The organism is Pyxidicoccus xibeiensis, assembly GCF_024198175.1.
GTDB classification, from domain to species: Bacteria; Myxococcota; Myxococcia; order Myxococcales; family Myxococcaceae; genus Myxococcus; species Myxococcus xibeiensis.
Genome location: NZ_JAJVKV010000015.1, coordinates 1 through 229,803 on the forward strand (window position 1 = coordinate 1; position 229,803 = coordinate 229,803).

The 229,803-nt window shown below is 70.4% G+C and carries 178 protein-coding genes, 2 tRNA genes and 4 pseudogenes (1 of these 184 only partly in view); 85 read left to right on the plus strand and 99 right to left on the minus strand.

Annotated features, from left to right (window positions below; all coding sequences use genetic code 11):
* Positions 1-232: 232 nt before the first annotated feature.
* Together LXT23_RS40440 and LXT23_RS40445 are read left to right on the plus strand one after the other, a co-directional pair.
* Positions 233-790 carry a TlpA disulfide reductase family protein gene (locus LXT23_RS40440; protein WP_253985811.1) on the plus strand — a complete coding sequence of 186 codons (558 nt, stop codon included), beginning with the start codon at positions 233-235 and terminating at the stop codon, positions 788-790.
* Between the two features lie 30 nt (positions 791-820).
* On the plus strand, positions 821-1,144 hold the full coding sequence (locus LXT23_RS40445; protein WP_253985812.1) for a hypothetical protein: 324 nt from the start codon (positions 821-823) through the stop codon (positions 1,142-1,144).
* A 21-nt stretch (positions 1,145-1,165) separates the two neighbouring features.
* Here LXT23_RS40445 and LXT23_RS40450 read toward each other — a convergent pair whose 3' ends face one another.
* From LXT23_RS40450 to LXT23_RS40475, 6 genes are all read right to left on the minus strand, one after another.
* Positions 1,166-2,506: a glycoside hydrolase family 16 protein gene (locus LXT23_RS40450; protein ID WP_253985984.1), complete on the minus strand. Its 1,341-nt coding sequence runs from the start codon at positions 2,504-2,506 to the stop codon at positions 1,166-1,168.
* A 131-nt stretch (positions 2,507-2,637) separates the two neighbouring features.
* Positions 2,638-3,708, minus strand: a complete 1,071-nt coding sequence (locus LXT23_RS40455) for a sulfate/molybdate ABC transporter ATP-binding protein (RefSeq protein ID WP_253985813.1) — start codon at positions 3,706-3,708, stop codon at positions 2,638-2,640.
* Entirely contained in the window at positions 3,705-4,553 is an 849-nt protein-coding gene (cysW, locus tag LXT23_RS40460) for a sulfate ABC transporter permease subunit CysW (protein WP_253985814.1), read from the minus strand. Before cysW ends, LXT23_RS40455 begins: the two co-directional genes overlap by 4 nt.
* Positions 4,554-4,556: 3 nt before the next feature.
* Positions 4,557-5,399 (minus strand): sulfate ABC transporter permease subunit CysT, encoded by an 843-nt coding sequence (gene cysT, locus LXT23_RS40465; protein WP_253985815.1) that lies wholly within the window; start codon positions 5,397-5,399, stop codon positions 4,557-4,559.
* A 14-nt stretch (positions 5,400-5,413) separates the two neighbouring features.
* The gene (locus tag LXT23_RS40470) at positions 5,414-6,460 is read right to left on the minus strand and encodes a sulfate ABC transporter substrate-binding protein (protein ID WP_253985816.1); all 1,047 of its coding nucleotides are present in this window, start codon (positions 6,458-6,460) and stop codon (positions 5,414-5,416) included.
* A 14-nt stretch (positions 6,461-6,474) separates the two neighbouring features.
* Entirely contained in the window at positions 6,475-7,839 is a 1,365-nt protein-coding gene (locus tag LXT23_RS40475) for an OprO/OprP family phosphate-selective porin (RefSeq protein WP_253985817.1), read from the minus strand.
* A 313-nt stretch (positions 7,840-8,152) separates the two neighbouring features.
* Here LXT23_RS40475 and LXT23_RS40480 point away from each other — a divergent pair, with 313 nt between their 5' ends.
* The 4 genes from LXT23_RS40480 to LXT23_RS40495 all read left to right on the plus strand — a co-directional run bounded on the left by LXT23_RS40480 (position 8,153) and on the right by LXT23_RS40495 (position 19,932).
* Entirely contained in the window at positions 8,153-10,741 is a 2,589-nt protein-coding gene (locus tag LXT23_RS40480; RefSeq protein ID WP_253985818.1) for a LamG domain-containing protein, read from the plus strand.
* A gap of 93 nt (positions 10,742-10,834) precedes the next feature.
* Positions 10,835-14,236, plus strand: a complete 3,402-nt coding sequence (locus tag LXT23_RS40485; RefSeq protein WP_253985819.1) for an AAA family ATPase — start codon at positions 10,835-10,837, stop codon at positions 14,234-14,236.
* Between the two features lie 4 nt (positions 14,237-14,240).
* On the plus strand, positions 14,241-17,621 hold the full coding sequence (locus tag LXT23_RS40490) for an AAA family ATPase (RefSeq protein ID WP_253985820.1): 3,381 nt from the start codon (positions 14,241-14,243) through the stop codon (positions 17,619-17,621).
* A gap of 1 nt (position 17,622) precedes the next feature.
* Positions 17,623-19,932: an AAA family ATPase gene (locus LXT23_RS40495; RefSeq protein WP_253985821.1), complete on the plus strand. Its 2,310-nt coding sequence runs from the start codon at positions 17,623-17,625 to the stop codon at positions 19,930-19,932.
* 4 nt (positions 19,933-19,936) lie between these two features.
* Here the strand turns inward: LXT23_RS40495 and LXT23_RS40500 are convergent, their stop codons facing one another.
* A complete protein-coding gene (locus tag LXT23_RS40500) occupies positions 19,937-21,034 on the minus strand; it encodes a serine hydrolase domain-containing protein (RefSeq protein WP_253985822.1) in 1,098 nt (365 codons plus the stop codon).
* A 273-nt stretch (positions 21,035-21,307) separates the two neighbouring features.
* On the opposite strand from LXT23_RS40500, the gene LXT23_RS40505 reads away from it, so the two are divergent.
* A complete protein-coding gene (locus LXT23_RS40505) occupies positions 21,308-24,307 on the plus strand; it encodes a tetratricopeptide repeat protein (RefSeq protein WP_253985823.1) in 3,000 nt (999 codons plus the stop codon).
* Between the two features lie 31 nt (positions 24,308-24,338).
* Here the strand turns inward: LXT23_RS40505 and LXT23_RS40510 are convergent, their stop codons facing one another.
* A complete protein-coding gene (locus LXT23_RS40510; RefSeq protein WP_253985824.1) occupies positions 24,339-25,868 on the minus strand; it encodes a M28 family metallopeptidase in 1,530 nt (509 codons plus the stop codon).
* A gap of 214 nt (positions 25,869-26,082) precedes the next feature.
* Here LXT23_RS40510 and LXT23_RS40515 point away from each other — a divergent pair, with 214 nt between their 5' ends.
* Positions 26,083-28,425 carry a PAS domain-containing sensor histidine kinase gene (locus LXT23_RS40515; RefSeq protein ID WP_253985825.1) on the plus strand — a complete coding sequence of 781 codons (2,343 nt, stop codon included), beginning with the start codon at positions 26,083-26,085 and terminating at the stop codon, positions 28,423-28,425.
* A gap of 33 nt (positions 28,426-28,458) precedes the next feature.
* On the opposite strand, the gene LXT23_RS40520 is transcribed toward LXT23_RS40515, so the two are convergent.
* From LXT23_RS40520 to LXT23_RS40530, 3 genes are read right to left on the minus strand one after another with little or no spacing between them, the layout of a single operon-like run.
* On the minus strand, positions 28,459-30,753 hold the full coding sequence (locus LXT23_RS40520; protein ID WP_253985826.1) for a xanthine dehydrogenase family protein molybdopterin-binding subunit: 2,295 nt from the start codon (positions 30,751-30,753) through the stop codon (positions 28,459-28,461).
* 10 nt (positions 30,754-30,763) lie between these two features.
* The gene (locus LXT23_RS40525) at positions 30,764-31,225 is read right to left on the minus strand and encodes a (2Fe-2S)-binding protein (RefSeq protein ID WP_253985827.1); all 462 of its coding nucleotides are present in this window, start codon (positions 31,223-31,225) and stop codon (positions 30,764-30,766) included.
* Positions 31,222-31,875, minus strand: a complete 654-nt coding sequence (locus LXT23_RS40530; RefSeq protein WP_253985828.1) for an Isoquinoline 1-oxidoreductase subunit — start codon at positions 31,873-31,875, stop codon at positions 31,222-31,224. The genes LXT23_RS40525 and LXT23_RS40530 overlap by 4 nt, the downstream gene beginning before the upstream one ends.
* A gap of 220 nt (positions 31,876-32,095) precedes the next feature.
* Here LXT23_RS40530 and LXT23_RS40535 point away from each other — a divergent pair, with 220 nt between their 5' ends.
* The gene (locus LXT23_RS40535) at positions 32,096-32,746 is read left to right on the plus strand and encodes a cobalamin B12-binding domain-containing protein (RefSeq protein ID WP_253985829.1); all 651 of its coding nucleotides are present in this window, start codon (positions 32,096-32,098) and stop codon (positions 32,744-32,746) included.
* 11 nt (positions 32,747-32,757) lie between these two features.
* Here LXT23_RS40535 and LXT23_RS40540 read toward each other — a convergent pair whose 3' ends face one another.
* From LXT23_RS40540 to LXT23_RS40550, 3 genes are all read right to left on the minus strand, one after another.
* Entirely contained in the window at positions 32,758-34,017 is a 1,260-nt protein-coding gene (locus tag LXT23_RS40540) for a GAF domain-containing sensor histidine kinase (protein WP_253985985.1), read from the minus strand.
* A 141-nt stretch (positions 34,018-34,158) separates the two neighbouring features.
* The gene (locus LXT23_RS40545) at positions 34,159-35,832 is read right to left on the minus strand and encodes an amidase (protein WP_253985830.1); all 1,674 of its coding nucleotides are present in this window, start codon (positions 35,830-35,832) and stop codon (positions 34,159-34,161) included.
* A gap of 35 nt (positions 35,833-35,867) precedes the next feature.
* Entirely contained in the window at positions 35,868-36,944 is a 1,077-nt protein-coding gene (locus LXT23_RS40550; protein WP_253985831.1) for a fatty acid desaturase, read from the minus strand.
* A 238-nt stretch (positions 36,945-37,182) separates the two neighbouring features.
* Here LXT23_RS40550 and LXT23_RS40555 point away from each other — a divergent pair, with 238 nt between their 5' ends.
* The 10 genes from LXT23_RS40555 (at position 37,183) to LXT23_RS40600 (ending at position 51,817) form a co-directional block, all read left to right on the plus strand.
* On the plus strand, positions 37,183-37,911 hold the full coding sequence (locus LXT23_RS40555; RefSeq protein WP_253985832.1) for a laminin G domain-containing protein: 729 nt from the start codon (positions 37,183-37,185) through the stop codon (positions 37,909-37,911).
* Positions 37,912-38,021: 110 nt separating this feature from the next.
* Positions 38,022-39,134: an aldo/keto reductase gene (locus LXT23_RS40560; RefSeq protein ID WP_253985833.1), complete on the plus strand. Its 1,113-nt coding sequence runs from the start codon at positions 38,022-38,024 to the stop codon at positions 39,132-39,134.
* Positions 39,135-39,558: 424 nt separating this feature from the next.
* Positions 39,559-41,559, plus strand: a complete 2,001-nt coding sequence (locus tag LXT23_RS40565) for a S8 family serine peptidase (RefSeq protein ID WP_253985834.1) — start codon at positions 39,559-39,561, stop codon at positions 41,557-41,559.
* 318 nt (positions 41,560-41,877) lie between these two features.
* A complete protein-coding gene (locus LXT23_RS40570; RefSeq protein ID WP_253985986.1) occupies positions 41,878-43,125 on the plus strand; it encodes a FadR/GntR family transcriptional regulator in 1,248 nt (415 codons plus the stop codon).
* 313 nt (positions 43,126-43,438) lie between these two features.
* The gene (locus tag LXT23_RS40575; protein ID WP_253985835.1) at positions 43,439-45,274 is read left to right on the plus strand and encodes a fibronectin type III domain-containing protein; all 1,836 of its coding nucleotides are present in this window, start codon (positions 43,439-43,441) and stop codon (positions 45,272-45,274) included.
* Positions 45,275-45,336: 62 nt separating this feature from the next.
* Positions 45,337-48,378 (plus strand): DEAD/DEAH box helicase, encoded by a 3,042-nt coding sequence (locus LXT23_RS40580; protein ID WP_253985836.1) that lies wholly within the window; start codon positions 45,337-45,339, stop codon positions 48,376-48,378.
* A gap of 33 nt (positions 48,379-48,411) precedes the next feature.
* Positions 48,412-48,993, plus strand: coding sequence for a GNAT family N-acetyltransferase (locus LXT23_RS40585; RefSeq protein WP_253985837.1), 582 nt, complete (start codon positions 48,412-48,414; stop codon positions 48,991-48,993).
* Between the two features lie 47 nt (positions 48,994-49,040).
* The gene (locus tag LXT23_RS40590; protein WP_253985838.1) at positions 49,041-50,855 is read left to right on the plus strand and encodes an eCIS core domain-containing protein; all 1,815 of its coding nucleotides are present in this window, start codon (positions 49,041-49,043) and stop codon (positions 50,853-50,855) included.
* A gap of 17 nt (positions 50,856-50,872) precedes the next feature.
* Positions 50,873-51,208: a hypothetical protein gene (locus tag LXT23_RS40595; RefSeq protein ID WP_253985839.1), complete on the plus strand. Its 336-nt coding sequence runs from the start codon at positions 50,873-50,875 to the stop codon at positions 51,206-51,208.
* 72 nt (positions 51,209-51,280) lie between these two features.
* Positions 51,281-51,817, plus strand: a complete 537-nt coding sequence (locus tag LXT23_RS40600) for an SgcJ/EcaC family oxidoreductase (protein WP_407692947.1) — start codon at positions 51,281-51,283, stop codon at positions 51,815-51,817.
* Between the two features lie 17 nt (positions 51,818-51,834).
* Here the strand turns inward: LXT23_RS40600 and LXT23_RS40605 are convergent, their stop codons facing one another.
* The 24 genes from LXT23_RS40605 to sbnA form a co-directional block, all read right to left on the minus strand.
* Complete coding sequence (locus LXT23_RS40605; RefSeq protein ID WP_253985840.1) at positions 51,835-52,131, minus strand: hypothetical protein; 297 nt, start codon at positions 52,129-52,131, stop codon at positions 51,835-51,837.
* 32 nt (positions 52,132-52,163) lie between these two features.
* On the minus strand, positions 52,164-54,743 hold the full coding sequence (locus LXT23_RS40610) for an ATP-binding protein (protein ID WP_253985841.1): 2,580 nt from the start codon (positions 54,741-54,743) through the stop codon (positions 52,164-52,166).
* A gap of 723 nt (positions 54,744-55,466) precedes the next feature.
* A complete protein-coding gene (locus LXT23_RS40615) occupies positions 55,467-56,702 on the minus strand; it encodes a TIGR02270 family protein (RefSeq protein WP_253985842.1) in 1,236 nt (411 codons plus the stop codon).
* A gap of 1 nt (position 56,703) precedes the next feature.
* Positions 56,704-57,492, minus strand: a complete 789-nt coding sequence (locus tag LXT23_RS40620; RefSeq protein WP_253985843.1) for a hypothetical protein — start codon at positions 57,490-57,492, stop codon at positions 56,704-56,706.
* 292 nt (positions 57,493-57,784) lie between these two features.
* Positions 57,785-58,396, minus strand: coding sequence for a PAAR-like domain-containing protein (locus LXT23_RS40625; protein ID WP_253985844.1), 612 nt, complete (start codon positions 58,394-58,396; stop codon positions 57,785-57,787).
* Positions 58,397-58,418: 22 nt separating this feature from the next.
* On the minus strand, positions 58,419-59,291 hold the full coding sequence (locus LXT23_RS40630) for a beta-ketoacyl synthase N-terminal-like domain-containing protein (protein WP_253985845.1): 873 nt from the start codon (positions 59,289-59,291) through the stop codon (positions 58,419-58,421).
* A 191-nt stretch (positions 59,292-59,482) separates the two neighbouring features.
* Positions 59,483-60,532 (minus strand): DUF2169 family type VI secretion system accessory protein, encoded by a 1,050-nt coding sequence (locus LXT23_RS40635; protein WP_253985846.1) that lies wholly within the window; start codon positions 60,530-60,532, stop codon positions 59,483-59,485.
* A 132-nt stretch (positions 60,533-60,664) separates the two neighbouring features.
* Complete coding sequence (locus tag LXT23_RS40640; RefSeq protein WP_253985847.1) at positions 60,665-61,543, minus strand: IS630 family transposase; 879 nt, start codon at positions 61,541-61,543, stop codon at positions 60,665-60,667.
* Positions 61,485-61,781: a helix-turn-helix domain-containing protein gene (locus tag LXT23_RS50525; protein WP_323379138.1), complete on the minus strand. Its 297-nt coding sequence runs from the start codon at positions 61,779-61,781 to the stop codon at positions 61,485-61,487. The genes LXT23_RS40640 and LXT23_RS50525 overlap by 59 nt, the downstream gene beginning before the upstream one ends.
* A 93-nt stretch (positions 61,782-61,874) precedes the next feature.
* Positions 61,875-61,960: transfer RNA gene (locus LXT23_RS40650), tRNA-Leu, on the minus strand.
* 431 nt (positions 61,961-62,391) lie between these two features.
* Positions 62,392-64,599, minus strand: coding sequence for a TonB-dependent receptor (locus LXT23_RS40655; protein ID WP_253985848.1), 2,208 nt, complete (start codon positions 64,597-64,599; stop codon positions 62,392-62,394).
* Between the two features lie 212 nt (positions 64,600-64,811).
* Positions 64,812-65,933: a PepSY-associated TM helix domain-containing protein gene (locus LXT23_RS40660; RefSeq protein ID WP_253985849.1), complete on the minus strand. Its 1,122-nt coding sequence runs from the start codon at positions 65,931-65,933 to the stop codon at positions 64,812-64,814.
* A gap of 106 nt (positions 65,934-66,039) precedes the next feature.
* Entirely contained in the window at positions 66,040-66,870 is an 831-nt protein-coding gene (gene fhuF / locus LXT23_RS40665; RefSeq protein WP_253985989.1) for a siderophore-iron reductase FhuF, read from the minus strand.
* 10 nt (positions 66,871-66,880) lie between these two features.
* Positions 66,881-68,071 carry a type III PLP-dependent enzyme gene (locus tag LXT23_RS40670; protein WP_253985850.1) on the minus strand — a complete coding sequence of 397 codons (1,191 nt, stop codon included), beginning with the start codon at positions 68,069-68,071 and terminating at the stop codon, positions 66,881-66,883.
* Positions 68,071-69,849, minus strand: a complete 1,779-nt coding sequence (locus LXT23_RS40675) for an IucA/IucC family protein (RefSeq protein ID WP_253985851.1) — start codon at positions 69,847-69,849, stop codon at positions 68,071-68,073. Before LXT23_RS40675 ends, LXT23_RS40670 begins: the two co-directional genes overlap by 1 nt.
* A 17-nt stretch (positions 69,850-69,866) precedes the next feature.
* On the minus strand, positions 69,867-71,084 hold the full coding sequence (locus LXT23_RS40680; RefSeq protein WP_253985852.1) for an MFS transporter: 1,218 nt from the start codon (positions 71,082-71,084) through the stop codon (positions 69,867-69,869).
* Positions 71,084-72,916: an IucA/IucC family protein gene (locus LXT23_RS40685; RefSeq protein ID WP_253985853.1), complete on the minus strand. Its 1,833-nt coding sequence runs from the start codon at positions 72,914-72,916 to the stop codon at positions 71,084-71,086. Before LXT23_RS40685 ends, LXT23_RS40680 begins: the two co-directional genes overlap by 1 nt.
* On the minus strand, positions 72,904-73,683 hold the full coding sequence (locus tag LXT23_RS40690; protein WP_253985854.1) for a ParB N-terminal domain-containing protein: 780 nt from the start codon (positions 73,681-73,683) through the stop codon (positions 72,904-72,906). Before LXT23_RS40690 ends, LXT23_RS40685 begins: the two co-directional genes overlap by 13 nt.
* A complete protein-coding gene (locus LXT23_RS40695) occupies positions 73,677-74,876 on the minus strand; it encodes a type III PLP-dependent enzyme (protein ID WP_253985855.1) in 1,200 nt (399 codons plus the stop codon). The genes LXT23_RS40690 and LXT23_RS40695 overlap by 7 nt, the downstream gene beginning before the upstream one ends.
* Positions 74,873-75,682, minus strand: coding sequence for an HpcH/HpaI aldolase family protein (locus LXT23_RS40700; RefSeq protein WP_253985856.1), 810 nt, complete (start codon positions 75,680-75,682; stop codon positions 74,873-74,875). Before LXT23_RS40700 ends, LXT23_RS40695 begins: the two co-directional genes overlap by 4 nt.
* The gene (locus LXT23_RS40705; protein ID WP_253985857.1) at positions 75,679-77,550 is read right to left on the minus strand and encodes an IucA/IucC family protein; all 1,872 of its coding nucleotides are present in this window, start codon (positions 77,548-77,550) and stop codon (positions 75,679-75,681) included. Before LXT23_RS40705 ends, LXT23_RS40700 begins: the two co-directional genes overlap by 4 nt.
* The gene (locus LXT23_RS40710; RefSeq protein WP_253985858.1) at positions 77,541-79,427 is read right to left on the minus strand and encodes an IucA/IucC family protein; all 1,887 of its coding nucleotides are present in this window, start codon (positions 79,425-79,427) and stop codon (positions 77,541-77,543) included. Before LXT23_RS40710 ends, LXT23_RS40705 begins: the two co-directional genes overlap by 10 nt.
* Positions 79,409-80,428, minus strand: coding sequence for a 2,3-diaminopropionate biosynthesis protein SbnB (gene sbnB / locus LXT23_RS40715; protein ID WP_253985859.1), 1,020 nt, complete (start codon positions 80,426-80,428; stop codon positions 79,409-79,411). The genes LXT23_RS40710 and sbnB overlap by 19 nt, the downstream gene beginning before the upstream one ends.
* Before the next feature lie 20 nt (positions 80,429-80,448).
* A complete protein-coding gene (gene sbnA, locus LXT23_RS40720; protein WP_253985860.1) occupies positions 80,449-81,471 on the minus strand; it encodes a 2,3-diaminopropionate biosynthesis protein SbnA in 1,023 nt (340 codons plus the stop codon).
* A 642-nt stretch (positions 81,472-82,113) separates the two neighbouring features.
* Between sbnA and LXT23_RS40725 the strand changes: the two are divergent.
* The 3 genes and pseudogenes from LXT23_RS40725 to LXT23_RS40735 all read left to right on the plus strand — a co-directional run.
* Positions 82,114-82,313, plus strand: a pseudogene (locus LXT23_RS40725) (ISKra4-like element ISMfu2 family transposase); the annotation flags it as partial.
* A gap of 298 nt (positions 82,314-82,611) precedes the next feature.
* Complete coding sequence (ffh, locus tag LXT23_RS40730; protein WP_253985861.1) at positions 82,612-84,258, plus strand: signal recognition particle protein; 1,647 nt, start codon at positions 82,612-82,614, stop codon at positions 84,256-84,258.
* A gap of 228 nt (positions 84,259-84,486) precedes the next feature.
* Positions 84,487-85,863, plus strand: coding sequence for an Ig-like domain-containing protein (locus LXT23_RS40735; protein WP_256561667.1), 1,377 nt, complete (start codon positions 84,487-84,489; stop codon positions 85,861-85,863).
* Positions 85,864-85,922: 59 nt separating this feature from the next.
* Here the strand turns inward: LXT23_RS40735 and LXT23_RS40740 are convergent, their stop codons facing one another.
* The 11 genes from LXT23_RS40740 to LXT23_RS40790 all read right to left on the minus strand — a co-directional run bounded on the left by LXT23_RS40740 (position 85,923) and on the right by LXT23_RS40790 (position 113,703).
* Positions 85,923-87,023, minus strand: coding sequence for a TIGR04552 family protein (locus tag LXT23_RS40740; protein ID WP_253985863.1), 1,101 nt, complete (start codon positions 87,021-87,023; stop codon positions 85,923-85,925).
* Positions 87,024-87,132: 109 nt separating this feature from the next.
* A complete protein-coding gene (locus LXT23_RS40745) occupies positions 87,133-87,615 on the minus strand; it encodes a toxin-antitoxin system YwqK family antitoxin (protein WP_253985864.1) in 483 nt (160 codons plus the stop codon).
* 201 nt (positions 87,616-87,816) lie between these two features.
* A complete protein-coding gene (locus LXT23_RS40750) occupies positions 87,817-88,725 on the minus strand; it encodes a hypothetical protein (protein ID WP_253985865.1) in 909 nt (302 codons plus the stop codon).
* Between the two features lie 250 nt (positions 88,726-88,975).
* Complete coding sequence (gene gltJ, locus LXT23_RS40755; protein WP_253985866.1) at positions 88,976-91,081, minus strand: adventurous gliding motility protein GltJ; 2,106 nt, start codon at positions 91,079-91,081, stop codon at positions 88,976-88,978.
* Positions 91,082-91,215: 134 nt separating this feature from the next.
* Positions 91,216-103,491 carry a tetratricopeptide repeat protein gene (locus LXT23_RS40760; RefSeq protein WP_253985867.1) on the minus strand — a complete coding sequence of 4,092 codons (12,276 nt, stop codon included), beginning with the start codon at positions 103,489-103,491 and terminating at the stop codon, positions 91,216-91,218.
* Between the two features lie 127 nt (positions 103,492-103,618).
* Complete coding sequence (locus LXT23_RS40765) at positions 103,619-105,256, minus strand: DEAD/DEAH box helicase (RefSeq protein ID WP_253985868.1); 1,638 nt, start codon at positions 105,254-105,256, stop codon at positions 103,619-103,621.
* A gap of 288 nt (positions 105,257-105,544) precedes the next feature.
* Positions 105,545-106,177, minus strand: coding sequence for an adventurous gliding motility protein CglE (gene cglE / locus LXT23_RS40770; protein ID WP_253985869.1), 633 nt, complete (start codon positions 106,175-106,177; stop codon positions 105,545-105,547).
* Positions 106,178-106,284: 107 nt separating this feature from the next.
* Positions 106,285-108,213 (minus strand): adventurous gliding motility protein GltG, encoded by a 1,929-nt coding sequence (gene gltG, locus LXT23_RS40775; RefSeq protein ID WP_253985870.1) that lies wholly within the window; start codon positions 108,211-108,213, stop codon positions 106,285-106,287.
* Positions 108,214-108,288: 75 nt separating this feature from the next.
* Positions 108,289-108,567, minus strand: a complete 279-nt coding sequence (cglF, locus tag LXT23_RS40780; RefSeq protein ID WP_253985871.1) for an adventurous gliding motility protein CglF — start codon at positions 108,565-108,567, stop codon at positions 108,289-108,291.
* 127 nt (positions 108,568-108,694) lie between these two features.
* The gene (gene gltE, locus LXT23_RS40785; RefSeq protein ID WP_253985872.1) at positions 108,695-110,146 is read right to left on the minus strand and encodes an adventurous gliding motility TPR repeat lipoprotein GltE; all 1,452 of its coding nucleotides are present in this window, start codon (positions 110,144-110,146) and stop codon (positions 108,695-108,697) included.
* Positions 110,146-113,703, minus strand: a complete 3,558-nt coding sequence (locus LXT23_RS40790; protein WP_253985873.1) for a tetratricopeptide repeat protein — start codon at positions 113,701-113,703, stop codon at positions 110,146-110,148. Before LXT23_RS40790 ends, gltE begins: the two co-directional genes overlap by 1 nt.
* A 283-nt stretch (positions 113,704-113,986) precedes the next feature.
* On the opposite strand from LXT23_RS40790, the gene LXT23_RS40795 reads away from it, so the two are divergent.
* From LXT23_RS40795 to LXT23_RS40825, 7 genes are all read left to right on the plus strand, one after another.
* Positions 113,987-114,640 (plus strand): hypothetical protein, encoded by a 654-nt coding sequence (locus LXT23_RS40795; RefSeq protein ID WP_253985874.1) that lies wholly within the window; start codon positions 113,987-113,989, stop codon positions 114,638-114,640.
* Between the two features lie 58 nt (positions 114,641-114,698).
* Positions 114,699-115,679, plus strand: coding sequence for an ATP-binding protein (locus LXT23_RS40800; RefSeq protein ID WP_253985875.1), 981 nt, complete (start codon positions 114,699-114,701; stop codon positions 115,677-115,679).
* Positions 115,680-115,730: 51 nt separating this feature from the next.
* Positions 115,731-116,060, plus strand: coding sequence for a divalent-cation tolerance protein CutA (gene cutA / locus LXT23_RS40805; protein ID WP_253985876.1), 330 nt, complete (start codon positions 115,731-115,733; stop codon positions 116,058-116,060).
* A gap of 14 nt (positions 116,061-116,074) precedes the next feature.
* Positions 116,075-116,959: a phosphotransferase family protein gene (locus LXT23_RS40810; RefSeq protein ID WP_253985877.1), complete on the plus strand. Its 885-nt coding sequence runs from the start codon at positions 116,075-116,077 to the stop codon at positions 116,957-116,959.
* A 160-nt stretch (positions 116,960-117,119) separates the two neighbouring features.
* Complete coding sequence (locus LXT23_RS40815; protein ID WP_253985878.1) at positions 117,120-117,269, plus strand: hypothetical protein; 150 nt, start codon at positions 117,120-117,122, stop codon at positions 117,267-117,269.
* A gap of 87 nt (positions 117,270-117,356) precedes the next feature.
* The gene (locus LXT23_RS40820) at positions 117,357-117,611 is read left to right on the plus strand and encodes a hypothetical protein (RefSeq protein ID WP_253985879.1); all 255 of its coding nucleotides are present in this window, start codon (positions 117,357-117,359) and stop codon (positions 117,609-117,611) included.
* A gap of 378 nt (positions 117,612-117,989) precedes the next feature.
* Positions 117,990-119,636: a right-handed parallel beta-helix repeat-containing protein gene (locus tag LXT23_RS40825; protein WP_253985880.1), complete on the plus strand. Its 1,647-nt coding sequence runs from the start codon at positions 117,990-117,992 to the stop codon at positions 119,634-119,636.
* Here LXT23_RS40825 and LXT23_RS40830 read toward each other — a convergent pair.
* Positions 119,614-122,208, minus strand: a complete 2,595-nt coding sequence (locus LXT23_RS40830; protein ID WP_253985881.1) for a N,N-dimethylformamidase beta subunit family domain-containing protein — start codon at positions 122,206-122,208, stop codon at positions 119,614-119,616. The two genes, LXT23_RS40825 and LXT23_RS40830, sit on opposite strands and share 23 nt — an antisense overlap.
* Positions 122,209-122,336: 128 nt before the next feature.
* Positions 122,337-123,530, minus strand: coding sequence for an aspartate kinase (locus tag LXT23_RS40835; RefSeq protein WP_253985882.1), 1,194 nt, complete (start codon positions 123,528-123,530; stop codon positions 122,337-122,339).
* Between the two features lie 226 nt (positions 123,531-123,756).
* On the opposite strand from LXT23_RS40835, the gene LXT23_RS40840 reads away from it, so the two are divergent.
* From LXT23_RS40840 to LXT23_RS40855, 4 genes are read left to right on the plus strand one after another with little or no spacing between them, the layout of a single operon-like run.
* Positions 123,757-124,479, plus strand: coding sequence for an ABC transporter ATP-binding protein (locus LXT23_RS40840; RefSeq protein WP_253985990.1), 723 nt, complete (start codon positions 123,757-123,759; stop codon positions 124,477-124,479).
* A 24-nt stretch (positions 124,480-124,503) separates the two neighbouring features.
* The gene (locus LXT23_RS40845; protein ID WP_253985883.1) at positions 124,504-125,307 is read left to right on the plus strand and encodes an ABC transporter permease; all 804 of its coding nucleotides are present in this window, start codon (positions 124,504-124,506) and stop codon (positions 125,305-125,307) included.
* An 8-nt stretch (positions 125,308-125,315) separates the two neighbouring features.
* Positions 125,316-126,887, plus strand: a complete 1,572-nt coding sequence (locus tag LXT23_RS40850) for a GldG family protein (RefSeq protein ID WP_253985884.1) — start codon at positions 125,316-125,318, stop codon at positions 126,885-126,887.
* Positions 126,884-128,428 (plus strand): DUF4340 domain-containing protein, encoded by a 1,545-nt coding sequence (locus tag LXT23_RS40855; RefSeq protein WP_253985885.1) that lies wholly within the window; start codon positions 126,884-126,886, stop codon positions 128,426-128,428. Before LXT23_RS40850 ends, LXT23_RS40855 begins: the two co-directional genes overlap by 4 nt.
* Positions 128,429-128,471: 43 nt before the next feature.
* Here LXT23_RS40855 and LXT23_RS40860 read toward each other — a convergent pair whose 3' ends face one another.
* From LXT23_RS40860 to LXT23_RS40905, 10 genes are all read right to left on the minus strand, one after another.
* On the minus strand, positions 128,472-128,864 hold the full coding sequence (locus LXT23_RS40860) for an SET domain-containing protein (protein WP_253985886.1): 393 nt from the start codon (positions 128,862-128,864) through the stop codon (positions 128,472-128,474).
* A 137-nt stretch (positions 128,865-129,001) separates the two neighbouring features.
* Positions 129,002-130,303, minus strand: a complete 1,302-nt coding sequence (locus LXT23_RS40865; protein ID WP_253985887.1) for a phthiocerol/phthiodiolone dimycocerosyl transferase family protein — start codon at positions 130,301-130,303, stop codon at positions 129,002-129,004.
* An 88-nt stretch (positions 130,304-130,391) separates the two neighbouring features.
* The gene (locus LXT23_RS40870) at positions 130,392-131,867 is read right to left on the minus strand and encodes a DUF2252 domain-containing protein (protein ID WP_253985888.1); all 1,476 of its coding nucleotides are present in this window, start codon (positions 131,865-131,867) and stop codon (positions 130,392-130,394) included.
* 98 nt (positions 131,868-131,965) lie between these two features.
* Positions 131,966-132,286, minus strand: a complete 321-nt coding sequence (locus LXT23_RS40875) for a hypothetical protein (RefSeq protein ID WP_253985889.1) — start codon at positions 132,284-132,286, stop codon at positions 131,966-131,968.
* Positions 132,283-133,308 (minus strand): esterase/lipase family protein, encoded by a 1,026-nt coding sequence (locus LXT23_RS40880; protein WP_253985890.1) that lies wholly within the window; start codon positions 133,306-133,308, stop codon positions 132,283-132,285. The genes LXT23_RS40875 and LXT23_RS40880 overlap by 4 nt, the downstream gene beginning before the upstream one ends.
* A 184-nt stretch (positions 133,309-133,492) precedes the next feature.
* Positions 133,493-134,392, minus strand: a complete 900-nt coding sequence (locus tag LXT23_RS40885) for a hypothetical protein (protein WP_253985891.1) — start codon at positions 134,390-134,392, stop codon at positions 133,493-133,495.
* Between the two features lie 37 nt (positions 134,393-134,429).
* Positions 134,430-138,023: an ABC transporter permease/M1 family aminopeptidase gene (locus LXT23_RS40890; RefSeq protein ID WP_253985892.1), complete on the minus strand. Its 3,594-nt coding sequence runs from the start codon at positions 138,021-138,023 to the stop codon at positions 134,430-134,432.
* Positions 138,024-138,032: 9 nt separating this feature from the next.
* Positions 138,033-138,923, minus strand: a complete 891-nt coding sequence (locus LXT23_RS40895) for an ABC transporter ATP-binding protein (RefSeq protein WP_323379139.1) — start codon at positions 138,921-138,923, stop codon at positions 138,033-138,035.
* A gap of 39 nt (positions 138,924-138,962) precedes the next feature.
* The gene (locus tag LXT23_RS40900) at positions 138,963-139,667 is read right to left on the minus strand and encodes a metallophosphoesterase family protein (RefSeq protein WP_253985893.1); all 705 of its coding nucleotides are present in this window, start codon (positions 139,665-139,667) and stop codon (positions 138,963-138,965) included.
* On the minus strand, positions 139,651-140,508 hold the full coding sequence (locus LXT23_RS40905; RefSeq protein ID WP_253985894.1) for a nucleotidyltransferase: 858 nt from the start codon (positions 140,506-140,508) through the stop codon (positions 139,651-139,653). The genes LXT23_RS40900 and LXT23_RS40905 overlap by 17 nt, the downstream gene beginning before the upstream one ends.
* A 208-nt stretch (positions 140,509-140,716) precedes the next feature.
* Between LXT23_RS40905 and LXT23_RS40910 the strand changes: the two genes are divergently transcribed.
* The 8 genes from LXT23_RS40910 (at position 140,717) to LXT23_RS40945 (ending at position 149,503) form a co-directional block, all read left to right on the plus strand.
* On the plus strand, positions 140,717-141,694 hold the full coding sequence (locus LXT23_RS40910; RefSeq protein WP_253985895.1) for a hypothetical protein: 978 nt from the start codon (positions 140,717-140,719) through the stop codon (positions 141,692-141,694).
* Between the two features lie 25 nt (positions 141,695-141,719).
* Positions 141,720-142,262 carry an RNA polymerase sigma factor gene (locus LXT23_RS40915; protein ID WP_253985896.1) on the plus strand — a complete coding sequence of 181 codons (543 nt, stop codon included), beginning with the start codon at positions 141,720-141,722 and terminating at the stop codon, positions 142,260-142,262.
* Positions 142,259-143,029 carry a DUF4384 domain-containing protein gene (locus LXT23_RS40920; RefSeq protein ID WP_253985897.1) on the plus strand — a complete coding sequence of 257 codons (771 nt, stop codon included), beginning with the start codon at positions 142,259-142,261 and terminating at the stop codon, positions 143,027-143,029. The genes LXT23_RS40915 and LXT23_RS40920 overlap by 4 nt, the downstream gene beginning before the upstream one ends.
* Positions 143,026-144,621 (plus strand): caspase family protein, encoded by a 1,596-nt coding sequence (locus tag LXT23_RS40925; RefSeq protein WP_253985898.1) that lies wholly within the window; start codon positions 143,026-143,028, stop codon positions 144,619-144,621. Before LXT23_RS40920 ends, LXT23_RS40925 begins: the two co-directional genes overlap by 4 nt.
* Before the next feature lie 11 nt (positions 144,622-144,632).
* Positions 144,633-145,589 carry a hypothetical protein gene (locus LXT23_RS40930; RefSeq protein WP_253985899.1) on the plus strand — a complete coding sequence of 319 codons (957 nt, stop codon included), beginning with the start codon at positions 144,633-144,635 and terminating at the stop codon, positions 145,587-145,589.
* A gap of 91 nt (positions 145,590-145,680) precedes the next feature.
* On the plus strand, positions 145,681-147,324 hold the full coding sequence (locus LXT23_RS40935) for an AmpG family muropeptide MFS transporter (RefSeq protein ID WP_253985900.1): 1,644 nt from the start codon (positions 145,681-145,683) through the stop codon (positions 147,322-147,324).
* Between the two features lie 117 nt (positions 147,325-147,441).
* The gene (gene pgm, locus LXT23_RS40940; RefSeq protein WP_253985901.1) at positions 147,442-149,079 is read left to right on the plus strand and encodes a phosphoglucomutase (alpha-D-glucose-1,6-bisphosphate-dependent); all 1,638 of its coding nucleotides are present in this window, start codon (positions 147,442-147,444) and stop codon (positions 149,077-149,079) included.
* Between the two features lie 64 nt (positions 149,080-149,143).
* Positions 149,144-149,503, plus strand: a complete 360-nt coding sequence (locus LXT23_RS40945) for a DoxX family protein (RefSeq protein ID WP_253985902.1) — start codon at positions 149,144-149,146, stop codon at positions 149,501-149,503.
* 2 nt (positions 149,504-149,505) lie between these two features.
* Here the strand turns inward: LXT23_RS40945 and LXT23_RS40950 are convergent, their stop codons facing one another.
* On the minus strand, positions 149,506-150,027 hold the full coding sequence (locus tag LXT23_RS40950; RefSeq protein ID WP_253985903.1) for a hypothetical protein: 522 nt from the start codon (positions 150,025-150,027) through the stop codon (positions 149,506-149,508).
* Positions 150,028-150,274: 247 nt separating this feature from the next.
* Here LXT23_RS40950 and rpoZ point away from each other — a divergent pair, with 247 nt between their 5' ends.
* Positions 150,275-150,517 carry a DNA-directed RNA polymerase subunit omega gene (gene rpoZ, locus LXT23_RS40955; protein ID WP_253985904.1) on the plus strand — a complete coding sequence of 81 codons (243 nt, stop codon included), beginning with the start codon at positions 150,275-150,277 and terminating at the stop codon, positions 150,515-150,517.
* Between the two features lie 56 nt (positions 150,518-150,573).
* Here the strand turns inward: rpoZ and LXT23_RS40960 are convergent, their stop codons facing one another.
* From LXT23_RS40960 to LXT23_RS40970, 3 genes are all read right to left on the minus strand, one after another.
* Positions 150,574-151,059 (minus strand): NUDIX hydrolase, encoded by a 486-nt coding sequence (locus LXT23_RS40960; RefSeq protein ID WP_253985905.1) that lies wholly within the window; start codon positions 151,057-151,059, stop codon positions 150,574-150,576.
* Positions 151,060-151,095: 36 nt separating this feature from the next.
* Positions 151,096-151,737 (minus strand): hypothetical protein, encoded by a 642-nt coding sequence (locus LXT23_RS40965; RefSeq protein ID WP_253985906.1) that lies wholly within the window; start codon positions 151,735-151,737, stop codon positions 151,096-151,098.
* A 62-nt stretch (positions 151,738-151,799) separates the two neighbouring features.
* Positions 151,800-152,390, minus strand: coding sequence for a hypothetical protein (locus LXT23_RS40970; protein WP_253985907.1), 591 nt, complete (start codon positions 152,388-152,390; stop codon positions 151,800-151,802).
* 415 nt (positions 152,391-152,805) lie between these two features.
* Here LXT23_RS40970 and groES point away from each other — a divergent pair, with 415 nt between their 5' ends.
* The 7 genes from groES (at position 152,806) to LXT23_RS41005 (ending at position 159,460) form a co-directional block, all read left to right on the plus strand.
* Positions 152,806-153,096: a co-chaperone GroES gene (gene groES / locus LXT23_RS40975; protein WP_253985908.1), complete on the plus strand. Its 291-nt coding sequence runs from the start codon at positions 152,806-152,808 to the stop codon at positions 153,094-153,096.
* A gap of 37 nt (positions 153,097-153,133) precedes the next feature.
* Positions 153,134-154,774 (plus strand): chaperonin GroEL, encoded by a 1,641-nt coding sequence (gene groL, locus LXT23_RS40980; protein WP_253985909.1) that lies wholly within the window; start codon positions 153,134-153,136, stop codon positions 154,772-154,774.
* Positions 154,775-154,924: 150 nt separating this feature from the next.
* The gene (gene grxC, locus LXT23_RS40985; RefSeq protein ID WP_253985910.1) at positions 154,925-155,179 is read left to right on the plus strand and encodes a glutaredoxin 3; all 255 of its coding nucleotides are present in this window, start codon (positions 154,925-154,927) and stop codon (positions 155,177-155,179) included.
* 90 nt (positions 155,180-155,269) lie between these two features.
* Positions 155,270-155,671, plus strand: a complete 402-nt coding sequence (locus tag LXT23_RS40990; protein ID WP_253985911.1) for a hypothetical protein — start codon at positions 155,270-155,272, stop codon at positions 155,669-155,671.
* A gap of 69 nt (positions 155,672-155,740) precedes the next feature.
* Positions 155,741-156,760, plus strand: coding sequence for a hypothetical protein (locus tag LXT23_RS40995; RefSeq protein ID WP_253985912.1), 1,020 nt, complete (start codon positions 155,741-155,743; stop codon positions 156,758-156,760).
* Between the two features lie 72 nt (positions 156,761-156,832).
* Positions 156,833-158,215 (plus strand): sigma 54-interacting transcriptional regulator, encoded by a 1,383-nt coding sequence (locus tag LXT23_RS41000; RefSeq protein WP_323379143.1) that lies wholly within the window; start codon positions 156,833-156,835, stop codon positions 158,213-158,215.
* 42 nt (positions 158,216-158,257) lie between these two features.
* Positions 158,258-159,460 (plus strand): hypothetical protein, encoded by a 1,203-nt coding sequence (locus LXT23_RS41005; protein WP_253985914.1) that lies wholly within the window; start codon positions 158,258-158,260, stop codon positions 159,458-159,460.
* Between the two features lie 114 nt (positions 159,461-159,574).
* Here the strand turns inward: LXT23_RS41005 and smc are convergent, their stop codons facing one another.
* Positions 159,575-163,177, minus strand: coding sequence for a chromosome segregation protein SMC (smc, locus tag LXT23_RS41010; RefSeq protein WP_253985915.1), 3,603 nt, complete (start codon positions 163,175-163,177; stop codon positions 159,575-159,577).
* A gap of 327 nt (positions 163,178-163,504) precedes the next feature.
* Here smc and LXT23_RS41015 point away from each other — a divergent pair, with 327 nt between their 5' ends.
* On the plus strand, positions 163,505-164,218 hold the full coding sequence (locus tag LXT23_RS41015; RefSeq protein ID WP_253985916.1) for a TapB family protein: 714 nt from the start codon (positions 163,505-163,507) through the stop codon (positions 164,216-164,218).
* A gap of 18 nt (positions 164,219-164,236) precedes the next feature.
* Here LXT23_RS41015 and LXT23_RS41020 read toward each other — a convergent pair whose 3' ends face one another.
* The 3 genes from LXT23_RS41020 to LXT23_RS41030 all read right to left on the minus strand — a co-directional run bounded on the left by LXT23_RS41020 (position 164,237) and on the right by LXT23_RS41030 (position 167,838).
* Positions 164,237-165,478, minus strand: coding sequence for an ATP-binding protein (locus LXT23_RS41020; protein ID WP_253985917.1), 1,242 nt, complete (start codon positions 165,476-165,478; stop codon positions 164,237-164,239).
* A gap of 83 nt (positions 165,479-165,561) precedes the next feature.
* Complete coding sequence (locus LXT23_RS41025; protein ID WP_253985918.1) at positions 165,562-167,010, minus strand: hemolysin family protein; 1,449 nt, start codon at positions 167,008-167,010, stop codon at positions 165,562-165,564.
* Between the two features lie 12 nt (positions 167,011-167,022).
* Positions 167,023-167,838, minus strand: a complete 816-nt coding sequence (locus LXT23_RS41030; RefSeq protein ID WP_253985919.1) for a tetratricopeptide repeat protein — start codon at positions 167,836-167,838, stop codon at positions 167,023-167,025.
* Between the two features lie 63 nt (positions 167,839-167,901).
* Between LXT23_RS41030 and LXT23_RS41035 the strand changes: the two genes are divergently transcribed.
* Positions 167,902-169,158 carry a CapA family protein gene (locus LXT23_RS41035; RefSeq protein ID WP_253985920.1) on the plus strand — a complete coding sequence of 419 codons (1,257 nt, stop codon included), beginning with the start codon at positions 167,902-167,904 and terminating at the stop codon, positions 169,156-169,158.
* Positions 169,159-169,166: 8 nt separating this feature from the next.
* Here the strand turns inward: LXT23_RS41035 and LXT23_RS49915 are convergent, their stop codons facing one another.
* A complete protein-coding gene (locus LXT23_RS49915) occupies positions 169,167-169,289 on the minus strand; it encodes a hypothetical protein (protein WP_013941470.1) in 123 nt (40 codons plus the stop codon).
* Between the two features lie 153 nt (positions 169,290-169,442).
* On the opposite strand from LXT23_RS49915, the gene prfA reads away from it, so the two are divergent.
* The 4 genes from prfA (at position 169,443) to LXT23_RS41055 (ending at position 173,262) form a co-directional block, all read left to right on the plus strand.
* Positions 169,443-170,537, plus strand: coding sequence for a peptide chain release factor 1 (gene prfA, locus LXT23_RS41040; RefSeq protein WP_253985921.1), 1,095 nt, complete (start codon positions 169,443-169,445; stop codon positions 170,535-170,537).
* The gene (prmC, locus tag LXT23_RS41045; RefSeq protein ID WP_253985922.1) at positions 170,534-171,418 is read left to right on the plus strand and encodes a peptide chain release factor N(5)-glutamine methyltransferase; all 885 of its coding nucleotides are present in this window, start codon (positions 170,534-170,536) and stop codon (positions 171,416-171,418) included. Before prfA ends, prmC begins: the two co-directional genes overlap by 4 nt.
* Before the next feature lie 16 nt (positions 171,419-171,434).
* Positions 171,435-172,706 carry a UDP-N-acetylglucosamine 1-carboxyvinyltransferase gene (gene murA / locus LXT23_RS41050; protein ID WP_253985923.1) on the plus strand — a complete coding sequence of 424 codons (1,272 nt, stop codon included), beginning with the start codon at positions 171,435-171,437 and terminating at the stop codon, positions 172,704-172,706.
* A gap of 166 nt (positions 172,707-172,872) precedes the next feature.
* Entirely contained in the window at positions 172,873-173,262 is a 390-nt protein-coding gene (locus LXT23_RS41055; protein ID WP_253985924.1) for a zf-TFIIB domain-containing protein, read from the plus strand.
* Between the two features lie 52 nt (positions 173,263-173,314).
* On the opposite strand, the gene LXT23_RS41060 is transcribed toward LXT23_RS41055, so the two are convergent.
* Positions 173,315-174,154, minus strand: a complete 840-nt coding sequence (locus LXT23_RS41060; protein WP_253985925.1) for a discoidin domain-containing protein — start codon at positions 174,152-174,154, stop codon at positions 173,315-173,317.
* Positions 174,155-174,285: 131 nt separating this feature from the next.
* On the opposite strand from LXT23_RS41060, the gene LXT23_RS41065 reads away from it, so the two are divergent.
* The 5 genes and pseudogenes from LXT23_RS41065 to LXT23_RS41085 form a co-directional block, all read left to right on the plus strand.
* On the plus strand, positions 174,286-176,247 hold the full coding sequence (locus LXT23_RS41065) for an ABC transporter substrate-binding protein (RefSeq protein WP_253985992.1): 1,962 nt from the start codon (positions 174,286-174,288) through the stop codon (positions 176,245-176,247).
* A 59-nt stretch (positions 176,248-176,306) separates the two neighbouring features.
* Positions 176,307-176,379: transfer RNA gene (locus LXT23_RS41070), tRNA-Gly, on the plus strand.
* A gap of 290 nt (positions 176,380-176,669) precedes the next feature.
* On the plus strand, positions 176,670-176,963 hold the full coding sequence (locus tag LXT23_RS41075; RefSeq protein ID WP_253985926.1) for a hypothetical protein: 294 nt from the start codon (positions 176,670-176,672) through the stop codon (positions 176,961-176,963).
* A 3-nt stretch (positions 176,964-176,966) separates the two neighbouring features.
* The gene (locus LXT23_RS41080) at positions 176,967-177,332 is read left to right on the plus strand and encodes a DUSAM domain-containing protein (protein WP_253985927.1); all 366 of its coding nucleotides are present in this window, start codon (positions 176,967-176,969) and stop codon (positions 177,330-177,332) included.
* A 176-nt stretch (positions 177,333-177,508) separates the two neighbouring features.
* Positions 177,509-177,715 (plus strand): annotated as a pseudogene (locus tag LXT23_RS41085) (hypothetical protein); the annotation flags it as partial.
* A gap of 82 nt (positions 177,716-177,797) precedes the next feature.
* Here LXT23_RS41085 and LXT23_RS41090 read toward each other — a convergent pair.
* On the minus strand, positions 177,798-178,235 hold the full coding sequence (locus LXT23_RS41090; protein WP_253985928.1) for a DDE-type integrase/transposase/recombinase: 438 nt from the start codon (positions 178,233-178,235) through the stop codon (positions 177,798-177,800).
* 189 nt (positions 178,236-178,424) lie between these two features.
* Here LXT23_RS41090 and LXT23_RS41095 point away from each other — a divergent pair, with 189 nt between their 5' ends.
* From LXT23_RS41095 to LXT23_RS41115, 5 genes are all read left to right on the plus strand, one after another.
* Positions 178,425-178,661, plus strand: coding sequence for a transposase (locus LXT23_RS41095; RefSeq protein WP_253985929.1), 237 nt, complete (start codon positions 178,425-178,427; stop codon positions 178,659-178,661).
* Positions 178,655-178,999 carry an IS66 family insertion sequence element accessory protein TnpB gene (gene tnpB, locus LXT23_RS41100; protein ID WP_253985930.1) on the plus strand — a complete coding sequence of 115 codons (345 nt, stop codon included), beginning with the start codon at positions 178,655-178,657 and terminating at the stop codon, positions 178,997-178,999. Before LXT23_RS41095 ends, tnpB begins: the two co-directional genes overlap by 7 nt.
* Positions 179,000-179,047: 48 nt before the next feature.
* Entirely contained in the window at positions 179,048-180,730 is a 1,683-nt protein-coding gene (tnpC, locus tag LXT23_RS41105; RefSeq protein WP_253985931.1) for an IS66 family transposase, read from the plus strand.
* Between the two features lie 804 nt (positions 180,731-181,534).
* Entirely contained in the window at positions 181,535-181,897 is a 363-nt protein-coding gene (locus LXT23_RS41110) for a hypothetical protein (protein ID WP_253985932.1), read from the plus strand.
* 204 nt (positions 181,898-182,101) lie between these two features.
* Positions 182,102-182,491, plus strand: a complete 390-nt coding sequence (locus tag LXT23_RS41115; RefSeq protein WP_253985933.1) for a hypothetical protein — start codon at positions 182,102-182,104, stop codon at positions 182,489-182,491.
* Positions 182,492-182,597: 106 nt separating this feature from the next.
* Here the strand turns inward: LXT23_RS41115 and LXT23_RS41120 are convergent, their stop codons facing one another.
* Positions 182,598-182,813: a helix-turn-helix domain-containing protein gene (locus LXT23_RS41120; protein WP_253985934.1), complete on the minus strand. Its 216-nt coding sequence runs from the start codon at positions 182,811-182,813 to the stop codon at positions 182,598-182,600.
* Positions 182,814-183,151: 338 nt separating this feature from the next.
* On the opposite strand from LXT23_RS41120, the gene LXT23_RS41125 reads away from it, so the two are divergent.
* The 4 genes from LXT23_RS41125 (at position 183,152) to LXT23_RS41140 (ending at position 185,961) form a co-directional block, all read left to right on the plus strand.
* Positions 183,152-184,189, plus strand: a complete 1,038-nt coding sequence (locus tag LXT23_RS41125; protein ID WP_253985935.1) for a sensor histidine kinase — start codon at positions 183,152-183,154, stop codon at positions 184,187-184,189.
* Positions 184,186-184,917, plus strand: a complete 732-nt coding sequence (locus tag LXT23_RS41130) for a LytR/AlgR family response regulator transcription factor (protein WP_253985936.1) — start codon at positions 184,186-184,188, stop codon at positions 184,915-184,917. Before LXT23_RS41125 ends, LXT23_RS41130 begins: the two co-directional genes overlap by 4 nt.
* Before the next feature lie 97 nt (positions 184,918-185,014).
* Positions 185,015-185,422, plus strand: coding sequence for a hypothetical protein (locus LXT23_RS41135; RefSeq protein WP_253985937.1), 408 nt, complete (start codon positions 185,015-185,017; stop codon positions 185,420-185,422).
* On the plus strand, positions 185,419-185,961 hold the full coding sequence (locus LXT23_RS41140; protein WP_253985938.1) for an antibiotic biosynthesis monooxygenase: 543 nt from the start codon (positions 185,419-185,421) through the stop codon (positions 185,959-185,961). Before LXT23_RS41135 ends, LXT23_RS41140 begins: the two co-directional genes overlap by 4 nt.
* Before the next feature lie 100 nt (positions 185,962-186,061).
* Here LXT23_RS41140 and LXT23_RS41145 read toward each other — a convergent pair whose 3' ends face one another.
* Together LXT23_RS41145 and LXT23_RS41150 are read right to left on the minus strand one after the other, a co-directional pair.
* Positions 186,062-187,102, minus strand: a complete 1,041-nt coding sequence (locus LXT23_RS41145) for a hypothetical protein (RefSeq protein ID WP_253985939.1) — start codon at positions 187,100-187,102, stop codon at positions 186,062-186,064.
* A gap of 56 nt (positions 187,103-187,158) precedes the next feature.
* Positions 187,159-188,067, minus strand: a complete 909-nt coding sequence (locus LXT23_RS41150; protein WP_253985940.1) for an MBL fold metallo-hydrolase — start codon at positions 188,065-188,067, stop codon at positions 187,159-187,161.
* 111 nt (positions 188,068-188,178) lie between these two features.
* Between LXT23_RS41150 and LXT23_RS41155 the strand changes: the two genes are divergently transcribed.
* Together LXT23_RS41155 and LXT23_RS41160 are read left to right on the plus strand one after the other, a co-directional pair.
* The gene (locus LXT23_RS41155; RefSeq protein WP_253985941.1) at positions 188,179-189,096 is read left to right on the plus strand and encodes a LysR substrate-binding domain-containing protein; all 918 of its coding nucleotides are present in this window, start codon (positions 188,179-188,181) and stop codon (positions 189,094-189,096) included.
* Between the two features lie 107 nt (positions 189,097-189,203).
* Positions 189,204-190,880: a sensor histidine kinase gene (locus LXT23_RS41160; RefSeq protein ID WP_253985942.1), complete on the plus strand. Its 1,677-nt coding sequence runs from the start codon at positions 189,204-189,206 to the stop codon at positions 190,878-190,880.
* Here the strand turns inward: LXT23_RS41160 and LXT23_RS41165 are convergent.
* Both LXT23_RS41165 and LXT23_RS41170 read right to left on the minus strand, forming a co-directional pair.
* A complete protein-coding gene (locus LXT23_RS41165) occupies positions 190,867-191,286 on the minus strand; it encodes a DUF6223 family protein (protein WP_253985943.1) in 420 nt (139 codons plus the stop codon). The genes LXT23_RS41160 and LXT23_RS41165 overlap by 14 nt on opposite strands.
* Before the next feature lie 63 nt (positions 191,287-191,349).
* Complete coding sequence (locus tag LXT23_RS41170) at positions 191,350-192,174, minus strand: helix-turn-helix domain-containing protein (protein ID WP_253985944.1); 825 nt, start codon at positions 192,172-192,174, stop codon at positions 191,350-191,352.
* 110 nt (positions 192,175-192,284) lie between these two features.
* Here LXT23_RS41170 and LXT23_RS41175 point away from each other — a divergent pair, with 110 nt between their 5' ends.
* A complete protein-coding gene (locus tag LXT23_RS41175) occupies positions 192,285-192,926 on the plus strand; it encodes a hypothetical protein (protein ID WP_253985995.1) in 642 nt (213 codons plus the stop codon).
* Positions 192,927-193,123: 197 nt separating this feature from the next.
* Here LXT23_RS41175 and LXT23_RS49920 read toward each other — a convergent pair.
* Positions 193,124-193,285 (minus strand): annotated as a pseudogene (locus LXT23_RS49920) (helix-turn-helix domain-containing protein); the annotation flags it as partial.
* 424 nt (positions 193,286-193,709) lie between these two features.
* Positions 193,710-194,065 (minus strand): annotated as a pseudogene (locus tag LXT23_RS41185) (CHAT domain-containing protein); the annotation flags it as partial.
* A gap of 293 nt (positions 194,066-194,358) precedes the next feature.
* On the opposite strand from LXT23_RS41185, the gene LXT23_RS41190 reads away from it, so the two are divergent.
* Both LXT23_RS41190 and LXT23_RS41195 read left to right on the plus strand, forming a co-directional pair.
* On the plus strand, positions 194,359-195,132 hold the full coding sequence (locus LXT23_RS41190) for an SDR family NAD(P)-dependent oxidoreductase (RefSeq protein ID WP_253985945.1): 774 nt from the start codon (positions 194,359-194,361) through the stop codon (positions 195,130-195,132).
* Between the two features lie 139 nt (positions 195,133-195,271).
* Positions 195,272-196,312: a PA0069 family radical SAM protein gene (locus tag LXT23_RS41195; RefSeq protein WP_253985946.1), complete on the plus strand. Its 1,041-nt coding sequence runs from the start codon at positions 195,272-195,274 to the stop codon at positions 196,310-196,312.
* 1 nt (position 196,313) lies between these two features.
* Here the strand turns inward: LXT23_RS41195 and LXT23_RS41200 are convergent, their stop codons facing one another.
* The 3 genes from LXT23_RS41200 to serC form a co-directional block, all read right to left on the minus strand.
* Entirely contained in the window at positions 196,314-196,562 is a 249-nt protein-coding gene (locus tag LXT23_RS41200) for a GlsB/YeaQ/YmgE family stress response membrane protein (RefSeq protein WP_253985947.1), read from the minus strand.
* Positions 196,563-196,696: 134 nt separating this feature from the next.
* Positions 196,697-197,257: a chalcone isomerase family protein gene (locus tag LXT23_RS41205; RefSeq protein ID WP_253985948.1), complete on the minus strand. Its 561-nt coding sequence runs from the start codon at positions 197,255-197,257 to the stop codon at positions 196,697-196,699.
* Positions 197,258-197,295: 38 nt separating this feature from the next.
* Positions 197,296-198,384: a 3-phosphoserine/phosphohydroxythreonine transaminase gene (gene serC, locus LXT23_RS41210; protein WP_253985949.1), complete on the minus strand. Its 1,089-nt coding sequence runs from the start codon at positions 198,382-198,384 to the stop codon at positions 197,296-197,298.
* A 161-nt stretch (positions 198,385-198,545) separates the two neighbouring features.
* On the opposite strand from serC, the gene LXT23_RS41215 reads away from it, so the two are divergent.
* The 5 genes from LXT23_RS41215 to LXT23_RS41235 are packed head-to-tail and all read left to right on the plus strand — an operon-like array spanning position 198,546 to position 205,525.
* Entirely contained in the window at positions 198,546-199,121 is a 576-nt protein-coding gene (locus LXT23_RS41215) for an RNA polymerase sigma factor (protein ID WP_253985950.1), read from the plus strand.
* A gap of 6 nt (positions 199,122-199,127) precedes the next feature.
* Positions 199,128-199,946, plus strand: coding sequence for a hypothetical protein (locus tag LXT23_RS41220; RefSeq protein WP_253985951.1), 819 nt, complete (start codon positions 199,128-199,130; stop codon positions 199,944-199,946).
* Between the two features lie 10 nt (positions 199,947-199,956).
* Positions 199,957-201,597 carry a caspase family protein gene (locus LXT23_RS41225; RefSeq protein WP_253985952.1) on the plus strand — a complete coding sequence of 547 codons (1,641 nt, stop codon included), beginning with the start codon at positions 199,957-199,959 and terminating at the stop codon, positions 201,595-201,597.
* Positions 201,597-202,703: a carboxypeptidase-like regulatory domain-containing protein gene (locus LXT23_RS41230; RefSeq protein WP_253985953.1), complete on the plus strand. Its 1,107-nt coding sequence runs from the start codon at positions 201,597-201,599 to the stop codon at positions 202,701-202,703. The genes LXT23_RS41225 and LXT23_RS41230 overlap by 1 nt, the downstream gene beginning before the upstream one ends.
* A gap of 5 nt (positions 202,704-202,708) precedes the next feature.
* Positions 202,709-205,525, plus strand: coding sequence for a PKD domain-containing protein (locus LXT23_RS41235; RefSeq protein WP_253985954.1), 2,817 nt, complete (start codon positions 202,709-202,711; stop codon positions 205,523-205,525).
* A gap of 10 nt (positions 205,526-205,535) precedes the next feature.
* On the opposite strand, the gene LXT23_RS41240 is transcribed toward LXT23_RS41235, so the two are convergent.
* The 7 genes from LXT23_RS41240 to LXT23_RS50245 form a co-directional block, all read right to left on the minus strand.
* Positions 205,536-206,261, minus strand: coding sequence for an HvfC/BufC N-terminal domain-containing protein (locus LXT23_RS41240; RefSeq protein WP_253985955.1), 726 nt, complete (start codon positions 206,259-206,261; stop codon positions 205,536-205,538).
* Positions 206,258-207,103, minus strand: coding sequence for an MNIO family bufferin maturase (gene bufB, locus LXT23_RS41245; RefSeq protein ID WP_256561674.1), 846 nt, complete (start codon positions 207,101-207,103; stop codon positions 206,258-206,260). Before bufB ends, LXT23_RS41240 begins: the two co-directional genes overlap by 4 nt.
* Positions 207,104-207,181: 78 nt before the next feature.
* Positions 207,182-207,442, minus strand: a complete 261-nt coding sequence (locus LXT23_RS41250) for a hypothetical protein (RefSeq protein ID WP_253985956.1) — start codon at positions 207,440-207,442, stop codon at positions 207,182-207,184.
* 206 nt (positions 207,443-207,648) lie between these two features.
* The gene (locus tag LXT23_RS41255; protein WP_253985957.1) at positions 207,649-209,082 is read right to left on the minus strand and encodes a M61 metallopeptidase family protein; all 1,434 of its coding nucleotides are present in this window, start codon (positions 209,080-209,082) and stop codon (positions 207,649-207,651) included.
* Positions 209,083-209,112: 30 nt separating this feature from the next.
* Complete coding sequence (locus tag LXT23_RS41260; protein ID WP_256561660.1) at positions 209,113-210,330, minus strand: DUF1015 domain-containing protein; 1,218 nt, start codon at positions 210,328-210,330, stop codon at positions 209,113-209,115.
* Between the two features lie 148 nt (positions 210,331-210,478).
* A complete protein-coding gene (locus LXT23_RS41265; RefSeq protein ID WP_253985959.1) occupies positions 210,479-211,096 on the minus strand; it encodes a TetR/AcrR family transcriptional regulator in 618 nt (205 codons plus the stop codon).
* A gap of 14 nt (positions 211,097-211,110) precedes the next feature.
* Positions 211,111-211,638 carry a PaaI family thioesterase gene (locus tag LXT23_RS50245; protein ID WP_253985960.1) on the minus strand — a complete coding sequence of 176 codons (528 nt, stop codon included), beginning with the start codon at positions 211,636-211,638 and terminating at the stop codon, positions 211,111-211,113.
* 189 nt (positions 211,639-211,827) lie between these two features.
* Here LXT23_RS50245 and fabF point away from each other — a divergent pair, with 189 nt between their 5' ends.
* From fabF to LXT23_RS41285, 3 genes are all read left to right on the plus strand, one after another.
* Positions 211,828-213,072: a beta-ketoacyl-ACP synthase II gene (fabF, locus tag LXT23_RS41275; protein ID WP_253985961.1), complete on the plus strand. Its 1,245-nt coding sequence runs from the start codon at positions 211,828-211,830 to the stop codon at positions 213,070-213,072.
* 350 nt (positions 213,073-213,422) lie between these two features.
* Positions 213,423-215,087 carry a helix-turn-helix domain-containing protein gene (locus LXT23_RS41280; RefSeq protein ID WP_253985962.1) on the plus strand — a complete coding sequence of 555 codons (1,665 nt, stop codon included), beginning with the start codon at positions 213,423-213,425 and terminating at the stop codon, positions 215,085-215,087.
* 7 nt (positions 215,088-215,094) lie between these two features.
* Positions 215,095-215,967 (plus strand): tetratricopeptide repeat protein, encoded by an 873-nt coding sequence (locus LXT23_RS41285; protein ID WP_253985963.1) that lies wholly within the window; start codon positions 215,095-215,097, stop codon positions 215,965-215,967.
* A gap of 64 nt (positions 215,968-216,031) precedes the next feature.
* Here the strand turns inward: LXT23_RS41285 and LXT23_RS41290 are convergent, their stop codons facing one another.
* The 3 genes from LXT23_RS41290 to LXT23_RS41300 all read right to left on the minus strand — a co-directional run bounded on the left by LXT23_RS41290 (position 216,032) and on the right by LXT23_RS41300 (position 218,298).
* Entirely contained in the window at positions 216,032-216,499 is a 468-nt protein-coding gene (locus LXT23_RS41290; RefSeq protein WP_253985964.1) for a hypothetical protein, read from the minus strand.
* Entirely contained in the window at positions 216,496-217,278 is a 783-nt protein-coding gene (locus LXT23_RS41295) for a sulfite exporter TauE/SafE family protein (RefSeq protein WP_253985965.1), read from the minus strand. The genes LXT23_RS41290 and LXT23_RS41295 overlap by 4 nt, the downstream gene beginning before the upstream one ends.
* Positions 217,279-217,404: 126 nt before the next feature.
* On the minus strand, positions 217,405-218,298 hold the full coding sequence (locus LXT23_RS41300; RefSeq protein ID WP_323379144.1) for a hypothetical protein: 894 nt from the start codon (positions 218,296-218,298) through the stop codon (positions 217,405-217,407).
* Positions 218,299-218,439: 141 nt separating this feature from the next.
* Between LXT23_RS41300 and LXT23_RS41305 the strand changes: the two genes are divergently transcribed.
* Positions 218,440-220,059, plus strand: coding sequence for a leucyl aminopeptidase (locus LXT23_RS41305; protein ID WP_253985967.1), 1,620 nt, complete (start codon positions 218,440-218,442; stop codon positions 220,057-220,059).
* A gap of 36 nt (positions 220,060-220,095) precedes the next feature.
* On the opposite strand, the gene LXT23_RS41310 is transcribed toward LXT23_RS41305, so the two are convergent.
* The 6 genes from LXT23_RS41310 to ruvB form a co-directional block, all read right to left on the minus strand.
* Complete coding sequence (locus LXT23_RS41310) at positions 220,096-220,713, minus strand: hypothetical protein (RefSeq protein ID WP_253985968.1); 618 nt, start codon at positions 220,711-220,713, stop codon at positions 220,096-220,098.
* Positions 220,714-220,770: 57 nt separating this feature from the next.
* Positions 220,771-222,003: a DUF4388 domain-containing protein gene (locus tag LXT23_RS41315; protein ID WP_253985969.1), complete on the minus strand. Its 1,233-nt coding sequence runs from the start codon at positions 222,001-222,003 to the stop codon at positions 220,771-220,773.
* A gap of 39 nt (positions 222,004-222,042) precedes the next feature.
* On the minus strand, positions 222,043-223,134 hold the full coding sequence (locus LXT23_RS41320) for a thioredoxin domain-containing protein (protein WP_253985970.1): 1,092 nt from the start codon (positions 223,132-223,134) through the stop codon (positions 222,043-222,045).
* A 47-nt stretch (positions 223,135-223,181) separates the two neighbouring features.
* Positions 223,182-224,126 carry a UDP-3-O-acyl-N-acetylglucosamine deacetylase gene (gene lpxC, locus LXT23_RS41325; RefSeq protein ID WP_253985994.1) on the minus strand — a complete coding sequence of 315 codons (945 nt, stop codon included), beginning with the start codon at positions 224,124-224,126 and terminating at the stop codon, positions 223,182-223,184.
* Positions 224,127-224,584: 458 nt separating this feature from the next.
* Positions 224,585-226,051, minus strand: coding sequence for a hypothetical protein (locus LXT23_RS41330; RefSeq protein ID WP_253985971.1), 1,467 nt, complete (start codon positions 226,049-226,051; stop codon positions 224,585-224,587).
* A gap of 19 nt (positions 226,052-226,070) precedes the next feature.
* On the minus strand, positions 226,071-227,102 hold the full coding sequence (ruvB, locus tag LXT23_RS41335; RefSeq protein ID WP_253985972.1) for a Holliday junction branch migration DNA helicase RuvB: 1,032 nt from the start codon (positions 227,100-227,102) through the stop codon (positions 226,071-226,073).
* Between the two features lie 98 nt (positions 227,103-227,200).
* Here ruvB and LXT23_RS41340 point away from each other — a divergent pair, with 98 nt between their 5' ends.
* Both LXT23_RS41340 and LXT23_RS41345 read left to right on the plus strand, forming a co-directional pair.
* Positions 227,201-228,436 (plus strand): zinc-dependent alcohol dehydrogenase, encoded by a 1,236-nt coding sequence (locus LXT23_RS41340; RefSeq protein WP_253985973.1) that lies wholly within the window; start codon positions 227,201-227,203, stop codon positions 228,434-228,436.
* Positions 228,437-228,441: 5 nt separating this feature from the next.
* The gene (locus tag LXT23_RS41345) at positions 228,442-229,521 is read left to right on the plus strand and encodes an MBL fold metallo-hydrolase (protein WP_253985974.1); all 1,080 of its coding nucleotides are present in this window, start codon (positions 228,442-228,444) and stop codon (positions 229,519-229,521) included.
* A 26-nt stretch (positions 229,522-229,547) separates the two neighbouring features.
* Here the strand turns inward: LXT23_RS41345 and LXT23_RS41350 are convergent, their stop codons facing one another.
* Positions 229,548-229,803, minus strand: partial view of an ELWxxDGT repeat protein gene (locus LXT23_RS41350; protein WP_253985975.1) — the final stretch only. It continues 1,283 nt past the right edge of the window; only the last 256 of its 1,539 coding nucleotides appear in the window; its start codon lies off the right edge, out of view; its stop codon occupies positions 229,548-229,550.

Sequence of the window (229,803 nt, forward strand, 5' to 3'; positions counted from 1 at the left end):
TTCCCTGGCCCGCCGCTTCTTCGCGCCCTTGGCTCTCACCCCTCCTCGACAACCACGCCATACTCAAGAAGTCGAGCGCTTCGGCTCCTACCCTGAGCATCTCCCCCCCCTTTTTCGACGGTCTGACAAGCAGACAGGTTGGGGGAAACCGCGCCCGGGACGGCTCCGCTGGAAGGGTGAGGGGTGCAGCGAAACCTGTCGGACAAGCAGACCTGTTGGGAGGAGGACTGGCATGGAGGGTGGTACCCCGACTGGAGCGCTGGGACGGATGAAGGCCGCCTGGGAGCGGGCCCGCCAGCGCTGGTGGGTGCGGTGGGGCGTGGACCTGGCGGTGCTGGTGCTCATCGTCGCGGCGGTGGGCGCGTGGCAGGCACGGCGGCTGCCCGGAGGCGGCGCCCCGGCGCCGGGCTTCACGCTGCGCACGCTCGGGGGCGAGCCCGTCCAGTTGGAGGCCCTGCGCGGCAAGCCGGTGGTGCTGGCCTTCTGGGCCCCCTGGTGCGGTGTCTGCAAGGTGGAGTCGTCCAACCTCTCCCAGCTCCGGAGGCTCGCGGGGGACTCCGCGCACGTGGTGTCCGTGGCGGTGGCCTACGACGACGAGGAGGACGTGCGGCGCTTCGTCCAGGAGCACGACGTGGACTTCCCCGTGCTGCTCGGGGACGACGCCGTGCAGCGCGCCTTCCGCGTGGATACCTTCCCCACCGTGTTCTTCCTGTCGCCCGAGGGCCGCATCGAGCGCGCGGTGGTCGGCTACACCACGCTCGCCGGACTGGGGTGGCGGCTGATGCTGTAGCTGTGGGCACCACGCCCGCGGAGGTTTCCCATGCTGGCCCGCACCTGGCGTGGCGTGACGAAGGCAGCCGATGCCGAGGCCTACCAGGCCTACCTGGAGCGCACGGGCCTCACGCAGTACCGCGCCACGCCCGGCAACCTCGGCGCCTACTGCCTGCGGCGCGTCACGGGTGAGCGCGCCGAGTTCCTGCTGGTGACGCTGTGGGAGTCCATGGACGCCGTCCGCCGCTTCGCGGGCGAGTCCCCCGAGCGGGCCGTCTTCTACCCGGAGGACGACCGCTACCTCATCGACAGGGACTTGCACGTCACCCACTACGAGGTGCCCTTCGCCTCCGTGGCGGAAGTCGGCTCCTGACTCCCGCCGCGTGGCGGCCGCTCACAGGCGGATGAGCTCCACGTCATCCATGTGGATGTAGTTGGCGGGGTTGCCCGCCGTGACGCGGGTGTGGAAGCCCAGCTCCAGGGAGCCGCCGGTGACGGAGATGGGCGGCGTCTCCACCAGCGTCCACGCGCCATACGAGCCCAGGTCCGTGTAGACGGGCGCGCAGCCGCCGCACGTCTTCGCCTGCAGCCGCGCCAGGTCGAAGCCGCCGCCCTTCCGCACCCACGCGCGGACGCGGTAGTTGCCCGCCGGCAGCCCGGAGGCCACCTGGTACGTCCACACCTCGAACGGTGAGCCGTTGTTCCAGTGCGTCAGGTGGTAGCTGCCCGTGCGGCCACCGTTGTACGTCTCGCTGAAGTCCGCGGCCTCGGTGCCGTTGGGGCTCCAGGTGGCCCAGCCCGTCATGCCGGACTCGAAGGACGGGTTGGTGAGCGTGGCGGGCGGCGTCGCGCCGGCGTCGTACCAGCGCACCCACTCCACCTCCATCGTCTTGCGCTCCCCCGCGCCGAGCGCAATCGCGCTGGCCGGCGGGTTGCCGTACCAGTTCCCGCCGAGCGCCAGGTTCAGCAGGATGTAGTGGTTCTGCTGGAACGCGGGCTCGTTGTGGTTGAAGTCCGCGGTGGCCCGCACCTGGTTGTCCAGGCGGAAGATCATCCGGTTCGCCGTCCACTCGACTTCATAGATGTGGAAGCCGTCCGCCAGGCTGTAGCCCCGGTTGGCGCCGGTGCCCCAGTGCTGGTCCGCGCCGTTGGCGAAGTAGTGCGCCGCGGACTTCATCCACGTGGGCTCGTTGGAGTGCCACTCGAGGATGTCGATTTCGCCGCTGCGCGGCCAGCCCACCGAGGAGATGTTGCCGCCCAGCGTCCAGAAGGCCGGCCACATGCCGTAGCCGGACGGAATCTTGATGCTCGCCACCAGCTTGCCGTAGCGCCGCTCCACCTTGCCCTTGGTGTGGAGGCGGCCCGAGTAGAACGAACGCGGCCCGTAGCCGGCACAGCGCGAGTCATACGGCCCATCGCCCGTCCGCTCCGCGGTGATGATGAGCTTGCCGCCAGAGACGGTGACGTTCTGCGCGCGGGGGAACTCCAGCTCACCCGTGCCGAAGTTGCAGTTGTTGGTGACGGGGTCCCAGTTGCTCGTCAGCACCGTCCAGTGCGCGCCGTTGAGCGCCGTGCCCGGAAAGTCGTCCTGCCACCCGAGGTTCCACCCGGGACCAGGGTCGTAGCCCAGCTCGCGTTGCGCCTGACTCACGAGCGGAAGTGGCTCGGGCGCGGAGGGCGAAGCCTCCTCTCCACATCCACCGAGCACCGCCACGCAACCAGCGGCCCACAGCATCGAACGCCATGCCTGTCGTCTGTGCACGTCATCCTCCAGGGTAGCAAGCCAGGGGAAACGCTCCCTGACTTACCCCTGGAGCCCGCACACTGGAACAGTTTTTTCGGACAATGGAGAAAGTCCGGATTTCTTCAGATGGCGTAGTCCCCGACAAAGACGGTGGCGGTGCGCACGTCGGCGCGCACCGAGTCACCTTCGACCACGCCGAGCGCATCGAACTCCGAGCGGGGCACCTCCACGGAGACCTCGTCCCCCGAGGGAAGCCGGAGCAGCACCTTCACGTAGGCGCCCACGGGCTTGAGCCGCTCCACGCGGCCGGTGGGGGCATGCCCGTTCACCGCATCCCCTCCGGGTGACTTCGCCAGCTTGATGTCGTGAGGCCGAACAAAGGCCTGGACGGACTCGCCCTCGCGGGCCGTTGCCGACACATTTACGGACAGCGAGCTCATGGCCACCCTGCCCGCCTGGACGCGGCCGCGCAGCACGCTGGCGCCGCCGATGAACGACGCGACGAAGGGCGACGCGGGCCGGCTGTAGATGTCCTCGGGGGAGCCCGCCTGGGCCACCCTCCCCTCGCTCATCACCACGACGTGCTGCGAGATTTCCAGCGCCTCCTGCTGGTCGTGCGTCACCAGTAGCGTGGTGAGGCCCGTCTGCACGTGCAGCTGGTGGAGCCACTCACGCAGCTCCTCGCGCACCCGGGTGTCGAGCGCGCCGAAGGGCTCGTCCAGCAGCAGCACTCGGGGCCGGATGGCCAGCGCCCGCGCGAAGGCCACGCGCTGCCGCTGCCCGCCGGAGAGCTGCCCGGGGTAGCGGCCGCCCAGCGCCTCCAGCTGCACCAGGCGCAGCATCTCGTCCACCCGGGCCTCGACTTCCGCGCGGGGGCGGCCCCGGACCTGGAGCCCGAAGCCGATGTTCTGCCGCACCGTCATGTGACGGAACAGCGCGTAGCTCTGGAAGACGACGCCCACGTCCCGCTGCTGCACGGGCATGGACGTACAGTCCACCCCGTCGATGTGGATGCGACCTCCGTCCGGGACTTCCAGGCCGGCGATGAGCCGCAGCAGCGTGGACTTCCCCGCGCCCGACGGCCCCAGCAGCGAGGTGATGGCGCCCGCGGGCGCCTGGAAGGACACGTCCGAGACGGCGGGCTTGCCGCCCTCGACGAAGCGACGGGTGAGCTGCTCGACGATGATGCTCATGACGTGACGCTCCTCCACTCCACGTATTTCTTGACCACCAGCGTCACCAGCGCGAGCAGCGTCAGCAGGGACGCCACGGCGAACGCGCCGACGAAGTCGTACTCGTTGTAGAGAATCTCCGCGTGCAGCGGCAGCGTCGTGGTGACGCCGCGCACGTGCCCGGACACCACGGACACGGCGCCGAACTCGCCCATTGCCCGCGCGTTGCAGAGGATGACGCCGTAGAGCACGCCCCACTTCACCTTCGGCAGGGTGACGCTCCAGAACATGCGCCAGCCGCTCGCGCCCAGCGTCAGCGCCGCCTCCTCCTCGTCGCTGCCCTGGGACTGCATCACCGGCAGCACCTCGCGCGCGACGAAGGGGAACGTCACGAACACGGTGGCCAGGACGATGCCCGGCACCGCGAAGATGACCTTCAGGTCATGCGCCGCCAGCCACGGCCCCAGCCAGCCATTGCGTCCGAAGAGCAGCACGAAGATGAGGCCCGCGATGACGGGCGACACGCTGAAGGGCAGGTCGATGAGGGTGATGAGCAGCGAGCGCCCCCGGAACCGGAACCGCGCGATGAGCCACGCGGCGGCCAGCCCGAAGACGAGGTTGAGGGGCACGGCGATGACCGCCGCCGTCAGCGTCAGGCGCATGGCGGACAGCGCCTCCGGGTCCTGGATGGCCGCGGCGTAGGCCGCCCAGCCCTTCTGGAAGGCGAACGAGAAGACGGCCACCAGCGGGACGAGGAGGAACACGCCCAGGAACAGCAGCGCCGCGCCGATGAGCGCCCAGCGGATGACGGCGGGCCCGCTGAGCGTCCGCGTCCGCCGCCGCAGGATGAGGGTGGAGGGGTGCATGGCTCAGTGTCCGGGCCGGGCTTCCAGCCGGCGGTTCGTCCAGCGGTGGAGCAGGTTGACCGCGAGCAGCAGCGTGAACGACGCCAGCAGCATCACCACGGCGATGGCCGTCGCCCCCGCATAGTCGTACTGCTCCAGCTTGGTGACGATGAGCAGCGGGACGATCTCCGTGCGCAGCGGCATGTTGCCGGAGATGAAGACGATGGAGCCGTACTCGCCCAGCGCCCGGGCGAACGCGAGGGTGAAGCCGCTGAGCAGCGCCGGCAGGATGGCCGGGAAGAGGACCTTCGCGAACGTCTGCCACGGCGTCGCTCCCAGCGTCGCCGCGGCCTCCTCCACGTCCACGTCGATGTCCTCCAGCACCGGCTGCACCGAGCGCACCACGAAGGGCAGCCCGATGAAGGTGAGCGCCACCGCCACGCCGATGGACGTGTAGGCCACCTTGATGCCCACCGCCTCCAGGTAACGGCCGTACCAGCCATTGGCGGAGAACAGCGTCGTCAGCGTCAGCCCCGCCACCGCCGTGGGCAGTGCGAAGGGCAGGTCCACCAGCGCCTCCACCAAATCCCTCCCGGGGAAGCGGTAGCGCACCAGCACCCAGGCGACGAGCAGCCCGAAGACGACGTTGGCCAGGGCCGCGGCGAGCGACGCGCCGAAGGTGAGCTGATACGCCGCCAGGGCCCGGGCGGACGTGACAGTGGTCCAGAACTGCGCCCACGTCAGGGTGAACGTCTTGAGGAAGAGGCTGGACAGCGGGATGAGGACGATGAGCCCCAGGTAGAACCAGCTGAACCCCAGCGACAGCCGGAAGCCGGGCAGGACGCGGCGCTTGGTGGACGCGGGCATGGCGTGGCGCCCCTTCAGCGGGCCTGGGGCGCGTAGATGCGGTCGAAGACGCCGCCGTCGTCGAAGTGCGCCGCCTGGGCCTTCTTCCAGCCGCCGAAGACGTCGGAGATGGTGAAGAGGCTCACACTGGGGAACTGCGACGCGTGCTTCGCGGCGACGGCCTGGGAGCGCGGGCGGTAGTGGTGCTTCGCCGCCAGCTCCTGGCCCTCGTCCGTGTAGAGGTACTGGAGGTAGGCCTCGGCGGCGGCGCGGGTGCCGCGCTTGTCCACGTTCTTGTCCACCACCGTGACGGGCGGCTCGGCGAGGATGCTCACCGAGGGGACGACGATCTCGAACTTGTCCTTGCCCACCTCCTTCGTGAGCAGGAAGGCCTCGTTCTCCCAGGCGATGAGCACGTCACCCAGGCCGCGCTCGGCGAAGGTGGTGGTGGAGCCGCGCGCGCCCGAGTCCAGCACGGGGACGTTGCGGAAGAGCTTCTCCACGAAGGCCTGCGCGGTGGCCTCGCTGCCGCCCTCCTTGCGAAGCGCGTAGCCCCAGGCGGCCAGGTAGTTCCACCGCGCGCCGCCGGACGTCTTCGGGTTCGGGGTGATGACGGCCACGCCCTCCTTCAGGAGGTCGTCCCAGTCGCGAATGCCCTTGGGGTTTCCCTTGCGCACCACGAAGACGATGGTGGACGTGTATGGCGCGCTGTTGTTCGGCAGCCGCGTCTGCCAGTCCTGGGGGATGAGCTGGCCCTTGTCGTGGAGCATGTCCACGTCGTAGGCGAGCGCCAGCGTGACGACGTCCGCCTCCAGCCCGTCGATGACGGCCCGCGCCTGCTTGCCGGAGCCGCCGTGGGACTGCTTGATGGTGACCTTCTTGCCGCTCTTCGCCTCCCAGTGCTTCGCGAACGCGGCGTTGAAGTCCGTGTACAGCTCGCGCGTGGGGTCGTAGGAGACGTTGAGCAGCGTGACGGCGGCCTCTCCCGAGGGAGCGCCAGCAGCGGGGGCGTCACCGGACTTGGAGGAGCAGCCGGCGAGGGACAGCAGCGTGAACAGCGGAACCCAGAGCTTCGAGCGCATGGCGGCGGGGCCTTTCACCAGCTGACCTGGAAACGGGAGAAGAAGACGGACTCGGGAATGCGGTCGCCCCCGGCCGCGCCACCCTCGAAGGTGGTGCGGACGTAGCTGGCGGCCACGCGGACGTTGCTGCTGAGGTACCAGTTGGCGGCGAGTCCCCACTCCTTCGCCTCGCGAGCGGACCGCTCGGGGTCGGCGTAGAGCGAGAATGAATCCGGGTCCACGCTCAGCGCCGAGTAGCGGGCCGCGAGCTCCACGGCACCCCACCCTGCTCCAGCGGTGCTGAAGGGGGCGACGGGACGCACGCCCTTGTAGTCGGCCTCACCTCCGATGAGGACGTAGGACGCGGTGGCCTGCCATGAGGTGTGACGGAGCCGCGCGCGGTCCCCGCCCCGGCTCACCTCCTGCGCGGAGCTGACGTACTCCGCCAGCACGCCGAGCGGTCCGAAGTAGAAGTAGCCCTGGGGCGAGAAACGGACGTGGTCTCCACTGGCGATGACCGCCTCCGCCGCGGTGGCGCCCGTCCGGTAGCTGAAGAAGGTCTGCTGCCCGGCGGTGCGCAGCGGCGCCAGGCCCGTGGCGGTGGGCGAGCCGAACTGCTGGCCGCTCGTCGCCGAGACGCCCACGCCCAGCTTCTTCAGCGCGCCGATGGGGGTGGCCTTGAAGGGATGGGCGAACACGCGCGCGACGAGGTCGAAGCTGTCGTCCAGGTTGGTGTCGACGCTGGCGCCGTCCGGCGTGCCGTTGTAGGCGCCCAGGGAGTAGCTCAGCACGCCTTCCGCGAGCTCGCCTCCGAGCTGGAGCCCCACGTCGCGGTTGGGCACCAGGTTCGTGGGCAGGGCGCGCTCGACGAAGATGATGTTCGTCGCGGACTGGAGCCGCTCGAGCCCCACCTCCGGCTTGGCCTTGCCCGCGCGCAGCCGCAGCTGCTTCAGCGGCTTGAACTCGACGAAGGCGTCCTGGACGGTGGCCGTGCCACCGCCGAAGTCCGGCATGATGCGGAAGTCCACCTTCTTGAAGAACGTCCCCTCCACGATGGGGCGCGCCCGGCGCAGGAGGAACGTCGTCGCCCCGGGCCGGTCCGCGTCGCTCTCGAAGAAGCGCGCGTCCGCATGGGCGTAGCCCTTCAGCCGGAGCTGTATCTCCTTGTCCGCGGACGACACGGTGATGCCTTCCGACGACGCCTTCGTCACCGGCGCGGACGACGCGGTGGCGGCTTCAGGCGCGGGCGGAGCTGGGGCCGCCTCGGAGGTCGGCGCAGGCGAGGCTGTCTCGGGTGGCGGCGCGGGCGGCGCTTCCGGTGGGGTTGTCTGTGCCGACGCCAGCGGGGCGATGAGCAGCCCTACGGCGACGGCGATGGAACGACCAGCGACACCTTGCATGCGGAACCTCGTTTGGGGAAACGGGAGGCCGCGATGGGATGAGCTGGATTCGGGTCCTGAAACTCGAAAGCCCACTCCCTCGCGGGCAGTGGGCTTTTTCGGACCGGTTCGACCAGGGCTCTCAGGCCACTGGTGGACAGGCGCCCACCGCAGGTGCGTGACAGCAGCAACAAGCGGTGGTGGTCGCGAAGAACATGAGCCGGCTGACAATGCCCCGGTGACGGTTGCGTTGTCAACGCGTCCACGGCGTCGGCCACCGAACGTACCTTCAAGGCAATTCTTGTATAATCAGGATTCCACGACAGGAGTCCTCATGTCCCCCCGAGTCCGTCCTCCGCGGTTGCTGCTCGAGACCGCGCTGCTTGCGCTCCTCTTCGCGTCCTCCGGAGCCGCCGCGGCCGAGCGCCCCTCGCTGGTGAACACGCGCATCCGCACCCCGTTCAACGCCAACGGCCACTCGTCCACCATCGACGGGCGGGTCTTCATCGGCAACATCGGAGAGGACCACGCGACGACGACCACCACGTGGATTGCGCGCGTCTTCCGGCCGGAGGCGGTGACGTATGACGCCCAGGGCAAGCCGGGCTTCTCGAGCGTGTTCTCCCCCGGGCGCACCACGCAGGTGAGGAACGGGGAGAATGCGCTGGCCTTCTGCTTCCCGAACCCCGCGCAGCCCTACACGCTGTCCAGTGGGCTCGCCGTGTACCAGCCGTACCTCTTCGACTCGCGGATGTTCAACGGCGAGAACCGGTTCCGCCGCCGCCCCATCGACGTCCGCGTCTCGCTGCCCTTCACGGCGCAGGCGGACATCTCGTCGTTCACCACCGGCAACCTGCAGGAGCTGACCACCGTCACCGGGGCGGCGATTCGCGGCATCGAGCCCACGATGACCTCGGACGGGCGCCTGCTCATCTTCCAGGGCGGCCCGGCCAACAACGGCGTCATCGACCACCTGATGTACTCGTACAACCCCACGCCGTGCGCGGCGTCGGGCTGGAGCAACCCGCGGCCCCTGTCGATGATGGTCAATGACCCGGACGCGGGCGTGAAGCGCTACCCGCTGGCGTGGCAGCCGCTGCGGGCCGCCACCGGCGAAGCCTTCGGTACCACCACGACGGGCGCGCTCATCCGCGGCGCCTACGCGTGGGTGGACCACGAGGGGCGCAACGTCCTCTACACCGGCGTCGTGTACACCGACGGCGCGCGCCGCGAGGCCGTGAGCCTGATTGGCGCGGACACGGGCTGGACGGCGTACCACGTGGACGGGAGCATCAACACCGACCGCAGCGACATCGCGCACCTCTTCTACTCGAGCCCCATGTGGAACCTGGAGCAGGAGCGCGCGCCCGCGCAGAACTTCCCGCCGGGCTCCAGCAACGAGACGCGCTACCTGCCCGTCACCAAGACGCACGACGTGCTCCCCCTCTTCGGCAGCAACACGGGCGACTACAACGAGGTGGACCTGGGCGAGCTGACCGACCCCTTCGCCCTGCTCTTCCTGCCCATGAACGAAATGGTCACCCGGGCGGGAGCGTATGACCTGACGCGCACGCCGGACCTGTCGGGCCGCTTCTTCACCGGCACGCTCACCGGCACGGCCCAGGTCTCCCCCGGTAACGCGGTGACGCAGCCGCCGTCGGGCTCCCTGCTCGAGCCACACGGCAAGGGCAAGGCGCTGGTGCTGCCCGGTGGCGGCGCCCTGACGGTCAACCTCACGGACCCCAGCGGCACCGTGCCCGGCGTGGGCGCCTTCGTGCGCGGCTTCACCGTGCAGCTCGCCATCAAGCCGGATGCGAACATCAACACGGGCTGCACGGGGAACCCGTACCGGTACCTCCTGGCGAAGTCCGGCGGCCTGGACCTCATCTACGAGGCGAACAACACCGTGCAGATGTCCTTCGTGCTCAACGGCCAGCGGGTTCGCCTGGGCGTCAGCCCCGTGCTGCCCGTGGGCGTGTGGACCCACCTCGCCTATACGTGGGACGGCGTCACCGGCATCTTCAAGGAGTACGTCAACGGCGTGTCCACGGGCCGCGCCCTGCCCGTGGTGACGGGCTCCTTCCGGCTCGGCACGGGCGCGCTGTCCATCGGCGCGGGCAACACGCTGAACACGCAGGCCTGCCCCGCCACCGGCGAGGGCTCGTTCCGTGGCGCCATCGACGAGGTCCGCTTCTTCACCCACGCGCGCTCCAACCGCAGCGTCTGCATGGCGACGCACGGCACGTCCTGTAAGGACGAGGCCATCCAGGTGCATCCCACCGCCGGCCAGTTCGGCATGAGCCAGCAGCACCCGTCCTGCAACAGTTACACGGCCCTGGGCTCGCAGGCGTGCGCGTCGTCCATGCACCGTGTCTGCGCGCAGCGCGGGACGACGGACGCGCTGGCCAACAGCACCAACGTGTACGAGACCGTCCAGCAGCTCATCGGCAACCGGCCGCCCATCTCGCTGCTGGGCGTGCCCGCGAGCGCCACCGCCACCGACGTGAGCGTGGCGTGCGCGCCCATCCAACATCAGAGCCTGGCCGTCACCTTCGAGGAGCTGGCGCGCAAGCACGCGGGGTGCTCGGACGACCGCGTCGCGCAGGGCATGGACTGCGGCGCGGCCGTGCACCGCTGGTGCAACAGCCTGGGGTGGACGACGGGGCAGCTCTTCGAGCTGACGTCGCGGCCGTGGGTGGGCTGCTTCAACTCCGGCCTCATCCAGGACGTGCCCAAGGAGCAGCTCGGGCCCGCGTCCAACGCAGGCAGCTTCACCTCCGCCGACTCGAAGCTGGAGGTCAGCCGGTGGTGCCAGACCCGAGGCTATGGCGCCGGCGTCATCCAGGAACTGGCCAACGGCACGCTCGCGAACATCCACTGCTTCCAGCCGGCGGTGACGGTGCCCTGGAAGTTCAACCCGTGAGCAGGGGTTGAGGGGGCGCCCGCATGCGGGCACGTCAGCCTCCGGTGCCCCGCCCCGTCGCTGCGGAGCACCGTGCTAGCGTGAGCCCCCTCCATGAACTTCCGTTTTCAATGCTGGGTGCAGCGTCATGCGAGCAGCCGGGTGACGCTGACACCCCTGTCCCTGCCCGAGTTCGCGGTGCACGCGGACTCCCTGGAGAAGGCCACCGAGGAGCTGACGCTCGCGCTGGATGACCAGCTCACCCGCGTCCACCCCCGCCGCGTGCCGGAGTTCATCACCCCGACGGGCGGCGTCCTGCACACGCTCGAGGTGCCCGGACTTCCCATCTGGGGCGCGGAGGAGAACACCGTCGCGACGCTGCCCTTCTCCGCCGTCGTCGCCCCCGCGCACCAGTCCTTCACCGGCCTGCACGCCCCGCGCCTCTCGACGCACCTGTGGTTCGAGGGGAAGAAGCTCCCCGACGACGTGGCGGACCGGCTCAAGGAGCGACTGGAGCGACGCACCGATGCGCAGCGGCTCGCGCTGCGCCCCGACGGCCCGGAGTCGCTTCTGGATCTGGAGGTGAAGGTCACGCCACCTCCCCTCTCCATCTTCACCCCGCGCCAGCTCCACCTGGACATCCGCCCGCCGCCGCGCCCACCGGACGCCCCCGCGGACAAGGGCGACGCCAGCCCTGACGACGACGACGAGGACGCGCTGGACCTGGACACCTGGGAGCCCCGCCGTCGCTCGCGCCGGAAGGACTCGGGCGCGAAGCCGGACAAGCCGCCTGCCACGCCCACGCTGGACCGCGTCGGAGTGCCCTGGCACAAGCTCGCCCAGGAAGGGCAGCTCGACGCCGCCTACGAGCAGGATGCGCTGGTGACGCTGCTGCGCGCACGCCTGGCCGCGAAGGACGCGGAGTCCATCGTGCTGGTGGGCCCCTCGGGCGTGGGCAAGACGGCGGTGCTGCATGCGCTCGCCCAGGCCCTGCGCGCCCCCACCGCCACCGCGGACGAGCGCGCCCGGCCCTTCTTCTTCCTCGACGGCAGCCGCCTCATCGCGGGCGAGGGCATGTGGGGCGACTGGCAGCAGCAGGTGCTGCGCAGCTTCCGCGAGGCCTCTGACTCCCACGCCCTGCTCTCCCTGGGGCACGCGCTGGAGCTGCTGGACGCGGGCAAGAGCGCCCACAGCGACCAGAACGTCGCCCAGTTGCTGCTGCCCCTGCTCGCCACCCGCGAGGTGTCCGTGGTGGCGGAGGCCACGCCCGAGGACTGGGCGGTGGTGGAGCGCCGCAACGCCAGCTTCGCCCGGCTCTTCTCGGTGGTGCGCGTGGAGGAGCCGACTCCCGAGGCGCTCGCCCGCATCCTCGCGGCGGTGGCCGAGGACGACGTGGGGCCCCGGCCGCTCGACGTGCTTCCCGAGGCGCTGGAGGAGGCGCGCTTCCTCTGCCGGCGCTTCCTGCCCTACGGCGCGCAGGTGGGCAACGCGGTGGCCTTCCTCCGCCGCCTGCTGGCCGCGTGCTCGCATGCCGCGCTCTCGCGTGTCACGCGTGTGGACGCCATCCGCCAGTTCGCCTCCGAGTCCGGCATCCCCGAGCACCTGCTGCGCGACGACATGCCGCTGGAGGCAGGCCAGGTGCGCACCTTCCTCTCCACGCGCGTGCTGGGCCAGGAGGCGGCGGTGGAGCGCGCGGCCTCCGTCGTCTCCATCCTCAAGGCGGGGCTGGCGGACACGCGACGTCCGCTGGGCGTCCTCCTCTTCATAGGCCCCACCGGCGTGGGCAAGACAGAGCTGTCCAAGGCGCTGGCGGAGCTGCTCTTCGGCGCGAAGGAGCGCATGGTGCGCCTGGACATGGGCGAGTACGCCGGCCCGGACGCGCTGCTGCGCCTCCTGGGGGACGGCGTCACTCCCGGGCACCTCTCCTCGGCGGTGCGCCGCCAGCCCTTCTGCGTGGTGCTGCTGGACGAGGTGGAGAAGGCCCACCCCGCGGTGCACGACGCGCTGCTGGGCGTGCTGGGCGAGGGCCGCCTCACCGACGCGTCCGGCCGCTTCACCGACTTCCGCAACGCCGTCCTCGTGCTCACCAGCAACCTGGGCGCGGACACCTGGCGCGCGCGCGTGGGCTTCGACTCCACCGGTGGCGCGCCCGACACGGCGGCCCTGCGCGCCCACTACCTCACCGAGGTGCAGCGCTTCTTCCGTCCGGAGCTCTTCAATCGGCTGGATGACGTGGTCGTCTTCTCGCCGCTCTCAGCGGACCTGCTGCGCCGGCTGGTGGTGCGCGAGGTGGAGGCCGTGTGCCGCCGCCCCGGCCTGTCCCTCCATGACGCCCGGCTGGAAGTCACTCCGGCCGCGCTGGACTGGCTGGCGGAGCGCGGCTTCGACCCGCGCTATGGCGCCCGCCCCCTCAAGCGCGCGCTGGAGCGGGAGCTGGTGGTGCCGGTGGCCGCGTGGCTCGCGGCGCATCCGCAGAGCGGGCCGGTGAGCCTGCAGGTGGACGCCGGTGCCCAGGGCCTGGCCCTGCGAGCGGAGTCGGTGGGTGGCGCGGCCGAGGGCGTGGGCCGGCAGGCCATCGAGAAGGTGCTGGAGGACGCCGCCGTCCTGCGCGCCGAGGTGCGGCGCTGGAGCCGCTCCAACCCCATGGTGGCCCTGCGGCGGGAGCTGGCTCTCTTCGACAAGTCGTCGCGCCTGACGGCGTACTGGGAGGAGCGCGAGCTGGCCGAGGAGGCGTCGCGCAAGTCCTCCGAGGCGCGGGAGCTGGAGAAGGCGCTGCGCGACTGCATCCAGCAGGCCGAGGCCGTGGAGGACCTCCTCTTCGAAGCCCACCTGTCCCGCGCCGTGGGCCAGGCGGAGTCACTGGCCCGCGACGTGGCCCTGCTGCGCAAGACGTTCCTCCCGCTGCGCGAGCGCATCTACTCCAGCCTCTTCGCGCACTCCCGGGGCGCCACCCTCATCCTGGTCCCCGGGCGCAGCGCCTGGGGCCACCTGTGCATGATGGCGAAGGCCTACGAGCAGTGGGCGATGGACCAGTCGGTGGCCTTCGAGCGCGCCGTGCTCCAGCCGCCACCACCCAAGGAGGGCGAGAAGCCCTCGCGAAAGTCCACGATGCTCGTGTGGAGCTGGCTGCCCAAGAAAGACGAGCTGAGGGAGGTGAAGCCCGTGCCCGTCGGCTACGCGCTGCGGCTCACCGGCAGCACGCTGCCCCTCCTGCTCGCGGGTGAGCAGGGCGTCCACCGCTTCGTGGAGGGCAGCCAGGCCGCGCTGGTGCGGGCGCGCTTCGAGCCACGCCCCATGTCCCTGCAGGCGCTGTCCTCCATCGAGGAGCTGGAGAAGACCCTCGTGAAGACGGAGGTGCGCCGGGTGCGTCCCACCACGAGCGACGCCGAGGGCGGCTCGCTGGAGGACCTGCGCACCGGTGCGAAGCAGCGCTTCGGCAAGGAGGGCCCCGACATGAGCGCGTTGCTGGAGGCGTGGCTGCAGTGGCGCGTCTTCGGCTCGGTGGAGGAGGACTGACGCCATGGACCTCAAGCTTCCCATGGTGGTGTCACCGCTCGGCGGACGGCTGGTGGAGGTGTGGATTCCCACCTTCTGGCCGGCCCTGCACAAGGTGGGCTCCAGCCTCTCCGCGCTGCGCGACGAGCTGGCGCTCTCCGTGATGGAGCGCTTCGAGAAGGAGGACGCCGCGAAGGTGGCGGACTATCAGCACCCGCCGCACGTGGCCCTGCGCCACGTCAAGGTGGACACGGAGGTGAAGGACCGCGAGAAGAACAAGCGCGTCGTCCTGAAGGGCCGGATGGCCGTGCTGGTGGAGAAGTGGCCCCGCGACACCTTCTGGGTGGTGACGCCCACGCGGATGCCCGAGGCGCGCTTCGCGCTCGCCCACCCGGACGCGCTGCCCGAGGCGCTCGCGCGGCGGCTGGGCGCGTGGTGTCTGGAGCACGACCTGGAGGACCTGGGTGAGCGCTGGGCCCAGGGCCGTGAGCGCCTGGAGCTGCTGGAGGTGGATGCGTACGCGCCCACCATCCTCCCCCGGACGCCGCCCAAGCCCCCCACCCCGCCCCGCCGTCGCAAGACGCCCGGCCAGAAGAAGGAGGAAGCGCCCCCGGAGACGCCGGCGGAGCGCGAGGCCCGCCGCAACCGGCGCCGCCTGTCGCTGGTGGAGCTGCGCGAGGTGGCGCGCAACCTGAGCCATGGCGCGCGAGACGAAGGCCTGGAGCGCTGCTTCGGCCGCGAGGCCCTGGTGCGCGAGGTGGTGGACGCGCTGGAGGGCCGCGAGGGCGCCGCGCTGGTGCTGGTGGGCCCGTCCGGCGCCGGGAAGACGGCGCTGGTGCACGAGGTCGTCAGCCGCCTCACCGCCCGGCAGGACGCGGCCGGCGTGCGCCGCGACGTGTGGCGCGTGGACGGCAACCAGTTCATCGCGGGCATGATGTACGTGGGCCAGTGGGAGGCCCGCGCACGGGCCGTGGTGCGGGAGCTGGTGGAGGTGGGTGACCTCCTCTACGTGGACGACCTGGCCTCGCTCGTCTACGCGGGGCGCACGCGCAGCGAGCGCACCAACGTGGCGCAGTACCTCGAGCCTCACCTCGCACGCGGCGAGCTCACCGTGCTGGCCGAGTCCACGCCGGAGCGCTTCGAGCGCGTGCGCGAGGAGGCCCCCACCTTCGCCTCGCTCTTCCGCGTGGTGCACGTGCCGGCGCTGGACGCGCGCGCCACGCTGCCCGCCCTGCTGGGCACGCTGAGGGACCTGGAGTCCGACAACCGCGACGGCGCGGTGCGGCTGTCTCCGCTGGCCCTGGAGACGCTGTTGGACTTGCAGCAGCGCTTCGTGGCGCACGAGGCCTTCCCGGGCAAGGCGGTCCGGCTGCTGCGCCGCGTGGTGGCGAGGCCCGGGCAGTTGGAGGGGAACGTGCGCCGCTTCACGGAGGAGGACGTCACCTCCGCCATGCGCGAGCAGACGGGCCTGCCGGACTTCGTGCTGGGCAGCGCGCCGCCGAAGCCGCGCGAGGCGCTGGAGCGCGAGCTGGCCGCGCAGGTGGCGGGCCAGCCAGAAGCCGTCTCCGCCGTGGTGGACGCCATCCTCACGTTGCAGCGCTCGCTCCAGCCGCCGGACAAGCCGCTGGCCACCTACCTCTTCGTGGGCCCCACCGGCGTGGGCAAGACGGAGACGGCCAAGGCGCTGGCCCGGACGCTGTTCGGCAGCGAGGGGCGCCTGGTGCGCTTCGACATGTCCGAGTTCGTCTCCGCCGCCAGCCTCACCCGGCTGCTCGGCCAGCCGGGCGCGCCGGACGGGGAGCTGACCACGGCGCTGCGCACCCAGCCCTTCTGCGTGGTGCTCTTCGACGAGGTGGAGAAGGCCCACCCGCGCATCTTCGATGCCCTGCTCCAGTTCCTCGGCGAGGGGCGGCTGACGGACGGCGCGGGGCGCACGGTGGACGCGCGCCAGGCGGTGGTGGTGCTCACCTCCAACCTGGGCGTGCGCGAGGCCGCCAACCGCACCGGCTTCCACAGGGACCCGGGGGGCGCGGAGGCGCACTACCTCTCCGCGGTGCGCGCCTTCTTCCGCCCGGAGTTCTTCAACCGGCTGGACAGGGTGGTGCCCTTCCGCTCGCTGACGCCCGCCGCGCTGCGCGTGGTGGTGCAGCATGCGCTGGAGTCCATGCTGTCCCGCCGGGGCATCCGCCGCGGCAACGTGCTGGTGGAGGTGGAGTCACCGCTGCTCGATCTGCTCGTGGAGCAGGCCTATGACCCGCGCTACGGCGCGCGTCCCCTGAAGCGCGCCCTGGAGCGGCGGCTCACCGTGCCGCTGGCCCACCACCTGGTGCAGCGCGGCGCCGAGGACCTGGCCCGGGTGGAGCTGTTCCGCCGGGGCGACGACATGGGCCTGTCCGTGGAGCTGATGGTGCGGGAGCCTGCGTGGGCGCCCGAGCCGGACCCGGCCACCTGGACGCTGTCGGAGGTGTCGCGGGTGCTGGAGGAGCAGGAGGCACGGCTGGGGGCGCTGTCGGCCCGGGAGGCGGCGCGGCCGAAGCCTGGCGACGTGCACCCGGAGGCGGTGGAGCTGCTGGAGCGAATGGAGCGCCTGGCCGCGGAGGCCGTGGACATCCGCGAGAACGAGCTGGCGGACCGCGAGTACCTCGAGACCGAGCACGCCGTGCCCAAGGAGCACGAGCACGACCGCGACTGGAGCCGCAACCCCGGGCGCGGCGGCCTCAGGCCCCGGCCGGCCTGGTCCGCCGTGCCCCTGCCGGTGTCTCGCGAGGAGCGCCTGCGCCGCTGCCGGCCCCGGGTGGTGGCCCTGCGGGACGAGGTGGAGTGGCTGGCGCACCAGCTCGCGTGCCGCGCGCGCGGACCGGACGTGCGCACGGTGCTGGTGGAGGGCCTGGGCGACACGCCGGGCTCCGCGCTGGAGGCGATGGCGCGCGCGCTGCCGCAGGCGCTGGGCCGCGCCGTGGTGCACGAGGAGTGGGTGGAGCCGGACGGCCGCGTCGCATGGGCATCGCCCGGTGTGCCCCGCCCCGCGGCCGTGCGGCTGCGGCGCATGGCCGTGAGCCTGGCGGCCTTCGGACTGGCGGAGGTGCTCGCGCCGCTGGAGGGCTACGCGCTGGTGGAGAGCCCGCGCGGTGACGTGGTGCGCCCGGCGCCCGTGCGCGTGGAGCTGCTGGCGGGCGACGTGGGCCTGCTGGACGACGTGTCGCGGGCGGTGGCGGCGCGAGACGCGCTGCGCGCCACGGAGCGGGAGGCCCGGCGCGCGGGAACTGCACCGGCGCAGGGGCCGAGCCGCGTGGTGGTGGAAGGCAATGAGCGCGCGCTGACGCACCTGGCTAGCCGGCGCGCTCCCGCGGAGGCGCTGGCCTGGGCGGGGCGCGTGCTGCGGCGGGCGGCCCGGGAGGAGGGCTGACATGGACAAGAACTTCCACCTCTTCGTGCGGCGCTACCCCGGCCTGGGCGTGGCGGCGCACGTGCTCACGCACCCGTACCTGGCCTCGTTCGCCGAGGACCTGGGCGCCGCGCGGCTCGACCTCGCGGAGGTGCTGGGCCGCCTCATCAAGCGCGGTGAGCTCATCGACGACGAGACGCACTGGGAGGACCTGCGCCAGCGCCGCATGGTCCTCACCGTGCGCGCCCTCCAGCACGGGCGGCTGCTGCCGGTGCCCCTGCGCCTCACCGTGGTGACGCATGGCGGGCGCCGCGCGAAGGCCCGGACGGCGAGCCGGGGCCAGGCCGTGAAGGGCCCGCTCCAGGTCTGGGTGCCCCGGCTGAACGTGCAGGGGCTGCTGCATGACGCGGCGGACCTGGAGGCGTACGTGGAGGAGCTGGTGCGCCACGAGCTGTACATGGCACCGCTGGAGCGGCTGCACGAGCTGGCCTACACGGGCGAGGAGTCGGTGGAGACGCTGTCGGTGCCCGCGCGCGCGCGGACGACGCCTCGCGCCCGTGCGGCGGAGGAGACGACGACGCGCAAGCAGCGGCGCCCGCCCCCGCCCCCGGGACTCGCGGAGGCGAGCCGCTGCCTCAACGAAGAGGCGCGCGCCGGGCTGCTGGAGCGGGCCTGGGAGCGCGAGGCCGAGGTGTCCCGGCTCGCCGAGGCCGTCACTTCGGCCACCCGCGCCAGCGTGCTGCTGGTGGGCCCGCCCTCCGTGGGAAAGACGGCGCTGGTCCATGAGTTGGTCCAGCGTGCCGAAGCCGCGGCCGCCGGCCACCCGCTGCACGGCCTGGAGGTGTACAGCACGTCCGGCGGCCGCATCATGGCCGGCATGCGCTACCTGGGGCAGTGGCAGGAGCGCGTGCAGCGCATGGTGGAGGCGCTCCGCGTGCGCCGCGCGGTGCTGCACCTGGACAGCCTGTCGGAGCTGCTCTCGCTGGGCGGCGGCGACACGGGGCTGGACGTGGCGCGACACCTGCTGCCCTCCCTGGAGGGCGGCGAGGTGGCGCTGGTGGTGGAGGCCACCCCGGAGGACGTGGCCCGCGCGGAGCGGACGCATGGGACGTTCCTCCAGGCCCTGCGGCACCTGGCCGTGGCGCCGCTGGCCCCCGTCGCCGCGCGCTCCGCGCTCCAGCAGGCGTCACAACGCGTCGCCCGCGCGCGCAAGGTGCGCTTCACGCCGGACTCGCTGGAGCGCGCCGCGGAGCTGACCGAGCGCTTCGGCGACGGCCCGCCTCCCGGTGGTGCGGTGTCGCTGCTGCGCGCGGCCAGCGCCGAGCCCACGTCCACGGGAGAGGTGGACGCGGCGGGCGTGACGCGCGCCTTCTGCACCCGCACGGGCTACCCGCGCGAGCTGGTGGACAGCTCCATCCGGTTGGACCCGGAGGCGCTGCTGCGGCGCTTCCGTGAGCGCATCGTCGGCCAGGACGAGGCGACGCTGCTGCTGCGCAACCTCATCGTCACGCTGAAGACGGGGCTGGCGGACCCGGCCCGTCCGCTGGGCGCCTTCCTGCTGCTGGGCCCCACCGGCGTGGGCAAGACGGAGTCGGCGCTCGCGCTGGCGGAGTACCTCTTCGGAGACACCGCCCGGCTGGCCCGCTTCGACATGGCGGAGTACGCGGCCCCCGGCAGCGCGGCGCGGCTGGTGGGCGAGGTGGGCGGCCAGCAGGGCGGCCTGGCGCGGCGCGTGCGCGAGCAGCCCTTCGGCGTGGTGCTGCTGGACGAGGTGGAGAAGGCGGACGCGGGCGTCCACGACTTGCTCCTCCAGGTCCTGGGCGAGGGCCGCCTCACGGACGGCACCGGCCGCACCGTCAGCTTCCGCAACACGGTGGTGCTGCTCACCAGCAACCTGGGCGCGGACAGCGCGGGGCGCTCGCTCGGCTTCGGCGGTGGAAGCGTGAGGGACCTGGAGGCCCACTACCTGGGCGCCGCCACCGCCTTCTTCCGGCCGGAGCTGCTCAACCGGCTGGACCAGGTGGTGCCCTACCGGGCCCTCACGCCGGAGGTCATCCGCGCGCTGGCCCGGCGCACGCTGGAGGCGGCCCTGGCGCGCGAGGGCCTCACCCGCCGGGGCGTGAAGGTGTCCTTCGGCGAGGACGTGGTGGACCACCTGGCGCGCACCGGCTTCGACGCGCGCTACGGCGCCCGTCCCCTCAAGCGCGCGGTGGAGCAGCACGTCGTCTCCCCGCTGGCGCAGTGGCTCGCGGCGCACGCGAGCGCCCCACCCGGCCAGGTCGTGCTCCGGATGGGGGCGGACGGGAAGGTGGAGCTGGGCGGCGTGACGTGAGGCTTCAGGCGTCCATGGCCTCCGGCTGGATGCCGCCGTCCGCGTCCTCGTGGGGGACGATGGACTGAGGGTCGATACCGGCGGCCTTCAGTAGAATGGCCTTGCCCGTGGCGGGAAGCGACTGCGACGAGGGGGGGTGCCCATTGGTGAGCAGGACCACGGCGGCGGCGCGCTCGGGGATGAAGCCGACCCATGCGAGGAAGCCCGCGTTGCCTCCCGCCTTGCTCACCACCCGCGCGCCCTGCCCCACCTCGGTGGTGTACCAGGCGAGGCCGATGGAGTGCCCCGGCGCAATCTGGAAGCGGGGCTGGTGGGCCAGGCTCATGGCCCGGTACGTCAGCAGCGGCATGCTCGGCACACGGAAGAGGTTGCCCTCCAGGAAGCGCAGCATGTCGGACGCGGTGGAGTTGAAGCCCACGCCCCGGTAGTCCACGCGCTTGCCCGTCTTCGAGTAGCCCTGGGCGATGCGCTCCGGAGAGAACCCGTTCAGGCTCACCACGGTGTCCTTCATCGACAGCGGCCCCTGGATGTCCGCCGCAAACAGCTCCGGGTACGTCCGCCCCGCCGCGAACACCGTGGTGAAGCCCTGCGTCACCTCGCTCATGTTCGCGTAGAGGTAGCTGGTGCCGATGTGCCGCTCGGGGTTGAACGTCTTCCAGAAGTCCAGCATCGGTGCCGTGGGAGGCTCGCCCGCGTAGAGCGCGCCAGCGGGATGGCCCTTCACGTTGGCCGAGGGCATCGCCGCCGTCATCGTGCCCAGGTTGGCGGGGGTGACCTGCCGGATGACGCTCCCCTCCTCCCGGACCTCCGCGGGCAGGAAGCGGGTGATCTGGTCATCCAGCGACAGCTTCCCTTCCACGATGCGCGCCGCGGCCAGCGTGTTGGTGAACACCTTCTGGACGGAGCCGATGATGAACATCGTGTCGTCCTTCACCGGCCGCTTCGCCTCCCGGTCCGCCAGCCCCGCCGTATAGGCCGCACGGGCGTTGCCCACGGCGATGGCCGCCGACACGCCAATCACGTCCTCGCCTCCCAGGTACGCGCGGATGCCATCCTCCAGGAGCTGCTTCAGCCGCGTGGGGTCCTTCGCCTCGGTCGTCATGGTGCCTCCGGTGGAGCGTGGGGATGCCCCTCCCTGAGCAAGCGACATGCCCTCGCCCTGGCCCCTCGGAACGCCCCGTGGCGGCACACCTCCCTGCAAGTGGCGACGTGTCGCGCGGGCACGCCGACGTGTCGCGCCGACACACCGGACGGCCCCGCGTCTGGAAACACCCAGGGCTCGTCTCGGCGGGAGGGATGCTATCTTCGGCCCGCTTCCCTCCCCCCCGGCGCCCGTACCGTCCTCGCGTGACTCCTCCCGGAGGGCGTGCTTCCCATGCAGTGCATCGACGAGTCCGTCTTCATGAAGTTGCTGCTGGGCGAGCTCCCGCCTGAGCAGCAGACGGAGGTGGACGCCCACCTCGACACGTGCAGCGCCTGCCGGCAACTGGTGGCCCAGGGCCTGCGGGCCCAGAACCCGGAGGAGCCGGGCAGCGAACGCGAGCCGGAACTGTCGCCCACGCGTGACGGGGCTCCGCTGGAGAAGGGCACCGCGGTGGGCCGCTATCTCGTGCTGGAGCCGCTGGGCGCGGGCGGCATGGGCGTCGTCTACAGCGCGTATGACCCGGAGCTGGACCGGCGCGTGGCCCTCAAGCTGCTGCGCGTGGGAGCGCCCGGCCTGGGGGCGGAGCGGGGCCGCGCCTGGCTCCTGCGCGAGGCCCAGGCCATGGCCCGCGTCTCACACCCGCATGTGGTGCCTGTCTATGACGTGGGCACCTTCGACGGGCAGGTCTTCCTGGCCATGGAGCGGGTGGAGGCGCAGACGCTGCGCGAGTGGCTGAAGGCCGCGCCCCGCCCCTGGCGACAGGTGCTGGCCCTCTTCCTGGACGCGGGCCGGGGCCTCGCGGCGGCCCATGCGGCGGGCGTGGTGCACGGCGACTTCAAGCCGGAGAACCTGCTCGTGGGCCGCGACGGGCGCGTGCGCGTCACCGACTTCGGCCTCGCGCACCTGGGAGCGCCCTCGGGTGAGCGGCCCGTACTGCCCGCGGGCCTCACCCTTCCCGAGCGGGGCGGCCTGGACCGCTCGGCCACGGGCGGCTCGCCGGCCTACATGGCGCCGGAGCAGCTCTGCGACGGCGCCCGTCCAGGCCCGGGCGGAGACCAGTTCGCCTTCTGCGTGACGCTGCACGAGGCCCTCTACGGCGAGCGCCCCTTCGAGGGCACCTCCCTGTCCGCGCTGTCCGCCGAGGTGGGCGCGGGGCGCGTGCGCTCTCCAACCGCGGGCACGCGCGTGCCTCCGTGGCTCCGCCGCGTGCTGCTGCGCGGGCTGGCCGTCCGCCCCGATGAGCGCTTCCCGTCGATGGAGTCCCTGCTCGCCGCGCTCCAGCGAGACCCGGCCGTGCGTTGGCGCCGGGGGCTCTCCATCGCCGGAGGCGTAGCGCTGCTCGCCGCCGCGGTCGGCCTCACCCACACCCTCCACACGCGCCGGGCCCAGGCGTGTGACGGCGCGGCGGCGCAGCTCACCGCCCTCTGGAGCCCGGAGCAGCAGCGGGCCATCGAGTCCTCCTTCCTCGCCACCGGCCGGCCCTACGCTGCCGAGACCTGGCAGCGCGTGCGGCGCGAGCTGGACGCGTACACCGCCGGCTGGGTGACGACGCGCACCACCGCCTGCGAGGCCACCCGCGTGCGCGGCGAGCAGTCCGAGGAGGTGCTCGCCTGGCGCATGCGCTGCCTCGACAGCCGGCTGGCGGACGTGGCGGCGCTGTCGCGGCTCCTGTCCCAGGCCGACGCCGGGACGGTGGACCAGGCGCACCGCGCGGCGAAGGCCCTGCCTCCACTGTCGGGCTGCTCGGAGGCGCTGGTGCCCGGAGGCGCGCCCGCCCCCGAAGACGCGGCCACGCGCGAGCGCAGGAGCGTGCTGCGCGACGCGCTGGCGCGGGGCCGCGCGCTGAAGAACACCGGCCGCTACAAGGAAGGCGTGGCGCTGGTGGAGCCGGTGGCGAAGGCGGCGCGCGAGGCGGCGGACCCCCGCGAGGGCGCCGAGGCCCACCTGCTGCTGGGCGAGCTGCGCGAGGGCGCCGGTGACTGGAAGGGCGCGGAGGCCGCCCTCTTCGAGGCCGTGGACGCGGCGGAGGCCACGCGCCAGGACGCGGTGGCCGCGCGGGCATGGACGCTGCTGGTGCGCGTGTCCACCGTGGGGCTGGACGAGTACGAGCTGGCCACGCGCTGGAGGAGCCGGGCCGCCGCCGCCATCGACCGGCTCGGCGCGGGCAACGACCTGCTGCGGGTGAATCTCCTGACGTACACCGGCACCCTGCTGCGCAAGCAGGGCCGCTTCGAGGAGGCCCACGCCCAGGAGCTGCAGGCGCTGGAGCGGGTGAAGCACACCTTCGGCCCGGACAGCCTGGAAGCGGCGGACGTGTACCAGGAGCTGGGCACCACCCGCCTGGAGCAGGGCCGCCTGGACGAGGCCCGCGCGCACGTGGAGCGGGCGGCCGCGCTGACGCGGCAGGCCCTGAGCCCGGAGCACCCCGAGGTGCTGCGCGTCCGGCTGGCCATGGTGCCCGTGCTTCGCACGCAGGGCGCGCTGGCGGATGCCGAGAGCATCTCCCGCGAGGTGCTGGCGGCGCTGACGCAGTCCCTGGGCCCCGAGCATCCCCGCGTCTACGACGCGCTCAACGACCTGGCGTCGACGCTCCTGATGCAGGGCCGCCACGACGAGGCGCTGCCCCTCTACGAGCGAGCGCTCGTCATCGTCGGGAAGACGGACGGGCCGGAGTCCATGGGCGCGTCCGTCGTCCTCGGCAACATGGGCCTGCTCTACTTCGTGCAGGGGAAGATGGAGGAGGCCCTGGCACGCCTCCAGGCCACGCTGCTCATCAAGGAGAAGCAGCTGGGCCCGCGGCACGCCGGCATCGTGCCGATGCTGCGCATGGTCGCCCGCGCGCTCGTCCGCCTGGAGCGCTACCCGGAGGCGGTGACGTACGCCCAGCGCGCCGCCGACGTGCAGCTCAGCCAGAAGGACGACGCCTATGCCCAGTGGACGGTGGCCCTCACGGACCTGGGCACCGCGCACCTGCGGGCGGGCCAGCCCACCGAGGCGCTCGCCCCGCTGGAGCGCGCCGTGGCCGGCTGGGAGCGCGCCACGCCCGGCCCCGGCCAGCGCACCCAGGCGCACTTCCTGCTGGCCCGCGCGCTCTGGGAGTCGGCCAGGGACCGGGAGCGCGCCGTCGAGCTGGCCCGGAAGGCGAAAGCCCTGGGCCTCGGTGATGACGCGGCCCCGGCCTCGACGCTCGGGGCCATCGACAAGTGGCTCGCCGAGCGGGGCGTGCGCTGAAGCGGCGCGGGCCCCGTTCGTGCGCGGGGCGTCAGCGCGTGGCGGGCGCGGCCTGACGCTCGGGAGGACGGCCGCGGGTGCCGGCGGCCCACTCGTCCCAGACGTTGAAGGACTTCATCTGCTGCGTGAGGTCGGTGCTCTTCATGAGCGCCTCCACCTCCGCGCGGCCCTGGCGGGGCAGCCGCTCCTCCATGGTGGCGAAGCCCCAGGCGAGCGCGCCCACCACGGCCGCGTTGGTGCGCAGCGTCCGCGCGTCGCACTGCTCGAACTCGTCCGAGCGCGCGTGGTAGTTGGGCCCGTAGGTGGCCGCCTCCTGGTTGGCGATGAGGTTGGCCACGCCGTGCAGCATGAAGTCCAGGTTGTCGGTGCCCACCACCGGCACGTCCACCTGCGTGAAGGGCCCCAGCCCCGCCGCAGGCTTCAGCGCCTTGTCCACCAGCGGCACCAGCGGCGGGCGGCCGTTGGTGAAGAAGCCGGTGATGCGGCCGCAGCCGATGTCCACCGACAGCGCCATGGCGTGCCCGTCCAGCTCCGCCGCGTGCGAGTGCACGTAGCCCGCCGAGCCGTGCATGCCCTGCTCCTCGCCGTTCCACAGCGCGAAGCGGATGGTGCGCGCGGGCTTCAGGCCCAGCCGCTGCATCTGCCGCGCGAGGTCGATGAGCATCGCCACGTTGGCGCCGTTGTCGAGCGCGCCGCCGCCCAGGTCCCAGCTGTCCAGGTGCGCGCCCAGGACGACGACCTCGTCCGGCCGCGTGGTGCCGCGAATCTCGCCAATGACGTTGCGGGCCTCGTAGGGGCCTCCCAACTCGAGGTCCAGCACCGCGCCCAGCTTCAGGGCCGTGCCGGCGCGCAGGAGCCGCTGCGCGCGCTTCGCCCCGTCGCGCTCCATCACCATCATGGGCCGCGTGTTCTTCGGCCCCACGGAGACGTTGTGCCGGTAGAGCTGGTTGCCGGGCCGGCTGCCCATGTACACGACGCCGGCCGCGCCCGAGGCGAACGCGCGGGACTCGATGCCCACCGCCTCGTTGTACTCGCGGAACAGCCCGTCCACGTCCCGGAGCTCGTCCGTCTCCACCAGGAGGAAGGCGCCCTTCGCCTTCGCGCCCATGCGGGTGAAGTCCGCCGCCGTGCCCCGGCCCGCGTCCAGCAGCGGCGCGGTGAGGCCGCCCTGCGGCGTGGCGGCGGAGAACGGCATCGCGGCCACGCGCGGCGCGAAGCGCAGGCCCGGGCCCTGCACGGTGGCGCTGGCGGAGCGCTCCAGCCAGAGCGCCGGCATCCGGAAGGGCTCCGCGCGCGCCGTCACCCCGGCCGCGCGGAAGCGCTCCAGCGCCCACTCCACCGAGCGGTGGTTGGACTCCGAGCCCGTGGCCCGGCCGCCCACCTCGTCCACCAGCGAGCGCAGGTCTTCAATCATCGGCGTGCCCCCGAGCACCGCTCCGACGAGCAGCGTGGCCTCGCGCTCGCGCGCGGCTGGAGGGGCCTCCTCGGCCCTCGCGACGTCTGGCGAGACCAGGGCGAGGCAGAGCGCGGCGAGGCTGCACGACAGGCGGAAGCGGGACATGCGGGGGACACCTCGGGTGGGGAGAGCGGGCGCCAGCATCCCCACGCCCGCCCCCTGGCTTCAAGGACCATCAGGAATTCCCACGCCTTGCCCAGGACCTCCAGCCACCGGGCCGGCAGGGCGGCTGCCAGGCCCCTCCGCTCCCGGGAAGAGTCCAAGATGAGCAGCCTCCAGGTTGGACGCGGGGGTATGCGTGTTGGGCCATGGCGCGAGCTTGACGGACAGGGAGGCCATCGAAGGCATCACCGCCGACCAGGCCCGGTTGTTCCTCGAGACCATGGTGGCCAGCGCCCCCATCGGGCTGGCCTTCGTGGACCTGGACTTCCGGTACATCCACATCAATGACGCCCTGGCCGCGATGAACGGCCTTCCCCGCGAGGCCCACCTGGGCCGGAAGATTCGCGACATCCTCCCGGGCATCTGGCCCTACGTCGAGGCGCACTACCAGAAGGTCGTGCAGTCCGGGGAGCCGGTCCTCAACCTGGAGGTGAGCGGGCTCACGCCCCTGGAGCCCAACACCGAGCGCTCCTTCCTGGTCAACTACTACCCCGTGCGCGACGGCGCCGGGTGCATCCAGGGCGTCGGCATCACCGTGATTGAGTCGACGGAGCGCAAGCGGGCCCACCAGGCGCTCCGGGCGAGCGAGCAGCGCTACCGCTCGCTCGTGGAGGCGATGACGCACACGGTGTGGACCACCACGGGCCGCGGGGAGCTGAGGGAAGCCAGCCCGCGCTGGCTGGCCTTCACGGGGCAGACGCATGCGGCCCACCTGGGGCTGGGCTGGCTCGACGCCATCCATCCGGGCGACCGCACCGGGTTCATGACCCGGTGGGCCACCACCCTGGAGACCCGGAATCCATACCAGGGCGAGCTGCGGCTGCGCTTCCATGATGGGACGTACCGGGACGTCGTCATCCGCAGCGTCCCGGTGTTCGACGACACGGGCGCCGTCCGCGAGTGGGTCTCCACCGCCGAGGACATCACCGAGCGAAAGCGGACCGAGGCCGAGGTGGAGGCCCAGCGTGCGCGCCTCTACGACGTCGTGATGAACGTCCCAGCCTCCATCGCCATCATCAGCACCCCCGAGCTGCGCTTCACGCTGATCAACCCCCTCTACCGCCAATACTCGCGGAACACGGACCTCATGGGCCAGTCGCTGCGGGAGCTGGCGAAGCACAACCCGAACGCGGCGGGGGCCGTCGCCACGCTGGAGCAGGTCTACGCGTCCGGCAAGCCCGTCTTCCTCCCGGAGCTGCGGCAGTGGCTGGACATGCGGGGCACGGGCGTGCCGGAGGAGCGCTTCTTCAACGTCGCCTACCAGCCGCTGCGCGACGCGGACGGCCGGGTGGACTCCGTCCTCTCCTTCTCCCTGGACATCACCGAGCAGGTGCTGGCCCGGCGGAAGATGGAGGAGCTGGCGACGCACCTGGGCCACCAGCAGCAGTGGCTGGAGTCGGTGCTCGACCTCAATCCCGTCGCCATCCTCCTCATGGAGCCGGGGACGGGGCGGGTCCTCTTCGCGAACCAGGCCGCCCACCGCATGGCGGGAGGCCACTTCCCGCTGGACGTCCCCGCGGACGGCTACGGCAGCGTGTACCGCCTCACGGATGACGCGGGCGTCCTCCTCCCCCTGGAGGCGATTCCCGGGGTCCGCGCGGCCCGGGGAGAGGCCCTCCACCAGGAGCCCGTCGTGTGGCACACCCTCACCGGACGGCACTCGCTGCTCGTCGACTCGCGACTGCTCCCGGCCATGCACGGCCACCCGGCCACCGTCGCGCTCGCCCTCCAGGACGTGACGCGGCTGAAGCAGACCGAGGCCCAGCTCCAGGAGTCGGTGCGGCTGCGTGACGAGTTCCTCACCGTCGCCTCCCACGAGCTCAAGACGCCGCTCACGCCGCTTCAAATCAAGCTGCAGGGGCTCGCGCGCGAGGCGCGGACGGACGTGTCCATGGCCCACCTTCGAGACCGGGTGCTGAGCACGGCGGAGAGCGCGTCCCTGCAGGTGCGCAAGCTGGCGGCCCTCATCAATGACTTGCTGGACGTGACGCAGCTGGCGGGGGAGACGCTGTCCCTGAGGCGCGAGTCCGTGGACCTGTCGGCCGTCATCCGGGAGGTCGCGGAGCAGTTCCGCTCCCAGGCGGCGCAGGCGGGCAGCGAGCTGCGCCTGGAGACGCCCGGCCCGGTGAAGGGCTGGTGGGACCGGCACCGGCTGGAGCAGGTGGTGCGCGGCCTGCTGTCCAACGCCATCAAGTATGGCCCCGGCAGGCCCGTGGTGCTGAAGGTGGAGCAGCTGCCCGGGGCGGCCCGCCTCGTCGTGCGGGACGAGGGCATTGGCATTGCCCCGGAGAACCTCTCGCGCATCTTCGACAAGTTCGGGCGCGCCGTCTCCACTCGCAACTACGGCGGCCTGGGGCTCGGCCTCTTCATCACCCGCCGCATCGTGGAGGCCCACCAGGGCACCCTCCGCGCGGAGAGCCAGCAGGGCCAGGGGGCGACCTTCACGGTGGAGCTGCCGCTCACCTCGCCCGAGCGGCCGCCCTACGCGACGACCCACTGACAGGAGCCCGGGAGGCCCCCCGGGCTCCCGCCCTCACACCGCCAGCGCCTTCGACAGGGGCAGCTCGCGCACGCGGGTGCCGGTGAGCGCGAAGACGGCGTTGACGATGGCCGGGGCCACCGGCGGCACGCCCGGCTCGCCGATGCCGCCCGGGGCGCCCTCGCTGGGGATGATGTCCACGTGGATTCGCCGCGGCGCCTCGCCGATGCGCACCAGCTTGAAGTCGCGGAAGTTGGACTGCTCCACGGCGCCGTTCTTCATGGAGATCTCCCCATGCAGCGCCAGGCTCATCCCGAAGATGATGGAGCCCTCCATCTGCGCGCGGACGCGGTCCGGGTTGATGACCGTGCCCGCGTCCACGACAATCCACGCCTCGTCCACGCGCAGCTTGCCGTTGGGGTCCTTCACCACCGACGCGACGACGGCCACGTAGCTCAGGAAGCTGCGGTGCGCGGCGAGCCCCAGCGCCCGGCCGTCCTTCTTGCGCTCGCTCCACCGGGACAGCTCGGTGACACGCTCGATGACCCGCCGCATGCGCGCGGTGTCCACCGGGTGCACGTCCAGCGGCTGGCCGTAGTTCTCCAGCTTGGGGACGCCCAGCTCCTGGAGGCTCACCACCCGCGGCGGCCCCACCACCTCCAGGAGCATGTCGCGCGGGTCCACGCCCTTGGCGTGGGCCAGCTCGTCCACGAACGAGTTGACCGCGAAGCCGTGGAAGATGTTGTAGACGGAGCGCAGCCAGCCGATGCGCACGTGGGCATTGGCCTCGCACGCCTCGGCGCGGACGTTGGGGATGTCGAGCGCCAGGTCCGTCACGCCCTGCTGGAGGTCCGGGGCGCCCGGCCGGTTCGCCGGGGAGAAGGTGGAGCCGATGGGAGGGAAGGCCGTGCGGTGCCGCCATGCGACGACCTTGCCGGACGCGTCGAGCCCGGCGCTGAGCCGCTGGGTGCTGACGGAGTGGTAGTAGTCGTTGCGGACGTCGTCCTCGCGCGTCCACTGCACGCGCACGGGCACGCCCGCCTCGCGCGCCAGCCACACCACCTCCGCGATGAAGTCCGCCTTCGACTTGCGGCCGAAGCCACCGCCCAGGAAGGTGACGTGGACTTGAATCTTCTCGGGCGGCATCCCCAGCACGCCCGCCGCCACCATGTGCGCGGCCTGCGGATTCTGGGTGGGCGCCCACACCTCGCAGCTGTCCTTGTCCACGCGGGCCAGCGCGACGGGCGGCTCCATGGGCACGTGCGGCAGGTGGGGGATGTAGTACTCCGCCTCGATGACGCGCGCGGCCTTCTGGAGGGCGGCGTCCACGTCGCCCACGTTGCGCACCGCCGTGCCCGGCGCGCGCACCGACGCGGCCAGCGTCTCGCGGTACTGCTTCGAGTCGTAGGACGCGTTGGGGCCGTCCTCCCAGGTGATGTCCAGCGCCGCGCGGCCCTTCATCGCCGCCCAGGTGTTCTCCGCCAGCACCGCCACCCCACCCCACTGCTGGAAGGTGAAGGGCTTCTTGGGCGCCGGCAGCTCGATGACGCGCTTGACGCCCGGCACGGCCAGGGCGCGCGTGGCGTCGAACTTCACCACCCGGCCGCCCGCGACGGCGGGACGCGCAATCACCGCCACCAGCATCCCCGGCAGGCGGAGGTCGGCGCCGAACACGGCGGAGCCGTTGACGTAGGCCGGCCCGTCCAGCAGGGGCAGCTGCCTGCCCACGCGGCGCAGCTCGGACCGGGGCCGCAGCTTCACGGCCTCGCGCTTCGGCACGGCCCGCTTCGATGCGTCGCCCACCAGCTCGCCGAAGCCCAGCGTCTTCTGGCTGCCCTTGTGGAAGACGGCGTGGTCCCGGGCCTCGCAGTCCTCGGGCTTCACCTTCCAGCGGCTGGCGGCGGCGGCCACCAGCATGGTGCGCGCGGTGGCGCCCACCTGGCGCATGTCCTCGTAGATGCCGCGGACGCTGTTGGAGCCGTCGGTGTTCTGGTCCCCGTACTGCGGGCCGGCGTCGGCCTGGACGATTTTCACCCGCGCCATGTCCGCGCCCAGCTCGTCGGCGATGAGCACCGGCAGCGAGCTGCGGATGCCCTGCCCCATCTCCGAGCGGTGGCAGACGATGGTGACCAGGCCATCCGGGGCCACGTGGACGAAGGCGTTCGGGTTCAGCCCCGGGGCGCTCTTCTCGATGGCCTCGGAGCCCGTCCTGGGCTTGGGGCCCGTGCGTCCGGAGGGCTCGGCCGCGAGCGCGTCGGCGGCGAAGACACCGAGCGCCAGCCCGCCCACCGCCAGGTTCAGCCCCTCCAGGAAGGAGCGCCGGGAAATCAACTTGAGTCGCTCGGTCATGGAGTCCTCGTCATTCCTCGGGAACGCCCGCGACCTTCTTCACGGCCGCGCGGATGCGCAGGTACGTCCCGCACCGGCACAGGTTGCCGGCCAGCGACTGGTCTATCTCCGCGTCCGTCGGCTGGGGCTTCTTCGCCAGCAGCGCGGCCGCGCACATGATCTGCCCCGCCTGGCAGAAGCCACACTGGGGCACGCCCATCTCCACCCAGGCGCGCTGCAGCGGATGGTTCCCCTCCGGCGACAGGCCTTCAATCGTCGTGACGGAGCGCCCGTCCGCGCGGCGCACCGGCGTCACGCACGCGCGCACCGTCTGCCCGTCCAGGTGGATGGTGCAGGCGCCGCACAGCGCCTGGCCGCAGCCATACTTCGTCCCGGTGAGGTTGAGGACGTCCCGCAGCGCCCAGAGCAGCGGCATCTCGGGGTCGACATCGAGCTCCTTCTCTTCACCGTTGACGCGAACGCGGATGGTCATGGCCGTGCCTCCTCACCCGGGCACTCGGCGCCCGTCTCCGCCCAGGCGGCCACGATGGCGCCGAACTGCTCCTGGGTGCCCGGCGCGGGCTCCCGCCCATCACCCGGTTTCCAGCCCCAGCCCACCAGCTCGTCGTGGGCGTTGTGCTCGACAATCTGCGCCAACGTCTTGCCTCCGTTCCGCTTCGGGTCCTTGAGCTGCTCGCAGATGTAGCGCGGCGTCTTGCCCACCCACGCCATCTCGAGGGGCGCCAGGTGCCAGTTCGGCGCCCCGGGCACACGCGCCAGTTCCAGGTTCCGGTCCTGGTGGCAGCTCGTGCACTCCAGCCCCACCACACCCTTGTCCTCGGGCCCGCGCAGGACTGGCGGGTAGTGCGGCTGCCCGTCCATGCCCTGCAGGGGCACGTCGCCGGCCGGGTGGCAGTTGGCGCAGCGCGGGTGGAGGAGCACGCGGCTCGCCTCCAGGAAGAGCGCGCGCGAGCGCTCCCCCTTGTCGGCGATGGCCGCGAAGACCTCCGGGGAGCGGAGCGCGTTGGGGGCGACCTCGGGCAGCGCCGCCAGTCGGGCCGCCGCCGCATCGGGCTCTCGCTTGCAGCCTCCAGCACCCAGGAGGATGAAGAGCGAGGCCATGACCGGAAGAGATGGCTGCATCGCTCCAAGGCTCCGGCAAGTCGTGCCCGACCACAAGGCGAATATGCGCAACGCCGGAATTTCAGCACCTTCCAGACAGGACTCGGCCCGACGGGCGGTGAAGTGAGGCGTCTGCCCTGGCCGCCAGCGTCCCCATGGCTCGCACTCCCGGCGCCTTGCAGCCGCGGAGGGGCGGCATGAACGTTTCACTGTCAGCGCCGTGCTCCGGGAGGAGGAAGCCGTGTCCCAGCCGCAACTGCCGTCTCCCTCTTCTATCGTGGAGGCGCTGCTGGACGGTGACAGTGAGCTCGTCCTGGAGGCCGCGCAGCGCTACCTGGAAGCCGGAGGGGCCTCGTTCCTGGTGGACCGGTTCGCCCGCCCGCTCATGGAGGAGGTGGGGGAGCGCTGGCACAACGGCCGTGTGACGGTGGCGCAGGAGCACGCGGCCACGGAGCTGCTGCGCGAGCTGCTGACACCCCTGCTGCCGGGACTGGGCTGGCACCAGGGCGGCCCCCGGGCCGTGGTGGCGTGCGCGCCCGGCGAGCGGCACCTGCTGGGGGCGCGGCTCGTCTCCCAGGTGCTGGCGCTCGATGGCTGGCACGTGCGCTTCCTCGGCGCGGACACGCCGGCCAGAGACCTGGCGTCGTTCATCGCCCGCGAGCAGCCCGTCCTCGCGGGGCTGTCGGTCACCATGCCGGAGAACGTGCCGGCCGCGCGGCTCACGCTGGAGCTGCTGCACCAGACGGCCCCCGACATCCCGCTCATCGTGGGCGGGCAGGCGGCGGCGCAGCTGGGCGCTGGCGGCAAGGGGGCGTGGTCCGTGCTGCACTCCACCGACTCGCTGCTGACGCTCACGCGCGGCAGCAGCGGAGCGCTCCACCTCCAGCGCTGAGAGTGGACGCGTCAGTGGGCGGACGCGGCGGGCTCCTCCCGCGGCTCCGAGAGCTGCCTCGGCGCGGCGCGCGTGGGCAGGAACACGGTGAACGTCGAGCCCTGGCCCAGCTGGCTGCGCACGACGATGGAGCCGCCATGGGCCTCGACAATCTGGCGTGCCACGTACAGCCCGAGCCCCAGGCCTCCATAGCGCCGCTGGGACACCGCCCGCTCGAAGCGCTCGAAGATGCGGCGGGTGTCCTCACGCGCCAGGCCGATGCCCCGGTCCTTCACGCACAGCCGCGCCACCTCCGCGTCCCCCTCCACGAACACGTCGATGGGACGTCCCGCGCCATACTTGATGGCGTTCGAGATGAGGCTCGACAGCACCTGCTCCAGCCGGAGCTGGTCCCACACGCCGCGAATCGGGCTGTGGGGGTGGACCTTCAGTTGAGAGCCCACCGACTCCGCCTCCTCGCGGAAGCGGTCCGTCACCTCGGTGGCGAGCAAGGCCAGGTCCACCTCCTCCAGCAGCAGGCCGAGCCGTCCCGTCGCGACGCGCGACACGTCCAGCAGGCGCTCCACCAGCTGGGCCAGGCGCTGCACCTGGGCCGCGGACCGCTCCAGGTGGTGCATCACCTTCGAGTCCCCCAGGCCGGCGGCCACCACGCTGCGGCGGAGCGTCTCCAGCTGGAGCTTCAGGGGCGTCAGGGGCGTGCGCAGCTCGTGCGCGGCGATGGAGAGGAACTCGTCCCGCGCCTTGACGTCCAGGTCCAGCTGCCGCGTCGCCCGCAGCTCCAGCTCCGTCATCACCCCGGCCGCGAGGTCCCGGAGGATGCCCACCTCGTCCTGCGTCCAGTGGCGCGGGACGGTGTCCACCACGCAGAAGGTCCCCAGGGCCTGGCCGGAGGCGACCAGCGGGATGCCCGCATAGGCCCTCACCCCCATCTCCTTCACGGCTGGGGAGTCGCGCAGCTCGGGCTCCTCACGGACATCGTCGATGATGAGCGCCGCTCCACCCGCCACGGTGTACTTGCAGATGGAGTGCGTCAGCGGAAGCTCGCGCTGGCTCAGCCAGGGCTCCGGCAGCCCCAGGCTGCTCTTGCAGAAGTGACGTCCTTCTCCCAGCAGGCTCACCAGCGCGATGGGGGTGTGGAGGAAGCGGCACGCCAGACGGGTGAACCGGTCGAATGCCTCCTCGACCTGGGAATCCATGAGGGCCGTGCGGCGCAACGCGGCCAGTCGCTCGGGCGAGCGCAGGACGCTCTGGACGTCACCGACCATGGCCATCAAGGGAACCCGCCTTTGCGTAGAGATGGGCAGGGCCGGGTGCGCCGACGAGGAGCAGCCAGACACGGGTTCCTCCGGCCTGCCCCTCGAAGAGCCCGGCCGGACGGGCTGGAATCCGGCCGGGCGCTTGCGCGCCACCGCCTACTTCAGGACGCGCACGTGGATGGACGGCGTGCGGTGCGGCGTGGCGCGCTCCACCACGCGGCCCAGGCGCAGCAGCAGGTGCTCCTCGTAGGGCCGCGCCGTGAGGTGGACGCCCACGGGCAGTCCCGCCCTGTCGAAGCCGGCGGGGACGGACAGCGCGGGGAAGCCCGTCAGGTTGCCCAGCCGCACGAAGCGCATCAGCGCATCCACCACCGGCAGGTTCGACTCGCCATCCGGCAGCGTCGTCTCGGGAATGGCCGGAGCGGTGGAGGCAGTCGTGGGGGTGACGATGACGTCCACGTCCGCCATGACGGCGAGCAGCTCGCGCGTCAGCCGGTGCCGGTGCCGCAGCGCGTGCACCAGGTCCGTGGCCCGGAAGTGCCGGCCGATGGCGAGGTTGGTGCGCGAGTCGAGCCCGAAGTCCGCGGGGCGCGCCTTCACCTGCGGCAGCATGGACTCCGCCATCTCGCTCAGGATGATGCAGCTGTGCGTCCAGAGGAGGGTGTTCAGGTCCGGCGCCGGAATCTCCACCACCGTGGCGCCCGCGTCGGTGAGGGCGCGCACCGCCTCGCGGCAGCGCGCCACGACGTCCGCGTCGGCGTCCTCGAAGTAGGCGTGGCAGATGCCCAGCCTCACGCCGGCCAGCGCGCCGTTCTCATAGCCGGACAGGTGGTGGGGCGGCTGCGTCTGGGCGACGACGTCGTGGCCGTCCGGCCCGGCCAGCAGCGCGTACATGGCGGCGACGTCGTCGACGGTGAGGCCCATGGGCCCCACGTGGCCCACGTTCCAGCACAGCGGGGGCACGCCCGTCTCGGGGATGCGGCCCCAGGTGGCCTTGAGCCCGACGATGCCGCACAGCGCGGCGGGGATGCGGACGGAGCCACCGCCGTCGGCGCCGATGCTCAGCGGGCACAGGCCCGCCGCCACCGCGGCCCCGGACGCGCTCGAGCTGCCGCCGGTGATGTGCCCCCGGTTCCACGGGTTGCGCGTGGCGCCGTGGTGCGGGTTCAACCCGATGGGGTTGATGCCAATCTCGTTCATGTTGGCCTTGCCGAGGATGAGCGCCCCGGCGGCCTTGAGGCGCGCGGCCACCGTCGAGTCCGCCGTGGCGACCTCGGTGCGGAACTTCGTCCCCAGCGTCGTGGGGAAGCCGGCCAGGTCCACCTCGTCCTTGAGGACGACGGGCACGCCGTCGAGCACGCTCAGCGGACGGCCCGCGCGCAGCCGCTCGGCGGAGGCCTCGGCGGCGCGCAGCACCTCGTCGGGCTTGCGCGCGATGAACAGGCCCAGGCGGTCCTTCCCGCCGTCGAGCCGCACCACCGCCTCATGGATTCGCCGCACCACCGCGACGGGGTCCACCCCGCCCTCGCGGTAGGCACGCACGTAGGCGGAGACGCTCTCCCGCTCCGCCGGCACGGGCGACGCGGCGACGGCGCGCGCGGCCTGCTCGACGGGCGTCTGGGGCTCCGTCGCGGGAGCGCCCGGGGGAAGCGGGAGCTGGAGCGGCGGCGCGGCGCCGGCGGACAGCTCACGCCAGGCGTCGATGCCGCTGTCGCGCACCAGCTTCTCCAGCACCACGGAGCCGAGGCTGCTCTCCAGGGTGTTGACGAAGGCCTTGAGCGCCACGCCCGAGACGCGGGGCGCCTTCACCGGATTGCGTTGGTAGGTCATGGAAACAGAGCCTACCCCCGTCGGGCAGCCTCGCGTCAGGGACCGCCTGGGGCCTCGCTGGCCGCGGGCGAAGGCGGCGCGCCGGTCTTCTGGCGCTCCAGCCAGGGCTGGTAGTAGCGGGTCAGGAAGTCCTGCTTGTAGTCGCGGTACGAGCTGATGGCGCCGAGCCAGGCCCAGCTGCGGATGAAGAGCCACGCCAGGTCGAGCTGGTACGGCAGGAAGCCGCTGCGGGCCCCGCTCGGGTAGAGGTGGTGGTTGTTGTGCCACTCCCCGGCGACGAAGCCCGGCCAGAGCTGGTTGATGGACTGGTCGCGGGTGTTGAAGTCCACGCCGTCACGGCGCCGGTCCTTGCCCCCGCCGTGCCCGTCGTAGTTGAACGTCCGCACGCCGATGGCCCACACGCCGGACATGCCGAAGAGGGCCAGCGCGAGCGGGTGACCGCCGATGAGGAAGAACACGCCGTACCAGAACGCCCAGCTCAGGGCGAAGTGCGCCACCGTGTACCCCGGATGGCAGAGCGAGCCCCACTTCTGGTACTGCTCATAGCTGTTCAGGTGCACGCCCGTGTGCTTCATCAGCTTGCAGGCGTGCTCGTAGTCCTTGCGGTCCAGGTTCTTGTTGATGCCCTGGTGCGTCACGTCCGCGAGGAAGCAGTAGAGCCACCCGGCGCGCGCGTTGTACGGGTCCCCGGGCTGCTCCACGAGGCTGTGGTGCACGTGGTGCGAGATGACGTAGGCCTCGTCCACGACAATCTTCGGCACCAGGTTGCGGCACAGCTCGCGGAAGAACGCGTTCTTGAACTGGTACGCGCCGTGGGTCGAGTACCGGTGCAGCCAGATGGTGCCGTGGGTGCCCAGCACCACCATGCTGTAGACGAACCCCAGCGCCAGCAGCCCCCAGCTGAAGTGGTACATGAAGAAGAGGGCCAGGGGGATGCCGAAGCTCAGGCTCGTCACCCAGCTGAACAGCGCCACCCAGTTCTTCCGGGTCCGGAAGATGTTCAGCTTGGAGAAGAACTCCGCGAAGATCTCCCGGTGGGTGGGGACATAGAGCTGGCCGTTTCTCTCGAAGCCGTAGCTCGGTGGGTCCAGTACGCGATCCAAGAAGGCCATGCGGTTCCTAGGGTTGTGCCTGTCAACCTCGTACCTTCAACACCATGCCGTACGAGAAGTGTTACGGGGCCCGGACTCTTTCACACTCCGAGAGCATCCGCTCGAAAGCCTTCGGGAAATCGCCCGCTGGAGGACGCCTGCTCGGAGGGCGCGGGCGGGTAGCCCTGCGCCGAGGCGCTCGACTACCCTCGCGCTCCCAGTTTCAGGGAAAACCGTAGCACTGAGGAGACGCCAGGCAATGAAGACACGACGGGGACAGGTGGTGACGAGTGCATCCATGGCGGTGCTGCTGCTCGGACCGCTGGCGGCGGGCGCGGTGAGCCAGAAGCTGCGTTACCGGTTCGACACGGTGACGAACCCGGTCACCACCGTGGTGGACGACAGCGGCAAGGGCCACACCGGCACCGTCCAGACGGCCAACGGGGCCACGGTGGTACCCGTCACCGGCTACGAGGGACAGGGCGTGAAGTTCCCCGGCGTCTGTGTGGGCACCACCTGCCCGAAGGCCGACATCACCAGCCCGGACAAGGCGGACCTGAACCCGGGCCTGGCCCTGTTCACCTTCGGCCTGCGGGTGCGCGTCACGCTGGCGGAGCTGAGCAGCGACCATGGCTCCAACCTCCTGCAGAAGGGGCTGGCCAGCACCGCGCAGTGGAAGCTGCAGTTGGATGACGCCGTCACCGGCAGGCCGAGCTGCGTGGTGCGCACCACCGGCGGCGCCACCCCCATCATCGCGAAGTCCGCGGTGGGCGTGGCGGACGGCACCTGGCACAAGGTCTCCTGCCAGCGCACCAGCACCACGCTGACCATCCTCATCGACAACGTCGCCCAGGGCAGCGAGCTCATCCCGCCCGATTACGACATCAGCCCGGTGGGCCAGCCGGTCACCATCGGCGCCAAGAGCGTGGGCAACAACAACGACCAGTTCCACGGCGCCATCGACGACGTCTACTTCAACATCGACTGACGCGGCGGAGGGCGCGCAAACAGGCGCAAGAACCGGGCTGCCCCCGTGCGCTCCCTCCCCTATCTGTCTCCAGGAGCCGGGCCCCCGGGCCCCTTCTGGAGACAGACGACATGACGACCGGCCACATCGATTCCCTGGCGAAGTACCACCTTCTCGGCCACACGGGGCTGCGGGTGAGCCCGCTGGCGCTGGGCACCATGACCTTCGGCACCGACTGGGGCTGGGGCAACCCGGAGGACGTCGCGCACGGCCTCCTCGCGCGCTACCTGGACGCGGGCGGCAACTACCTCGACACCGCGGATGCGTACACGTCCGGCTCGAGCGAGCGCATCATCGGCGACTTCTTCGCGAAGCACGGCGGGAGGGACAGGGCCGTCATCGGCACCAAGTTCTCGGCGAATGCCTCCCCGGGTGACCCCAACGCGGGCGGCAACGGGCGCAAGAACATCCTCCGCGCGCTCGAAGGCTCGCTGCGTCGCCTGAAGACGGACTACGTGGACCTGTACACGCTCCACGTCTGGGACGGCCTGACGCCCGTGGAGGAGGTGATGCAGACGCTCACCACGCTCGTGCGCGAGGGGAAGGTCCGCTACGTCGGCTTCTCCGACGTGCCGGCGTGGTACTTCGCTCGCGCGCAGACGCTCGCGGAGCGGCACGGTTGGGAGAAGGTCTGCGCGCTGCAGCTCGAGTACTCGCTCGCGGAGCGCAGCCTCGAGCGCGAGCACCTCCCCGCCGCGCTCGCCCTGGGCGCCGCCATCACCCCGTGGAGTCCGCTGGCCGGCGGGCTCCTCACGGGCAAGTACACGCGCGACGGCGCGAAGCCGAAGGGAGAGGGCCGGGCCCACGCTCTGCTGGCCAGTGGCAACCCGGTGGCCGACAAGTTCCTGCAGGAGCGCCCCTGGGCGCTCGTCGCGGAGCTGGTCGCCGTCGCGAAGGAGGTGGAGCGCACGCCGGCCCAGGTGGCGCTCAACTGGGTGGCGACGCGCCCGGGAGTGGCCTCCACCATCATCGGCGCGAGCAGCCTGGCGCAGTTGGAGGGCAACCTGCATGCGCTGGACTTCACCCTGCCGCCGGCGCTCTCCGCCCGGTTGGAGGCCGTGAGCCGCCCCGAGCTCATCCACCCGTACGTGTTCTTCCAGAACCCGTTCTTCACCAAGGGCATGCTCGCCGGCAACACCGACGTGCGCGCCGAGCCAGCTTGGTTCCGGGGCGACGCCCGGTAGGCCCCGAAGGACGTGCGCGTGCACGCCACCAATACAGACGTGCGCGCCGAGCCAGCGTGGTCCCCGGACCGCTCCCGGTAGTCCACAAAGGACATTCGCACCGGCAACACCGATGTGCGCGCCAAGCCAGCCTGGTTCTGGGAATGCTCCCGGTAGACCACAAAGGACATGCGCACCGGCAACATCGGTGTGCGCGCCAAGCGAGCCTGGTTCTGGGAATGCTCCCGGTAAACCACAAAGGACATGCGCACCGGCAACACCGATGTGCGCGCCGAGCCGGCCTGGTCCCGGCGGCACACGCGGAACTCTGCTCGCGCGCCCCCGGAGAGTCCGGGACGCGCGGGCAGGTCCCGAGGAACGTCCGTGGAAATCACCTCGGGGGTCATCCCCGCGAGTGCCCCTGAGCGGCATCGCGGGAGAATGAATGACGAAGCACCTTCTGAAGTTCCTGTTCATGGCGCTGTCGGGACTGGCCCTGAGCGGCTGCGCCGAAGCCATGGAGCCCCCCTCCACTCAGGACGTCCGGCGCCCGAGAGCGAAGCGCATCCCCGGCCGCTACATCGTCGTGCTCAAGCCGACCCCGGAGGCTGGGCACGTCCAGTCGGCGAGCGTTCGGCAACAGGCAGCGGACGTCGCGCGTCAGCATGGCGCGAAGGTGAGGCACACCTATGCCCGCGCGCTACGCGGCTTCGTGGCCGACGTGGAGGCCGACCGCGTGGAGGCCCTGCGCCAGGATGCCCGCGTGGCCCTGGTCGAGCAGGACGCCATCGTCCGGAGGACGAGCGTCACTTGGGGCCTGGACCGCATCGACCAGGAGGACCTGCCGCTCGACGGCACCTACAGCTCCGCGCTGACAGGCGCGGGAGTCCATGCCTATGTCATCGACACGGGCATCCGTCACACCCATACGGAGTTCCAGGGACGGCTGGGCGAGGGCTTCGACGCGGTGGAGCCGGGAGGTGCGGCGGAGGACTGTGACGGCCATGGGACGCATGTGGCCGGGACGCTGGGCGGGAGCACCTGGGGTGTCGCGAAGCGGGTGACGCTGCACGCGGTACGCGTCCTGGACTGCGATGGCGAGGGCACGATGTCCACAGTCATCGCGGGCCTGGACTGGGTCGCGGCCCACCATGTCCCGCCCGCGGTGGCAAACCTGAGCCTGGGCTTCGAGCCGTCCGAGGCACTGGACCAGGCCGTCCGCAATCTCGTTGCGGCGGGCGTCACCACCGTCGTGGCCGCTGGCAACGACAACCTCGACGCCTGCAACGAGTCTCCCGCACGCACCGCCGAAGCCATCACCGTGGGTGCCACCGGAGACACGGACTTCCGGGCGGGCTTCTCCAACCACGGTCCCTGCGTCGACCTCTTCGCGCCGGGCAATGACATCCCCTCCGCCTGGAACACCGACGACACGGCCACCGAGGTTCTCTCCGGGACCTCCATGGCCGCGCCCCATGTGGCCGGCGCCGCCGCGCTCTTCCTGGAGACCCGCCCCTCTGCCGCTCCCGAGCAAGTGGCTGCGGCGCTGGTGGGCAACGCCACCCCGGGCCGGGTGTCGCTCGCGGGGCGCGGCTCGCCCGACCTGCTGCTCCACACCGGCTTCAATCCCACGAGTCGCGACGCGAACCCGCCGTGGGTGTGGCTCATCGTCCCCGGAGCCGGCAGGCCGCTGAAGGGCACCGTGCGGCTCCTGCCGCTCGCCTTCGACGACGCTGGCATCCACCGCGTGGACTACTGGGTCAACGGCCGGCTTCGCGCAAGCGCCACGTCCGCTCCTTTCGAGTTCCCCTGGGACACCACGCGGGAACTCCCCGGTCCGGCTACGGTGAAGGCCCGGGTGTTCGACACGTCGTACAACACCCGCTGGAGCGCACCGGTCTCCGTCACTGTGCGCAACCCCGGCTTCGCCGAGCCCGACCCGGTGCGAGGAGCACCGCGATGCGGGACCGTGGCCACCTCCTGCGACACCGGGGTGCTCGTGAACGGCCGGGGCGTCGTAGGCCCCGAGCTCCATGCCCCGAACACGATTGCGTCGAGCTGCCCTGACGGAGACAGCGGCGACGGCACCTACCTGCAGCTCGAGTCGCTGGAGCGGCTCCGTGTTGCCACCGTGGATGGCGGTCCGTTCGCACCTGGAAAGCAGGTGACCGTCACCGCGAGCGTCTGGGCCCTCTTCTCCTTGGACACGCTGGACCTCTTCCACGCGCCGGATGCGAACGCGCCCGTGTGGACGCATCTCGCCCGGCTCAGCCCGGCGGAGGCGGGCAGCCAGGAACTCACCGCCACCTTCACCCTGCCCGACGGTGACGTGCAGGCCTTCCGGGGCGTCTTCGGGTTCACCGCACAGGTGCCCTCCAGCTGTGTCGCGGGTGGCTATACCGACCATGACGACCTGATCTTCGCGGTGGGCCGGCGAGCCAGATAGGTCGCCAGAAGTCCTCCGAAACGACGCCGGCCCAGCTGGGAGCAACCCGTGCCCGGGGCGCTGCCGCATCGTCTCCGGCATCAAGTGGAGGGGCTGTCAATGGGCCACAACGGCGTGCGAGCGGACGCCAACGCGGGGCCGCGAGAAGAGGCCCCTCTGGGCGAACCTCCGGTCAGCCCTGTCTGGCTGTCCGACAGGTTTGCGAGGTCCAAGGCCGGAGCCCCCACCTGCCCCGTCGGCGACGAGGGCGGCTCGCCCGCGTCCATGTCAGCCCCCCGTGCTGTGATGGCGGGAGCCTGGACGAGGAGGGCGACGGTGATGGGGCGCGTGGGGCTCGTTGGTTACGTTGAGGAGCAGCTCGAGCGTGCGATTGCGCTGGGGAGACTGCCAAGGAGCGGGCAGCTTGCCTCGGAGGAGAAGCTGGCGCGCAGCTACGGGGTGAGCCGGAGCACCGTGCGGGAGGCGCTGCGGCGGCTGGCAGCACGGGGCCTGGTGGTACAGCACTCCGGGCGCAAGACGCGCGCGGTGGCACTGGACGAGTCAGTGACGCTGGAGAACATGGGCCTGGCGTTTCATGACGAGCGCTCCGCGGACGGCAGGCGGCTGCTGGAGGGCTACTTCTGCCTCAAACGGCAGCTGGTGGTGGAACTGCTGGCCGACTGCTGCGCGACCGCCTCTGCGACGGCCCTGGGCCAGCTGGGTGACGCCTGCTTCGCATTGTGGACCGCGGCACGCTGGGAGTCCGATGAACGCTGCGCTCAGTTGGAATTCGACTTGCTGAGGTTGGCTGCCCGGGCTGCGGACCGTCCCGGGCATCTGCTGCTCGTCCAATCGATGCAGAGGGGCTTGTCGAGCCTCGTCGCCCGGGGAGTGCCCCTCATGGACAGCGAGTCGCTGCGCCAGTGGGCCTGCTGCGCGATGGGCGCCCTGCGGGAGCGAGACGCGGAGGCGCTCACTCACGAGCTACCGGTGTTGATGAGGGCTTGCGATGAGCGCGTGCTCGGCCGTCTCGCGCCAGCCTCCGAGGGCAGCGCCGTGCCCGAGGCAGCCCCTTGCCACCGTGAGGGAGCCCTTCCCGTAGAGCCGGACGGCGAAACGCCGTGTCGATTTGACCTGGGGCGCCCCAGCGAGTCCGGCAGCGACGTAGAGCCGGACGGCGGAACGCCGTGTCAATCCAACCTGGGGCGCCCCAGCGAGTCCGGCAGCGACGTAGAGCCGGACGACGGAACGCCGTGTCAATCCAACTTGGGGCGCCCCAGCGAGTCCGGCAGCGAGTGCGCCGCGGAGAGACTGCCCGGCGCGCCCTTGCCCACCCTGTCCGACTGTCGGACGGGTTCGTGCGCTTCGCCGCCGGAAGGGGGGCTCTCTCCCGAGACTCCCCGTGTCGACTCCCTCGGCCCCACCCGCTTCGCCCCCCAGGCCTCCCCATTCACCACCACACCGGTGAGCCGCGCGCCTCTCGAACTCCCACTGCCCACGCTCCAGGACAGCCTGCCTCGTGAGTGGCCAGAGCCCGTTGCATCCTCCTCGCGGATGAAGGTCGGCATCCCCTTCCCTGAGGGATAACGCACGACCCCGCGAACCCGACGCGCATCGACGAAGAAGGTAGCGATGAGCGTGGAGCCCCAGGGGAAGAAGCCGAAGACGAAGCAGGTGAGCTTTCCGCACGGGATGAACACCCCTCCGCAAGGGCGCCATCCCGGGCTGCTGCGAGCTCGTGGTCCCGTGACGTAGCGACGCCTCGGGACACGCAGGGACACCGGGGGGACGGCGCACGCGCGTCGCCCTCCCCCGCGGCGTTTCGTGAGGTTTGACCCGAAATGAGGGCTTCGTCGCTCTCTTCGCATGGGCACCTCATCGTTCCTGAAAGGCAACCCTCATGCCGCCTCTCCGTCACCTCCACCGAGCGGGCCTCTCCGTCCTGGTGGTCCTCGCCACCCTGCTGCTGTCCCTGCTCCCCACTCCGGCCGCCGCCGCGGACCGTGGGGAGTGGGCCCCCTACGTCGCGTACACCACGGGCGACATTGCCTCCTATGCGGGCAAGTCCTACGACTGCCGCCAGTCCCACACGTCCCTGCCTGGCTGGGAGCCACCGTATGTCCTGGCGCTGTGGCTGGAGCGCTCCGGCCCGCCGCCCGTGGACACGCAGGCGCCCACCGCGCCCTCGCAGCTCACGTCCCCGGCGAAGACGCATGACAGCGTCTCTCTGACCTGGGGCGCGTCGACGGACAACGTGGGCGTCACCGGCTACGAGGTCTTCGTCAATGGTGGCACGTCCCCGTCCACCACCACGTCGGGAGCCACGAGTGTCACCGTGACGGGCCTGGCGGCGAACACGACGTACACCTTCACCGTGAAGGCCCGGGACGCGGCGGGCAACCGCTCCGCCGCCAGCGCCGTGTACAGCACGACCACGCCCAACCAGCCCGTGCCTGACACCCAGGCGCCTACCGCGCCGGGCAGCCTGCGCTCCACGGGCGTCACCAGCAGCAGCGTGTCCCTGGCGTGGAATGCGTCGACGGACAACGTGGCGGTCACCGGCTACGAAATCTTCGTGAACGGCGGCGCGGCTGCGTCCGCGAGCACCTCGGGCGCCACCAGCGCCACGGTGACGGGCCTGGCGCCGAACACTGCGTACACCTTTACCGCGAAGGCGCGGGATGCGGCGGGCAACCGCTCGGTGGCGAGCAACAGCGTGGCCGCGACGACGACGGGCAGCCAGCCTTCTGGCAGCAAGATCATCGTGGGCTACTGGCACAACTTCGACAACGGCTCGACCAACATCCGGCTGCGCGACGTGTCATCGAAGTTCAACGTCATCCAGGTCGCCTTCGCGGAGCCGGTGGGCGGCGCGGGCTCGGGCAACATGGCGTTCTCGCCGTACAACGCGACGGTCGCCGAGTTCAAGGCGGACATCGCGTACCTGAAGGGCCAGGGCAGGAAGGTGCTCATCTCCATCGGCGGCGCGAATGGCACGGTGCACCTGGATGACGCCACCGCCCGGCAGAACTTCATCACCACCATGCAGGCGCTCATCGACACGTACGGCTTCGACGGCATGGACCTGGACCTGGAGGGCAGCTCACTGTCCCTCAATGGAGGGGACACCGACTTCCGCAACCCCACCACGCCCCGAATCATCAACCTCATCTCCGCCACGCGGCAGCTGCTGGACCGCAACGGCGCGGGCTTCATCCTCACCATGGCGCCGGAGACGGCCTATGTGCAGGGCGGCATGGCGGCCTACGGCGGGCCGTGGGGCGCGTACCTGCCCGTCATCTACGCGCTGCGAGACAGGCTGACGTACCTGCACGTGCAGCACTACAACACCGGGACGGTGACGGCGCTGGACGGGCGGGCCTACGCGCAGGGCACGTCGGACTTCCACGTGGCCATGGCGGAGATGCTGCTGCGCGGCTTCCCCGTCGGCGGCAACACCAGCGCGATGTTCCCGGCGCTCCGGCCCGAGCAGGTGCTGATTGGCCTGCCCTCCTCGCCCCAGGCGGCGGGTGGCGGGTACACGACGCCAGCCAACGTGCAGCGGGCGCTCGACTACCTCATCAGGGGCCAGTCCTTCGGCGGCGCCTACGTGCTGCGCAACCCCGCGGGCTACCCCGGCTTCAAGGGGCTGATGACCTGGTCCATCAACTGGGACAAGTTCACCAACTTCGAGTTCTCCAACAGCCACCGCGCGTACCTGGACACCTACCAATAGCCACTGTGGGCGGGCGCGTTGTTGCGCGAGTCCCGCCACGGCGATAGGGAGGCGGTCACCGCATGTCTGTGACCGCCGAGCTGCTCGAAGCCGTCCGGGAGGAAGCGCGCCCGGACACCTGGACCGCCGGCATGGGCCTTGCCCGCGCCGGCGCCGTGACGGTGCAGTCCTTCGATGAGGAGGAGTCCGTGCTGCGGGTGCGCGCCACCGGCCGCACGGCGCTCCTCACCACCACGCTCTACCCGGAGGACGCCATCTGGGAGTGCGAGTGCCGCGGCAAGGTGGACCCCTGCGAGCACGTGGTGGCGGCGGCCATCTTCCTCCACCACTCGGTGACGCAGCGCGCGCCCGCGCAGCGAGCCCCCGCGAAACCCGTGACGGGCGGGCCCAATGTCGCCCGCCCCGCCCCCGCCCGGCCCGCCCCCGCCCCGGCTGCGCCCCGCCCCGGTGCGGCGCCGAAGTCCGAGCGCATGGTGTACCGCTTCAAGCGCGTGAACGGAGGGCTCCAGCTCGAGCGGCTGCTGGTGCGCCCGGACAACACCGCGCGGCTGCTGGCGCGCAGCCTGGCGTCGCTGCTGACGAACCCCGTGGAGGCGGCCCGCATCCAGGTGGAGCCGTGCGACCTGGTCGCGGACAAGCTGCTGCTCAAGCCCACCAAGGGCGCTCTCCCGCCCGAGCGGCTCACCGCGCTCCTGCGCGCGCTGGAGCCCGCGCGCACCGTCATCTTCGACGGCGCGCTCGTCTCCGTCTCCAGCGAGCCCCTGCTCCCGCGCGTCACCGTGGAGGACCGTGGCGAGCAGACGGTGCTGAAGATCGAGAAGGACCCTCAGGTCACCGAGGTCGTCACCCCGGGCGTGGCCCTGTGGGGCGGGACGCTGTGCCCCATCGGGGAGCAGGCCCTCACCGGCCCTCGGCTGGAGCACCTCCCGCAGGAGAAGACCTTCTCCGCCTCGCAGATGGGAGACCTCACCGGGAAGGTGCTGCCGGACCTCGCGCGGCGCATGCCGGTGGACGTGAAGAGCCAGCGGCTTCCGCCCATCGACCGCACGCTCAAGCCGAGCATCTCCATGGAGCTCAACCAGTTGGACTCAGGCCTCTCGGTGCTGCCCACGCTGGTGTACGGCTCGCCGCCGACGGTGCGCATCGACAACGGGCGCATGGTGTACCTGAAGGGCGCGGTGCCCGTCCGGGACGAGGCCGCCGAGCAGAAGCTCATCCACGGGCTGCGCGACGAGCTGAACATGGTGCCTGGCCGGCGCGTGACAGTGCAGGGCAAGGAGGCGGTGCAGCTCGCCGACAAGCTGCGGCGCTGGCGCGGCGGCCTCACCGGAGACGCGGCGCGCGTGGTGAGCCCCAACGTGAAGCTGCGCCCCACCCTCTCGGTGGACGCGGGCGCTACGCAGGGCGGGGTGCCCCGGGTGGAGTTCGCCTTCGAGTTCCAGGTGGAGGGCGCGGGGACGGACGCGCCGCGCTCGGTGGACGCCGCGGCGGTGATGCGCGCGTGGGAGGAAGGCCTGGGCCTGGTGCCGCTGGAGGGCGGCGGGTGGGCGCCATTGCCTGGCGCGTGGCTGAAGACGCATGGGCAGCGCGTGGCGGACCTGCTGGCCGCGCGTGGCCGGGACGGGCGGCTCGCCAACCACGCCATCCCCCAGCTCACAGGGTTGTGCGAGGCGCTGGACCACCCGCCCCCGCCCGGGCTGGAGCGGCTGGCGCCCCTCGTCCAGGGCTTCGAGAAGCTGCCGGACGTGAAGCTGCCGGCGGACCTCACCGCGACGCCGCGCCCGTACCAGCTCCAGGGCATCAGCTGGCTCACCTTCCTGCGACAGGCAGGGCTGGGCGGCGTGCTGGCGGACGACATGGGCCTGGGCAAGACGCTGCAGACCCTCTGCGTCCTGGGGCCCGGCACGCTGGTGGTGGCGCCCACGAGCGTGCTCCCCAACTGGGAGGCGGAGGTGAAGCGCTTCCGTCCCTCGCTGAAGGTGTCCGTCTACCACGGCCCCGGCCGCACCCTGGACGAGACGGCCGACGTGACGCTCACCACCTACGCGCTGCTGCGCCTGGACGCGGAGGTGCTCGGGGCGAAGACGTGGGAGACGGTGGTGCTGGACGAAGCGCAGGCCATCAAGAACCCGGACAGCCAGGTGGCGCGCGCGGCGTACGGCCTGCAGGCCGCCTTCCGGCTGGCGCTGAGCGGCACGCCCATCGAGAACCGGCTCGAGGAGCTGTGGAGCCTGATGCACTTCACCAACCGGGGCCTGCTCGGAGGGCGGAAGGAGTTCGAGGAGCGCTGGTCCCGGCCCGTGTCGGACAACCAGAAGGGCGCGGCGGAGCAGCTTCGCGCGCGCATCCGCCCCTTCGTGCTGCGCAGGCTCAAGCGGGACGTGGCGCCCGAGCTGCCTCCCCGCACCGAGTCCGTGCGGCACGTCAACCTGACGGAGCGGGAGCGCGCCGTCTACGACGCGGTGTACGCCGCCACACGCGAAGAGGTGGTGTCGCAGCTCGAGGAGGGCGGCAGCGTGCTGAAGGCGCTGGAGGCGCTGCTGCGGCTGCGCCAGGCCGCGTGTCACCCCGCCCTGGTGCCGGGCCAGCAGGCGAAGACGTCCTCCAAGGTGGAGGCGCTGCTGGAGGCGCTCGGCACGGCCGTCGCGGACGGGCACAAGGCGCTGGTCTTCTCCCAGTGGACCTCCATGCTGGACCTCATCGAGCCGGCGCTGAAGGAGGCGGGCATCGGCTACATCCGGCTGGACGGGAGCACGTCCAACCGGGGCCAGGTGGCCGCGTCGTTCCAGGCCCCGGAGGGCCCACCGGTGATGCTGATTTCCCTCAAGGCGGGCGCCACGGGGCTCAACCTCACGGCGGCGGACCATGTCTTCCTGGTGGACCCATGGTGGAACCCGTCCGTGGAGGCGCAGGCCGCGGACCGCGCGCACCGCATCGGCCAGCAGCGGCCGGTCATGGTGTACCGCCTGGTTTCGAGGGGAACTGTCGAGGAGAAGATCCTCACCCTGCAGGACAAGAAGCGCGCGCTCTTCGAGTCCGCGCTCGGAGGCGCCTCCGGTGCCGCGGCGATTACACGTGCGGACCTGATGCAACTGCTCGACTGACGCCTCCCCGGGCTCCGTCATATCCTCCCGGTCATGGAACGAACCTACCGGGTGGACGCAGTGCGGGGCCGGGCGGAGCTCGAGCAGATTCTCGTCCTGCAGAAGCAGAACCTGAAGCAGGAGCTGTCCTCGGAGGAGATGAGCGCGCAGGGCTTCGTCACCGTGCAGCACGACCTGACGGCGCTGGAGCAGATGCATGCCCTGGCGCCCAGCATCGTCGCCCACCACGGCGATGCGCTCGCGGGCTACGCCCTGACGATGCCAAAGGAGTGCCGGGCACTGATGCCCGTGCTGGTGCCCATGTTCGACCTGTTCGACACGCTCGACTACCGGGGCAGGCCCTTCAATGACTACCGCTACTACGTGATGGGGCAGATCTGCATCGACAAGGCCCACCGAGGGCAGGGCCTGTTCGAGCAGCTCTACGAGAAGCACCGCGAGCTCTATCAGGGGCGGTTCGACTTCATCGCCACGGAGGTCTCCGTCCGCAACCTCCGCTCCATGCGCGCGCATGAGCGGGTCGGCTTCCGGACCGTCCACACCTTCCGGGACGCGACTGACGAGTGGGCAGTGGTTGTCTGGGATTGGACGCAGCCGCGCTTGAACGGCGGGTGAAGGGGGTTCACGATGGGACCGGCAGCAGGGTTCCACGTGGGGTACACATGCGCTCCTTCCAGGCCCCGACAGCGCGTCAGCAGCAGAGCGAGCCTCGCTCGGCCCCGATTCCACGGAAGCCCGCGCCGCAGGACCGCGCGGGCACTGCCTCCCGGCTCGACTTCCACCTCGACCGCATTCCCCTGCTGCCGCCTCGTGCCTCTTCGCAGGGGCTGCCAGTCCAGCCCCGCCTCGCCATCGGCCGCACGGATGACCCGCACGAGCGTCAGGCCGATGCCATGGCCGACTGGGTGATGCGGCCCACGGGCGCTCCGCCCCGGAACCTGCAGGGCGTGTCCGGGCCCGTGGTATCGCGCCGGAGTCAGGGAGTGGACGGAGCGTTGCCGGCGAGCCGGACCGGTGGACTGGAGCACGCGCTCGCCAGCTCCCGTGGAGCGGGGCGCCCCATGCCAGTGCCGGTCCGCTCCGAGATGGAGCAGGCTTTCGGGGTGGACTTCAGTCGGGTGCGACTGCACTCCGACGGACAGGCGGCCCACCTCAACCGTCAGCTCCACGCCCATGCCTTCACGCACGGCACGGACGTCTATTTCGCGCGCGGCATGCCCGACCTGGGTTCGGGCGCTGGCAGACACCTGCTCGCGCACGAGCTGGCTCACGTGGTGCAGCAGTCCGGCTCGGCCTCCTCGCCCGTGGTGCAGCGCAAGGGGATTGGCGAGCTCTGGGAAGAGCACGTCTCCAAGCCCTACCAGTCCCTCAAGGAGTCGGCGTACGGGGGCCTCATCGACGCGGTCCGCAAGGCGCAGCGCGCGGTCTTCAGCGAGCTGCGCGCCGCCATCGCCCCACTGCCCGCCGGCAGGCGTGAGACGCTCTCCACCATCATCACCATCTTCGAGGAGACGGTGAACGTCCTGATGGCGGCGGTCTACGCCATCATCGGCATCCTCGTGGGGGCCGGTGAGGCCATCGTCGACCTCATCAAGGGGGTGGTGAGCCTCCTCTATGCGGTGATGGACCTGCTGGTCCGCTTCGTCTACGGCTTCATCGACGGCGGCGCCGCGTTCGACGAGAGCATGGGTCAGGTGCTCGCCGCGCTGAAGGGCATGCCGGCGGGACTGAAGAAGCTCGTGGACGACTGGCTGGACCGCTTCACCAAGGCGCCCACCGAGCGGCAGAGCCTGATGATTGGCGAGCTGACCGGCCAGGTGATTGTCTTCATCGCCACCCTGGGAGGCGCCGCGGCCAAGGCCGGGCAGCTTCCGAAGCTGACCCTCCCCGCCCTGGCGCGTGCTCCTGCCCTGGCAACCGCCGGGGGTGGCGCCATGGCCTCGGGAGGGGCAGGCGTCATCGCCATCGACGTGGCCGGTCCGGGCCTCGCCGCGGGCCTCGCCGGCACCACGACGTTCATGGTGCGCAACGAGGGCTCCAAGGGGTCGCCGGGGGACAAGGAGCCGCAGGTCCCGCCAGCCACACCCTCCAAGCCCGGCTACAAGCCCGCGCCGGGCGTGGAGGGAGACCCCTACCATCCCGTGAAGGTCGCCGAGCGACAGCAGGGCTGGCAGCAGCGATATCCCCAGCCGCCAGCCAAGGCCCCGCCCCGCGTCCCGATTGGAGGCAAGCAGCTCACCCCCGTCTTCGAAGGCGAGGCCGCGAAGTTCCTTGCCGACCAGCCAACGCTGCGCCCCAAGTTCGAGAACGCCATGCAGAAGGGAGTCGTTCCCCCCAAGGGCCAGACGGGCATCGTCCCGTCCGAGCTGGAAGGCTATCAATACAAGATCAAGATCCTGGGCCAGGGCGGCGACTACCGCATCCATGGGAAGGTCTCTGGAGACACGATCATCTTCGACAAGGTCACCACCCACTGAGCCGGAAGGAAGACGCCATGGATTGGACTCACGTGATGGCCGAGCTCGATGCGCACCTCTCGGACGAGAAGATCGGTCGGGACGTGGAGACGTTCTTCGAGGAGGTGGGGCGCCGCCTCGAGCTCGATGACGGGGAGGTCTCCTTCCCACCGGAGACCCTCGTCCACGTCGAGGAGAGGATGCTGGTCCGCAACCCCGAGGTCCGAGGCGGCGGGTACCTGCTGGTCAAGGCCGTTCTCAAGCCCCTCTTCGAGGACGGGAAGTACACCGGCCGCTCCCGCTTGGGGACGCTGAAGATCATGTATGACTTCGAGGGTCGCTGGCTCGACGAGTTCTATTCGCGCCCCAGCTGAGCGGAGGCATACTGCGCGCCGAGCCGTGGGCACGCCTCCGCGTGCGTGAAAACCCTGCTCCCTGGAGGCTGTGTGATTCGAGCCCGAGTTTCCTTCGCGACCCTCGCTGCGGTGTTGCTGACCTTCGCCCTCTCCCCCCTGGCCGGTGCGGCTCCGGCCGGAGCGCGCGCACAGGACGAAGCGGCCCTTCGCAAGCTGGTGGCCGAGCAGACCGAAGCCTGGAACCGTCAAGATGCGGCGGCCTGGAGCAAGGACTTCGCCGAGGACGCCGAGTTCATCAACATCGTCGGCACCATCTTCGTCGGCCGCCCCGAAATCGAGAAGCGGCATGCCTTCGTCTTCAGCACCGCCTTCAAAGGCAGCCGGAGCGAGGTGACGGTGCGGAAGCTCCTGTTCCTCGAGGGTGGCGTGGCGGTGGTCGACACGGAGCACCGGGTCACCGGGTACGCAGGGCTTCCTCCGGGCGTCCAGGCCACCGAGCCCGGAGTGCTGCGCACCCAGATGCGCTACGTGGTGAAGAAGACCCGGGGACAGTGGCGCATCGTCGCGGGCCAGAACACCGACGTGAAGCCCGCTCCCGCGCCTGCCCCCGCTGGCGGGAGCCGCTGACCGAGCAGCGCCGAGCCTCAGTGCGGCCCGGAATTCTCACTGGAGGGCGCGAGCATGCGCACCACCACCGAACGGCACGCGGTACAGACCACGCCGGCGCGCTCCCAGTGCACCTGCTCCTCCAGCTCGCGGACATCCTCGGGGCCTTCCTCCAGCTGGCGCACGAGCGCCGCGAGGTCGTCCCCGCCCCCACCCCCGGGTGTATCGAGCACGTCCTGCTCGCCTTCGAGGACGAGCTTGAAGCGGTAGTACACCTCGCGGGCCGCAATGCCTCGCCCACAGGCGGCACAGGTCCTGGGTCGCTGACCGGTCATGCCCCGAGCGTAGCCAATCGCGCACGCGCCGTTCAGGCGTGTGCGTCGTCGTGTCCAGGAGCGCTCGGATGCGCGTCGGTCCCCTCGTGCGCCACGCGCAGCGGCAGCCGGACGCGGACGGTGGTCCCCTCCCCCTCCCGGCTCTCCAGCGTGAGCTGCCCTCCGTGCTGCTGGACGATTTCCCGCGCGATGTAGAGCCCCACGCCCATTCCGCCCCGGTCATGCGGTGTCCCCGCATGGGGACGGTAGAAGCGGTTGAAGAGCCGGGGCTGCTTGTCGGCGGGGATGCCGATGCCCTGGTCCTGGATGGACACCTCCACTTCCTCCCCGTCGATGGCGAGCACCACGTCCACCGGCGCCGCCGGCGGGGAGTACCGCATGGCATTGTCGAGCAGCGCGATGAACACCTGCTCCAGGCGGGCCGGGTCTCCCCACACCGGAATGGCCTCGTCCACGTGGACATGGAGGAGGTGTCCCTGCCGTGTCTCGGACATCCGGCGTGCCGTCTCCTCCACCAGCGTCCGCAGGTCCAGCGCCTCCTCCACCAGCTGCATGCGCCGCAGGTGCAGCTGGGAGACGTCGAGCAAGGTGCGAACCAGCTGGTCGATGCGGTTGGCCCCCCGGTCGATGCCCGCCAGCAGCCGGCCCAGGGTGGGGTCTCTGCCGCACTCCGTCTTGAGCGCCAGCTGGGCGAAGGACTTCATCACCGTCACCGGGGTCTTCAGCTCATGGGCAGCCATCTGCACGAACGCGTCCTTGAGGCGGTCGAACTCCACGGCCTCGGTGACGTCATGGATGACCACCACGGCGGCCGACACCCGGTCCTCTTCGTCGGGAATGGGGGCCGCGTTCATGCGGAGTATCCGCTCGCCACCGGGCTGGAGCACCCGGATGTCGCAGCCCACGACGACCTCCCCCCGCAGGGCCCGGAACATCGGCAGGGTTTCGCGCTCCAGCGGCGCTCCATCCAGGCTGCGCAGGGCACAGGTGCGAGGAATCACCCCATCCAGCGAGATGGCGTCGAGCGGGTCCCCTCCGCACATCCGCAGGCCCGCGTGATTGACGAAGGAGAGCCGGCCCTCCGCGTCGGCCACGAAGACACCTTCCACCATGTTGTCGATGATGGCCCGGAGCTCGGCGGAACGGCGGCGCAGCTGGGAGAGCAGGTCGTGCTGCCGTTCGAGCAGCCGCTGGCGCTCTTCCTCGGCCCGGTGGCGCTCGGAGACATCGGAGAAGAAGCCATAGACCCGGTGCGTGCCGTCGAGGTGCACGGTGGAGAGGCTGGCCTCCAGCGGGAACACCTCTCCGTTCCGGCGCAGCGCGAGGGAGCCCTGCCGGCAGGTCGTCATGGAGGTGAAGCCCGTCGCGATGATGCGCGCGAGCTGGTGGCTCCGCTGGCGTCGGTCCTCGGGCCTGCAGAGCGTCTCCACCGCCAGGCGGCCGAGGATGTCCTCGCGGGGCCAGCCGAAGATGCGCTCCGCGCTGGAGTTCCACGCCACCAGCCGGCCTCCGGCATCCACCGCCGCCACGCCGTCCATGGAGGTCTCGAGCACCTCGCGCAGCATCCGCTCGTTCTGCTCCAGTGCCGCGCGCTCCCGCGCCTGCTGGGCGAGGGCACGAGACAGGGACCGGACGCGCAAGGTGCGCATGCCCGCCGCCAGCCCCGCGAGCAGGGCGCCCCACACGACGAGACCGATGACCTGCAAGGTGGCGTGCAGGCGACGTGAGTCGGCGAAGAGCGAGTCCTTGTCGGTGGAGACGCGGACCGTCCAGCCGGCATCGGGTACCGCGGAGAGCTGGGAGTGCCGGTCGCCCGCCAGCCCCTGCGCTTCCTCGTACGCGCGAAGGTCCTCGAGCGACAGCTCCGACAGGACTCCCGCTTCGCCCGCCCGGCCCTGCGCTCTCGCCCAGGAGAGGAGGGAGGCTTCCTGCGGGTGGGCGAAGAGGCGTCCGGCGCGAGTCACCACGGAGAACGTCTCTTGCGGGGAGGTATTCGCGCGGGCCACGAGGGCGCGCAGCTGGGGAAGGACGACGTCCACGCTGACCACGCCTCGCGGCGACCCGTCTTCCCCCCGGAAGGGTATGAGGAGGGACGAGTAGACGAGGTCCACATCGAAGTAGGGCTCGCTGAGGAAGGGGTGCCCCTCGACCTGGAGGCCCTGCACGTACCAGGGCTGGCGGTGGTAGTCGTAGGCGGGACTGGACCACTCGTAGGTGAGGACGATGCGCTGGGCATCTTCGAGCTCGCGGTGGGCATACGTTCCCACCCAGCGACTGCGGGGCTCGAGCGCGTACGGAGCGAACCACACTCCGATGCCGTAGACGTATTCCGGCGAGGTGGAGGCCAGCGTGCCCTGGACGAGGTCCTCCACGTCGGAGCGCTCCCGGAGCGGACTGGCCAGCGCCGCCATGGTGCGCGCAACCTGGGCGGTGATCTCCAGGCGGGTGTAGAGCTGGTCCGCGAGGTGGTCGGCGCGAGCGGCCTGCTGAAGCAGGGCCTCGCGCTCCAGGCTGGCGAGGGTCAACCTGTCGAAGACCATGAGCCCGGCGGTGATGGCGAGCCCCAGGGCCAAAGTGGCTGCAATCAGCAACCGGTGAGGTGAGCGCAACATGGCTCCCCTCCACGCGGCGGGCGTGGGGAGCAGGACGCGTCCCAGCGAGCGGCCCGTGTCCGGCCCACTCCTCTCCCCATGGCGTCCGCCAGCAGGCCGGAAGAGGAGCGTCTCGGACCCATGAAGTGAAGGTGGAAGGTGCGTGGGGCGGAGGCAAGCAGCGCGGGCAGTCCGCCGCAATGCTCCGTCCCGTGGGCGCCAGGCACAGCCTCCGGAGGCCCGTAGGCCCCGCCGGCCGGACGGTGGTCGAGGAAGGGCACGTTGGCCCGGGCGTCCAGTGCCAGGCAGAAGTGCACGAGCCGGGGGCTGCCTGCCGTCAGCACTACAGGTGCGTACAATCGGTCGTGGCGGCGTCGTGGAACCACCATCATGGCAGCTGTCGCCGCGCGGAGAGGGTTCCGTTCACTATGGCAGCTTGCGCCGACCTCCCGGCTCACGGAAGACGGGGCTCATGCAGCGGATAACGTGCCCGGGATGCCGGCGGAGAAGGTGGCTCCGGCCTACGTAGAGAGCGTGGAAGGCAGCCGGACCGGCGAGGTCATCGACGCGCGCCGGTTCGGATGAGGAAGGCCTGGGACGAAGACAACACGGGTGGCATCAAGAGCGCACGTAGACGGGGGCGAACACTTGGGTGTTATTACCAGCCCCCAACGTCCCCACGCCCCTGAACCCGCACCGGAGGCGCAAACACGGGACACACGCACGCGTCCCGTCCATCTGCATCTACTCCTGACGCCAGGCCGGGGCGCGCCACTCGTGGAGAATCGCCTTGTGGTCGAGCAGGCACAAGTTGATGGCGGCGGCAATCCGCTGCCGCTGGGTGCCCAGCCGCAACACGCGAAAACACCCATCGATGGAGGGAGTCATGCCCATGAAGCATCTCGCATCCTTCGCGAACCGTCCTTCGTGCTCCCGATACCAGCGATTCAGTTTCACCGGCTCCGGCGATGGGAGGTGTTCGTCAGGATCGGGCTCAAGCACATCCCCCTCTTGGTCCGAGTCGTGACGCTCGCCATTCTGGGAGGGGCGAGCCGCCAGCCCTTCGAGTTCGAGGTCCACTCCCGTAACGAGTGAAAAAGCTTCTGCCGCAAGGCGCCCCCATTGAGGGACGTGTGCCAGTTCCAGCAACCACGGCAGTTCCGCACATCCGCCGCTGATGCCCGCAGCCATCACCGCCATCCGGAGCCTGGTCACGTCCTCGCGCAGTCTGGCAATCAGTTCGCGCGCGCGCTTCAGCCCTGCGGCCCGGAGTGCGAATTGAAGTGCGCGAGGCTGAAAGGGGCCAGGGGTAACAGCAAAGGCCTCGACCACTTCAAGCGCGACTGCCCGATCGCCCAGCAGCACGGCTGACGCAGCGGCCCAGAAGCGGCACCTCTCGTCCGTTTCCTGGAGGAATGCGTTCAGGTTCGGAAGCAGGTCTCGCCTTCCAAGCTCGCCGACCGCACGCAGTGCCCGGGCGCGAACCTCGGGGGCCGCGTCCCCCAGTGCCCCCGCCAGCGGACTTCCAGGATCACTCCGCTGAATGGCGTAAGCCGCGACTCCTATCCGCCGCCGCAATGGCTCCGCCGCTCGTAGCAGTTCCCGTGCGAGTGGCAATACGACAGGGCTCGGTACCCAGCCGAGGGCTGATGTTACCGCTGCCTCAAGCATTGGCTCCTGGTCCACATGCGAGAGCATCTCACCGAACCGCTCCGGGCTGCGGTGCTGGAGCGCCAGCACCGTCGACGCAAAAACTGCCCCCGGATCCGCGCCCATGTTGGCGCCCTCCTCCGCGCAGGCTTCCCAGCCGGAGTCGCCCGCGAGCTGCAAACCATCCAGGTTCGCCTGTATCCGTTCGTCGAAGGCAACCAGGTCTTTCAGGCGGTAATGAGGCGCGGTGAGCACCCGCTGTCGCTGCCCCCACAGGAAGGCCACATCGGCTGCGTGCTGCTCGATGATATAGGTGATGACGGGAGGCATGCTACGACCAGCGGTCGACTTCGAGATTGTCGTCCACGAGGGAACAGAGCTTCGCGAACTCGCGGCCATCCTGGGCGTAAACGTGGATGCTGTCGCGCGCCACCTCCGCGGAGAAGAGCATCAGCGCGGCATCCGCGCGGTCGTAGAAGACCTGCTTGCCATCCACATGGGGGACTTGCTGGAAGCCCAGCTTCTCGGCGACAGACTTGAACCGCGACCTGAACTGCCGAATCGAGGCTTCGTCGACGGCCATTTCCGGCGCCTTTTCCCGGAACTCGGCGTGATGCTCGAGGTTTGCTGTACGGACGCGGAGAACCGCCTCCTGGTAGAGGTACTGCAGCAGGGAGTCGGCAATGACGTGCTCCAGGCGTGACTCTCCCGTGAACTCACCGGTCTCTGGAGCGACGGGCCAGGAATACATGACGAGGGGCCGTGCGCCGTTCCGCTCCGCGTCGCGCAAGAACATCTCGCTGTCGAAGTCCAGGGTCCACATGTAGAGGGCGTCCGGGGGCACGGGCACTGGTGGATTCGCGTAGAACCGAAGTGTGGCTTCCACGCCGAACTCCACGCTCTTGAGGAATTCTCCAAGGCTGTCGGGCGAGGTCCTGCCCATCCGGGAGAGAAACGCCCGATGCTCCGGCGTGAGCGGCCGGCCTACGACCTCCTCAATCCGCAGGATGTCGCCCGCATCGGCGCCGACGATGGTTCGCGAGAACTCCGGGGCGAATCGGGTGCAGTATTCGATCACCCCGTCCATCTCGCGTGCGCACTTCTCCAGCGGCGTGTTCATGGTCATGAGTTCCCGGCCTGACCTTTGGGTTTGTTCTCGCACAGCATTGAGGTCAAAACGCGTTTGCATGTTTCGCAAGACGGGACAGGAAGCATTCCGTTCTGCGTCTCGCGCAGGACGGAGATATTCACCTCGCATCCCTCTCCCAATGGAAACGCTCCCTTCTCGAATGCTTGGAAGAGAGCCTTCTGCTCGGCGCAGTTTCCGGCCGGGTTCCTGTCCCCCGGCCCCTTGGGAGGGATGGGAGTCTTGTATTTGAAGTTCATTGCCTTCTTGGCGAAGGTGTCCTGATTCAGCGAGGCACGCAGATCCCCGGCAACGCCGCTGAATGTCGATGTGCCCTTCTGCATTTCACGACCACAGCCGAGGTCGTCCGTCCGCGAACCTGTTCGGCCGCGCGTATTGACTCCTTCGAACTCTTCAGCTGCGGGTGTCCCGGGCTGTCGAGAGGCTTTCCGCAGTTATCACAGACAATCTTGCCAGTCTTGTCGTCATGCCCGGGATACCCCATGTTCTTGCCGGGAGCATTCCCGGCATTCCCGTTGTGCATGCCGTCGTCGAGGAAACGCACGACGCCCTTGCCCTCGAACTTCACCGAGGTGCTGTAGAGCAGCCAGGTCAACTTGCCTTTAATCTTGTTCGATGCGACGCCGCCTCCCGCCGTTCCACCCTCATCGCCAGTGCTCGTCTTCAGGTACGAGTCCTCAAGCGCGACGGCATTTCCTTCTATCTGGACGCTTTTCGCTCCCTTGGACAGGTCGCTCGACAGGGCGAGGTTGGGATAGGGAACCGGGACAGGCCCACCAGGCGAGGGAGTTTTGCATACGTCGGGGGCCATCGCGACGAACTGAAGGCCGTCGCCAGCGTGCACCACGCTCTTCCCGTTCACGAAGGTCTTCGTCATGCCAGCTCCGCAGCAGTCTTACTCATCGTACTGCCTGCATCAGACAGCCCCCGACGTGGCCGCGCTCCGCCGAGCCATAGCTCAAGAGCACAGGTGGAGGCGTCCCAGCTGGCCGGCGTAGACGTGCGAGGCTGAGGAGACCCATTCCCGCCATGATTCCTCCCGCCGCGGCGCCAAGATCGCCGAAAGAGGACGCGGCGAGCATCCGAACGAAGGGCTCTGGCATCAGGGGGACGTTGCGCAGGTACGCCATCGAGAGTTCGGCCACCCAGAACGGCTCGCCGGTCTCGCATGTGTAGAGGAGGTCGGCCCGCTCGCTCCAACGGTGCCGGAGTTGGCGGAACACAGAGGCCAAGGCCTGCGCCGTATTCGGCGCATCCTGGAGGAAGTGGCAGGACTCGAATGCGGTCGCCGCTCCTCGCATCCAACCTAGCGGTGGGGTCTCCTCCGCCATCCGGCGCGCCCCGGCACGCTCGAGCAACACGAACGCGGCCCCTTCTCCCGGGATGGTCCCATGACCTTCAGCCTGGAGCAGCCGCCCTTCTCCTTCGAGGTGGCGGAGCACCTCCGGCGAGCACAGGGAGTCGACCGCACCGATGACTACGGCTTCGCACTCGCGCCGCTCGAGCAGGGAAATCGCATGCTCCACCGCGAAGAAGAACGCGCTGCGTCCCTGCTGGAGTACGCGCACCGGGCCCGCCGCACCCGGCAAATATGTCTTGACCTTTTGCGCCCAACGCTCGGCGAAAGCCTCCGCATCGAAGAAGAGGTCGGCGTCTGCATCTGGAAGTGCCAGCACCAGCGCCGCCCGAGTGCCGGTCCGAATTGAGGCGGGCAGGCGCATGTCTTCGAAGGCCCAATCGGACATCGCCGCCATCCGCTCGAAGCGCGACATTCCCCTATCAAGCAGCGTAAGCGACGAGGTTCGGATGGGCTCCCCGCGTCCACCCCGAAGCTCTGTCATCCAAAAAGAAGTCAGTCGAGCGCGAAGCGCAGCATGGGACGCTTCCGCCGTCAAGCCGATGGGGGTACACACCCCTATTGCAGTCACGGCCACCGTTGATGGTGCTATGCCATCCAGGGCACTCATGATGGGGCCGCCTCCCACGTTTCGAGCGGGCGCACAACGGTATGCAGATGTGCCTTGGGGCCATGGCCCAGCGGCACGGCTCGGCGCCAGTAGACCGTAACCACTCCCTCATCGGGCTCGAACATCACTCCATCGAGTGCGAGCAGCCCTCGGACTGTCCTGTCGGGATACTCGCTCTTCGCAACCAGCCGGTAGGTCGGCAGAAGGAAGCTGAAGATGCCATCCGGGGAGAAGCCCTCGAGCACGACGGATTCCCCTCCGCGCAGTGGTGCCGACATCGTCAATCCCTGTGCGGCGGCAGAGAAGAAGCGGGGGTCCAAGTCCCGGGGCCACAAAGGAAGTCGTTCGGCCATCCACTTCGAGTCGTATGCCCCGGCGAATCCGAGCCGCGGCTGCCAGCCTGGCGCGATGGGCCCATACCCACAGGGAGTACCGGGGGCATTCCATTCCGTGGTTTGTTCTCCAGGAATCCGCAGGTTCGGCAACGGTTGCTCCGCCGCTGCCTGCTCGTGGATGTAGAAGCCTCGACCAACGGGGTTGCGAGCGTCCTGGGCGACGAGCCTGCCGTCATCGGCGTATACGGAGCCGCCGAACGCCCGCTCGTAACGGAGAGACATCTGTTTGAATGGGGCAGGGCTGCTGGGAACCAATCCCAACAGCCCCCGCTTCCAGACGCGGTCTCCAATGACCTCGACGGACTTCGAGCATGGGCCCACCCGTACGCGGGTTGGAACAGCAGTGGCCTTGCCTCGAACGGCCCAGGCAGAGCCTTGCAGGTAGACCTCGGCACCGTTCCGGCGAACGCTCCCCTGGCCTGCATATCGTGCGCTCGTGCGCGCCGGGTCGCCCCAATGCACGTCTACCAATGGAGGCGGTAGCTGCTCTTCGTGGATCGCGAGCGGCTCGGTCTGCGCCCTCCCCGGTGGTGGCAACAAGAACCTTCCGGCCACGCAGACCACGAGCTTCTGGACGTCATCGACGTCATACTGGAAGCAGGCCCCCAGCGCGAAAGGCGTCAGGTTGTCGGATGATTCACGTGCAAGCATTCGAGCCTCGCTGGCGCATCACTCCCCCATTCATCGCACTTCCCAGCGAAACAACGTGCGCGCTCAGATTTCCTGTTAGCACGACGTCCCAGCCCGCAGCTAGTGGAGTGTCCGCGAAGTAATCCAACATAGTCAGCGGCGGTGCCGCTCGAACCAGTCGTGCATCTTGGCCTGGGTCCATAACCAAGTGAAGGGATGGACGTAGAGGCGGTTGTACTCGGGCCAGCTTGCATCGAGGTGGGCGATGAAGTCAGCGCGGTGCTTCCAATCACCGCGCAACAGATAGCGCGCACTGAAGGCCCGCAGCAGCAACTCGGCCTGGTTGAGCCACGAGGCATGAGGTGGCGTCACGAGGACACGCACGTGGCAGTAGCTGCGCAGCAGCTCGCGCGTCTGCTGGGCGATGTGACAGGAGCCTCCATCCCAGATGAGATAGACCCGTCGAGCCTTGCGGTAGGGGTGCAGCAACTGGGGCAGGATTGCGCGCAAGCACGCCCCGTCGTTCTTCTCCAGGCACCAGCCCCACATGGTGCCCGCGTGCACCACCAGCAAGGACAGGAAGTTCACTGTCCCATGGCGCACGTACTCGAACTCGCGCCGCTCGATGAGCCCCGGCCGCGCGAACCGGGTGGGACTGCGGCGTCCAAGAACCTGGATGTTGGGTTTCTCGTCCACACACAGCACGACCTCTCCGCGCTCGGCGAGGTCGTATGCCCGCTCGTAGCACCAGAGGATGGCCGCCGCCTTCTTGCGGAAGTCGTCGTCCAACGTAGGTGTCTTCCAGTAACGGCTGCGGTGGGGCTGCAGCTCTGCGTGCGTGAGGATGACGGCGACCTTGGAGTGCGACAAGGCAGGCGCGATGCCGCACTCGCGGGCCACCCGCGCTAGCGAGCGCGTACTCCAGTGGGTCATCTGCAGTCCTACGCCTGCCGGCTCACAGCAAACCAGTTGCTCAACTTCGACGAGCTGCAGGGGCGGAGAGCCGCGGTGGGCGGCCAGAGCGAGGGGCATCCCAGACCGCCAGGGGACCCCAGGCTTCGTAGCGTCGGCACAAGCTCCAGATGCTGGTGCGGTCCAGACCGAAGCGCTCGGCCAGGTCCTGCACGAGGGTGTCCGGGTCGGTCATGGCCAGCAGGATGCGTGCTCGGCGTGCCACGCGCTGCTCGGTACGGCCGTCGTGCACCAACTCTTCCAAGAGGGCAGTATCCTCTTGGGTCAGTTGGATGAGTCGCGGAGGTCGTCGCCTCATCCAGGAGAACTATTCATCCTCCGCGACTATGTCGACGGACTTCGCGGACACTCCACTAGCCAAAAATCCCGAGTACCTCTGGCCGGTTAGAAGTGCACGAGCCGGGGATCGAACCCGGACGGCCCCTGCGGGCCAGCGGATTTTAAGTCCGCTGCGTCTGCCAGTTCCGCCACTCGTGCCCAGTAGAATCCGGACCTTAGCGGTCCCACGGTGCCTCTACATGCGCCCGGGCGGCAACCTACACCGGGGCGTCGGCTTTCCTCCAGCACTCGGAGCCAATTCGATGGCCTGTAGGCCTCCAAGGGCTCGCCTGGCGCGTCGAGACCTCCCGAAGAGGGCGCCAGGGCTTTTCCGCGGAGCAGAGGGCCGAAATTTGGAGGCGGTGGAGGGCCGGGCAACCTGGCCGAATGCCAGGAACCGTCCACGGCATGCTCTCAGCGAAAGAGGGCTTCGTTCCTCCAAGACGTCAACGCTCTCGCCTGGCACTCACGTTCGGGGAGCGAGAGGAGATTTCGCGAGGACTCGCCAGTGGCTATCCATGCAGCTCAGGGCTGAGAGTCTCGATACGCTCGGGCGTTGCGGCGCCGGCGGACACCGGCGCCACGGGGGCTCAGTAGCGCAGCGTGTAGCTCATGCTGACGACCGCGCCGCGCGCGGCAGCGTACGAGTCGTTCCTCAGCGAGTAGAGCATCTGGCTCACGCGCGGGTAGTACTGCTGGTTGAAGAGGTTGCTCACGGCGAGCGTGGCAGTGCCCTTGCCCACCTCCAGGCTCGAGGCGAGGTCCACCGTCGCGTAGGTCTCGACCGGCAGCTCGCCGAAGCCGGCGGTGCCCGCAGCCGTCTTCGCCTTGAAGCGGTTGCGGGAGCCCGAGACGGCGAGCACCACGCTGTTGCGCCAGGTGGGCAGCGTCTGGTGCGCCGCGACGAGCGTCAGCTGCGAGGGCGGGATGCGGTAGCCATTGAGGAAGCCCCACTCCCCCTCCCGCTTCAGGATGCCCTCGAGCCAGGTGAAGTTGGCGTCCAGCGTGAGGCCCGCGAGGGGGCGCGCGCCGAGCGTGGCCTCGAGCCCATACACGCGCTCGGGGGCGCGCACCGGCTCGACGCCGAGGCCGCCGGAGGAGGTGCCGAGCTCCGAGCTGTTGATGAACGCGCTGAGCGAGCCGTGGACCACCTCGAAGTCCGTGCGCAGGCCGGCCTCCGCCATGTTCACCTTCTGCGGCGCGGTGTTCAGCGTGGCCACCGCGGCCCCCGGCCGGTTGGCGTTGCGCAGGATGAGGCCCACGTCCGGCAGCGAGTAGCCCTGCGAGAAGTTGGCATAGACGCTCAGGGTCCGCAGGGGCTTCACCACCAGCCCCGCGTTGAACACCGTCGAGCGGAAGCGCAGGCGCGCGCCCTCCACCGGGTTGTCGATGAGCGTCACGTAGTCGTCCACCGAAAGCCAGATGCGCTCGTGGCGCAGCCCGGCGCGCAGCGTGAGCCACTCGCTCGCCGCCCACTCCAGCTGCCCGAAGGCCGCCACGGTGCCGAAGTCCATCGGCGGCACCCAGTCGCGCTCCCCCACGGGGACGAACGCGAGCCCGCCGCTCTCGTCGAAGCGCTGCGCGTCCATCAGCGTCACCGGCTGCGCGGTGCGCTCCCGGGCCGCGTCCAGGCCCCAGAGCGCGTTGAGGTCCTTGAGGATGGGCGTGCCGATCTCCAGGCGCCCACCGCCCTTCTGCGTCTCCAGCCGCGACTGAGTGATGGCCCGGTAGGTGGCGACGGTGCGCCCGTCGGACGGGAAGAAGTTAGTCTTGAAGTTCCGGTAGTAGAGCTGCCCGCGCACCGTGCTGCCGAGCACCGCGTCGTGGTCGTAGGTGAGCGAGAGCGTGGTGTTGCGCGTGGCCTCGGGCTGGGAGATCTCGAGCCCCTCGAGCACGCGCGACTTGGAGCCGAAGATCGGCAGTTCGTTGACGCCCGGGTCCGTGGTGAAGCGCGTGTCCTGCTCGCCCTGGAAGTGCGCGGCCGTCAGCTTCAGCCGCTGTTCTTGCGTGAGCGTCCAGGTGAGGGCGCCGGACAGGTCGTAGCGCAGCGACTCGGCGAGCCCGCCCTGGCCGTACGGGTTGGGAGGGATGCGGTCTCCTTCCGCGTCGTACTGGGCGGAGGTGCGCTCGAGCGCGCCGGTGAGCGAGAAGCCCAGCGGGCCCACCGCCCCGTCCGCCGTCTGGGCGAGGCGCCCGCCCAGGCCGCCGAGCGGCTTCACCGCGGCGGTGGTGGCCTCCAGGGTGGTGGAGAAGCGGGGCTGCCCGGTCCCAGGCCGGCGGGTGATGATGTTGATGATGCCGCCGGAGGCGCCCTCGCCGTAGATGGCCGTGGTGCCGCGGACCACCTCGACGCGCTCGATGGCCTCGGGGGACAGGGTGTTCAGGTCGCGCGACACGTTGCGCACGGCGCTCTGCGGGACGCCGTCGATGAGCACCAGCACGTTGCGGCCGCGCAGCGTCTGCCCGTAGGTGGACGGGGACTGGTTGCCCAGCGCGAGCCCCGGGACGAGCTTGCCAAGCGCGTCCGCGAGGTTCTGGCCGCTCGCCTTGTACTGGGCCTGAAGCTGCTCGCCTTCGACCACGGTGACCGCTCCGGGCACGTTGGAGATGGCCTCGGGACGGCGCGTGGCGGTCACCACGATCTCCTCCGTGAACTCCGCCTCGCTCAGCCGCTCCTCCTCAGGGACCTCCTCCATCATGAGGGCCGGCGCCTCCTGCTGGGCGAAGGCCGTGGGGGCGAGGCCCAGGCCGAGCGTGAGGAGCCAGGCGGGGATGGGATGCGGGCGGCGGGGCTTCATCGGAGGTTCCTTTTCGAGTGCGAGCGGTGCCGGTGCACGGGGAGTGTGAGCACGCCGCGTCTTATTTGATATCGATTCTCAAAGTCAAAGTTGTTTCTCTCATTCCCCGCCCGCGTACCCGGCCGTCCAACCGCCATCCGCACCCCGAGCGTTGGAGCCGCGACACGCTTCACGCGACAGAAGGTGTTCACCGCCTCGGTGTCATCAACTAATTAGTGCCCTCGCGCGAGGGCATGAGCGCGGCCCGCCAGGCTGTTGGCCGCGGCAGCGCGGGTCCTGGCGCGCCAGAGGAAGAAGCCGGTGAAGAAGAGGCCCGCGGGGAAGAGGCCCGTGAGCACCGCGAGCAGCCGCGTGGCCAGGCCTCCCAGCGAGCCGATGTGCAGCGGGAAGCGCAGGGTCATCAACCGCGCGGCCAGTGGCGCCTCCAGTGCGTTCTCCGCGCGCAGCACCGCACCGGTGTGGCAGTCCACGTGCACGACGCTCATCCCATTGGGGTGCGGCTCCTCTGGGAAGCGCTTGCGCACCCGCAGGGGCGCTCCGGGTGAGGCGGGCAGGTCGACGCGGGTGGTGCGCGCGCCGGGGAGGGCCTGGTCGGCCGTGGCCAGCAGCGCGTCCAGGGGCAACGGCTCGCCCGTCGCGGGTCCGGGCTTCGGAGGCGCGCTCCTCGGAGCCGCGCCGGTGACGAACTGGAGCGTGCGCTCGAAGGGTGCGGGGAAGACGAGCGCGGCCCCGGTGAGCCCGGACACCAGGAGGAAGATGAGTGAGAGCAGCCCGCCGAGCTTGTGGAGGTCGTAGTTCGCCCGCCGCCAGCGCAGCGGCCGGCGCAGGGCAAGGCCCTGGGCCAGCTTGCGGCGGCCCGGCCACCAGAGGACGAGCCCGCTGAGGCACAGGGCGATGAGCGCGAAGCCGGCGGTGCCCACCACCGCATGGCCCAGCTCGTCGGCGAAGAGCCTCACGTGCAGCTCTCGCACGGTGCCCACCAGGCTCTGCCCGGGCGTGCGCGCGCCGAGCACGGCGCCGGAGTACGGGTCCACGTACACCTTGAGGGCGCCGTGGGGCTTCATCCAGAGCTCGAGCGCGGCATCCGGCTGCTCGGGAATCCGGAGCTGGCGCGGCGGCGTGCCACCCTGGTGCTCCGTCACCACCTCCACCACCCGTGCGAGCGGCACCCGCTCGCCCGTGGGCTCCACCCGCCGCACCTCGGGCTGCAGGTGCCGATCCAGCTCCTCCCCGAAAACGAGCACGGCCCCGGTGAGTCCCGTCACCGCCAGCAGCGCGCCTACGGTGAGGCCCGCGTACAGGTGCACCTGGAAGAGGAGCCGACGAAACGTCATCAGATGGACGGAGTGATGTTGAGAATCATTATCAAAATTGAAAAATACCCGCCATTCCGGGAGCTGTCAAGCACGCGTGGACGTGCGAGGGCGCGTGAGGGCGCCATCAGGCGTGCTCGGGCAGGCCCAGCTTCCGCAGGAGCGCCACACGCTCGTGGCCCTTCAAGATGGGGCAGGTGTAGCAATGGAGCAGGCCCGGCAGCTTGTAGCGCTGGCAGCACGTCTCCCGGACCCGAACGACAGACGCACGGCCGAATCCGCTCAGGTCCTCATAGCGGACCGACTGGTGAAGCGGGTTCGGCCCGGGCATGAGCGGGCTGTCCGGTTGCTCCAGGAGGACTCGCCGGTCTTCCTCGACTGCCGCCACAACGTCGGGGCGGGCCCTCAGTCCGTCATAGACATCCGCGCACAGATTGCCGGCGTTGCCCCACAAGATTCTCTTCGGCAAGCCCGTCACGCGATGCACCTGTTCGACGATGGGCGCCAGGTGGTTGGCGAAGAGGCTCGACAGCACCCGCCCGTGAAGCACATCCAAGCCGACGCGGGGCGCTGAGATGTCGAGCTTCAGCCGCGGTGGATGGACCACGATGCCCGCGAGGGAGTGCAGGACAGCGGCCCTGGGCAGGCCCTCCTCGGAGAGGCTCATGCTCACGTTCGAAATAGAGCCGTCCAGCCCTACCCCGGCGAGCGTCATGGCCGCCAGGAACCCCGACAACAGCGCCGCGTTGTAGTGCTTGTGCCAGAGCGAGGCGGCCGCCCACAGCTCGCCCGTCTGGAGCGTCTCCATCAGCCGCCGCACCGCGGCCAACAGGTGCTCGTCCTCGAGGTACACCGAGGCTCGCGCCATGTCCCGGCCATGCAGGTGCTCCCCCAGGAGCAGGCGGTGCTCATGGGGCGCCAGGAGAGGAAGGATTCGCTCCATCGCGGTGAGCGTCATCGACACGTGCCTACTCGAGGTAGAGATGCCCCGGGTGGGGCAGGCTGCTGAAGTCATGCGCGGAGATGACCCAGCCATAGGCGCCGGCATAGGGGAAGGCGAGCACATCCCCTACCCGCACCCGTGGCAGCATCACATCCTGCGCCAGGACGTCCTTGGGACTGTCCATCTTCCCGACGATTGTCACGGGACGGTTGACGCATTCCGGCCGCTCGAAGGGGTAGGCCCACCGCTCTACCGGAAGGAGCTCGACGGGGTGGCTGTGCTTCCATGCGCCGGGCAACAGGAAGTGATGGAGTCCGCCGGCGATGACTGCAAACGCCTTACCTCGAATCTCCCGGACGTCGAGCACCTCCGCCGCATAATACCCGCAGGACGCCACGGAGTACCGGCCACACTCGAACAGGACCGAGACGCTTTCGGAGGGAAGCGGCTCGAGCCGGGCGGGCAGCCTGGCGGCAAAGGCAGGCATGTCGAACTGAGCCTGCAAGTCGCCGTAGTTCACGCCGATGCCGCCGCCCATGTTCACGCAGTCGACCGCCAGGTGAAACTCCTCGGACCACTGCCGCACCCTGCGGGCGTAGTGCTCGACCATGCCCAGGTGCTCCTCCACATCGAGGTTGTTCGACAGCGAGTGAAAGTGAAACCCGCGCAGCCGGAGATGTGGCGACGCCTGCGCCTGCAGGATGGCCGCGGGTACATCCACCTCATCGATGCCAAACTGAGTCGGCCTGCCAGCCATCTGGAGGGTGCCCACCGGGAGCGGCCCCCGCAGGTTCACCCGCAAGAGGAGCTCCATGACTGCCCCATGGCTCGCGGCGATGCGCTCGACCCGCCGCAGCTCGTTCAGGCTCTCGACGTGCAGGAGGCTGACCCGGTGGTGAATTGCACCTACAAGCTCCTCGTCGGTCTTCCCCGGGCCGCCAAAGAGGATGGGACTGGTCGCCGTGACAGCCCGCACCTTGCGCACCTCCCCCAACGATGCAACCTCGAAGCCGTGAACGATGGGGGCAAGAGCCCGCAGCAACGCCGCATCCGAGTTCGCCTTGATTGCATAGAAGTAGCGGCACCTGGGGGGCAGCAGGGCGATGGTGCGGGAGACGTGCTCCTTCAAGTGCTTCAAGTCGTACAGGAACGCGCAGAACGGGCGCGCCCCGTCCCGCTGCAGGTGTTCGTCAATCCTTGCCTTGATTCGCTCCACTACCGTGCTCCCGTGCGGAAGGCGGCGAGTGGATTCCTCACCAGGTGGACTCCCGTGCCGGCTTCGGCGAACAGCCTGCGGCCCGTCAGTTGCTCGATGGCAACCCGCTCCGAGAAGAGGTCGAAGGCGGTGAAGCGCTCGGCCTCGTGCGGGAAGCGTCTCTGGTAGCCGTGAATCACGTCCGCCGCCATCGCCCAGAAGCGCTCCTCTGGCAGGCCGTAGCGCTCCAGCAGGAAGAGGGAAAGCTCGCCAAGGTTGATGAAGAAGAACGCGTCCTGGAAGAAGTCCTTCACCTCGGACGGGTCGTCCCTCTCGAGGAAGGAGTTCCGGTTCACGCGCGGATGGTTGGCGGGCGGGCCCTGCGTCTTCGGGCCAGGGTCTCCTGTCCGCAGGAAGGGCCGCGCGAACCGGATGCCGTCATGGAAGTCCTTGAGCGCGAGGCGCGCCGGCCTGCCCGCCCTGTGTATCAACACCATGTTCTGCGCGTGCGCCTCCATGGCCACGCCATGGGCATACAACAGGCGGATGAGCGGGAGGATGGCGACCTCCAGGAGCTCGCGCGTCCAGGCCTCCACCCCCTGCTCCCGAATCCACCTGTCAATCAGGGGGCGCCCATCCGTGGCGACGTGGCAGAGCGCGTTGAAGGGGACAGCCGCTTCGCCCGGGCGCAGGTGGGGATGGAGGCTCTCCCTCCAGATGGTCCCCAGCGTCCCGTACACCCTGGGCTCCAGGATGCCGGGAAGCCCCTGGTGATGGTAGGTGACTCCGACGACCTCCCGGAGGAGCGTCAGGCCCAGCTCTTCGCACAAGAACGAATCTCGCTCCCGGAGGCCCCCGAGCCAGGCTGAGATGGCAGGGGCATTCAGGATGGTGTGCTGAGACAGGATTCGGCTCGTCGAAGTGTTGGCGATGCTCAGCGGCAGCTTCACGTATGCCTTCTCGGGCCTGGTAGCATTGGCCAGGGTCCGGATGGACTGCTGCGGACGGTACTCATCCTCCCCTTCGCCGAGATAGATGAGCCGGCCCGCGCCAAGCTGCTCCACGAAGCCGCCCGACACGATTTCGCGCCACTGCCAGGGATGAACGGGGACGAGTGTGTACTCTCCCAGGGTGCTCCCCCGGAGCGCTACCGTGTCGGCGAAGCGCGCAAGGGTCGCCGCGCCAAGCTCCTGCCGCACGAAGGCCTGCAGCTCCAGGCCCGGGACGACCGCCGTCCTGGCCTCTTCCTGTCGTATGGCGAGCCAGACGAGCCGGAGCCTTGGCTTGAACTCCGGCCCGAAGGCCTGGTTGTCCACCAGGTCGAAGCCGACCCGCGACTTGTAGCACGGGTGGTATGGATGACCATCCATGACATCGCCCTCGAGCTCGTCGTAGCTCGACTCCCGCAGCGGCGGCTGCTGGAACCGGACGTCCTGGGCAAGGGTGTCCTTGAGCAGGGTTTGATGGAGCTCCTCGATGAAGGCAGCGAGCTTCTGTGAATCCGCCTTCAGCAGGTGTGAGACCTCCAGGAGGAAGGTGGACAGGGAGGTAGCCTCCGCCCCGTCACGCTGCACCGGCTGCGCGGTGAGCCGGACCCGGTCGAAGCCAAACGCGCGCCTCCCCTGGCAGGTGTAGCGGACCTCCTGATGGTGCGCATCACGCCCGCTCAGGGAGAACTCCAGCAGCCCGTCCTGGAGCGCGCGCACCTGGGGCTCGACAATCCCTTCGTAGACCAGCGACTCCACGAGCTGGCGGAAGATCCGCCGCCGCACCGCGGCCTGCTGTGGAGACTGAAACACCCGACCGACGCCATCATTCACGACTGGACCGTTCCTTCCCGCGCGACAGTGTCCGATGATTTCTGGGGCCCCCACACCGCGGCGGCCCCGGCCACGAAGCAGGCCGACATGGTGACGAAAATCCACGCCGGGCTGAGGCTCCGGGCGAGGAAGGCGCTCACGAGCGAGCCGCCGATCTGCCCCACCACCAGGAGGCTGTTCGCGGCACCGATGTGAGCGCCGCGCTGCGACTCGGGCGCCGCCTGCGAGACGATGAGGAGGGCCGAGGGCAGCAGGGCGCTGAAGCCAAACCCTTGCAAGGCACGCCAGGGAAGGAGCCACTCGAGGCCCAGCGGCAGGGCCTGGAGCGCGACGCCAGTCCCACAGAGCAACGAGGCGATGATGAAGTTCCGCTCCACCGAGGCGGTGTCGTTTCTCCTCCCCCACCAGGGTGCCCCGAACAGGGCGGCGGCCCACGTGACTGCCTGCATGACGCCCACCCAGGTGGCCGTAGGGGTGTGCAGTGGTGAGAGCTCCGTGACTCGTGCGGCGAGGATGGCCACCAGCCCGTAGACGCCCAGGTTGGCGCAAGTGCCGGCCAGCAGGAACCGCCGGACGCGGCGCTCTCCCAGGAGCTGGCCAAACGTGCCCCAGATGCCGGCCCGAGCGACGCTCGCCACCGGGCGAGCTCCATTCAGCAAGCCCACCGCGGCCACCGCCGAGAGCGCGAGGAGTCCTCCCAGGAGGACCAACAGGTGGCGAAAGCTCCACCAGTCCATGAGCACCCCACCGATGACGGGGCCCAATAGCGAGCCGGCCGCGACGGCGCTCTCGAGCCTTCCGAGCACCTGCCCCCGGCGCTCGGCCGAGGCCTGCGCGCAGGCCAGGGCCGTGCCCGCGCTGACCACTCCGCCGAACGCCCCCTGGAGGAGGCGGAGAAGGAGGAACTGGAACGGAGTCTCGGCATACCCCATGAGGATGAGCGTCAGCGCAAGCCCCGCGAGCGCCCGGACCACCATCCACTTCTGGCCCAAACGGTCACCCAGCCTGCCCCAGAGCGGAGCAGTCACGGCATAGGAGACCGCGGGGGCTGCCAGCGCGAAGCCGCTCCACGTCAGGGCCGATGTCTGACTTGTGGCTCCGAGCTCGCGAAGAAAGAACGGCAACAGGGGGGCAATGACGCACAGGCTGGTGACGGAGAGAAAGTGGCTGCCCCAGAGCACCCGGAGGTTGCGCTCCCGTTCATCGAGTTGCATCAGGGTGCCATCCACCTGAAGGGGTTGCCCGTCTTTCCCCACCCGGACGGCATGCTGCTCCCCGCAGGACCGGAACGGCCGAGCAACGGCGCCAGCACCATCTTGACGGGCCACTCCGGGTCCTGGAACAGCGCCTTCTCCACTACGGCTCGCGCACCGACGGAGAAGCCGGCGCTGTCCACCGCCTGGGACAGACTGCTCCCGAGCACGCGGAAGAACTCCGCCTCATGGATGGCGTAGCTCCGGGAGAGCGCATCGGCAATGCCATACAGATTGACCTGAATCCCGAGCGTCTGAAGGTACCCCATCAGCGCCTCCGGGGTTTCGTTGTAGAGCGAGTTCGGCCGGCCCGGCTTGACGACGTAGTGTGGGTCCGAGAGGCCCGCCTCCTGGAGCCAGGGTGAGTGAATCCGCACGGTGTCATGGTCCCTCAGCAGGAGCCCCTCCACCTCACCGTCGTTCAGCACCAGCAAGACGTTCTGGCCGTGAATCTCCGGAAGGACACCATGCCGCAGCAGGCGCATCGCGAGGCCGAGGAACCGCGTGGATACCGAGCGGAACAGCTCCAACACCTCCGCTCGGCTCGCGCTGCCCTGGCCCCGTCGCGCCAGCCAGGACGTGAAGAGGTGTGCGTGTGAGGCTGTTCCGGGTTGAGCCAACGCGGACATGGGGACGAGCTGAACTCGACTGTCGCCCAGCAGCCGCGCCGGGTACTCCCGGATGAGGCAGGAGAGGTGCCGCGGCCGGTCTTCCCACCAGTCGCTGCCCGGTGGGTAGAAGGCAAACCAGACCGCCTCATCGCAGAGGTGGAGGCGCTCCCGGAGAATGGAATCCTTCATCAAGACCTGGTGGAGCAACTGCTGCCCCCGCTCGCCGTTCCGCATGGAGAGGGCGGAGAGGGAGCGGATGGCGCCGAGCGACTCGATGCCGATGGGCAGCTTGACGTGCCGGCCTCCCCCTCCGACCGGCGCCAGGGAGCGAAGTGACGAGCTGGCGACGTAGCCTCCGGCCTCGACCCGCAGCGGGACACAGATTGACGCCGCCACTTCCGGCTGGAGCTCGCGGGGAAGAATCCGCTCCATCTGCCAGGGGTGGACGGGCAGGGCCATGTAGTCCGCAGGACTCAGGCCGGCCTGCTCCATGGCGGCCATGACGGCCCTGGCCTCCGGCTCCGGGAGCAGCAGCTCAGAGGGACTCCGGCCCTGGACATCCCGCCCGAAGAGCAGATGGTCCCGCCGCACGGCCATCCATCGAAGGGTGACCTCCCGGTGGAACTCGGGGGCATAGCAACGGTACTCGGCCTCGTTCCATCCGACCTTCGCCTTGGCCACGGGGTGAAATGGCCTGTCGCGGAACGCCGCCCAGCGCTCGAGGTCGAGCAGGGAGGTCAGCCGCGGCGCGGGAAGGGTGTCCAGCGCCCCGTTGGAGAGCTCCCCTTGCGCGGCTGCCAGCCGAAGCTCGTCACACAGACGGCTCACGGAGCCCTCGTGAGGAGCAGCGCGGGCCAGGGCCCGCAGGAAGTCGACGGCGGAGAGCGGCCTCTCCACATGGGGCTCGCACTCCACTTCGATGACCGCGCCGGAGGAGGTGCGATACGGCTGTGTGACCGCGGGTGTGATGGGAATGAGGAGGAACCGCTTGCCGGGCTCCACCCAGAAGCGCAAGAGATGCGTGGAGGCCTCATCGCGCTCGGCGAGGGATGAGGAAGGCCCCGCGGCGCGGGTGTGCAGCTCGCTGCGGGTTGTAATCCCGAAGAGGTCCTCGGCCAGCAGCGTGTTCACCAGGTCGGTCATCACCTGCCGTTCCCCGGCCGCGCGTGTCAGGCTTCGCACAGGTAGACTCCCTCGGCGTAGAAACGAAGTGCCCCCAGTCGGTGCGCCACGAGCGCCTTCCATTCCGCTTCGGTGTCGGCGGGGCTGCGCAGCAACTCGAGCGGGATGCGCAGATTGAGGTATCGCCCCTGCACGACGAAGCGCGTGACGCCGGGAGGCATCCGCCTCCCCGCCGAGACGACGGCCTCCACTTCTTCGAGCGGGCACGCGGGGTAGCGGAGCAGCACCATGCCGGGTTCCGGGTGATGGACCGCTCCGTCGGGCACGCGCCGGACCGCCCCCGTGCCCGTGTATGCCTCGACCACGCGCTGCCAGGCCGGGAGGATGGAGAGGATGTCTCGTTCCGGCGTGGCCGCGTGGACCGGATGGCGCACCCCGGCGTCATCCACCACCTCGGCGAGGAGGCGCCCCGCGCACTCCACCGCCTGGCTCCACCTGAGTGAAGGATTCCGCCGCAACTCCGTCAGCCAAGGGCCCTTGGGCACGAGGTGGGTCCAGGCCTCGAGGCTGAATGCTCGAGGCTCGACCCACTGGACGGGAAGACGGACGCAGCCGAGCTCCCGCAGTGCCTGCGTCCGGTGCGCGCCGTCTAGAATCAGCGCGCGCCCATCCGCCATCAGCGTCCCCAGGAGGGGATGGCGGAGGACGCCTTCGGCCGCGATGGCCCGACAGGTTTCGTCGAGCCTGCTGGGCTCGTGCCCTTCATGGATGCACACTCGCTCCACGGGCATCAACCGCAGCTCGGGCAACTTCCCCGCCATCAGCACGCCCCACCCTCCAGGAAGATCTGCTCGGGGTGTGGATGGCTGAGGAAGTCGTGGTGTGAGATAGACCAGCCGTACGCTCCCGCATACAGGAAGAGGAGCACATCGCCGACGCGCACCCGCTCCACGGCGACGTCGTAGGCGAGCACATCCTTGGGCGTGCAGAGCTGCCCCACCACGGTGATGGTTCCGTCGCGCAGCTCCGGCCGCTCGATGGGGGAGGTCCACCCCTCCAACGGGACGAGCGTGAAGGGATGGCTGTGCTGCCAGGAAGAGGGCAACCGGAAGTGGTGCGTGCCGCCCCGGACGATGACGTAATCCTTGCCGTGGTTTCGCTTGATATCGAGGACCTCGACCGCGTAGGCGCCGCACGCCGCCGTCATGTACCGGCCGCACTCGAAGAGGATGGACGCGCCGGGTGGACACTCGTCGGGGAGCAGCTGGTTCAGCTCCGTGGTGAAGGCATCCCAATCGAACTGCTTGTCGAGCTGGTGGTAGTTGACCCCGAGCCCGCCGCCCGCATTGACGTAGGCAATGTCCAGGGAGAACCGAGCGGCCCAGGTCCGGGTGAGCCGCAGGTAGTGGGCCACGAGGTGGGCATGTCCCGTCGCATCCAGGTCGTTCGAAATCGAGTGGAAGTGGAACCCCCGCAGGCGCACGTGCTGGCACCGCTTCGCCAGTCCAATCACCGCTGGGATGTCCTCCTCATCGATGCCGAACTGGGTCGGCTTCCCCGCCATGTAGAGCGTCGCGCTGGGGAGCGGACCGCGCAGGTTGACGCGCAAGAGGACGTCCGCCACGCGCCCTGCCCTGCCCGCCAGGTACTCCACCCGCCGGAGCTCATGCGCGCTCTCCACGTGAATCAGGCTGACGCGGTGCTGGAGGGCACCCTCAATCTCCGCATCCGTCTTTCCTGGGCCACCGAAGAGGATGGGAGCGTCCGGCGCCACCGACCGGACCTTCTCCACCTCCCCGAGCGAGGCGACCTCGAAGCCGTGCACGATGGGGGCAAGCGCACGCAGGATGGGCTCTTCCGAGTTGGCCTTGACGGCGTAGAAGAGACGGCACGTGGCAGGCAGCGTTTCGATACACCGGGAGGCATGACGCTTCAGGTGCCCCAGGTCGTAGATGTAAGCGCACAGGGGGTGAGAGCGCTCCGCTTTCAGGGATTGGACCACCTTGCTGAGCTCTGTCATGGCGCACCCTCGGTGATGTCACGCTCCATACGCTCCATCAATAGCTGCTGGTAGGGTCGCAGGTGGGCCTGGAGGGCCCGGAACGACACGCCGCGCTCGTCACCCACGACGAACGTCCGCACCCCCTGCTGCCACCAGGAGAGGGAGTCTTCCATCGCCCTGGGGATGGCGCAGAAGGGGATGCCCCGTGCGCGGGCCGCCGCCTGGACCCGGTAGAGGGCTTCGCGCACCCGCGGGTGGCGCGTGCTCCAGGGAATGCCGAGCGACTGCGACAGGTCCGCCGCGCCCTCGAGCACGAGGTCCACGCCGGGCACCTGGAGGATGGCTTCGATGTCCTCCACCCCTGCCTGGTCTTCAATCATCACCACGACCAGCGTCTCGGCGTTCGCCTGCTTGACGTATTCCTGGAGGTTCACCCCTCCGAAGCGCGCCGCCCGTCCGGTCCCCATGCCGCGCTCACCCTCCGGGTGGTAGCGGCTCGCTCGCACCGCCCGCTCGGCGTCCGCGGCCCCGCGCACGCGTGGCACCACCACGCCCTGCGCTCCCGCATCGAGCGCCCGCAGGATGGGCCCCGGGGCGTTCTCCGACACCCGAACCAGCGGCGTCAGCCCGACGACCTCCGCCGCACGCACCATGTTCTCCAGCGTCTCCGGGTTCACCAGCGTGTGCTCGGTGTCGATGATGACGAAGTCGAATCCCGCGCAGCCAATCATCTCCACCACCATCGGCGAGGGGGTGGAGCAGAAGATGCCGAAGACGGGATGCTGCTTCGCGAACGCCTGCTTCAGCTTGTTGGGTCGAATCATCGGTGTACCGCCTCCATGCCCTCCTGGGGCGCGAGCGCGTTGCGTACGGGGTGCATGCGCACCTCGGTGTCCGGGTACAGGCGGCGCAGGGCGAGCTGCTCGACCTGGGTGGTTGGCGCGAAGAGGTCGAAGAGGGCGAAGCGCTCCCGGTGCGCGGGAAAGCGGCGCTGGTATGCGAGGATGACCTCGCGCGCGAGCCCCCAGAAATGGCGCTCCTCGAAGCCGAGGTGGTCCGCGAGGAAGAGCGCGAGCTCTCCCAGGTTGATGAAGAAGAACGCGTCGTGGACGAAGTCGCGGACCTCCGCCGGGTCCTCTGTCTGGATGTACGAGTTGCGGTTCACGCGCGCGTGGGAGGCCGGCGTGGCGCGGAGCACGGGCCTTCGCTCCGGGTGGGCGAGGTGGGCTGGCGAGAAGCGGATGCCGTCGTGGAAGTCCTTGAGCGCCACCCGCCGAGGGAGCCCTCCGGCGTGGAGCAGGACCATGTTCTGCGCATGGGCCTCGAGCGCGATGCCATGCGCATACAGCAGGTGGATGAGCGGCAGGACGCTCACCTCCAGGAGCTGACGCACCCACGGCTCCGGCCCGAACCGCCGCACCCACGGCTCAATCAGCGGGCGGCCATCGGCGTCGAGGTGGCACAGGCCGGTGAAGGGCAGCGCCTCCTCGCCGGCGTCGAGGAAGGGGTGGAGGCTCTCTCGCCAGATGCACGCGAGGATGCCGGAGGTCCGCGCCCGCAGCGGCTCCGGGCGCTGCGCTTCGAAGGAGATGCCCAGCACCTCCCGGAGGAGGACGGTCCGCAGCTCGTCCCGGAGGTAGGTGTCCTCGCGAGCGATGCCGGAGAGCCAGTCGGAGATGGGAGCCGCGTTCTCCACGGTGTGCGACGCGAGGGTGCGCGCGGTGGAGGTGTTGAGGATGCTCAACGCCAGCTTGAGGGACGCATTCTCCGGGTGGCTGCGGTTGGCGAGGGTCCGGATGGACTGCTGGGGCGTGTAGAAGTCATCCGCCTCCCCGAGCATCACGAGGCGGGCGTCCCGCAGCTCCGGGAAGAGTGTGGAGAGGACCTGCTCCCGCCACTGCCAGGGGTGGACGGGGAGGAGGACGTAGTCATCGGGGGCCAGGCCCCGCTCGAGGAGCATCCGACGGAAGCGCGTCCGCGTGGCCTCCGTCAGCTCGCGGGCGAGGAGCTTCCGGGGCTCCGTCCCGGCGGAGGCCGTGCCGCGGGTCCACTCCCGGTGGGCCGCGAGCCACAGCGGCCGCAGCTCGGGCGTGAACTCCGGGCCAAAGGAGAGGTGGTCCACGGCGTCGAAGCCGATGCGGGACTTGTAGGACGGGTGGTAGGGGTGGCCGTCCATCAGCTCGCCCTCGAGCGCGTCGTAGGGGAGGCTCCGCAGGGTGCGGCCAGCGCGGCTCCGCCGATGCTGCGCGAGCGTGTCCTTGAGGTGCGTCTGCTCCAGCTCGTGGACGAAGTGCGCCAGGCGCTCCGGGTCTGCGCCGAGGGACGCACGCAGCTCCGAGAGGAACCGCGCGAAGGACTCCGCCTCGCCCACCTCGCCTCCATGGACACGCAGGATGGGGCCGGGGCCGAGTCGGATGCGCTCGAAGCTCCAGCGGCGCCGCCCCTGGCACTCGTAGCGGACAGGCCTGCCCGCATCATCCTCCCCGTGGAACCGGAAGCGCAGCTGCTCGCCGTCCGGCTCACTCTCCGGCTGAAGCGCTCCCTCGTAGAGGAGTGCTTCCACCAACTGCCGGAAGATGCGCCGCCGCACCTTGATGAACTGCTCGGACCGGAGGGCCGCTTCCAGGTCCAACAGGTCCTGGGAAAGTGACACTCCGGCGTCACCGCTGGGAGCGCGTGCCGTCAGCTCCATCGGGGCACCTCCTGCTCACGAATGGGGTTGGGGACGTCGAGGTAGAGCGGTCGCTCCCCCCGCTCCCGGAAGCGACTGGTCAGGTTGGCCTTGGCCGGGAGGGTGGGCCCGGCGAGGAGCGCTTCCAGGTAGGGCGCGCCACCCGTCGCGCGGAGCGAGAGGGCGTTGCTCTCGAGGACGTTCCGCACCACCTTCCAGAGCCTGGGCTCGTCACTCGAGCCGTGGAGGGCCAGAGTCACGAGCAGGTGGCTCAGGTGGTTGACGAAGAAGTAGTACGCGAGCCGCTGCCACGCCTCTGTGTCGTCGTAGAGCGCCGAGTGGGTCTCTGTCAGGCAACCGGCGTCGTGGAACCCCCGCGCCGCCGCGCGGTCACGGCTCAGGCTCGCGCCCTCGAGGTCGCGCACGAGGAAGCGCTCCGGCCACCCGTCCTTCAGGGTCAACAGCGAGTTCTGCACGTGGGCTTCGAGGCTGAGCCCTTCCTCGATGAAGAGCCGCAGCAGCGGCATCATGGAGATCTGGAGATAGCGCCGAAGCCAGGCCTCCACGCCCAAGGGCTTCAAGGGGCCAGAAGCGACTCCCGTGGCCCTCCGGACGGCCCGCATGATGGCCGGCTCGCCGTGGCCGGGAGCGGGCTCCAGCAGCGCCGCGACCACCAGGGGCGCGGGGGTCTGGGCGCAGGGACGCGCATCGCGGAACAGCACCGCCGTGTGCTCGGCGAGGGCGTGCCGCTCCTCGGGTGCCCAGTCCCGGGGAGCGAGCGCGCGGTAGCCCGTCTCGAGGAGGATGGAGAAGTCCGGCTGAGGCGCCCGTGCCTGGAGCAGCGCGACCACGCGGCTGATGCCCAGGCTGCGCTGAAGCTGCTCCGGCGGGTTGACGCGCACCATGTTGGTGATTCGAACGCCGAGCGGAAGCTTGAAGAAGAAGGGGTCCCCTTCCGCGAGCACGGTGCGCACCGACGAGGTGGGGTGGACGCTCTTCCCAAGAGGCCCGAGGTGGACCACGCGTTGCTCCTCGAGCAGCCGCCGGAACCCGGGAAGGCCGTGCAGGTGACGCACCTGCCAGGGGTGGCACGGGAGCAGGCTCCACCCGCCGTGGGTGGAAGTCAGCAGCGCGGCGGCCTCCTCACGGACCGCCGCCGGCAGGACGTTCTCCCCTGCCCCTGGCAGGAAATCCTCCTCGATGAGCTCCGGCGACGCAGCCAGGTAGTGGAGCGGGAAGGTGGCCCCCAGCTCTGGCGCGTATTGCTCCAGGTCCGAAGGGGTGAAGCCCTCCGAGCTCTTCGGCGTCGGATGGAACGGGTGTCCGAAGAGGATGCGCTGTTCGGCGGCCAGAAAGGCACTGGGGCCTTCGCCGTCCGACGGCCATGGCTCGCGCTGCGCGCTCCGGTCCAGGTACAGCGCGGTCTTGTCGACGCTGTTCTGGATGTGGCGAAGCAGGGCGTCCATGCGCCGCTCGCGGACGACGGGCTCCGCCTCCTCGCTGGCCAGCTCCGCCACGAGGATTCGCGCCAGGTGCAGGGCACCGTCCACCCTGCGGCCCGGCACACCCGTTGCCGAGCATTGCCAGAGAACGGGGCCGTACCGGTGGTGGCCCGAAGGCGAGCCGCGGCGCAGCGTACCGAGGAGGAGCTGCCCCGTGCGGGGGAGCTCTACACGCAACGGGCAGCCATCCGCGCACAGCTCCTCGTGGAGGCCGCTGGGGAGGGGCAGTGCCCGCAGTTGCTCCAGGGTGATGCGAGGAGTTGCGAGGCCCGTCTCGCGCAAATAGCTGTTGAGCAGCCGCTCGGTGGCAGCGTGTTCGGCCAGGGCATACCCGGATGGGGGCCGTGGGGCCATGGCCGGCACTGGCGAGGGCGGAGTCACTCGAGGCTCAGCCACGTTCCGACCTCGGCATCGACGGCCTTCTGGTAGACGGCCTGGGCGCACGCGATGTCCTCGATGGCCATCCCCATCGGGTTGAGGAGGATGATTTCGTCCGCCGACTCACGCCCCGGGCGCCGGCCGATGACGATTTCCCCCAGCTCCGCATGGAGCTGCTCTCGCGAGAAGCGGCCCTCGAGCACGAGCTGGTTGATGGTCTTCTTCTCGCGGTTGGACTGCTCCCAGTCGTCCACCACGACCTTGTCCACCTGGAGGAACACCTCCTTGTGCACGTCCATGATGGAGACGTTGCTGACGAACGTGCCTCGGGCCAGCCACTCGAACGGGATGTACGGCTCGGCCGCGACGGTGCAGGTCACCACCATCTCCGCGCGCCGGATGGCCTGCTCCGCGGACGCGGCGATGAGGAACTCCACCCGCGGGAAGCGCTGCTGCAGCTCCTCCCGGAGCCGCGCGGAGGCGACCGGTGAGAGGTCGAAGAGGGAGATGATGGCGATGGAAGGGAACTGCTCGAGGAGTGTCGTGAGCTGCATCCGGGCGATGGGACCGCACCCGATACAGGCCACGTGCTGGAATCCCTCGCGCGCGAGGAAGCGAGCCGCCACGGCGGTCACCGCGGCGGTGCGCATCCCTGAGATGAGGCTGCCCTCCATGATGGCGATGGGGTAGTGCGTCTCGGCGTCGTTGAGCACGATGAGCGCGCTGGCGCGCTCCAGCCCGTGGCGGGAGGGGTTGTCGTGCTTGCTGCCAATCCACTTCAGCCCCGCCATGGGCGCCGCGCCGCCCAGGTAGGCAGGCATGGCGATGATGCGGTCGGCGATGTGCCCCTCGGCGCCGCGCCAGCGCAGGTATGGCTTCAGCGGCTGGACGAATTCTTTAGCCGCGTGGCGGGACAGTGCGTGGTGGATGGCGTCCACGTACAGAGTGGAGGTGTCGCCTCCCAGGTGGAGGATGTCGGACTTGCTCAGGTAGAGCAGCCCCTTCGTGCGGGGGGTCATGAGGATGCGCTCCTTCTCACTCAGGCGGATTGCGCCTTGCGTGGGGGAATGGACAGGGGATGCGGGACTGTCATGGGGACCTGCTGCTCGGCGCGGAGGCGGATTTTCGACAGCCAGTCTTCGTCGGAGAGCAGGTCCAGGTAGCGCTCCCCTCGGTCTGGAAACAGGGTCAGCACCCGGCTGCCAGCGGGCAACGTGGGCTCGAGCTTGCGGATGGCGGCGACAACCGCCCCCGAGGACCCGCCGGCGAAGATGCCCTCATGGGTGAGCAGCTCGCGACACCCCATGACGGACTCCCAGTCGTTGACCAGGATGAACTCGTCGATTTCCTCTCTGCACAGCAGCTCGGGGACGCGGCTCGAGCCAATGCCAGGCAAATCTCGTGGGGCCGGCTGCGTGCCGAAGATGACGGAGCCCACCGCGTCCACCGCGATGACGCGCAGCCGCGGGAATTCCTTCCGGAGCCGCCTTGCGAGCCCCAGGATGGTGCCGGTGGTGCTCACCGAAGCCACCAGGTAGTCGATGGGAGCGTCGAGTTCCTCGACGATTTCGCTGCCCGCGCCGTGGAAGTGTGCCTGCCAGTTGAGCTCGTTCGCGTACTGGTTGATCCACACGCTGCCGGGCATCGTTGCCAGCAGCTCTTGCACCCGACGAATGCGAGTCTTCAGGTAGCCGCCCTGGTCGTCCGGCTCGGTGACCATGTCGATGCGGGCGCCGAAGGACTTCAGGATGCGCAGGTTGGTCTGCGAAATCTTCGGGTCCACCACGCTGGTGAAGGTCAGCCCATGGATGCGTGCCACCATCGCCAGGGCAATGCCTAGATTCCCGGACGTGCTCTCGACCAGGTGCGTCCCCTGACGAATGGTGCCGTCCTTCAACCCCTGCTCGACGATGAAGCGTGCGGGCCGGTCCTTCACGCTCCCACCCGGGTTGAGCAACTCGAGCTTCGCGATGACCGAGGGCCCACGCTCGGGCGGGAACAGCCGGCGGAGGTGGACCAACGGCGTCTTGCCAATGCAACTGGCCACGGAGTCATGGACCATGGATGGAACCCTTCAGATCCCGGGCACCACTTCGCGCCGGACTGGAATTTGATAATGATAACGATTCTCAAAATCGTTTCGGGGTAAACAGGTATCCCGGTTCGAGCGGAGCTGTCAAGAAACGTTTGGACGCGCGGCGATGGCTCGAGCAACGAGCTGAGACGCGACGGTGACACTCCGACACCACGTGCAGGGCGCAGGGTGCGGTGAGCGTCAAGGAAGTTGTCACGTGAATGGGTTCAGCCGATTGGAGTTGCCCACGTCAAACCAGACAGCTCAGGGTTGAGAGTTGGCAGTGTAGAACTCGCGGGGTTACTGCATCTTGAGGCCCCGGTCGGGTGGCAGCGATTGTAGTCATCAAACGGCAGTGGAGCCGACCCTGAGCGTCGGATGAACTATCAATGCAGCAACAGGTAGGCGGGTTGGCTGGCGGCAGTGGAGCAAGATTCTGGTGGGTTACACCACCGGAGGTCTGCCGATGCCGAAGGTGATTCTGGATGTACCAGGGGAGGTTGCAGAGAAGCTGCGCGCCATGGAAGCCAAGCTGAAGGCGACGGCGGCTGCGGCTCGGGAGGGTGCCTGGCCAAGGGGCGTGAGGTGCCCGAGGGGGCCTATAGCCTCAGCCTGGACCGAGTCTCGGTGGCCACCCAACTCGCCGAGCGACTCGCCCTGGACATCCAGGCGCTGCTGACACGCGCCCCCGCCTCGCTGTCGTCGTCCTCACCGGCGGCGCCCCGGAGTTGCACGCCCTGCTGGACGAGGCACTTGCCAGCCACGCCCCCGTGGCGCGCAACCCCGTGCGCCTGGTGGACTACTGGCACCTCATGGAGAAGCTCGGCGCGCCCCCCTACAGGGCCTGTCCCGCTCCCGGCAAAGCCCTCGAACAGGGCCCCGCCCTCCCCCACGCCCGGATGCCCCACGGCCAGGCTCGCGCGCACCGATCCCCCGGCCCGGCCCCCCCCGGGAGCAGGGCCCCCGTACCCGGGGGATGCGCCAACCCCCGAAAGGCGTTGAAGAATTCAGGTGGTCTGGCCCCTGCCGCCCTTCGCGGTGGGGCCCGCCGGCCCTTCTCTTCACTGTTCGACGGCCCGGATGCGGTCCACCGTCGCATCCCGCCCTCCCCTGTTATAAAGCGCCCCCATGCTCGAGACCGTCACCAAGGGCTTCCGCGCCGCCAAGAACCGCCTCGCCGGCAAGAGCGAGCTCACCCCGGAGCTGGTCGACGAGTCGCTCCGGGATATCCGCGTCTCCCTCCTCGAGGCCGACGTGGCCTTCGACGTGGTGAAGAAGTTCGTCGCCCGCGTCCGCGAGAAGGCCGTGGGTGAGCTGGTGCAGACGACCGTCACCGACAAGGCTGGCCAGAAACGCAAGGTCAGCCCGATGGACCACTTCATCAAGGTGTGCCACGACGAGCTGGAGTCCCTGATGGGACCGGTGGACACCAGCCTCCAGCTCAAGCCCAAGGGCCAGCTGTCCGGCATCATGATGGTGGGCCTCCAGGGCTCCGGTAAGACGACCACGACCGGCAAGCTCGCCAACCGGCTCCTCCAGCAGGGGCGCAAGCCGCTGCTCGTCGCCGCGGACATCTACCGCCCCGCCGCCGTGGACCAGCTGAAGGTCCTCGGTGAGCGGCTCAAGGTCCCCGTCTACCACGAGCCCGGCATCCAGCCGCCCGAGCTGGCCAGGCGGGGCTACGCCGCCGCGCGCGAGCTGAAGTGCGACGTGGTGCTCATCGACACCGCCGGCCGGCTCGCCATCGACGAGACGCTGATGACGGAGCTGGAGGCCATCAAGGCCACCGTCCAGCCCGACAACATCCTCCTGGTGTGCGACGCGATGATTGGCCAGGACGCCGTGCGCACCGCGGCCGAGTTCGACCGGCGCCTGACGCTGGACGGCTTCATCCTCACCAAGCTGGACGGTGACGCCCGTGGCGGCGCGGCGCTCTCCATCAAGGAAGTCACCGGCAAGCCCATCAAGTTCCTCGGCATGGGCGAGTCGATGGACAAGCTGGAGGAGTTCCGTCCGGACGGCCTCGCGGGCCGCATCCTCGGGTTCGGCGACATCGTCGGCCTGATGAAGGACTTCGAGAAGGTCGTCGACGAGAAGAAGGCCGAGGAGGACGCGAAGAAGCTCCTGTCCGGCCAGTTCTCGATGAAGGACTTCGTCGAGCAGATCCGCATGGTCCGGAAGATGGGCCCGCTGAAGGACCTGCTGGAGAAATTCCCGCTCTTCGGTGACCTCACCGAGCACCTCAACCCGGACGAGAAGGAGCTCACGAAAATCGAGGCGATGTACGACTCGATGACGCAGAAGGAGCGCCTGCGCCCAGACATCATCAACAACAGCCGCATCGGCCGCATCGCCAAGGGCAGCGGCCGGAAGGTCGAGGAGGTGCGCGAGCTCCTCCAGAAGTTCGGGATGATGCAGCAGGTGATGGGCACCATCGGCCAGAACCCGGGCCTCCTGGGCCGCATCCCCGGCTTCAAGCAACTGGGTCAGTTGTCGCAGATGAAGAACATGGACCTGTCCAGCATGTTCGGCGGCGACCCGAAGATGATGGAGAAGATGATGGGCGGCGGGATGCCCGGCATGGGCATGCCCATGCAGATGCCCCAGGTGGCCCCCGGCTACACCCCGCCCATGGGCCAGGCCGCCATGGCCAAGGCCCGCCTCATGGGCTACGCCCCTCCTTCCGCCGCCGGCAAGCCGGAGGACCGCGACGCCATCAAGGAGCGCCGCAAGCGGGAGAAGGAGAACAAGAAGAAGAACCGCAAGAAGCGGTAGGCGACAGGCTTCACGTCCCCGCGGCATCCAACGCCCGCGTCCCGAGGTGCTCTTGGGACTGCGGGCGTTCGTGTTTGTGGGGTTTGGGCAGCGGCGCGTCCCGGGGTCTGGACGCAGGTCCAGGGGACGGGATGGTGGGGGGAGTAGCTCTGGAGGAGCGGTCCATGCGAGAGGGCCGGCCCGTCTCATGAGATGAGGCGTGGAATGCCTCTTGCGATGCGCCCCGGTATGCCCAGACCCCCGTTGATTCTTCCCTTGCTGCTCCTCCTTGGCTCACTTGCCGCCTGTGTCGACATTCCGGAGGTGGTCACACCTCCGGAGACTCCGGACTCAGGCACTGAGCCGCTACCCGATGCGGGAGGGAGACCGGATGCGGGCCCTCTACCCGATGCCGGCCCGGTGGATACCGTTCGCCCCGTGTTGCTGAACACCTCGCCCATGGGTGGCGCCACCGAGGTTCCCACCGGTACGCCGCTCGTCCTCACCTTCTCCGAGGCCATGGACACTGCGTCCATCGAAGTGACCCTCCAGCCCGCCGTGACACTGAGGGCGCCGACCTGGAATCAGCAGGGTTCGGTGCTGACACTCCAGCATGAGGCGGAGCTGGCTGAGAACACCCCGTATACGATGACCGTGGACGGTGAAGACAAGGCGGGCAACCCGCTGACGGGAGCACGTACCTTCTCGTTCACCACCACGGGGCCTGCCCCAGACACCACCCCGCCGACGGTGCTGGCCACGAGCCCGGTTCAATCGTCCATCGGCAATGCCCGGAACGCGCTCCTGGAGGTCGTGTTCTCCGAGCCCATGAACAAGTCTGCCGCCGAGGCGGCGTTCTCCATCACATCGCCCGCGGGGTTCAACTCCGGGAGCTTCTCGTGGAACAGCGCGGCCACCGTGATGACGTACTCAGTGCCCGCGAGCTTCTCCCATGGAGCGCAGGTGACATGGCAGGTATCTACCGGCGCCAGGGACGAAGCCGACAACGCACTGGCGGAGACGATGACGCGCGGGTTTCGCGTGGTCCGTCAGGGCTCCCTTACCGTTAACTTCGACCCGGCAACGAGTGGCTCTGTGGCGGCTCCGAACTACTTTCGGCAAACCATCGTGTATAACTTCGAAATGCTGGGTGACAGCGAAGGCACCAATGCTGCTTACAGGCTGTTTCTAGGGTTCAAGCTCGACGGTCTCCCAGAAGACCTGACACAGATTTCCCATGCTTCCCTCAGTTGGTGGGTAAGCCACCGGCAGGGCACTCCATTTGAGAATCTCGGGCAGCTTTGGTTGGAGCCTGTCGACGTCGGCGAGCAGCTCGAGCTGTCAATTGATGAGCCCAACCCACAACTCGTCGCGGACTATCATGCGGTGCCGCTCGTTGCTGGCACTGAGGTCCTCCAAACTGCCCTCGGAAGCCCTGGCATCTTCAATGTCACATCATCGGTCGTGAACGACTGGGTAAACCGCAGTGCCCGCGGCAAGAGAACCCAGTATCGGCTTCGCTTCGGGCAAGGCACCGACAACGATGGAGTGCGAGACGTGCTGATCTCCGACGCCGAGTTCCATCCCAAATTGGCAGAGTTGCAGGTCTCCTACGAGTACCCGTAGAGCGCTGCAACTGGCGCCTGACCTGAGCGCGCCGCAATCGAGCCTGCGGCGCGCGCATCTCAACCTTGCCGCTTCGGTACCACGAGCCCCTGGCTGAGCCGCTTCAGCACGCGCTGTTTCTGGCGGCGTTTGTAGGCCTCGTGAGCGTTCTCTCCCAGTTCGTTGAGGCGAGCAGTCTCCTCATCAACGATCTGGAACTCCACCAGCGAAATCACGATGCGGCCCTTGCGTGGACGCGTGTCCTGCTCCGGCGGAGGCAGGTACGCATCCATGCGCACAGGGATGTCCACCACGAAGTTGAGTGCCCGGTAGGTGTTCCCGGAAAAGGCATTTCCGTTGCGGTCCTCCCGGTCCTCGTAGTCGCGGTCCAGATGGAGCTGGGACGTGTGCGCTTCGAAGTGGGGGTTCTCCGCCAGCACCGCCTTGAACGGCAGCAGCGTGTTCTCTGTCTGTCCTGGAACCACTAGGTGGAAGGGGAAGAGCCGCTGGGTCAGGTAGTAGAGCACCGGCAGCAGGTCCTCCCTCGTCCGCGTCACCACGCGGAAGCGGGTCCGGTCGTACACCTGCGCGGCTACCGTCTCCTTCTTCGCCAGCAGCTTGGTGACCAGCGAGTCGCGCGTCTTGATGGAGTGCGCGAACTCCACGACAGGGAGCCCCTTGTCCTGCATCTCCCGGGCGACGCTCAGCACCTTCTCCGTCACGAGTTCCGCCAGCTCCGCCTCCGACACCGCCAGGCGGAAGAGCAGATCCCGCCCCTCGATGTGCTGGATGACGTGCATCACCTTCAGGACCACGCAAGCGATGCGGCGGTGCCGGGGAGAGCCTTTCATGCCGGAGGCGAAGAGGAACAGGTCGTGGATTTCCGCCGGCTGAGCCACCGCGTCCGCGACGCGGTAGTTGAACGTCTTGCGCAGGTATTCCACCGCCTCTGAGAGCACCCCACGGGCCCACGCCTCGTCGTAGGGGCGGGCGACGTCGAGCTGGCAGAGGCGCAAGAAGCCGTCCACCTCGTCCCGCGTCTGGAAGTGCATCCTCCGCCAGTCGATGACAGAGCCACCGCGAAGGATGAGCCGGATGCGCTCCAGTTCGCGCAGGCCCATCTCCCCCACCGTGCGGATGGGAATATCGGGCAGGACGGGGGTGAGCGAGGGGGGCTTCACGTATGGGCTTCCTAGCCGAGCCCACAGAACAGGGAAAGCCCTCCGAAAAAGCATGAGGGCCCTCACCCGCTGGGGAGAGGACCCTCGGTGCTACCGAGCAGCCAGTCGACTACTGGTTGGCAACCGGCCGGTTGTTCTCGTACCGAGCCTGGCTGATGACCCGGCCATCCTCGGCCAGCTCCTTCACCAGACCGTGCTTGCTGCCATCCTGGTACTCCTCGACGAGGCGGGGCTTGCCATTGGTGAAAAACATCACCCGCTGGCCATGCCAGTTGCCCTGCTTGAACTCCGCAGTGCTCCGCTTGTTGCCCGCCTCATCGTAGAACGTCCAGGTACCGACCTTGAGGCCGTCGACGAACTGCCCCTGGGCCGCCTTCTTGCCGTTGGGGTGGTACTCGACGTACGCGCCATGAGCGGTCTGAGTGCCCGCCCGAGCGTTCGCCTTGACGCACGAGAGCCCCTCGGCCTTGGTACCGGCCTGGGTCGTCCCCGCAGGGCAGCTCAGCTTCTCAGCGGTGTCACCCGCCATTGCGGCAGGAGATGCAAGGGCCAGCCCCAGGGCCAGCGTGCGAATCAGCTTGGTAGACAGCATGGACTCTCCTTTTGAAGACGCCGGGATGCCCCGCGCACCTCTCAAGACGCCCCGGCGTTGGCGAAATTCACCGCATATCTCCAGCCTCTTCAGGCAGCCATCCTGCTGCGCGCTGGAGCCGGGCACATGTCATACTCCACAACAGGCGAGCCCCGCCCATACAGCCAGGGGCGGGGCTCGGTCCTTCAGCTGCTTGGTCGCTTACGGGAAGGTGGTCTGCGAGCAGGCGAAGTTGCCGTTCTTGAAGTAGAAGCCAGCCGAGTTGGACGTGGTGCCGGCCGCGACGCAGAGGCTGACGATGATGTCCGCCCGGTCACGGTTGGTCCCCGTCACGGTGTAGTTGCCCGACGAGCTGCTGACAGTCGCATTCTGTGCGTTTCCAGCGGTCAGGACGTAGAAGAACGAGCTGAGCTCCGTGGAAGACTGCGGGAAGGGCGTGTTGGAGTACGCGGAGACCCGGATGCGCAGACGCTTGGGCGCGGAAGCAGCGCAGAAGGAATCGGTCTGGGCGGACACGAACTCCGTCTTGAAGATGATCGGCCCCGTCGTACCCAGCTCGGTCGTCTTGTTGGGGAAGTTGGTGTAGTTCTGGCAGGTCGGCGCCGGAGGAGCAGCGCAGGCGCCGCTGGTGCAGATCTGGCCGTACGTGCACGTGGAGCGCCCCTCGCCCGAGCAGGTGCCACCCGTGGTGTCATCCAGCTCGCACTGGCCGGAGCCCGTGTTGCAGACGCGGTCGGTGCCGCAATCGGAGTCGGACGTGCACTTGGTCACGCAGACCTCGTCCAGCGTGGAGCAGACCAGGTCGGTGGACTCGGAGTCCGTGCCGCCGTTGCAGAGCACGTCCGTCGTGCACTTGCAGACCTTCTTGTCCGCGTCGGCGCTCGTGCCACCCAGCGCCTCACAGTTCTTCGCGGTGTCAGGACAGTCGGAGCCCGACTCACACGTCGCGATGCAGACTCCGGCCTCCGGGTGACAGATCTCCGTGCCCGCGCAGTCCGTGCTGGAGCTACAGGTCGTGCCCGCGCCCTCGCCGTCATCACCACAGCCGGCCACGAAACCGCTCATCGCGCCCAGCGCCGTGAGCATCAGCATCATCTTGCGAAGCTGCATGTTGGGAATTCCTCCTGAGTAGGAACGTCGCGTGGGGCCTCCGGCCACAAACACCAGACCCCAACGTTCACTGAAGCGGGACGGGCTTTAGTCCCCCCGCTCCTGACGTGTCAACGAGTGTCGACGCGCCTCTGGACGTCTGCTCACGAGGGAAATTCACCGCACACGAAAGCAGACACTCCAAACGCCGGCAGGCGTGACACCTACGTCACGCCTGCCTGTCCCACACCGGTTCCCTACACCCGAAGTTTCAGAAGGTGAACGGGAAGTCGATGGGCTCGCCCTGCTTCTTGTGCCGGGGGAACGTCCACCCCTTGATGAGCCCGGTGATGCAGGTCGCCATGTAGGTCGACTTGAACTCGTCCGTCTTGCACGACACGGCCGTGGTCTTCCCGCTCGTCTGGATGGACCAGCGCATCACCAGCTTGCCGCTCAGCGCCGGGTCCTTCTTCTTCTGCTCGTTCACGCACTTGATGATGGCCGGCTTGTTGGCCAGCACCACCGCCATCACGTCGGACGTCTGCAGGCGCTCGGGCATCGCACTGCCCGGCTCCGGCGGAACGTACGCCGTGGGCCGCGCCTCCGGCTGCTTCGCCTCCGGCTTCGACTTCTTCGTGCCGAACAGCTCGTCGAAGTCGTCGCTCTCCCCCTCGTTCGAGGACGGCCGCTCCGCGCGCGCGGGCGCACGCTCCTCGGGCTCCTCGCGACGCGGGGCAGCCGACGACGTGCCCGGACGACGCGTCCCCGTCCCCGGACGCTCCACCTTCGCCACCACCGTCTCCGCAGGCTTCGCCGGCTCCACCGCGGCCGGCGGAGGCGTCGTCGGAGCCGCGGCCACTGGAGCCGGCGTCGCGGGAGCCGCGGTCGCCGGCGCCGTGCCGGGAGCAGGCGTTCCCGGAGCCACGGGCGCGCCAGCCACCGCCACCGGCGTCCCTGCCGCGGGCACCGCCGGATTCGCGGGAGCCGCCGCCGGGTTCGCTGCCGCCTGCGCGGTCTGCGTCGTGCCGGTCGGCGGCGGAGGCATCGGCAGGCTCGGGGCCGCCGGCTGCGTACCCTGCTGCGCCGCCACCTGCGTGCCCGCAGGCACTTCCGCGCGGCTGTCGCCCTTCATGAGGAACATCATGCCGCCGCCCGCCGCGAAGACCACCCCCGCGACGACGCCCACCAGCAAGCCCATCTTTCCCTTGCCGCCCCCCTGCGAGCCATGAGGCTGGGGGTACGCGGGCGGATAGCCGGGCTGCTGCGGATACTGCGGCTGCATGGGCTGCTGCCCGTACGGCGCGGGCTGCGCATACTGCGGCTGCATGGGCTGCTGCGGATAGGGCGCCGCCTGCATCGGCTGCTGCCCGTAGGCCATCGGCGCGGCCCCGGGCGACATCTGCGCGCCCATGCCCATGACGGCACCCGCGCCGCTCAGCGACGGCGAGGACACCGGCTCCGGCGGAGGCATGGGGACGTCCAGCAGGCGCGACTGTGACACCGGCTCGCGGCCCAGCGCGGGCGCGGGCGTCGGAGGCGGCTTCGCGAAGGCGTCGTTCTCCTCCTTCACCAGTGAGGCCAGCACGCTGGCGGCGGACGGCTTCCAGCCCATCGGCTCTTCGGAGGACGCGGCCAGCACTCCGTCGGCGCGAGCCGCCTTGCCCGCGCTGAACGCGGACTGCACCGGGCCCGAGGACACCGTGGGCGTGGAGCCGGACACCGGCTCGGGCGCGACGATGACGGGCTTGGACGGACGCGGCGCCAGCACCGAGGCCAGCTCCGCCGTCTCCGACAGCGGAATCCAGTCGCTGAAGCCGGAACGCCAGCACAGGCTGTCCGGGCCCACTTCGCCGCGGTCCCAGAGGTCCTTCACCTTCTCGACGGTGAACGGGCCCACCTGCTTCTCGTCGATGGCGACGTACCACTCGTGCGAGGCGGCGTTGGACTTCGCGTCCTCCTTCGCCGGCTCTGCCTCGGCCTCGGCCAGCTTGCGCACGTTCTCCGCGGATGCCTCGCGCGCCGCGGCCTCACCGGCCGCCTCGCCCGACGGAATCTTGTGCGAGCCGGAGCTGAGCACCTGGTCGAAGACGGCGCCAATCTCGTCCTCTTCCACGCCCGTGAAGAGACCGCCCTCCGGGGGTGTGCCGAGCGACGCGGGCATCGTGGCGGCCGACGACTCCGCCTCCTTGCCAGTGCCATTCACAGCGGGTGGAGAAGTCGGGGACTCCGACGCGGAGTCCTTCGCGGCCGATGCGCCCGCGGGGCGCACGGTGATGTTATGGCCGCACTTCTTGCAACGAACCTTGACCCCTTTGGGGCCAACCTTGTCGTCGCTAATCATGTACTGCGCGCGGCAGCTGTCGCAGACGAAACGCATCTTTTCCGTAAGCCTCGGAAATGACGGGAGAAATCCCGCCTGAATCGTAGAAGTGACCACCGGAGGGGTCAAGGATCAGCGCCTCGTCCGCCCGGCTGCTATTCAACGCGTGAACCCTTGTCCGGGTTCTGTCGCTACTTGCGCACCTGGACCTCCACGTGGGTGCCCACGGCGACGCGCAGCTCGTGCAGGTCCTCCGAGGTGGCGAACACGAGCAGTTCCCGGAGCTTGGTCTTCACCGGAACGCGGAAGGCGGACCCCGTCTCGCCCTGCACCACGCGGCGCACCGGCTCCATCTCTCCGGCGGCGAAGAGGCCTGCACGGGCGGCCGTCAGCTCGGCGCCCTCCAGGTACTGGCGCACGGCCTGCGGCGTGGCGCCCGGCAGCCAGGCACGGGCCGCCTTGGCCAGCGCCGCGCGGTCGGGCTCACTGAGGCTCTTCTCCAGGAGGCGCCGCTCGGGCTCCACCAGGTGCTGCGCCTCGGCGATGCGGACGTTGCCCACCACGAGGCTCAGGGCCGCCTGGAGGATGGCCTCCAGCCGCTCCACCGCCACGCGCTGGCTGAAGGCCAGCTCCGGACGCGCCAGCGCCAGGGTGCGGCCCAGGAGGTAGTACACCTCCTTCTGGCCCTGCTCCGCGAAGTACTTGCCACCCACGCGCACGCAGGCCGGGTGCGTCTGCAGCAGCTCGGCGTTGATGAGCGGCTCGGGGGCCGGCTCGTTGGAGCGCTTCGCCATGCGCTCGCGCGTGGCCACGAGGAACGGCGAGTACAGCTCCACCGCCTCCATGCCCAGCAGCCGCGCCACGTACCGGTAGTGGTGCACGTGGTACTCCTGCGCGCTGGCCACGTCGATGCGGTGCTTCTTCGGCACCAGCTGGTACTGCGGGAAGGGCACCGCGTACAGGTGGCCCGTCTTCTCGAAGAGCAGCCCCATCAGCTCGGCCAGCGGGCCGCGCGACTTCGGGTGGAAGAGGAGGTTGTGCCAGAGCTGGTCGGTCAGCGCGCGCTGGGCCACTTCCTTCTTCTTCGCGTAGGGCCCCAGCTTGGTGAGGATCTCCTGCTCGTCCTCCCCTGCCTCGCCCAGCAGCCCGGACGTCGCCTGCGCCGCGAGCCACGCGCCGTCGTAGTCCTTGCGCACCGCGGACAGCCGCACGAGCTGACCGCACACCTTGCGCGGGTCCGTGGTGGTGGGCATCGCGCGACGGAGCGCGGCGATGGCCTCCTCCTCCTTGCCGGGCAGCTGTCCGGCGACGTCCGCGTAGGTCTCCTGCACCGTCGCGTCGTCCGGCAGGCCCTTGGCGGCCACTCCGTAGGCGGCCACCGCGCCCTCGGGGTGCTTGAGCACCTGGAGGTACAGGTCACCGAGCGCGCGCCACAGCGCCATGCGCGCCACGTGCGTCTCCGGCGTCTTGGGCAGCCGGCCCAGCATCTTCGTGTAGTTCTCCTCCAGCGGCTTCCACTGGCGCGCGGCGCCCAGCATCGCCTCCAGCGCGCTGAAGGCCTCGACGAAGCGCGGGTCCAGGTCCAGGGCCGCGTTGAAGGCCTGGGTGGCGCCCTCCACGTCCTTCAGGTCATCCCGGCGCAGCTCGCCCAGCGCGAACCAGACGCGCTTGGCCTTGTGCGGCTCCATGGCCAGCGCGGGCAGCGCCAGCATCCGCGCCAGCACGTCCGCGGCCTTCTGGCCCTGACGCGTCTCGCGCAGCAGCACGTAGAGCTGGTCCATCACCTCGGGCGCATCAGGCTGCGCCTTGAGCGCCGTGGTGAAGGCGTCGATGGCCATGTACGGGTCGTGCAGGTGGTCGCGGGCGATGCGGCCCAGCTCCAACGCCACCTTCGCCTTCGGCTCGCCCTCCAGCACGCCCACCAGCTGCTGGCGCAGCTCGGCGGACTTCTCGTACTGACCCGCCTTGTCCATCAGCACCACCAGCGCGCGCAGCGTGGGCTCGTGGCCCGGGTCGATGGCGAGCGCCTTCTCGAAGTGGTTCTGCGCGCGGTCCGCCTGGCCGAGTGCCGCGTGGATGTCGCCAATCTGCCAGTAGACCTCCACCACCTCCAGGTCCGTCAGCTCCTCGCGGTGGTGGATGAGGATGGTCTGGAAGACCTTGAGCGCGCCCTCGTAGCGGCGCGTCTGCACCAGCAGGTTGCCGTAGCCCTCCAGCGCGGGCAGGTAGGTGGCGTCCAGCTCGTAGGCCTTCTCATAGCAGCTGAGCGCCTTGTCGCGCCGGCCCAGCTTCTCCGCCACGTAGCCCAGGCGGTAGAGCTGGCGGCAGAGGTCCGCGGCCGTGGCGGCGTCCTTCTCCGCCATGGCCTTCTCCGCCATCTTCCGCGTGACGATGTCCAGCATCCGCTCGCCAGAGGCCCAGTCCTCGTGGGCGATGTACACGTCCGCCAGCGGGCGCGCGGCCTCGAGGCTGTCGGGGATGTGCTTGAGGGCCTCCTGCCAGTAGCCGGTGGCAGTCTCCCGGTCCTCGCGCGTCTCCGCGTGGTAGCGCGCCACGTCCAGCAGCGCGCGCCCCTTGGCGGCGGGGTCCTCGGTCTGCTCCGCCTCCTGGCGCAGCGTCTGCTCGTAGCCGCCCCAGTCCTTCTCCTGCTCCTGGATGCCCTTGAGGGCGCGGATGCTGGGCAGGTGGCCCGGGTTCACCGCGAGGGCCTGCTGGTAGGCGTTCCGCGCGCTGCCGGAGTCCATCAGCATGTCCTCGTTGATCTTCCCGAGGCGGTAGTACAGCTCGACGGCGTCCGGCGACTGGCCGGCCAGCTCCGCCTCCTTCGCCAGCATCTCCAGCGCGAAGGGCCAGTTGCCGCTGCGCTCGTACAGGTTGCCCAGCGCGTGCAGCGCCGGACGGCACGTAGAGTCCGCCGCGAGCGCCGCGTGGTAGCTGTTCACCGCCTTGTCCAGCGCCTTGAGCTGCTGGTACTGGACGTTGCCGATGTCCACGTAGAGCTCGGCCTGCTCCTGCGGGCTGGTGGCCAGCGAGAGCTGCCGCTCGTAGGCGGAGATGAGGTCCTCCCACCGGCCCTGCGTGCGGCGCAGGCGGATGAGCGACTTGATGGCCTGGACGTTCTGCGGGTCGATGGAGAGCACGCCCTCCACGCAGACGTCGGCGTTGGCCGGGTTCTGGTACTTGTCCTCCCAGATGGTGGCGCTGCGGAAGAGGACGCGGACCTTCTCGCGCCAGTCCTCGCTCAGCTCCAGCATGCGCTCGTAGATGGCGAGCAGGTCCGCCGGCTGGTCCAGCTTCGTGTGCAGCCGCTCCAGCGACTCGAGCGCCGTGCGGTTGACGGGGTCCAGCTCCAGCGCCTGCCGGAACGCGGCCACCGCGGCCTCGTCGTCACCCAGCTCGCGCTCGTAGACGCCGGCCACCTCCACCTGGATGCGCGCGCGCTCCTCCACCGTGTCGGCCAGGTCGCGGGCCCGCAGCAGCGTGGACGCGACGTCCGGCCAGGCCCGCTGGCGGCGGTACAGCGCCGTGAGCACGCCCAGCGTCTCCGCGTCCGGCTCCAGCTCCAGCGCGCGCAGCAGCGCGCTGGCGGCCTCCACCGGGTCGTCCTGCTTCTCGTCCCAGACGCGGGCAATCTCCTTGAGGATGCCCTTGCGCTGTTCAATCGAGCCGGCGGCCTCCAGCTTCTGCTCCAGCGCGACGACGTACTCCTTGTCGCGTCCGCGCCGCTGGAACACCGCGGCCAGCCCGTCCAGCGCGGTGGCGTTGGTCGGGTCGAACTCGAGAATCTTCCGGAACGCGCCCTCCGCGGCCTGCGGGTCGTCCAGCCGCGTGTCGTGCACGCGCGCCAGCGTTGCGTAGAGGCGCTCGGCCAGCGAGCCGCGAGGCAGCTCGTCGGCGACCTCCTCGTAGACGGCGGCCAGCTCCTCGTGGCTGCCCGTCTCGTCCGCCAGTCGCTCCACCTCTTCGCGCAGCGTGTCGTCCGAGGCGTCCAGCTGCAGCGCCCGGCACAGCGCGAGGAAGGCCACGTCCTTCTGGCCCAGCCGCTCTTCCTGCACCCGGGCCAGCTCGCGCAGCGCGGCCAGCTTCTCCTCGTCGGTGACGAGGTTGGGCATGTAGCGGTCCATCACCGTGGCGTACGCGCGCCAGTCGTTGTGCGTCTTGTACAGCCCGCACGCGCGCTCGTAGGCGGTGCGGTTGGCCGGGTCCAGCTCCAGGACCTTCTCCAGCGCACCGGCGGCCTGCTCGGGCTTGCCGCCCTGCCCTTCCCACAGGTCCGCCACCGCGAAGTACGTGGCCACGGCCCGCTCGCGCTCCTCGGCCGCCAGGTGCACCTGCACCTTCAGCTCCAGCGCGCGCACCGCGTCGTTCCAGGCGCGCAGGGACACGAAGAGCGTGTGCACGCGCTCCAGGTCCGGCACGCCGTGCGGCTCGACTTCCAGCGCGCGGCGGGCGGCGTCCAGCGCCTCCTCGCGGCGTCCCATGCCGGCGAGCACCTCGGCCAGGCGCAGGCGCAGCGCCTTCACGCCGTCGCTGCTCTCCTGCAGCGGAATCAGCCGGCGCAGCACGCCGACCAGCTCCTCGCGCTGGCCCGTCTCGTCGTACAGCTCGCGCAGCGTGTCCAGCACGCCGCGGTGGCGCGCGTCCCTGTCCAGCGCGGCCTTGAAGTACGGCACCGCTTCATCCGGCTGCTTCAGCAGGCGGTACACCACCCGGCCCAGCCGCTCGTTGAGGCGTACCACCTCGCGCGGGTCCAGCGTCACTGCCAGCCGGCCCTCCAGCAGTTCGCGCAAATCCTGGGGACGGTCGGCGCGCTCGTACAGCGACTCCAGCGCGGAGAAGGCCTGCTCGTTGCGCGAGTTCTTCGCCAGCAGCTCGCGGTACAGGGTGATGGAGCCGCCCAGGTCCGACAGGCCCTCGGCGGACACCTGCGCCATCTTCGCCACCACGCGGTCCCGCTCGGCGCCGACGACCTTGTCGGCCTGCAGCTTCAGGATGGCGTAGAGCTTCTCGGACGCACCGGCGCCCTCGTAGATGCCCTCCAGCAGGCGCGCGGTCGCCAGGTGCGCCGGCTCCAGCTTGAGGATGGCCTCGTACGCCCCGGCCGCACGGTCCGGGCTGTCCAGCCGCTCCTGGTAGAGCTGTCCCAGGCGGAAGAGGTAGCCCACCTTGTCCGCGGGCTCGGTGGCCCCCGTGACGAGCGCCTCGAGGATGCCGGCCAGCTCCGGCCACGCTTCCAGGTTGAGGTAGAGCCGGTCCAGCGCCACCAGCGCCTTGTCCTGCACCGCCGGGTGCAGCGTGCGCGCGCGCTCGTAGAAGGAGACGGCGCGGTCCGAGTCGCGCAGCTTCGTCTCCAGCAGCTGGCCCAGCTTGAGGCACACCTGCGCGGCGTCGGAGGCCTCGGCCACGCGCGGCAGCGCCTCCTCGTACGCGGACACCAGCTCGTCGTAGCTGCCGGAGGCGTCGGTGGCGTTCTCCAGCCGGCGGCGGACCTCGCCGTCGTTGGGGTCTTCCTTGAAGGCGCGGAAGAGGGCCAGGAAGGCCAGCTCCTCCTCGCCCTGCGCCTCGCGCAGCGTGGCCAGCTCTCCCAGCAGCGCCTTGCGCTCGAAGGAGTCGGTGGACACGCCCACGCGGACTTCAATCACCTGCGCCAGCCGCGCCACGTCCCCGCTGGCGCGCAGGGCGCGCAGCAGCGTCTCCACCGCGAGCAGGTTCTGCGGCTCACGGGTGACGAGCGCCTCCATGCGCCCCACCGCGCCCGGGTGGTTGGCCTGCACCGCCAGGATTTCGCTGTAGAGCGCCAGCGCGCCCGTCCTGTCGAGCAGCCGCGTCTCCCGCACGGTGGCCAGACGGAACTTCAGCTCCAGGCCCTCCTCCGGAGGCAGGAGGGCGATGCGCTTCGCCAGCGCGTCCGCCAGCTCAGGCCAGCGCTCCTGCTTCTGGCACAGCGCCTCCATGCGCTCCAGCGCGGCCACGTCGTCCGGCTTGAGCTCCAGCAGGCGCCGGAAGGTGGCCAGCGCGCCCAGCGCGTCCTTGAGCTGCTCCTCCTGCAGCGTGCCAATCTGGAAGAGCACCGCCGCGCGGCGCGCCGGCTCCTCCGCCACGGCGAGCTGCCGTCGCAGCACCTCCAGCAGCTCCGTCGGCTTGCCCTGCGACGCCACCAGCCGCACCGTGCCGTCCAGCGCCTCGGTGTCGGTGGGCCGCAGCTCCAGCACGCGCTTCCACGACGCCAGCGCCTCGGCCGGCTCGCCCAGGTCCGTCTGCAGGCGCGCCTGCGCGCGGTACAGCTCGGCGCGGGAGGCATCGCTCGCCTTGGTGGTCACCTCGGCCAGCACCGCGGACAGCTCCTCGGGCGCCTCCGCCTTGTCCACCAGCGCCACGCACAGCTCCAGCGAGCGCAGGTCGTCCGGCAGCTCGCGCAGCGCGCGGGTGGCGGACAGGAAGCCCATCTCCGCGTTCTCCAGCGGGCCGGCGTAGATTTCGGCGATGCGGCGCAGCAGCGCGGCGCGCTCCTGGGGCACCGACTCCGCCGAGGCGCGCGACTCCAGCATCTCCACCTGCTTCAGGTGGTTGCCCACCGAGGCGAAGATGGGCTCCAGCGCGAGCGCCGCGGCGCCGCGCAGCGGGCTCTCCGAGCGCGCCATCTCCTCCAGCGCGCCCACCGCACCGGCATGGCCGGCCCGGCGCGCGAGCACCGACTGGTACAGCTCCAGCGCGCCGCGCGGGTCCTCCAGGCGCGTCACCTTGAGGCGGCCCAGGCGCACGCGCAGGTCGGACGCCTCTTCCTGGGCGCCACGCGCATCCGCGAGCTGGATTTCCCGCTCGATGTGCTGCGCCAGCTCCGGCCAGCGCTCCATCTCCGCCAGCACGCGGCCCAGCAGCTTCAGCGCGTTGCCGTTCTCCGGACGCAGGACGAGGATTTCCCGGTACGCCTGCGCCGCCAGCGACTTGTCCGACAGCGTCTCCTCGGCCAGGTGGGCCAGCTCGAAGAGCAGGTTCACCTGCGTGGACGCGTTGGTGTCCGCGGCCACCTGCCGGCGCATGACGAGCGCCAGCTCGCGGTGCGCGCCGGTGCGGCGGTGGACGCGGGCGATGGACTCCAGCACGCCCTTGTTCTTGGGGTCCCTGCGGCTCACCTCCTCCAGCGCGCGGACCGCCAGGTCGTAGCGCTTGAGGCGGTTGTCGTAGATGGCCGCGAGGCGCCGCCACAAGTCACCCGCCAGCGGCTCCTGCGTGTCGCGCTCGAGCTGGTCCTCGTACGCCCCGGCCACCTCCTCGAAGGAGCCGGAGTCGGCGGCGAGCCGCTCCAGCTCGTCCCGGACGGCAGCCTCCTGGGGGAACTCGTTGAAGGCGCGCAGCCGCGCGACGAAGGCCAGCGACGTCTGGCCCAGCGCCTCGCGCAGGGTGGCAATCTCCTGGACGTGCTCCAGGCGCTTCTCCGGCGCCACGCCGGGCAGCAGCACCTCCAGCACCTCCACCAGCTTCCGCGTGTCGTTGATGCCGCGGTAGACGGGCTCCAGCAGGCGTGCGGCCTCCACGCGCGGGCCGTCGTGCGCCATCAGCCGCTCCAGGCCGGCCACCACCTGGCCGTCCCCGGGCGCCAGCTCCAGCAGCCGGCGGTACACCGGCAGCGACTCGGCGGGGCCCACTTCCTTCTCCAGCAACTGCGCGCGCTTCAGCAGCCAGCCCCGGCGCGCGGCCTCGTCCGCGGCGCCGTCCGCGAGCTGGTCCAGCACGTCCGCCTGCTCCGCGAAGCGCCGCGCCTTGGCGTACAGCTTCTCCAGCGCGAGCAGCCCCTCGGGCACCTTCCGCAGCGCCAGCGCGGAGCGGTAGGTCTCGACGGCCTTCGCGTCGTCGCCCGCGTTGGCGTACGCCTCGCCCGCCTTGAGCAGCAGGCCCACGCGCTCCACCGGGTCCTGGGACAGCTGCGCCTGGCGCGTGTACACCTCGGAGAGGCTCTTGGCGTTCTGCCCCTTCTCGTACAGGCGCGAGAGGGCCTCCAGCGCCTGCCGGTCCTGCGGCGAGTCCGCCAGCAGGTTCTTCCAGAGGCGCGCGGCCTCCTCCGGCTGGTCCAGCGACTCACGCAGCTCCGCGGCCCGGCGCAGCAGCTCCAGCGCCGTCGGGTCTCCGGAGGTCAGGTCCACCGCCGCCGTCTCGTAGATCTCCGCCAGCACCTCGTACGAGCCCGTCTCGCGCCCCAGCCGCTCCAGGTCCGGACGCACGCCGTCGCGGTCCAGGTTCTGCGCGAAGGACTTCACCGCGGACATGAAGGCCAGCGAGGGCTGGTGCATGTCGCGCTCGTAGATGCGGCGAATCTCCCCCGCCAGGAGGATCTTCTCCACCGTGAGGGCCGACTCCATCCGCGTCTCGCGCAGCGCCACGCGGCGGGCATGGTCGCCCACCTGCACCAGCACCGTGTCCAGCACCTCCAGCGCGGCGCCGCTCGCGGGCACCGCCGCCTTCACCCACGCCTCCAGCGCGGCGCGAGCGCCGGGGTGGCCGGGGTCCTCGGAGAGGATGCGCTTGTAGAGGCCCAGCGCCGCGTTCGGGTCGTCCAGCACCGTGCGCTGCAGCTCCGCCAGGCGGAAGGACACCTCGCGCCCCTGCGGGCTCTGCCCCTCCTGGGTGCGGCGCAGCGCCAGCGCCCACGCCAGGTCCTCGTTGCGGCCGGCCTCCGTGTAGAGCCGGTCCAGCGTGGCGGCGGCCTCGCGGTTCGCCGGGTCCCTCTCGGCGATGGCACGCCACGCGTCGGCGGCGCTCTCCTTGTCGGTGAGCTTCGTCTCGTGCAGCAGCGCGGCCTCGCGCAGGAACGCCAGCTGCTCGGCCGGCTCCGGCGTCGCGACGGCCAGCTTCTCCAGCACCTCGGCCAGCGCGGCCCACTCCTCGCCCGCGCGGTGCAGCCGCTGCAGGGCGCGCAGGCAGTCCAGGCTGCCCGGCTCCAGGGCCAGCAGCGCACGCAGCGCCTTCACCGCGCCGGCCTTGTCGTCCAGCTTCTTCTCCTGCACCTCGGCCAGCTCGCGCAGCAGCGCGAGCCGCGCCGGGCCCACGTCGCCCTCCTCCGCGAGCTCGGCGAGGATTTCGGCGTAGCTGTCCAGCGAGTCCGCGTCCTCCGCCGCCTGCCGCGCCGTGGAGCGCAGGCCCGCGTCACCCGGGGCCAGCCGCAGGGCGCGCGCCAGGGCCGCGAAGGCCAGCTCCGGCTGCCGCAGGTGCGCCAGGTGCACCTGGGCCGCGTGCCGCAGCGCCTGCACCCGCGCGGAGTCGTCCCTCGCCACCTCCGCCAGCACGTCCAGCGTGGCCACCAGCTTGCGGTGGTCCTTCGTGCGCTCGAAGACGGGCGCCAGCACCCGCGCCGCCGCCTCGCGCGCGGGGCCGGAGGCGAGCATGGCCTCCAGCGCGGCCAGCGCGTCCGGGTCCGTGGGGCGCTGCGTGAGGATGTCCGCGTAGCTCTGCACCGCCTCCGCGCTGCCGTCCTGCGAGCCCTGCAGCAGCTGCGCACGGCGCAGCTTCAGGCGCGCCACCTTGTCCGCCTCGCCGGCCGACTCGGCCAGCGCAATCATCCGCGCCAGCGTGTCGCCCAGCTCGCGCGTGCGGCCGGCCTTCTCGTACAGCTCCGCCAGGCGCGGCAGGTGCCGGCCCTCCTCGGCGCCGTGCGAGAGCGCCCCCTGCAGCGCCTCGGCGGCCTGCGCCGGGCGCCCCAGCTCCACGTTGAGGTCCACCAACTGGAGGAGCAGCTCCAGCCGCTCCGGCCCGCGCGCGCCCTGGATGCGCTTGCGCAGCAGCCCCTCGGCATCCGCCGCCCGGCCCGCGCGGCCGTACAGCTTCACCAGCCGCTGCAGCACCGCGTTCGACTCGGGCGCGCGGCCCACCGCCGCCTCCAGCGCGGCAATCGCCTCCGCGGCCAGCCCGCCCTCTTCCGTCAGGGTGGCCGCCTCGGTGAGCAGCGGCACCGCCAGCGCCAGGTCCTCCAGCTCGGAGGCCAGCGTGCGCAGCACCCGGCCCAGCTCCGCGTGGGCGGACAAGTCCCTCGCCAGGCGCAGGGCCTCCGCGCGGCCGCTCTCGTCGCGCGGGTCCTCGCGCAGCGCGCGCACCCGCACGTCGAAGGCGGCGCGGCTGTCGGCGAGCTGCTTCTCGTGGATGCTGGCCAGCAGCGCGAGGAGGCGCTTGCGCGCGGCCGCCTCGGTCGTGGCCTCCAGCTGCTGCTGCAGCGCCGCCACCTGCCGCTGGTGGTCGCCGGTGCGGCCGTAGTGCGCCGCCAGCGCCTCGGTCACCTCCACCGTGCGCAGGCCCGCGGAAGCGAGCCGCTCCAGGCCGCCCACCACCACGCCGGTGGAGACGTTCTCCGCCAGCAGGCCGAGGAAGAGGTCCGTCGCATCCTCCTGACGGCCCAGCCGCTCCGCGTACAGCTTCGCCTGCCGCGCGGTCCACTCGTTGCGCTCGAGCTGCGTCTCCGCCAGCCCCGCCAGCCGGCCGGCCAGCGCCGCCGCCTCGTCGAACTTCGACAGCGCCACGCACAAAGCCTGCAGCCGCTGCACCGCCGACGCATCCTCGGGCGCCAGCTGCACCAGCTGCCGCACCAGCGGCTCCAGCTCCTCGGGCGCCGCACCGGCCGCCTCGCGCCGGGACACCTCCGCCTCCAGGCGGGCCGCCGGGTCATCCGCCTGCGCCGCGGCCGACTGCAGCGACTTCACGGCCTCCGCCGCCGCCGCGTCACCCGGCACGCGCGCCAGCACCTCGCGCCACGCGGCCTCCGCGCGCGACGGGTCCGCCAGGGGGCCCTGGAGCAGCTGCGCCAGCTGCCGCCACAGCGTCGCCGCCACCTCGGCCACCGGAGCCGCCTGCGCGGCGCGCTGCAGCGCCAGCGCCAGCGCGGGCTGCGCCTGCGCCTTCTGCGCCTGCTCCACCACCGAGCCGAGCAGCAGCGGCCGCCCGGGGTCCAGCTCCAGCGCCCGCGCCAGCACCTCGAAGGCGCCGCGCGCGTCGTCCTTCTCCTCGAACATCAGCGCGAGCGCCTCGCAGAAGGCCACCCGCTCGGCGCGCGGACGCGGCGCCAGCAGCGCCAGGTCCAGCAGCGGCACCACCGCCTCCAGCTCGTCGTCCTCCGCCAGCAGCCGCGCCAGCTGGAAGGCCGCCAGAGCTTGGGAGGCGTCCAGCTTCAGCGCCGCCTCCAGGTGCGTGCGCGCTGCCGCCGGGTCCTTCAGCTGCGTCAGGCACAGCTCCGCCAGGCGCAGCCGCATGGCGGCCTGCCCCGACTTGTCCTTCACCGTGCCCAGGTAGCGCTCCAGCACCGCCACCGCGTCCGCGGCGCGCCCCTTCTCCAGGAACTGCTCCGCGGTGAGGCTGGCCGCGTCCGCGCGGGACGGGTCCGCCGCCACCGCCTTCTCGAAGGCCGCCAGCGCGCCCTCCGCGTCGTTCAGCTTGCCCAGCCGCAGCGTGCCCACGCGCAGCCACAGGTCCACCTGCGCGGCGCGGTCCTTCACCTCGCCCGCCATGGCCTCAATCTGGGCAATGGCCGGAGCGAAGTCGCCGCCGGCGCGCTCCGCCAGCTTCTCGATGAGGGCGAGGCCCTCGGGCATGCCCGGCCACAGCAGGAAGCAGCGGTCCAACGCCTCCTTCACCTTGCCCGTGGCGCCCGAGTCGTACCAGGCGAACAGCTTCGCCACGAGCAGTGACAGGCGGGCCGCGCTCTTCCTGTCGCGCTCCTCCAGCGACATGCTGCGCAGCATGCGCACGCGGTCTCTCCACGTGTGCTCGAAGCGCTGCAGCGCGCGCGTCGCCTTCTCCAGGCGCGCGTTCTGCGGCTCAATCGCCCGCGCCACGTCCAGCACCCTGTGCGCCAGCGCGTGCTCGGTGGGGTCGTCCACCAATCGCTCCGCCAGGGCCGCGTACTCCTCGGCCATGCCCGCGTCGCCCAGCGCCTCGCGCTCGCGCTCCAGCGCCTCGAAGGCCGGCTGGAAGAGCTGCTCGGACAAGAGCAACTGGCGCACGCGCCGGAAGACGGCCCGGTCCGGCTTCGCCCGCGCGGAGCGCTGCAGGCACAGCACCGCCCTGTCGCGGCGGAACAGCTTCTGCTCGTAGAGGTCCGCCGCCTTGAGGTAGTGGCCCGCGCCCTCCTCGCCCTGCGTGGCGGCGCCCAGCCGCTCCAGCACGTCGGCCAGCGCGGCCGAGTCCTGTCGCGCCTCGTGCAGTCGCTTGAGGCCGCGCAGCGCCGGCAGCGGGTCCTTGGCGACGAGCAGCGCGCGCTTGAGCAGCTCCTCGGCGCGGGGCGCGTTGCGCTGACGCTCGTGCGCGAGCTCCGCCGCACGGCACAGCAGGCGCACGGCCTCGTCCGAGGGCACGTCGCGAGAGCGCCCTTCGTAGAGGCGGATCAGCTCTTCCACGCGGCCGGCTTTCTCGAGAGCGGCTTCTGCTTCCACGAAAGTCCGGTCGTCGGACACGCGCAGCGTGGGTCGCGGGGGAGTCGGCTGTTGCATGGGGAGGCGGACCTTGGGGGTGAAATGGAACGCAGCGGGGGCGCCAGCGACCGGACTCTACCGGTCACAAGCGCCCCCGAGCAATCATGCAAAACCCGCCAAACGGCGGGAATCATTGGCTTTCTTGCTACCCAGCCGAGGGAGCGTTCGGAGGCGTCTCGCCACCCTCGCCACCCTCCGCGTCGGCCGGGTCTGCCGGGGCCGGCGCCACGGTGGGCGTCTCCGGCAGGGCGTTCGCCCGCTCCAGGCCGGCGGTGTCGCCGAGCTGGGTGTAGAGGGCGACGGCCTTCTCGCGCTGCTGCAGCTCCTCCGCGAGCTGGGCGGCGCGAGCCACGTTGCCGAGCTTCTCGTGCAGCGGGAGCGCCTTGTCCTTGCGGCCGGCACCCTCCCACGCCTCCGCCGCGGCGGCGGTGTCGCCGAGCAGCTCCAGCCACCGGGCACGGCCGGCCGGCTTCTGCTCCGCCTCGGCGCGGGCCAGCTCACGCTGGGCCAGCTCCTTCGCCTCGTCCTCCAGCTTCAGGCGCTGCATGAAGTGGAAGGCCTTGGGCGGAGGCAGCGGGCTGAGCACCTCCACGGCCTCGCGGCGCTGGCCCACCGCCACCAGCAGGGTGGCGGCACCGAGCCGGTCCCCGCGCTCCACCAGGCCTTTGACCTCCAGGCCGCGGATGCGGTTGGCGCTGGCCATGTCCCGGGAGCGCTCGTACGACTTGCGCGCCAGGGTGAGCTTGCCGGCACGCTCGTACGCGAGCGCCGCCTGGTCGAACTGGCGGGCACGCTCGTACAGCCGGGCGACGTTCTCGAAGTCGCCCTTGCCCACGTAGTGCTCCATGAGGAGCTCGTAGGCGCCGGCCTTCTCCAGCGTGGGCGCGAGCTGGTCCGGGGGCAGCGTGCCCACCAGCCGGCGGGCCACGTCGTTGTTGCCACCGGACAGGGCGTTGCGCAGGGCGCTCTTGAGGTCTCCGCCCGCCTCGAACAGGCGCGCGGCCTCCGCGAAGCTGCTGTTGCGCTCGTACATCCGGGCCGCGTCACGCGTGCGGCCCATGCCCTCGAGCTGCTTCGCCTGCTCCTCCCAGGTGCCCGTCAGCTCGGGCATCGGCGGACGCTCGCCCCGCTCGGGACGGGGGCCCCGCTCCGGGCGCTCACCGCGCTCGGGACGCGGGCCACGCTCCGGACGAGGGCCCCGCTCGGGACGGTCGCCACGCTCACCGCGCTCGGGACGCGCCCCACGCTCGGGACGCGGGCCCCGCTCGGGACGGTCACCCCGCGCCTGGCGCTCCTCCCTCGGAGCCGCCGCGGGCTCCTCGACTTCAGGACCCGGCTGGCGGCCGCTGGCGGTGAAGGCCGTCTCAGCGCGCTCGCGGTCGCCCGCCGCGCGCCAGACCTGGCCCACCAGGAACATGACCTCCGTCCAGGCGTCGAACTTCTCCTTCGCGGGGTCCACGGCCGGAGCCGCGGGAGCCGCCGGAGCAGCACCCTCGGCCGGGGCCGCGCCTTCCGTCGGCTCGGCACCCTCCGCCGGAGCACCTTCCGTCGGAGCAGCCTCGGCCGGAGCCTCCGCGGGCGCAGCGTCCTCCGCCGGAGCAGCAGCCTCGGCGGGAGCAGCGGCGTCGGGCGCGGGCGGCTTGGGCTGCCGCTGCACGCGCAGCATCGTGGTGATGAGGCGACCCTTGGTGTTCAGGTCCAGGTCATCCAGGGACTTCAGGCGCATGGGACGCAGCGAGCGGACGATGGCCTGCAGCGGCCCCCGCTCGGCGGCGAAGTCCATCTTGGAGAGCGCCTTCTCCAGGGTGCTCAGTTCGGCGATGACGCGCTGACCGGGGCCGACAGGGCCCTCGTCACGGTCCCTGCGCCCGCGGCCGTCACCCCGCCCTCGGCCTCCGTCTCTTCCTCCAGGACCGCCCGGACCACCCCGGCCGCCAAAACCTCCGCCGCCGAAGCCACCACCCGGACCCTCACGGCGCGGACCCTGGCCCGGCGCACCCCCGTCACGACCACGCCCACCACCGGGGCGCGGCCCACCGCTTCCATTCTCCTGAGGCACGTCTTTCTCCCGCTAGAACGCGTAGCGAATGTTCGGCGCCACCGCGAACCCGAGCGAGCCTCCGGAAACGAGGTAGTTCCCCGTCACCTCGAGCCCCACGGAAAAGTGGCGCAGCCTTGTGTAGTACTCCACTCCGGGCCCGGCAAACACAAGAATGTCGGATTCGGGGAGGAGACGCTTCGGCGAGAACATCGCATAACCCGCGCCAGCGCGGACGTAGAACCACGTGCGCTTCACTTCCTGGCTGTCGGCCAGGCCGTACACCCGGGCGCGCAGCACCGCGCCGGGGACCATCGACGAGAAGTCACCGGACACCGCGCCGCCTGAGTTGCCCACGTAGTCGGCGCTCGTGCGGATGCTGGAGCCCATGATGAACAGGCCCACGGACAGGCGCTCGCTCAGGTCCACGCCCACCTCGACCTGCGCCATGGGGCCGGCGGAGAACGGCCGCGGCGTGCCCTCGGGGGCCGGCGGGTTGGTGACGAACAGCGGGCCACCCAGTACGGCGAAGTACAGGCCCCGCTCGATTTCATCGAACGTGACTGCGGGGCGGTCCCCGGTGTTGGCGGGGGTGGGCTGCTGAGCGCTCGCGACCATGGGGAGGACGAACACGGCGCACAGGGCAAGGGGGGCGAGGGCTTTCATGCGGTCCTGACGTTGGCGCGGCCCCCGTGGGGGACGGGAGCCGGAGGAAACACCGCGGGCGGGCCGGCTTCTCGGCCCACCCGCGGAAACTGAGTGACAGCCCGACGTTACTCGCCGGCCTGCTTGAAGATGAACGGATAGGTGACGACGACCACGCCACCACCCTTGGGCTCGGGGAACTTCCAGGTGCGCACACGGCCCGCCACGCACGTCTCCAGGTCCGCGTTGCCCGCGGTGGACTGGGCCACCGAGGACGTCGCCACGGAGCCCGTCGCGGTGATGACGAACTTCACCGCCACCTTGCCTCCCAGCTTCGGGAAGCGGTTGAGCAGGCTCTCGTAGCAGTAGCGGATCTGCCCGCGGTTCATGTGGATGACCTTGCGGATGAGCTCCTTGTCCAGCGAGCCCATGACCTCCGGGTCCGACGAGGTGATGCCGACGTCGACGCTCTGCTTGCCGCCGAGCACGCCCACGCCATTGCCGTAGGCGCCGGTGCCGCCGCCACGGCCCTTGGTGCCGATGCCGCCGATGCCGACGGTGTCACCCGTGCCGCCGCCGCCACCGCCGGAGCCACGCAGGCCCAGGCCGCCGAAGCCGCCAGAGTCACCCGCCTTGGCGCCGAACATGTTGCCCATGGCGTTCTTCAGGTCGCCGCCCAGGCCGGCCTTGCCGAAGACGGTGGAGATGCCGCCCTTGCCGCCGCCGAAGATCTTCGCGGTCAGCGCGCGGGCCTCGTCCTTCTTGTTCGGGTCGCCCTTGGGCGCGGTGCGGTTGTTGGTCTTGGGCGAATCCTTCTTGCCCATCTGACCCTCGTCACCGCGGCTCTTGGCCGCCATCTCGCCGCTCTTCTTCGCCTCCTTCTGCTGGTTGAGGCGCTCGAGGAACTTGTTCTTCTGCGTCTCCGGCGGCTTGATGATGAGCTTGGCGATGCGGGCCTGGTTGGCGGACAGCTCGTCCGAGTACTCGTCGCCCTCACCCGTGCGGTTGAGCGCGGTGATGACGAACGCGGTCGCCAGGAAGAACATCACCAGGAAGATGTTGAGCGCCGTGTAGTCCAGCGTCTCGCCCAGCGGCGCCACGACGCGCTTGGGCACGGGCTGGAAGGCGACCTCCAGCGAGACGCCGCCCAGGTCGACCCAGAAGAAGTCGTCGGCCTCCAGCGTCAGCGTGTACGCGTCACCCTCGTGCGAGGCCTTGCCGGACTCGATGACCGCCTTGAGGTCCCGCGTCTCGCCCTTGCGGTGCAGCTCGCCCTTCATCTTCCCCGTGAAGCGCACGGAGTAGGCCTGCCCGTCGGCGCGCAGCACCTCGAACTTCGGCGCGCCCAGCCGCGAGTCGCCCATGATGAAGTCCACGCCCGCGGTGCTGCCCACGGTGAACGAGCGCTTCGCCCCGGGAGGGATGAAGAACTCGCCCACGCGCTGGTCACCCCACGCGAAGCGCAGGCCCACGCCCTGCGGCCCGTTGGACTTCGTCTTGCGCACCGTGCGCACGCGCGGCGCGGCCTCCACCGGAGCGGCCACGGCCGGCTCGGCGGCGGGCGCCACCGCGTTCTGCTGGGTGGCGGCGAACGACGCGTCCAGCGCGCCCTCGGCCACGGCATCGGCGGGAGGCGTCATGGCCCCCGCGGCCTGCGCCAGCCCGGCCGCGGGCGAAGAAGCGCCCAGCACCGGGTTCTTGTCCGTCGTCTCGTCCGTACCGGCGACGGCGACGGCCAGGTTCACCGCGGCCACCGCGGCCGGGTTCTCCAGGCGGATGGTGGTGCCACCCACGCGGATCTCGTCACCAAAGGACAGCTGTCCCTTGTTGACCCGCTTGCCGTTGACGTACGTGCCCTCGACGCTGCCCATGTCGATGATGGACATGGCGCCGTCGGTGGCGACTTCGATGACGGAGTGGATCCGACTGACCTTCTCGTCCTCCAGGCACAGGTGCGCGGAAGAGAGACGACCAATCTTGATGATGTCGCGCTCGTAGTCCTTTGAGGCGACCAGCGAGTCGCCCTTGAAGACCTTGAGTGTCAGGGGAACGGCCATGAGGGCTCCTACGTAAGGTGGGTGTTGGCTACAGACAACGCTCGCGCCGGCGGGTTCCCGCCAATGCGACGACGCCTACAGCTCCCCCACGGACTGCATCACCTTGTCCTCGAAGTCCTCGCGGATGCGGATGAGGTTCGAGTGCTTCACCTTGTCGCGGGCTTCGATGTACTCGCCGTCCGGCTTCGTGAGGTCACCCTCGATGGTGTCGTCCTCGAAGTCGATGTTGGTCGTCTTGGAGTAGCGCACATTGCCCTCCCCGCCCCCACCACCGCCCTCCGACTTCGCCGCGTCGTCCTGGGCAAGGGCCGGAGCCACCGAGAACATCGCGCACAGCATCAGCGCCTTCCGCATCACTGCCTCCCACGAGGGCCCCGTCGGGCCCGTGCCACACCGCCTCCCCCAATAAGGGGAAGGCGCAAGGTTCGCATCATCCCCCGAGGCCCCGCCAGCGCGAAGGCACCCGTGGGCAACACCGCTTTCACAGCAGGTCGTCTTCCGGCTCCGCCGGATCCGCCGTGCCTGCATTCTTCTTTTCAGGGGCCCCACCCGCCGGGGCGGCCGGAGCCTGGGGCGCCGCGCCGCCAGCCGGAGTGGCCTGGGGGGCGGTGCCGGTGGAGGACGCGGGCGTCACGGCGCCGCCGGGCTGCGGGGCCGGGGCGGCCTTCTTCTCCGCGGCCTGCATCTGCGCCTGCTGCTGCTTCTGCAGCGCCTCCATCTGCTTGGCCTGCTCCTCGGCGTGCTTCGCCTCGCGCTTGGCGTTGACGATGGCCTCCGCCTCGCGCAGCAGGTTGAAGACGGGCGACTCGGCGGACAGGGCGACATCCCCACCGGCCATGGCGATGTACTTCTTGTACAGCTCCACGGCGCGCTCGGGGGCGTCCTTCACCTTGTGGAGGATGACGGCGCGGTTGAGGTGGACGGCGGCCAGCTCTCCGTCCAGCTTCTCCGCCTCGTCGTACTCCTGCATGGCCTTGTCGAACTGGCCCTGGCCCTTGTAGGCGATGCCCAGGTTGAGGTGGGCGATGGCGTTCTTCCCGTCCGCCTGGAGGATGCGGCGCAGGTGCTCCTCGGCGCCGGGGTAGTCCTCGGCGTCCAGCGACAGCTGCGCCAGCGCCACGTGCGAGGGCACGTAGTCGTCACGCACCTCGAGCGCCTTCTTGAAGGCCAGCCGCGCCTCGTCCTTGTTGCCCTCGCGCTGGAGGATGAGGCCCACGGCGTGGTGCAGCTCCGGGTCCGCCGCGTCCAGCTTCACGCCGCGCAGCGCCACCAGCTTCGCCATGGCCAGCTGCTTGCGGTCCAGGTAGCTGCGGATCATCACCTTCAGCGCGGTGGTGGACACCGGGTCCCTCATCAGCGCGCCCCGGGCGAACTCCATCGCCTTGTCGTGGTCGCCGGTCTGCCGGTAGATCTCCGCCAGGCGCGCGCGCGACTGGGCGTCGTCCGGGTAGCGCTGCAGCACCTCCTGGTAGAGGGCCACCGCGCCGGCCACGTTGCCGGCGTTCTGCTCCATCACCGCGAGGTTCTCCGCGGCCTGGCGCAGCGAGGGCTTCTTGGTGAGCGCGTTCTTGTAGTGGGCGCGGGCCTCGGTGGCCTTGCCCTGGCGCTCGGCGATGACGCCCAGGTTGTAGTCGGCCTCCGCCAGGTTGGCGTCCGACTCCAGGGCCAGCTTGAACTTGCGCTCCAGCGACGGGTAGTCGAAGGCCTTGGCCTTCTTCTGCGCGTCGAACGCCTTCACGGCGTCCTCGAAGCGGGCCTTGGCCGTGTTGGAGATGGGCGGCGCCGCCGGCTCCTTGCCGGTCGTCGTCTGGGCCGTGGGCGGCTTCGCCGGGCCGCTGGGGCCGGCGGCCTTGGAGCCGGAGCAGCCGGCGGCGACAAGCGATACGGCCGCCAGAAGGGGGAACAGGCGCATGGTGCGATTCGTCCGGTTCATTAGAGGAAGTCCTCCGGCTCCTCGTCGGCCCCGGCCTGCTTCGCGGGCGCGGTGCCATCCTTGGAAGCGGCGGGCTTGGTGTCCACCTGGGTCTCGGTCTGCGAGCGGAGCTGGGCGGTGAGGTCCGTCAGGTCCTCTTTCAGCGCCTCCGACTTCGCCTTCTGCGCCTCGCCCGTGGCCTTGGGCGCCGGCGGCGGCACGTCCTGGATGGCGGCCAGCAGGTCCCCGCCGATGATCTGCTCCTTGCCCTTCAGCGCCACCTTCTCCTCCGGCATGTCCGGGAAGCGGTCGGGCTGGTAGGTGGTGCGCAGCATCTTCAGGCTCTCCGCGGCGCAGTCGTTGTACACGTCCAGCTCGCGGCTCTTGGCCACCGTGGCGGCGAACGCCTCGGTCGCCTTGTCCTTGAGCGGCTGGGCCTGGTTGGCGAACTCGTCCTTCAGCGCCTGCTGCGCTTCTTCGTCCAGGCCGCGCGGCATGGGGGCATTGATGACGCGGTCGGCGAAGTGGTCATACGCCAGGCCGATGCGGTGCAGCGCGCAGATGGCCGGCTCGGGCGCGCCCAGAGCCACCGTCTGCACGTACTTCTTCTCCACCACCTGCAGCGCGCGGCTCTTGTCCTGGATGCTGGCGCGGAAGCGGTCCGGCGACGGCGGAGCGCCCCAGTACAGCTTCAGCCGCTTGTACTCCTGCCAGTCCAGCTCCACCGCCAGGAACTGCGCCTGGGCGGCGGGGCCCAGCGCCGGCTTCTCCAGCGTGGTCTGCACGCGGCGCGGCAGCTGCTCGAAGTGGTCGTAGACGCGCTTGTACATGCGCGTCACGTCGCGCGACTTGTTCATCTTCCTGTACAGGTCGATGATGCGGCCTTCGGCGGTGAGGAACTTGCTCGCCGAGCGCATGTTGTCGCGCTCGTACTCCTCGAGCATCTTGATGGCCTTCATCGCCGCGCCGCTCTTGCCCGTCAGGTCGATGATGGACATGCGGATCTCATCCGCGTCCTTCGCCTTGGGCCACAGCTCCAGGTAGCGCTCGCGGTTGCGCAGCGCCGCCTTCGTCTGCCCCAGGCCCGCGCGGTAGGTCGCCGCGTTGAACAGCGCCACCTGGGCCTTGGACTCCTCCCACTTCTGCGGGACGGCGGGCTTGTCGTCCCCGCCCTTCTTCGCGCGCGGCTTGCCGGCGCCCTTCTCCGTCACGCTGCGCTCGTAGCCGCGCACGTAGGCCTCGTAGGTGCTCGCCGCGTCCTCGAAGTCACCGATGGCCTCCAGCGCCTCCGCGTTGGCGTAGATGGAGTCCGGCACGTACTTGGACCGCGGGTACTGCGCGAACAGGCGCTTGCGGACGTCGATGGCCTTATCGAGCATCTTGCCCTTGTAGTAGTCGACGGACGCATTGTAGAGCGCCAGGTCCGCCAGCTCCGTCTGGGGGAAGTCCTTCACGAAGGCAAGGTACGCCTCGGCGGCCTTCTCGAACTCCTTCTTCTCCTCCAGCTGGCTGACGAGCTTGAAGGACGACTGCTCGATGAGCTTCGCCAGGTCGTCGCGGAACTTGCCCACCGCCAGCTTGTCGTTGGCGTAGAAGCGCCGCGCCCACTCGTTCACCTTCGCGAAGTCCTGCAGCAGGTTGTACGAGTCGAGGATGAGGTTGGCGGCGATCTCCGACGCGCGCTCGCCGTTCTCGAACTTGTAGTCGGGGTAGCCGAGCGCAATCTCGCTGAAGCGCAGCACCGCCTCGTCGAAGTGGTTGTGGCGGTAGTAGATGTTGGCCGCCTTGAAGGCGATCTCCACCCGCTTGTCGCCCTTGGGCACGTACTTCAGGTAGCGCTCGCACGCGTCGAGCAGCGCCTTCTTCAGCGTGGGGATGGCGGCCTTCTTGGTGATGTCCGAGCCCACCGCCTCGCTCTTGCCCTCGCCGCGCGCCTCGCCGGCCTTGACGACTTCGTCATAGGCGAGCACCGCGTTGTAGGCGGCGTTCTGCAGCCACTTGCCCGGCTTGCCCGGCTTCGCCTTGCCCTTGTCGTCCTTGGCCTCCAGCACCTTCGCGTCCTGCAGGACGACGAGCGTGTAGTTGGCGGCGGCCTTGTCGTAGTTCTGCAGGTTGTCGTTGAGGAGCTCGGCCCAGAAGAAGCGCAGGTCGTACGCCTTGGGGTTCTCCGGGAAGAGCGTGAGGTAGTCGCTGTACACGGCGTCCGCGTACTTGAACGTCTCCTCGTTGCGCGTCTTCTTGCCCTCGTTGTGCCAGGTGACCGCCAGGTTGGACAGGGTGCGCTCGGACAGCTCCTTCGCCTCCGCCAGCAGCTTCTTGTCCTTGTCGTCCTTGATGACGCCGGAGCCCTCGACCTCCTTCATGATCTTCACGAGCCGGCGCACCTGGGCCACGGTGCGCTCCTTGTTGCCCATGCGGAGGATGCAGTCGACGATCTTCCCCTGGAAGCCGGGCGCCTCGGGCGACAGCGGCTTCTCCTTGATGAGGGCGTTGAAGGTGATCGCCGCTTCGCGGTCCTTGCCGTCCCCGTAGTACAGGTTGGCCAGCTGCTTCATCATCGTGAAGCGGTCTTCCGGGTTGGTGGCCACCTTGCCGAAGTCCGCGCGGGCCTGCGCCACGTCACCCTGGTGGGCGTACGCGCGCACGTAGTCGGTGCGCGCCTCGCGCACCAGCGAGCTCTTGCCGCTCTTGCCGCCGTCCTTCTCCACCGCGTTGGCGCCGGCCAGCTCGCCGTAGAGCACCACCGTCTTGAACTTGTCCTTCGCGGCCTCGTAGTCCCCCATGTTGTAGTGGCACCAGCCCTGCTTGTAGAGGGCGAAGGCGTACACCTGACTCTCGGGGAACTCGGCGGCCTTCTTGTACGCGACGAGCGCCTTCTCCAGCTCCGGGCGCTTGCCCTTGGAGTTGTTGAAGTAGTGCTCGCCGAAGGCCAGGTACGCGTCGGGGATGAACTTGGACGTCGGGAACTTCTCGATGAGGCGCTTGAAGGCCACCAGCGCCTTGCGGTCCTGGCCGTCCTCCATCAGGTACTGGCCGAGGAAGAAGAGCACCTCGTCGGAGCGCTCGAACTTCGGGAACTCCTGGACGATCTTCGTGTACTGCTCCACCGCGAGCTTGCCGTACTCCTTCTGCTTGGCGACCAGCTCCGCCTTCTCCGCCTTGGCGCGCTGCTGGGCCATGGCGTCGTTGGCGTTCATTGCCTTGAGCAGCTCGTCGTCCTTCCGGTTGGCCTCGAAGAAGAAGAACTTCGACTCCTCCCAGTAGAACTCGCCCAGGCGGAACAGGAGGCTGGGGGTCTCTCGCGGATCCGGCGACAGCGAGATGATCTTCTTCAGCGACTGGATCTGCTCGCGGCGCTTGGAGGCCACCTGCAGCTCCACGCCCAGCCGGAACTGGTCGTACTGGAGGGCGGGTGCGACCTCTTCCTTCTTCTTTTCACGGGTGATGTCGCCAGCCAGGGACTTGTCCACCGCAGTGGCGGACTTCCGGCCGAGATCGGCATCGCGCGTGGCTTTCTTTTCCTGGGCGGCGGAAACCGACGCCAGGAGCACGAGGCAGACGAGTAGCGAACGGCGCATGGTCTTCCTAAGGGAGGGGGACCGGCGTCCCCGGTTGCCTGCTTGGTAGGCAAGTATCCGGGAATCTTCGGGAATTTCCATTCGGGGGGCTTCACTATGCGCGGTTTCAGCGCGACGGGTCAACCCTGACTGGCCGCCTGCTCCCTCTGCGGAAAGCAAGCCGGAAATCTTCCAGAGGCGCTGTGAAAATGGCGGCTGCGGAGTTGCCTTGTCGGACCCAGCGGGTATGGGAGGGCAGACGGCCGGCTGCTCGGCTGCCCTGCACTGGAGTGCGTGTCGGATCATGAGTCTCCTCCCCGAGAGCGCCAGCTTCGAAGAGCTGGTCCAGGACTACTTCCTCGCGGTGCGTGGCGCGGGGTTGATGCTGTCGGCGCTGGACACGGAGCTTTTGACGACCTGGGCCCAGGAGGGAGTTCCCTTCGAAGTGGTGGCGCGCGGCATCTCCCGCTCGGCGGAGAAGGCGCTGTGGGACGCGCGGCCCGGAGAGCCGGTGCTGCGCTCGCTCCGCTCATGCCGGCGGCAGGTGGAGGCGGAGATCAGGAAGTACCGCGAGCTGGCGGCCGGCGCGACTGCCCCGGAGCCGCACGCGCGGCGAAAGCGGGTCCGCACGTGGGAGGAGACACGACATGCGCGCCTGTGCGCGGCCCTGGATGACCTGGCGGGGCGGGAGGAGGCGCTGGCCCCCCGGGTGCGGCGGCTGATGGTGACGGTCCTCGCACATGTCCCCACGGAGCCGGCGGCCCTGGATGACCAGGAGGCGCTGGTGCTGCTGGGGCTCTTGAGGGCGCTGCCCTTCGAGGAGCGGCGTGCGCTGTGGCGCGACGCGCTGGCGGCGGGCACGGAGCAGCAGGTGATGTCGGCGCGGGCGCGGCGGGTGTCGAGGCGCTTCCGGGTGTTGGCGGCGGTGAGGCGGCGGTTGGGCGTGAAGGAAGGCTGAGAGGGAGGCAGGCCTGCTCGCCCGTTCAGTTGGCTGACGGGCTCAGGAAGGCTCTGTTATGGCGATGCGCGACATGGCTGCGAAGGCGACGGGTGAGGCGTGTGGCGTGTGCTCCGGGCGGACCTACGTGCTCGAGAGACGTGGGGACCTGGCCCAGGCGCGGGCGTGCGTGTGCGTGGAGAGCTGCACCGTGTGCGGTGGACGCGGGCACGTGCTGGTGGAGCGCGAGGGGATGTTCAGCCAGAAGGTGGGCCCCCGGCGCTACGAGGTGATGGAGCCGTGCGTGTGCACGCGGCGGCGCAGGCGCGTGTCGCTCTTCAACGAGGTGGGGCTGCCCGGAGTGGTGGCCCACTCGAGCTTCGACAACTACCGGGCCTTCAACGAGGCGCAGGACCGCGGCCGCGGCGTGGCCATGGGCTTCGCGCACCAGTACGTGAAGGGCGGCATGGACGCGAAGGGCGGCCCGGCGAAGGGCTTCGTCCTGAGCGGCCCGGTGGGCACGGGGAAGACGCACCTGATGGCCGCCACCCTCGCGCACCTGGTGCTGGAGGTGGGCGTCCGCGCCCGGTACGTGGAGATCTCCCTGCTGTACGCGCAGATCCGCCGCGGCTTCCAGGACGGCAAGAGCGGCGGGGAGATCATCGGCCCCCTGTCGGACGTGGAGGTGCTGGCCATCGACGAGCTGGGCAAGGGACGCGGCAGCCCGTTCGAGATGGAGACGCTCGATGAGCTCATCGCCCGCCGCTACAACGCGGGCCGCACCACGCTCTTCGCGACGAACTACTCGCTGGAGCCGGAGAAGAAGGCCCAGCGCGCACCGGCGCCCTCGGGCTACCGCACGACGGAGGACGCGCGCAGCGCGGCGCGCGAGGCGGAGCTGCTGCGTGAGCGCGTGGGTGAGCGCATCTACAGCCGGCTGTGCGAGATGTGCACCTTCGTGGAGCTGCCTCGCGACACGCCGGACCGGCGCCGCACGCGGCAGGAGATGGACTCGCCCCTGCACCACTCGCCGGGCGGAATGCGCAGCGCGGGGCGGTAGGCCTCGCGTGGAACCTCGGGTGAGCGCCTTACCCGTTTCCGGGCCGCCTCAATGACCGACGTCATCCTCGTCTTCGTCACCGCCCCTTCCGCCGACAAGGCCGCCGAGCTGGCGCGCACGCTGGTGGAGGAGCAGCTCGCCGCGTGCGGCAACATCGTCCCCGGCCTGCGCTCCATCTACCGCTGGGAGGGACAGGTCCAGGACGAGGCCGAGGTGCTGCTGCTCCTCAAGACGCGCACCGCCCTCTTCGAGCCCCTGCGCGCCCGCATCGTCGAGCTGCACCCCTACCAGGTGCCCGAGGTCCTCCGGGTCGACGTCGCCGACGGCCATGCGCCCTACCTGGCGTGGATTCGCGACAGCACGCGGTCGTCCACGCCGTGAGCACACCGGAGCCTTTGCCCAATCCTGAGCGCGAGTGGGAGCGGAGGGCGGAGCTGCGCGCGTTCGACCCCGAAGAGATTCTCCGGCGCATCGGCCCCACCGATGAGCCCTGGGAGCTGCTGACGGGAGGCCAGGCCAACCTCAACGTGCGGCTCGGCTCGGAGCGGGTGCTGCGCATCTACCGCCGCGACCGGGAAGCCCTCCGCAAGGAGCAGGCGCTGCTCGGCCTCGGGTGGAAGTCCTTCCGGGTGCCGGCGGTGCTCTCGGCGGGCGAGGACTTCCTGCTGCTGGAGTACGTCCCCCACGTGCCGCTGCAGGGCTCGGCCGGGCATGGCGCCGTCCTCGGGCGCGCGCTGGCGGAGGTCCACGCACGCGCCTTTCCCCAAGCCGGGTTCCTCGGCTCGGACCTGTCCGTCGTCACGCCCTTCACCGAGGTGTTCGACGCCTTCCACGACCACCTGCGCACCCAGCTCGACACGCTGGACCCCGTCCTGCGCGCGGAGCTGTTCACCCCGCTCTCGGGCTTCGTCGCGCGGCACGAGGAGATGCTCCGCGCGCATGCCAGCGCCCCCGTGCTGCTCCATGGAGACTTCAAGGCCTCCAACCTCCATGACACCCAGGCGGGCATCCCGCTGGTCCTCGACTGGGAGTTCGCCTACGCGGGCCCCGCGCTCATGGACGTCGGCCAGCTGCTGCGCTGGAGCCCTCCCGAGCCGTTCGTGGAGTCCTTCGCCTCCAACTACCGGGCCTACGGAGGGCGTCTCGCCGAGGGCTGGCGGCGCGCGGCGGAGGTGTTCGACCTGTTCAACCTCGTCGGCCTGCTGGCGCGTTCCGCCCCAGCGTCGCGGCGGACGGAGGACACGCGACGGCGCATCCTCGACACGCTCGGGAGGCCATGACGTAGAGATGCGCCAGGCGATGTCGGCAGCCGCTGCCCTGGACGTGGGCCGCGGGCCACGTCCCCTCGCCTGCCTTCCCCTGGAGTCTCGCGACGGCACCCTCCCGGACATTGCGAACGAAGGGCGCCAGACGAACCGTGTGGAGAGAGGAGTCCGCGCGATGCCCGAGCAGGAAGCCGTGATGGTCAACGGACGCAGCCGTTCCTCGCGCGGACGCCTGTGTACATGCGCGGTGGCCGTGATGTTCCTCGGCGCCTGCGCCACGAGCAGGCGCGAGGAACGCGACGAGAGCGCCGAACGCATCGAGTAGATCATCCAGCCCGGCGCCGCCTCGGAGCCCATTCCCGAGGGCATCGCCTTCGCCACACCGGACACGCCCCCACCCTCCGGCGCACGCATGAGCGAGGCGCTTCCCTACGACGAACCCGGGACACAGGGCCTCGACGAGGACGCTGAGCGCCTGAGGCCGTCCGGCCATCCGCTGTCTCCGTTCGCCTGGGGCGCCCCGGTGGCGCCGTCACCGTGCAACGCCCCACCGCATGGCGCCATCCTCCCCGCGCCCGTGCCGCTGTCGTGCCTGCTGAACCCCGGTGCCATCCGGTACCGCCTCGAGCCGCGCCCCGGCGGCAGCATCCCCGGCCTGCTGCCCTGAAGCAGCGCGCGCACGGAGCGCTCCGCGGGCGTCTCAGCCCGACCTCCGTGCGCCAACGCATGTCAGGAGGTCGCAAGCAGGCCCCCTGCCCCAACCTCCGTCCCTCGCTTCACGACACCGAAGGTCGCGCGCAGGCCCCCTGCCCCACGAGCAGCCGGGCACACCGCCCGTTCCGCGCACCCCGCCTGCCGTGATAGCCAGTCACCGCCGCGCGCTCCGCTGAATGCGAAGCCCCGGCGGCCGTCGTGCTCCGAGCCGAAACGCTCGTGAAGCCCGGTCGCCTGCTCCACGAGAGCACGGGCAGCGGAAGCAACCAGAATAGCGCTCGCCCCCTCGGACGTTCTCGGCTGGCTCAATCCCCCTCAGGAGCCGACCCCCATGTCCACGCTGCGCAGCCTGAGCCTCATCGGACTCATGTCCGTGGGAGGCCTCGCCTGTAACGGGAGCTACAAGGAGCCCGCTCCGGCCACCGGTGCTCATCCCCTCCCCTCCCGCCCCGGAGTGCCCTCCATGCCCACTCCGGAGGAGCCCTCACCGCGGCCAGCGTCCGGGGAGCCGCCCATCGCGGAGCAGCCCGCGCCGACGCCGCCGCCCACGCCCCAGCCCGCGCCGCCGCCTGTCGAGGAGCCCGCGCCCCCGAAGTACACGCGCGAGTGGTTCGTCAGCCCCACCGGCAGCGACACCGCCCCGGGTACGCAGCACAAGCCGCTGCGCACCATCTCCAAGGCGCTCACCCTCGTGGGCCCGGGAGAAATCGTCCGCGTCCAGCAGGGCACCTACGCGGAGAAGCTGGAGCTCGACGCCAGCGTGCGCGCCGGCACCGCCACCGCCCCCATCACCCTGCGCGGCGAGGGCAAGCCGAAGCTGGTGCCCACCTCCAGCGGCTGGTTCATGGTGCGCGTGCAGCGGCCCCACTGGCTCATCGAAGGCTTCGAGTTCGACGTGCGCGGCCAGCGCCAGGTCGCCGTGACGTTCTCCGGCAACACCCAGGGCACGGTGCTCGCGCGCAACGACCTGCACCACGGCTCCTTCGGCAGCGGCATCAGCACCGATGCCGGCGCCACGGGCGTCACCATCCGGGACAACCACATCCACCACTTCGCGCGCGGCAGTGACGACTCGCATGGCGTGGTCATCGCCCCCACGTCGCGGGACATCACCGTGCGCGGCAACGACATCCACGACAACTCGGGTGACTCCGTGCAGTGCCTCGGGCCCGAGGGCTTCAGCAGCGCCACGCCCGCGAAGGGGGTCCTCATCGAGGGCAACCACCTGTACGACAACCGCGAGAATGCCGTGGACATCAAGACGTGCCACGACGTCATCGTGCGCGGCAACCGCATGCACGGCTTCGCGAAGTCCTCCACGTCCCGGGGCGAGGCCCTGGTGGTGCACTACTCCGCGAAGAACGTCACCGTGGAGGACAACGACATCTCGAACGCCGCGCTGGGCATCGCCGTGGGCGGCAACCGCGAGAATGCGCCGCCCACCAACGTCTCCATCCGCCGCAACCGCATCCACGGGCTGAAGACGCCCGAGGGCTCGGCCATCCGCATCGAGAACGGCGTGGACGTGCGCGTGCTGCACAACACCATCACCGGGACGAACGGCTTCGCGCTCGTGGTGGGCCATGGCACCGGTGGCGACTCCACCAACGTGGCGGTGCGCAACAACCTCATCGCCACCCGCAACGCGGTCAACCTGGGCTCCCACGCGCCCGGCCTGAAGCTGGAGTCCAACGTCTACCTGCCGGGCGCGGGCTTCGCGACGGGCAGCTTCTTCATCCCGCTGACCTCGTGGGTGGGCATCCCCCTCGCCACGTGGCAGGCCGCGGGCCGGGACGTCGGCTCGGTGGAGAGCGCCAGCGCGCTGGCGGACACCACCGACTTCACGCCCGGCCCGGGCGCACTGGACAGGGGCCTGGACCTGGGCCTGCCGTACTGCGGCGCCGCGCCGGACCTCGGCGCGGTGGAGGCCGACTGTCCCCAGCCCGCTGCCGCTGCTACCGCCGCTCGCACGGAGTGACAGCGCGCACCAGCCCGTTACCGGAGTCCGCCACGTAGAGGCGGCCGTCCGGCCCCACCGTCAGGCCGGCCGGGAGGACCAGCTCCGCGTCCTCCCCCGGCCCGTCGTCGTGGCCGTAGCGCCCGCTGCCCGCCATCGTCGTCACCGTCCGGGCATTGCCCTCGCCGTCGAAGAGGATGCGCCGCACGCGGTAGTTGCCCGGGTCCGACACCGCCAGCGAGCCATCCCTCAGCACGGCGATGCCCAGGTACGGGAGGAACTGCGCGTCCTTCGGCGTCCCGTCCCGGAAGCCCGGCGTGCTGCCCGCCACCGGCGACGTGACCCCGTCACGGATGCGCACCACGCGGGCCATGCCCGTCTCCACCACGTACAGCGTGCTTCCATCCGCCGACACCGCCACCGCGGACGGCCGGTACATCCACGCGCCCTGCAGCGTCGTCACCGGGTTGCCCGGCGCCACCAGGTCCACGCGGCGCACCACGCCGTTGTTCATGTCCGCCACCAGCAGCGCGGTGCCGTCCGGCGTGAGCGCCAGGCCCGCGGGCTGGTTGAAGGCCGCCTGCGTCCCGGGCCCGTCCTGCATGCCCGGCGTCGAGCCGGCGAAGACGACCGCGTTGCCCTCGGGGTCGACGCGGCGGATGACGTGGTTGTCCGTGTCCGCCACGTAGATGTTCCCCGCGGCGTCCGCGACGATGCCCATGGGCCCGTTCAGCCGCGTCAGCACCGTCTTCACGCTGCCGTCCGGCGCCACCCGCTTCACCGCGTTGGCCAGCGCATCCGCCACGGCCCACCCACCGTCCGGCAGCACCGCCACCGCGACGGGCGCGCCGAGCGCGTCCGCGGCCACGGAAGCCCCCGCGCCGACCCGCTGCCCGGGCCGCCCCGCCACCGTGTGCACCCCGGGCGAGAAGGGCCCCTGCGCCGTCACCATGTTCTTGCGCTGGAACTCCACCAGGTCCTCCGGCACCGGCCGCCCCAGCGCCCGGTAGAGGACGTTGGCGACGATGCGCCCGGCGCGCGGGTCCGCCATGTCCTCGGTGGCCAGCGTGCGCACGAAGTCGACGCCGCCCGCGGAGAACACGTACGCGCTCCCCTGCTTGCGGATGACCATGTGCCCGAAGCCATACGCACCCTGGAGCGACAGCCCCGGGGACTCGGCCAGCACCTCCACGTCCTCGGGCGCGCGGCCGTTGTCGACCACCTGGTCCAGCTCGTAGCCGTTGGCCATCCACAGGGTGTCACCGGCCTTCAGCCCCGTGCCCGCCAGCGCCCAGTGGTTGGGCGCGGAGATGACGGTGGGGAAGCCGAACTGGTGCCAGCGGCTGGAGAACTGCACGCCGAAGAGCGCGTTCTCCGGCCGGCCCACCGGCCCCTCGCGGAACTTCACCGTCCGCCGCGAGTCCCGGTGCGGGTCATTCGCGTGGCCCTTGTAACAGGTGATGACGCGGCGGGGCCGCCCGTCCGCGGCCGGGTCCATCCGCACGTGCCAGTAGGCCTGGTTCGCCCCCAGGTTGATGAGCGAGCGGCCCTCGGCCAGCGCGCGGTCCGCGTGGTCGCGGTTGCGCGTGGACCAGTACTCGTCGTGGCCCGAGAGGAAGAACGCCTTCGCCCCGGCCAGGAAGTCGTAGCTCGCGTCCAGGTCCTCGTTGGTGAAGTAGCCCACGTCCAGGCCCTGCGCCTCCAGCCACCGCACGAGGCTCAGGTCGTCGTTCAGCAGGTGCCCGCTGCCATGGCCGCGGGAGTTGGGCCGGTCATAGGACGCTTGGAAGGCGCGGGTGACGCCGTGCTCCTTCATCACCCGCTCCTTGTCGTCATACAGGCTGGTGCCACCCCACGTGTTGTACGCGGCCCACGTCGCGGTGGGCATGAGCACCGCCACCTCCGCGCGGGGATTCGCGTCCCGCACGACGAAGGGCACGTAGCGCTGGTGGTTGTCCGCGCGCACCAGCTTCACCAGGTACACGCCGCGGACCCAGTCCTCCTTGATGGGAATCTCCAGCGTGGGCGCCCACGCGCAGGCCACCACGCCCGTGGCCCGGTCCGCCGGGCACTCCGGCTGCCGGCCACCTCGCACCGGTCCGCCGCGCGCCACCTCGCGGGCACCCTTCCCCGCGTAGTGCCCCATCCGGTACACGAACCACTGGAAGTCCTTCACCTCGGACACCGACACCGCGACGCGCAGCGTCTCGCCGTGCTTCAGCGTGGTGTTCAGCGCGTAACCTTCGATTTCGCGGCTGTGCGCGGCGCGGCTGATCTGCCACGCCGTGGTCCCCGGGCGACGGTTCTCCTCGCGGATGGCGTCCGGGTTCCTTGGAGGCACCGGACCCGGCCCCGCGTCCGGCTCGCCCGGGTCCGTCCCGGCATCGGGCTCACCCGCATCGGTGCCCGCGTCGATGATGCCGGGGTGGTAGCCGCCGTCTCCGCCGTCATGCCCATCCTCGAGCGGAGGCGTGTCGTGGCGGTCGCCCATGTCCGGGCGCGGGGGCTCGGGGGCAGGCTCCTGACAGCCGCCCCATGCGACCAGGAGGGTCAGCCCCAATGCCACCCCCCACCACCGGCTTCCCCGTGCCATCCCGACCTCCACCCACGGTGTTCAGGGGCGGAGGGTAGTAACGAACCCCAGGGAGGGAAGTGTTGTGCCAACCCGGGATGACGGAGCTCAACATTTCTCCCCCCGAAGGCCCCAGGGAGGGAACCGGCCTACCCGCCGAGAAGCTCACGGTGCACCCGCGCCGTCAGCGGCTTCAGGTGGGCCTTGTCCACCAGCAACGTCAGCTGCAGGGGCGAGGTGTGCACGGCATGCACCCGCGCCCCCAGCTCCTCCGCCGCCGCCAGCGCCCTCCGCAGCGGCACCCAGTCCGCGTTGAGCCCCACGCCCACGGCGGTGACGGTGCCCTGGTCCTCCCGCCACGCCACCGCCTCGCCGAAGCGCGTGGCCAGGTCCTTGCGCAGCGCGTCCACCCCGTGGATGTCCGCCAGGGGCACGGCGATGGACGTGTGCCTCGCGCCTCCCTGCGGTCCGTCGAAGCCCAGCGTCCGGCCGCGCACCCCGCGCGCATCCAGGAACTCCAGCAGCTCCGCCAGCCGCACCTGCTCACCGGCGGAGAGCACCGCCATCTCCGCCTCGCAGGTGACGCCCTTCACCCGGCTGTCCGCCGGGCCCGACAGCTCCTGCACCGCCGTGCCGCTGCCCTGCCCGTGCGCGGTGCGCGCGAGGATGGCGATGCCGCGCGCCTTGGCCCACTCCACCGCCTGGGCGTTGAGCACCTTGGCGCCCGCGCTCGCCAGCTCCTGCATCTCGTCGTAGCTCAGCGCCTCCAGCTTGCGCGCGTCCGGCACCACGCGCGGGTCCGCGCTGAAGACGCCGTCCACGTCGGAGTAGATTTCACACGCCTCCGCGTCCAGCGCCGCCGCCAGCGCCACCGCCGTGGTGTCCGAGCCGCCGCGCCCCAGCGTCGTCACTTCCTTCTTGTAGGACACGCCCTGGTAGCCGGCGACGATGACCACCTTCCCCCGCGCCAGCTCGTCGTGGATGCGGTAGGGCCGCACCTCCACGATGCGCGCCTGCGAGTGCGCGTCGTTGGTGATGATGCCGCTCTGGCTGCCGGTGAAGCTGATGGCCGGCACGCCCATCTCCTGGAGCGCCATGGACAACAGCGCCATGGAGATGCGCTCGCCGCACGTCAGCAGCATGTCCAGCTCGCGCCGGGGCGGGTCCACCGACACGCCCTTGGCCAGCGCCAGCAGCTCGTCGGTGGTGTCGCCCATGGCGCTCACCACCACCACCACCTGGTAGCCCGCGTCGCGCTTGTCCTTCACCCGCAGCGCCACCTTGCGGATCTTCTCCACGTCGGCGACCGAGGAGCCGCCGTACTTCTGGACCACGATTGGCATGAACGCCTCCCTACCCCTGTTGGCGTGTCCGGGGAACCGCGCCGGAGCCATTCATGCAGGAGTCCGGCCAGCCGACCAAGTGTCCCCCGCCCCGGGTAGGACTCGCCTTGACAGCCCCGAGTCGGCTTTTATATTCGCGCGCCTTTTTCCGAGGCCGTCAGGCGATCACGCTCCACGGCCCCCGGCCCTTGGTTGATCGCTTCCTCACCGGAGCCTTCCCATGCCGATGATCGAGGTACAGCACCTCACCAAGCGCTACCGGGACCGCGTGGCGGTGGAGGACCTCACCTTCACCGTCGAGGAGGGAGAGATTCTCGGCTTCCTCGGCCCCAACGGCGCGGGCAAGTCCACCACCATGAAGATCCTCACCGGCTTCCTGCCCCCTTCGGAGGGCGTGGCGCGGGTGGGCGGCTTCGACGTCTTCGAGCAGCCGCTGGAGGTGAAGCGCCGCATCGGCTACCTGCCGGAGACGCCGCCGCTCTACCCGGAGATGACGGTGCGGGGGTACCTCAAGTTCGTCGCCTCGCTGAAGGGTCTGCCCGGCCGTGGCATCCGGGACGAGGTGGAGCGGGTGGCCGGCCTCACCGGCGTGGCGCACGTGCTGGACCGCGTCATCCAGAACCTCTCCAAGGGCTACAAGCAGCGCGTCGGCATCGCCCAGGCGCTGCTCGGCTCGCCGCCGGTGCTCATCCTGGACGAGCCCACGGAAGGGCTGGACCCCACGCAGCGCGCGGAGGTCCGCGCCCTCATCAAGGGGCTGGCCGGCAAGCACACCGTCATCCTCTCCACGCACATCCTCCCGGAGGTGACGATGACGTGCGAGAAGGTGCTCATCATCAACCAGGGGAAGATCGTCGCCTACGATGAGATCCGCAAGCTGGCCAGCCTCCACGGCCAGGCGGAGAGCGCGTCGCTGGAAGAGGTCTTCATCAAGCTGACCGCCGCCTGAGCGGCGCACCCGGAGGAACCATCCATGCGCACCGCCCTGGCGATTGCCCGCAAGGAGCTGTCCATCTACTTCACCACCCCGTGGGCCTACGCGGTCTTCACGGCGATGGTGGCGCTGTCGTCGTTCTTCTTCGTGGACCTGCTGCAGAAGTTCAAGCAGGTGCAGGACATGGCGCGGCTGATGGGGTGGGAGCAGCTGCCGCCCGACTACAACGTGTACCGCAACCTCACGGACGGAGTGGTGGTGCAGCTGTGGGGCACCATCCTCATCATCACCCTCTTCGTGGCGCCCTTCCTCTCCATGCGGCTGTTCGCCGAGGAGAAGCGCAACAAGACCTTCGAGCTCTTGATGACGGCGCCGGTGCGGCCCATCGAAATCGTGCTGGGCAAGTACCTGGGCGGCCTGGGCGTCATCTCCGCCACGCTGGGGCTCACCATCGTCTTCCCGCTGCTGCTGTCCGCGTTCGGCAAGGGTGAGTCCGGCGCCGCGCTGGAGTGGTCCACGGTGCTGCTGGGCTACGGCGGGCTCCTGGTGTGGGGGGCCACCTGCATGGCGGTGGGGCTGTTCATCTCCGCGCTGACGGAGAGCCAGATGCTGGCCGCGTTCCTGACGTTCACCGTGCTGCTGCCGTGGATGCTGCTGTCGGGCGTGGCGCAGTCGGTGGAGGAGCCGCTGCGCTCGGTGCTGGCGTACCTGTCCTTCGACGCGCAGTTGCAGAACATGCTCAAGGGGGTGATGGACATCCAGTCGATGGTGTTCTTCGCCTCGGTCATCGTCTTCTCCCTGCTGCTCACCCACCGCACGGTGGAAGCGCAGCGCTGGGCGTGAGGAGCCCCATGAGAGCGACCAACGTCGGAAAGGTGCTGGGTGCGTTCGGGCTGCTGCTGCTGCTGTCGAGCCCCTTCACCCTGTTCGTCACCTCGGGGAGCCTGGTGGCCAGCGGCCTGAAGGCGGGCGTGGGCCTGCTGCTGCTGGGCGCGTACTTCGCCACCAACTACAAGCAGTTCGGCCAGTTCGCCTCGCGCAAGTCGAGCTTCTTCTTCGCCAGCACGGTGCTCACCGCGCTGGTGGTGCTGGGCGGGCTGGTGGCGGTGAACTACATCGCCTTCAAGAAGAACAAGCGCTGGGATTTGACGAAGGAGAAGATCTACACGCTGGCGCCCCAGACGACGGCCACGCTGGCCGGGCTGACGGACAAGGTGCGCGCCATCGGCTTCATCCCGCCCACGCACACGTACTACGGGATGCTGGAGGAGCTGTTCCAGCGCTACCACACCGAGGCGCCGGAGAAGTTCGAGTACACCTTCAAGGACCCGCGCCGCAGCCCGGACCTGGCCGCGAAGTACCAGCTCAAGGACGGCCAGACGACGGTGGTGCTGGTGCGCGGCGAGGGCGCCAGCGAGTCGCACACCACGCTCAACACCCTGTCCGAGCTGGAGCTGACCAACGCGCTCATCAAGCTCAGCGCGGTGGGCACGCAGAAGGTCTACTTCGTCACCGGCCACGGTGAGTGGCCGCTGGAGAAGGGCCAGGCGTCGCCCACCGACCCGGGCGCCACCCTGTCCGAGCTGATTCAACAGCTCCGGCAGGAGGGCTACAGCCCGGAGACGTTGAACCTCGCCGGGATGCCCGACGTGCCCAAGGACGCCTCGCTGGTCGTCATCGCGGGGGCGCGGGCGCCGTTCGTGAAGCCGGAGGTGGAGGCGCTCCAGCGGTACCTGGCCGCGGGCGGGCGGATGCTCTACTTCGCGGACGCGGGCCTGGAGGACGGCCTGGACGCGCTGCTGGCCGAGTACGGCGTGCAGGTGGATGACGGCATCGCCGCGGACGCGCAGTTCAACAGCGGCAACCCCTACGTCGTGCTGTCGCCCTTCTACAGCGAGCACGAGATTGGCAAGCCGCTGCGGCAGCGCAACCTGAACGTGGAGCTGCCCACGCCGCGCAGCCTGTCCGCGCTGCGCGGAGGCGTGGCGCCGGGCGTGAAGGTGGAGCCGGTGGTGCTCACCTCGCAGTACGGCTGGGTGGAGACGAAGCCGGAGGAGAACGCCATGCCCTCCGACGGCGAGAAGACGGGCCAGCTCACGCTGGTGGTCGCCGCCACCCGAGACACGAAGGACGCGCAGGACAAGCGCTTCGACGAGGCGCGACTGGTGGTGGTGGGTGACTCGGAGCTGCTGCTGGACCCGAACTGGGGACACGAGCCCAACCGCAACCTGGTGATGAACTCGCTGGGGTGGGCGTCCAACCAGGTGGCGAAGATTACCTTCCGCCCGCCGGACCGCGAGACGTCCACCCTGGAGCTGGACGAGGCGACCATGGACGGCATCCGCTTCGTCTCCACGGACCTGCTGCCCCTGTCGCTGCTGGGCATGGGGCTGGCCATCTGGCTGGCGAGGCGCAACAAGTGACGCAGGCACGGAAGAACCTGGTGACGTTGCTGGCCCTCACCGCCGCGGCGGCGGGCCTGGGCCTCTACGCGTGGTACGGCGTGCGCGAGCCCGAGCAGCAGCAGGCCGCGCAGCAGCAGGCCTCCGAGCAGCTCTTCGCCGCCCACGAGGCGGGGGCGCGCGGAGAGGACGGCGGAGCCCCGCCGGCCCCCGTCTTCACGAAGCTCACGGTGAAGGCGACGAGCGGCACCACGGAGCTGGTGCGCGAGCAGGGCGGCGGCTGGAAGGTCACCGCGCCGGTGGCGGCCAGGGCGGAGCAGGCGGCGGTGGAGGCCATCGCCAGCACGCTGGGCTCGTCCCGGTTCAGCTCCGTCGTGGACGAGGCGCCCACGGACGCTGATCTGGAGAAGTACGGGCTGAAGACGCCGGTCTTCACGGTGACGGCGCAGGCGTACGTGCCAGACGCGAAGGGCGGCGGCGCGGACGACCCGGCGCGCCAGCGCACGGTGACGCTGCATGGCGGCATCGAGAACACCTTCGACGGCTCCGTGTACGTGCGCCGCGAGGGGGACCCGAAGGTGTACGCGGCGCCGGGTGCGGTGCGCTGGTCGCTGGACAAGGACACCTTCGCGCTGCGCGCCAAGGAGTTCCTCGGACCGCTCGTGGAGGCGTCGTTCCAGGGCATCGAGGTGAAGGCGAAGACGAATGCGTACCAGCTCGCGAGAGACCCGGGCGGCACGGGGTGGAGGCTGGTGAAGCCGGTGGCGGAGCGCGCGGACGAGGTGCGCGTGGCGGACCTGCTGACGGCGCTCAAGGACCAGCACGCGCTGTCCTTCCCGGTGGACTCGCCGGAGACGCGCAAGAAGCTGGGGCTGGAGGCGCCGGCGGTGGACGCGCGCTTCATCCCGGCCACGGGTGAGCCGGTGCGCGTGCGCCTGTCGAGGGTGACGGAGGACGGCGCCATCAAGGTGTACGCGCTGCGCGAGCAGGGCGCGCAGGCGCTGCTGGGCGAGGTGCCGGAGACCGCGCTGGCGGTGCTGGACGTGGGCGTGCCGGAGCTGAAGGACAAGCGGGTGCTGGCCTTCCGGCGCGAGGACGTGCGGCGCGTGGTGTTCCACCCGGGCGGCGGCGCGGAGCCCATCACCGTGGCCAGGGTGTCCGGCACGGACGGCGGCGCCGGCGCGTGGGAGGTGGAGTCACCGAAGCCCGGCAAGGCGCAGCACTTCAAGGTGGCGTCGCTGCTGGGCTCGCTGGACACGTACAAGGCCGTGGCCTTCGGCGAGCCGAAGCCGAAGAGCTGGGCGAAGTACGGCATCTCCGACGCGTCACGGGGCGCGGCGCTGCTGGGCGCCGACGGGAAGGAGCTGGCGCGGCTGTGGCTGGGCCATGAGGTGAAGGACAAGCCCGGCACGGTGTATGCGCGGGGCTCCAGCGCGGACGTGCTGGAGGTGTCCGCCACCTGGGTGGAGCTGCCCGCGAAGGTCGAGGACGTGCTGGAGGCCCCGCCCTCCCCTGCTGTCACGGACGGTGGGACCGACGCCACGGCGGCGCCGACTCCGTAGGGCCTCGAGGCCCCGCGCATCCTCGCGCGCCCCGCCCCGCGGCTCACATCCGCTCGGGCTCGATGATGCCGGAGAACGGCGCCCAGCTGTCCTCCATGGTGACGTAGTCGTCCGTCAGCTCCTCGCCCTGCTCGATGTCACGGAGGGCGAGCGTGTACTGCCGGGTCGGGTCGTTCCCGCAGTTCGGCTTGGGCGAGTGGTTCATGAAGCGCGCATGGTCTCCACACAGCACCAGCGTGCCCCGGTCGCTGTAGGCGTAGCGCGACAGGAAGGTCTTCATCACCGGGGGCATCTTCGCCACGTCTTCCGGGGTGAACCGCTGGTCCACGGGCGGGTCGAAGCCCCAGACCACGGTGCCCTTGGGAATGGGTTCGGCCGCGAACAGGCCCGTGCCATGGATGCCGGACTGAGCGATGAACGTCTTCACACGCAGCATGGTGGTGGATGTCCTCGACTCTTGCTTACTCCGATGCCCTGACATCATCCCGCCCACGCCTCGTGTCCACACGAAGTATTTACGCCGGGCGCCGAGCGGAAGTCCCCCTGTACGCTCGGGCCCAGGTGGGTAGACAGCTACCTCGCCAGGGACGCCCTCAGATAGCCGACCACCGAGTCCAGCCAGGCTCGCGCCGCCTCGGGGCGCAGCAGGGGCTGGGCGAAGCCCAGGTGGAGGTACAGCTCCTCCCGGTAGGTATACGCGTGCACGACCCACAGCGGCCCGTAGCCGCGGATGGCTGGCGTGAATTGAATCTCCCGGAGCGTCAGCGGGCCAAACGCGTCGGCCACCTGGAAGGTGCCCATGTTCGAGAACGAGAGCACCATGGCCGGCGGCTTCTCCTTCTCGAAGAAGCTCAGCCGCAGCTTCGCCAGGTGCGGGGTGGTGTAGTGCAGCTGGCTCGCGAGCGCGGCCTCGATGTTCGCCTTCGTCGCGCGCGCCAGGTCCCAGAACGTCCCGTTGCGCGCATCCACCGCGTTGACGAACATGCCCGTGCCGAACGCGAAGGCCAGGTTGGAGGGGTCCGCGAACTCCGACTGGATGGCGTTGCGGTAGCTCAGCGGAGAGAGCCAGGCGAGGTTCATCGGCCCCTCCCCCGGCAGGCCCTTGCGGATGGTGAGCAGCATGGCCGCCGCGAGCGCCGCGGTGATGGAGCTGCGCTCCTCACGAGCCCGCTCCACCAGTGGGGCCAGCACGTCCGCCGGCACCCGGAGGTCCTCGAAGCTGGACTGCTGCTCGTCCACCGGCGCGAAGTCCGTGATGGGCAGCGGCCGGGGCTTCTTCGTGAGCAGCGTCCCCATCATGTGCGCCATGAAGCGGGCCTTCTTCAGCGCCAGGGCCACCCCCTTGAGGGGCAGCAGCTCCGTCGTGGGCGGTGACACGGGGCGGGCCGGCACGGGCGCGGGCTCCCTCCCCGCCGCCAGCTCGCCGCACAGCTCCAGCAGCCGGCCGTAGACGCGCATCATCGCCGCGGCGTCCATGATGCCGTGGTGCGACTTGATGACCAGGTCGTGCAGCGGCGTGCCGGCGCCAGCCGGAATGTAGCTGACGCGCATCAGCCCCTCGGCCGAGTCCAGGGACGCGTTCAGCTCCTCGCGAATCACCGCGCGCCACTGCTCGGGCTCCGTGCGCTCCACCTGCCTGGCGGGGAGTCGCAGCGCGGGGTCCACCTCGTAGTGCAGGGCACCGTCCACGCTGGCGATGCGCGCCTGGAGCAGCGTGTGCTCCTGCTGGAGCAGCCGCAGCGCCCGCTGCACGAGCTCGAAGGTGAGCGGCCCTTCCAGCCGCAGGCACAGCTGCATCTGCAGGGCGCCGCTCAGCTTGCGGTTGTAGAACTCGAACTCCGCTTCGTTGGGGCTCAGCGCCCGGGCCACTGGCATGCGGATGCTCCACGGACTTCAACGTGTCCGGGCATCCCGTCACAGGCACTGAGGCGGAACAAGAACCCGCCAGGGAGCGCCACTCCGCTCAGTGCAGAAGGCCCGCGTCCGCCTCGCGGACCTGCGCTTCGATGAAGCGCGCGTAGTCCTCGTCCACCTGGTCCGCGTACGCGCAGGCGAAGTCGGCCAGGGCCTCGTCGAAGCAGGTGCCACTGCCCAGGTAGCCGGCAATGACGGCGGCGTCCCCGGTACGCGCGTGGGCGCGGGCCAGCGTGGCACCGCAGGACTCCGCGTAGTCGAGGAACACGTCGGCCTCCATCTTCTCCACGTCCAGCGCGCCCTTCATGTCGCGCAGCTGCCGGACGTAGAAGGCGCCCATCCCCTCCACCTCCGTCCACCCGAGGAACATGTCCGAGAAGGACTGCATGCGCCGCTGCCCCACCACCACGCGCTCCCCGGCGCTGCGGAAGCCGCTCGGGCCCAGGTACGGCTCCAGCACGGAGGCCTGCGCCTCCTTCACCTGGAGCACCAGCGGGTCATCGCCGCCGTTGCCCTCGCACAGCACCACGTAGGCCTGGAGCCCCACGCTCCCCACGCCCACCACCTTGAAGCCCCACTCCCGCTGCTGGTAGCGCAGGCAGAGGTCTCTCATGGCGCCGTCCAGGGACGCCAGGTAGCCCGCGGCCAGCCGCCGCATCCTGCGGCGCAGCTCCGCGGACGAGATGCCCATCTTCACCGAGCCCAGCGGGAAGAGCAGCGGAGGCTGGTAGGCAAGGTGACGCCGGCCGCCGCGCTCCACGGTGAGCTTCTCCACCGCGTGCGCGCTGGTGTGACGGCGGGCCTTCTCCACGGCCTCCGCCGCGATGCGGTCCGGGCCGTGGCAGTCACGCACCAGCTGCTTCGCATCCACGGCCCGGGACCACACCGCCAGCAGGCCGTCATGTGACAGCTCGCGCATCATCTCCCGGTAGGCCTTCACGGCGCGGCGGGCCGCCTTCCTCCCGCAGCCCCTGCCGAGCTCGTTCTGCCGCGCCGCCACGACACAGCTCGCGGCCAGCCGCTTCACGTCCCACTCGAAGGGGCCCGGCAGCGTCTCGTCGAAGTCGTTGAGGTCGAAGATGAGGCGCCGCTCCGGCGTGCCGAAGAGGCCGAAGTTCGCCAGGTGCGCATCCCCGCAGAGCTGCGAGCGCGGGCCGCTCACCGGCGTGTGCGCCAGGTCGCGCGCCATGACGAAGGGCGTGCCCCGCAGGAACGCGAAGCTCGACTCGGCCATGCGCTCGTGGCGCACCGGCACCAGCCACGGCAGCCGCGTCGCGTCCGAGCGGCGCAGCTGCTCCAGCGGCTCACGCCCGCGGAAGGGCTTCCACGTCGCGTGAGAGCTCCGGGGGCAGCGCTTGCGCAGCGCGCGCCCCGCCGCCATCCGCTCGTCCACGCTCCGGAAGTCCCCCCGGGCCAGCAGCGAGGGCCGCTTCCCGCGAGGTGCCCGGCGGACATGTTGCTGCCGCTCGGCGGATACCAGCGGGACCTTCGCGGCCCCGAGATCGGCGGATGGGTCATCCTCCATGGGTCTCGCTCCCTCCCAGCAAGGTGGGGCCGGACCGCAGGGACCGGAAGCACCCTGCCTGGGGAGCGCTGCCCGCCTGCCTGCCTGGCTACCTGCGCTCAGGGCGTGGAGGGCGGCAGCGCGTCGGGAGGCGCCACCTCGCGGATGCGCGCCCTGCCCGCTCGCGCCTCCAGCACGTCGAGCGCCACGTCCGCCGTCTTGCCGACCACGCGGTTCACCAGCCGGACCATCCCGTACGACGTCGACAGGGCCAGGTCATGGAGCGCCTGGACGCGGCCGACGGGCGCCTCCAGCGGCCGGATGCGCCGCAGCAACCGGAAGGGCACCGCCGACGTGCGCCGGTGGACGCCTTCGACAGCCGTCGCGCCCCGGTCCACCACGTCCTGCACCAGGGCCTTCAGCCCGCGCCAGCGCTTCATGGTGACGCCTCCTCGAACCAGGCCCGGAGCCCGGCGTAGCACTGGGCGTCGTGCGCCAGCGCGACATGGTGGATGCCGGTGAGCACCCGCACGTTCTCGGGTGGAACGCGCAGGTCGTGGTCCACATGGCCCGCCCTGCCCGAGGCGCTCGCCAGGGGGACCACACCGTCTCCGAACAGCACGGAGAGCAGGTGCCGCTCCCTGGCGGCCAGCGCGCCCACGAGCAGGTGGTGCGAGATACCCGGCAGCAACGGGACGGGATGGCAGCGACTCTGGATGGGCACGTCCACGGCCGCGCCGTCCCAGTCCCTTCGCAGCAGGCGGGCCATGCCCAGGTCCTTCACGCCGTTGCTGCGCAGGTCCACCACGTCCGCGATGAGCTGCGTGTACGCATTGGGGACCTTGCGCAGCACCCACGAGACGGCGTTGCCCACGCGCTCCAGCGGGCTGCCCAGGTGCGGCACGCCGATGTAGAAGGCGCGGCGGACCCGCGACAGCCAGGTGTGGCCTGCCTCGGCCGCGACGTGGCACGCGCTGCGAACGACGAGCCCGCCCATGCTGTAGCCCATCAGGACCAGTTCCTCGACGGGCACCGGGAACGCGGCGACGAGCTCCTCCAACAGCCGCGCCAGGGACTCGCCGTTGTCGGAGATGTGCAGGCCCGTGTTGTAGCGGAGGTACAGCGGCGTGAAGCCGAGATCGCGCTCCAGAAGCGCGCCGTACGTCACCGACGGCTCACCCGGGAAGGCCCAGACGGCCTCGGTGACGGCCAGCCCGTGCACCCAGAGCGTCAGCCGCCCCCGCGAATGGGGGTACGCACGCTGAAGCGACTCGCGGTCGAGCCGGAGCGGACGGCCGTCGTGGATGAGCTCCATCGGCGTGGCCAGCCCGTTGTCCTGCCGGTGCAGGTAGTCCCCCACCACGCCGTTGAGGACGCCGATGGCGAACTCCACCCGGGGCGAGCCGGCACCGCGGGTTTCCGGCACGGAGGCCGGGACTTCCTTCGCTTCGATTGGGAGCAAGAGGGCCTCGTGCCTTGACGATGACACAGCGCGGCATGAATCACCAGGAGCCCCTGGCCCCGTGTTGCCAGCGTGCTCTGTGAACGTCCAGGCCTGGCGTCGCATGTCCTCCCGGAGTCCGCTCCTGTGCGCGCTCGTGTTCACCGCTGCCTGTGCCGCACCCTTCAACTGGACGGCTGAGGACTCAGGCCGGCAGTTGCTGGAGCGGCTGACAGTGGGGGGCTTGCTCCTGGAGGAAGCGTCGCATCTCTTCGGCGCGGGCCATGTCTCCCGCACGGTGGTACGCCACCCGAAGGCCCCAGGCGCTGAGCAGCCGGATGACCGGAATGGTGGTCCCCTGGTGGTGCAGCTCCAGTTCCTTGAGGGTGGAGGACGTGGCCTCGCCGGTGAGCCACTCTCCCGTGCGAACACAGATCTCATAGAAGGCGCGGCCCTGCTTCGCACCGGGCCACGCGTTGGGAAGGTCGACCATCGCCAGCGCCTCGCGCGCAAGCGTGAGCCCCTGGGCGTGCTCACCTGTGCAGAGCAACTGGATGAGCGACTCGACTCCCAACGGGAGGGCGCGGACGATGGGCGGCTTTCCCTCCCAGCTGACCTGCCGCAGCTCGCGACGCGCAGGCTCCACCTGTCCATACAGTACGCAGGCCACCGCACGAGCCTGCACCCGGAACACCTCGAAGTCGGCCATGGCGCCCTGCTTGGGGAACATCTGGTCGATGGCCACGAGCAGGGCGCTCGGTTCCGGGCTCCGCAGGCCCTTCGCATAGGCGCGGATGGACTGCTTCCGTTTCCAGGCGCCGAACCCCAAGGCACCACCCACCGAGAGCGCGAAGACTCCGACAAAGAGCAGACCGTTCGGCAGTGACGGGGAGGAGCGCTTCGCCTGGACGGGTGACTCCGGGGCCGGACGCCCGTCACCCTGGAGCAGGCTGTACATGACGACGAAGACGACCACCAGCAGCAGCCACAGCCCGCCGAGGAAACCCAATAGAGCCTTGGGTGAGCGGAAGCGTCCAAGCAGGACCTTGGAGGTCAGCTGCGTGGTCGTGTCTACGACATAGCGGGTGTTCTCTTCGCGGGACATGCGGGCACTCTAGACCAACCCACTCACGCCCGAGGTCCTACGGCCGCCCTGCCTCCACCACCTTCCGGAAGTTGTCCCCCTTCTCCAGCTCGATGCGCAGGAGGAAGGGGTCCACCCCGATGTACTCGGGACGCTCGTTCACGACGACGGACACCTCCGTGGAAGCGCCGACGATGCGGTGCTTCGCCGCGTACAGCGCGGGCTCCTCCGGGGACATCCGGTCCGGGTGCCGGGGGAACACGGCGAGGTCCAACTGCTCATCCATGTCCAGCGGGTGGTCCGAGCCGGCTCGCCGCGCCGCCTTCGCCGCGCCAATCCGGGCCGTCACTCGGAAGCGGCCATCGGCCAGCGGCTCGGACGTGGCGGACTCCACCTTCAAGTCATAGAGGACCACCTGCTTCATCCACTGGTCGATGAGCACGTGGTGTCCTTCCGGGGCCTCGGCCCGCAGCGCGGCCAGCAGGTGGTGCGTCGTGGGGGATGCATTCGGCCAGGCCCGCTCGCGCACCAGCCGGCTCAACGCCCGGTTCACCGCGGCCTCGCCCAGGAGGTCTCGCAGGGCGTTCATCACCAGGGCACCCTTCGCGTAGTAGAGGTACGCCTGGTCTCTGGCCTCGGTGAGCGGCGGCTCCTCGGTCTGCTCGCCCGTCCTGCCCGTGAGGTAGCGGTCCAGTTCGTAGCCCAGCAGCCTGCGCAGGGGCGCCTCGCCGTACGCGGCCCGCATCACCAGCTGCTCGGAGTACTTCGCCAGCGACTCGTTGAGCGTCGTGGCCCCCGCGCCGTCCACCGGGTCGACCTGGTGCCCCCACCACTGGTGGGCCACCTCGTGCGCGATGCGCCGGGTGACGAGGTCGATGTCCTCGGGGTTGCGCGGGTCCGCGAGGAACCCGCGATGCTCCGGGAAGTAGATGGTGTTGGGCAGCGCCAGCGCGCCGAAGCTCGCGTAGGAGGGCACCTCGACGATGCGGAGCTGCTCGTGCGGATAGGGGCCGAACTGCTCGCCGAAGGCGTCCAGCGAGCGCGTCGCGGCCTGGAGGATGCGCTGCACGTTGGAGGCGTGCGCGGGGTGGAAGTACACCTCCACGTCCACGCCTCGGTGCCGCACCTTCTCCACCGCGTAGCGGGCGGACACGTACGCGAACCACGGGTTGATGGGCCGGTCCATGACGTAGTGGAAGTAGCGCCTCCCGTGCTCGCGCCACTCCTTCCGCAGCCTGCCCGGCGCCACGGCGACCTGGTCCCCGGACGTGGACACCGTCGTGTCCAGCGTCGCCCACGCCCGCTCCTGTCCGCCCACGGGCCCCAGCCCCGGCGCATCCTCCGCCACCGCCGTCAGCGGCAGCTCGGGCAGGCCGCGCTCGCGCCGCTCCCGCGCGTCGCGCAGCTCGTACGTCTTCCGGTAGCCGAGGGTGGGGAATGCCTCCAGATTCGTGATGAACGAGCCATTCCCTACGATGGAGGTGTCCGGCTCCGAGGACTGGACGCCTCGCCGCGCCACCTCGACCTCGAAGGTCAGCTCGGTCCGCGCACCGGGTGACAACGGGCGCTCCAGCCGGAACGCGGACATCCCGAAGCGCGCGTCGTGGGAGAGCAGCCGCGCGCCCTCCAGCTTCAGCACGGCGCCCGACACATCCCTGCGCACGGCGACCCAGACCGTGTCGATGGACTCCGGGGTCCGGTTCTCCAGCCGATACGTACCGGCCACGCGGTAGCGCCGCGCCTCGGGGAACAGGTCCACGTCGGCCTTGACCGCGACCACGCTCGGCTGCGCCAGCGTCTCGTACTGCTTGTAGGCCCGCTCGTAGTCCGCCTTCCAGTCGGCCTGCTGCCCGGCGGTCTCGTACGTGTTCAGCATGTTCGTGCCGTGGAAGATGAAGCCGCCCGTCAGCATGAACACGCCCAGGCAGGCAGCCGCGCCGACCTGACCGCCTCGGCCCCACTGGCGCGGCAGGGCCGCGAAGCGCGCGCGGAGCGAGGGACTCACGCCGCGCCGCCAGAGGCCACAGGTGACGAGCGCCAGCAGGCTCGCGAACGCGCTCCAGTACACCATGAAGGCGGAGAAGGACGCGGCCACGGTCCCGAAGCCATTCATGTCCGAGTGCCGCACCGCGGGCCCACCCGCGTACCGCAGCAGCCCGTGCTCCAGGCCGATGGCGTCGCCCTGGTGGACGAGCAGCGCCAGCAGCAGCCCCAGGAACATCCCCACGTAGCGGTTGGGACTCAGTGCCTGGACGAACAGCACGGCCACGGCGAACAGCAGCAGGGGCAGGACGCTGAAGTACAGCAGCGACAGGTAGAGCCCCGGCTCCAGGTGGTGGTACCCGCGCACGAGCTGGTACGCCACCGCGAGCCCCACGGCCGTGACGGTCAGCAGCACCGTCAGCACGGCCAGCGCCACGGCCTTGGACAGATAGAACACGGCGCTGGAGGCCGGCGTCGCGTCGAGGACCGCGTCCATGCGGCAGTACCGCTCCCTCCAGACGAGCTCGGCGCCGTAGTAGAGGAGCATCAGCGTGCCGAAGAGGGACAGCGGCTGCTGGATGCTGTCGAACAGCAGGCCCGTCGTCGGCCAGATGCGGGTGCCGTACTCCGCGCGGGTGGCGCCGGCCACGACCTCCATGCCGATGACCAGCAGCCAGAGCGCCAGCAGCGCCAGGAAGGCCCCGCTCCGCAGCACGTACCGCAGCTCCAGCCGCGTCGCGGACCGGAGCGCGGCCCAGGACACCGCGCCCGGCAGGGCCCGGCCCGGCACGGGGTGATACGTGGAGGCAACCGGCGCGGCGTCCGCCGTGTCGTCGCGGCCCGTCTTCGTCCCGCGTGCCACCCGGAAGGCGAAGCGCGTGTAGACGAACCCCAGCACGGCCGCCGAGACGCCCAGCCACAGAGCGCGGTTGAGCAGGAAGTGGCCCTCCAGGGCGAGCAGGCGGGTGTTCCGCTCGTGCTCGGTCCAGTACCGCGTCTGCGCGAAGAACGCCGACAGGCCGAACGGGTCCAGCAGGGCGGCGCGCGCCATTGCCTCCGGCGTCTGCGTCGCCGCGCCCGCCATCATCGGCGAGTCCCCCAGCAGCGAGCCCACCATGTACAGCGCGTACACGAAGACGGCGCCCACGTAGCTGGCCAGCGCGCTGCGCGTCAGCACGGAGATGGCGAAGAGCAGCGACGCGGCGAACACCAGGTTGGGCAGCACCATCACCGCGAGCGCCCAGACATACCGGAGCACGTCGGTGCGCCCGAGCTGCTCCGGGTCCACCGTCACCACCCGGGGCGCCACCAACAATCCCAGCGTCGCGACGCAGAGCATCGCGAGCGAGGCCAGCAGCACTCCCGCGAAGCGGCTCGACAGGTACGTGAGCTTGCCGACGGAGGTCGCGTAGACGAGCTCCTCCATCTTGTGCTCGGTGTCCCGCAGCGCCGCGTTGGCGCAGAAGAGGCTGAGCGCGAAGATGGAGAACAGGGACAGCAGCCCCAGCGACTGCATGATGGTGTACGGCGAGTTGACGTGGACGTTGTCCGGCCCGTAGCCCGTCTGGACGAACACGAAGCCCAGCAGCAGGAAGGCCGCCGCCGCGACCCAGAAGGAGACCTGGCGCGTCTGGTAGCGCCACTCGAAGCGAAGCACCCCGCCGAGCATGGTGCCCCCCTAGGCCGCCGCCGTGAGCACGGAGAAGTACACGTCTTCGAGGTCCGGAGGCACCGGGGTGAAGCCCTCGCCAGGAGGCCCGTCCGACAACACGCGAAGCACCGTCTTCCCGCCTGCGAGCTGCGTGGAGAGCACCTGCATGGCGGCCTTGTGGCGGGCGACGTCGGCCTTCTCCACCGTCTTGCGCCACACGCGCCCCTCGAGTCCGGCGACGAGCTGCTCGGGGACTCCCTCTCGCAGCACCTGGCCCTGCGAGAGAATCGCCATCCTGGGGCAGAGCTGGCGCACGTCCTCGACGATGTGCGTCGACAGGAGCACCACGACGTTCTCCCCGACTTCACTCAGGAGGTTGTGGAACCGGTTGCGCTCCTCGGGGTCCAGGCCCGCCGTGGGCTCGTCCACGATGAGCATGCGCGGCGCCCCCAGCAGCGCCTGGGCGATGCCGAAGCGCTGCCGCATGCCACCCGAGAAGCCACTGACGGCCTTCTTCCGGTGCGCGTACAGGTTCGTCTGGTGGAGCAGCGCCTCCACCTGCGCCTCGCGCTCCCGCCGGTTCGTCAGGCCCTTGAGCACGCCCAGGTGGTCCAGCAGCTCCACGGCGGACACGCCCGGGTACACGCCGAAGTCCTGGGGGAGATAGCCCAGGTACCGGCGGTGGGCCCTCGGGTCCGCGAGCACGTCCACGCCGTCGAAAGTGAGCTGCCCCGCGTCCGGCTCCTGGAGCGTGGCCAGGATGCGCATGAGGGTGGACTTCCCTGCCCCGTTCGGCCCGAGCAGGCCGAACAGCCCCCGCTCGATGGTCAGGTCGATGCCCCGGAGCGCCTTCACGCCGTTGGGATAGGTCTTCGAAACGGCGGAGATGCGCAGCATGCCCCGGAGGGTACGCCCCACCGGAGCTCCGATTTCATCCACCGGGCCTGGCTGCCGCCGTCACACCTCCAGGAGCACGTACCGCTGGTCCGGGGTGAGCTTCGCCAGCAGGGGCATGGCCACGTTGTAGACGGGGATGCCGCTCTTGGTCTTCCCGTTGCGCGCGCCGTGGTGCGCGTGGCCGTGGAACACCGCCTCCGCGCCGTAGTGGTCGATGGGCATCGACAGCCGGCTCGTCCCGAGGAACGGACGGATTTCGATGTTCTCCCCGTCCAGCGTCTCCGGCACCGGGGAGTAGTGCATGATGACCACCTTCTTGTCCGTGTCGAGGTGGCTCAGCGCAGCCTCCAGCTTCAGGGACTCGGTGACGGCCTCCTGCACGAAGGCCTTCGTCTGCGCCTCGCCGAACGCCTGCAGCGTGGCGTTCCCGAAGCCGCCGCCAAAGCCCTTCACCCCCGCGACGCCCAGCACCTTCTCGAAGATGAAGTGGTCCCCGTCGAGGATGTGGACGCCCGCCTTGGCCAGCTCGCCGCAGATCTCCTTGGCCTGCCCGTGCTCGTAGTCGTGGTTGCCCATGACCGCCGCGCAGGGCACGCGCAGGGCGGACAGCTCCTCCGCGAGCACCTTGCCCTCTTCAATCATCCCGCGGTCGGTGAGGTCCCCGCACAGCACGAGCAGGTCCGCCGTGGCGTTCACCTGTTTGACGAGCTGACGGAAGCGGCCGTGGTGGTCCTCGCGGCAGTGAAGGTCACCGACTGCCGCCAACCGAATCTTCGAACTCGGATCCCTCGCCACGCTCGCCTCCCTCCTTCCGCTCGCTCTCGTCCCACGCCCGTCCGTCGCCGAAGCCCCAGTGGTGGATGTCCACGTGGTAGTTGACCCGCGAGATGAGGTTGCCGCGGCACACCTTGTCCTCCCAGCGGCCCTCGCGGATGGTGTGCAGCGTGCGGCTCATCAGCTCCGCCATCACCCAGTCCGGGATGAGGTCCCGCTCGGATGGGTACGAGAACCTGAACATCATCAGGTGGCTGAGCAGCACCTCCCAGTACCGGTCGAAGCGGCGCATCAGCCGCTCCCAGTCCATGGACTTCCCCGCCTTCAGGAACAGGTGGTTCACGTCCGAGCCGTCATACCGCTCGCGCTCGTTCACGAACGCCTTGGACCAGATCATCTCCTCGGCGGGTGCCACAAGGCACTCGTGCCCGAAGATGGTGGCCGTCTTGGCATTGCTGAACCACTCGTCGTCCACCACCGCCACGCCGTTGCCGGACGAGAAGATGAAGTCGACGAAGTAGTCGCCCTTGTAGGCCTTGTAGAGCCACACCTCGTCCGCGCGCTCGGTGCGCCAGCCGTCCTGCTCCAGCACCTCGAGGGCCCGCAGGGCGTCACGCTTGCGCGGGAAGAGGTCCAGGTCCTTCGTGTCCCGGTAGATGCCGGTATAGGTGGCGTACGCGTACGCGCCTCCCACCACGAAGGGCACCCCCGCGTCGTGCAGCAGCCCAATCGCCCGGGCGCGGGCGTTGATTTCATCGGGCGCGCGGTCGCGCTCCGCCAGCGCCGCGTCCGTGCCCATCTCCCCGGGATGGTTGGGGTGTCTCTTTTCCATGTGCGAAAGGTAGGGACGGGGAATTTCCACCGTGCGAAGGCCGGCTGAATTCGCCTGGAGAGCAGACAGCCGGCCTCCAAGCCGTTGAATTCTCGAAGCTTTCCTCCTCCGAAAAGGCGCCTTTTCTGTTTTTCGGCCGGGCTGTGTCCATGGGGGCAGACACGCTGCTGCACGGCCCCACGGGGGCTGCCCGAAAGGAAGAAGGACCATGCTGCGCAAGAGCCTGCTGTGTGCCGCCCTGGTGTTCGCCGGTTGCGACAACGCGAAGAACGACGAGGCGTCGTTCCGCGAGGGCCTGCCCTCCAAGGAGATGGTGGAGATGAAGTCGCCGAAGCCGAACGGCCAGGGCCTGACGGCGTTCTACGGCCAGGGGCAGCAGGCAGAGTACTACCAGCTCACCGTGGGCGCCGCGCTGACGGTCAACGGCGGCACGCTCTGGGTGCTCAACCTCCTCGAGGAAATCGTCAAGCACACGCCGACCTCCATCGAGGGTGACGTCGCGGTGTGGGGTCCGCACACGGACGCGCTCAGCCCCACCACGTGGAAGCTGACCGTCACGCGCACGGATGACGACAGCTACTCCTGGGTGCTGGAGGGCAAGGGCAAGAACGAGCAGGACAGTGCCTTCAGGGCGATTCTCTCCGGCACGCACACTGTCGCGGTGGACGACGAGGGCGAGCGCGTGAAGGGCTATGGCTCCGGCGAGTTCCTCATCGACTGGGACAAGAGCCGCACGCTGCCCGGCGAGAACCAGGAGGACATGGGCACCGCGGAGATCCGCTACTCGCGCACGGACGCGCAGGCCGCGTCGTCGGTGCAGGCGGAGTTCCGCCAGGTGCGTGACGAGGCGGTGGAGAACGGCCGGGTGGACGCGAGCTACGCCTACAAGCAGGCCCCGGGCGCCGGAGGCGAGCTGGACTTCGTCATCAAGAAGAACATCGACACCGACCCCACCCGCGCGCGCGTGGAGAACCTGGCCATCAAGAGCCGCTGGGAGGCGACGGGTGCGGGCCGCTCGGACATCAAGCTGTCGGGCGGGGACCTGTTCGGCACGGCCGAGGTGAGCGAGTGCTGGGACAGCAACTTCCTGAGCGCCTACTTCGCGGTCAGCTTCAACCCGGCCCTGGGGTACGGCGCGGTGAGCGCCTGCGGCACCTTCAGCACCGCCGTCTACTCCACGCTGTAGGCCCCCTCGCGGTAGTGTGCGGCGCGTGACGGGAACGAGCCAGCCGGTCCTCAAGGTGATTCAGGGTGGAAGCCCCGGGGACCGGCGAGCCCTGCTGCGCGACCTGTACACGAAGTATGGCGGCAGCGTGATGAGCCGCTGCCGCTACCTCCTGAAGGACCCGACGCGGGCGGAGGACGCGATGCACGACGTCTTCGCCCGCGCCCTCACCCAGGGCGAGGACTTCCGCGCGGAGTCCTCGCCATTGACGTGGCTGATGAAGATTGCCACCAACCACTGCCTCAACATGATGCGCTCCGAACGGGCGGGCTGGCGGCGGTGGTTCGAGCGGGACGAGGCGGCGAAGCCGGAAGGGCACGGAGGCCCGGGGCAGATGGAGACGCGGGACCTGGTGCGCCGGATGCTGGAGCAGGTGGACACGGAGACGCAGGCGGCGGTCATCCACTACCACGTGGACGGGATGACGCTGGAAGAGGTGGCGGCGATACTGGGGCGCTCGGTCCCCACCATCCGCAAGCGGCTGGAGCGCTTCGCCGAGCTGGGCGGAGAGGAGCTGAAGGTCCGATGAGCGCGCACGAGTCGGAGTGGACATTGCGCCGCCTGAGCGCCGGGGAGCTGGCCGCCGCCGAGGCCGCCCGCGTCCGCGCCCACACGGCCTCCTGCACGGTGTGCGGCGCCGCGCTGCGCGGAATCGAGCAGGGCCAGGCGGCCTTCGAGGCTGCAATCCCCTTCGAGCGCTTCGAGGCGGGCGTGGAGCGCGCGGTACAGCGGCAGCGGCGCGGCACGGCCTTCACCACGCCCCCCCGCCGCTGGGTGGCGACGACGGTGGCCATGGCCGCCTCCGTGCTGGTGGTCTTCCTGGCGCGGCCCCTGCTGGAGGGACCCAGCCCCGGGCGCAACGGCATCAAGGGTGGCGCGGTGGCGGAGCTGCGCATCGGCGGAGGGCCGGGCCCGCAGCGCGAGGCCCGCAAGGACGGGCCCGAGGAGCTGGTGGAGGGCGAGCGGGTGAGGCTGGGCTACCAGGCCGACGGGCACCGCTACGTGGCGGCCCTCTCGGTGGATGCCATCGGCGACGTCACGCCCCTGCACCCGGAGTCGGGGGAGAGCCTTCCGGTGGAGCCCGGCGCGGACCTGCACTGGCTGCCCGGCAGCTGGGAGTTCACCGGCTCCGGCGCCGAGCGGGTGGTGCTGGTGCTGTCGGACGCGCCCGTGCCGGTGGAGTCGCTGGTGGACGCCGCGCGGCGCGCCTTCCTCGCGGCGGACGGCAACGTGGAGCAGATGGCGCCGCTGGACGTGCCGGGTGAACAGACGCACTGGATGCTCCTGAAGCCATGAGCCCCCTGCCCTCCCCCCTCCGAGCCGTGGCCGTGGCGCTCGCCCTGGTGGCGACGGCCGCGCACGCCGACACGCTGCGCCGCTTCGCGCTGGTGGCCGGCAACGACGAGGGCGGCGGAGACACGCGCCCGCTGCGCTTCGCCCAGGACGACGCGCGGAAGATGCACTCGCTCCTGCAGCGGCTGGGCGGCGTCTCCGCGGGGGACGCGAAGCTGCTGCTGAACGAGGACTCGAGGGACTTCCTCGCGGCGCTGGCGGACCTGGAGGCGCGCGCCCGCGCGGCCCGGGAGCGCGGCGAGCGCACCGCGCTGCTCGTCTACTACTCCGGCCATGCGAAGGACGGCGCGCTGCGGCTGGGCGACTCGCGGCTGGACTTCGACGACCTCAAGCGCCGGCTGGCGGAGGCGCCCACGGACATCCGCATCGCCATCCTCGACTCGTGCCGCTCCGGCGCACTGACGCGGACGAAGGGCGCGCGGCGGGCCCCGGCCTTCGAGATTGAAGCCGGCGCGGCGCGAGACGCGCGGGGCCTGGTCATCCTCACCTCCAGCGCGGCGGACGAGGACTCGCAGGAGTCGGACGCGCTGCGTGGCAGCTACTTCTCGCACCACCTGGCCAGCGGCCTGCTGGGCGACGCGGACCGCAGCGGCGACGGGCGGGTGACGCTGTTCGAGGCGTACTCGCATGCGTATGCGCGGACGGTGGCGGACACGGCGGCCAGCACCGCGGGCGCGCAGCACCCGACGTTCAGCTACGACCTGGCGGGCAACGGGGACCTGGTGCTGACGGACCTGCGCGCCAGCGGCGAGGGGTTGCTGGTGCCGGGCCCGGCGCCCGCGGGCACGTACTACTTCGTGGACCCGGGCGGCATGGTGGTGGCGGAGCTGGACAAGACGGCGGACGCCGAGCGCCGCGTGGCGCTGGCCCCGGGGACGTACCGCGTGAAGCGCCGGCTCGCGGACCGGCTGCGCATCGGCGAGGTGCAGGTGCCTCGCGGGCGGCAGGCGGTGCTGGAGGAGGCGCGGCTGCGGGACGCGCCCTTCTCGGACGACCCGGTGAAGGGCGCGGCGCGCGAGGGCGGCGCGTGGTGGACGGTGGGGCTGTCCGGCGGCATGCAGTCCTTCTTCGACGCGCCCACGCGCGACACGCTGTTCCTCTCCGTGGGCTTGCTGGGCGCGGAGGCGCAGCTGCACGACTACTTCCGCCGCGACTGGGTGTGGGGCGTGGACGTGGCGGTGGGTGGGAAGCAGGCGGTGCTGTCGCTGCCCACGCTGTCCGGGCCGGCATACCGGTACTCGGTGACGAGCCTGGGCACGACGCTCACCTCCGAGTGGCCCCAGGGCAGCGTGGCGCCCTTCGTGGGCGCGCGCCTGGCGTACCTCGTGCTGCGGCGCGACTTCGAGGGCGAGGAGTTCCCGGACCAGAAGTTCGCCATGTTCTCTCCGGGGCTGGTGGGCGGGGTGCGCTGGAAGCCGCTGCCGCGCGTGCACCTCACCGGCCGGGCCCGGGTCCACTACCTGCAATACACCGTCGATGAGCAGCGCTCGCTGGGCTACTGGGAGCTGGGCGCGCTCCTCACCTACCAGCCATGAAGGAGCACGCGATGCGACACCTGGCGATGGCCTGTCTGTGCCTGGCGGCGGCCGCGTGCGGCGGCGACTTCTCCAACGACGACCTGGAGTTCCTCAACGCGCTGCCGCGCCGCGAGGACCTGGCCGCGAAGCTGCCCCCCAGCAGCGAGGGCCGCGCGGGGGGCGGGCTGACCACGCGGAAGGCGGCGTTGGTGGTGAAGCTGGGCGAGGCGTCGGAACTGGCCTCCGAGACGGACGAGACGGGACGGAACTTCAACGCGGGCGTGGACGGGCTGCTGACGCTGCTGGAGAACATCCGGAACGCGTCACCCACGACGCGCGAGCCGGACCGGCGCGTGTGGGGGCCGTTCCGGGACGACAAGCACCGGGACTTCGAGGTGCGCTTCGTCATGGAGCGCCAGGCGCTGCGCTTCGACTACCGGTTGGAGTACCGCCGCCGCGGCGAGGGAGACCTGGACTGGTGGGCCTTCCTGACGGGCCACTTCGAGTCGGACGCGGGCATCCGCAAGGGCACCGGCGCCATCAGCCTGGACGTGAAGCGGGCGCGGGAGGAGGCCTTCGAGACCGACCTGGAGGCCCTCGACCGGCTGGACATCGTGTACCAGACGAAGGCCCTGCCCACCCGGGTGGAGATGGTGTTCACCCCCGCGGGCGGCCTGGTGCAGGCCACCCGCTACACGTACCGCGAGGCGGAGGGCGGCGTGGGGGAGATGAAGTTCCAGCTGCCGGGCACGGACCTCGTCGCGGGCGGCCGGCTGGAGGACGTGGAGCTCACCTCGCGCTGGGCGCCGGACGGCCGGGGGGCGGGCACGCTGCTGGTGCTGGACGGGGACATCACGGGCGCGAAGTACACCGAGTGCTGGAACGCGCTGGGCCGCGTCACGTTCCTCGCGCGCAGCTGGGACTTCTTCAACCCGACAGAAGGCAACCGCAGCACGTGCCCGGACTTCTCCGCGCTGGACGAGTAGGCGGCCTCGCCCTGTCAACGGGCTGGCAGCCGGTCAGGCGAGGGTGAACGGAAACCTTTCGACTGAAACGCCACTGGTATAGTGCGCGCCCATGAGTGAAGGGTCGAAGACCGAGGAGCGCCCCCAGCGTCCCGGGACATTGAAGAGCCTGGCGCTGGCCATGGCCTCCTGGCGGACCGCTTCGGTGACGCTGCTCTCGTTCTCCTCGGGTCTGCCCCTGGGCCTGGTCTGGATTGCGATTCCCGACTGGCTGCGCAGCGCCGGCGTGGACATCCGCATCGTGGGCCTCGTCACGCTGGCGCAGGCCCCCTGGTCCTTCAAGTTCCTCTGGTCCCCGCTGATGGACCGCTACGTGCCACCCTTCTGGGGACGGCGGCGGGGCTGGATGGCGCTGGCGCAGGTGGCCCTCTTCGCCACCACCCTGGCGCTGGCGGGCCTGGGCAGCCACCCGGAGGCGGCGTGGGTGGTGGGCGCGCTCGCCATGGCGGTGGCGTTCTCCGCGGCCACACAGGACATCGCCATCGACGCGTACTCGGTGGAGGTGCTGCGCAAGGAGGAGCAGGGCGTCGCGGTGGGCGCGCGCGTGGCGCTGTACCGGGCGGCCATGTTCATCGCCGGCTCGGCGGCCATCACCCTGGCGGGCCGGATTTCGTGGAGCATCGTCGTCATCGGGCTGGCGCTGCTCTACATCCCGCTGCTGCTCATCACCCGCTTCGCCCCGGAGCCCGAGGAGCGCGTCCCGCCTCCGAAGTCACTGAAGGATGCCGTCTGGTACCCCTTCGTGGGCTTCCTCAACCGGCACCGGGCGCTGGAGATCCTCGCCTTCGTCTTCGCGTACAAGCTGGCGGACAACCTGGGCGGCTCGCTGCTGCGGCCCTTCCTGGTGGACATGGGCTACAGCGCCCTGCACCGCGGCGTGGCGCTGGGCACCATCGGCCTGTTCGGCACCATCATCGGGACGCTCATCGGCGGCGCGTGGACCACGGTGCTGGGGCTGGGCCGGGCGCTCTGGATTTTCGGCGTGGTGCAGATCGTCTCCAACGTGGGCTACGTGCTCGTGGCGCGCGCCGGGGCGCCCAACGAGCTGCTGATGTACTCCGCCATCGGCTTCGAGCAGGTGACGCAGGGCCTGGGCACGGGTGCCTTCTCCGTGCTGCTGCTGCGGCTGACGCAGAAGCGCTTCTCCGCCACCCAGTTCGCGCTGCTCTCCAGCCTCTTCTCCATCCCCCGCGTGGTGGCCGGCCCCATCAGTGGCTACGCCGTCCATGCCCTGGGCTGGGAGCAGTTCTTCTGGGTCACCATGGTGGCCGGCATCCCCGGCCTGCTGCTGCTGGCGCGCTTCGTCCCGCTGGGCGTGAAGGACCCCAACTTCGACGTGGAGCCCGCGGCCCGTCCTGCGAGCCGGGCGATGAGCCGGGGCGCCCTGGCCACCGCCGCCGTGCTGGCGGGCGTGGCGGGCATCGTCCTGGGGGGCCTGACGACCGCGCTGCTCGCCGCCATGCAGGCCGTGCGCACCAACCCCACCGCGGGCTTCGACTTCGGTGCGGCCCTGAACACGACGCTCCACCCCGCCACCGTCACTGACTGGGTGACGCTCGGGGGCATCGTCATCTTCGGGCTGGTGGTGGGCCTGCTCACGGCCGCCGCGCTCGCCGCGCGCTCCGGGGCCTTCTACATCCCCGAGGAGGAGGCCCCGCCCGCCGCCCCCTCCACGGGCGCGGCCCAGGCCCGCTGACGGCCCCGGCCGGGGTGGTTTCCGACACAGGCCTGGACCTCCGGACGGGTGTACCGGAGGACAGGTCCATCACATCGGAGATCCATCCGGAGGGCGGCCTGCCTATGTTGGCGCGCCATGGCCCACCCTCTCGCTGGCAAGCCCGCCCCGGTAGAACTCCTCATCGACCCCGAGAAGCTGCGCGCCCGTTACCTCGCGGAGCAGCCTGACGTCCGCGTGCCGGAGGAGCGCGTCGCCTTCGGCACGTCCGGGCACCGCGGCTCCTCCGCGCGCCGCAGCTTCAACGAAGCCCACATCGTCGCGGTGACGCAGGCCGTCTGCGAGTACCGCCAGCAGCAGGGCATCGACGGCCCGCTGTACCTGGGCATGGACACGCACGCCCTCTCCGAGCCGGCGCAGCGCACCGCGCTCGAAGTCCTCGCCGCCAACGGCGTGCAGGTGCGCTTCACCGACGGCGCCACGCCCACGCCCGTCATCTCCCACGCCATCCTCGTCTTCAACCAGGGCCGCACCTCCGGGCTCGCGGACGGCATCGTCATCACCCCGTCCCACAACCCGCCCGAGGACGGCGGCATCAAGTACAACCCGCCCAACGGCGGCCCCGCGGACACCAACGTCACCGCCGGCATCGAGCGCCGCGCCAACGAGCTGCTCGGCAACGGCAACGCGGGCGTGAAGCGCATCCCCTACGAGCGGGCCCGCACCGCGCCCACCGTGAAGCCCCACGACTTCATCACCCCGTACGTGGAGGACCTGGGCAGCGTGGTGGACATGGAGGCGCTGCGCGGCGCGAAGCTGAAGATTGGCGCGGACCCGCTGGGCGGCTCCAACGTCGACTACTGGGAGCCCATCGCCACGCGGTACGGGCTGAACCTGCACGTGGTGAACCCCACGGTGGACCCGACGTTCCGTTTCATGCCGCTGGACCACGACGGGAAGATCCGCATGGACTGCTCGTCGCCGTACGCCATGGCGAACCTGGTGCGGCTGAAGGACCAGTACGACATCGCCTTCGGCAACGACGCGGACTCGGACCGGCACGGCATCGTCACGCGCAGCATGGGGCTGATGAACCCCAACCACTACCTGGCGGTGGCCATCCACTACCTCTTCCGCAACCGGCCCGGCTGGAAGCCCGGCACGGCGGTGGGCAAGACGCTGGTGAGCAGCAGCCTCATCGACCGCGTGGCGAAGGACCTGGGCCGCCGCGTCGTCGAGGTGCCGGTGGGCTTCAAGTGGTTCGTGGACGGGCTGGTGGACGGCTCGCTGGGCTTCGGCGGCGAGGAGAGCGCCGGTGCGTCCTTCCTGCGCCGGGACGGCTCGGTGTGGACCACGGACAAGGACGGCATCATCCTGGACCTGCTGGCCGTGGAGATTCTCGCGCGCACCGGCAAGGACCCGGGCGAGCACTACCGCGACCTGGCCTCCCGCTTTGGCGCGCCGCTGTACACGCGCATCGACCAGCCGGCCACGCCCGCGCAGAAGTCGGCGCTGAAGAAGCTGTCCCCGGACGTGGTGAAGGCCACCACGCTCGCGGGCGAGCCCATCCTCCAGCGACTCACCCGCGCGCCCGGCAACAACGCGGACATCGGCGGCCTCAAGGTCGTGGCGGAGAACGGCTGGTTCGCCGCGCGCCCCTCCGGCACCGAGGACGTCTACAAAATCTACGCGGAGAGCTTCCGCGACGAGGTGCACCTCCAGTCCATCATCCAGGAGGCGCGCGCCATCGTCGGCGCGGCCTTCGCCGGGACGTAGGCTTCGAAAGCTGGACCCGGGCTCCTCCGCGCGCTTGCATGGCGCCGGAGGAGTCAGTCCCCCCATGGAAACCGTGAAGCTCGTCCTGCAGTACGTCCTCGCCCTGCTGATGGTGGCGGCGGGGTTGAATCACTTCCGCAACCCGAAGTTCTACCTGCGGATGATGCCGCCGTACCTGCCGTGGCACGGCCCGCTCGTGTTCTGGAGTGGTGTGGCGGAGGCCCTGCTGGGAGTGCTGCTGGTGGTGCCGCAGACGAGCCGGCTCGCCGCGTGGGGGCTCATCGCGCTGTTCGTCGCGGTGTTCCCCGCCAACCTCTACATGTCGATGAACCCGGAGCGGTTCAAGAAGCTCCACCCCGCCCTGCTCTGGCTGCGGCTTCCCTTCCAGGCCGTCTTCATCCTCTGGGCCTGGTGGTACACCTGACGCTAGCCGCGCGCGAGCATCACCGTGCGCAGGCGCAGGTCCACCGTCGCGAGGATGACGGCCCGCTTCGGCTGGATGCGCTGCTCCTCGAACTTGAGCCGGAAGGCCAGCGTGCCGGGCCGATTCGTGTCCTGGACGTCCAGCTGGAAGAGGAGCCGGCCGGGGAGCTGCACGACGCGGGTGGCGCCGAGCAGGTTCACGTAGCGGGCTGGCAACAGCTGGGCGTCATCCGCGCTGATGGCGCACGCCTGCGGCGTGAGGCCGGGGTTGAACGTCACCTTCGGCCCCAGCCGCAGGTCGATGACCGCGGTCCGGAAGCTCAGCTGCGTGAAGATCTTGCTGGCGACGATGTCCGGCTCGGCCGGCAGCAGGCTCTTCGTGCGGCAGGCGATGGCGACCTCCTCCGGGTCGTCGTCCGGCAGGAACGCCGCGCTGCTGCGCTGCGGCTCGAGGGCGTCCCGGGCCTCGACCTCCGCGTCCTGGCCCGCGTCCGCGCCCGTGTACTCGTCGTGATGGCTGCTCATGTGCGTGTCCCTTTTTATGTGGCCCGCGACATGCGGGCCGTGTGTCTCAAAAGGGACTACGGGACGGGTGTGGACGTGGATGGGCAGGCGCGCACCCCGTCTCCGCCCCACCCGGGCGCCTCCCACCCGGGGCGGGAGCGCCTGTCCGCCCGGCGGCCCGGCCGGTGCGTCCTTCCTTGACTCGGAGGGGGGTGCTCTTTAGGTTTCGTCGCTTCCTGTCGTTTCACCGAATTCCGAAGGACGTTCCATGGCTCGCGTCACAGTCGAAGACTGCCTCCCCCGCGTGGACAACCGGTTCGCGCTGGTGCTGCTCGCCGCCAAGCGCGCGCGTCAGCTGATGGCGGGTGCCCGGCCCATCATCGAGATCTCCAAGAACAAGCCCCCCGTGCTCTCCCTGCGCGAGGTCGCCACCGGCCGCGTGAAGTTCGACCGGGACGTGCGCGAGGCGCTCTCCGGCAAGTACGCCGCCGAAGAGCCCCGCAAGCCCTGAGCCGGTCCTGAGGTCCCCCGCGGGCTCCGTGAGTGCTTCGGAGCCTCCAGGGGACTTCAGCCGCCTTCCTCCCCGGAGACCACCGTGCGGACCGGGGAGGGAGCTTCGGGGAGCAGGCCCTGTGAGCGCAGCCACCGCACCGCGCGCGACGCCACGGCCTTCTCACCCTTGTAGCCGAGCATGGGCACCAGCTGGCCCACCGGCACCCAGCGCACCTCGTCCACCTCCACGCGCGGCCCCGGCAGCGGCCCCAGCGCGCCTTCCTGGTAGCGGAAGAGGAAGAAGTGGACGCGCTTGAAGATGCGCTGCCCCCGGAACTGGTAGACGTAGCGAATCTCTCCCAGCGGGGCGATGAGCGTCGCGGTGAGGCCCGTCTCCTCGCGCACCTCGCGGCTCGCCGTCTGCTCCGGGCTCTCCCCCGGGTCGACGTGCCCCTTCGGGAGCGCCCACAAGGGTCGCCCATGGGGACGAATGACGGCCACCTCCCAGGTGCCCGCACTCTCCCGGATGACGACTCCTCCTGCGGACGCCTCGCGTGGCATGCCCGGCCACCCTACCCGAAGCGGGCGGGCAGGTGCTCACCCACCGTGCGCGAAATGGCGCAGCTTGGCCTCCGCCCCCAGCCGGTAGGCGTAGCGCAGGTCCCCCAGCAGCCGGTCCAGCCGCCTGCCGGCGACGTGCCCCATCAGCCTCGCGCAGAAGCGCCGCGACAGCCGGTTGGCTTCTTCGTACCGCCAACGCTCCTGGGGGGAGAGCTTCTCCCGGTAGGACACCCGGTCGAACAGCCGCCGCAAGAGCTCCGCCGCCCAGGCCTCCACGCCCTCGCCCCAGCGGTGCAGCAGGCAGACGGCGAACTTGTCCACCTCCGCCTGGGCCTCCAGCTCCAGCAGCGACACCGTCCGCCCGTGCGACGCCGTGTGCGCCACGTAGAGGAAGTGGCTGACGCCCTCGGCCACCTGGCAGTACCCCTCCAGGTCGCCGTCCAGGACGTACCCCATGGGGCCGGCTTCATAGGGCTTCAGCCTGTCCAGCAGCGCGGGGGACAGGTACAGCGCCAGCTCCAGCGCGTCCCCGGCCTCGTGGACCAGCAGCTCCTCCTCGGCGCGCCCGGTGCCGCCCAGTTGGACGGCCGACTCCGTGTCCACCACGAAGCCCTCGGCCCTTGCCTCGCACGTGAAGCCGTAGATGGCCTCCAGGTGGTCCTGCATGCGACCGATCATCTTTACGCCTCCGAGCCACGCCACTCGACGCCACGCCACGCCCTGCGCCCCCCGCCGCCCGGCTAGTTCGCCAGCTGCCCCTTCGACAGGGGCACCATCCCCGCGTCCACCAGCACGCGCTCCAGCCGGTCGTTCCCGGTGCGCACCCAGGACTCGTAGACCTTGAGGGCCCCGGCCGGGCCGGCCTGCACCATGCCCCGCGCGGCAATCTCCTCCAGCACCTCCACCAGCAGCCGGAACTTGTCGTGCAGCTCGCGGTACACCTGGGCCGCCGGGGACAGCTCCGCCACCTGCCCGTACGCCGTGCCGCCCATCTGGATGTAGTAGTCGGGGCCCACCGCCCCGCTCTGCAGCGCTCCGGAGAAGAAGCCCGCCGTGTACAGGGACACGTCCCCCAGCCGTCGCAGCGTGCGGATGCGCTCGTGGCGCTCCTGCTGCAGCGCCTGGTGGTACAGCACGGCCAGCGGCTCGCGGTCCTTCCGGCCGTCCTCCTCGCGGGTGAACAGCTTGTCGGTCAGCGCGAACTCCGACAGCAGATTCACCAGGTAGAACTCCGTCGACTCGCCAATCACCACCCGCTGCCGCCCGATGACCTCGTCCAGGAGTGACTTGAAGAACTCCTTGAGCGACAGGGACGCCACCAGTTCACTCATTGACACCTCCCGCCTTCCCGGAAGGCCACCGCGCCCCCGGGGGACACCCCGAAGGGTACCAACGGCCCTCGGACGCCGCAAAGCCAAGGTCAATGATTCCAGGCACTTGCGCTGGCACTCGCCCCTGCCGAGTGCTAATCCGCAGGCCTGTGACGGGGGCGGGGAATAACTCCCGTCACGGTGGGGTGGAGCCGTAAAACCATAGGAATGCCGCGTATTTGGCAGCAACCGGGCCGGCGGTCCGGCATCGCTTGACGGGTCGACTTCCCTGGTTATTATCCGCGGCGCCTAGGCGTTAGCACTCACGAGGTGCGAGTGCTAATGCCGCGGGTCGTCAAAGGCCCTAATCAACCCCCAAGCGGTGTCCCGGCCGGCAGTACCCCCGGGCCGGGCACCACATAGAAGGAGAACGACCATGAAGATTCGTCCCCTGCAGGATCGGCTCATCGTCAAGCGCGTCGCCGAGGAGACCAAGACCAAGGGCGGTCTCTTCATCCCCGACACGGCGAAGGAGAAGCCCCTCGAGGGCAAGGTGATCGCCGCGGGCAACGGCAAGGTGCTGGAGGACGGCAAGGTCCGCCCGATGGACATCAAGGCCGGCGACACCATCCTGTTCAGCAAGTACGCGGGCACCGAGATCAAGCTCGACGGCGAGGAGCACCTCATCCTCCGTGAGGAGGATGTGCTCGGCGTGATCGAGAAGTAATCCGTCCCTTCCCACCCCTTTCTAAGGACTCAAAATCATGGCGAAGGACATTCTGTTCGATGTGCGCGCGCGCGAGGCCATTCTGCGCGGCGTCAACATCCTGGCTGACGCGGTCAAGGTCACCCTCGGCCCCAAGGGCCGCAACGTGGTCATCGAGAAGAGCTTTGGCTCGCCCACCATCACCAAGGACGGTGTGACGGTCGCCAAGGAAATCGAGCTGGAGAACAAGTTCGAGAACATGGGCGCGCAGATGGTCAAGGAGGTCGCCTCCAAGACGTCTGACGTCGCGGGTGACGGCACCACGACGGCCACCGTGCTGGCGCAGGCCATCTTCCGCGAGGGCGCGAAGCTGGTCGCCGCGGGTCACAACCCGATGGAGATCAAGCGCGGCATCGACAAGGCCGTGGTCACCATCGTCGCCGAGCTGAAGAAGATGGCGAAGCCGACGAAGGATAAGAAGGAGATTGCCCAGGTCGGCACCATCTCCGCGAACGGCGACTCCACCATCGGCCAGATCATCGCGGACGCGATGGAGAAGGTCGGCAAGGAGGGCGTCATCACGGTGGAGGAGGCCAAGGGCCTGGAGACCACCCTGGACGTGGTCGAGGGCATGCAGTTCGACCGCGGCTACCTCTCCCCGTACTTCGTGACGGACCCGGAGCGCATGGAGGCCGTCCTCAACGACGCGCTCATCCTCATCCACGAGAAGAAGATCTCGTCGATGAAGGACCTGCTGCCCGTGCTGGAGCAGGTGGCGCGCGCCGGCAAGCCGCTCGTCATCATCGCCGAGGAGGTCGAGGGCGAGGCCCTGGCCACCCTGGTGGTGAACAAGATCCGCGGCGTGCTGAACGTGTGCGCGGTGAAGGCGCCGGGCTTCGGTGACCGCCGCAAGGCCATGCTCGAGGACATCGCCACCCTGACGGGCGGCAAGATGATCGCCGAGGACCTGGGCATCAAGCTGGACACGCTGACGCTCCAGGACCTGGGCCGCGCCAAGCGCATCACGGTGGACAAGGACAACACCACCATCGTCGACGGTGCCGGCAGCCAGAAGGACATCGAGGCGCGCGTGAAGCAGATCCGCGCGCAGATCGAGGAGACCACCAGCGACTACGACCGCGAGAAGCTGCAGGAGCGGCTGGCGAAGCTGGTCGGCGGCGTGGCCGTCATCAACGTCGGCGCGGCCACCGAGACGGAGATGAAGGAGAAGAAGGCCCGCGTGGAGGACGCGCTCAATGCGACTCGCGCGGCCGTCGAGGAGGGCGTGGTGCCCGGCGGCGGCGTGGCCTTCATCCGGTGCCTCAAGGCGCTGGACGGCCAGCAGTTCACGACGGGTGAGAAGTTCGGCGTGGACATCATCCGCCGCGCGCTCGAGGAGCCCCTGCGCCAGATCGTCGGCAACGGCGGCCTGGAGGGCAGCGTGGTGGTGAACAAGGTCAAGGAGAGCACCGGTCCGTTCGGCTTCAACGCGGCCACCGGCGCCTACGAGGACCTGCTCGCCGCCGGCGTCATCGACCCGGCCAAGGTGAGCCGCACCGCGCTGCAGAACGCGGCCTCGGTCGCCTCCCTCATGCTCACCACCGAGGCGATGGTGGCGGAGCGCCCGAAGGAGGAGAAGGAGGCCCCGGCCGGCGGCGGTATGGGCGGCATGGGCGGTATGGGCGGCATGGGCATGTAGCAGCCCCCACCCCGGCGCCACGCCGGGGTGACTGCACCCTCGGGCGGCCTCCGGTTCCCACCAGGGAGCCGGGGGCCGTCGTGCTTTCGGGGTAAGGTGGCGCGGGCCCTGCCCGGCCCTTAACTTGGAAGACACAAGGAGGAAGTGCCCGTGAAGCCCGTGAAGATCTACACGACGAACTATTGTGGGTACTGCGTCCGCGCCAAGGACCTGCTCAAGCGCAAGGGTGTGGACTACCAGGAGGTCGACGTCACCGGGGACGACTCCATGCGCGCGCAGCTGGTGGAGATGAGCGGCGGCCAGCGCACCGTGCCGCAGATCTTCATCGGCGACACGCACGTGGGCGGCTACTCGGACCTGTCCCGCCTGGACACCGAGGGCAAGCTGGACCCGATGCTGGCCTAGCCCAGGCAGGCAGGCGACCGGCCCGGATGCTCGGAGCGCCGTGCATAGCTTCCCCTCCAAGGCACACCACCCTTTTCGCGGGAGGTCGCAATGGCGGGAGAAGAGCAACAGACGGGCACCCGGGACGAGCACTACAACCTCATCAGCGCGCTGTACCACCTGCTGAAGGGCACCTCGGTGGGTGAGCAGTACATCCGGGACGCCGAGGAGTCCGGCGACCAGGAGCTCGCCCAGTTCTTCCGGGACTGGCAGGACGAGCAGCGCAACCTGTCCGAGCGGGCGAAGAACCTGCTGGGCAGCCGGATGCTCGGCGGCCAGAAGGCCGGCACCGGCCGCAAGCGCTCCGCCAGTGGCGGCAAGAGCGTCCCCACCCGCGCGGTGAAGGACCAGATCAACGCCAGCGTGAAGTCCGGTGGCAACGCCGAAGACGACATCGTGGACGAGGAGTCCAAGGAGTCCTTCCCCGCCAGCGACTCGCCGGCGCGGTACTGAGCCTCCGGCACGAGCGCCCCCAGGCGGGTTTCTGGATTCCTCGGGGGCGTTCGTCTTGGATGGCGGGCCGTGACTCGTCCCGGCCCGTCCCTCCTCGCGCGCGCCGCCGCGCTGCTGGCCCTCGCGGCCGTGTCGTTGTCCGTGTCCTGCAAGGGCGCCTCCGTCCAGGTGAAGCGCTCCGTGCCCGCGGACCTCGCGGTGTCCGCCGTCGTCGTCTATCCCTTCGGCTTCCGCTGGGAGACGCCGGCCTGGCGCGCGGTGGAGCTGTCCCAGCGGCTGGTGGACGTGGCCCTGGCCGAGGCGGCGGAGCAGGCCCTCTTCTTCGGCCCCACCGAGGTGCGCGTCTACCGCCCGGACGAGGACAACGCCTGGGCCGCCAGCGACGCCGTCGCCGTGCTGGCCGCGTACGGCGTGCGCCCGGACAGCGCGCTGGTGCTGCGCCCCCGGGCGGAGAAGCGCGTCCAGGCCGGCCAACGTGAACTGGTGGACAGTCGCGGCCGCACCGTGGGCCAGAGCGCCCAGGAGGCGGTGACGTACCTGGGCACCGTGGAGGTGCTGCACCCCGCCACGCGGCAGGTGGTGCTGGAGGTGTCCGGCGAGGCGGCGGCGGACCCCTTCGCGGAAGTCACGGACGAGGGCGCGGACCCGGCGCCGGAGCTCACCCTGCTGATGGCGGACCTCACCCGCGAGGCGCTGAAGGGGCTGTCGGGCACCCTGAAGCCGCCCCGCGCGCCCTCTCCGCCCGTGGCCACCTCCGTGGCGTGGGTGCCCTGGGAGACGCTGGAGCTGGGGCCGGAGCTGGCGGCACGGGACGCCCTGGACGCGGAGCTGCTGCGCCAGCAGCGCCTGCGCTTCGCCAACCCCGGCCTGGAGCCCGCCGTCCTGGACACGCTGGCCCGGAAGCCCGGCGGCCTGTACGTCCGCGCAGCCCCCGCGGGCGCGAAGCTGGCGGCGGGAGACATCGTCCTCTCGCTCGACGGCCGCCCCGTCCCGCCGCAGGCCCTCGCCCGGACGCGCCTGGCTCCTGTTCCGTCGGAGGCACGCGTGCAACAAGCCTCTGGGCAGATTGTTTCACTCGTGCTGCCCTGATGTTTTCAGTCGCGCGCGGACGCGCGTCGGGCTTGCCCCCCCGGGCGACTCGCACCTAAAGAGGACCCCATGATGGAACCCAGGCCCGAGGTCACCCAGACCGCCCAGACAGAACAGGAAGGCCGCAGCACGCGGATCCCCATCCACGAGTGGACCGTGGAGGTGGTCGCCGGCCCGGACAAAGGCAAGAAGGTGACGACCCAGGACGGGCTCGTCCGCGTGGGCTCGGACCCCGCCAGCGACCTGGTCCTCACGGACGTCACGGTGAGCCGCCGCCACGCGGAGGTGGAGCGCAGCGCGCGCGGCCTGCTGCTGCGCGACACCGGCAGCCGCAACGGCACCTTCCTGGACGGCCGGCAGGTCATCCAGGCGTACCTGTCCAGCGGGGACAAGATTGAGCTGGGCAAGACGAAGCTGTCCGTGAAGGTGGCCCCGCGCCCCACGGAAATCGAGGTGGCGGGCGCCGAGTCCTTCGGCGCGCTGGTGGGCGCCTCGGAGAAGATGCGCTGGGTCTTCACGGAGCTGCGCCGCATCGCCCGCGAGGACATGAGCCTGCTCATCGAGGGTGAGACGGGCACCGGCAAGGAGCTGGCGGCGCGCGCGGTGCACCAGCACTCGGCCAGGCGGCACGGCCCCTTCAAGGTCGTGGACTGCAACCTCATCTCCGAGGAGAAGGCCGAGCGGGAGCTGTTCGGCGGCCTGCGCGCGGGGGACAACGAGGACCGCGAGGCGCGCGGCGTCTTCGAGGCCGCCCGGGGCGGCACCCTCTTCCTGGACGAGGTGGGCGAGCTGCCGCTGCCCGTGCAGGGCAAGCTCCTGCGCGTGCTGGAGACGCGCGAGGTGCCGTCGCTGGACGGGCAGCCGGTGGCGGTGGACGTGCGCGTCATCGCCTCCACGCACCGCAACCTGGAGGAGGACGTGCGCCAGGGCCGCTTCCGCGCGGACCTCTACTTCCGGCTGGCGGTGGCGCGCGTGCGCCTGCCGCCCCTGCGCACCCGGCGCGAGGACCTGCCCGCGCTGGCCCAGGCGCTCTCCCAGACGCTGCGCGCCAGCGTGACGCTCACCCCGCAGACGCTGGCCCTCTTCGAGGGCTACGACTGGCCGGGCAACGTGCGCGAGCTGCGCAACGTGCTCGAGCGCGGCGCCCTCATGGAGGAGACGGGCAACAGCAGCTGGCTGGACTTCCTCGCCCAGCCCTCGCGGCGCGCGGAGGGCCAGGCCCCCGCCACCGACGTGTCCGCCATCGTCTCCACGCTGCCGTACCACGAGGCGAAGGACAGGGTGCTGGCCGACTTCGAGCGCTTGTACTTCGCCGAGGTGATGCGCACGGTGGGCTTCGACATGAAGGCCGCCGAGCAGCGCACCGGGCTTTCCATGCAGAGCCTCTACCGACTGTTGAAGAAGAACGGGCTCCGTCTCAAGGACCTGAAGAACGCCGAGGGCCTGGAGAAGTAGGAGCCACCCGACTCGCAGTCCCACCCCAGGGAGAACCACCGCATGTTGCGTCGTGTCGCCGTAGCATCCGTCGTCCTCACCGCCGCCTGTGCCGGTCAGCAGAAGACCGAGGGCGCCGCGCAGGGCACCCAGCCCACCAGCACCGAGGAGCGCGTCCGCATCACCAACCAGCCCCCGTTCGACCTGGTGGCCTGCTTCCCGCGCGAGACGGCGGTGCCGGACCAGACGAGCCAGGGCGTCGTCCTGGGCTCGCTGCTGGCCGTGCGCCCGCAGGTGCAGGAGTGCCTGGTGGACCCGAAGAACCGGGGTCCCGCGCCCACGACGAAGGTGTCCGTCAAGACGACCGTCACCGACCAGGCCACCACCCACGCCGTCACCGGGGAGAACCTCACCCCCGAGGGCACCGCCTGCGTCCAGAAGCTGGTGGACACGGCCGTCCAGCCGGCGCTGCTCGCCAAGGGCGCGCAGCCGGTGGAGGCCACCATCCCCTTCGAGCACACCGCCAGCGGCCTGAACTCCGTCACCTTCGGCATCAACGAGGGCTCGGACTTCACCGGCGCGGTGCGCCTGGGCCTGCCGACCTGGTGTGACTGCTACGCCAGCTTCAAGGACAAGGTCCCCCCGACGCTGACGGCCAAGGTGAAGCTGGTGAAGACGAACGCGACGCCGGCCGAAGTCACCTTCGAGCCCTCCGGCAGCACCGAGGGCGACCAGGTGTCCGCGTGCCTCCAGCAGAAGATGGCCGCGCTGCCGGCGAAGCTGTCCACCGACGAGCTGACCTTCGCGTACCGCTTCGTCCACTTCAACTCGCAGGCCTCGGAGGCCGCGGCGGCCACCCTGCCGTCCGAGCTGCGCTTCCTGCAGCTGGACCTGGTGCGCACGCAGCGCGCGGCGGACGCGGCCATGGCCGACGGCGCCCGCGCCCCCGCGGCGCAGGCCTTCGCCGAGGTGGTGGAGCGCTACCAGAAGACGAAGAACTACAAGCTCTTCGACGAGCTCGAGAGCAAGTGCAACGCCCTGGTGAAGGCCGACGCCCGCGTGGTGGAGACCATCCAGGCCCGCCAGGCCACGGAGCAGGCCGCGCTGGCCATTGCCCAGGAGATGAAGACCAAGGACGCCGAGGGCTGGACGGACGCCGAGGCCGCCACCCAGAAGAACCTGGACGAGACGATGAAGGAGCTGACCGAGGCCCAGAAGATCGCCACCCAGGACAAGTCGGCCTGCCCGAAGAAGTCCTACAAGTAGCCGTCACGCTGGCCTGAAAAGCACGAAGGCGCGGGAGCCCGGATTCCGGCTCTCGCGCCTTCCGTGTTTCAGGAGTGCCCCGGGGTGCGCCCGGGGCCCGCCGCGCCCCCCGCGCTACGCCGCGGTGACCTTGTCGTCGTTGGCCGCGCCGGACTCGCGCATGCGGACGCTGACGAGCTTGGAGATGCCCGGCTCCTCCATGGTGACGCCGTAGAGGGTGTTGGAGACCTCCATGGTGCGCTTGTTGTGGGTGATGAGGATGAACTGCGACTGCTTGCTCATCTCCTTCACCATCTCGTTGTAGCGGCCCACGTTGCCCTCATCCAGCGGCGCGTCGACCTCGTCCAGGAGGCAGAAGGGCGTGGGCTTGATGAGGAAGATGCCGAAGATGAGGCCCACGGCGGTGAGGGCCTTCTCGCCACCGGAGAGCAGATTCACGCTCTGCAGCTTCTTGCCGGGCGGCTGGGCGACGATTTCCACGCCGGGCTCGGCGTTGGGCCCCTCGCTGGTGAGGATGAGGCTGGCCCGCCCGCCGCCGAACAGGCGCGGGAAGATGGCCTGGAACTTCTCGTTCACCACGTCGAAGGTCTGCTTGAAGCGCTCGCGGCTGGTGGCGTCGATGCGCTGGATGGCCTCCTTGAGCTGGACGATGGAGTCCTGGAGGTCCTTCTTCTGCGCGGTGAGGAAGTCGTAGCGCTTGGACAGCTCCGCGTGCTCGTCGATGGCGGTGAGGTTGATCTCCCCCATCTTCTCCACCTGGGCGCGCAAGTCCTTGAGCTCCGCCTCCGTCTCCGGGGCGAGCGCGGGCAGCAGGTGGTAGCGGTGCAGCTCGTTCGCCAGCTCCACCTGGTGGCGCTCGCGGATGCCGGCCGACAGGTGCTCCAGCTCCAGGGCAATCTCCCGCTCGCGCAGGGAGATTTGCGACAGGCCCTGCATCAGCTCGTCCACGCGGCCGCGCAGCTCGCGGAACTCCGTGTCCTGCTCGCGCACCTCGGCGGAGGCCGTGACGTGCGCGGCGCGGCGGGCCTCCAGCCCCTCCGCGGCCAGCCGGTGCTCCCCGGCGCGCTGGGCCAGCCCGCCCTCGGTCTCCGTGGTGCGCCGCTCCAGCTCTTCCACCTTCGCGCCGCCCTCCACCACCGTGGCCTGCAGCCGGGTGACGCGGGTCTCCATCTCCCGGCGCTGCGTCACCAGGCTGTCGAGCTCCTTGCGCGCGGACTCGCCGCGCTCGCTGCCCGCGGCGACCTTGATGCGCAGCCCCGTCAGGTCCGCGTTGGCCGTCTCCGCGCGCTGGCGCAGGGACTCCTGCTCCGCCACCAGCTGCCGCACGCGCTCCTCGCGGCCCTCGCGGTCCGCCTGGCCATGCGCCACCTCGCCGCGGCTCGTCTCCTCCTCGTGGGACAGGCCGCTGTGCGTCTGCGCCAGCTGCGCGTCCTCGGACTCCAGCGCCCGCAGCCGCTCCCGCACCCGGGCCAGGTCCTCGCCGGCCTTGTGCAGGTCCTTCTCCTGGCTGGCGAGATTCACTTCCTCCGCGTGCTGGTTCTTCGCCAGCCCCTTGAGGACACCCTCGGTGTGCCCCATCTGCTTCTGGAGCGTGTAGTGCCGGGTGAGGATTTCGTTGTAGCGCTCCTCCACCCGCGCCACCTCGGCGGCCAGCTCGGCGATTTCGCGCTTCTTCTGGAGCGCGCCCACCGCCGCGCCCTCGCGCTCACCGCCGACGATGGTGCCGTCCGCGCGGAACACCTCGCCGTCCAGCGTGACGAGCGTGCACGGCGGCCCGCCCGCGTCCGAGTAGGCGCGCGCCGTGGCCAGGTCCTGGACGATGACCACGTCCCCGAGCAGCAGCTGCACCAGCGGCCGCAGGGAGTCCTCGCACGTCACCTCGCGCGGGGCATGGGCCAGCACGCCGGAGCGGCTGAAGTCCGGCTCCAGCGGGGCCGGCAGCGAGTCCAGCGCGGGCACCGGCAGGAAGCTGCCCCGGCCCTCCGCGTGGCCCTTGAGGTACTCCACCAGCTCCACGCCCTTGTCGCGGCTCTCGACGATGACGTGCTGGAGCCGCTCGCCCAGGGCCGCCTCCACCGCGCGCTCGTAGCGCTGGGTGACGGAGATGACGTCGGCCACGAGGCCGAAGATGCCCTGCTCGCGGGCCACGGTGCCCGCGCGCATCATGACGGCGCGCACGCCCCGGTCGAAGCCGTCGTAGTTCTTCTGGATGTCCTCCAGGGACGACAGGCGGCTGCGCTTGTCGCTCAGCTCCTCGCGCAGGGCGATGACCTGGATTTCGTTCTCCGTGAAGTCGGCGCGGGTGCGGCTGAGCGCCTCCTCCTCGTGCCCCTTGCGCTCGGCCAGCTCCGCCGCGAGGTGCCGGGTGTCCTCCACCCGCTTCGCCACGTCGCCGCGCACCTTCTCCAGCTCCGACTCCTGGCCGCGCAGCGTCTCCAGCTCCGCCTGGAGCTTCGCCCGGCGGGCCTCCAAGTCGGTGCGCTGGCGGGCCAGGTTGACGAGGTTGCTCTCGTGGTTGGCCAGCCGCCCGGCCACCGCGACGAGCCCGGCGCGCTCCTGCTCCAGGCGCATCGCCACCTCGGTCTGCAGGTGCGACACGCGGCGCAGCTCCTCCTGCGCCACCTGCATCGCGACCTCGTCCTCCTTCCACGAGCCGGCGATGCCGGACAGCTCCGCCTCGCGCGCGGCCATGGCCTCGGCCATCTCCGCCTGGCGCGCCAGGAGCCCCTCCAGCTCCGTCCTCGCCCCGGCCACGCGGGCGCGCGTCTCCTCGAGGTCGCGCTTGCCGTACGTCAGCTCCTGGGTGTCGCGCTGCACGGCGCTCTCCAGCGCGTGCACCTCGGCGGCGAGCGTCTGCAGGGCGGCGCCCTCGGCGTCCAGCTCCGCGCGGCGCTTGGTGATTGCCTCCTCCAGGCCCTTCACCCGGTCCAGGCTCTCGCGCTCCTCGGTGCCCAGGTTCTCCAGGCGGGACTTGAGGACCTGCTTCTCCGCCAAGAGCTCCAGGTGCCGGTGGCTGGCCGCGTGCAGGTCGATGTCCCGCATGCGCGCCTTGAGCTTCTTGTACTTCTCCGCCTTCTTCGCCTGGCGCGACAGCGCGTCGAGCCGCTTCTCCAGCTCGTTGGTGATGTCCGTGACGCGCAGGAGGTTGGCGTCGGTCGCCTCCATCTTCCGCTCGGCGGCCTTGCGGCGCGCCTTGTACTTGGTGACGCCCGCGGCCTCCTCCAGCAGGTGGCGCCGGTCCTCCGGCTTGCTGGAGACGATGAGGCCCACGCGGCCCTGCTCGATGATGGAGTAGGCCTTGGTGCCGACGCCCGTACCGAGGAACAGCTCGGTGATGTCCAGCAGGCGACACAGCGTCTTGTTGATGAGGTACTCCGAGTCCCCGTTGCGGAACAGGCGCCGCGTGACGGTGATCTCCGAGTAGCCCTGGTACTGCGGCGAGAGCTGATCCGTCTCGTCCACGAGGAAGGTGAGCGACACCTCCGCCATGGAGAGCGGCGGCTTGTTCTCCGAGCCGTTGAAGATGACGTCCTCCATGCCACGGCCACGGAGGTTCTTCGCGCTCTGCTCGCCCATCACCCAGCGGATGGCGTCCACGACGTTCGACTTGCCGCAGCCGTTGGGGCCGACGATGCCCGTCACGCCCTCGTCGAAGGTGAAGACGCTCCGCTCCATGAACGACTTGAAGCCGGTGATGTCCAACCGCTTGATTCTCATGCCTGCGGGCTCCTGGGTGACGCGCGGAGTGCGAGGGGGTAAGCGAGCGCGAGGCCGAAAAATCGGCCTCGGAACGATCGGCAGGAGTACCAGTCGCCCACCGGGCGATCAAGCGTGACCATGCCTCAGGTGGCCATACGTTCGGCTGCTTGCCCTTCAACCGGGCTTGCCGAGCGCTGCGCCATCCGTTCCGTGGGGTTGCAAAGTGGGAGCCCCACCCTACCTTCCAATTGCTTTTTCTGGAGGTTGCCTACGTTCCAGCCCTTTCTTGCCCTGACGCTCCTCGTGGGAGCGTCCCCTACGCCGGACGTAGCACCCCGGTCTGACATGCCGGCGGTTGCTTCCTCGTCGGCATGTCCCAACCCCTACTTCCCACTGGAGGACGGCCTCAAGCTCACCTACCGGGCAGGCAAGTCCTCGCAGATGGAGCTGTCCACCAAGGACGTGTCGCCCGTGCCCGAAGGGCTCAAGGGCACCGTCGCGGTGAAGCTGAAGAACCGCCAGGGCGAGACGGAGGCCACCTGTACCTCGGAGGGCATCCGCACGGGCCTGGGCGGCCTGGAGGGCACGCTGCTCTCCGCGTCCGGCATGGACGTGCAGGTGGTGAGCGCGGAAGGCGTGGCGGTGCCCGCGCCCGCGACGATGGTGCCCGGCGGGACGTGGAAGAACAGCCTCTCCGTGAAGCTCCAGCCGCCCGCGGGCAAGACGGGGGGCATCCGGCCCACCATCGCCACCACGTTCGACAAGGAGGCCACGGTGGTGGGCGAGGAGGAGGTGACGGTGGCCGCCGGCACCTTCAAGGCGCTCAAGGTGAAGAACATCACCACCGCGCGCTCCAGCCGGCCCGGCGCCCAGGGGCGCTCCATGGAGAGCTTCATCTGGTTCGCCCCCGGCGTGGGCATCATCAAGCTGGAGACCGCCGGCAGCACGGACCTGGAGCTGCTCAAGGTGGAGCGCCCGGAGCCCGCCAAGGCCGCCGCCCCCAACAAGGGCAAGGCCATGAAGAAGGCCGTGGCGGTGAAGAAGGACCCGAAGGAGTGAGGACGTCGAAGGGAGGCCTCAGCCTCCCAGTGCGTAGTTCTCAAGCAACTCCAGCGTGCTCTTCACGGCGGGCTGGGCGTTGAGAATGTAGATGGGCGTCTTGCGCGCCCACGCCAGCCGGAGGGCCTCATACAGCAGCGCATGCACGTAGCTCTGGGTGCATGTGGGAATGCCCACGAAGTCGAGCGCGACTGACTGCCGCTTCACCAGCCTGGGCATCAGCTGGTCCTCCGAGAACCGCTGCGCCTCCCTGGCGTCCTCGACTCCCGTAGAGCGTACCACGAACTTGAAAGTCCCCGCTGGCGGCGCCTCGAAGCTCAGCCACTTGTGAATGGCTCTTCGGGGGGTACGCTCCCTGGCACGTTCGCGGATGGTCTCGATCATGCTGTCGTAGTCCTGCACTGCATCCACGGGCATCTCGAACGCCACCAACGTCCCCGGGTACCCCACTCCCTTGTGGACCTTCTGGATGCCGTGCGGGTCCTCGAAGTTCTCATCGCCCTGGAGAGTCAGAGTCGCGCCTCGCGTGGCTATGACGAGCCTGCCTCCGACGAGCTTGGTCATCTCCGAGATGAAGAACAGGCCCATGCCCGCATTCTGGGCGCTTCCCGTCTCCCCTTCATCGAACGTACTGGAGATGTGCGGCCACAGGGACTTCTCAAGTGCAGCGCCCGCATCCGCGAGCGAGGTGTGGCGGCTCTGGAGACTGACCGGGATGCCGATACCTGCGTCCACCACGGCAACCTGGACCATGGGCAGGTCCGAGTTGCGCCCTCCCCGGTTGAGCTGGGCCCCCACGATGCCGCCGAGGCGATCCTGGCTGTGCTGTACGACGTTCCGAAGCAGCTCATTGAGGACGTAGTAGAGCGTGCGCCGTGTGTCCTCAAGAGCAGGGTCGGCAACGAGCAGGCGGGAGATTTGATCTGAAGGAGGCTCGGTGGAAGCGTGCCTCTGGATACGTGCAAGCTTGACAGTGCGCCCCCTCTCAGCGGCGGCGGAAGCCAGGCCACCTGCTCCGGACAGCACATCCTCGAAGCCCACTGCGCGTGCGAACTGGCAGGAGCGCGACGCCTGCTCCAGGTTCACGCGGAGCGGCGCTTCTCCATCCGTCCGCGCACGTGCCGCCAACGCGACGAGCCCCCACAACTCGATGGGGTCGATAGCGCCAAGCGAGACACTCACCGGGTCGCTCTCCAACCAGCGCAGCAGCGCAAGGGGTTCGCTCAGCTCGACTCTCGATGGGGAGGCGATCGGCATCATTCGGAAACCTCATGTCCAGCAGCGGCGATCCCGGTCCTACTACAGGGCCTGCCCGCCCCTTGATGACGCCACGGAGGGCCGCATCATGCATCTTCCTTCGAGGATACCAGCGGAGTGTCACCATGGGACGCCCCCGAGGGCGTCTCGGCAGACGCCGCCAAGGTCGTCTCGGAGGACGCCGCCCCGGAGTCCGAGGACGGACGCGGCGCGGGCGCGGCGCGCGTCTGGGGCTCCACCACCACGCGCACCACGCGGGGCCCGTCCACCTCCTCCACCACGATGCGCCACATGTCGAGCTTGAGCGTGTCGCCCTTCTCGGGCACGCGGCCCAGCCGGGCCATCAGGTAGCCGGCGATGGTCGTCACCTCGCCCTGCTCGTCCTCGTCCAGGTCGAAGTTGACGTCCAGCCGTGCCTCGAGGTCGTCGAGCTGCGACGTCCCCGGCAGCTCGAAGCGGCCGCCCGGCAGCGCGCGCACTTCATCCATGCGCCGACCCAGCTCCGCCACGTCGCCCACCACCTCGGCCACCACGTCGGCGATGGTGACGAGCCCGGACGTGCCGCCGTGCTCGTCCACCACCAGCGCCGTCTGCCGGCGGCGGCGGCGGAACTCCGCCAGGAGCTGCTCCAGCGTGGCGTTCTCCGGGATGAAGAGCACCGGCCGCTGCACCTGGGACAGGCTGCGCAGCTCCCCGCGCGACAGCAGGAAGAAGAGGTCCTTCGCGTTCACCAGGCCCTCGACTTCGTCGAGGTTGCCCCGGCACACCGGCAGCCACGTGTGCCCGGCCGCGCGCGCGTCCGCCACGCACTTCTCCAGCGGCTCCTCCACGTCCAGGAACTTCACCTGGTTGCGCGGCACCATCACCTGCCGCGCCGTCTTCTGTGCCATCTCCAGCGCCCGCTCCAGCAGCTCCGCGCGCGCCGTCGTAATCGCCCCCGCCTGCGCCGAGCTGTGCAGGATGACGAGCAGCTCGTCCTCGGTGTGGGCCTCGTGCGACTCCCCTATCGAGTGCAGGCCGAAGACGCGCAGCACCCAGGCCGCCAGCCCGTTGAGCAGGACGATGGCCGGATAGAAGAGGAAGTAGAACAGCCGCATCGGCAGCGCGACGGCGAGCGTCGTGGCCTCCGCGCGCTGGATGGCCAGGCTCTTGGGCGCCAGCTCTCCGATGACGATGTGCAGGAAGGTGATGATGCTGAAGGCGATGACCACCGACACGGTGTGCGCCAGGGTGGCGCTGGAGCCCTCCGGAACGAAGCCCGCCAGCACCGGCTCCAGCAGCCGCGCGAAGGCCGGCTCACCGACCCAGCCGAGCCCCAGCGACGCCAGGGTGATGCCGAACTGCGTGGCGGAGAGGTACGCGTCCAGCTTCTCCACCATCTTCATGGCCTGGGCCGCGCCCGGCGCGCCCTCGTCCACCAGACCCTGCAGCCGCGTGGCGCGGACCTTCACGATGGCGAACTCCGTCGCCACGAAGAAGCCGTTGGCCAGCACCAGCACCAGCGCCAGCCCGAGGAAGATCCATTCGGTTCCCATGGGGATTTTGACTCAGAAGAGCGCTTCGAAGTCGGGGTCGCCCTTGAGGGCGTCGAACATCGGGTCCGTGGACAGCCACCCGAGGACCTTCGGCCGGTCCGCCGCCAGCGACTTCTGGAGGTACTGCACGGCGTCCTTGGGCCGGCCCCACAGCGCGAACAGCGCCGACAGGTTGTAGTTGAGCAGCAGGTCCTCGGGGTTGAGCGCCCGGGCCCGCTCGTACGCGCGCTCGGCCTCCGCGTAGAAGCCCTTCTGCGCGTAGCAGATGCCCAAATCCAGCTGCGCCTCGAAGTTGTCCGGCTCCAGGCGCACCACTTCCTTCAGCTGGGTGATGGCGGAGCGGTAGTCGCCCTCGTCCATCATCAGCGCGGCCAGCTCGTGGCGCGGGAAGGCGTCCTGCGGGTCCAGCTCGATGGCCGTCTGCAGCTCGCGCATCGCCTCCTCCACCCGGCCCTGGTCCGCGTAGGTGAGGCCGAGGTTGAGGTGCGCGTCCGGATACTCCGGGTCCAGCTCGATGGCCTCCTTGTACTCCTCCACCGCCATCTCCCCGGCGTGCGTGGAGAGGAAGCAGGCCAGGTTGTAGTGCGCCGTGGCGCTCTCCGGCTCCAGCTTCAGGGCGGTGAGGTACTCCGTCAGCGCCTCGCGGAAGAGCTTCTTCTCCGCGTAGACGGTGGCCAGGTTGTCGTGAGCGTGGGCGGAGCTCGGGTCCAGGTCGATGGCCTTCTTGAACTCCTTGATGGCCTCGTCGAGCCACCCCCGGTCCGCCAGCTCGATTCCGCGAGTGTTGTGCTCGTCGGAGAGCGCGATGTTGTCCTTTTCCCGGGCCATGAGAGCGCCGGGCAATCTACGCGCCGCGCAATCAAGGGTGCAAGGTAGAGTTTCCCCCCGCCCATGCGCCACGCCGCCCTCCTGCTGCTCCTGTTGTCCGCCTGTCACCCGCGCCCCGTCCCGCCAGAGCCCCCCTCAGGGCCTGCTCGGGGCCCGGAGGGCGCTCCCCCGCCCGCCAGCTCCAGCGACGCGGGCGTGCCCGGCCCGGGCGACGACGGGGGCCTGGCCGCCCTCCCTGGCCCGGCCGCCAGCCCCCCGGACGCCGGGCCGCCCGCCCGCCCCATCACCCTCGTGGTGGGCGGGGACGTGACGCTGGGCCACAACCACCAGACGTACTTCGACGACCAGCTCAAGAAGGGGCGCACCCGCGAGGAGCTGCTGGCCTACGGCTTCAAGGAGGTGAAGGCCCTGGGCGACGCGGCGGACCTCTTCGTCGTCAACCTGGAGTGCCCCTTCACCGAGGGGGGCGAGAAGCTGCCCAAGAACTTCAACTTCCGCGCGCGGCCGGAGCTGGTGGGCTCGCTGGTGGCCGGGGGCGTGGACGTGGTGAGCCTGGCCAACAACCACCTGATGGACTGGGGCGCCCAGGGCCTGCTGGACACGCTGGTGACGCTGGAGGCCGCGCGCATCCCCTACTTCGGCGCCGGGCGGAACCTGGCCGAGGCCCGAAGGCCCGCCATCCTCACCGTGGGCGGCGTGCGCGTGGCCCTGCTGGGCTACTTCTTCCTCGGCGAGCGCAACATCGAGCCGCCCCAGGTCTACGCCACCGAGACGACGCCGGGCGTCGCCGGCCACTTCTCCGACGTGGACGTCATGGAGCGGATGCTGCGCGAGGACATCCTCGCCGCGAAGCAGCAGGCGGACGTCGTCCTCCCCTTCTTCCACTGGGGCCGCGAGGGCACCTACACGCCGGAGCCGTACCAGGTGCGGCTGGCCCACGCGGCGATTGACGCCGGGGCCAGTGGCGTGCTGGGCAGCCACCCCCACGTGCTCCAGGCCATGGAGCTGTACCAGGGCGCGCCCGTCATCTACTCGCTGGGGAACTTCGTCTTCGGGGGGAACTGGAACCCGCGCGACAAGCGCAGCGCGCTGTGGAAGGGCCGCTTCGGGCCCGGGGGCTACCTGTCCAGTGAGGTGCTGCCCCTGCGTTCCGACCGCTTCCCGGAGCTGCCCTTCCAGCCGGTGCCCGTGACGGGTGCCGAGGCGGAGGACGTCATGCGACTGCTGGCCGACTCGTCGAAGGGCATGGAGCGGATGCTGCCCGAGCTGGAGCCGTGGGCCCGACCGCCCCCCTCCCCCGAAGCCCGAGGGAGGGAGTAGCGAGCGCGTCAGACCTTGTTGTTGGACTGGCCCTTCTTGGCGCGGCTGCGGCGGCGCTTCAGCTGGGCCTTCCGACCCTTGGCGCGGTTGGCGACCTTCTTCTTGGAACGATTTCCCTTCTGGGCGGGCATGTGGAAGGACTCCGGGTAGTGATGTGAGACCGACCGCCAATGGCGGTGAGGGCGGCCCTTGTTTCATGCGACCGCCCAAGCAGCCAAGGATTTTCTTGACTCCGCCCACCCTTGCCAGAGGGCGGGCAAAGGGGCAATACCCCCGGAACGACGATGATTGACAAACTCGAAGACGTCGAGCGCCGGTTCGAACGCCTCACCGCCGACCTGTCGAACCCCGACGTGCTCGCCGACTCGGCGAGACTCCAGAAGGTCTCCAAGGAGCGCGCGGGGCTCGAGAAGCTCGTGGACACCTTCCGCAACTACAGGAAGGTCCTGGCCGACCTCAACGAGGTCGAAGCTTGGCTGGGCAGCTCGGACGCGGACGAGAAGGCCTACGCCCGCGAGGCCCTGCCCGGGCTGAAGGAGCAGCGCGAGGAGCTGGAGAGCAAGCTCAAGCTGCTGCTGCTGCCCAAGGACCCCAATGACGAGAAGAACGTCATCCTCGAGATTCGCGCCGGCGCGGGCGGCGACGAGGCGGCCCTGTTCGCCGAGGAGGTCATGCAGATGTACCTCCGGTACGCGGATCAGCGGGGCTGGAAGTCCGACATCCTCGACATGAGCGCGGGCAACGCGGGCGGCATCAAGGACGCCACCGTGACGCTGTCCGGCGACGCCGTCTTCAGCAGCCTGAAGTACGAGTCCGGCGTGCACCGCGTGCAGCGCGTGCCGGCCACCGAGACGCAGGGCCGCATCCACACCTCGACGATTACGGTGGCCGTCATGCCGGAAGCCGAAGAGGTGGACGTGAAGATCAACGAGGCGGACATCGACCGGCAGGCCATGCGCTCCACCGGCGCTGGCGGCCAGAGCGTCAACACGACGGACTCCGCGGTGCGCCTCACCCACCGGCCCACGGGCATCGTCGTGAAGTGCCAGCAGGAGAAGAGCCAGCTGAAGAACTACAACATGGCGCTGCGCATGCTCCGCGCGAAGATCTACGAGATGGAGCAGGAGCGCCAGCGCGCCGAGCGCGACTCCACGCGCCGCTCGCAGGTGGGCACCGGCGACCGCAGCGAGAAGATCCGCACCTACAACTTCCCGCAGGACCGGCTGACGGACCACCGCATCGGCCTGACGGTGCACAACCTGCCGGGCATCATGGCGGGTGGTATCGAGGACATCATCACCGCCTGCCGGACCTACTACCAGGCCGAGGCGCTCAAGGCGCAGACCGGCGGCCCGCGGCCCGCCTCTTCCAACGCATGAGCAGCGAGCCCTGGACCATCCGGAAGGTCCTCACCTGGACGACGCAGCACTTCGAGAAGCGGGACGTGGACGCGCCCCGGCTCACCGCCGAGGTGCTCCTGTCCCACGTCCTGAAGATGGGCCGCGTCCGGCTCTACGTGGACCTGGACCGCCCCCTCTCCAAGGACGAGCTGGGCACCTTCCGCGCGCTGATTGAGCGGCGCCTGAACGGTGAGCCCACGCAGTACCTCACCGGCGTGCGCGAGTTCTACAACCGCCCCTTCAAGGTGGACGCGCGGGTGCTGATTCCGCGGCCGGAGACGGAGCTGCTCGTGGAGGCGGTGCTGCGCATGCTGCCCAGGGACGCGCCGTCACGGGCCCTGGACGTGTGCACCGGCTCGGGATGCATCGCCATCAGCCTGGCCGCCGAGCGCCCCCAGGCCACCGTGCTGGCCACGGACCTGTCCCCGGACGCGTGCGCGCTGGCGCGGGAGAACGCCGAGGCGCTCAAGGTCAGCGACAGGGTGACGGTGCTGCAGGGGGACCTCTTCTCCCCGCTGCCGCCGGACGCGCCGCGCTTCCGGGTGGTGGTCTCCAACCCGCCCTACATCGACACCGCGGAGATTCCCACCCTGTCCGCCGAGGTGCGCCGCGAGCCGAAGCTGGCGCTGGACGGCGGGCCGGACGGGCTGGTGGCCATCCGCCGGGTAGTCACGGGTGCGCGGCGCTGGCTGGAGCCTGGCGGGCTCCTTGCAATGGAGATTGGGGAGACACAGGGGCCGGCCGTCCTGGAGCTCCTGCGGGCCGCGGGGTACGCGGACGCGCGAGTGGAGAAGGACCTGGAGCGGCGGGAACGCATGGCTTTTGGGACACAGCCCGCGGCTGACGGGCCACAGGGCTGAAGAAGCACAGGGAACCATGGACAAGATCGTGATGAAGGGTGGCCCGGAGCTGCACGGTGAGGTGCGGGCCTCGGGCGCGAAGAACGCGGCGCTGCCCATCCTGGCCTCCGCGCTGCTGGCGGATGGCACCTCCACCTACCGGAACGTGCCGGACCTGGCGGACGTCGTCACCATGCTCAAGGTGCTGCGCACCATGGGCTGCGACGCGGAGCGGCTCACCGGGCGCCAGAAGGACGTGTGCGCGGTGGGTGTCAACGGCCACATCCACCCGGAGGCGCCCTACGAGCTGGTGAAGACGATGCGCGCCAGCGTGCTGGTGCTGGGGCCCCTGGTGGCCCGCTTCGGCCGCGCCCGCGTGTCCATGCCGGGCGGCTGCGCCATCGGCGCCAGGCCCATCGACCAGCACCTCAAGGGGCTCAAGGCCCTGGGCGCGGACATCCACCTGACGGAGGGCTACGTGGAAGCCCGCGCCAAGCAGCTCAAGGGCGGCACCGTCAACTTCGACGTCATCACCGTCACCGGCACGGAGAACGTGCTGATGGCGGCGGTGCTGGCCAGGGGCCGCACCGTCATGGAGAACTGCGCCCGCGAGCCCGAAATCGAGGAGCTGGCCAGGGTCCTCAACAAGATGGGGGCGCGCATCGAGGGCGCCGGCACGTCCGTCATCACCGTCGAGGGCGTGGAGGGGCTCAAGCCCGTGGACCACGCCATCCTCCCGGACCGCATCGAGGCGGGCACCCTCCTCGTCGCGGCGGCCATCTCCGGCGGCAACGTGCTGGTGAAGCACGCCGTCCCCGAGCACCTCGAGGCCGTGGTGGACAAGCTGCGCGAGGCCGGCTGCACCATTACCGCCGAGGGCGGGGGCCTTCGCTGCAAGGCCCCCCGGACGCTCAACGCGGTGAACATCACCACCACCGAGCACCCGGGCTTCCCCACCGACATGCAGGCCCAGCTCATGGCCCTCATGTCCGTCAGCCAGGGAACGTCCGTCATCAGCGAAAACATCTTCGAGAACCGCTTCATGCACGTGCCGGAGCTGCACCGGCTGGGGGCGGACATCACCATCCAGGGGCACACGGCGGTGGTGAAGGGGGTGAAGGGGCTGAGCGGGGCACCCGTCATGGCCACGGACCTGCGGGCGAGCGCCTCGCTCATCCTGGCGGGCCTGCGCGCCGAGGGGCGCACGGACGTCAGCCGCGTGTACCACCTGGACCGGGGCTATGAGCGCCTGGAGCGCAAGCTGAGGAGCCTGGGTGCCGACATCCGGCGGGTGAAGGCGAAGGCCTGAACCGGACGCCTGGACCGTCGCCTGGGCCTACGTCTGGGGTGGCGGAGAGACGGCGCGTTGCCAACAGAAGCGGCGACGTGGGTTGCATCCGAATTTTCGTGCGACCTATCATTCTCCGAACCACTGGGGAGGACTCCTCCCCCATTGCAGGAGAAGAAACCGTCCCATGGATTGCCCCAGCTGCAACGTCGAGATGTCTGATCTCGAGGGGGATGATTTGACGTTGCGAAAGTGTGGAGACTGCGGCGGGCTCTGGATCGACGTCGCGGACCTCAACCGGGTCCTGCTCCACAACAACCTCCCCGGGCTGGAGAGCCAGGGCGGCAAGGTGGACGCGCAGGCGCTGACCGGTCAGTGCCCGGAGTGCCAAGTCGACCTCGTCCGGGTCGACGGCGGCGACCGTCAGCACCCCCTCCACTACGACACCTGTGAGTCCTGCGGTGGCATCTTCCTGGAGTCGGAGTTCCAGGACGCCACCGACGTGAAGGTCGCCGTTCAGGAAATCATCGCGTTCTTCCGCCACTTCAGCGCGAAGAAGAAGCTGGCCGCCCTCTAGGCGCCCTGCCTCCCAGGCCCCAGGCAGGGCGGCCGTCCGCCGCCCCGCTGTCTCAGGGCTGGCCGCGGAACTCGCGGCCCCACTCGTCCACCACGGCCCCCTCCAGCACGAGGGACGCGTCCGGTGAGCGTGTGCCTTCCCGGCTTCCACCGCTGAGCTTCGCCGTCACCCGGCCGCGCTTCGGCACGTCCAGGGACAGTCGGGTTCCGGACAGCGTGTACGTCCCGGTGACGGAGGTGGGCCCACCGCCCTCCAGGGGCTCGCGCGTGTAGCGCCAGGTGCCGTCCATGTAGAAGGACAGGAAGCCCTCCGGCGCGCCCTCCAGGCCCCCGAACCAGGTGCCCAGCAGCGGGGCCTGCCGCGCGTCGTACTTCAGCTTCGGGGCCAGCCAGGTGCCGTTGAGGGCCTTGCCCCCGGAGTAGAAGACGAGGTCGGTGACGCACACGGGCGCGTCGTCGCTGGCGCCGGGGAAGCGGTCCACGACTTCCAGGATGAAGCGGGCGCCCGACAGGGGCTGGCTGAGGCGCACCGCCTGGAGGCCGCGCTTGTCCTCCACGGTGAGGCTGCGGGAGGCGTCCACGCTGGCGAGGGTGAGCTTGCGCGCGCGGGCGTGGGCCTTGAATGCGGCGCGGTCCGAGCCGTCGCCCGTGTAGACGCGCACCTCGTCCACGGTGACGGCGTCCTTGAAGCCGAGGGTGATGGGGGCGGGTTTCTCGCCGGTGGCGCACCAGGCGGTGGTGTCGCGGCCGTCGAGCAGGTGGAGCGGCACGTAGCGCTCCGGCTGGCTCTCGCGCTCCAGCCAGTCGTCGGCGCGGATGTAGCCGGGCAGGACGGTGGAGGCCGCGAGGGCGGAGGTGGCGAGCAGGGGGAGGAGAAGGAGGGGGCTTCGCATGGGGCCCCCATCTTGGATCGCCCCGCGCGGGGGGCTCCAGGGCCTGGATGAAAGCGCCCGCGCGGGTGTTGGGGTGCTTGACACCGGGTCGCCGCGAGGAAGGATGGCGGCCGTTCCGGAGGGAGACCGTGATGCGACGTTGGGGGTGGGTCTGTGTGCTGGCGGCGATGCTGGCCGGCTGCAAGGAGGACAAGGCGCCGCAAGCGCAGGACGCGGGCCCGGTGGAGACGGGGCCGGCCTCCCTCACGGAGAAAGAGCCCAACGAGCGGCCGGACCAGGCGCTCGAAGTCACCCGCGACAGCACGGTGACGGCGGAGCTGACGGCGCAGCCGAACAAGGCGGACGAGGACTGGTACCGGCTGGCGCCCCCCGCCGCGCGCGTGGCGGACGTCACCGTGTCCGGGCTGCCCGGGGGCGACATCACCCTGGAGGTCTACGACCGCGACCGCAACCGGCTGGCGGGCATCAACAGCGAGGGCGAGGGCAAGCCGGAGCGCTTCCCCAACCTCTTCGTGGAGGGCGAGCGCTGGGTGCGCGTGGTGCCCGCGCGCAAGGGCGTGGGCGGCGCCTACACCCTCGAGGTGAAGATGCGGGCGCCCAACGACGGCGAGGAGCGCGAGCCCAATGACCGGGCCGTGGACTCGGCGCCGCTGCCGCTGGGCCAGACGGCGACGGCCTTCCTGGGCCATGCCGGGGACGAGGACTGGTACCGCATCGAGCTGCCCGAGCCGGCCGCGCCCTCGGGCACGCCTCCGGGCATGGGCATGGAGGGTGAGCCCACGACGCCCCCGCCCCCCACGCAGGAGGGCACCGCGCCGCCCGCGCAGGGAACGGCCCCGCGGGAGGCAGCCCCCTCCCCCACCCCGGAAGGCACCTTCGCCGGGGGCGAGCCGCCGCCGCCCGCGCCGGCTCCCGAGGCCCAGCCCACGCCGCCCCCCGAGGGCGAGGGCGCGCCGGGTGAGGTCGGTGGCGCGGCGGCCGCGCAGGCCGTGCAGGCCCAGGCCCAGGACGCGGGGCCAGCGGCGCTGCCGCCCGAGCCTCCGTCGGTGGCGTTGAAAATCGAGCTGTCGGGCGTGGAGGGCGTGCGGCCGGAGCTGTCCGTGCTGTCGGCGGCGGAGGCGCCGCTGTTCACCCTGCGGGGCAAGGAGGCCGAGGCGCTGTCGCTGCGCAACATCGGCGTGCGCGCCACGGACCGCGTCGTCTACGTGGTGGTGAAGGGCAGCTGGGTGGGCACGGGCAAGGAGGCCCGCCGCACCTTCAATGCCACCACGCCGTACACGCTCACCGTGTCGCAGGAGGAGGCGGGCGCCAACGCGGAGCTGGAGCCCAACGAAGAGCTCCACAAGGCCACGCCGCTGACGGCCGGCGGCTACCGCGAGGGCTTCCTGTCGCCCAAGGGTGAGCTGGACAACTTCGTGCTCCGCACGACGGAGCCGGTGCTGGCCAAGGTGGAGCTGTCCGGCGTGGACCGGCTGGACCTGGTGCTCTCCATGGTGGAGCCGCCCCAGGGCGACGGGGAGAAGGAGACGGTGCTCCTGCGCGCCAACGAGGGCGCGGTGAAGGAGCCCGAGCGCCTCAACAACGTGGCGTGCAGCGGCAGCTGCTGGTTCCGGGTGGAGGGCGCGTCACGCAAGGTGGACGGCAAGTGGGTGAAGGACTTCGAGAACGCGGAGCAGCCCTACCGCATCACCGTCACCACGGTGCCGGACAACGGCGGCGAGGAGCGCGAGCCCAACAACACCGCCGAGCGCGGGCAGGACCTGACGCCCGGCAAGGCGGTGCGCGGCACGGTGTTCCCGGTGAAGGACACGGACTTCTACCGGCTGGACCTGTCCGACAGGCCGGTGCGCACGTCCATCCGGGCCTCGCTGCTGGGCATCCTCAAGGTGGACGTGGGGCTGTACCTGCACCGGGTGCAGCCGGACGGGAAGCTGTCGCTCGTGCAGACGGCTGACCGTGCCAAGGGCGACCAGCCGGAGAGCATCCGCTACAGCGCCGAGCCGGGCGTCTACGTCTTCGAGGTCCGCGACGCGAAGAACCGCGAGGCCAACTTCCAGGACGCCTATCAACTCACCGTCGAAGAGGGGGAGTAGCCCGACACTTCCCGTTGACAAGGCGCGGGCCGGCCCCTACTTTGGCTCTCGCTTCGCCTGCGGTGGTAGCTCAGTTGGTAGAGCACGAGCTTCCCAAGCTCGGGGTCGAGGGTTCGAATCCCTTCCGCCGCTCAAACCTGAAGGCCGGTGGTCCTGAACTCAGGGCCGCCGGCCTTCTTGTTTTCGGGCCTAGACGGCGCACAGAGAGGCCAGCTGCCAGACGCTCTCCCAGTTCGCTTGTTTTGCCTGGTACGCTGGCTCACTCGATGAGTGGCGGAAGGCTCCTCTCCATCTGGCTTGGCCTCACACTGCTGCTGGGGTTGTGGACGTCGGGTTGTTCCTCTGCGGCGCACACAGCGGCGAGCTCGCACACGGCCCTTGCCCGGTCAGCCGTGCTGCAGTGCCAGCCCGGAGAGTCCACGGTGGTCTGCTGCATCAAGAAGTTCCCAACGACGGCGGCGGAGAGTTGCGCCGCCACGGCCGTGGAAGTGGCAGAGGTCCTCGCTGGCCTCCAGGTTCTCGGCGAGACCGCGAGCGCGGTGACTGATGGTGCGCCGGAGGAGGATGAGGAGGATCCGGACGAAGGCTACCGGCAGCACTGCATCGACATGTACGTCCTCTGCGTCCATCGGAAATGGACTGGCGACTGTCACGACTGCCTTCGCTACTGCCAGGGACAGAAGCAGTGGCCCTTCAACATCTGCACTAGGAGATGAGCCATGCGCCCGGAGGACCATGACTGGCATCACGTCCAGGAACTGGCCAGCCGCCTTCAGCAGGAGGCGCGCTCGGACCTCACGGGTGGAGAACGCGAGCTGCTCCTGCGAGTTGCTCGGGAGGTCGCCATCGGTGACGCGGAAGCGACGCTGGGAACGCCCACGGGCGTCGTGGACCTTGCCATTGAAGTGAGCGCCAGGATCCGAGAAGGCTCCCGGAGGCTGTCTCAGGCACTGGTCAGGGCCCACCGCCTATTAGATGCAGGTGACACTGCGGGCGCGAGAAAGGTGCTCCAGGGAGTACTCGACGTCGAGGTGGTTCCCCTGTACCGCGACCACGCGCAGGCGGAACTCGACGAGCTCGGGTAAAAGCCGCTGCCACACAGGCGACTGTCACTCCAAGGGCTCGTCCTCATCGTGCACTTCGACTGGCTGCTCATCATCAGCAGCCGGCTCTACCAAGACTCGATTGATCCTCTCTGCCAACGTGAGTGAGACAGTTCGTACCCGGCAGTTTAGTGTGCAGGGCGACCCAGGCAGGAACGATGAGCGCAGTGGTGGAAGAAGCTCGGGTCCGGGAGAGCGAGGTGGAGGAGAAGGCCAGGCGGCGAGGCTTCACGGCGGAGTACAAGCTGCGAGTGCTGGCGGAGGCCCACCGCTGCACGAAGCCCGGTGAAGTGGGGGCGCTGCTGCGCCGCGAGGGGCTGTACTCGTCGCTGCTGAGCGCGTGGCGGCGCCAGCGCGATGCGGGTGTCAGGCGACAGGAATTTCTGACCCCCTTACGTCACTAAAACTGACCCCCTCCCCAGCGCCCGGTTGGACTGCTCGGTGATGCTACGTCGTTTCCCTGCGTGCGTCCGCCGGAGCGCGCCCTCGCTGCTTCTCAAGCGAGGGCGCGCGGAGGCCACGTCCGAGGCACGGAGCTCGTGCTCGGCTCAGTCGTCGTTGCCAGGCGGCGCGCTGCGGCCCAAGAGCCCCGCCTTGCGCTTCTGGCGTAGCCGCGTCCCAGTCCTGGCAGAACTGCACCCACGCCGGGTGGAAACGCACGGTGCCCGCTTGCCGGTTGTTCTCGTCAACCAGCGGCCTGACGTTGTCCGAGAGCACCTCCAGCGGCACGCCGCCGAAGTGCACGAAGGCCGCGGCCACGCCCTCGCGCCAGTCGTCCCCCCGCTGGTTGAGGAAGGCGCGCACGAAGAGGCGTCGCGAGAACGAGAGCACCGCCACCAGCAGGAAGACCTTCACGACCTGCCCGCCCAGCCGCACCGTAAGCATCCGGTCGTGCCCAGGTCGTCGCCATGAGCCATGACGTGCACAGTGCGCGGCACGATGACGACCAGCACAGCAACGACGAGGGCGGAGCCGGCGTGGTTGGTAGCCGCACGGCAACCGAGGTGGACACCGGAGGTGGCCGCGGAGGTGGTGCGCGCGTGGAAGGCAGAAGGAGGGGCGCAGTCGGCGTTCATGCGCCGACATGGACTGCCGCGAGAGCGGCTGCGCTTCTGGACGCGGCGGCGCGACGGGAGTCCGGAGACGAAGCCCGCGCTGGGCTTCGTGCCGGTGGAGGTGGCGCCGGCCACGCCGCGCGAGGAGGCGGTGGTGGTGGAGGTGGGCGGGGTACGGGTGAGAGTGGACGGGGGCGCCAGCCAGGAGTTGGTGGAGCGGGTGCTGCGCGCGGTGAAGGGGGTGCAGGGATGCTGAGGCTGCCGGAGGGGGTGCGAATCTGGGTGGCGACGGCGCCGTGCGACATGCGCAAGCAGGCGGACGGGTTGAGCGCGTTGGTGGAGGGCAGCCTGGGGCAGGCGCCGAAGTCGGGGCACCTCTTCGTCTTCTTCTCGAGGCGCAAGGACTTCGTGCGGATTCTCTTCTGGGGCGCCAATGGGTACTGCACCGTCGCCAAGCGGCTGGAGGCGGGGCGGTTCCGGGTGCCGGTGCCCGTGGAGGGCCAGGCCACGGTGCACCTGGAGGCGCGGCAGTTGGCCGAGCTGCTGGCGCTGGTGGAGGCCGGGGGAAGGGCGGGACGCAAGCCGGCGCACTGAGTCTTCTGTTGCGCGCCCTACCTGAGGCATTGCATACGGGGGGCGCGCATGACGACGCCCGAGACAGTCGCCGACGAGAGGGGCACCCTGGACGAGGAGCAGCAGCCGCCCGGGGAAGCGAAGGACTTGGAGGCGGTGCGCGCGTACATGCGGCAGCTGCTGGAAGCGGGGCGCGGCGAGGAGGCCATTGAGTTGCTGCTGGGGCTATTGGGCCAGCTGCGCGAGGCGCACTCGTCCACGGCGGTGCGGCTGAAGCACGCGCTGCGGCAGTTGTACGGGCGCAAGAGTGAGAAGGCACCGGCGGGCCAGCTGCAGTTGCTGCTGGAGTTGCTCACCCAGCCCGCGGCCGACGCGCCCGCGGCCGACTGCGCCGCGGCGGCCGGGCCCGCCAGCCACGAAGGGGACTCGGCGTCCTCATCCGCCCCGGAAGGCCAGGCGCCGAAGAAGCAGTCCCGGCGCCCGCCCCTGCGCGGCGCGAAGGCGTTGCCGGCGCACCTGGAGCGGCGCGAGGTGGTGCTGCAGCCTTCCGCCGAGGAGTGCACCTGCCCGGAGTGCGGCGAGCCGCGCAAGGCCTTTGGCGAGGAAGTCAGTCAGCGGCTGGAACTGGAGCCGGCGCGCTTCTACGTGCGGGTGGAGAAGCGGCCGAAGCTTTCGTGCTCGCGCTGCAAGGAGGGGGTGGCCACCGCGCCCGCCAGCGAGGCGCCGCTGCCGGGGGCGCTGCCCGGCCCGGGCCTGCTGGCGCAACTGCTGGTGGGCAAGTACCGCGACGGGCTGCCCCTGTACCGCCAGCAGGCCATTTTCGACCAGCGCTACGGCGTCAAGCTGCCCGCCTCCACCCTGGGCGACTGGGTGGCGGCCGCCAGCGACGTGCTGCCGCCGCTGGTGGCGCTGCTCAAGCGCCGCACCCTGGCCGACTGGCTGTTGCACACCGACGACACCGGCGTGCGCGTCCTCGACAAGGACGACGCGCGCGGCGTCAAGCGAGGCCACTTGTGGCCCTACGTCGGCCAGGGCGGCAACGTCTTCGTCGAGTACACCCCCGACTGGAGCGGCAAGGGCCCCCAGGCGGTGCTGGCCCACTTCCACGGCTACCTCGTCGTGGACGGCTACAAAGGCTACGAGGCCCTCTTCGGCCCCGCCTCCCCTCGCACCGAGGTGGGCTGCTGGATGCACGCACGGCGCGGTTTCGAGCGCGCCCACCAGGCCGGCGACTCGCGCGGCGGCACGGTGCTGGCCCTCGTCCAGAAACTCTACGCCGTCGAGCGCCAGGCCACCGAGGCGGCCCTCTGCCCCGAGGCGCGCCTGGGCCTGCGTTTGGAGAAGAGCGCCCCCGTCTACGCGGAGCTCTTCGAGCTGCTGGAGACCTGGGCCCCTCACGTGCCCCCGAAGACGCTGCTGGGCAAGGCCATCGGGTACGCGCGCAACCGCTACGTCCCCTTGGGCCGCTTCCTCGAGGACGGACGCGTGCCGGTAGACAACGGCGAAGTCGAGCGCCTCATCCGAATGATTGCTTTGGGAAGGAAGAACTGGCTTTTCCTCGGCAGCGATGAGGCCGGACGCCGGGCCGCGTCCGTCTACTCCCTCGTGCTCAGCTGCTACCGGCTGGGCAGGGACCCCTGGGCCTACTTCCGCGACGTGTTGCCCAAGCTCGGCGACACCCGCTTCCCGGCCTCCCGTCTCAAGGAACTCCTCCCCGAGGCGTGGGCTCAGCAGCAGGCTCAGCAGCGATAGGCTCGTCGGCGCGCCGTCATTCACGCGCTCTACCTGCCACGCTCCTCGTCCGCCGGCACCCTGGGCTGGACCGGTCCCTTACCCCGGAGATATCGTCCTGTTCTCCTGGGGTTCCCACCGGCTGCCTCTGGTCATGTGGGGGGCTCGTGGGATGGAGGCCCAAGAGGAAGCCAAGGGGCGCGCGGGACGGAGGCGCAAGGCGACGGGCCGGAAGTCGCGGGAAGTGGCTCCTGAGCCCTCCGAGGTCTCCCAGGGTGAGCCACCGACGGAACCAGAACCGTCCATGCCTGCGGCCAGCGAACGCGGGGCTCAGCACGGGTAACGCGCTGACCACCAGGGCATAGCTGGCGGTACCATGGAGCGCTTCGTGCCGCCCGAGAAGCCCCCGTCCGGGCGCGCGGCTCCTCGCGGCCGGAACTGCGCAGCGGGTGGCGGCGCCCATGTCCTACGCCGCCAACCTGCCTCGCGTGCAGCGGAGGCTTCTCGGAAACAGCACCGCAGCGAGCCGCGTAGACAGTCGGGGAGGCGCTGGCACGCTACATTCGTCGCAATCCGGTGGAGGCCGAGGCGGAGGAGTTCCTGCCGTCATCACCGCGTACCGTGTACGCCACCGCGTCCTGCCTGCTCTCGCCCCCAGGGCGTCGTCAGCTCCGCACGTCAGCCGAGGCGACAACTTCCCTGACACAGGGGGGAGGCGGGCTGTCGGCACCGGGGCGTCGGTCGTGGGGTGGATTCGGGGACCGAGGCCCCGCGCTTCCCCGAGCCGTGCTACCTAGTGCCCCTGAAACGCTGGGAGGAGGAGCCATGCCGGGAGCACGAGGGAAGACCGAGAGCTGGACGATTCATTGTTGCACGCCGTTTGACTTTGGCTGGGAGTTCGCCAGCCCGGTTCCGGCCAAGGACGAGCGCCTGTACCAGCTCCTGGCCGCCGCCGCCGAGAACCAGGGGAGTTGGAACTCCTGGGATGGGGACTTCGTCCAGGAGCCTCGCTATCTGGTCTGGGTCGGGGGCGAGCAAGCGCTGAGGCATGGGTACATCTGGAAGCAGTCCAACAACGGGACCACGTACATCGCCACCAGGGATTCCCTGAGCAGGTCGGTCCCGAGTGCGTCCTCCTTCGTGTTGGACGAGGTCACCGTCTACATCCGGGCGCCGGAGGGGGACTGACCGCGGGCGGCCGGGCCCAATAATTTTTCGTGCCAGACCCGGCTGGTAGCCTCAGTGGACACCCCCACGATCGAGGTGCCCGCCAAGATGTTTCGTCAAGCTGGACGGGACAGCCACATCACTTCCTAGAACACAGCGGGACCACTGCATCCCCGCCCTGGAGGCGGGTTGCCGCTGGCGTGTATGTGGAGCAGCCTCGCGCCAATGTACCTCCCCCTCTGGGTTCTGGTGGGCGTCCCCCTCCTGCTGGTGGCGTTCCGGGGACGCCTGAGCATCACGTGGCATCTGCACCGAGCGCGCTCCCTCTGGCCGCGCCTCACCCGGTTTGGCAAGCGCCGGTCCTTGGAGCGCTTCCTGCGGGCGAAGGGCTACACGGGCAGCACTCTCGCTGACGCGGATGTTGAGCGCTGGTTGGCCTCTCCCGAGGCCGTCGAGCGGTGTTTTCTTGAGTACACCACTGGGGCGCTGGGACGCTTCTTCCCAGAAACACCCGTTTGGGCTGCGGTGTTCGCTCAGGTACTCAGCGAGGCGCTCCGTGACGGGTTGAGCGTCGAGGCGGTGGAGGCGGCGCGCAGCGAGCGCGACAGGGGCTGACCCTTCTGCCTCTGGGCTTGCACGCTACTGTTCCCGGTTGTGCGGCCGTGCAGTCCTCAACCGGTTCCGGTTCCCGCTATAGGGCGGGGAACCGGGAACCACCGGGTCAGCCCTGGCCTCGGGCGAGGAAGGCGTCCACATCCGATGGCCGGACGCGGATGGCGTTGCTTACCCGGACGTGGGACAGCTCACCCCGCTCGCACAGCCGGTAGACGGTGGCGGTGCAGATGGGCAACCGCTCCGCCACCTCACGCACGGTGAGCAGGCGCTTCGCCCCGCTCGGCAGCGCGCGGAGCCGCGCATGCGCCGGACCTTGCAGCAAGGATGCAGCAAACCCCTTGCGATTCCCTGCTACCGGCTGGGATGGTTGGACGGACCCCGGCCCCGAATCCCCAACGGTTCTGAGGGCTTGTGAATGACTGATAACGCCTGGACGGGTCGAGGCCGCGCTTCCCAAGCTCGGGGTCGAGGGTTCGAATCCCTTCCGCCGCTCAATCGCAAAGGCCGGTAGTTCTTGAGGAAACTCGGGACTACCGGCCTTCGTGTTTCCAGGCCTCGGGCCGCCGCTTGCCGCCCGTCGGCGCCGGGCCACCGCTCGTCGGAGGGCTGGGCGACGAGCGGAGGGTGGGGCTACGGTGGCGGACCATGGAAGGTCCGTCCATGCAGAGGCTGCTGCCGCGGGAGATGGTGTGGCTCTACCCCCTCGCCCCGCTGGCCGCGGCACCGCTGCTGGTGGAAGGGCTGTTCGCCATGCCCTGGAAGCAGGCGCTGCTCCAACTGGCGGGCATCTGCGTGCCGTTCGCCTCGCTGTCCCTCACCTTCCACCTGCTGTACCTCACGGTGATGCCGCGGCTCGTCCAGCGCGTCCGGAGCCGCGCCGCGGAGACGCTGCTGCACGTGGCCACCATCACCGGCGTTTCCGTGGTGATGGCCGCCGCCGTGCTTCCGGTGAAGAACCTGCTGTGCCAGCACTCCTCCACGCTGCTCGACTTCAGCGTGACGTGCATCATCATCTCGGGCGTCTTCGTGCTGCCCGCGCTCGCCATCCAGCGACTGCGCAACCGTTCGCTCGCCGTGGAGCGGCAGGCCCAGGCCGAGCGACAGGCGTCGCTGCGCGCCCAGCTGGAGGCCCTGCAGGCGCGCACCCACCCGCACTTCCTCTTCAACAGCCTCAACCTGGTGGCCACGCTCATCTCCGAGGATCCAGAGCTGGCCGAGCGCACCCTGGAGCGACTGGCCGACCTGTTCCGCTATGCCCTGGAGAGCTCCAGGGTGCGCCTCGTCCCGCTCCAGCGTGAGGTGGACATGGTGCGCGACTACCTGGCCATCCAGCAGGTGCGCTTCGGCAAGCGGCTGAGGGCCTCGGTGGAGCTGGACGCCCGCGCCGCGCACGTGCAGGTGCCGCCGCTGCTGCTGCAGCCGCTGGTGGAGAACGCCATCCTCCACGGCCTGGCCAGCCGCCAGCAGGTGAGCGTGCACGTGCGGGTGCGCTTCGAGGACGAGCGTGTCCTCCTGGACGTGCAGGACGACGGGCCGGGCCCCGGGGCCTCGGCGCACCGGGGCAGCCAGACGAGTGTGAGCGACCTGCACGCGCGCGTGCGCCTGCTCTACGGGGAGCAGGGGGCCTTCGTCCTGGAGCCGGCCCCGGGAGGCGGCTGCATGGCGCGCATCGCGCTGCCAGCCGGGCACGCGGCATGAGGGTGCTCGTCGTGGACGACGAGGAGCCCGCGCGCCGGCGGCTGGGGCGCATGCTGCGGGAGCTGGCCGGAGTGGAGGTGGTGGGAGAGGCCGGGGACGCCGAGGAGACGCTGCGGCAGGTGGGCGCGCTCCGGCCGGACCTGCTGATGCTGGACATCCACATGCCTGGCATGGATGGGCTGACGCTGGCGCAGCTCCACACGGACCTGCCCCCCATCATCTTCGTCACGGCCCATGACGAGCACGCGGTGCGGGCGTTCGAGGTCAACGCGGTGGACTACCTGCTCAAGCCGGTGCGCCCCGAGCGGCTGGCCTCGGCGGTGGAGCGCGCGCGGCAGCGGCGGCTGGCCTCGCGGGAGGCCGTCTCGCGGGCGCTGGAGGCGGTGCGGCCCGCGGGGGCTTCCACCCGCATCGTCACCTCCACCGCGGGCACGCTGCGCTTCTTCGACGCGCGCGACATCCCCCGCTTCTGGTCCTCGGACAAGTACACCGTGTTCCTGGCGGAGGGCGTGGAGCAAATGACGGAGGAGCCGCTGTCCGCGCTGGAGGAGCGGCTGCGCGGGGCGGGCTTCCTGCGCGTGCACCGGGGCGAGCTGGTGCACACCGGCAGCATCAAGGCGCTGCGCGCCACCGACGGCATCCATGAGGTGGAGCTGCGCGACGGGCAGGTGGCGCGGGTGAGCCGCCGCCTGCTCGCGGAAGTGAAGCGGGGGCTCGGGCTGGACTGAGCGCCGTCCGTCCGCCGCGGGCCGCCATCCGTCGGCGAGAGGGGACCGCCCATCGGCCCGGGCCCCGGTGGACGGCCCGCTTCCCTACCTTGGGAGCATGCAACGCAAGCTCCTGCTGGCCGTGACAGTCCTGGGCATGCTGGCCGCCGGGACCGCCCTCTCCTTCCACCCTGGCCCCTCCGGCGACGGAGGCAACCCGCTCACCCGTCACGCGCTGGACGCGGCCTCGCACTACACGCTGTGCGGGCGCGTGGAGGAGCGGCTTCCAGCGGGGAGCTACCTCTACCTCCATGTGCGAGACGCCCGGGGCGCCGGCCACTGGGTGGCCACGCTGCGCGCCACCTCCCCGGCCGCCGACGAGGTCGAGGTGCGGGTGATGGCGCGCTCCGAGCGCTTCTCCTCACGGAGGCTCGGGCGTGACTTCACGCCCCTGCACTTCGGTGCCGTGTCCGGCGCCACTTCCTGCCGTACCCACTCCACCCCCAACCGGGAGCCGAACCCATGAAGCGCATCCTCCTGTCCTGCCTGACCCTGATTGCCCTGCCCGCCTGTGGCGGGGAAGAAGCCCCTCCGGCTGTCGTGCAGGAGGACCCTCTCGCGGACTGCACGCGAGACCGGATGGAGGCGGACCTGCAGGACGCACCGCTGGCCGGGCCCGCGGTGCGCGCGGACGGGACACTGGAGCCCGGACGCTACATCGTGAGCAGCACGTACCTGAGGCTGAGGCCGGAGCCCGCGGCGCTCGCCCGCTTCCAGGAGTTGATGGGCCCCATCTCCGATTCGCTGCGGGCCCAGCAGGGCCTCGTGGCCCTCCAGACGGCCTCGTCCGAGCGCTGCGGGACGGCGCGGACGCTCTCGGTGTGGAGGGATGAGGCCGCCATGTATGCCTTCGTCACGGGCTCCGCGCACCAGGCCGCGGTGGACTCGGTGCGAGAGGTAAGCCGTGGCGGCAGCATCGTCACGCACTGGGCGGACGACGAGCGCGGGGCGACCTGGAGCAAGGCGGCGCGGCAGCTCGGGGCCGACCCGGGCCCGTTCTACTGAACCGCCCGCGCTGCTTGGGGCTCGTCCACCCGCGGCGTCCGCTCCTTCCCCGGCTCCTGCCTCGCCGCCTGCCCGTCGTCAGCGGCGCCAGAGGGCGCGCTCACGCCGTCTCGTGGAGCAGCCCCGCCTGCGCGAGCGCGAAGAGCCGCTCGCGCGTCGTCTGCCAGGAGCGCGTCAGGAAGGGCGACGCCTCGCCCACGCGGCTCGACGCCTCGAGCAGCGGGAAGCTGGAGGCGGGCACTCGCTTCGTCCACCTCCTGTCCTCCCCCGGAACCCGCGTCGTCTTGCCGGCGAACGCCTGCCGCCCGATGCGGACCCGCCCATCCGGGAACCGGGCCTCGAGGTCGACGACGACGTGCGCGATAGCGCTCCAGGGCAGCGGGCGCTGCAGCCGGTGCGCCCACTCCACCAGCACGGCCAGGCCGCGCAGGACGTCATGGAAGTAGAAGCGCGGGAAGGTCAGCTGCGGCCACGCGGTCGCGCTCCCCCGCTCCTCCGCGTTGTGCACGGTGTCCGAGCCCCGGACGAGCGCACGCCCGATGAGGAAGCCCGCGGCGCGGTCCATGAACGCCACGTCCTCGGGGCGCGCGCGCACGGCCGTCAGGGCCAGCATCGCCTCCAGCGGCGGCACCGTGCCGACCATGGAGCTGGGGACCTCGCCCTGGACGCGGTACGCCTCCGGGTCGCAGCTCAGCCCGCCATCGGCCATCTGGTAGCGCGCGAACCAGTCGCGGGCCCAGGGAAGGCGGGCGTCTACATCGACGCCGCAGGCGAGCAGCACCGGCACGATGCACCCCAGGGCACAGTGGCAGTGCGAATCACGCGACGCATCCAGCCCGGCGGGCGTGTCCTCGGGGTGGATGGGGAAGATCGTCAGCGGACTGCGGGCGAGCGCGGCGACGAGTGCCTCGGTGGCGGCACGCGGAATCCGCCCCGTCTCGCCCCGCTCGTGCAGGAGCAGCAGGTGCCACCACGGCGAGTCCCACTTCGGCCAGTAGACGTCCGCCGCGAGGCTGGCGAGCGCCGCCTCCGAGCCGAGGTACTCGAGGGAGTGCTCCACCTCCCGCGCCGCGCCGTCGTCATGCGAGAACGCGGGCGCATCGTGATGCTCGAGACGTCGGAGGGTCGATGCAAGGTCCATGGCCAACGCCTATATCAGCCATGGCCGCCGTACTGGCGATGCGCATCAGCAGGCGGTCATCGTGTCCGGGGTTGCCAGGTCAGCCACTCCCCCGGGCGCGCCAGCTCCACGTTCACCTTCCGCTTCCGCGCTGCGGCCAGGAGCAGCGCTTCCGCGTCCGGGACCTCCTGGTAGTCCTCGGAGGCCGCGACGCCATAGTGGATGGGAACGAGGAGCCGCGCCCCCAGCACCACGGCCGCGGCGACTGCCTGCTCCGGTGTCAGGACGGCATGCACGTCGCTCACGGGCTTCCGCCAGCCGAAGCGTGCCCCGTTGATGGGCAGGAATGCCGCATCGAAGGGGCCGAACTGACGTCCGATGTGCCACCAGGACCCGTGCCACAGCGTGTCGCCGCAGTGGATGATGCGGCGGCCTCCGCCGGAGACGACCCAGGACACCTGGGTATCGCCGTAGCCGTCCGCCGCGGGAACGGCCGTGGCGGTGAAGTCATTGAGCAGGACCGGCTCGTAGAGCGGAGCGGACCGCACCCGGAACCCCGCCGCGGCGGCCGCGGTGGCGGTGTCCGGAGCGCACACCAGCGTGCCAGTGTCCCCCAGCACCTTGCGAACGGCCACCCGGTCGAAGTGGTCGGGATGGCGATGGGTCACCAGCACGAAGCGCCCGCCGTCGGCCACGTCCAGGGGGACGAGCGGGTCCTTCAGCGCGGGCCCCCACACAGCGGGGTCGAGCAATGGGTCCAGGAAGAGCGTGTCCCTCCCCAGCTGCAGCCGCACTCCGGCCCAGGCCAGCCGCTGTGCGCGAAGCGTCGCACTGTCGTCAGGCTTCGCCGCACGGCTCGTGCCAGGGGGCAGTAGCGCCGTGCCCGCGGCGAGAGAGAGCGCCGCGCGCAGGAAGTCCCGGCGGCCGGTCCGCTCCGGGGGTACGGCAGGGCGCTGCGTCCTCGGGGAGCTGTCTGTCTGGGGCATCCGTCCGCCTTCCTGGCAATGGGGCGCCAACGTTAAGGAGGCCCGTCTCCTGAGCGCAGCGAAACGATTTCGTGAAGTTGATGAACCGCGTTCATGTGAAGCTCCCCGGGCATGCTCGAGCTTCGTCACTTCAAGCTGATTGCCGCGGTCGCCGACACCGGAAGCCTGGCCGCGGCGAGCCGGCAACTCCACCTCACGTCCTCGGCACTGAGCCACCAGCTCCGCGACGCCGAGGAGCGGCTGGGCGTGCGGCTCTTCCAGCGCCGCCAGCGACGTCTGCTCCTGACCGGCGCGGGCGAGAAGCTGCTCGACTCGGCGCGGCGGGTCCTGAGCGAGGTGGCCCAGGCCGAGGCGCTCTGCCGTGCACACCCGCAGGACGACCTGCTCCGGCTCAGCACGGGCTGCTACACGGTGTATGGCTGGCTGCCGCCCATCCTGGGGCAGTGGCAGGCGGAGTACCCGCGCGCCGAGCTGCGCATCGTCCTGGAGGCCACGCGTCAGCCCCTCGACGCGCTGCTGAATGGCGGGCTGGACCTCGCGTTGACCACGGACGTCCCGCGGCAAGCCCGCCTGGCGCAGACCGCGCTCTTCGAGGACGAGCTCCTGCTGGTGGTTCCCGCGGGCCACGCTCTGGCGCGGCGCGGCCATGTCACGGCGGAGCAGCTGGTGTCAGAGCACCTGCTCACCTATGCCGCGCCCCGGGAGCAGCTCGATGTCTTCACGCGCGTGCTCTGGCCCGCGAGCGTCGAGCCGCAGCGGGTCTCCCCCGTGCCCCTCACCGAGGCCCTCATCGAGCTGGTGCGAGGAGGTGTCGGCGTGACGGCGCTGCCCGGATGGATGCTGCCAGCCCAGCGGCATGGACTGCACGCCCTCCGGCTCACGCCCCGCGGGATTCGCCGCCGCTGGAGCGCCGTCACCCGCACGTCCCGCCAGCGCCCCGCGTCCTTGACCCGCTTCATCCAGCTCCTGCGCGAGCGCTTCTCCTCGGGCGGGCCGAAGGCTCCCCAACTGCCGCTGGGCCTCGTGTGACGACTCACTGCCTGGGCGGCCGAGGGGTCGGGAAGCGAGACTGCGATGACTCGGAGGCCTGGAAGTCCTCACTCCCCGACGCTCGCCTCCAGCTTCAGTCTACTCTCATGGCATGGATGCAGCAGGTGTGGACGCGAAGGACCATCGACTGCCTGGTCGTTGGCATCCCGTTCGAAATCCTGACCTCTATCTGCTTCGCCAAGCTCCTTCCACTGGCGGCCTGGCAGGCCACCGAGGCCTTTGTCGCAGTCGCCCTGGTCGTCTTCTCCTGTGAGGAGCTGCTGCTGGCCCTGCTGCTCCGGTGGGCGCTGCAGCCGGTAGAGCGCTGGCGGAGCGTCCGAGGGACTCTCGACGAGACGGACGCGGTCATCCATCAAGCCCTGCTGCGCGCCTACTACACCCCCCGGTGGTTTACGGTGGCGTGGGGGGCCTCCTGGGCCCTCGCGCTGTCGAGCCTGCCAGCCGTGCTGGCGCTGCTTCTGCCGGAGCGCGTGCGCCTGGGGGAAAGGGAGCTGCTGCTCACCGGCCTCATCGTCCTCGCGACGGTCTCGGCCAAGGCCGTCGTGGCGACGCCACTCTTCATCTGGCGCCTCGCGCCCACCACCCGGGAGCTCTCGCTCGTCGCCCGCCAGCGGCGCCTGCTCACCCTGCCCCGCGTCATCTCCTTCCGGAGGAGGCTGCTGGTCTTCACCGCCTGTCTCGCGCTGACGCCGACGTGTTGGATGGCCTGCGCGTTCCTCGCCCCCTCGCCAACGCCCGGCACGATGTTCCTCTTCACCTTCACCGCGCTGGTCTGGGCCCCGATGAGTGCGTTCCTCGTCACCAAGGCCGTGTCCGGGCAGGTCAACGCCATCCGGAAGGCCGTGGACGGAGTGGTCGAGCGCTCGTCCACCCTGGACGTGGGGTACATCCCGGTGCAGCAGCCCGACACGCTCGGCGACCTGGCCGAGGGCATCAACAGCATGGTGGACCAGCTCAACGCGAGCGCCGTGACCAACCAAGAGCAGCTGGTGGAGCTGGACAGGCTCTACCGACAGGCCGCGGAAGCGCTGCGGCTCCGGGACGAATTCCTCCTGGTGGCTTCCCATGAGCTGAAGACGCCCTTGACGTCCCTCTCGCTGACCCTGGAGACGATGGAGCGGAAGCACCCAGCGGCGTTGGAGGAGCCGAAGGAACGTCTCAAGCGCGCCCGGCGCCAGGTCACCAGTCTCATCGGCCTGGTCGACGACCTCCTGGATGTCGGCCGTATCCAGCAGGGGCACCTGGAGCTGCGGCAAGCGCCCGTCTCCCTCGGCTCGCTCCTGGCCGAAGTCATCGCGAGCTTCCGCCCCCTCGCTCCGCGTCACCACCTCACCCTGGAGCTCCCGCAGGGGGAGGTCCCCGTGAAGGGAGACGCGGCGCGGCTGACGCAGGTCTTCAACAACCTCCTGGACAACGCCATCAAGTACAGTCCCGAGGGCGGAGCCGTCAGGGTGAAGCTCATGCGCGGCGAGGGCCTGGCTCGCGTGTCGGTCTCGGACGAGGGAGTCGGCATTCCCGCCGAGCAGTTTCCCGAGCTCTTCGAGCGCTTCTTCCGCGCCCGCACCACCACGACGAAGAGCTTTGGAGGACTGGGGCTCGGCCTCTACATCACCCGGAACCTGGTGGAGCGGCACGGCGGGCGCATCGACGTGCAGAGTGAGGTGGACCAGGGCACCACCTTCGTCGTGACATTCCCCGAGTTGCGCGAGGCCCAGCGGGAGGTGGCGTTCCCACCGCGGCAGGAAGCCCCTAGCGAAATGTAGGGGAGCCGGTGCGGCGGAAGCGGGCCAGGGCCAGCCCACCGAGGACCATGCCGATGAGCCCCACCCCCAGCGCCACGATGGCCCCACCCCGCCCGTTGCCGGTGCCGATACCACCGGCGGAGCGGACAATATGCAGCGCGCTGAGGACCATGCCGAGCAGTCCCACCCCCAGCGCCATGATGGCCCCGGGCCGCCCGGGGCCGGTGCCGATACGACCGGCGGCACGGGCCAGCGCCAGCCCACCGAGGACCACGCTGCTCAGCCCCACCACGGCGGCCACGGTGGCCCCGAGTCGCCCGGAGCTGGTGCCGAGCGGCGATGATGCGGCGTGGCTCACGCCCCCTACCAGCGCAACCGCCGCGAACAGCGCGACGCGCCCCCAAGACGACAGTCGAGACCTCTCCATGGCGTCGTTTCCTTTCCTCGCCCAGACGCTAGGAGCGGAGAAGGACGCGGGATTGGACGAATTTTACCCGTCGTCGCCCGGCAGCGCGACGTGGTGCTCCTTCACGGGCGCACCGCGGTGCCGAAGGAACGCCGCTGGGGAAAAGCCGGAGAACGCCACGAAGTCGCGGATCATGTGGGACTGGTCGAAGTAGCCGCACTCGAGTGCCAGCTGGGGCCAGTCCGGCACCGGAGGCAGCTCTGCCATCGCCAGCGTGCGCTGGAAGCGTCGCACGCGGCTGAAGAGCTTGGGCGTGATGCCGACGTCGGCGGTGAAGAGCTCGATGAACCGGCGGCGGCTGAGGTCCAGCTCCGCGGCGACATCACCGACGTTGCTTCCGCCGCCGAGGCGCTCGAGGGCGAAGTGCATCGCGCGCTGGCGTTCCGGCGTGGCGCGAAGCGAGGCGAGCAGCACCTCTTCGAGGATGCGGAAGCGCTCCACCGGGACGCGCGCCGAGCACAGGCGCTCGCGGAGCCGGCGTGCGCGAGCTCCCCAGAGCGTCTCCAGGTCGACGTGCGTATCCGCGAGCTCTCCCGGCGGGAGGCCGAGGACCGCGCGGGCGCCGCCGGGGCGGAAATGGACGCCGACCATGGAGGCGTGCTCGCGCGTGTCGATGACGAAGTAGCTGCGGTAGGCGCCGGAGACGACCGCGCCCGAGAAGCGGCGGCAGCGCGTCGGGTCGACCGGGTCGTAGATGCGAACCACGTCCTCGTGGAGGTTGACGACCAGCTCGAGCGTGCCGCTGGGAACGATGCGCTCCTGCGCGTGGGCCGGCGCGTCGCTGAGGGCCCAGAAGTACTCCACGAAGTCCGCGAGCGGCGCCATGGGGGCGTGGGAGGTGTAGAGCATCGGAACCTGGCGCGAGAGTATGGCACGGCCATGGGGTGTGCACGCCTGGCCCGTCGTCGCGTGCGGCGGACGTGCGATGATGCACTCGCATGGAGCGCCTGTCCTTCAGCATGGAACCCCTTGCCGTGGACGAGGAGCGGCTGACGTCGCTGCTGCCCGCCTTCACCGAGTACCGCTACGAGCTCACCGAGCCTCGCTACCCGTGGCGGCTCCCCGGCGTCGTCTTCCCGCTGGCGCCGCCCGCGGTGAACAACTGCTGCACCTTCGTCGAGGCCCTGACGGTGAGGGCCTTCTCCGACGCGCATGGCCCCGCCTTCGAATGGGACCTGCGCCGTCACCGTCAGATGATGGTGGAGTCCGACGACGACCCATTCTCGCCGGTGAAGGCCGCCGTGGAGAGCGGCATGGCGGTTCCCGCGCCGTCCCCGGACGCGCCACCCCACCCGTGGACGCTGGTGCAGGGCTGGCGCAACCAGTGGCGCTCCGGGCACACCTTCCTCGTCGTGGACCACCACCCGCCCACCGACAAGGTCCTGATGCTGGAGTCCACCCAGGCGTTCGGGCTCGATGGCGTCGGGTACCGAGGCATCGGCAATCTGCGCGACCAGGGAATCCAGCCCCCGACCCGGTGGTGGGAGCACCCTGAGGTGTGGACGTGGGGCCGCGTCCGCGCCACGTATCTCTTCCGGCAGCAGGCCTGGCTGAAGGTCCGCCATCGGAAGCTCTCGGGGCTTGATAGCGCGCCTCGCTGACCATGGTCCGTGATTCCTGCGTGCAGGAAGACGGAGCTGAAGACTCCAGACATCCGCAACACATGGTTGGCCAGCACCCGCCAGAGGGCGAAGAAGCCCTCGCGGAAGCCCGCGCCCTCGTCCGTGCTGGCCATCTGGAACTCGTAGCGCGCATACCGGCACAGCTCGTCCTCGGAGAAGTCCCGAATGGCCAGCGCACAGCCCCGCTTGCTGCCGTAGCGCCGGTACAGCGAGCCGACCGACATGCGCATCACCCGCGCCAGCTCCGCGGCCGAGGTGTTCTCGTAGCCGCGCTGCGCCATGACCGCCGCCGCCTCCTCCATCCGCGTGGCCACGAACTGCTGGTACAGCTCCATCATCTGCCCACCCCCTGCCGGACCGACCCGTCCGTGGAAGGAACGTTCCTTCCGCGAGGACCTTCCTACCGGGTGGGGCTGACATGTCGACGGAGGACGACCGGCCAGGTCACCGGGGACCACGGCCCACGGGAGGCCGGAAGCCCCCTCGGGGGTTCAGGCGATGCGGGCTCCCTCCAGGTCTCGAGTCGGCCCTCCGAGAGCCTGCCCATGGCAGGTCCCGAAGCCCCGGAGCGTCGGGCGCTGGCACGGCGTGGCCGCACCGGGGCTGTTCTTCCCGCCCTGGGGCTTCACCCTGTCAGGCCTCGCGACTTCTGATGACCTCGCTCCCGGATGGCGAGGTCGACGACGCGGCGCTTCGCCTGCTGGCGCGTGCGCCACGGCTTCGCCCCCTGGACATCACCCTGGAGGGGTCGTTGGCATCTGGGCGGTAGTAGGCCTCCATCAGTTGCCGGGTGGTGTCGTCGTTCACCTTCCACAGGCTCATCACCACCGTCTCGGCTCCCGCCACCACGAGCGCGCGGCGCAGCCCGTAGATGCCCTGCCCTTGCTTGACGTCGCCTCGGCTGGAGAAGAAGCGCGCGACGGCGAGGGAGCGCTCGGCACGCGCTGGAGCCTCTCCGCTGGAGGGACCGGCTGCTGGAGACGTGGCAGCAGGTCCTTGCCGGAGGTGAGATAGGCGAAGTCGAAGGTATCCACGAGGAAGCTCTTGCCGTCGTGAAGGGCGGCGAAGGGCACCATCGCCAGCTGGCCATCCGGTGAGACGAAGAGGCGTCGGGCGCTCAGGCAATCTGCGACTGCCGGATGCATGCCGCCGAGCACTGCCTCCATCAGCACCAGTGCATGTTCCATCTGCACCACAGCCTCGGCGTACTTGCCGGCCCCGCTGAGTGTCTCCGCCTCTTTCCCATTGCACGTCTGGGCCGCAACTCCCGACAGGTACCAGCTCGGCAAGGGGCCAGACTGCTCGACGGCATGCCGCCACCCTCGCGGGTTCCGTGGCTAGTGCCGCTGGCGTGCTCTCTCTAGTATCCGCTGCGGCTGGAGCCCCAGCCGCCCTCGAGAAGGAGCACATCATGAAGCGGTTGCAGGACAAGGTCGCGGTCATCACCGGCGGCGGCAGTGGCATCGGAGCGGCGACGGCCGCGCTCTTCGTCCAGGAGGGCGCCCGGGTGGTGGTGGTGGGCCGGAACGCGGAGAAGCTCCGCAAGACGGTGCAGGACATCAACCACGAGAACGTCAGCTACACCGTGGCGGATGTCTCGCAGGTCGAGGACACCCAGCGCTACCTCCGTGAAGCGGTGGAGCGCTACGGCGGGCTCGACATCCTGGTGAGCAACGCGGGCATCCAGGGGGAGTTCCACCCCATCTCCGACATCCCCGTGGAGTCCTTCGACGCGGTGATGGCCATCAACGTGCGCGGGACATGGCTGGCCATCAAGTACGCCTTCCCCGAGCTGCAGAAGCGCGGCGGCGGGAGCATCATCCTCACCTCCTCGGCGGGAGGCCTCGGTGGGATGGGAATCTCCTCGCCGTACGTGGCCAGCAAGCACGCCGTCGTGGGAATCGCGCGCGCGGCCGCCATCGACGGTGCGCCCCACCGCATCCGGGTCAACGCCGTATGCCCCGGCCCTGTCGACAACGACATGATGACCAACGTGGAGCGGACCCTGGGGGTCGGCAAGGAGGCCGAGATTCGGGCCTGGGTCGCCGGACGCGTGCCCCTCAAGCGCTTCGCCTCCAACGAGGAGGTCGCCCGGTTGAACCTCTTCCTCGCCAGCGAGGACAGCAGCTACTGCACCGGCGGCGCCTATCCCGTGGACGGTGGCTGGTCCTCCAGCCTGCCCTGAGCAGCGCGGCGCGGGCAGCACCTTCTCCCCGCTGCTCGCGCCCCTCTTCACCTGCTCGTTCCCTCCCCCGCCGCCTGGCCGTCGGGACGGACGCGCACGGACACTTGACTGAACGTGCTTTCAGGCACACGGTGCGCATGTGAAGGCGCGCCCCATCGACAATCCGCCCAACCCCTGGGCCAGCACCGCGGTGGAGTACCTGGACGAGATTCCGCCCTCGAAGCTGGAGGTGTTCGAGGACCACAGCCGGCAGGTGGTGTCGCGCAACGACAGCCCGGACGTGTGCTTCACCTGGAGCGTCAACCCGTACCGCGGCTGCCTGCACGCCTGCGCCTACTGCTACGCGCGCCCCTCGCACCAGTACCTGGACCTGGGCGCCGGCACGGACTTCGAGACGAAGCTGGTGGTGAAGCCGCGCGCTCCGGAGCTGTTGCGCGAGGCCTTCGAGAAGCCGTCGTGGAAGGGCGAGACGGTCGTCTTCAGCGGCGTCACCGACTGCTACCAGCCGCTGGAGGCGTCCCTGCGCCTCACGCGCGGCTGTCTGGAGGTCTGCGCCGAGTACCGCAACCCGGTGGGCATCATCACCAAGGGCGTGCTGATTGAGCGGGACATCGACGTCCTCCAGCGCCTGGCCCGGGACGCGCGGCTGTGGGTGAGCGTCAGCCTGCCCTTCCACAACGCGGAGCTCGCCCGCGCCATGGAGCCCTACGCGGCGTCACCCCAGCGGCGGCTGCTCGCCATTCAGCGGCTCACCGAGGCCGGCATCGACGTGGCGGTGTCCGTGGCCCCCATCATCCCGGGGCTCAACGACGAGGACATCCCCCGGGTGCTCGCCGCGGCGCGCGAGGCGGGCGCCACCCGCGCCCACCACACCCTGGTGCGCCTGCCCGGCCCGGTGCAGGAAGTCTTCACGGAGCGCCTGCGCGCGAAGCTGCCCCTGCGCGCCGAGCGCGTGCTGCACCGCATCCGCGAGACGCGCGGCGGGGAGCTCACCGACTCGCGCTTCAAGAGCCGCATGCGTGGCGAGGGGCTCTACGCGGAGACCATTCACCGCCTCTTCCACACGGCGGCGCGCAAGGTGGGCATCCGCACCTCGTCCGTCACCGAGCACGACGCCCCGGACACCTTCCGGCGCCCGGAGCGCAAGCCGCCGCCCACCCCGCAGCTCAGCCTCTTCTGAGCTATCTGCGGATGGCCTGGACGATGCTGATGAGGATGACGGCCCCCACCGTGGCCACCGCCAGCGAGTAGAGGTTGAAGCCCGTCACACCCCTGCCGCCAATCAGGCTGAACAGCCAGCCGCCCAGCATCGCGCCGATGATGCCGGTGGCGACGTTGGCGAACAGCCCCATCCGGGCATTGGTGCCCTTGATGATGCTCGCCAGCCAACCGGCGATTCCTCCGAGCACCAGCCACGTACAGATACCCATGTCGTCCTCCCTTCCCACCAGCTGCCTTCGACTACGGGCGAAGCGTCGGGGGATTGCACTCCCCCTCTACACGACGACGCCCCGCGGCTCACGAGGAGACACGGGGCGCCGGTCACATCCAGGAAGGCCCGGGCTCAGTCCTTGCCGAGCATCCCATCCTTGAGGTCACCGTCCACGGGGCTCTTCCCCACGAAGACGGAGAAGAGCGCGTCCGCGAAGTCCTTGCCCTCCACGGTAATGGTCTGCCCGCCCTTGGCGCTCTGCACGCGGGTGCCCTGGCCGGGGACGTAGGTGAGGATGAGCTCGTCGCCCTTCTTCACGTCGGTGACGCCCGAGTTGAACTGGTCCAGCTTGGGCTGCAGCTCCGCCAGCTTGCTGCCCGCGTTCTTCTTGAAGGCATCGCCGATGGCGTCGGTGATGGTCTTCTTGTCCAAGTCCCGCAGCATGTACATGCGCACGCGCTTGATTTCGTCCGCGCTGATGATCTTCGCCCCGTCCTGGGACGGGTTCTCCACGTACAGCCCCGCGGTGTAGACCTTGAACACCATCTTGGTGCGCAGCCCCACCCCGTTGAGCTTCAGCTCCTTGCCCTCCACGGTGGCAGTCTCCGGGTACTTCACCCCGGCGACGTCCTTGGCAAACGCGGGAGCGGCGAGCAGCAGGGACAGCGCGACGGCGGACAGCGTGGTTTTCATGAAACCTCCGGTAGGTAATCCCTGGGGTTGGACGCAGCCTAGCCGTGCATCTTCACGAAGTGGTCCATGAAGGTGGCCAGGGTGCGCACATTCTCCACCGTCACGGCGTTGTAGGTGGAAACCCGGATGCCGCCCGCGGTCCGGTGCCCCTTCAGGCCCACCATGCCCTGCTTCTTCGCCTCCGCGACGAAGGCGGCGTCCAGCGCCTCGGTGGGCAGGTGGAAGACGACGTTCATCACTGAACGGGACTCGCGCTCCACCGGCGCCCGGTAGAAGCCCGCGTGCCGGTCGATGGCGCCGTAGAGCAGCTCCGCCTTCTGCCGGTTCCACCGCTCCAGCTGCTCCAGGCCGCCCACGTCCTTCATCCAGGCCAGCACGTTGCGCACCAGGTAGATGGCCAGGGTGGGAGGCGTGTTGTAGAGCGAGTTGTTCTCCGCGTGGACGGTGTAGCGGAAGAACTTGGGGATGTCCTTGCGCCCCCGGGCGATGAAGGCCTTGTCCGCCAGCACCAGCGTCACGCCGGAGGGGCCCAGGTTCTTCTGCGCGCCCGCGTAGATGAGCCCGAAGCGGCTCACGTCGATGCGCTTCCACAGGAAGTCCGAGCTCATGTCCGCCACGAGCGGCACGTTCCCCACGTCCGGGAAGGTGTGCCACTGGGTGCCGTAGATGGTGTTGTTGCTCGTCAGGTGGACGTAGGCCGCCTTGGGGTCCAGCTGGAGCTCGGCCTGGCGGGGCACGCGCGTGTAGTGCTTGTCCGGCTGGACCGTGGTGGCCGCGACGCGGGGTTTCCCGTAGTACTTCGCCTCGTCGAGGGCCTTCTCGCTCCACACTCCCGTCATGAGGTAGTCCGCCCCCGTTTCGGGGGTGAGGAAGTTCATCGGCACCTGGGCGAACTGCTGCGAGGCACCGCCGGTGAGGAAGAGGACCTGATGGGTGGTGGGGATGCCGAGCAGCCCGGTCAGCAGGGAGATGGCCTCGTCGTGGACGGCCTCGTACACGGGCCCCCGGTGGCTATGCTCCATGACGGACATGCCCGAGCCCTGGAAGTCGAGCAGCTCGTCGCGGGCGCGCTCGAGCGCCGGCAGGGGCAGACCGGCGGGGCCGGGATTGAAGTTGATGACGCGCATGGCAGTGTCCTTTGGGAAATGAACGACCGCGGCACCATTCTTCCCCCTGGCGCCCCCCCCGGTGCCAGTGCGAAGGAGCCTGCTCGGCTGCTTTGAGCCCAGAGCAACGGGAATTCCCCGGTTGAGTGGCCGACGCATGGATTCGGGGGTCTGGAGGTCAGGTGGGTTCCTCGGAGGGGTTGACGGAGTGGGTGAAGCGGGCGTCCCGAGGGGAGGCGACTGCCTACAGTGAGCTGTACCGGCGCTCCCGGCCCATGGTGGCGCGGCTGGTGGCCGGGTTCGCCCCGCTGGACCCGGACGAGGTGGAGGACGTCATCCAGGAGACCTTTGTCCGGGCGTTCCGGGCGCTCCCCCGACTGAAGGAGGTCGGAGCGTTCGAAGCGTGGCTGCTGTCCATTGCCCGCAACCGGGCCCGGACACGGCTGGAGCGCAAGTCGAGCACGCGGCGGCTGGAAGACGACGTGGCGGACCCGGAGCCAGAGACGGTTCCCCACATCCCCGAGGCGCTGCAGCTGGAGCGCGACATCGAGGTGGTGCGACAGCTCATCGCCGAGCTGCCGGAGGGCGAGGAGAAGCGGACGGTGCAGCTCTTCTACATTGAGGGCGAGCTGTCGGCGCGGGAGATTGCGGAGAAGCTGGGCGTGGGGAAGAGCGCGGTGACGATGCGGCTCGAGCGGTTCCGGGGCCGCATCAAGAGAGAGTTGCTCCGGCGGGTGCTAGCCGGTCGGTGGGAGTGAGCAGTCATGAGACACCTGGATGACAATGCGCTGCGCGCCCTCTCCCAGCGAGAGCCGGAGGCCGTGGCGTACTTCCGCGAGCACCTGGCCGCGCCGTGTGAGACGTGTGAGGAGTTCCTCGCCACCCACGCCGGGCCGGACGTGCTCGACGGGCGGGTGGACGCCGCGCTGATGGGCCTCGGCCCGCCGGCGAAGGACGCCCCGCTGAATGAGCTGGGCCTGGCCCGGGTGCGCCGCGAGCTGCGCCAGGGCGGGCCGGGCGCCAGCGCCCGGCGCTGGGGAATCGCCGCGGGCGCCGTCGCCGCCTGCCTCCTGGCGGTGGTGGTGGTGCCCCGCCTGCGCGCGGCCGACCCGGGGGTGCAGACGGGCACGAATACCGGCTGGGACGGGGTGAAGGGCCCGGCGGGCCGCCTCGCCCTGGAGCTGGCCGTGGTGGCGCGGGGCGAGGACGGCGGCCTGCGGCGGTTGGATCCGGACTCGGCGGTGGAGGCCGCGGACGTGCTGCTGCTGCGCTACCACGCCACCGAGGCCGGCACCGCCCTGCTCTTCCAGCAGCGGGAGGGCCAGCGGCCCGAGCTGCTCGGCCGCTTCCCGCTGGAGGCGGGGACGCATGACCTGCAGGGCCCCCAGGGCCTGGCCGGTGTCAGCCTGGAGGGTGAGGCGGGGCCGGTGACGCTCTGGCTCGTCGGCTCGGCGGGCAGGCAGGAGCCCTCCGCGGACATGGTGCAGGAGGTGTTGGTGGGTGGAAGTGAGGCCCGGGAGCAGAGCCCCCTGGGCGTGACGAGGTTCGACGTCAGCGTCCGAAGCGGTCAGAATCGTCCCTGACCGGATGCCCGTGAGACGCCTCCTTCCCTTCCTGCTGGCGGTTGTTGCCGCATGTGCGGGGCCTGCTTCCGTGGAGAAGGGCGGCCTGGTGCCGCTCCGGCTCGACGAGGAGGCCCTGTCCACCGCCTATACGCCACGGCGCATGGCGCTGCTGGTGGGCATCTCCGAGTTCGACGACCCGCACTGGCGCGGCCTGCGCTACACGACCAAGGACGCCACGGACCTGGCGGCGGCGCTGAAGGACCCGGCGCGCGGCCGGTTCGACACGGTGCGGGTGCTCACCCGCCCGGAGGAGACGACGCGCGCGTCCATCCTCGCGGCGCTGCGGCAGCTCAAGCAGGAGGCCCACCGGCCGGATGACGTGGTGGTGGTGTACTTCTCCGCGCACGGCACCCTGGCGCGCGACAACCAGGGGGAGCTGCGGCGCTACCTGGTGACGCGCGACGCGTCCTTCCGCGCCATCCCGCAGACGGCGCTGTCCATGGACTCGCTCAAGGCGGAGTTCGACGGGCTGGCCAGCCGGCGCCGGCTGCTGGTGCTGGCCACGTGCCACAGCGGCAGCGGCAAGTCGCTGCTGCCCAAGGAGCTGGAGGCGGAGCTGTCCGGCATCAAGGCCGGCTTCTACGCGCGGCCCCTGGAGGAGTCGTCGCGCGCGTCGCTGGTGTTCGCCGCCTGCGACTGGGGCGAGACGGCGCGCGAGGACGAGGGCCTGCGCAACGACATCTACACCCACTTCCTCATCGAAGGCCTGGGCGGCAACGCGGACCGCAACGTGGACGGCGCCGTCACCGCCACCGAGGTGCACGACTACGCGCGGCGGCGCACCTTCGCCTTCACGGAGGGCCGGCAGCGGCCCTCGGCGGAAATCCTGGAGGTAGGGGCGGACCCCGTGGTGCTGTCGGGCACCATCGCCCGGACGGGCCGGCCCGAGCTGTTCTCCTACAACCCGCGGCTGGACGGCTTCACCCTCAAGGTGGACGGCGAGACGCGCACGGAGCTGCCGGGCGGCGCGGCGGTGACGCCGGGCAAGCGCACGGTGGAGCTGACCAAGGGCGACGCGGTGCTGGTGCGGCGCGACGTGGAGCTCGGCGTCGGCGAGCGCCTGCCGCTGGAGCGGCTGCTGCTGGAGGCCTTCCCCCGGCGCTCGCTGTCGCTGCTGGGCGGCATGTTCACCTTCGCGGACGCGCGCAGCCGCAGCGAGCTGCTGCCGCGGGCCCCCGAGGTCGCCGTGTCCCTGCGGCTCGAGGACCGCCCGCTTGAAAATTTCGGCCTGCTCTTTGACGTGAGCTTCAGCACGGGGCGGCAGGCGCTGCAGCTGCTCCCGGGCAGCGAGGTGCCCTTCGGCTACACCACGCTCACCGCCGGGGCGGCCCTGCCGTACCTCTGGCGGTGGGAGCGGGTGACGCTGTTCGCCGGACCGCGCGTGGCCGCTCTGTACCTGGGGCGGTCCTTTGACGTGGAGACCTTCGCGGGCAGCCAGAGCTTCTTCACGGTCAGCCCTGGCGTGGTGGGTGGTGCGGTGTGGCGGGTGGGTGAGCGGCTGGAGCTGATGTCACAGGCCCAGCTCATGCTCACGTACGTGGTGGTGGACGGACAGGGACAGGCCGTGGGCTTCACCGGCGCCTGGGCCGGTGTGGGATATCGATTCTGATGCGCTCGACTCTTCACATCGCGATGACCGCCCTCCTCGCGCTGGGCGTGAGCGCGTGCGGCAACCTGAGCAACGACCCCTTCCGGGTGGGCACCGTGCGGGGCCAGCTCAGCGAGTACGACGCGTCCGTCGCGCTGGTGTCGCTGGTGGGCCAGCCCGGCGTGCGCAGCACCGTGGACGCCGAGGGGCGCTTCACGCTGGAGCGCGTCCCCGCGGGCGCCGCGGAGCTGTTCATCGTGGCCACCGCGGAGAAGGCGGCGCGCGTCCCGGTGACGGTGCAGGGCGGGTACTCCGTCGAGCTGAAGCAGGTGGCGCCGACGGCCGCGGGCTTCTTCGACCTGCGCGTGAAGGCGTCCCAGGGTGAGCGCGTCTCCGGGGCGCAGGTCGCCGTGGTGGGCACGCCCTTCCAGCGGCTGAAGCTGGATGACAAGGGGCGGCTGCGCGTGGGGCCGCTGCCGGACGGCTGCTATGGCGTGTCGGTGTCCGCGACGGGCTTCCCCTCGCTGTCGGCCGAGGCGTGCGTGGGGCCCGGCGAGAAGAAGGAAATCAAGCTGGAGCTGGCGCTGGCCCCGGACCTGGTCGAGCGCGGCTGCGCGGTGACGGGCTGCGCGGACGGCCTGGTGTGCGCGCCCAACCGCCGGTGCGTGGAGTGCCACGCGGATTCGCAGTGCGCGGAGGGCCTGTCCTGCGTGGGCTTCCGCTGCGAGGGCCCCGGGCCGCAGTGCTCGCCGTGCGACGGGGACTGGAAGTGCCAGGCCGGCTCGCGCTGCGCGGACCTGCCCGAGGGTGGCACCGCCTGCGTGGCGGAGTGCTCCGCGGAGGGCGGCGAGGCGGAGGAAGAGGAGGAAGAGAGCGTGTGCGCGGCGGGCTTCACCTGCCAGCAGGGCCGGTGCCTGCCGGACGCGGCACGCTTCGAGGGCTGCCACTCGCTGCTGCGGCTGGGCACTCCGTGTGACGGGGACGCGCGGTGCCGGGAGCAGGGGCTGGCCGACGGGCTCTGCGTGGACGGGGCGTGCACCGTGTCGTGCGCGTCCCAGCGCGACTGCCCGGGTTCCCTCAAGTGCGAGGACTCCGCCGCCGGCCGCGTCTGCCGGCAGCGCCGCTAGCCGCCGTGAGACTCTGGCCCCACCCGCGCCTGCGCGCCGTCCTGGTGGCCCTGCTGGCCCTGGCCTCCACGGGCCTGGGGGCCTGTGACACGACGCCGTCCCCTCCCCCGCGTCCACCGGACCTGCCGCCCCTGCTGCGGCTCGTGCGTCCCGAGGCCGCGTCCGCCGTGCGCGTGGGGCAGCCGGTGGACTTCGAGGCCACGGTGGAGGACGCGGAGGACGGCGCGTCGCTGAGCGAGCGCGTGCTGTGGTTCTCCTCGCTCGAGGGCCAGCTGGCGCGGGGCGCGCGCATCACCGCCGCCTTCCGCGAGCCGGGCGACCACACGCTGACGGCCACGGTGATGGACTCGGCGGGGCAGGCCGCCAGCGCGTCGATGGCCCTGCGGGTGCTGGCCGTGGGCGCGCCCGTCGCCACCGTGGTGCGGCCCGAGCCCGGCAGCACCTTCAACCTGGGCGAGGTGCTGGACCTGGAGTGCGCGGCCTTCACCCAGGGCGGCGCGCGGCTGACGGGCGGCGCCGTGCAGTGGACGTCCGCGCTGTCCGGCCGGCTGCCTCAAGGCGAGTCGGTGAAGGCCGCCCTGGTGGTGGCGGGCGAGGACACCCTCACCTGCACCGCGAGGGACGCGGCCACCGGCGCCAGCACCACCACCAGCGTGCGCGTCACCGTGCGCACCATCCTGGCGCCGGCGGTGCTCATCACCCGCCCCGAGCAGGCGGAGCTGTACGTGAAGTCGGGCGAGCCCGCGCCCTTCAGCTCCACCGTCCTCTTCCGCGCCACGGCGCAGGACTTCAACACCGCGGGTGGCGCGGGCAACCTGGACGGCGCCATCCATTGGAGCCTGGAGCCGGGGGGCGTGGCGCTGGGCACCGGCCCGGCCGTGGCGCACACCTTCACCATGCCCGGCGACTACACGGTGACGGCGCGGGTGGTGGACGGCCGGGGCAACGCCGCCACGGACAGCGTGCGCGTGCTGCTGGTCACCAACCTGCCTCCGCGCTGCGAAATCGACACGCCGGTGGACAACGCACGCCTGCTTTTGGGCGCGAGCAGCCCGCTGCGCGGCCGGTGCCTGGACCCGGAGACGGGCTACACGCTGATGCCCACCTGGCGGACCAGCGCGTCGCCCATGCCGCTGGGCTCCGGCGAGCAGGTGGACGCCATCCTCACCGTGGCCGGCGCGCAGACGCTCTCTGCCTGCGCGTTGGACCCCGAGGACGCGGAAGTTCAGGGCTGCACCACGCGCGCGGTGCGCGCCTTCGTCAACTCGGCCCCCACCGACTGCGCCATCCAGGAGCCCCTGGCGGCCGCGGTGGTGAATGCCGGAAGGGCGGTGGTGCTGGCGGGCACGGCCACCGACGCGGAGACACCGCGCGGCGAGCTGCGCTTCGCGTGGACGTCCTCGCGCGATGGCGAGCTGGGGCTCGGCGAGCGCACCAGCACGCAGCGGCTGCTCACGCCGGGCGCCCACGTGCTGACGCTCACCGTGACGGACGCCTGGGGCCTGGCCTGCACCGCCACCGTGGGCGTGTCGGTGAACGGAGCGCCGAGCGTGCGCGTGGACGCCGTCCGTCAGGACGGCGTGGACTGCCTCGAGGAGCCGTGCCGGGAGGGCCGCCCCCTGGACGTCCTGGGCTTCGTGCAGGACCCGGAGGCGCCTGGCAGCATCGCGGGGCTGACGTGGCTGGACAGCCTGGGCGGCAGGCTTGAGGCGGGTGACAGCAGCATGTCCGGCCTCGCCGCCAGCCCCATCGCCACGCTCGCCGCGCCCGGTCCGGGCCGGCACACGGTGGTGCTCCTCGTCGAGGACCGCAACGGCTCCGTGGGCCGGGCCGCGGCCACCTTCACCGTGCTGACGCCCGGACGCACCCGGCTGGTGGAGACGGTGACGGACGACGCGCGGCCCGCGGTGGCGCTGGCGCTCTCCGGGGGCACGCTGCGCTACGTGGACGGAGCGTCGGCCATGGTGTTCAGCGAGCCGCCCCGGTCGGAGCCGCTGCCCGTGAGCGCGCCGGCGCTGGCGCTCTTCTCGCTGACGGGCGGGGGCGGAGGCGAGGTGCTCTTCGTGGGCACGGATGGCGGCGGCGTCCACCGGTGCGAGGGCGGCACCTGCGCGCGCTTCGCGGGCGGCCCCCTGGCGATTGCGGACGACCGGGTGACAGCGGTGGCCGCGCTGGCGACGCCGGACCTGCTGCTGCTGGGCACCCCGCGGGGCCTCGTCGTCACGCGTGCGAGCAACCCTTCCGCGGGAGGCCGTCCCGGCATCCTCGTCGGGCGGCGGCTGCTGGAGGGGCGCGAGGTGCGGCAGGTGGTCCTCTCGCCCGCCTCCACCGCGACGCAGGTGAAGGCCTGGGCCGCGACGTCCACCGGGCTCGCGGAGCTGACGGTGCACGTGGAGGACGACTTCGAGCCGGCGCTCGCCTCCGTCACGGTGGCGATGCACCTGCCCCCGCAGGTGCTGGACGCGGACGTGCGGGCGGTGGCCGTGGGCCCCGCGGGCCAGGTCTTCACGGGGACGCGCAGGGGCTTCAGCGCGCTGGGCCAGCCGGGCCCCGCGCTCCGGGACGCCCCCTGGGCGCTGCCGGACGAAGAGGTGCATGCGCTCCTCTTCGAGCGGCAGCCCTCCGACGCCGGGATGCGCGGGGTGCTGTGGGCCGGCATGAAGGACGGGCTGGTGCGCTACGACGTGGAGCGCGACATCGTCACCCGCTTCGGCGCGCAGGAGGGCCTGCCCGCGGCGAAGGTGCAGGTGCTGGTGGCGGGGCCCGACGGCACCCGCTACATCGGCACCTCGCACGGCGTGGCGAAGTACTCCGGCCGGTGAGCCGGCGCCTTCAGCCGCCCGGCGCCAGCACCAGGCCGTCGCGGGTGAAGCGCGCCACCGCCTCGCGCAAGTCAGGCTCGGGCATGCCGGTGGCGGCCGCCACGTCCGCCACGGAGAGCCCCTCCACCGCCATCTTCAGCACCAGCAGCGCGGGCGGCGTGGCCTCCATGTAGAACGTCACCAGCTGCCCGGGGTGGCGCCAGAGCAGCGCCAGCTCCTCCCCGGCCTCCGGCACCGTCCGCGCGCTCCCCGCCCGCACGTACGCGCAGAGGCGGAAGGCGTGCTCCAGCACCACCAGCGTGGGGTTGGCCGTCAGCCGCTCCACCCGCGGCGGCGGAGGCTCGGCGGACGCGAAGACGGCGAAGTCCGTCCACTCGAAGCGCGCCAGCGCGGACACGAAGGCCGGCAGCCCGCGAGGGGCCGCCGCGTCCGCGACGAAGGCGGGAAACCCCTCGCCCGCGTGGTTGAGCTCGTGGTGCCGTGCGGGCCGCGTCAGCGTGTAGTCCTCCACCAGCGCGCCCCAGGCCTCCGGCCCCACCGCGCCGCGCACCAGGGGATAGAGCTTCTCCAGGACGCCGCGCACGTGCCCGCGCACGAAGTCGCCATAGACGGCCACGCGGGTGCGGCGCGCGTCCCAGTCCGGGTGCTCCGCGTACAGCCGCTCGAGGGACTCCGCGCCGGGGCGGGCGAGGTACGCGTCCATGCTGTCGAAGAAGTGCTTCAGCCCGGGCTTCATCGCGCCGCTCCGTCGCGCAGCGCCGCGCGCGCCAGGTCCGCCTCGTCCAGCACCGCGTCCAGGGAGGGGATGTCCTGGTCCCACTCGATGAGCGTCGTCACCGGGCCGGTGCGCTCCAGCACGTAGCGGTACAGCGACCACACGTCGTCACAGACGCGGGCGCCGTGCGTGTCGATGATGACGTCCGGGTAGCGCGTGTGGCCGGCGAGGTGAACCTGCACCACGCGCTCCAGCGGCAGCGCGTCCACGAAGGCGCGGGCGTCGTACCCGTGGTTGAGCGCGTTGACGTAGACGTTGTTCACGTCCAGCAGCAGCCCGCAGTCGGCCTGCTCCACCACGTGGCGCAGGAAGTCCGCTTCCGGCAGCGTGCCGCCCGGCATCTTCGCGTAGTAGCTGGGGTTCTCCAGGAGGAAGGGCCGGCCCACGCGCGCCATCACCTCGCGCACGCGCGGCACCACGTGCTCCACGGCGGCCTCGCTGAAGGGCAGCGGCAGCAGGTCGTGCAGGTGCACCCCGCCCAGCCGCGAGTAGCACAGGTGGTCCGAGAAGAACGGCGCGTCCACCCGCTCCACCAGCGCCGCCAGCCGGGTGACGTAGTCGTCGTCCAGCGCGTCCGGCCCGCCGATGTCGAGGCCCACGCCGTGCGGCAGCACCGGCCAGCGCTCCGCGCAGCCGTCCAGCGCGCGCTGCGCCCTGCCGCCCAGCGTGAGGAAGTTCTCCGGGATGATCTCCACCCAGTCGAGCGGGCGGGGAGTGCGCGGCAGCTCCTCGTAGAAGCCCTTGCGCAGCCCGATGCCCGCGCCCAGCGGCTTCAGCCCGTGTCTCCGCGCGTACGTCGCCAGCACTGGGGACTCCTCCTCGGGAGGATGGAACGACACGGGCGGCGGGAGACCTTCCTCCCACCGCCCGGGACGGCGTGACTACTTCTTGCCGCTGCAGGAACCGGCGCCGCAGCTGCCCTCGGCGCCCTTCTCCGGCGTCGCGGCGGGGGCAGCGCCCTCCTGCTTCTGGCCGCTGCAGCCGGCCTCCGCGCCCTTCTCCTCGGCCGCCTTCTGGCCGCTGCAGCCGGCCTCGGCGCCCTTCTCCGCGGAAGCCTCCGCCGACTTCGTGGACGCACAGCCGGTGGCGAGCGAGGCCAGGGAGAGGGTGCCGACGATCGCCGCGAGAGCCTTGACGTTCATGGTGTTTCCTTTCGGTGCTGCCTTGGGGGGTGGACTACGGGGTACAGCGTGGAGCCCCGGCGCCGCACTGCTGCGTCACGCCACTGGCACCGGGAGGAGACTTGCGGGGCATGACGGACCTCACTTACGGGGGCCGGGAGCCCGTGGATGCATCCAGTACGAAACTCCCGCCCGCGGGTTACAGCGCCTGTCCCGTCCCCTTCCCATCAATCCGTGGCGCCGCGGGTGCGCCGACCGTCCACCGCCTCACGCAACAGGCTGTCCCGGGCCGGCACCAGCTTGACTCCCGCCGTGTCGGCCCTCACGCCGAGCGCTTCTAGCAGAGCGTCCATTTCAGCGAAAGCCGGGCGCTCCAGGTGCCGCGCCAGCAGCGCGTCGAACAGCGGCTGGCCCGCGACCGAGTCCACCACCTCGCCGAAGGCCCCGAAGGTGGACGTGGAGCCACGTGTCGCCAGCGCGTCCAGCACGTCATCCAGCCGCCGCTTGTTTCCAGTGACACGGCGCAATTCCACGTCGAGATGCAACGCGAAGAGCGCGCCCGTCCAGTAGACGCCGAGCGAGTACGGGCTGCCGGACACGGCCTCCTGCATGGTGCGCGCGCCGGACCACTGGCGGCCGCGCGCGAAGCCGTCGAGCAGCTCCTCCCACGCGCGCTGTGCGCTCTGCCGGCCCGAGCGGGCGCGGGCCACCTCCGTGTAGTAGGTGGCCAGGCCCTCCGACAGCCAGGGCACGCGCGGGACGAGGACGGGGTGCGCCAGGTGCAGCAGCTCGTGCACGGCCACCCAGTCGCGCTCGAAGGCGGCGGCCTCGGTGTCCTTCCCCACGAGGATGGAGATGCTGGGCGGCGAGCTCCACCGCACCATGCCGAAGAGGCTGGAGCCGTCGCGTCCAGGCACGGGGACGACGCGCACGGTGATGCGCGGGTGCGGGAAGGCGCTGCGCACGGTGCGGACTTCTTCGGCGGCCTGCTTCAGCCACGCGCACACGTCCGCGTCCCGCAGGTGCGTGAAGGTGCCGAGGATGGCCACGTCCAGCACGGCATCCGGCAGCCGCGCCTGGCACCGGCGCCCGCCGAAGCCATGGAAGCCGGAGTCCACCAGGTCCTCGCCGCGCAGCCGGTACAGGCCGCTGTCCTCCGGCAGCCACGGCAGCAGCGCGTCCGCGCCCTCCACGTACAGCTCCACGCGCAGCTCCGGCGTCACCACGCGGGGGCGGATGAGGTACTCGCGGCCGGCCACGTGGCGCGCGTCGCCCTCGCCCATGCCGGAGAAGAAGTCGGGCCCCTCCTGGCGGATGCGCGCGTCCAGCGCATAGCGGTAGCGCAAAAAGCGCGTGCCCCCGGGGACACTCACCGCGCCTTCGCGCACCGGCAGCGCGCGGACCTGCCCGTCCTCACGCCAGGCGTGCACGGTGTCCACGCCACCGGGTCCGCTGAACATGAAGTCGCGCGGCGTGCCTCGCGCCAGCACCACCTCCACGTCCAGCGCGTGCTCGGGCTCGCGCACGTAGGTGATGTTGTAGCGCAGCGCCGCGGGGTCCCCCACCGGACGCGGGCGGGGCAGCCCCTGGCAGGACAGACCCACGCACGCGAGCAGGAGGAGCGCGAGCCAGCGGCGGGCGGGAGCGAAGGGCGGGCTCATCGCGCCCCCCTGCCCCACGCCGCGCGCGGGTCAGAAGAGGTGCAGCACCAGGCCGCTGCGCAGCCGGGGCTCGAACCAGGTCGTCCTCGGCGGAACGACGTCACCCGCATCGGAGATGGCCATGAGCTGGTCCATGCCGGTGGGGAACAGCGCGAAGGCCACGGTCGCGGCCCTCGAGTCCACCCGCCGCTCCAGCGCCTCCATGCCATGGGTGCCCGGCACGCAGTCCAGGCGCACGTCCCTGCGCGGGTCGCCGATGCCCAGCAGCGGCCCCAGCAGGTTGCGCTGGAGGATGTTGACGTCCAGGCTCCCGGTGGGCGTGCGCTCCACGGTGCCCGGCTTCGCGGTGAGCTGGAACCACGTGCCCTCCAGGTACATGCCGAAGCGGTGGGCCCGGTCGGGCTGCTTCTGCGTCGCACGCGTCACCTCGAAGCGCTCCGCCAGCCGCTCCAGGAAGACGCCCGGCGACAGGCCGTTCAGGTCCTTCACCACGCGGTTGTAGTCGAGGACGCGCAGCTGGTCATGGGGGAAGGCCACCGCGAGGAACCGGCCGTGTCCGCCCTCCTGCTCCCGCTGCTCGCGCAGCGCGTGGACGCGCGAGGCCGCCACGCCGCGGTGGTGCCCGTCCGCGATGTAGAGCGCCGGCACCGACAGGAAGGCCTCCGCCAGGCGCCAGTTGAGGTCTCCGTGCACGCACCAGAAGGTGTGGCGGATGCCGTCCTCGGTGGTGAAGTCGGACTCGGCCAGCGCGTGCGTGCCCTCCTTCACCAGCGAGTCGATGAAGGAGTGCGCCCGGTAGGTGAGGAACACCGGCTCGTCGTTGGCGCCCAGCGCGTCCAGGTGCCGCGTGCGGTCCTCCGCCCTGTCCGCGCGCGGCATCGCATGCTGCTTGATGAGGCCGTCGTCGTACTCGTCCACGCTCGCGGTGGCCACCACGCCCGTCTGCACGTGGTCCCCCATGCGCTGGCGGTAGAGATAGAAGCCCGGCTGCGAGTCCTGACGCAGCCACTTCTCCGAGAGGAACACGTCCAGGTTGCGGCGCCCGAGCGCATGGACGGTGTCGGCGCACGCTTCCACACCGGGTGCCAGGTCCGCCTCGGGACGGGAGATGCGGAAGAAGCTGTGCGGGTTGCTCCGGACATCCGCACGGGCCTCCTCCACGCTGACGGCGTCGTACGGCGGCACCACGACGTGCTGCACGACCTCCCGGGAAGGCCGCACACCACGGAAGGGACGGAGATCGGCCAAGGTACTTCCCCCCTGTTGGCTGGAGCGGCAAGGGTCTCCCGCCCTGGCCGCCCGCGGGAACCGTCCCAGCGGGCCACACGCGCGCAAGCGAACACTTCCCCGCGCGCGAGTGCGACTGGAGGACACCCGGCCTTCGCCGGGCCCGCGCTCAGTGGGGCTTCCCGCCCGTGGAAGGCGCCACCTGCGACTCCTTCCCACCCGCGAGCAGGAAGTCCCGCGCCGCCTCCAGCAGCTCATCCGACAGGGGCAGCCCCTTCGTCGCGCGGGCCAGCGTCATGGTGCCGATGAGGAACGCCACCGTCGCCAGCGCCCGCTTGCGCGCGGTGACGCCGTCCAGGCCCGGCACGCGCGCGGCCATCTCCGCCGCCAGGCCGTCCACGCCCTGCGCGAAGACCTCGCGCGCCTCCGGCGTGCCGCGCGCCAGGTCCGACACCACCGCCGGCAGCACGCAGCCCGTCTCCATGTTGTCGCGGATGTGCCGGTTGAGGTAGCGGCGCACGAAGTGGCTCAGCCACTCCGAGCCCCGCAGCTCCTCCAGCCCGCCCAGCCACCGCTCGCCGTTGCGCGCGAAGAAGGCGCGGACGGACTCGGCCAGCAGGGAGTCCTTCGAGGCGAAGTGGGCATAGAAGCCGCCCACCGTCAGCCCCGCGGCGCGCATGACGCGCTCCACGCTGGCCCCCTCGAAGCCCTGCTTGCGGAAGAGGTTCTCCGCCGCCGCGAGGATCTTCTCGCGCGTGGCCTGCTTGTGCTCCGGTCCGTACCGCATCGTCTCGCCCTCTCCTACTCGCGGCCGCCCGCCCCGGGGGGACGGAACACCATGCACGTCGTGGTGCCGTGGGCATACAGCCTGCCCGAGGCGTCCGTCAGCCTCGCCTGCGCCGTGGCCACCCGCCCGCCCACGTGGATGACCTCCCCCGTGCAGGTCAGCCGGCCCGTGTCATGGGCAATGGCCCGCACCAGATTCACGTGCAGCTCCAGCGTGGTGTAGCCCGCGCCCGCCGGCAGCGTGGAGTGCACCGCGCACGCCAGCGCCGAGTCCAGCACCGTGGCCGCCAGCCCGCCATGCACGGTGCCGATGGGGTTGTAGTGGTACTCCGCCGGCTCCACCACGAACACCGCCCGCCCCTCGTCCACTTCCACCGGCCGGAAGCCCATCAGCTCCGCGATGGGTGCCCCCGGCACGTCGCCCCGGATGATGGCGCGCAGGTACTCCAGGCCCGACAGCGACTTCGCCGCCGCCACGCCCTCGCGCGGGTCCCTCCACGTCACCGTCCGGGTCCGCTGCGGACCGGCTGCGCCCTCGCTCATCGATGCTCCCTCCAGCTCCGGATTGAAATTATCTACATCATCTCATGCAAACCGCCACTTGAGTAGCAGCGCGAGACAGGCTTGCCCAGATGGCATTATGCTCATAATACAAATCCCGATTCAGTGCACGTCGGCTCGGGAAGCGGCCGGGCGGCCCGCGCACCCGGCGTGCCAGGAGATGGAGAGCCCATGCGGAAGCGGCGTGTCGTGGTGACAGGGATGGGGCTCATCAGCCCCTGTGGCACGGGAGTGGAGAAGAGCTGGGAGGCGCTGGTGGGTGGGCGCAGCGGCGTGGGCCCCATCACCCTCTTCGATGCGAGCAGGCTGGACTGCCGCTTCGCCGGCGAGGTGAAGGACTTCCAGGTGGAGGACTACATCGAGCGGCGGGAGGCGCGCCGGATGGACCGCTTCGCGCAGTTCGCCGTGGTGGCCGCGGACATGGCGCTGGCGGACTCGGGGCTGAAGGTCACCCCGGAGAACGCCGAGCGCGTGGCGTGCATCATCGGCTCCGGCATCGGCGGCATCTCCAGCCTGGAGGAGACCTACCGCAAGGCGCTGGAGAAGGGGCCGGACCGCATCAGCCCGTTCTTCATCCTGCAGATGATCATCAACATGGCGCCCGGGTACGTCACCCTGCGCCACGGCATCAAGGGCCCGTCGTGGTCCACCAACTCCGCCTGCTCCACCAGCGCCCACGCCCTCGGCGAGGCGATGCGCGGCATCCAGCGCGGTGAGTTCGACGCCGCGGTGGCCGGTGGCTCGGAGGCCCCCATCTCCCTGCTGGGCGTGGGCGGCTTCGCGGCGATGAAGGCCCTGTCCACGCGCAACGACGCGCCCCAGGCCGCCAGCCGCCCGTTCGACGCGGACCGCGACGGCTTCGTGCTGGCCGAGGGTGCCGGCATGCTCGTGCTCGAGGAGTGGGAGCACGCCCGCGCCCGTGGCGCGCGCATCCACGCCGAGCTCACCGGCTACGGCGCCAGCTCCGACGCGTACCACGTCACCCAGCCCGCCCCCGAGCACGAGGGCGCCCAGCGCAGCATGCGCGGCGCGCTGGCGGACGCGGGCCTGAAGCCCGCGGACATCGGCTACATCAACGCGCACGGCACCTCGACGGACATCGGCGACGTGCTGGAGATGGAGGGCATCGCCCGCGTCTTCGGCGACGCCGCCAGCACCGTGGCCGTCTCCTCCACCAAGTCCATGACGGGCCACATGAACGGCGCGGCCGGCGCGGCCGAGGCCGTCATCAGCGTGCTCGCCCTCACCCGCGGCCTGCTCCCGCCCACCATCAACCTGGAGCGCAAGGACCCACGCATCCACCTGGACTGCGTGCCCCACACCGCCCGCCCCGCCCACGTCGACGCCGTCATGAGCAACTCGTTCGGCTTCGGCGGCACCAACGTGTCACTCGTCTTCCAGCGAGTGAGGGAGTGATCCACTGCCCGCCACTTCATTCGGATGGCGAAGTTTCTCTGTAAACCGCGGAGGCTTTTTTACTGACGCACCCGAAGTCGCATGGCGCAGTGCGCCAGTAAACCCTTGACAAGGTGCGGCGAGGACGTGCCCGGGCCCACACCGCCGCAGGCTCAAAGCGCAGTGATTACATGCGCTTACGCCCCTTCCTACAGCTCTGTGGGGCGGGTGGACAGCTGTTCCGTCGCCCGCCGGACAGGGGTCCCCCCTCCCAAAAACGTTCATTGCAAATCGGTAAATCGATTTGCAAAGTGAGGCCAGGGCTTGAGGAGCGCGAGGCCAGGCGCGCTCCAGGACGGCCCGACTCGGCCATGAACGACAACGCACTGAACGCCAACGTGGGCCTGAAGCTCCGCGGGCTGCGGCTCGCCCGCAGCATCAAGCAGTCGGACGCGGCGAAGGACCTGGGGGTGTCCCCCGCGTACCTGAACCTCATCGAGAAGGGGAAGCGGGTGATGCCCTTCCCGCTGCTCTGGAAGGCGCTGCGCTACTTCGACCAGGACCCCGAGCAGTTCATGTCCACGCTGGGCGAGGGCCGCGTGGACGAGGCGCTGGCGAAGCTGCTCGACGAGCCGCTGCTCAAGAGCCTCGACATCGACCCGGAGTCGCTCCAGTCGCTGTCGGCGGAGCCGAAGCTGGCGGGCACGGTGGCCGCGCTCTTCAACCTCTACAAGAACACGCGCACGCAGCTGGAGAACGTGCTGGCGCAGCTCAACGTGGAGGAGCGCACCCGGGCGCAGGGCGGCGCGCAGAACGGCACGGTGCCGGGCGTGCGCTTCGACTACTCGCCCTTCGACGAGGTCAGCGACTTCCTGGAGAAGCACCGCAACTACTTCCCGGAGCTGGAGGAGCAGGCCGAAGCGATGCGGCGTGACGTCCGCCTGGAGCGCCAGCTCACCAGCGGCCAGCTCATCCGCCTGCTGGAGGAGCGCTTCGGCTACCAGGTCCTCTTCGACGACCCGGCGCCCAGCGGCTCGTCCGTGGTGCGGCGGCTGGACCCGGAGGCGCGCACGCTCACCCTGTCGCCCTTCCTCACCGAGCAGCCGCTGAAGTTCCAGATTGCCGCCTCCATCGGCCTGCTGGTGATGGACCGCGAGAAGCTGGTGGAGCGCATCCTCGTGGCGGGCCGCATGCGCCACGGAGAGACCGAGCGGCTCATCAAGGTCAACCTGGCCAACTACTTCGCCGGCGCGCTGATGCTGCCCTACGGGGACTTCTTCAAGGAGGTGCAGCGCACGCGCTACGACGTGGAGCTGCTCTCCAGCATCTTCGGCTCCACCTACGAGACGGTGGCCCACCGCATCTGCAACCTGTCGGACCCCAAGCGCCCCGGCATCCCCTTCCACTTCCTGCGCGCGGACATCGCCGGCAACATCTCCAAGCGCTACAGCGGCACCGGCATCCGCTTCGCCACCGGCGGCGGCTCCTGCGCGAAGTGGGCGGTGCACCTGGCCTTCCTCAACCCGTCCCAGCTCACCCGGCAGTACTCCATCATGCCGGACGGCACGACGTACTTCTGCTTCGCCAAGGTGCAGCTGCAGCCCATTGAAGGCTCCATCGTCAAGGGCACGGCGTACTCCATCGGCCTGGGCACCCACGCGGAGAACGCGAAGTACCTGGCGTACGGCCTGCCCACCACGGACCTGCGCAAGGACGCGATTCCCTCCGGCATCTCCTGCCGCTTCTGCGAGCGCACCGACTGCAACCAGCGCGCGGCGGCCAGCTACCGCTTCGCCTTCGCCTTCGACGAGTACACGAAGAAGGACTGCTTCTTCTCCCCGCTGCTCGTCCACGAGCAGGGCGACAAGGTGGAGAAGGAGCGCCACGGCACGCAGCCCGGCCCCATCCACGCCCACGGAGGTGGCCTGGAGAATGGCGCGCCGCCGCAGCTGCCCGCCGTCAACGGGACTCACGGGAGCGAGAAGGACGATTCGTTGGACAAGCCGCCCCGGCGCCGCAAGGGTGGCGACGCCTGAGGCCGACATGCACCCGTCCGACGACTCCCAACGCGCCCACATCCTCGACGCCATCCAGCAGCAGAAGAACGCGCTGGCCCCGCTGCGCATCACCGGCTCGCCCACCCAGGTGGGCCAGGGGCTGGTGACGCTGGCGGAGCTGCACGGCCTCCTGGACGACCATGCGGCGAGCCGCGGCTACTACGAGGAGGCGCTCGGCCTCTTCCAGCAGGCCGGCTACAAGCCCGGCCAGGCCCAGGCCCTCTTCGGGCTGGGCGTGGTGAAGGCCCACTTCGAGGACCACCGCGGCGCCATCGAGCGCATCGCCCAGGCCGCCCTCCTCTTCAACGAGGCGAAGGACCGCGAGGGCGAGGCCATGTCCCGCGCCGCCATCGGCGAGTCCCTGCGCTCGCTGGGCCAGCCGGAGGCCGCCGAGGAGAAGTACCAGGAGGCGCTCATCCTCCTGCGCCAGACGCGCAACCCCGACCGCGTGGCGCGGCTGCTGCTCGACATCGGCGACATCCGCATGGAGAAGGGCGAGTACGAGCCCGCCCGCAAGCGCTTCCTGGAGGCGGTGCCGCTCTTGGAGCAGGGCGAGGACGTGGAGGCGCTCGCGCAGGGCCACCTGCTGCTCGGCGAGTCCGAGGGCCTGCTGGGCAACCACGACGGCGCCCGCCCCCACCTGCTGCGCGCGGTGGAGCTGTACGAGCAGCTGCACGACCACGTGTACGAGGCCCGCGCCCGGTGGGACCTGGGGCTGTCCTGCTACTACCTGCAGGACTGGCAGGCGGCGCGCGCCCAGTTCGAGGCGGTGCTGCCGCTCTACGAGGACCAGGGCCGCCAGGACGAGGTCGCCAAGGTCCGCAACGTGCTGGCCCACTTCGCCGCGCGCGGCGTCTGAGCGCGCCCGCGGGTGCCCGGAGCCGCGAGCGGCTCCGTGGCTCCCTGGACCGCACCCACCAGCGTCACGTGTGGATGCCGGCGCGCACGGCGATGGCCAGCAGTCCCAGCACGCCCGCGGCGACGGCGGCGTAGCGCCACTCGCCCTTGAGGCCCAGCAGCGTCCCGGCCACCGCGAGCCGCGCCACCGGCGTCACCAGCAGCAGCGACGCGGCGCCCTTGCGCATCAGGTCGATGGCGACGTCGACGTTCTCCGAGCGGGGCAGCGCCTCCAGCCCGAGCGACACCACGAACATCCCTCCGCTCACCACCGCGCCGCCGCGCAGCACCCGGGCAATCCACCGGTCTCCGGCCAGCGCCCTGTCGCGCCGCCGAGTCCGCCCGGGTTGCGTGACGGGCTCGGCCTCCACCTCTGGTGCCAGCGACGCGCTGGCGTCCGGCACCACCATGTTCTGACTCACCCTCGGGTCCGCCATCACCGCCGCGGACACCCTCGACGCTTCCCGCGCCGCTGAGTCGTCGGGGTCGCTCACTTCCACATGCTCGGCCACAGTCCCGCCCCTCCCTTCCACAACATCTGGCTCGCCACCACCATCAACACCAGGGCGAAGAGCTTCTTGAGCACCGACGTGGGCACCTTCGGCATCAGCCGCCCGCCCACGTAGGCGCCCACCAGCACGCCCACCACCAGCGGCGACACCAGCGCCAGCTTGAGATGACCCCGCAGCGCGTAGGCGGCCACGCTCGCCGCGCCCGTCACGCCAATCATCAGGTTGCTGGTGGCGCTGGCGACCTTGAAGGGCACCCTCATGCCGTAGCTCATCAGCGGCACCTTGAGCGGCCCGCCGCCCACGCCCAGCAGCGCGGACAGCCCGCCCGCCACGAAGGAGCCGGAGATGCCCAGCGGGTAGTTCGTCGGCGTGTAGTCATCCAGCGTCGCCGGCTCCACGCGCGGCGAGCGCAACAGCAGCATCTGCAGCGCGACGTAGAGCGTGAAGAGGCCGAACACCACCGCCACCATCGCCGGCGCCACCATCGCCGCCACCAGCCCGCCGCAGATGGCGCCCAGCACCGTGGACAGCTCCAGCGTCAGCCCCAGCCGGATGTCACTCAGGTGGTTGTGCACGTAGCCCGCCGCCGCCGCGCACGAGTTGGCCACCACGCACATCAGGCTGGCCGGTATCGCCTCTTCCAGGGGGATGCCGAAGACCAGCACGAGCGCGGGCACCAGGACGATGCCGCCTCCAATGCCAAGCATGGCCCCGAGGGTACCCGCGAGGCCGCCAGCAAGCATGAGGAGGAGCAGCGTCATTCCTTCACGAGGATAGGAGCGGTCCCCCGCTTCGGACAGCGGCATTCCCCCCGGGGCACGTGGCTCGCCAGGATGCCTGCCCTGCACGTGAGGGACCCACGCGCCGCACTGCGACGGCGCACGACGCTACGCGGCGCGTGCCCCCAGTGTGCCTTCGGGGAAGGCCTCGAGGAAGCGCGCGCGCGTACGGGGTGTGAAGGTGCCTCTCGCCATGTAGCCGTGCAAGCGACGCAGCACGCCGCGCGCCGACTCCAGCGCACCTTCCACCTCGGCCGCGAAGTCGAAGGTGTCGTTGCGGTACAGCTCCTGGAACGTCAGGTGCGCATACGCCGGCAGTGCGCGCGCCCGGCCCATGGGGCTGGAGAGGAACAGTCCGGAGACGTACAGCCCGCGCACCCAGCCATCCACCTCCGCCTTGGAAGGCGCCTGGCCCACGCGCTCCTGCGACGACAGGCGCACCAGCTCGTAGATGCCCCGGCCGATGCCACGCCACGGGAAGCCCGGGCTCTTCACCACCTGACACTTCTCCCGCAGCCGTGACGTGCCCAGCAGGTCCACGCCGTGCAGCTCGCGCAGGTAGAAGAGCGTCTGCGCCCACTCGATGTCGCGGTGCGCATCCAGCGCGCGCTCGCCGCGGCGGCGGTGGCGGATGACCAGCCTGTCCACCACCGGATAGAGGCGGCGGTCCACGCACAGGTGCGTGAAGTAGCCCGCGAGCAGCGCCAGCCCCGGCTCGGTGCCCACCAGCGCGCCGGTGGCCACCAGCTCCGCCATCTTCAGGCCGAAGCCCACCGGCGCGCGCTCGTGGTACAGCCGGGCGAAGCGCGGCATCCCCCGCTCCGGGAGGAAGGCAGACAGCCCGCCGCGCACGCCTTCGCACAGCGGCAGGTCCGGCAGCGCCGCGCCGAAGCGCGCATAGGGCAGGTCCTCCGCGAGTGCGCGCACCCAGTCCGTCGGCAGCTCGCCGGGATTGGCGGCCATCCGTTCGATGGCGGTCAGATGCATCAGCAACGTGGGCATTCCCTGGAGTGCTAGCCAGTGCATCGCGTCATTGCAATGCTCGAATGACATCCAGCGCTTTGCGCTCGACAGGGCGGGCGTTACAGTCCGCGCCCTTCGGCAGCCCCTCATCCCATCATCCGTTCAGGAGTTTCACGGCCCATGAACTTCAGTTTCGTCTCCGGCGACGCCACGCGGGCGAGCGGCGAGCTCCTCGTCATCCCCCTCTTCGAGGGCGAGCTGGCAGACACAGCCCCCACGTCCCTGGCCACGGCCGACAGCGCCCTGGAGGGACGCCTGCGCGGCGCGGCCACCCAGGAGGGCTTCAAGGCCAAGACGGACCAGGCCTTCCTCATGCACACGCATGGCCGGGCCGGCGCCGAGCGCGTGCTGCTGCTGGGGCTGGGCAACCGCGCCCGCTTCCACCCCGAGGTGCTGCGCCTGGCCGCCGGCCGCGCGGCGAAGACGGCGCAGCGGCTGAAGGTGGGCTCGGCGGCCTTCGTGCTGCCGGCCACGGACGCGGCCGCCAACGCCGTGCGCGCGGTGGTGGAGGGCCTGGGCCTGGGCGTCTACCGCTTCGACAAGTACAAGTCCGCCGCCCGCGAGGAGAAGAACCCCGCGAAGCTGGACAAGGTCGCCCTGGTGCTGCCCGACGGCGTGGAGAAGTCCCGCGAGCTGGAGGACGCGCTGGCCCTGGCCAAGCGCGTGGCGGACGCCACCAACTGGGCGCGAGACCTGGTGAACGAGCCGCCCAACGTGGTGACGCCCACGGCGCTGGCGGAGGCCGCGCGGCAGGCGGCGAAGGAAGGCGGCCTGCAGGTCACCATCGGCGGCCGCCGCGACATCGAGAAGCTCAACATGGGCATGTTCCTCGGCGTCACCGCCGGCAGCATCGAGGAGCCGCGCCTCATCCACGTCGTCTACACGCCGAAGAACGCGCGCGACGCCAAGCGCCCGCCGCTGGCGCTGGTGGGCAAGGCGATCACCTTCGACTCGGGCGGCCTGTCCCTCAAGCCCACCGAGGGCATGGTGGAGATGAAGACGGACATGGCGGGCTCGGCCGCGGTGCTGGGCGCCATGAAGGTCATCGCCGCGCTCAAGCCGCCCTTCCCCGTGCATGCCTTCATCGGCGCGTGCGAGAACATGCCGTCCGGCACCGCGTACAAGCCGGGTGACATCCTCACCTCGCGGCTGGGCAAGACGGTGGAGATCACCAACACGGACGCGGAGGGCCGCCTGGTGCTGGGCGACATCCTCACCTGGGCCTGCGAGCACCGGCCGTCCGCCGTCATCGACCTGGCCACCCTCACGGGCGCCTGCGTCATCGCCCTGGGCAACTACATCGTCGGCGCCTTCGGCGAGCACGACGCCACGGTGAACGAGGTCCTCCAGTCCGCGCGCACCGCGGGCGAGGAGATGTGGCGCCTGCCGGTGAGCGAGCTGCAGAAGGACGCGCTGCGCTCCGAGGTGGCCGACATGAAGAACTCCGGCGAGCGCTGGGGCGGCTCCATCAACGCCGCGCTCTTCCTCAAGGAGTTCGTCGGCGAGACGCCGTGGGTGCACCTGGACATCGCCGGCCCCTCCAACAGCCCCAAGGAGCGCGGCTACCTCAGCAAGGGCGGCACCGGCGCGGGCCTGCGCACGCTGGTGGAGTGGGTGCGGCTGCGCGCCGCCACCCCGGACGACTACGAGGCCACGACGCCTCCGACGCCCCGGGCGGCCGCCACCAAGGCCGCCGCGAAGGGCGCCAAGAGCGCCCGCAAGGCCGCGAAGGGGGCCTGAGCGGGACTCTCCTGGGCTGGACCCCGCGCGGCCTTTTCAGCGGCGCGGGACGGCCTGGGACACCGCGGGCGCGTTGGGCCCGGGCAGAGGACGGACGCCTTCGATGAGGGCGTCCACGCTCTGGGTGACTCCGTCCGGCGACTGCGCGGGCCACGTGGCCAGCAGCATCAGCACGCGGCCCGGCCGGCCTTCCCGCACGGCCACCCGGCCCAGCACCGCGTCCCCCACCGTGAAGTCGAAGCCCACCGCGTTCTCCGACAGGGGAATGGGCGCGGGGTCCGTGGTGGTGAAGCCCGGCTGCTGGCGCAGCCCCTCCGTCAGCCGCTCGGCGAACTGCGTGGGAGACGCCACCGCGGGGGCCACCTGCAGCACCACCTGCGCCCCGGAGACGTTGTGGCGGAGGATGACGGGAATGGAGAGCCCCTCCGGCGTGCGCTCGTTCGTCTCGTCCAGCTGCCAGTCCGCCGTGGGCCGGACGATTTCGAAGCCCAGGTCCTCGTCCACGTAGCGCCGGGCGGTGGAGTGCTGTCCCGCGGTGCCGGCGCCGCCCACGCCCTCGCCCTCGCTCCGGGCCGCCGTCACCGCCGGGCGTGAAGCGCCGCAGGCCGTGCTCAGCACCAGGAGTCCCCACGCCAGCTTCCGCATTCCGCCCATGTCGCTCGTCCCCCGCCCGCAAAGGCCGTGGACGCGAACGTGGGCATGGGAAAATCCCTAGGCCAGTCCCCCCTGGAGTGTCCGGTAGGTGTTGGACAACCGCTCCGCCACCTCGGGAGGGAGCACGTTGCGCGCTGAAAAGAGCGCATAGGAGACGATGGCATCCAGCGCCTCCAACGTGAGGGCGCGTCCCACCGCCTCGTCCCCCTGGGACAGGTTGGCGCGCAGCCGCGCCACGTCCACCCGGCCGTCCGGGCCCAGGGCCACGCCGGCGTAGGCGTCCTCCAGGCCCGAGGGCGGCGCGTCCAGGAAGCCGCGCAGCAGGTCCACGTCCTTGCCCGCGTCCTGCAGCGCGCGGTGCACCAGGGACAGCAGCAGGTTGTAGCGTTCCTCGGCGGACAGCTGCTCCCAGGCCGTGCCCTCCACCGCGGGCCCGGGGGACGGGGGTGGCTCCGCGGGCCGCACCGCCACGTTGCCGCCGCGCACGGCCTCGTCCAGCCACGTGTAGAAGCCGTAGTGCCCGCCCTCGTAGGCCGCGCGCAGCTCGCCCAGCGTGCCGCCCGCGCCCCGCTTCGCGAAGAGGGGCGCGTCCCCGGGCAGCAGCCCCTTCGGCCCCGGCTCCACGCGCATGTCCACCGGGAAGCGGCGGCGCAGGCGCGTGACTTCCTCGGTCCGTTTGATTCCGGTGAGCACCAGGTCTCTCGTGCGCTCGGGCAGCTTCACCACGTCCGCCATGGGCGCGGGGCCCTCGACGAAGAGGAAGCTGCCCTCCACCAGCTCGAAGAGGCTGAGGACGATTTCCCGCACCACGAACGTCATGGCGCTGTAGAGGTGCGCCTCGGACACCAGGCCCTCGGACGTCAGCACCTGGCCGATGCGCCGCGACGGCGTCACCCGCGACAGCGCCTGCGTCAGCTGCACCTGCGTCAGCATGCCCAGGCGCACCAGCACCGCGCCCAGCCGCTCCCAGCGCTCGGTGGACGTGGCGAAGACGACCTGCCCGTCCCGGAAGGACACGGTGCGGCGCACGGAGCCGCCCTGCACGGCCAAAAGGCCGCTGCGGATGCCCGTCAGGACGTGGGCGAAGACCTCCTCCACGGACAGGGTGCCCAGGGTGCCGGCCATGAAGCCAGCGAAGCCGGACGGCTCCTGCAGGAGGACCATCCCCTCCGGCCCGTGGAACCAGGCCGAGAGGGGACGGGAGGGGGACAGGCCCGAGGTGAGCGGCAGCTCCAGCTCCAGGAGCGCCTTCTCACCCACGAGGGGCGTGGCTTTCGGTTTCGACGCCACGGCCCGTGCCCCCTTTGCTCCAGGCTCGACGACGCGCGACTACTTCGCCGTCTTGAGCTCCTCGTCGATGATGCTCTTGAACTCCTCGAACGGCTGCGCCCCGGACAGCAGGATGCCGTTGATGAAGAACGCCGGGGTGCCCGTCACGCCGGCCTTCTTGCCGTCCGCCAGGTCGGCCTGCACGACGGCCGCCTTCTCACCGGAGTCCAGGCACTTGTCGAACTTCGCCGAGTCCAGCTTCAGGTCGGCGGCGTGCTTCTTCAGGTCCGGCACGTCCAGCTTCTGCTGGTTGGCGAAGAGCGCGTCGTGCATCTCCCAGAACTTGCCCTGGTCACCGGCGCACAGCGCGGCCTCGGAGGCCTTGGGCGCCTTCTTGTGGAAGTCGAGCGGGAAGTGGCGGAACACCACGCGCACCTTGTCGCCGTACTCCTTCATCACCTGGTCCACGGCCGGGTTGGCGCGGCTGCAGAACGGGCACTCGAAGTCGCTGAACTCGACGATGGTGACGGGCGCGCCCTCCTTGCCCTTGGAGGCGCCGGTGGCGGCCACCTGCTTGCGCTCGGCCGGGGCGCGCGGGGGCTCGGGCAGGGTGACCTGCACGTTGGCCGTCTTGCGCAGCTCCGCGAACAGCGCCTGCGCGCGCTCCTGCTTCGGCTGCTGGGTGAGGAAGTCCACGATCTGCGGCTTCATCTGCTCGTAGGTGGAGCCGGGCGGCAGCTGGCCCTTGGCGCCGTCGAAGACCTCCTTGATGCGCTCCTCCGGGGGAGCCTGCACCTTGTCGTCGATCTCCGCCTTGAGGAACTGCTCCTGGGTGATGCCGCGCTTCTTGGCCTCGGCATCCACCAGCTTCTCCGTCACCATGCCGTCCAGGCCACGCTTGCGGAGCTGGTGCTTCTGCTTCTCCAGGTTGGCCAGCGGCTCCTGGATGCGCTCGTTGAGCTCCTTGTAGGTGATCTTCTGCCCGTCACCGAAGGTGGCGACGACGGTGTCAGGGGCGGGCTCACCAGCGGCGGCCTGCTGCGCGGTGGCGGCGGGCCCCTGAGTGGTGGCCGGCGCCTTCTCCTTGTTGCAGCCGGCGGTGAGGGAGGCCGCCAGGAGCGCGGCGAGGATGACGCGGGTGGGCTTGAGCATATGCCCGCGTCCTAGTCGAGACAGCCCTGACCTGCAAGGAAATGGCTTCAGGCGACGAGAGGCTCGAGCTCCAGCGCGCCCGCCAGGCCGGTGAAGCCCAGGTCCAGCCCCTCCAGCTCGCGGCGACGCGCGGGGACGATTTCGTAGCAGCTCGGATCCGCGAGCACCTTGCGCACCAGCTTGTGGTTGAGCGCATGCCCGGTCTTGTACGCCGTCAGATGCCCGATGACCGGGCGGCCGAACAGCGACACGTCGCCGATGGCGTCGAGGATCTTGTGCCGCACGAACTCGTCCGGGAAGCGCAGGCCGTCTGGGTTGAGGATGGAGACCTCGTCCACGACGATGGCGTTCTCCAGCGAGCCGCCGCGCGCCAGGCCCAGCTTCTTCAGCTTCTCCACGTCGCGCAGGAAGCCGAACGTGCGCGCGCGCGAAATCTGCCGCGAGAACTCACGGTCGCTGAAGTCCAAGTCGAACGACTGGCCCTGGATGACGGGATGCTCGAAGTCGATGGTGCAGCTGATGCGGAACTGCCGGGACGGCGTGAGCGAGGCCTGCTTGTCCCCGTCGATGACGGACACCGGCTTGCGGATGACGAGCAGCTCCTTGGGCGCGTCCAGCTCGCGCACGCCCGCGTCCTGGATGAGCGCCGCGAAGGGCGACGCGCTGCCATCCATGATGGGCACCTCCGGGCCGTCCAGCTCCACGCGCACGTTGTCGATGCCCAGGCCGGCCAGCGCCGACATCAGGTGCTCCACCGTGCCCACGCGCACGCCGTCGCGGCCCAGCGTGGTGGCCAGCGACGTGTCCACCACGTAGTCCGCCAGGGCGGGGATGCTCACCGGCCGCGGCAGGTCCGTGCGCACGAAGACGATGCCATGGCCCGCCGGTGCGGGACGCAGGGTGAGCGTCACCTTCGCGCCCGAGTGGAGGCCCACTCCCTGCAGGGTGGCAATCTTCGAAACGGTGCGCTGGTTGTAGGAGGACGGGGGCATGTAGGTGTCGCCTCGTGGCTGCTCGGTACCGCGGGACTTCCGCTCCGGGTCCATCCGGATGGACCAGGAATCGTTCATCAGTGATCTGACGCGACGCGCAGATTCAGCAAGTGACGTGCCATGACTTCGTGACATGCCTGCTTGCTGCCCAGGGGCTGACTTCCAAGTCAACCCCTTGAAATACCTCGGGATTCTGCCGCCTCGGGTGTGGGCCTCCGGTCCGGGCCGGTCCCCCACCCCTGTATGAAGGTTGCTGGTTCCCCCCGGAACCGTGACATCGGTGTCCGGGATTCGTCAGACGACCGTCGCGTCCCCCTCGCCCCGACATGCCCGGAAATCCGGACGTGTCACCCATGCAACACGGCGCGTCCATAGCGCATGGCTCGGGCCGAGGCAAACCACGGGCATGGCGGGGGGGCCCGCGCACGCACCGTGAGTCAGGGGAGCAACACCCGGCGTCAGCGGCCGGGGGCGGTCAGGAAGCGGTCCCGGAGGGCCTCCGCGTCCTGCCGGTCGAAGCCGCGGCCCTGGAGCAGGGTGCGGCGGCTGACGGCGTGGAAGGTGGACTCGAGCGTCTGGACGAAGCGGCGCAGGTCCTCGGCGAGGCGGGCGCGGATGCCGGGCCCTTCCGGGGGCCAGGGCAGCTCCACCAGCAGCGAGGTGAAGCGGTCGAAGGCGTCGTAGTCCGCGTAGCGCAGCAGCTGGTAGCCGCCGTCGTGGAAGTAGCCGAGGAAGGCCTTGAGGGCGTCCAGCGCGCGCTCGGCGGCGGGCACGTCCTCCGCGCGCAGGTGCGTCTCGGCGGAGCGGCACAGCTGGGCGTAGACCCACAAATCCTTGCGCAGCCGGAGCGCCGCGTCCTGCGGGCTCATCAGCTCGTCGAAGACGCCGTCGGCCAGGCCGCCATTGGGGGCCAGCGTCTCCAGCAGCACCACCACCTGCGTGCGCAGAAGCGACGTGAAGGCGGTGGCGGCGCGCGCGGGGGCCTCCGCGTCGCGGTCCAGGTTGACGAGCACCTCGCGCGCCACGCGCTCCGTCTCCCGGGCGATGTCACGCGCGGCGCGCAGCGTGGCGGCCTGGAGCGACTTGGAGGCCGCCCTGGGCGACAGCTCCGAGTGCATCCACGACGCGAGCGAGCCGGCCTCGCTGCGCACCAGCGCCAGCAGCACGCGCACGCGGCGGGAGTACGGCGGCTGCCCCTCCGCGTCCACGTAGGCCAGGTAGTGCAGCAGGCGGAACAGGCCGAGGAAGGCGGTGGAGAAGAGGGTCCGCTGGTCCTCCGGGAGCGTGGACAGCGTGTCCAGCAGGCGCACGGAGCGGAGCCGGTCGTACTCGACGCGGAACTCCAGCGGGCGGAAGGGGCGGAAGTAGCGGTTGAGGACGATTTCCCGCAGGGCCAGCTTGCCCACGTCCTGGAAGAGGCCGAGGTTGGCCACGGGCAGCTTGAGCAGGTGGTCCAGCAGGTTCTTCAGCGCGTCGAAGGCCTCGCGCAGCACGAAGAGGCTCTCGGGCGGCGTCTCCTGGTCCAGCTCCTCCTCGATGAGGGCGCGCCGGATGCGGTCGTCCGCCAGCTGCGTCTCCACGTACTTGCGGAAGACCATCTTCTGGTCGCTGTCCGGGTCCTGCAGGTGGCGCGCGACGCGGATGGCGCGCTCCATGGCGTCGCGGACGTCCGCGAGCTCCTCGTGGAAGTCGCGGGTGACGAGCGGCCGGCCCCCGGCATCCACCACGGTGTTGAGGTTGAGGTAGCGCTCCACCGCGCGCAGCAGCATCTCGAACTCGAAGAGCAGCTCCTCGCGGCCCTCCACGGGCACGCCGCGCAGCCAGCGCTCGCGCTCGGCGAGGAAGCCGGCGCGAGAGGTCTGCGACGCGCGCATCAGGTCCGCGTAGAAGTCACGGGGGGTGGCGGTAGAGGTGACCTGGCTCATGGCGCTGAGGAGCTTACGCTCAGAAGAGGCTGCCCTGGGGCGTCGGCGGTGGCTGCTTCTTGAAGTACTGGTAGGTCCGGTGGGTGGCCATGCGCCCCCGGGGCGTGCGCTGGAGGAAGCCCTCCTGCATGAGGAAGGGCTCGTACACGTCCTCGATGGTATCCCGCTGCTCGCCCACGCTGGCGGCGATGGTCTCCACCCCCACCGGGCCCCCGCCGAACTTCTCGAGGATGGTGAGGAGGATCTTCCGGTCCATCGCGTCCAGGCCGCTGGCGTCCACGCCCAGCCGGTCCAGCGACGACTTCGCCAGCTCCAGCGTTATCTTCCCATCGCCCTCCACCTCCGCGAAGTCGCGCAGGCGGCGCAGCAGCCGGTTGGTGATGCGGGGCGTCCCGCGCGAGCGGCTGGCCACTTCCTTCGCGGCGTCCTTGTCCGTGGGGATGCCGAGGATGCGGGCCGAGCGGTGGAGGATGAGCTCCAGCGCCTTGGCGTCGTAGTACTCCAGGCGCTCTTGAATCTGGAACCGGTCGCGCAGCGGCGAGGTGAGCAGGCCGGTGCGCGTGGTGGCGCCGATGAGCGTGAAGGGCGGCAGATCAATCTTCATCGCCCGGGCGGCGGGCCCGGTGTCGATGGTGATGTCCAGCCGGAAGTCCTCCATGGCCGGGTAGAGGTACTCCTCCACGGCGGCATTGAGGCGGTGGATTTCGTCGATGAAGAGCACGTCGCGGGCGTCGAGGTTGGTGAGCAGGCCCGCCAGGTCGCCCTTGCGCTCCAGGGCGGGGCCGCTCGTGACGTGGATGCCCACGCCCAGCTCGTTCGCGATGATGTGCGCCAGCGACGTCTTGCCGAGGCCCGGGGGGCCGGAGAAGAGGCAGTGGTCCAGCGCGTCCCCACGGCTGCGGGCCGCCTGCACGTAGACCTTGAGCTTCTCGACGACGGGCCCCTGGCCCACGTACTCGTCGAACGAGCGTGGACGCAGGGAGGCCTCGAGCCGGACGTCCTCGGGCTGGACCTCTTCCGAGAGGGTGTCGGACTTCCTCGCCATGACCATTCCGACCCTATACAGGAAGGCCGCGCGTGTCGCCGCACATCTGGCGGGGCTAGACTCGGACGGCCAGCCGGCCGAGCGGCCAGGGAGCGCCCAATCCCATGAAGGGACTCGTCTTCGACCTCTCCATCCCCAAGTACGTCGTGGCCCGGGGGCTGGGAGGGCTGTACCCGAAGCTGCACTATGGGACTGGGAGCTGCCTCTCCCTGCGTGAGCTTCCGCGCCCCGCCCTGCCCGGCCCGGACTGGGTGCGGCTCAAGCCCCTCCTTACCGGGCTGTGCGGCTCGGACATGGCGACGCTCTTCTTCAAGGCCAGCCCGCAGCTGGAGCCCTTCAACAGCTTCCCCGCGGTGCTGGGCCACGAAATCCTCGCCGAGGTGACGGAATTGGGGCCCCAGGCACGCGGCGTCGAGGTGGGCCAGCGCGTCGCGGTGGACCCGCTGCTGCCCTGCCGCCTGCGCGGCATCCAGCCGCCGTGCAAGCCGTGCGCGTCCGGCCAGGAGAACGGCTGCGAGCACACGGCGGAGGGCTGCCTGGCGGCCGGACAGATGCTCGGCTACCAGCGGGAGCTGCCGGGCGGAATGGGCACGGAGCTGGTGGCCCACCCGTCCCAGCTCCACCCGGTGCCGGGGGGCGTGTCGGACAAGGCGGGCGTGCTGGTGGAGCCGCTGGCGGTGAGCCTCCATGCGGTGCTGAAGGCGGCGCCCCGGGACGACGACAAGGTGCTCGTCATCGGCGGGGGGCCGGTGGCCTTCGCCGCGCTGTGGGCGCTTCGGGCGCTGGGGCACCGCTGCCACGTGACGCTGCTGGCGACGGAGGACTACCAGCTGGAGCTGGGCAGGCGGATGGGCGCGGACGAGGCCTTCCGCGTGAAGGGCGACCTGGCCGAGGCGGAGGAGGTCGCGCGGCGCACGGGGGCGAAGGTGTACCGCCCGGTGATAGGCCCTCCGGCGCTGTCGGGCGGCTTCGAGGTGACCATCGACTGCATCGGCAGCGCGGCCTCGGTGCAGGACTCGCTGCGCTACACGCGCGCGCTGGGGAAGGTGGTGCTGGTGGGGGCCGCGGGCGTGCTGGAGCGGGTGGACTGGACGACGGTGTGGCGCAACGAGCTGACCCTGCTCGGCTCCTACGTGTACGGCCTGGAGGGCTTCCGGGGCGAGCGCCGGCACACCTTCGACCTGGTGCTGGAGCTGCTCGCCCGGAAGGAAGGCCCCGACTGTTCCGTTCTCGTCACGCACACCTTTCCGCTGGCTCGCTACCAGGAGGCGATTGAGGCCAATCTGGCGCGCGCGCGCTTCAAGTCCGTCAAGACGGTTTTCGACCTGACCCGGTGGTGACTCCCATGCACACGACCCCTGCGTTCCGCCCCCTTCCCTCCCTCGCTGGTGCCCGTGCCGAGTCCGTGCCCGGCGTGAAGCTCCAGAAGCTGCGCCGCGCCGCACTGGATGCGCGCGAGGCCTTCGTCAAGGAAGGCCCCGTGTCCGCGGTGGCCACGTGCGACCTCATCACCTTCCCGTACCCCGCGCAGTTCGCCTTCAGCGGCGCGGCGCTGTCACCGGCCCCCTACGTGATGATGACGAACCGCATGCAGGTGGTGCAGTTCGTGGACCGTGAGGGCGAGCGCCGCACGCTGCTGTTCAACCCGTCGGACTACGAGAAGGGCCATGCGGCGCCCTTCTACCGCGCGCTGCGCGAGCGCTACGGCGCCTTCGTCTCCGACAAGGTGATGTCCACGCGCCACGGCGCGGTGCAGACACACCTGTCCTCGCTGGGGCTGACGCCCGCGGACGTGGACTACATCGCCTTCGACCACCTGCACATCCAGGACCTGCGCGGCTGGCTGGGCGGTGACGGCATGCAGGCGTACTTCCCCCGGGCGCGGCTGCTGGTGCAGCGCGCGGAGTGGGAGATGGTGAAGGACCTGCACCCCATGCAGACGGTGTGGTTCGTGCCGGGCGGCGCGGAGGTGCCCGCCGAGCGCGTGGTGCTGCTGGACGGCGACGTGTGGCTGGGCCAGGGCGCGGCGCTCTTGAGCACGCCGGGCCACACGCAGGGGAACATGTCGCTGGCGGTGGCCACGGCGCGCGAGGTGTTCGTCATCAGCGAGAATGGCGTGGCCACGGAGAGCTACACGCCGCTGCAGTCCGCCATCCCCGGCGTGCGCCGCTTCGCCGAGCACATGGGCTGGGAAGTGGTGCTCAACGGCAACACGCGCGAGGACTCGCTGGACCAGTACACGTCCATGGTGGTGGAGAAGCTGTTCGCCGGCACGTCCGCGGTGGAGGGCGCGTTCGTCAACTTCCATCCGTCCTCGCAGCTCACGTCCCACCTGATGGCCCCGGCGCTGGCGCCCACCATCGTCCTGCCCGCGCCCAACTTCGGCGACGTGCGCCCCACTCCGGCGGCGCGGCGCGCGGCGTAAGGCCCCGCGCCGTTGCGCCAGGGGACTCAGCAGTCGTCGCCGCCGCAGCGCCGGGCCGGACGGAACGGCACCGCATACAGCTCCTCGCCGCCGCTGCCCTCGGTGGCGAGGAAGAAGACGTCCCAGCCCGACAGGACGAAGGAGCTGGGGTTCGAGGAGGCCGCGCCCGGCGCGATGTCCATCAGCGACTTCGTGTCCCAGGGCTTGCCGTTGCTGTACCAGACCTCTCGGCCGTGGCCCGTGGTGTGCGCGGAGAAGAACAGCCAGCCCTTCTCTCCGGCG

Excerpts from the sequence above, each read along its gene's own strand:
- LXT23_RS50245 (WP_253985960.1), bottom strand. The coding sequence starts at position 211,638 with ATGAGCGAGGGCGCAGCCGGTCCGCAGCGGACCCGGACGGTGACGTGG.
- pgm (WP_253985901.1), top strand. The coding sequence starts at position 147,442 with ATGGCCCACCCTCTCGCTGGCAAGCCCGCCCCGGTAGAACTCCTCATC.
- LXT23_RS40575 (WP_253985835.1), top strand. The coding sequence starts at position 43,439 with ATGCCGCCTCTCCGTCACCTCCACCGAGCGGGCCTCTCCGTCCTGGTG.
- LXT23_RS40455 (WP_253985813.1), bottom strand. The coding sequence starts at position 3,708 with ATGAGCATCATCGTCGAGCAGCTCACCCGTCGCTTCGTCGAGGGCGGC.
- LXT23_RS40540 (WP_253985985.1), bottom strand. The coding sequence starts at position 34,017 with ATGGCCATGGTCGGTGACGTCCAGAGCGTCCTGCGCTCGCCCGAGCGA.
- LXT23_RS40480 (WP_253985818.1), top strand. The coding sequence starts at position 8,153 with ATGTCCCCCCGAGTCCGTCCTCCGCGGTTGCTGCTCGAGACCGCGCTG.
- LXT23_RS41135 (WP_253985937.1), top strand. The coding sequence starts at position 185,015 with ATGCAACGCAAGCTCCTGCTGGCCGTGACAGTCCTGGGCATGCTGGCC.
- LXT23_RS40500 (WP_253985822.1), bottom strand. The coding sequence starts at position 21,034 with ATGACGACCGAGGCGAAGGACCCCACGCGGCTGAAGCAGCTCCTGGAG.
- LXT23_RS41115 (WP_253985933.1), top strand. The coding sequence starts at position 182,102 with ATGTACCTCCCCCTCTGGGTTCTGGTGGGCGTCCCCCTCCTGCTGGTG.
- LXT23_RS41020 (WP_253985917.1), bottom strand. The coding sequence starts at position 165,478 with ATGATGCCGATCGCCTCCCCATCGAGAGTCGAGCTGAGCGAACCCCTT.
- LXT23_RS40825 (WP_253985880.1), top strand. The coding sequence starts at position 117,990 with ATGTCCACGCTGCGCAGCCTGAGCCTCATCGGACTCATGTCCGTGGGA.
- LXT23_RS41145 (WP_253985939.1), bottom strand. The coding sequence starts at position 187,102 with ATGGACCTTGCATCGACCCTCCGACGTCTCGAGCATCACGATGCGCCC.
- LXT23_RS40545 (WP_253985830.1), bottom strand. The coding sequence starts at position 35,832 with ATGACCTACCAACGCAATCCGGTGAAGGCGCCCCGCGTCTCGGGCGTG.
- smc (WP_253985915.1), bottom strand. The coding sequence starts at position 163,177 with ATGAGAATCAAGCGGTTGGACATCACCGGCTTCAAGTCGTTCATGGAG.
- LXT23_RS40630 (WP_253985845.1), bottom strand. The coding sequence starts at position 59,291 with ATGTCGCGCTTCGAGCGGATGGCGGCGATGTCCGATTGGGCCTTCGAA.
- LXT23_RS40695 (WP_253985855.1), bottom strand. The coding sequence starts at position 74,876 with ATGACAGAGCTCAGCAAGGTGGTCCAATCCCTGAAAGCGGAGCGCTCT.
- LXT23_RS41285 (WP_253985963.1), top strand. The coding sequence starts at position 215,095 with ATGCACCCGTCCGACGACTCCCAACGCGCCCACATCCTCGACGCCATC.
- LXT23_RS40760 (WP_253985867.1), bottom strand. The coding sequence starts at position 103,491 with ATGCAACAGCCGACTCCCCCGCGACCCACGCTGCGCGTGTCCGACGAC.
- LXT23_RS40490 (WP_253985820.1), top strand. The coding sequence starts at position 14,241 with ATGGACCTCAAGCTTCCCATGGTGGTGTCACCGCTCGGCGGACGGCTG.
- LXT23_RS40800 (WP_253985875.1), top strand. The coding sequence starts at position 114,699 with ATGGCGATGCGCGACATGGCTGCGAAGGCGACGGGTGAGGCGTGTGGC.
- LXT23_RS41265 (WP_253985959.1), bottom strand. The coding sequence starts at position 211,096 with ATGCGGTACGGACCGGAGCACAAGCAGGCCACGCGCGAGAAGATCCTC.
- LXT23_RS40445 (WP_253985812.1), top strand. The coding sequence starts at position 821 with ATGCTGGCCCGCACCTGGCGTGGCGTGACGAAGGCAGCCGATGCCGAG.
- LXT23_RS41130 (WP_253985936.1), top strand. The coding sequence starts at position 184,186 with ATGAGGGTGCTCGTCGTGGACGACGAGGAGCCCGCGCGCCGGCGGCTG.
- LXT23_RS41015 (WP_253985916.1), top strand. The coding sequence starts at position 163,505 with ATGCCGGCGGTTGCTTCCTCGTCGGCATGTCCCAACCCCTACTTCCCA.
- LXT23_RS40840 (WP_253985990.1), top strand. The coding sequence starts at position 123,757 with ATGATCGAGGTACAGCACCTCACCAAGCGCTACCGGGACCGCGTGGCG.
- LXT23_RS41170 (WP_253985944.1), bottom strand. The coding sequence starts at position 192,174 with ATGCTCTACACCTCCCACGCCCCCATGGCGCCGCTCGCGGACTTCGTG.
- LXT23_RS40655 (WP_253985848.1), bottom strand. The coding sequence starts at position 64,599 with ATGAAGCCCCGCCGCCCGCATCCCATCCCCGCCTGGCTCCTCACGCTC.
- LXT23_RS40615 (WP_253985842.1), bottom strand. The coding sequence starts at position 56,702 with ATGCCTCCCGTCATCACCTATATCATCGAGCAGCACGCAGCCGATGTG.
- LXT23_RS40950 (WP_253985903.1), bottom strand. The coding sequence starts at position 150,027 with ATGAGCAGCCATCACGACGAGTACACGGGCGCGGACGCGGGCCAGGAC.
- LXT23_RS40865 (WP_253985887.1), bottom strand. The coding sequence starts at position 130,303 with ATGCCAGTGGCCCGGGCGCTGAGCCCCAACGAAGCGGAGTTCGAGTTC.
- LXT23_RS41300 (WP_323379144.1), bottom strand. The coding sequence starts at position 218,298 with ATGCCCACGTTGCTGATGCATCTGACCGCCATCGAACGGATGGCCGCC.
- LXT23_RS41155 (WP_253985941.1), top strand. The coding sequence starts at position 188,179 with ATGCTCGAGCTTCGTCACTTCAAGCTGATTGCCGCGGTCGCCGACACC.
- LXT23_RS41175 (WP_253985995.1), top strand. The coding sequence starts at position 192,285 with ATGGAACCCCTTGCCGTGGACGAGGAGCGGCTGACGTCGCTGCTGCCC.
- LXT23_RS40530 (WP_253985828.1), bottom strand. The coding sequence starts at position 31,875 with ATGCAGCCATCTCTTCCGGTCATGGCCTCGCTCTTCATCCTCCTGGGT.
- LXT23_RS40890 (WP_253985892.1), bottom strand. The coding sequence starts at position 138,023 with ATGCTCGGCGGGGTGCTTCGCTTCGAGTGGCGCTACCAGACGCGCCAG.
- LXT23_RS40485 (WP_253985819.1), top strand. The coding sequence starts at position 10,835 with ATGAACTTCCGTTTTCAATGCTGGGTGCAGCGTCATGCGAGCAGCCGG.
- gltJ (WP_253985866.1), bottom strand. The coding sequence starts at position 91,081 with ATGCGTTTCGTCTGCGACAGCTGCCGCGCGCAGTACATGATTAGCGAC.
- LXT23_RS41035 (WP_253985920.1), top strand. The coding sequence starts at position 167,902 with ATGCGCCACGCCGCCCTCCTGCTGCTCCTGTTGTCCGCCTGTCACCCG.
- LXT23_RS40875 (WP_253985889.1), bottom strand. The coding sequence starts at position 132,286 with ATGAAGCGCTGGCGCGGGCTGAAGGCCCTGGTGCAGGACGTGGTGGAC.
- LXT23_RS40505 (WP_253985823.1), top strand. The coding sequence starts at position 21,308 with ATGCAGTGCATCGACGAGTCCGTCTTCATGAAGTTGCTGCTGGGCGAG.
- LXT23_RS40560 (WP_253985833.1), top strand. The coding sequence starts at position 38,022 with ATGACGACCGGCCACATCGATTCCCTGGCGAAGTACCACCTTCTCGGC.
- LXT23_RS41165 (WP_253985943.1), bottom strand. The coding sequence starts at position 191,286 with ATGGAGAGGTCTCGACTGTCGTCTTGGGGGCGCGTCGCGCTGTTCGCG.
- LXT23_RS40470 (WP_253985816.1), bottom strand. The coding sequence starts at position 6,460 with ATGCGCTCGAAGCTCTGGGTTCCGCTGTTCACGCTGCTGTCCCTCGCC.
- groES (WP_253985908.1), top strand. The coding sequence starts at position 152,806 with ATGAAGATTCGTCCCCTGCAGGATCGGCTCATCGTCAAGCGCGTCGCC.
- LXT23_RS40920 (WP_253985897.1), top strand. The coding sequence starts at position 142,259 with ATGAGCGCGCACGAGTCGGAGTGGACATTGCGCCGCCTGAGCGCCGGG.
- LXT23_RS40525 (WP_253985827.1), bottom strand. The coding sequence starts at position 31,225 with ATGACCATCCGCGTTCGCGTCAACGGTGAAGAGAAGGAGCTCGATGTC.
- LXT23_RS40845 (WP_253985883.1), top strand. The coding sequence starts at position 124,504 with ATGCGCACCGCCCTGGCGATTGCCCGCAAGGAGCTGTCCATCTACTTC.
- LXT23_RS40795 (WP_253985874.1), top strand. The coding sequence starts at position 113,987 with ATGAGTCTCCTCCCCGAGAGCGCCAGCTTCGAAGAGCTGGTCCAGGAC.
- LXT23_RS41310 (WP_253985968.1), bottom strand. The coding sequence starts at position 220,713 with ATGGGCGGAATGCGGAAGCTGGCGTGGGGACTCCTGGTGCTGAGCACG.
- LXT23_RS40520 (WP_253985826.1), bottom strand. The coding sequence starts at position 30,753 with ATGACCGAGCGACTCAAGTTGATTTCCCGGCGCTCCTTCCTGGAGGGG.
- LXT23_RS40925 (WP_253985898.1), top strand. The coding sequence starts at position 143,026 with ATGAGCCCCCTGCCCTCCCCCCTCCGAGCCGTGGCCGTGGCGCTCGCC.
- LXT23_RS41090 (WP_253985928.1), bottom strand. The coding sequence starts at position 178,235 with ATGCTTACGGTGCGGCTGGGCGGGCAGGTCGTGAAGGTCTTCCTGCTG.
- LXT23_RS40450 (WP_253985984.1), bottom strand. The coding sequence starts at position 2,506 with ATGCTGTGGGCCGCTGGTTGCGTGGCGGTGCTCGGTGGATGTGGAGAG.
- cglE (WP_253985869.1), bottom strand. The coding sequence starts at position 106,177 with ATGAAAGCCCTCGCCCCCCTTGCCCTGTGCGCCGTGTTCGTCCTCCCC.
- LXT23_RS41255 (WP_253985957.1), bottom strand. The coding sequence starts at position 209,082 with ATGAGCCCGCCCTTCGCTCCCGCCCGCCGCTGGCTCGCGCTCCTCCTG.
- fhuF (WP_253985989.1), bottom strand. The coding sequence starts at position 66,870 with ATGACGCTCACCGCGATGGAGCGAATCCTTCCTCTCCTGGCGCCCCAT.
- LXT23_RS40835 (WP_253985882.1), bottom strand. The coding sequence starts at position 123,530 with ATGCCAATCGTGGTCCAGAAGTACGGCGGCTCCTCGGTCGCCGACGTG.
- LXT23_RS49915 (WP_013941470.1), bottom strand. The coding sequence starts at position 169,289 with ATGCCCGCCCAGAAGGGAAATCGTTCCAAGAAGAAGGTCGCCAACCGC.
- LXT23_RS41060 (WP_253985925.1), bottom strand. The coding sequence starts at position 174,154 with ATGCGAAGCCCCCTCCTTCTCCTCCCCCTGCTCGCCACCTCCGCCCTC.
- serC (WP_253985949.1), bottom strand. The coding sequence starts at position 198,384 with ATGCGCGTCATCAACTTCAATCCCGGCCCCGCCGGTCTGCCCCTGCCG.
- LXT23_RS40910 (WP_253985895.1), top strand. The coding sequence starts at position 140,717 with ATGCTGCGCAAGAGCCTGCTGTGTGCCGCCCTGGTGTTCGCCGGTTGC.
- cutA (WP_253985876.1), top strand. The coding sequence starts at position 115,731 with ATGACCGACGTCATCCTCGTCTTCGTCACCGCCCCTTCCGCCGACAAG.
- LXT23_RS40705 (WP_253985857.1), bottom strand. The coding sequence starts at position 77,550 with ATGGAGCTGACGGCACGCGCTCCCAGCGGTGACGCCGGAGTGTCACTT.
- sbnB (WP_253985859.1), bottom strand. The coding sequence starts at position 80,428 with ATGACCCCCCGCACGAAGGGGCTGCTCTACCTGAGCAAGTCCGACATC.
- LXT23_RS41320 (WP_253985970.1), bottom strand. The coding sequence starts at position 223,134 with ATGCTCAAGCCCACCCGCGTCATCCTCGCCGCGCTCCTGGCGGCCTCC.
- LXT23_RS40990 (WP_253985911.1), top strand. The coding sequence starts at position 155,270 with ATGGCGGGAGAAGAGCAACAGACGGGCACCCGGGACGAGCACTACAAC.
- LXT23_RS40700 (WP_253985856.1), bottom strand. The coding sequence starts at position 75,682 with ATGATTCGACCCAACAAGCTGAAGCAGGCGTTCGCGAAGCAGCATCCC.
- LXT23_RS41230 (WP_253985953.1), top strand. The coding sequence starts at position 201,597 with ATGCGCTCGACTCTTCACATCGCGATGACCGCCCTCCTCGCGCTGGGC.
- LXT23_RS40970 (WP_253985907.1), bottom strand. The coding sequence starts at position 152,390 with ATGAGTGAACTGGTGGCGTCCCTGTCGCTCAAGGAGTTCTTCAAGTCA.
- LXT23_RS41055 (WP_253985924.1), top strand. The coding sequence starts at position 172,873 with ATGGATTGCCCCAGCTGCAACGTCGAGATGTCTGATCTCGAGGGGGAT.
- LXT23_RS41030 (WP_253985919.1), bottom strand. The coding sequence starts at position 167,838 with ATGGCCCGGGAAAAGGACAACATCGCGCTCTCCGACGAGCACAACACT.
- LXT23_RS41305 (WP_253985967.1), top strand. The coding sequence starts at position 218,440 with ATGAACTTCAGTTTCGTCTCCGGCGACGCCACGCGGGCGAGCGGCGAG.
- LXT23_RS40850 (WP_253985884.1), top strand. The coding sequence starts at position 125,316 with ATGAGAGCGACCAACGTCGGAAAGGTGCTGGGTGCGTTCGGGCTGCTG.
- LXT23_RS41295 (WP_253985965.1), bottom strand. The coding sequence starts at position 217,278 with ATGACGCTGCTCCTCCTCATGCTTGCTGGCGGCCTCGCGGGTACCCTC.
- ruvB (WP_253985972.1), bottom strand. The coding sequence starts at position 227,102 with ATGGTCATGGCGAGGAAGTCCGACACCCTCTCGGAAGAGGTCCAGCCC.
- LXT23_RS40555 (WP_253985832.1), top strand. The coding sequence starts at position 37,183 with ATGAAGACACGACGGGGACAGGTGGTGACGAGTGCATCCATGGCGGTG.
- fabF (WP_253985961.1), top strand. The coding sequence starts at position 211,828 with ATGCGGAAGCGGCGTGTCGTGGTGACAGGGATGGGGCTCATCAGCCCC.
- LXT23_RS40585 (WP_253985837.1), top strand. The coding sequence starts at position 48,412 with ATGGAACGAACCTACCGGGTGGACGCAGTGCGGGGCCGGGCGGAGCTC.
- gltE (WP_253985872.1), bottom strand. The coding sequence starts at position 110,146 with ATGAACCGGACGAATCGCACCATGCGCCTGTTCCCCCTTCTGGCGGCC.
- prmC (WP_253985922.1), top strand. The coding sequence starts at position 170,534 with ATGAGCAGCGAGCCCTGGACCATCCGGAAGGTCCTCACCTGGACGACG.
- LXT23_RS41025 (WP_253985918.1), bottom strand. The coding sequence starts at position 167,010 with ATGGGAACCGAATGGATCTTCCTCGGGCTGGCGCTGGTGCTGGTGCTG.
- ffh (WP_253985861.1), top strand. The coding sequence starts at position 82,612 with ATGCTCGAGACCGTCACCAAGGGCTTCCGCGCCGCCAAGAACCGCCTC.
- LXT23_RS41000 (WP_323379143.1), top strand. The coding sequence starts at position 156,833 with ATGGAACCCAGGCCCGAGGTCACCCAGACCGCCCAGACAGAACAGGAA.
- LXT23_RS40830 (WP_253985881.1), bottom strand. The coding sequence starts at position 122,208 with ATGGCACGGGGAAGCCGGTGGTGGGGGGTGGCATTGGGGCTGACCCTC.
- LXT23_RS41150 (WP_253985940.1), bottom strand. The coding sequence starts at position 188,067 with ATGCCCCAGACAGACAGCTCCCCGAGGACGCAGCGCCCTGCCGTACCC.
- LXT23_RS41240 (WP_253985955.1), bottom strand. The coding sequence starts at position 206,261 with ATGAAGCCCGGGCTGAAGCACTTCTTCGACAGCATGGACGCGTACCTC.
- sbnA (WP_253985860.1), bottom strand. The coding sequence starts at position 81,471 with ATGGTCCATGACTCCGTGGCCAGTTGCATTGGCAAGACGCCGTTGGTC.
- LXT23_RS40570 (WP_253985986.1), top strand. The coding sequence starts at position 41,878 with ATGGGGCGCGTGGGGCTCGTTGGTTACGTTGAGGAGCAGCTCGAGCGT.
- LXT23_RS40860 (WP_253985886.1), bottom strand. The coding sequence starts at position 128,864 with ATGCTGCGTGTGAAGACGTTCATCGCTCAGTCCGGCATCCATGGCACG.
- LXT23_RS41200 (WP_253985947.1), bottom strand. The coding sequence starts at position 196,562 with ATGGGTATCTGTACGTGGCTGGTGCTCGGAGGAATCGCCGGTTGGCTG.
- prfA (WP_253985921.1), top strand. The coding sequence starts at position 169,443 with ATGATTGACAAACTCGAAGACGTCGAGCGCCGGTTCGAACGCCTCACC.
- tnpB (WP_253985930.1), top strand. The coding sequence starts at position 178,655 with ATGCTGAGGCTGCCGGAGGGGGTGCGAATCTGGGTGGCGACGGCGCCG.
- LXT23_RS40960 (WP_253985905.1), bottom strand. The coding sequence starts at position 151,059 with ATGCCACGCGAGGCGTCCGCAGGAGGAGTCGTCATCCGGGAGAGTGCG.
- LXT23_RS40750 (WP_253985865.1), bottom strand. The coding sequence starts at position 88,725 with ATGCAGCTTCGCAAGATGATGCTGATGCTCACGGCGCTGGGCGCGATG.
- LXT23_RS41190 (WP_253985945.1), top strand. The coding sequence starts at position 194,359 with ATGAAGCGGTTGCAGGACAAGGTCGCGGTCATCACCGGCGGCGGCAGT.
- LXT23_RS40870 (WP_253985888.1), bottom strand. The coding sequence starts at position 131,867 with ATGGAGGATGACCCATCCGCCGATCTCGGGGCCGCGAAGGTCCCGCTG.
- LXT23_RS41220 (WP_253985951.1), top strand. The coding sequence starts at position 199,128 with ATGAGACACCTGGATGACAATGCGCTGCGCGCCCTCTCCCAGCGAGAG.
- LXT23_RS41205 (WP_253985948.1), bottom strand. The coding sequence starts at position 197,257 with ATGAAAACCACGCTGTCCGCCGTCGCGCTGTCCCTGCTGCTCGCCGCT.
- LXT23_RS40815 (WP_253985878.1), top strand. The coding sequence starts at position 117,120 with ATGCCCGAGCAGGAAGCCGTGATGGTCAACGGACGCAGCCGTTCCTCG.
- LXT23_RS40620 (WP_253985843.1), bottom strand. The coding sequence starts at position 57,492 with ATGAACACGCCGCTGGAGAAGTGCGCACGCGAGATGGACGGGGTGATC.
- LXT23_RS40790 (WP_253985873.1), bottom strand. The coding sequence starts at position 113,703 with ATGCGCCGTTCGCTACTCGTCTGCCTCGTGCTCCTGGCGTCGGTTTCC.
- LXT23_RS40945 (WP_253985902.1), top strand. The coding sequence starts at position 149,144 with ATGGAAACCGTGAAGCTCGTCCTGCAGTACGTCCTCGCCCTGCTGATG.
- LXT23_RS41140 (WP_253985938.1), top strand. The coding sequence starts at position 185,419 with ATGAAGCGCATCCTCCTGTCCTGCCTGACCCTGATTGCCCTGCCCGCC.
- LXT23_RS40965 (WP_253985906.1), bottom strand. The coding sequence starts at position 151,737 with ATGATCGGTCGCATGCAGGACCACCTGGAGGCCATCTACGGCTTCACG.
- LXT23_RS40610 (WP_253985841.1), bottom strand. The coding sequence starts at position 54,743 with ATGTTGCGCTCACCTCACCGGTTGCTGATTGCAGCCACTTTGGCCCTG.
- LXT23_RS41080 (WP_253985927.1), top strand. The coding sequence starts at position 176,967 with ATGCGCCCGGAGGACCATGACTGGCATCACGTCCAGGAACTGGCCAGC.
- LXT23_RS41005 (WP_253985914.1), top strand. The coding sequence starts at position 158,258 with ATGTTGCGTCGTGTCGCCGTAGCATCCGTCGTCCTCACCGCCGCCTGT.
- LXT23_RS40660 (WP_253985849.1), bottom strand. The coding sequence starts at position 65,933 with ATGACGTTTCGTCGGCTCCTCTTCCAGGTGCACCTGTACGCGGGCCTC.
- tnpC (WP_253985931.1), top strand. The coding sequence starts at position 179,048 with ATGACGACGCCCGAGACAGTCGCCGACGAGAGGGGCACCCTGGACGAG.
- rpoZ (WP_253985904.1), top strand. The coding sequence starts at position 150,275 with ATGGCTCGCGTCACAGTCGAAGACTGCCTCCCCCGCGTGGACAACCGG.
- LXT23_RS40495 (WP_253985821.1), top strand. The coding sequence starts at position 17,623 with ATGGACAAGAACTTCCACCTCTTCGTGCGGCGCTACCCCGGCCTGGGC.
- cglF (WP_253985871.1), bottom strand. The coding sequence starts at position 108,567 with ATGCGGAAGGCGCTGATGCTGTGCGCGATGTTCTCGGTGGCTCCGGCC.
- gltG (WP_253985870.1), bottom strand. The coding sequence starts at position 108,213 with ATGGCCGTTCCCCTGACACTCAAGGTCTTCAAGGGCGACTCGCTGGTC.
- LXT23_RS40475 (WP_253985817.1), bottom strand. The coding sequence starts at position 7,839 with ATGCAAGGTGTCGCTGGTCGTTCCATCGCCGTCGCCGTAGGGCTGCTC.
- groL (WP_253985909.1), top strand. The coding sequence starts at position 153,134 with ATGGCGAAGGACATTCTGTTCGATGTGCGCGCGCGCGAGGCCATTCTG.
- LXT23_RS40635 (WP_253985846.1), bottom strand. The coding sequence starts at position 60,532 with ATGCTTGCACGTGAATCATCCGACAACCTGACGCCTTTCGCGCTGGGG.
- cysW (WP_253985814.1), bottom strand. The coding sequence starts at position 4,553 with ATGCACCCCTCCACCCTCATCCTGCGGCGGCGGACGCGGACGCTCAGC.
- LXT23_RS40905 (WP_253985894.1), bottom strand. The coding sequence starts at position 140,508 with ATGGAAAAGAGACACCCCAACCATCCCGGGGAGATGGGCACGGACGCG.
- LXT23_RS41330 (WP_253985971.1), bottom strand. The coding sequence starts at position 226,051 with ATGAGCCAGGTCACCTCTACCGCCACCCCCCGTGACTTCTACGCGGAC.
- LXT23_RS40745 (WP_253985864.1), bottom strand. The coding sequence starts at position 87,615 with ATGCTGTCTACCAAGCTGATTCGCACGCTGGCCCTGGGGCTGGCCCTT.
- LXT23_RS40440 (WP_253985811.1), top strand. The coding sequence starts at position 233 with ATGGAGGGTGGTACCCCGACTGGAGCGCTGGGACGGATGAAGGCCGCC.
- LXT23_RS41160 (WP_253985942.1), top strand. The coding sequence starts at position 189,204 with ATGGCATGGATGCAGCAGGTGTGGACGCGAAGGACCATCGACTGCCTG.
- LXT23_RS40820 (WP_253985879.1), top strand. The coding sequence starts at position 117,357 with ATGAGCGAGGCGCTTCCCTACGACGAACCCGGGACACAGGGCCTCGAC.
- LXT23_RS40590 (WP_253985838.1), top strand. The coding sequence starts at position 49,041 with ATGCGCTCCTTCCAGGCCCCGACAGCGCGTCAGCAGCAGAGCGAGCCT.
- LXT23_RS40605 (WP_253985840.1), bottom strand. The coding sequence starts at position 52,131 with ATGACCGGTCAGCGACCCAGGACCTGTGCCGCCTGTGGGCGAGGCATT.
- LXT23_RS40580 (WP_253985836.1), top strand. The coding sequence starts at position 45,337 with ATGTCTGTGACCGCCGAGCTGCTCGAAGCCGTCCGGGAGGAAGCGCGC.
- LXT23_RS40680 (WP_253985852.1), bottom strand. The coding sequence starts at position 71,084 with ATGCAACTCGATGAACGGGAGCGCAACCTCCGGGTGCTCTGGGGCAGC.
- LXT23_RS41250 (WP_253985956.1), bottom strand. The coding sequence starts at position 207,442 with ATGAACGTCAAGGCTCTCGCGGCGATCGTCGGCACCCTCTCCCTGGCC.
- lpxC (WP_253985994.1), bottom strand. The coding sequence starts at position 224,126 with ATGCCCCCGTCCTCCTACAACCAGCGCACCGTTTCGAAGATTGCCACC.
- LXT23_RS41125 (WP_253985935.1), top strand. The coding sequence starts at position 183,152 with ATGCAGAGGCTGCTGCCGCGGGAGATGGTGTGGCTCTACCCCCTCGCC.
- LXT23_RS41110 (WP_253985932.1), top strand. The coding sequence starts at position 181,535 with ATGCCGGGAGCACGAGGGAAGACCGAGAGCTGGACGATTCATTGTTGC.
- LXT23_RS40735 (WP_256561667.1), top strand. The coding sequence starts at position 84,487 with ATGCCCAGACCCCCGTTGATTCTTCCCTTGCTGCTCCTCCTTGGCTCA.
- LXT23_RS40565 (WP_253985834.1), top strand. The coding sequence starts at position 39,559 with ATGACGAAGCACCTTCTGAAGTTCCTGTTCATGGCGCTGTCGGGACTG.
- murA (WP_253985923.1), top strand. The coding sequence starts at position 171,435 with ATGGACAAGATCGTGATGAAGGGTGGCCCGGAGCTGCACGGTGAGGTG.
- LXT23_RS41340 (WP_253985973.1), top strand. The coding sequence starts at position 227,201 with ATGAAGGGACTCGTCTTCGACCTCTCCATCCCCAAGTACGTCGTGGCC.
- LXT23_RS40640 (WP_253985847.1), bottom strand. The coding sequence starts at position 61,543 with ATGCCCCTCGCTCTGGCCGCCCACCGCGGCTCTCCGCCCCTGCAGCTC.
- LXT23_RS40885 (WP_253985891.1), bottom strand. The coding sequence starts at position 134,392 with ATGTCCCGCGAAGAGAACACCCGCTATGTCGTAGACACGACCACGCAG.
- LXT23_RS40930 (WP_253985899.1), top strand. The coding sequence starts at position 144,633 with ATGCGACACCTGGCGATGGCCTGTCTGTGCCTGGCGGCGGCCGCGTGC.
- LXT23_RS41345 (WP_253985974.1), top strand. The coding sequence starts at position 228,442 with ATGCACACGACCCCTGCGTTCCGCCCCCTTCCCTCCCTCGCTGGTGCC.
- LXT23_RS40935 (WP_253985900.1), top strand. The coding sequence starts at position 145,681 with ATGAGTGAAGGGTCGAAGACCGAGGAGCGCCCCCAGCGTCCCGGGACA.
- LXT23_RS50525 (WP_323379138.1), bottom strand. The coding sequence starts at position 61,781 with ATGAGGCGACGACCTCCGCGACTCATCCAACTGACCCAAGAGGATACT.
- LXT23_RS40510 (WP_253985824.1), bottom strand. The coding sequence starts at position 25,868 with ATGTCCCGCTTCCGCCTGTCGTGCAGCCTCGCCGCGCTCTGCCTCGCC.
- LXT23_RS40625 (WP_253985844.1), bottom strand. The coding sequence starts at position 58,396 with ATGACGAAGACCTTCGTGAACGGGAAGAGCGTGGTGCACGCTGGCGAC.
- LXT23_RS40765 (WP_253985868.1), bottom strand. The coding sequence starts at position 105,256 with ATGGACTTCGCCGCCGAGCGGGGGCCGCTGCAGGCCATCGTCCGCTCG.
- LXT23_RS41095 (WP_253985929.1), top strand. The coding sequence starts at position 178,425 with ATGCGCCGACATGGACTGCCGCGAGAGCGGCTGCGCTTCTGGACGCGG.
- LXT23_RS41280 (WP_253985962.1), top strand. The coding sequence starts at position 213,423 with ATGAACGACAACGCACTGAACGCCAACGTGGGCCTGAAGCTCCGCGGG.
- cysT (WP_253985815.1), bottom strand. The coding sequence starts at position 5,399 with ATGCCCGCGTCCACCAAGCGCCGCGTCCTGCCCGGCTTCCGGCTGTCG.
- LXT23_RS40595 (WP_253985839.1), top strand. The coding sequence starts at position 50,873 with ATGGATTGGACTCACGTGATGGCCGAGCTCGATGCGCACCTCTCGGAC.
- LXT23_RS40550 (WP_253985831.1), bottom strand. The coding sequence starts at position 36,944 with ATGGCCTTCTTGGATCGCGTACTGGACCCACCGAGCTACGGCTTCGAG.
- LXT23_RS41065 (WP_253985992.1), top strand. The coding sequence starts at position 174,286 with ATGCGACGTTGGGGGTGGGTCTGTGTGCTGGCGGCGATGCTGGCCGGC.